Genomic DNA, 230686 nt, shown 5'->3' on the forward strand with positions numbered 1-230686 from the left:
GAACTGAAGCAATCCGCTGTCTTATTCTGCATAACTCATTGTTTAGCAAGGAGTTTTACGTTTCGACTGCGCCGGAAGTGGGGCGAATTATAGACGTCCAGGATCTGCCGTCAACCTTCTTTTTCATCTTTCTGTCATATAAGTCAAAAACGCCCAAAAACGCAAAAGCCGGCCCCAAGGAGCCGGCCTTCTGCTTACTGAGCCTTACAGACTAGGGAAAGCGAATTGCGACGCTTCATGGCTGGCCCGTTGCGGCCAACGCTGGGTGATCGCCTTGCGGCGGGTGTAGAAACGCACCCCATCCGGCCCATAGGCGTGCAAGTCGCCAAACAACGAACGCTTCCAGCCACCAAAGCTGTGATACGCCACCGGTACTGGCAATGGAACATTCACACCGACCATACCCACTTCAATTTCGTCACAGAACAGACGCGCCGCTTCCCCGTCACGGGTGAAGATGCACGTACCGTTGCCATACTCGTGATCGTTGATCAGTTGCATCGCCGCCTCCAGGCTGCTCACCCGGACCACGCACAATACCGGCCCGAAGATCTCTTCCTTATAGATGCGCATCTCAGGCGTCACACGGTCAAACAAACTCCCCCCTAGGAAGAAGCCGTCTTCATTCCCGGCAATACTCAGTCCACGACCATCAACCACCAACTCCGCACCAGACGCAACACCGTCTTGTATATAGCCGCTGACCTTATCCCGCGCCTGGCCCGTCACCAGTGGCCCCATATCCAGCCCACAGGTAGTGCCCGCACCGATCTTCAGCGCCTTGATCTGCGGCACCAGCTTGGCGATCAACGCATCCGCCACCTGGTCACCGACGCACACCGCCACCGAGATCGCCATGCAGCGTTCGCCGCAGGAACCATAGGCCGCGCCCATCAAAGCACTGACCGCGTTATCCAGGTCAGCATCCGGCATCAACACCGCATGGTTCTTCGCCCCACCGAGCGCCTGTACGCGCTTACCGCGCTTGGTCGCTTCGGAATAGATGTACTCGGCAATCGGCGTCGACCCCACAAAACTCAGGGCCTTGACTTCCGGCGCCTCGATCAACGCATCCACCGCGCCCTTGTCGCCATGCACAACACTCAGCACACCTTTGGGAAGACCGGCTTCCTGCAGCAGTTGCGCGATCAACAGCGTCGAACTCGGATCACGCTCCGAAGGCTTGAGGATGAAGCAGTTACCGCAAACAATCGCCAGCGGATACATCCACAGCGGCACCATCGCCGGGAAGTTGAACGGGGTAATACCCGCCACCACGCCCAACGGCTGGAAATCAGACCAGGCATCGATATTCGGCCCAACATTGCGGCTGTACTCGCCCTTGAGAATCTCCGGCGCCGAGCACGCATACTCCACGTTCTCGATCCCGCGCTTGAGTTCGCCGGCGGCGTCTTCCAGCGTCTTGCCGTGCTCTTCACTGATCAGCTGCGAGATGCGTGCTTCGTTCTGCTCCAGCAATTGCTTGAACCGGAACATGACCTGGGCGCGCTTGGCCGCCGGCGTGCTGCGCCAAGCCGGAAAGGCCGCCTTGGCCGAGTCGATAGCACGTTGAATGGTTTCGCGGCTGGCCAATGGCACCTGGTGAATCACCTGGCCGGTGGACGGGTTATACACATCGGCAGTACGGCCGGACTCACTGACCAACTCACCGTTGATCAAATGCTGGATAAGGCTCATACAGGGCTCCTGAAAAGTTGTTCTATATAGAAGGAGAAATCAGTCGATCTTGTTCAGCACTTCGCCGACCGCATCGAACAGACGATCCAGGTCCTGCGGTTTGCTGTTGAAGGTTGGCCCGAACTGCAGCGTGTCACCGCCAAAGCGCACATAGAAGCCCGCTTTCCACAGAGCCATGCCGGCCTCGAATGGACGCACGATGGCATCACCGTCACGCGGCGCAATCTGAATCGCACCGGCCAGGCCGTAGTTACGGATGTCGATCACGTTCTTGCTGCCCTTCAGGCCGTGCAGCGCATTCTCAAAGTGCGGGGCGACTTCGGCCACGCTCTGCACCAGGTTTTCCTTCTGCAGCAGGTCCAATGCGGCCAGCCCTGCCGCGCAGGCAACCGGATGCGCCGAGTAGGTGTAGCCGTGGGGGAATTCCACAGCGTACTCAGGCGTCGCCTGATTCATGAAAGTCTGATAGATCTCGCTGCTGGCAATCACCGCGCCCATGGGGATCGCGCCGTTGGTGACTTGCTTGGCGATGCACATCAGGTCCGGGGTCACGCCGAAGCTATCAGCGCCAAACATCGAACCGGTACGACCGAAGCCCGTGATCACTTCGTCGAATACCAACAGAATGTTGTGCTGGTCGCAGATCTCACGCAGGCGCTTGAGGTAACCCTGTGGCGGCACCAGCACGCCAGCGGAGCCGGCCATCGGCTCGACAAACACCGCGGCGATGTTCGACGCGTCGTGCAGTTCGATCAGTTTGAGCAACTCATCGGCCAAGGCGATACCGCCCTGCTCCGGCATGCCCCGGGAGAACGCATTGCTCGCCAGCAGGGTATGCGGAAGATGATCAACATCCATCATCGCCTGACCAAACATCTTGCGGTTGCCGTTGACGCCGCCCAGGCTGGTACCGGCGATGTTCACACCGTGATAACCACGGGCGCGACCGATCATCTTGGTCTTGGTGGCCTGGCCCTTCAGGCGCCAGTAGGCACGCACCATCTTCACCGCGGTATCGGCACACTCGGAACCGGAGTCGGTGAAGAACACGTGATTCAGGTTGCCTGGGGTCAAATCGGTAATTTTTTCCGCCAGCTGGAAGGACAGTGGATGGCCGTACTGGAAGCCTGGGGAGTAGTCCAGCGTGCCCAGTTGCTTGGCGACCGCCTCCTGGATTTCCTTGCGCGTATGCCCGGCGCCACAGGTCCACAGGCCCGACAACGAATCGTAGACCTTGCGCCCCTTGTCATCGGTCAACCAGCTGCCTTCGGCGGCCACGATCAGGCGCGGGTCACGCTGAAAGTTACGGTTGGCGGTGTAAGGCATCCAGTGCGCGTCCAACTTCAGTTGGCTGGCCAGGGACGATGGGGCGTTTTCGGGCATGTTCATCAGCAAAACCTCGCAGGGCAACAGGCAGCGTCGGGATTGAAAAAGCGTTGTTGCAGCTAAATTGCCACGGGGATAAAGTCGGTGAAATCCAACTCTTCTAACCTTCAGTCAGGCCTTCACTAAACTATGAGCAGCCGTCGACCCGATCCCCTGGCCCAAGTCAGCGACTTCGATATTCGCCTGCTGCGCATCTTTCGCAGCGTCGTGGAGTGCGGCGGCTTCTCGGCGGCGGAAACCGTGCTCGGCATCGGCCGTTCCGCCATCAGCCAGCAAATGAGCGATCTTGAGCAGCGGCTCGGATTAAGACTTTGCCAACGTGGCCGTGCCGGTTTCTCGCTGACCGAAGAAGGCCGGGAGGTCTACCAATCGGCCCTGCAACTATTAAGCGCCCTGGAAAGTTTCCGCACCGAGGTCAACGGCCTGCACCAGCACTTGCGCGGCGAGTTGATCATCGGCCTCACCGACAACCTGGTGACCCTGCCCCACATGCGCATCACCCACGCCTTGGCACAGTTGAAGGAACGCGGGCCGGACGTACAGATCCAGATCCGCATGATCGCCCCCAATGAGGTCGAACAAGGCGTACTCGACGGCCGCCTGCATGTCGGTGTGGTGCCCCAGGCCAGCGCCCTGTCCGGTCTGGAATACCAGGCGCTGTACAGCGAACGCTCGCTGCTTTACTGCGCGGTTGGCCACCCCCTGTTTTATGCCGACGACAAGCAACTGGGCGACGAGCGCATCGACGCCCAGGACGCCATCGCCCCCACCTTCCGCCTGCCCGCCGAGATCCAGGCCCACTACCAGGCGCTCAACTGCACCGCCAGCGCCTCGGACCGCGAAGGCATGGCATTCCTGATTCTCACCGGTCGCTACATCGGTTACTTGCCCGACCACTACGCCAGCCTATGGGTGCAACAAGGCCGACTGCGCGCGCTGAAACCGGCTACGCGCTTTTACGATTTAAGCCTGGCATCGGTCACGCGCAAAGGCCGTCGCCCTCATTTGGTGCTGGAAAGCTTCCTGGAAAGCCTGGCGGCAACGCGCTAACGCGGGCCTTACGTAAAAAGCTGAGCACCTGGACAGCTTTTTGCAAGGACACGAGGACCTAGAACCATCCGCCTCGAGTTTGCTTGCCATGCCACCAGAATCCTCCAGCCCCAGCGACCTGATCTACGGCCTCAATGACCGCCCCAAACCCGCTCCTGCATTGCTGGCCGCACTGCAACATGTGCTGGCCGCCTTTGTCGGCATCATCACGCCACCGCTGATCATCGGCTCCACATTGGGCCTGACCGCACACTTGCCCTACCTGATCAGCATGGCGTTGATGGTGTCCGGTGTCGGCACATTCATTCAGGCCCGCAGGCCATTTGGGATCGGCGCCGGGATGATCTGCCTGCAAGGCACCAGCTTTGCGTTTCTCGGCGCGGTGCTGTCGGCCGGCTTTCTGGTCAAGCAACGCGGCGGCAGTCCGGAAGACATCATGGCGATGATCTTCGGCGTGTGCTTTTTCGGCGCTGCCGTGCAGATCATTCTCAGCCGCTTTATTGGTCAGCTGCGCCGAGTGATCACCCCGCTGGTGACCGGGATTGTCATTACCCTGATCGGCATCAGCCTGATCAAGGTCGGTATCACCGACCTGGGCGGCGGTTTCAACGCACCGGATTTCGGCGCACCGACCAACCTTGCGTTGGGCCTGTTCGTGGTACTGACAATCATCTTGCTCAATCGCTCCAACACACCCTGGGTGCGGCTCTCGGCAATCATCATCGGCCTGGCCCTCGGCAGCCTCGCCGCCTGGTTCAGCGGCAAGCTGGTGCCCCAGGCCCTGGGCGACTTGCCTTTGGTCAGCCTGCCGATCCCGTTTCGATTCGGCTTCAACTTCGACTGGAGCGCCTTCCTGCCTATCGCGCTGATTTATCTGATCAGCAGCATCGAAACTGTCGGCGACCTCACCGCCAACTGCATGATCGCGCGCCAGCCCATCAGCGGCCCTTCCTATATAAGCCGGCTCAAAGGCGGCGTCCTCGGCGATGGCGTCAGTTGCATGATCGCCGCCACGTTCAGCGCTTTCCCCAACACCACCTTTGCCCAGAACAACGGCGTGATCCAACTGACCGGCGTGGCCAGCCGTTACGTCGGCCTGTACATCGGCGTGGTGCTGTTCTGCCTGGGCTTGTTCCCGCTGATCGGTGCCGTGCTGCAACAAATCCCCAAGCCCGTGTTGGGCGGCGCAACCCTGGTGATGTTCGGCAGTGTGGCCGCCGCCGGCGTACGCATCCTCGCCCAGGCACCACTGGATCGTCGCAGCATGCTGATCATCGCCACCTCGTTCGGCGTCGGCCTGGGCATCGCCGCTCAACCGAACCTGCTGCACCTGATGCCGACCCTGGTGCAGAACCTGTTCGACTCGGCCATCACCAGCGGTGGCCTGACCGCGATCGTGTTGTGCCTGTTGCTGCCGGAATCCAAGGTGCCCGCTCCTGCCGCAAACCACGCGCAGGAAAGCGACACCCTGGAACCGCTTTGACGGTTTTATTGCATCGGGACTTGTCTGGGGCTTGAGGGTGGGTTATCTGTGCACACGTCGTCTCTATCGATCAGCACGGAAACCTCCATGAGCCTCGAAGTTCCTGCCCACAGCAACCACGCCGGTAAGCCCGCCAGCCGCATTCGGCAAAAGAACGAACAAGCGATTCTCCAGGCTGCTGAAGATGAGTTCGCGCGCCATGGCTACAAGGGCACCAGCATGAACACCATCGCTGCCAGCGCCGGGCTGCCCAAGGCCAACTTGCACTACTACTTCACCAACAAGCTGGGCCTGTATATCGCGGTGCTCAGCAATATCCTCGAACTGTGGGACAGCACCTTCAACACGCTGACCGCCGAGGACGACCCGGCCGTGGCCCTCTCCCGCTACATCCGCACCAAGATGGAGTTTTCGCGGCGCCAGCCCCAGGCCTCGCGGATCTTCGCCATGGAGATCATCAGCGGCGGCGAATGCCTGACCGAATATTTCAGCCAGGACTACCGCGCCTGGTTCAGTGGTCGGGCGGCGGTGTTCCAGGCCTGGATCGACGCCGGCAAGATGGACCCCATCGACCCCGTGCACCTGATCTTCCTGTTGTGGGGCAGCACCCAGCATTACGCCGACTTCGCCACCCAGATCTGCCGCGTCACCGGTCGCACCAAGCTGACCAAGCAGGATATGGAAGACGCCGGCACCAACCTGATCCACATCATTCTCAAGGGCTGCGGCATCAAGCCGGCCCTCTAGACGAAGCCACTTATGTCTTTCACGCTCACCGGCCTTTGCGAGTTCCGCGAAGAGATTCGCAAAAGCCGCTTCATTACCCTGGCCGCACCGATCACCAGCCCGCAAGAAGCCCAGGCATTTTTCGAGCAGCACAGCGACCTTAACGCCACGCACAACTGCTGGGCCTGGAAGCTGGCCGATCAATACCGCAGCAGTGACGACGGCGAACCCGGCGGCACCGCAGGGCGGCCCATCCTGGCGGCCATCGAGGCCCAAGGTTTCGATCAGGTCGCGGTGCTGGTGATTCGCTGGTATGGCGGCATACAACTCGGTACCGGCGGCCTGGCCCGCGCCTATGGCGGCGGTGCGAACAAGTGCCTGCAAAATGCCGAGCGCATCGAACTGATCAGCCGCGTGCCGCTGAGTTGCGCCTGCGGATTCTCCGAGCTGAACCTGGTCAAATTGCGCGTCGCCGAGTTGGGCGGGCTGGTGCTGGAAGAAACCTTCACCGCCAATGGCGTGGAGTTACAACTGGCCCTGGGCGAAGCCCACATCGACACCCTGCAAACCCAGCTCGCCGACCTGAGCCGTGGGCGCATCCTGCTGCAACGCTGAAACTGCTACTGTTGTTCGCTGAACACCCTGAACCGCGACTTTTAAAGGAAGCCTTCATGTCTACGCCAAAAACCGCACTGATCATCGGCGCCTCACGCGGCCTGGGCCTCGGCCTGGTCAAGCAATTGCTCCAGGACGGCTGGGACGTGACCGCCACCGTGCGTGACCCGAACAAGGCCGATGCCCTGAAAGCCGTGGGCCCGGTGCAGATCGAGAAACTCGACATGGACGATCAGCAAGCCGTGATCGCCTTGGCCCAACGCCTCAAGGAGCGCACCTTCGACCTGCTGTTCGTCAACGCAGGCGTCAAGGGCCCGGCCAATCAAGAACCTGGCCATGCCACCCTGGCGGAAGTCGGCCAGCTGTTCTTCACCAACGCCGTGGCGCCGATCAACCTGGCCCAACGCTTCGTCGGGCAGATCCGCAAGGACAGCGGCGTGCTGGCGTTCATGAGTTCGGTGCTGGGCAGCGTGACCATCCCCGACGGCTCGGACCTGGCGCTGTACAAGGCCAGCAAGGCCGCACTCAACTCCATGACCAACAGCTTCATTACCCAACTGGGCGATCACAAACTCACCGTGCTGTCACTGCACCCGGGCTGGGTGAAGACCGACATGGGCGGCGAAAACGCGCACATCGATGTCGACACCAGCGTGCGCGGCCTGGTGGACCAGGTGAACGCCTACACCGGCAAGGGCGGCCATCACTTCGTGGACTACAAAGGCGACACCATCGCCTGGTAAGCCGCACAGGGTCGTTATCGAGCGATTGCCGTCGATAACGATCCGCGCGTAGACTGCGCACCTCGCCCTCACCGGCGACCCTGGATCAGCAGACAGGGCATCACTGAGCTGGCAAACCTGAACCCATCATTCAGAGGAGCCGGCCAATGCCTGCGACCCGTATCTGGTTAAAAAACCCCCTCGCGATTTTCACTGCCAACGGCCTAGACGCCCGTGGCGGCCTGGTGCTGCAAGACGGTGCGATCACCGAAGTGCTGGCCCAAGGCCAAGAACCCGCACAGCCCTGCACCCAAGTGTTCGATGCGCGTGAGCATGTGGTCCTGCCCGGGCTGATCAACACCCACCATCACTTCTATCAGACCCTGACCCGCGCCTGGGCGCCGGTAGTCAATCAGCCGTTGTTTCCCTGGTTGAAAACCCTGTACCCGGTCTGGGCGCGACTGACTCCGGAAAAACTCGCCCTGGCGTCGAAGGTGGCGCTCGCGGAGTTGCTGCTCTCGGGCTGCACCACGGCGGCAGACCATCACTATCTGTTCCCCGATGGCCTGGAAAACGCCATCGATGTACAAGTCGACAGCGTGCGCGAACTGGGTATGCGCGCCATGCTCACCCGCGGCTCCATGAGCCTGGGCGAAGCCGACGGCGGCCTGCCACCGCAACAGACCGTGCAACAGGGCCAGGTCATCCTTGACGACAGCCAGCGCCTGATCCGCGAATATCATCAACGCGGCGACGGCGCGTACATCCAGATTGCCCTGGCGCCCTGCTCACCGTTTTCCGTCACCCCGCAAATAATGCAAGCCAGCGCCGAACTGGCCAACAGCCTGGATGTGCGCCTGCACACCCACCTGGCCGAAACCCTCGACGAAGAAGATTTCTGCCTGCAGCGCTTCGGCCTGCGCACGGTGGATTACCTGGACAGCGTCGGCTGGCTCGGCCCGCGCACCTGGCTGGCCCATGGCATTCACTTCAACCCGGATGAAATTGCGCGCCTGGGCGCCGCCGGTACGGGCATCTGTCATTGCCCAAGCTCAAATATGCGCCTGGCCTCCGGCATCTGCCCGACCCTGGACCTGATCGCTGCCGGCGCGCCCATCGGCCTGGGTGTGGACGGTTCTGCCTCCAACGACGCGTCAAATATGATCCTCGAAACCCGCCAGGCCCTGTACATTCAGCGCCTGCGTTACGGCGCCGAAAAGATCACCCCCGAAGGCGTGCTGGGTTGGGCGACCAAGGGGTCGGCGCAGCTACTGGGGCGTACGGATATCGGTGAACTGGCCGTAGGCAAACAGGCTGACCTGGCGCTGTTCAAACTGGATGAGCTGCGTTTTTCCGGCAGCCACGATCCGATCTCCGCACTGCTGCTGTGCGGCGCGGATCGGGCGGACCGGGTGATGATCGGCGGCAAATGGCGGGTTATCGACGGACAGGTGGAAGGCCTGGACCTGAAAGGCTTGATCGCCGATCACAGCCAGGCGGCACGGCGGCTAATCGCCGGAACCTAAACCAGACACCGCTCGACATGTGGGAGGGCAATCGCCTTCCCACTTGAAGTGCACGGTGCTTACAAGCCCAACAGCGACAACATGATAAAGGTCGCAAACAACACAAAATGGGTCATCCCTTCGATGGCATTGGTTTCGCCATCGTTGAGGTTGATCGCACTGACGATCAGCGTGATAAACACCATCACCGTTTGCACCGGCGTCATCGCCATCTGGAACGGCTGGCCGGTATAGAGCGCCATGGCTTCCATCACCGGCACCGTCAGGATCACCGTCGACAACGACGCGCCCAGGGCAATGTTCACCACCGACTGCATGCGGTTGGCCAATGCGGCGCGCAAGGCCGTCAGAATCTCCGGTGCCGCCGAAATAGCCGCCACCACAATCGCCGTGATCACCGGCGGTGCGCCCGTGCCTTCCAGGCCCAGGTCGAGGGTCTTGGACATCACCTCGGCCAGCGCGCCAATCACAATCACGCCAAACACCAGGGTACCGATGGAGAACGCCAGGTTCACCGGCGGCGACTCTTGTTCCTCCGGCAGCTTCTTGCGACGCTTTTCCGGGTAGCTGTAGCTGAAGAAATAACTGTGGGGCCCTACCTGCATGCGCAGGAACAAGGTGTAGAGCACCACCATCGCGCCGATGGTGAAGGCCGAGTAAATTTTCCAGTCGGCTTCGGGGATAAATTCCGGCACCACCATCGACACGCCCATGGCGGTCAGGATCATTACGCTGTAGGTCCGCGCCGAATCATCATTGTAGGACTGTTCGCCATGCTTGATGCCGCCCATCAACGCTGCCAGGCCGAGGATGCCGTTGATATCGAGCATCACCGCCGAATAGATGGTGTCCCGCACCAAGGTGGGTGATGGCTCGTTGCTCATCATGATCGCCAGGATCACCACCTCCACCAGCACTGCGGCGAGAGTCAGGATCATAGTGCCGTAGGGATCGCCGACCTTTTCCGCCAGTTGCTCGGCATGGTGGGCCACGCGCATCGACGCCACGACGATAAAACCGATCAACACCACGCCGGCCAACAGTGCCACGATTTGCCCGCTGTGCAGCATCCAGTGCTCCAGCGGGTAGGCGGCGATGGCGGCAATCAGCGCCAGCAGCATGAATTTTTCTTGCTTGAGGGATGTGAGCATTCCGGGCCTTTTAGTACGGCAAATCAGTCATTGATGGGGTACAGACTGCGCCAAGCCGCTAACGTTTCGTTACACCTTAGTTCACACAGCCCTTGCGTGAATAAATCGAATACTCTCCTGCTGGTCAGGTTTTGCCGATTATTTCAGCCATGGCCTGTAGAATGCCGCCATTGCACCTGATGAGAATTTAGAAAATGTACGATTGGCTCAACGCCCTGCCCAAGGCTGAATTGCACCTGCACCTGGAGGGCTCGCTGGAACCTGAGCTGCTATTCGCCCTGGCCGAGCGCAACAAGATCGCGCTGCCGTGGAACGACGTGGAAACCCTGCGCAAGGCCTATGCCTTCAACAACCTGCAAGAGTTTCTCGACCTCTATTACAAGGGCGCCGATGTGCTGCGCACCTCCCAGGATTTCTACGACCTGACCTGGGCCTACCTGCTGCGCTGCAAAGCCCAGAACGTGATCCACACCGAGCCCTTCTTCGACCCGCAAACCCACACCGACCGTGGCATACCGTTCGAAGTGGTGCTCAACGGCATCGCCGCGGCGCTCAAAGATGGCGAACAGCAGCTGGGCATCACCAGCGGCTTGATCCTCAGTTTCCTGCGCCACCTGAGCGAAGCCGAAGCCGAGAAAACCCTCGACCAGGCGCTGCCGTTCCGCGATGCGTTTGTGGCCGTGGGCCTGGACAGTTCGGAAATGGGTCATCCGCCGAGCAAGTTCCAGCGAGTGTTCGACCGTGCCCGCCACGAAGGCTTCCTCACCGTCGCCCACGCCGGTGAGGAAGGCCCGCCCGAGTACATCTGGGAAGCGATCGACCTGCTGAAAATCCAGCGTATCGACCATGGCGTACGCGCCATCGAAGACGAGCGCCTGATGCAGCGCATCATCGATGAGCAGATCCCGTTGACCGTCTGCCCGCTGTCCAACACCAAACTTTGCGTGTTCGACGACATGGCCCAGCACAACATCCTCGACATGCTCGAGCGTGGCGTGAAGGTCACGGTGAACTCGGATGACCCGGCGTACTTCGGCGGCTATGTCACCGAAAACTTCCACGCGCTGTACACCTCGCTGGGCATGACCCAGGACCAGGCCAAACGCCTGGCGCAGAACAGCCTGGATGCGCGCCTGGTAAAACCCTGACTGCACGCAAAGTCATCATCGCCAGGTCCATGGAATCAAAAAGGCCAGGGCGATGATGGCAAACCCTCAAGGCTAAGGTTGTTCGGACATGGCCAATCGGGCGATTTCTGCCAGCCCGTTGTCGTTGAGCTGCACCGCCTGGGACTCATTGACCAGGCTGATCCAGTTCGATTGCAGGAACAACTGCAACAGCCCCGCACCCAGCGCGCCGCCCAGGTGCGGTTGCCGCTGGCTCCAATCGAAGCAGTCGCATACCAGTGGCGACGCCAGCGCCTGGGTATAAATACCCAGGCCCGCCAGGTGCTGTGCGCCCTTGATCGTCACCTCAATGCGTTGCTCATGACGCTCGATCCACCCCGCCGCCAACATCCGCTCATGCAGCTGCGCCGCCACTTCGCCGCCGAGGTGGCCCTGGCACATCCGCGCATGTCGCAACAATGGCGGCGCCACCAACACCGGCGGTGAAGCATGCGGCGCACTACGTGCGGCGCTGGCCAGGGTCGTACTGGCCAAGGCATCGATGGCGACGCTGACATCGGCAGCCGCCACGCGGAACAGTCGCTTGCCACGCCGGCCCTCGGTACGCAGCAAACCACTCCCCGTCAGCCGTGCCAGATGGGCATTGGCCGAGGCGGGTGACAGCCCGGCAAGCGTTGCCAATTCCTCCGAGGACTTGGCCGAGCCGTCCATCAGGGACCAGAGCATGGCGGTGCGCTTGGGTTCGGCGAGCAAGCTGGCGATCTGACTGATGCATGGTGCCTGTTCCATCGATTCACTCCCTGTCGAATTATTTTTCTGCTGCGGTGGGCGCCAAAGTATAGGTGCGTAAACCAGCGGTTCCGCGGCGTCTGACAGCATGAATAGGGACAGGAGCTGAGTGAAATTTCCTTGTGTGATGGAGGCTGTTACGGCGTACCCAATCGCTCCGGCAATTGAGCGGTCAATGTCGCACAGCGCGACACGAGCATTTCCCGCAACAGGTTGATGGGTTTGCTCAACTGGGCCCGATGGGCGCACAGCAAATTGAGCGGTGTGCGCTCGCCACGCAACTCAGGCAAGACCAGGCGCAAGCGCCCGGCCAGCACATCGGTGCTCACATCCAGCCAGGATTTGTAGGCAATGCCCACGCCCGCCACCGCCCAGCGGCGCACCACATCGGCATCGTCGCTGAAGCGATCACCACCGACCGTGAGGCTGACTTCGCGTTTGCCATCGTGAAAGCTCCAGTGGTCATGCACTCGGCTGCCAAGCATGTAAAGCAAGCAATTGTGCTGGGCCAATTGCTCCAGCTGTCGCGGCTCGCCATAACGCGCGAGATAGCTGGGGGCTGCGCACAACACGCGAACGTTGTGCGGCGCGACGGGCAGGGCGACCAGGCTGGAGTCTTCGGGCTCGCCATAGCGCAGGGCAATGTCCACCGGCTGGCGGAACAGGTCGGCAATCCGATCGCCCAGCAGCAGGCGCACGGTGAGTTGCGGGTACTCGAGCTGAAATTCGTCCAGCCAGGGCAGTAATTGGTTACGACCGAAATCCGAGGGCGCCGAGAGTTGCAACACCCCACTGACATGGTCCTGGCCACTGGCCAATAAGCGCCGTCCTTCGTCCAGGGCGCTCAGCGCAGCGCGGGCATATTGCAGGAAGCCTTCACCTTCGGCGGTCAGGCGCAGGCTGCGGGTGGAGCGCGCCAGCAAACGCGTGCCCAGCTGCTGTTCGATACGCTTGAGCGCCGCGCTGGCCACGGCGGGCGACAGGTCCATCACCCGCGCCGCCGCCGATAAACTGCCCAGGTCCGCGGCGCGTACAAACAACTGCAAATCATCAAAACGCAGCATTCAACCACCCATTATCAAAATATTATTGAAACAGAGTGCTGTTTTAGCCGCTTTTATCTTGCAGGGAAATGGCCAATCATCTGCCCATCCCGTTATCACGTGTCTGGAGTTGAATATGCCCACAGCCTTTAACGTCATCGCCACGCTGATCGCCAAACCTGGCCAACAGGCCACCTTGGAGCCGCTGCTGCGCGACCTGCTGGAACCTACCCGTCTTGAAGCCGGCTGCGAGCAATACGACCTGCACCAGGACCTGCAACACCCTGAGACCTTCTACATGCTCGAACGCTGGAGCGATGACGCCGCACTGGCCGACCACGACCAGAGCGCGCATATCCAACATTTTCGCGCTAAAGCCGCTGATGTCATCGAACACTTCGAACTCAAGCGCCTGAAGTTTCTCGCCTGATCACCGCCTTTTTCCGGAGCCCCCATGAAAGCCATTGCCTACTACGCATCACTGCCGATCAACGATGAAAAATCCCTGCAAGACATCCAGCTGCCGGAGCCCGTCGCCGGCCCCCGTGACCTGCTGGTAGAAGTCAAAGCCATCTCGGTCAACCCGGTGGACACCAAGGTGCGCCAGAACGTCGCCCCTGAGAACGGCGCGGCCAAAGTGCTGGGCTGGGACGTGGCCGGTGTGGTCAAGGCCGTCGGCAGTGAAGTGAGCCTGTTCAAAGTCGGCGACAAGGTGTTCTACGCCGGTTCCCTGGTCCGCCCGGGCGCTAACAGCGAACTGCATACCGTGGATGAACGCATCGTCGGCCATATGCCCAAGAGCCTGGGCTTTGCCGAAGCCGCCGCGCTGCCGCTGACCGCCATCACCGCCTGGGAGCTGCTGTTCGAACGCCTGCAAGTGCGTGAAGGTAAAGAGGCTGAAGGCCAGAGCCTGCTCATCGTCGGTGCCGCCGGTGGCGTGGGTTCGATCCTGACCCAACTGGCCAGCCAGCTCACCGCCTTGACGGTGATCGGCACCGCGTCGCGCCCGGAAACCCAGGAATGGACCAAGGCACTCGGCGCCGACCTGGTGATCGACCACAGCCAACCGCTGAGCGAAGCGCTGAAACAAGCCGGCCACCCGCAGGTGACCCACGTCGCCAGCCTGACCCAGACCGAGCATCACCTGGACCAACTGGTCGAAGCGCTGCAACCCCAAGGCAAGCTGGCGCTGATCGACGACCCCAAGGCGCTGGACGTGAGCAAACTCAAGCGCAAGAGCCTGTCGCTGCATTGGGAGTTCATGTACACGCGCTCGATGTTCGAGACTCCGGACATGATCGAGCAGCACAACCTGCTCAATCGCGTGGCCGAACTGATCGACGCCGGCATCTTGAAAACGACGGTGGGCGAACACTTCGGTGTAATCAATGCGGCGAACCTGCGCCGTGCCCATGCCCTGCTGGAAAGCGGCAAGGCCAAGGGCAAGATCGTGCTGGAAGGGTTCTGAAGATAACGTCTGTCAGTGTCGTCCGTTATTCGTGTGAGTGATGGACGACACCGCTAGTCAGAGAGTTGATCTTTGTCATATTTGTGAGCGTATTCGGGTTTATATTGGCCGCCTTTGCCACGATTCTTTTACGTGAGGAAGTCAGCAATGAAAATCCTGATAAAAGCGTTAGCAAAATCCCCCGGCAATAAATGGCAGGTTCGCCTCGACGGCGATGCGTTCACCTTCCGCAGCGAGGCCGAGGCCCGCGCCTTCGCCGATACCCTGCAAGCCCGTATCCAGGCTCCTCACCGTTTTCCACTCAGCCAGCAACGCTCCGCCGCTGGCTGACCTGCATTTCAGCCCTGCGCCTGCGTGGCCCTTGCCCGTTGCAGGCGCTGGGTCGACATCGCAATCGTCACCGCCAACACCCCGCACAAGCTGATGACCATCGCCATCGGCATCGCCGTGCCGTCGTGCAGCACGCCCACCAACGAAGCCGCCCCTGCCGCCACGCCAAACTGAATGCAACCGAGCAAGGCCGACGCGCTGCCGGCCCGGGCGCCCTGCCCGCTCATGGCGCAGGCCGAGGTGTTGGGCAGAATGCAGCCCAGGCTGGCGATACAGATGAACAGCGGTACCAGCAACGGCCATAACGCTTCGGTGCGCAAGGCCGCGATGCCCAACAGCGACAGCGCCGCCAGCAGATAGACCCACACCGTGCGCGACAGCAGAAACGCCGGGCCACGCTTGGCCAGCAGCCGCGCGTTAACCTGTGCAACCAGGATGAACCCGGCGGCGTTGGAGCCGAACAGCCAGCCGTAATGCTCGGCGGGCACGCCATAGAGTTTGATAAATACGAACGGGGAGCCGGCGATGTAGGCAAACATCCCGGCAATCGAAATGCCCCCGGTCAGGGCGTAACCGAGGTAGACCCGGTCTGACAACAGCGCGCCATAGCGGCGCAGTGATCCGGACAGGGGTTGACGCGGCTGATGGGCCGGAAAGGTTTCCGGCAAACCGACCGCCACGGCAATCGCCGCCATCACGCTGAAGATCGACAGCGCGAGGAAAATCGACTGCCAGCCCCACAACCCGACCATCACCCCGCCTGCCAACGGCGCAAGGATCGGCGCCAGGCCGGTCACCAGCATCAGTTGCGAATACACCTTGGCCGAGCCCACCGCATCACATTTGTCACTGACCACGGCGCGGGAAATCACCATGCCCGCGCAACCGCCGAGGGCCTGCACGAAACGTGCGCCAATCAGCCATTCCAGGGACGGCGCATACGCGCAGGCAAAGGACGCCAGGGTAAACAGGGTTACGCCGCTGAGCAGCGGGCCGCGTCGACCAAAGCGGTCTGCCAGTGGGCCGTAGATCAGTTGGCCGATGGCCAGGCCGGCGAAATACACCGCCAGGGTCAACTGGATATGTTTTTCGTCGGTCCCGAAGGCCGTCGCCATGGCAGGAAAGCCAGGCAGGTAGAAATCGATCGCCAGCGGCGCGAAGGCGCTCAAGGCGCCCAGAATCAGGATTATGCGAAGGTTCATCAGGCACCCAAGTGTGTCGGCAGCCCGACAGTTTAGCCGCGCTTGGGTGCATTGAATACGATAGCTCGCTAACTATTTGAATGGGTCAGGCGAGCTTGGCGCTGTAGCCCTCTTCGCTGATCAGGCTGATCACTTCCTCGGCAGACAGGCGGCTTTCGACGCCCACCTCTTTCGCCGCCAGGTCGACCTTCACGCTGGCCGCCGGATCCTGGCTCTGCACCGCCTGGGTCACGGCCCGAACGCAATGGCCACAGGTCATTCCTTCAACGCTGAATATTTGCATGACATGACTCCTTTGATGAGGTTGAACCCAGTCTTGACCTTGCCACGATGGCAAGGTCAAGTTCTGAAACTTTCGGCCGGGCTGGTATTACACCGCGGCGTCGGCCAAGCTTCACCCATCTTCGATTCAAACCACGGAGCATTCGCCATGCGCTGGTCGTTTTTTGGCCTTGTCGGCCTGATGAGCTTGTCCGCCGCTGCGCCCCAGGCTCTCGCCGCAGAAGACTATGCGGTGCTGATCATTTCCCGCGAACGCCTGGAAGTACCGACCAATTGCGAGATCGGCCTGTACATCCAGGACCAGTTGGCCGGGCGCCTGTTCCAGGAACAGTCCACCTCGTTCAACCTGCCCGCCGGCAATGTGTCGCTGCGCCTGAAACTGCTGCCGGGCCAATCACCAGGTTGCTTGCCGGGCCTGCTCGCGCCGCCGGCGCAGAACATCACGCTCAAGGCCGGTGACGTACGCAAGTTGCGCATTGCCCAGGGCCCGGAAGGCATGTACCTCAAACCCGCCGCACTGGAATACTGAAGACGCTTGACCTTCCCCACAGGTCAAGGTTGATCCTGGGGGCAACTTCTCTGGAGGACTGCCCCATGAATGGATCCACCACCTTTGACCTGCCCATCGGCGGCATGACCTGCGCCAGTTGCGCCGGGCGTGTCGAGCGCGCGCTGGGCAAAGTGCCGGGGGTGCAAAGCGTCAGCGTCAACCTGGCCAACGAGCGCGCCCACGTCGAAGTGCAGGGCCAGATCGACCCGGCCGTGCTGATCGCCGCCGTCGACAAAGCCGGCTACACCGCCAGCCTGCCGCAAAGCGAAACCAGGACAGAGGCCGATCAGGCCCAACGCCTGCACCGCGAGCGCTGGTCGCTGCTGCTGGCGATTGTGCTGGCATTGCCCCTGGTTCTGCCGATGCTGGTGCAGCCCTTCGGCCTGCACTGGATGCTGCCGGCCTGGGTGCAGTTCCTCCTGGCGACCCCGGTGCAATTCATCTTCGGTGCACGCTTCTATATCGCAGCCTGGAAGGCCGTACGGGCCGGCGCCGGCAATATGGACCTGCTGGTGGCCATCGGCACCAGCGCCGGTTACGGCCTGAGCCTCTATGAATGGCTGACCGCGCCCTCGGGCACCATGCCCCATCTGTACTTCGAAGCGTCGGCCGTGGTGATCGCCCTGGTGCTGCTCGGTAAATACCTGGAGAGCCGCGCCAAACGCCAGACCGCCAGCGCCATCCGCGCCCTGGAAGCCCTGCGCCCTGAACGCGCGATACGTGTACAGGCTGGCCGCGAGGAGGATGTGGCCATCAGTGCGCTCAAGCTTAATGACCTGGTGCTGGTCAAACCCGGCGAGCGCTTCCCGGTGGACGGTGAAGTGGTAGAAGGCCAGAGCCATGCCGATGAGGCATTGATCAGCGGCGAAAGCCTGCCGGTGCCGAAGCAACCTGGCGACGCCGTCACCGGCGGTGCCATCAATGGCGAAGGCCGCCTGCTGGTGCGCACCACCGCGCTTGGTGCCGAAAGCGCACTGGCGCGCATCATCCGCCTGGTGGAAGACGCCCAGGCCGCCAAGGCACCGATCCAGAAGCTGGTGGATAAGGTCAGCCAGGTATTCGTGCCGACCGTGCTGGTCCTGGCGTTGATCACGCTGGTGGGCTGGTGGCTGTACGGTGCGCCGCTGGAGACCGCGATCATCAACGCCGTGGCGGTGCTGGTGATCGCCTGCCCGTGCGCACTCGGGCTGGCCACACCGACCGCCATCATGGCCGGCACCGGCGTCGCCGCACGCTACGGCATCCTGATCAAGGACGCCGAAGCGCTGGAACGCGCCCATGAAGTGAGCACCGTGGTGTTCGACAAAACCGGCACCTTAACTTCCGGCACCCCGAAAATTGCCCATTTGGCGGCAGTGGATGGCGATGAAGCCACATTGCTGCAACAGGCCGGTGCGCTGCAACGCGGCAGCGAACACCCGTTGGCCAAGGCGGTGCTGGATGCGTGCAGCGAGCAAGGCCTGACGGTGGCGGACGTAAGCACCAGCCAATCCCTGACCGGACGTGGCATTGCCGGCACCCTCGACGGGCGCCAACTGGCATTGGGGAATCGGCGCCTGCTGGAAGAGAGCGGCCTGGACGCGGGTGGGCTGGCCGACTATGCCACGGCCTGGGAGGCCGAGGGCCGCACCTTGTCCTGGCTGATCGAGCAAGGCGCACAACCCCGTGTGCTCGGGCTGTTTGCCTTTGGTGACACGCTCAAGCCTGGCGCGCTGGAAGCGGTGGCACAACTCAAGGCCCGACACATCAGCAGCCATTTGCTCACCGGCGACAATCGCGGCAGCGCCCGCGTCGTTGCCGAAGCGCTGGGCATCGATGACGTACACGCCGAAGTCCTGCCCGCCGATAAAGCCGCCACCGTCGCCGAACTGAAAAAAACCGGCGTGGTGGCCATGGTCGGCGACGGCATCAACGACGCCCCGGCCCTGGCTGCCGCCGACATCGGTATCGCCATGGGCGGTGGCACGGACGTGGCCATGCATGCCGCCGGTATCACCCTGATGCGCGGCGACCCACGTCTGGTCCCGGCCGCCCTGGAGATCAGCCGCAAGACCTACGCCAAAATCCGCCAGAACCTGTTCTGGGCCTTTGTGTATAACTTGATCGGCATTCCCCTGGCCGCATTCGGCCTGCTCAATCCGGTGCTTGCAGGTGCGGCCATGGCCTTGTCCAGCGTCAGTGTCGTGAGCAATGCCTTGCTGTTGAAAACCTGGAAACCAAGCACTTGGAAACAGTCGCACTTGGAGGATCAACGCCCATGAACATCGGCCAAGCCGCCCGGCAAAGCGGGCTGAGCGCGAAGATGATTCGCTACTACGAATCCATCGGCCTGCTCAAGGCGGCCCATCGCACCGACAGCGGCTACCGCATCTACGGCACCGACGACCTGCACACCCTGGCGTTTATCAAACGCTCGCGGGACCTGGGGTTTTCATTGGAAGAGGTGGGCAAACTGCTGACCCTGTGGCAGGACCGGCAACGGGCCAGCGCCGATGTGAAAGCCCTGGCGCGCCAACATATCGATGAGCTGAACCAGAAGATCCTGGAGTTGGGGCAACTGCGCGATACGTTGCAGGACCTGGTGGAACACTGCCACGGGGATGACCGGCCGGATTGTCCGATTCTCAAGGAGTTGGCGTCGGGAAGCTGCTGCGCGTGAGGCTCTAACTGACTAACTACAAAACCAATGTGGGAGGGGGCTTGCCCCCTCCCACATTTTGATCCTCATCCAGCCACGGATCACTGCATCCAGGGCGGCGGCGGCGGTTCTTCCGACGCTTTGCTCGGTGGCGCATCATCCGCCGCCCGAATGGCCTGGCGCCGTTCTTCATCCAGCCGCGCCGCTTCGATCTCGCGGATCACACCGCCCACGTCCGCCAGCTCTTCCGGCTCGTCGAACTCGCCGGTCAATACGCTGGCCGGGTGCAAGGTGCCGGCTTCATAGAGCGCCCACATTTCCTTGGCGTACTTGGTCTTCTTCAACTCCGGGGCAAAACGCCCGAAGTAGGAAGCCATGTTGCCCACATCCCGCTCCAGCATGTTGAACGCGTGGTTGTTGCCCGCCGCATCCACTGCCTGGGGCAGGTCGATAATGACCGGGCCGGTCGGCGTGAGCAGTACGTTGAACTCGGACAGGTCACCGTGCACCAGGCCGGTACACAGCATCAGCACGATCTGGGAAATCAGGAAGGCGTGGTATTCACGCGCCTGGTCCGGCTCCAAGGTCACGTCATTCAGGCGTGGCGCGGCATCGCCGTACTCGTCGGCCACCAGTTCCATCAACAGCACGCCTTCGAGGAAGTCGTATGGCTTGGGCACGCGAACGCCCGCACCGGCCAGGCGGAACAACGCCGCTACTTCGGCGTTCTGCCAGGCATCTTCGGTTTCTTTCTTGCCGAATTTCGAGCCCTTGGCCATGGCCCGGGCCTGCCGGCTGTTACGGACCTTACGGCCTTCCTGGTATTCGGACGCTTGACGAAAACTTCGTTTGTTCGCCTCCTTGTAAACCTTGGCGCAACGCAATTCATTGCCGCAGCGCACCACATAAACAGCTGCTTCTTTACCACTCATGAGTGGGCGCAGCACTTCGTCGACCAGACCGTCTTCGATCAGGGGTTCAATGCGTTTAGGAGTCTTCATCAGCTTTTATTGTGGGTCCTTTATTACCAAATACGCGTATGGCACTCGTTATACGGCAATCGGCTCGCCGGTGGGAGGGGCTACCGACCTCTGACCACTCAAGAATGCATCCAATATGCCAATTTCGGCGAATTCACCGTTCGATGATCGCCGTCACGCCCTGGCCGCCGGCGGCGCAGATCGAAATCAGCCCGCGCCCCTTGCCCGCCGCGTCGAGCAACTTGGCTAGGTTGGCGACAATGCGCCCACCGGTGGCGGCAAACGGATGCCCGGCGGCCAGAGAACTGCCCTTGACGTTCAGGCGGCTGCGATCGATGGCCCCTAACGGTGCGTCCAGCCCGAGGCGCGTCTTGCAATAATCCGCATCCTCCCAGGCCTTGAGCGTGCACAACACCTGGGCCGCGAAGGCTTCGTGGATCTCGTAGTAATCAAAGTCCTGCAGCGTCAGGCCGTTGCGCGCCAGCAAGCGGGGCACCGCATACACCGGCGCCATCAGCAGGCCTTCGGCGCCGTTGACGAAATCCACCGCCGCCGCTTCGCCATCGCGCAGGTACGCCAGGATCGGCAAACCACGCGCCTGGGCCCACGCCTCGCTGCCCAACAGCACCAGGGATGCACCGTCGGTGAGCGGTGTGGAATTGCCGGCCGTGAGCGTGCCTTTTTCGCTGCGTTCGAACGCGGGCTTGAGCGCGGCGAGTTTCTCCAGGCTCAGGTCGGGACGCAGGTTGTTGTCGCGGGTCAGGCCCAGAAACGGCGTGAGCAGATCGTTATGCCAGCCTTCGGCATAGGCAGCGGCCATTTTCTGGTGACTCTCGAGGGCGAGTTGGTCCTGCTCGGCACGGGGAATCTGCCAGGTCTGTGCCATCAATTCGCAATGCTGGCCCATGGACAAACCGGTGCGCGGCTCGCCGTTACGCGGCAGCTCAGGCCTGAGGTGCTGGGGACGAAGTTGTAACAGGACTTTTAATTTATCCGCCATGGACTTGCTGCGATTGGCTTGCAGCAGGATCTTGCGCAGCCCTTCATTCACGCCGATAGGCGCGTCGGAGGTGGTATCCACCCCCCCGGCAATCCCGCATTCGATCTGGCCCAGGGCGATCTTGTTGGCCACCAGCAACGCCGCCTCGAGCCCCGTGCCGCACGCCTGCTGAATGTCATAGGCCGGGGTTTGCGGCGACAGGCGTGAACCCAGCACGCATTCACGGGTGAGGTTGAAGTCGCGGGAATGCTTGAGCACCGCGCCGGCGGCCACCTCACCCATGCGCAGGCCGTGCAGGTTGTAGCGTTCGATCAGGCCCTCCAGGGCCGCGGTCAGCATCGCCTGGTTGCTCGCCGTGGCGTAAGGGCCATTGGAGCGGGCGAAAGGAATGCGGTTACCGCCAATGATCGCTACACGGCGCAATTGAGTCATGGAAAGCTCCCTGTCGGTTGTGGTCTGGATAACTGAGCCTAGTCGAACGACTGCTACCCTGGGATGGTCAACCCTTTGAACCCCAGCCTTCGGAGAGCGTTCCATGTCTGACCGTTATATCGACTTCGCCAACTCAAGCCTCGGCCATCGCCTGGTCGCCGCCCTTGGCCTGCCGTCACCGGTACGCCTGGAACGCTGGCAAGCCGGGCGCCTGCGCCCGGTGGAAGGTGCGCTGTTACTGGGTGGTGGCGCGCTGGCAACGAACGTGAAAGCATTTGCCAACCGGCTCACCGACGCCATTTACACGTACGGCGCCGACACTTCGACCTGGATTCCCGGCCACGGCCCCAAGCTCAAGGCCGTGGTGTTCGATGCCAGCGACCTGCAACACACCGACCAGCTCAAGCAACTGCGTGAGTTTTTCCAACCGTTGCTGAAAAACCTGGATCACAGTGCACACCTGGTGATCCTCGGCCGCGCGCCGGAAAGCCTCAGCGACCCGTTCGCCGCCAGCGCCCAGCGCGCCCTCGAAGGTTTCAGCCGTTCTCTGGCCAAGGAACTGCGCAACGGCGGCGTGCTGCAATTGCTCTACGTCGGCGACGGTGCCGAAGACCAACTGGAAGGCGCGCTGCGCTTCTTCCTCTCACCGAAAAGCGCCTATATCTCCGGCCAGGTGATTCGCCTGAAGGCCTGTGCCACGCCCGTCGAAGACTGGACTCGCCCCCTCGCCGGGCGCAAGGCATTGGTCACCGGCGCAGCCCGTGGCATTGGCGCGTCCATCGCCGAAACCCTGGCCCGCGACGGCGCCGAAGTCATCCTGCTCGACGTGCCCCAGGCCAAGGCCGACCTCGAGGCCCTGGCCGCACGCCTGGGTGCGCGCACCGTGGTGCTGGATATCTGCGCCGAAGACGCCGCCGGCCAGTTGATCGAACACCTGCCCGACGGCCTCGACATCCTGGTGCACAACGCCGGGATCACCCGTGACAAGACCCTGGCCAACATGACCCCGGAATACTGGGACGCGGTGCTGGCGGTCAACCTCAATGCCCCGCAAGTGCTGACCAAGGCACTGCTGGACAGCGGTACCCTGCGCGACAATGCCCGTGTGGTGGTGCTGGCCTCCATCAGCGGCATCGCCGGCAACCGTGGGCAGACCAACTATGCCGCGAGCAAGGCCGGCTTGATCGGCCTGGTACAGGCATGGGCGCCGTTATTGGAAGAACGCGGGATCAGTATCAACGCCGTAGCCCCAGGCTTTATCGAAACCCAGATGACCGCGCATATTCCATTTGCACTGCGTGAAGCCGGGCGGCGCATGAGTTCCCTGGGCCAGGGCGGTTTGCCGCAGGACGTCGCCGAAGCCGTGGCCTGGCTGAGCCAGCCGGGTTCCGGTGCGGTCAGCGGGCAAGCGCTGCGGGTGTGTGGACAAAGTCTATTGGGAGCGTAAGCATGGATTGGCAAACCTTAGGCAGTACGCCGTTTCTGCCACCGTTGTATTGGCGGGCAGCGCTCAAGCGCAAGATCACCGGCAACACGCTGCCCGAACAAGGCCTGCGCTGTCGGGTAAGCGTCGACCCCAAGCAGGTGGCGGCGTACCGCCAGGTCTGCGGGTTTACCGAGAGCCCCATGCTGCCGGCGACCTATCCGCACATCCTGGCATTCGGTCTTCAGATGCAGTTGCTCACCGATAAGAAGTTTCCCTTCCCTCTGCTGGGATTGATTCACCTGAGTAACCGTATCCGCATCCATCGCCCACTGGGCGGAGTCAGCGAATTGTCCATCGGCGTGCACACGCAGAACCTCAGGCCCCACCCCAAGGGCGCAACCTTTGAAGTAGTCACCACGGTCGAAGATTCCCTCGGCCTGCTCTGGGAAGCCGAGAGCCGCATGCTGTGCCGGGGTGTAAAACTGCAAGGCGAAACGACGGACAATGCGCCACAGAGTCCCACCCAGGTCAACGACCTGACCCGCTGGAAAGCCCCCGCCGACATCGGTCGCCGCTACGCACGGGTGTCAGGAGACTACAACCCGATCCACCTCAGTGCGCTGACCGCCAAACTGTTCGGTTTCCCCCAGGCCATCGCCCACGGGCTATGGAACAAGGCGCACACCCTCGCCGCCTTGGGCGAGCACCTGCCTGCCGCCAATATCGAAATAGACGTGGAGTTCAGGAAGCCCGTGCGCCTGCCCAGTGACGTCAGGCTACTGGCCAGCGCCGCCGGTTCCAGCGGCGAATTCTTATTGAAAGGCGCGGGTGACATCGAGCATATGCTGGGCAAATGGCAGCCCATTGCATAAAAGCGACTGATAAATTGTATATATACACCCTAAGTGATAGCGGGCCTTTTCAGGCTCGCTTTTTATATGCAGGTTTTTGATTTTAAACATATATACAGCCAGAAACATCATGCCCTATACCTTTGGCATTAGTCGCTTAAACGGTACAACCCAGCCGTATATAAATCATTAATACCAAGTTGAGCATTGAGAGAAAGAGCGCCCGGGCCTGTTATAGCCACACGGACAAACGCATCGCTATCCGCAGAAATAGCCAGCGTTTGAGACAACTCAGGTTGTACAGGTGCAAGGAACTCAATCATGAAGACTCAAGTCATGTTCTGGAAAGCAAGTACCACGCTGGCACTGGCAATCGCACTCACACTCGGCGGTTGCAGCAGCGGTGGCGGCGGACATCACAGTGGGGGCTCTGCTTCCTCGGATACTGCTGCTGGCGGTGGCGGCAGCGGTGGCGGCGGTACAGACGGTGGCGGTACCGGCACAACCAGCACCCTGGTAACGGCCAGCGCGGCCGACACCCTGGGCGATACCGTGACCGACCTCGGAGGCACCGTCAGCAGCCTGGGCACTACCCTGGGCAGCCTGCCTATCGTGGGTGCAACTACGCGCAGCCTGGTGCGTGCCACCGGCAACGCCGTCAGCAGCATCGGCGACGGCCTGTCGGATGGCCTCGGTTCACTGGGTACCGACAGCAATGCACTGGGCAACACCGTCGCGGGCGTGGCCGACGGCGTCTCCGACCTCGGTGCAGGCGTGACCGCCACCGGCCAGAACGTCGCCACCTTGCTGGGGCACGTGCCGGTGGTCAGCGGCGCGGCACCGGTGGCAGGCAACGTCGTCGGCAAGCTCGGCAATGCCGTGACCATGCTCGGCGACACCCTCAGCACCGCCAGCACCACCGGCCCGCTGGGTTCGGCCACCCATACGCTTGGCGCAAAGGTATTGGTCCCGGTGGTGTCGCTGGTGGAAAGCACCACCGGTAAAGTCGGCAGCACGACCGGCCTGGACAGCCCCGTGGGCGGCCTGCTGCAAAAGCTCGGCGATACCGTCGATAGCCTGGGCAATCAAGTCGCCGACACCGGTGGCAGCGGCAACCCGGCGACCGGCGCCGTGGGCGGCGTGCTCAATGGCGTGGGTACCGTGGTCGGCAAGGCCAGCGGCTATGTCGACGCCACGGGTAACAGTGGCGGCAGCAACCGCAGACCGGGCCTGGCGGAACTCATCGGCGGCGTGATAGCGGGCGCCGGCAGCGGCCTCAATGCCGGCAGTAGCAGCGGCCTGGTCAGCGCCACCGGCGTCACCGGCGTGAAGGCGGGCACTACCGTGGCATCCCTGGGCACCCTTCTGGGCGGCAGTGGCGTCCCCAACACCGCCGCAGGTGCCCCCATTGCCACGTTGACCAGCCAGGTCGGCGGCGCGTTGAACCCCGTCACCAGTGGCGTCACCCGCCTCACTCAAAACGTCGGCAATGCCACCGGCCTGGGCACTCCAATCAACGGCCTGGCCACCAACGCCGGCGGCGCCGTCAGCAGGCTGGGCAGCCAAATCACCGGCACCAACGCCAACCCGGTCATCAACGCCTTGGGGGGTACCGTCAACGCAGTGGGTGGCACCGTGGCCTCGGTCGGAGGATTGGTCAGCGGTGGCCCCAACACCGGTGGTGGTTTGCTCGGCGGCGGCCTGGCGGTGACGAGCTCCGCGGGTGCCAGCACCAGCACGAATGGCGGTGCCCTGGGCGGGCTGCTGGGTGGCCTGACCGGCAGAAAATGATTGCACCTGGCCGATTAGACGGCCTCACCTACAGCGCCTACGCTTGGTTGAGACGAGAGACCAGCTAAGTCTCTCGTCTTTTTTTCATGGGTCAATGATCGCCCCCTGAAAACACCCAGACCGCGCTCCTCGAGCCCGACGGGAACCTGCAAAACGCTGCAGCAGTTTTGACCATGGAGTGTCCTATGCGCGCTTTGACACCATTGTTACTGCTCACCCTCAGTGCTTCCGTCCACGCCGGCCCCCTGCCCAGTTTCCTGAATAGCAACGACACCGTCCGCAACCTGCCCGTGCCTAACCTGCCCGCCGACGCCTATCGACCGGCGCCCCCGCAGACCCGACTGCCCGCCCCTGCTGCCAGCGCGGAGCAGCCGTTGCTGATGGACACCAAGGTGACCATTCGAAAGCTGCAGATCGACGGCGGCACGGTCTACCCGCTCAAGGACGTCGCCCAGGCATTCGAACCGCTGATCGGCCATGAGACCAACCTGGCGCAATTGATCGAAGCCACCCGCAGCATCACCCGCCGCTACCAGGAAGATGGCTACCTGCTGTCCTACGCGTTCCTGCCGGAACAGCGCTTCGACGGCGGTCTGGTGCATGTGGTGCTGGTCGAAGGCTATATCCGGGATTACCAGCTGCAAGGCGACATCGGCCCGGTTTCGTCCTACGTCGACAAACTCGCCGAAAAACTCAAGGCCGAACGTCCACTCACCCGTAAGACGTTCGAGCGTTACACGACACTGATGAGCGCCATCCCGGGCGTAACCTTGCAGGCCCAGGTACCGCCGCCCGCCACCACCGACGGCGGCACGCCGATGCACATCACCGCCAGCCGCAAACCCTTCACCACCAGCATGAGCCTCAACGAGGCCAGCCGAGGCGGCACGCAGGCGCTGCTCACCGGCACCGGCAACTCATGGACCTCCATGGGCGAACAACTGAGCCTCAGCGGCCTGTTCCCGCCCGGCGACGACAAAGAACATTACTACCGCGCAGCCTACAGCCAATTCATCAATGCCGAGGGCACCCAGCTCACGCTGGCGGGTGAACGCTACCGCGCCGACCCACGCACCAGCCTGCAACTGGGCGAAGGCCTGGAGCTCAAGCCACACCAGGAAATCGACCGCTACGCCATCGGCTTCAGCCACCCGCTGATCGCGTCGCCCAACGAGTCATTGAACCTGGGCGCGCGCTACTATGCCGTCGACCAGACTACGCGCTACAAGCTCGAAGGTTTCCCGCAACGCCTGGCGCTGCAAACAGACCTGCGCGCACTGGCGTTCGAAGGCGATTGGCGCAAGGCCGACACGACCCAGCTGCGCATCCTCAGCGCCGGTGTGTACCAAGGCATCAACGGCATGGGCGCCAAGACCCGCACAGACTTCGGCGGGCTCAAGCCGGACCTCGACTTCTTCCGCCTGCGCCTCTCCGGCGTGCAGAGCAACAGGCTCTTCGATAACTGGCAAGGTGTACTCTCCGGCGCACTCTACTGGAGCCACCACGACCTGCCCGACAGCGAGCGTGCCACCTTCGGCGGGCAGAATTTCGGCCGTGGCTACCCCGATGACCAGGGCTCCGGCGACAAAGGCTGGGGCGTGGCGTATGAGATCAACTACAGCTACAACCGTGCTGGCGAGTGGGTGCGGATCCTGCAGCCCTATATGGTGCTCGACCGCGCCAGGGCCTGGTTCAACGACCTGCCGGTCAAGGGCAGCGATATGTCATCGGCGGCCCTGGGCCTGCGTTTTGGCGACGCCAGGTACTACAACATTTCCGTGGAAGCGGCCAAGCCGATGGCAGATGTGGCGCGGGATAACTTCGACCGACGGCCGCGGTATACGCTGAGCTTCACTTATCAGCTGTGAATGAGCGCTTAATACCTGGAGTGAGAGAGAGGAAACAGGTTGTTGAGCGTATCGATCAGGCGCACCAGATAGATCGGCTTGCGGAACAGGTCCAGCACCTGCAGGCGCAGCATGTCGCTGACGTCATCCATCTCGGCATGGCCGGACATCACGATCACCGGCAGGTGCGAGCGCGAGGTGTGTTCGCGCAGGCGCTTGATCAAGGAAATGCCGCTTTCCTCAGGCATGCGCAGGTCGGTAATGACCAGGGCGATATCCGGATGCAGTGTCAATTCTTGCAAGGCGAAGGTCACGGAGGTGGCGGTAAAACAGACAAAGCCCTCGTGTTCGAGGGATTCGGCCAGCTCAACCAGAGCATCCTCTTCGTCGTCCACCAATAGTATTTGTTGGCGAGACAAAGAAGATGTGCTCATGGCCGTACCTGGAAGAATGGGGTAATTGAAGAATAGCTGCTGCAACTTGGCAGTCAGGTCGCCGTTGGCAGCTTGGTAGCGATCGAAGTGAAAATTCCACTTATCTTGGTGCCCAGGCCGGTTCCGGCACCCACAATGACAAGGGCCACCAGCGCCACGATAATGGCGTATTCAATACCTGAAGCAGCCTCTTTGCGTTTGAAGAACAGTTGTGTTTGAACATATAACTTCAACATCAGGTCAAGGAACATACGACTTCTCCCTAATACGCCACTAAAAGCCAGTACGGCTCTAGCACGATGTTTGCGACGTGCAATTAGAGCATTGCCAACAAACCTCAGCCTCACAACTGTAAGAACTCATTAATCACAAAGTATTAGTCGTCGGCCCATGCCTGACTACCCGGCTGCAAATAGCGTTCAAATAAAATTTTATCCGTGACAAATGGCGTTTCGTCCTGGCTGAGCTACCTTCAAATAGCCAAATCGTTAGATGTTCATCACAGCCAGGTTGCGAATTAGTTCGTTTGGATTGACGAACAGGTAGTGCAACGGGAAAGGGAGAGCCGTCATGAACAGTCGCATCAGCATGGCCCTGGCCGCTGTGCTGCTAATCGGGGCATTGATTGCAGGGTACTGGGGGCTGGTGTTGAGCCGCCAACCGGAGCCCGTCGCAACACCTGTCATTTCTGCCGAAAAGCCCACTGCTGTCGTCGAAGACCAGACCCGCCAACCAGTGGTCGTACTGGCGCATGACGTCCCTGCCTTCGTTGCACTTACCGCTGCCGACCTGGTCGTGGAAAAACTCCGCACGGTGCCGGCCGGCAGCCTGACGCGGCTGGACCAGGCTATCGGCCGCCAACCACTGCGCGCACTGGGAGCAGGTACCTGGCTCAGCGAAGAAAGCTTCAGCGCCGGCGGCCCGCTTGCCCGCATGATTCGTCCCGATGAGCGCGCATTGGCCGTGGCCGTCGACGAGGTGATCGGCGCGGCAGGCCAACTGAGCCCCGGCGACTATGTGGATGTGCTGCTGTTCCTGCGCCAGGATGCTGGCAACGCGGAGCAGTCGGCACAAATCGTCCTTCCGGCCCTGCGCCTGCTCAGCGTCGGTGACCAATTGGGCCTGGCCAACGATGGCTTGCCGGCCGTGCCGCCCGCCACCACGCCCGAGGAGCGCGCCCAGGCTGCCCAGCGTCGCGCTGCTGCACGCACCGTGGTGCTAGCCGTGCCGGAGCCTCTATTGAGCCGCCTGATGCTGGCGTCGCAAGCCGGTACCTTGCGCCTGGCCGTGCGCAGTGCCGAGGAGCAACTGCTCAGCCAGTACTGGGCCGGGGAAAACGACGCTTCGGACAAACTGGCCAATGCCAATCGTGACCTCTACCAATTCACCCAGCTTGCCCTTGTGGGACCGCCCAAAAGCGTCGCGCAAATCAGCGGCGCACCTGCTGTACGCCGGGGCGTCGAGGTGATTCGCGGCGCGCAGGCCACTGAACAAACCCCGTGATTGAGCAAGGATGCCTTGAATGAGCCATCGCTACGCCCTCATGTTCACGCCAATTGCCTGGGCCTTGATGCTGACAAGCCTGCCAGCCGCCATGACCATGGCGGCACCCGGCAATTGCAGCGCCATGGGCCAGTTACCTGCAGTGGTCGAGGTAGGCGAAGGCTTACAACAGGAGCTGCAATCGCCGGTGCCAATCACCCGCCTGGCGATTGGCGACCCGAAGATCGCGGATGTGCGCGTCAATGGCGACCGTCAATTCCTGCTGACCGGCGTCGCCAGCGGCGCTACCAGCCTGATGGTGTGGACTGCCTGTACCAAGGCGCCGCGCCAGAGCATGGTGTTCGTCAGGGGCAAGGCCACGTCGGCACTGAGCAGTTTGTCGCGGCCACCCTCCGAAGACCCATTGCTGCCCAGCCAGGTGCAGACGGATATACGCTTTGTAGAAGTCAGCCGCACCAAGCTCAAGGAAGCCAGCACCCAGTTCCTGGGGCTGGGCAACAATTTTTTCCTCGGCAGCCCCAACCTTCTCTCCCCGGCAGAAGGCGTGTTCAAACTGCCGGTGAGTGCCGAGTCTTTCAATGTCGGTTTTGGCGGCGGTCGGGTCAAAGCGATGATCAACGCCCTCGAGAGCAGCGGTTTTGCCTACACCCTGGCGCGTCCCAGCCTGGTAGCGCTGAGCGGCCAGAGCGCGACCTTCCTGGCCGGCGGTGAAGTACCTATACCCGTACCCAGCGCCGGCAGTGACACCATCTCCATCGAATACAAGGAATTCGGCATTCGCCTGACCCTCACGCCGACGGTGATTGATCGCAACCGCATCACCCTCAAGGTAGCGCCGGAGGTCAGCGAGCTGGACTACAGCAACGCCGTACAGATCCAGGGCATCCAGGTGCCGGCCCTGACCGTACGCCGCACCGACACCAGCGTGTCCCTGGCCGATGGCGAAAGCTTTGTGATCAGCGGCCTGATCAGCACCAACAACCGCTCCAGCATCAGCAAGTTTCCGGGGTTGGGCGATATCCCGGTCCTGGGTGCGTTTTTCCGCGACACCAATATCCGCCGCGAAGAAAAGGAGCTGCTGATGATCGTCACGCCGCACCTGGTGCAACCGCTGGCGGCCAACGCTCAGCTGCCTTCCTTGCCCGGCGAAAAACTGCGCAACTATGACCCCAACTGGTACCGCCTGTTTTTCCTCGAAAACGGTAATTTCGACCGCCGCAGTGGACTTTCCCAATGAGCGATAGCTTGAGCCAGACGTTCCTCGCCATCACTCGCAACACCATCGACCTGGAGTGGCTGCAGGGTGCCCTGGCACCCCTTGGCCAAGTCGTGAGCGCTGGCACCGGCAGCCTGGACGAGCTGCTGGCGCTGGTCGACGTGACCTTTGCCAACCTGGTGTTCATCGGCCTGGACCGTGAAAACCTGGTGGCCCAGAGTGCGCTGATCGAAGGCGCCCTGGAGGCCAAGCCGATGCTCGCCGTGGTCGCCCTGGGCGACGGCATGGACAACCAGTTGGTACTCAACGCCATGCGGGCCGGCGCCCGGGATTTCGTCGCCTACGGCTCACGCTCCAGCGAAGTGGCCGGCCTGGTGCGCCGCTTGAGCAAGCGCCTGCCGACCGTCATCCCCAGTGCGCATTTGGGTGGCCTGACCGTTCTGTTTGGCACCCAAAGCAACGCCGACGGCGCGATGCTGGCGACCCACCTGGCCCTGGTGGTGCAAAAAAGCGGCCAGCAGACCCTGCTGCTGGATCTGGGCCTGCCACGCAGCGACAGCCTGGCGCTGCTGGGGCTGGAGAGCACCTTCAACTTCGGTGACGCGTTGCGGCATTTGCGCCGCCTCGATACCACGCTGATCAACAGCGCCTTTACCACAACCGTGGATGGCCTGCGCATCCTGGCGTATGCCACCGGCGACGAACCGCTGAAACTGACCAGCGCCGCCGAGCTGTACATGCTGCTCAGTGCATTGCGCCAGCACTTCCAGCACATCGTCGTGAACCTTACCGGGCAACCGGACAGCGACGCACTGCGCACCTTTGTCGGCCACTGCGACAAACTGCTGTGGTGCACCGACCAGAACGTACTGGACTGTCGCCGCAACCTCGCGGTGCTCAATCGCTGGCGCGACAAAGGCATGAAACTCGACCACGCCAGGCTGGTGGTCGACCGTTACATCAAGTCCTGCGTACCAGACACCGACACCCTGGAAAAAAGCTACGGCCTTGAGTGCATCGCCGTGCTGCCGCTGAGCGCCGAACTGCGCCTGAACGTAAAGAACCAGGGCCAGACCCTGTTTGCCCTGGCCCCACGTGAAGCGTTGAGCCAGGCCGTGCGCACCTTGGGCGAACGCCTGGCGAAACGCTCCGAGGGCTTGGAAAAACCATCAATGCGTTGGTTCGAACGCATCCTGGGGACAGTGCGATGAACGGCGAGAAACTCTTCGGCGGCCCGGCCCGCAGCGGCGGCAACACGGATCACGATGGCTTGAAGCTGGTGTTGCATCGCTACATCATCGACGCTATCGAGGAGTCGGGTAAGAACCTGCTTGAAGACACGCGCCAATCCCTGGCGCAATTTGTCGTCGACAAGGTGTCCGAGTACATCACGCGCATGCGCCTGGCGATCTCGCGCTATGAGATGGAACGCCTGGCCGAAGAGATCGTCGATGAACTTACCGGTTTCGGCCCGCTGGAGGTGCTGCTACGCGACCCATCGGTCACCGAAATCCTGGTCAATGGGCCGCACCGGGTGTTTATCGAACGTGAGGGCCTGCTGCATCAGAGTGACCTGCGTTTTATCGACGACCACCACGTGGAGCGCGTGATGCAACGCATCCTCGCGCCATTGGGCCGGCGCCTGGACGAGTCCTCGCCGATGGTCGATGCACGCTTGCCTGACGGTAGCCGGGTCAACGCGATCATCCCGCCGATTGCCCTGGATGGGCCATGCCTGTCAATCCGCAAGTTCCGCAAGGACATGCTCAAGAGCAGCGACCTGGTTGCCATGCAGACCATCGACCAGAGTATCTTCGAGTTTTTCCAGGAAGCCGTCGGCAGGCGCTGCAATATCCTCATCAGCGGCGGCACCGGCACCGGCAAGACCACGTTGCTCAATATCCTCAGCCAGTTGATCAATCCCCACGAGCGTCTGGTGACCATCGAAGACGTTGCCGAATTGCAACTGGGGCATCCCCATGTGGTGCGCCTGGAAACCCGCCCGCCCAATGCCGAGGGCCACGGTGAGGTCAGGTCCAGCGACCTGATTCGCAACGCCCTGCGGATGCGCCCGGACCGTATCATCCTGGGGGAAATCCGTGGCGTGGAAGTGCTCGACGTAATGACGGCCATGAACACCGGCCACGACGGTTCCATGAGCACCGTGCACGCCAACAATGCCCAGGATGCGTTGCTGCGCCTGGAAACCCTGGTGGGCCTGACCGGCCGCGTGATCGCGGAAAAAACCCTGCGCCAGATGATCTGCGCCGCGCTGGATGTGGTGATCCAGCTGACGCGCATGCCCGATGGCCGTCGTTGCGTGAGCGAGGTGGTGGAAGTGGTCGGTGTGCGCGATGACGTGTATGTCACCAATACCCTGTTCCGGCTGGACCGGCGCACCGGTGTCGGTTTCCTGCGCGAAGCCATCAACCCGGCCGGCGATAAGTTGCGCCGCGAATCGGCCTTGCCGCTATAGGGAGCGCCTGATGACCGGACCTGTATTGCTGCTGGTTTGCCTGTTGCTGATCGGTCTGTCGTTCTGGCTGTTTCAGCATGGCCTGCGCAAGGCCCGGACCATTCGCGTGCTGGAGCGCCTCGGCGATGGCCAACCCGAGGCCCAGGAGCAGCCCGGCACCTGGACCGGCCTTGAGCGCATGTTTCTGCGCGCCGGGCTGGGCAAACCCAAGGAGCGCCTCGGCCTGTGGCTGAGCGCGTGGGTGGTCGGCGCCCTGCTGGGCTACTTGGTCGCCGACTGGCTGGGCCTGGTGTTGATGGCCCTGGGCCCGCCCCTGGCATTGCGTGCGTATATCGCCTGGCGTTACCAGCAGCGGGTGCAACGCATGGTCGAGCAACTGCCGCAGCTGTTGGACCATAGCGTACGCAGCCTCAAATCCGGCCGCACCCTGGCCGACGCGGTATTGGGCGGTATCGAGAGCGTGGAAAACCCGCTCAAGCACGCCATGGGCCGCATGCAGCGCAACGTGCGCCTGGGGGTGAGCCTGCCGGATTCGGCCAGCGACTTCGCTGAATTCTACGAACAGGACGAGTTCCGCCTGTTCGCCCTTGGCCTGAAGGTCAACCACCGCTACGGCGGCAACGCCAGCGAACTGCTGGAAAACCTGATCAAGATGATCCGCGAGCGGGACCAGGGCGCCCGGCAACTCAAGGCGATGACGGGCGAGACCCGCATGACGGCCTACGTGCTGGGCGGTTTGCCGATCCTGATCGTGGGCTACTTCATCCTGGTCAACCCTGGCTACTTGATGACCATGTGGAACGACGACACGGGGCGCTCCCTGCTGTTCGGCGCACTGGCGATGGACCTGGCGGGCACCTTTGCCATGTGGCGCATGCTGAGGAGTGTGTGAGATGGCCCTGATGGTCAGCCTGTTGCTGGCGCTCGCCGCCATGGTACTGGTGGGCGGGCAATGGCTCGAACATCGCCGTCGTGATCGCCGGGTCGTTGAGCGCTTGCAAGGGCGCAGCGCCAGCGATGACAAACTTGGCACGTTCATGCGCCAACTGGGCGCAAGCACGCTGGCCCAGCGCTCAGTCAGCCTGGACAACGAGACCCAGGTCCTGCTCAACCGGGTCGGTTGGCGCAAGGCCAGCCAGCGCTCGCTGTTTGCCGCTTTCCAGATCGGCGTGCCTGTCGCGGCGATGGGCCTGACCCTGCTCGGCCAGCAACTACTTTTCCCTCACGCCAGTCCCGCCTGGATTGCCCCGGCGGTCGCCCTGGGCATCGGCTACCTGCTGCCAAAACGCGTGCTCGCCGCTGCCGCCAAATTCCGCCAGCAGCGCATCGCCAAGGAAATCTCAACCTTCATTCCGCTGCTGCGCATCCTGTTCGAGTCGGGCATGGCGATTGAACAATCCTTGCGCGTGATGGCCAACGAAGCCCAGCGCTTGCTTCCAGACCTGACCCACGAATTGCGCCTGATCCTGGCGCGAGTCGACTCCGGCCTGGAACTGAGCGAAGAACTGGGCAAGACCGCGCGCATATTGGAGGTGGATGAGTTCACCGACACCTGCATCATCCTCCAGCAATTGATCCAGCAGGGGGGTGGCGCGATGAAATCCCTGCTGACGCTCAAGCAATTGCTCGACGACCGGCGCCTGACCCGCATGCAGGAATACATCTCGAAAATGTCGGCCAAAATGTCGGTGGTGATGATGGTGTTCCTGTTTCCCGCCTTGCTGATCGTGCTCGGCGGCCCCGCCTTTATCGGCATCGCCCGCGCCTTGAGCCAATTCTGAGGACCACCTTGATGAAACCACTGATTGCCGGCCTGACCCTGCTGATGCTCGGCGGATGCGCCACCGACGGCCACACCCCATGGGCCGCTCTGACCTCGCCGGGCAGTTGCGCCAAACCCAGTGCGGAGCAGGAACTGACGCTGAACCTGTCCGATGACCTGGCCAACGAGGGCAAGCTGCACGCCAGCCTGGCCAACCTGCAGAACCTGCCCGACAGCTTGCCCCAGGTGCGCCAGCGCCAGGCCCGTAACTTTCGCTTGCTGGGCCGCAGTGAGGCCGAACCCTTGTATCGCAGCCTGCTGGGTACTTGCATGACCGCCGAAGGCGAACATGGGCTGGGGCAACTGGCAGCGGCCAAGGGCGACCACCCACAGGCGATGGCTCACCTGCAAAGGGCCGCGCGCCTGGCGCCCACCGATGAAAAAATCCGCAATGACCTGGGCGTGGTGTACCTCAACCAATTGCGCCTGGAAGACGCACGCTTTGAGTTCATGACGGCTATCGAGCTCAAACAGGGCGACACGTTGGCTGCGGTCAACCTGGTGACCTTGCTGATTTATCAGGATGACTGGGGGCAAGCGGCCAGAGTGGTCAGCCAGCTGGGTTTGAACCCCGGCCAGGTCACCGAGGCACAGGCCCGCGCGGCCCGGCTCAAGCACTCAGCGAGGACCGCGCGCAACGTCGCGACGGCCGCCGATGCCCTGCCGGTGAGTATCAAGTAAGGAGTCGATGATGAAAGCCCATTACGTTGTGTGTCTGGCGCTGCTGCCATTGAGCGCCTCGGCTATTCCACCGGGGCCTTCGTCCCCGCAGCAGGCCGAAACGGAAAACTGGATGGCGTTGCAGGTCGATGGGCGGGCAGCCTCGCCGACACCGCAGAGCACCACCCCGGCGGAAAAGGAGCAGGCCTTGCAGCGTTGGCTGGACAGTCACAAGCACCCGATTCCGGAGTTCTTTGAAACCAAGTCGGAGGCGGGCGGCAAGAGCCAATGAACCCCGTGCGTCAGTGCGCACTCATCTGCTGGCGCATCGGCGAGTGGCTTGGCGACAACGCCAGCGCCAGCTGGGTGCGGTTGTGCATATGGGTCAGGCGCAACACCTGGGACACATACAGCTTGACGGTGTTTTCGGTGATGCCCAATTCGCAGGCGATCTGGTAATTGGTCTGGCCCTTGCCTACCAGCCACGCAACCTCCATCTGACGCGGTGACAACTGGTTGAAGATGGATGGAATCTGCGCCGGCCTGGCGTCTTGCCCGCCCTCGGCGTCAGCGTCCTGCGGCGGGCCGCGCCGTACCTTGTCGAGGTCCTGGTACAAGTCATTGATGGATTCGGAAAGGTACTGCAGTTTCTGGTTCAAGTGCCCCAGTTGCAGCTCCTTTTGCCGCTCTTCCAGCGCCGCTTCCTGGCGCTGCAGGCCCTCGAGCAATTCATCGAGGTTGATCGGCTTCTGGTAGTAATCCGAGATGCCCGCGCGCAGGGCCTTGATCACGTCCTGTTTGTCGGCACGCCCGGTGAGCATGATGGCCTCGAACGCACGCTGCTTGCCGGCGATCTTCTGCATCGACTGCACCAGCTCGATTCCATCCATGTCCGGCATGTGCAGGTCACACAGCACCAGGCCGACCTCGACGTCCTCGCTGAAACGCTGCAAGGCCTGGCGGCTGGATTCGCACGGGACGCAGTGGTAGCCACTGCTTTCGAGAAATTCGCAGAGTTCCTCCACGATCAGCGGTTGGTCATCGACCACCAGCACTTTTACAGCCGATTTCAGCTTGTTCACACGCGACTCCATGCCTGGCAAGCCAAAAGACTGACCTATCCGTTTGGACGAAGAATCCTATACATCCGTTCCATAAACGTAGACCTACTTTCCGACTCTGTACATAGCAATAGAGGCATTGTGCGACTAAAGGGTCCACACCCCATACAGCACAAAACCCGCGAATAAAAACGCGGCGAAAGGCTGCTTGGCAGGCGGGCCTTGTACCCGATCAGCAGCGCGCGGACCGAGCTGTTGACGAACGACCAACCAGCCGACCAGGGTGATGGCGGCACCGATCAGCGACCACAACACATGATCCACCGTGGTGGCCAGGCCCAGCGCCGCGAGCAGCTTCACGTCGCCCGCACCGAAGCGGTCCAGCGCATAGCCCGGCAGGGTCAACAGCAGTGCCAGGGCAAACGCCAAGAGACCGGCGCTCGCTGGCGCGCCCAGCCAGGTGGCGCCTGTGCACAACAGGTATAACAGCGCCAGCAACGCCACGCCCAGGGTCAAGCCATTGGCGATCTGTCGCCGGCGAATATCCTGCACCGCACAGACTCCCAGCCAGATCACTATCACTACGCCATGAATCACGTAAAAAACGTTCCTTTTCGCTGAATGATTCTATGCTGATATCGAGTCGTAGACGTCAGGGTAGACGCAGTCATGAAAACAGGCCTGCCGGCAAAGCAAAAAGGGGCTGCGGCGATCGAATTCGCCTTGGTCTTCGGGATCTTTTTTGCGGTGTTCTATGGCTTGATCAGCTTCAGCCTGCCGCTGCTGTTGATGCAGTCGTTCAACCAGGCAGCGGCCGAGGCCGTGCGCCAGGCCATGGCGGTAGACCCGGTTGCGGCAGGATCGGCCTACCCCAACCTTGTCACCCAGCGTGCGAAAGATGCGGTAGCGGCGCAATTGAGCTGGATCCCCGCCAACTTCCAGTTCCAGCCGTCCTTCATCAGCGCCACCTACACCGGCACCACGCTGACTGTCACGATCAAATACCCCTCCTCCAACCTCTACTCCGTATTCCCGGCGCTGGTGGTGCCAGGCATTGGCACTGTGCCGAACCTGCCGACCAACCTGTCGGCCAGCTCGAGTCTTCAGTTTTGACTGCGGGGAATAATTTCTTCGAGCGCCTGCGGGGCCGTGTCGGCACCCAGGCCTTCGAGGCACCCACTGTCCCTGCAGCAGGGCTGCGCGTGTTATTGGATCATCAAGGCCATGTGGTGGACATCCGCGGCACACTGCGTTCGCAACTCGCCATGCCCGTCGGGGGTGAAGCACGGCCGCTGCTGCGGGAGTTGCTGTGCGCCAGCAGCGCCTTGAGTATCGAAGGCAGCCCTGCCGACTGGCAACGCCATACCCTGGACCTGGACTTCAAGGGCTCTGCCGGCCAGGTCCTGCCCACCCGCGGCTGGGTCGAGCCGGAGGGCGACCGCTGGGTGCTGCACCTGCTGGACATCAGCGACTTGCTCGCCGGCCGCCACCTGGCTGAACAGCGCGAGCAGAACCACCAACTCGCCTGCAGGATGAGCGAACAGTTGCGAGTGTGCAGCCTGAGTCGCCTGCCCGAGACGTTCAACGAGCAACTGCGCAGCCTGGCCCAACGCTGGCGTATCCCCTGTGTGGCCCTGGCATTGCTCGATGAAACCAACCAGGGTTGGCGGATCTACAGCCAATACACCGCTCACGACGCCCCGGGCTTGTGGCAAACCGGCCAACATCTGGGGGCCAGCCTGGACAGTGTCAACGGCAACGCGCTCCTGAGCCTGGCCCACGGGCGCATTGACAACCCCCGCCTGCAGAGCATTTTCGGCGATATCGACGGTTTTCTGGTGCCCTACCGTGACAGCCAGGGCGTGGCGGCCTGGCTGCTCTGCGGTTTCTACGGCGGCGAACCGCACACCCGCGAACGTGACTGGCTGGACCTCACCGCCGCACTCGCCGCCCCGCTGCTGAGCCGCCTGCGCGAACAACGCAGCCATCAGCAACTGGAGCGCATGGAGGCCCTGCAAGAACTGCTCGGCACCGGCTGGTGGGAACTGCTGCCCGCCACCCAGGAGATCCAGCTCGCTCCCCAGTTGTTGCATAGCCTGGGCCAGGAACACGGCGCCACGCGCCAGGCACTGGCCCTGTGGCTGGAGCTGATCCACCCCGCTGATCGCCAGGAACTGCTCAGCCACCTGCAAGACCTGCAGGCACTGGACAAACCCCTGCTGACCAACGTGCGCCTGCCAGGCAGTGACGCGGACCACACGCCCCTCTGGTATCGCGTGCAGGGCCAGGTACTGGGCGTGGGCGACAACCGGCGCTGGGTCGGTTTCATGCTCAACATCAGCGACATCAAGAACCAGCAACTGCAAGCCGCCGCCGCCCATGCACGCCTGGATAACCTGATCGCCAGTTCACCGGCGGTGATCTACGTGCAGCGCTACGTCGGCGGCGCGCTGCACCCGGCGTTTTTCAGCGACAGCCTGTTGCCGCTGCTGGGCTGGAGCCTGGCCGATTGCAGCCACGACGGCCTGGCCTCGTTGATCCATCCCGAAGACCGTGAGTTGTACTTCCAACGCACCCGTCAATTACTACGCGAAGGGAATGTACGCAGCCGCTACCGGGTGCGCGACACCCGCGGCGACTACCATTGGCTGCTCGACGAGGCCAAGCTGCTGCGCGATGACCTGGGCCTGCCGGTGGAGGCCGTGGGGCTATGGCTCGATGTGACCGACGCGACCCTGGCCGCCGAACAGGTCAGGCAGAGCGAAGAGCGCTACCGCATCCTGGTGGAAGACTCGCCGGCAATGATCTGCCGTTATCGCCCGGACCTGACCCTGACGTTTGGCAACAAGCCGCTGGCCAACTACCTGGAGTGCTTGCCCGCGCAACTGCCGGGGCGGCAATTGGACGCGTGGTTGTCGGATGAACAGCGCCAGGCATTTATCCAACGCATCCGCCGACTGACCCCCGAGTTTCCGGTGAGCACCGCCGAAATCAACCTGCAGCTGCCCGGGCGCGAACATGCCTGGTGGGTATGGTCCGACCGTGGTGTGTTTGATGAACAAGGTCAACTGGTGGAAGTGCAGGCCGTGGGCCGCGACAACACCGAAGTGCGTCGCTCCCAGCAGCAACTGACCCAGAGCGCCAAGATGGCGACCCTCGGCGAAATGGCCACGGGCCTGGCCCATGAGATCAACCAGCCGCTGAACGTGATGCGCATGGCGATCGTCAATGTGCTCAAGCGCCTGGCCAACGGCGACGCGCAGATCGACTACCTCACCGAAAAACTCAAGCGCATCGACACCCAAGTGCAACGCGCGGCGAGGGTGGTGGACCATATGCGCGTGTTTGGCCGCCGTTCGGAAATCGAACAGCAACCGTTCGACCCAGTGCAAGCCGTGGAAGGGACCTTGTCGCTGCTGGGTGAAGGCCTGCGCGGCAAAGGCGTGGACCTGCGCATCACACCTGCGGACTTCAGGGTGCAGGTCAAAGGTCATGTCGACCAGCTTGAGCAGGTGTTGATCAACCTGATGGTCAACGCCCGCGATGCGCTATTGAGCCAGCGCGAAACAGCCGCGCAATCGCGCCCCTGGATTGCGCTGCACTGCGAGCACGACAGCCGGCATGTGCGCATCTGGGTCGAGGACAACGGGGGCGGCATCGACCCACGATTATTGGAGAGGATTTTCGAGCCGTTTTTTACCACCAAGCCGATTGGGGTGGGGACCGGCCTGGGGCTGTCGGTGAGCTACGGGATCGTGGAAAACATGGGTGGGCGCTTGAGCGTGATCAATGGCGAGGACGGCGCACGGTTTTGTGTGGAACTGCCGGTGGTTCAGATCACCAGGTAAGCGCGGCCCATCTGACACGTCAGGTTGGCGCCGACTTCGGCGTTGCCCAGGTTGATGCCCAGGGCCGAGAGCAGCGTGTTGACAATGGGGTCGAGCAGCGGTGACAGGACGTCCTGGACAAGGGTGACCACCGCGCTGGTGATGGTAGCCAGGGCCGTCGTAACCGTGCCGTTCGCCGCACCGGGTGTGCTGCCGCTGGGCGGTACGTAGGTAGCCTGCAGGCCGCTCAGGGTTGCTCCCAGGCTATTGACGATATTGGCGGTGCCGGGTGGACTTTTGTAGGTCGGCACGGCATTCATATCGGCGACCGGTAAGAACAGCAACGAGCTGGTCTGCGCCGCCACGGTAGACAACGCCTTCACATTCAAACCACCGCCTACACCCGCTGTACGCGTGCCACATATCAGCGACAGCACAATGCAGTAGCGCTGGCCAAAATCGATCAGCCTGACCGGCTGCACGGTGACTGGCGCCGATGACGAAAACGCGGTGGCAGGGTCGACATAGCCCACGCCCAGGGTGGCCATGGCGGTGGTGGCCTGCACCGTTAGCGACTTTGTGGCCGGCGTGGCACAGCTGTAGTCCGTGACTTGACTCTGCGCACTGGCCGCTTCGATGTAGATGGACAGTGATTGTGTGATATCCACGTCAGTGACGTTACACGCCACCAGGCACAACACGCCGCCCACCACTGCCGGGATATTCAGGTTCAACAGGCCACCGACCACCTTCGACACCGGTGTCGCCAACCCGGTCAGGATTGATGAAACCCCCGACACCAGCTTGATAATCGGCGCATCCACCGTAACCAATGTGCGCACTTGCGCGGTTCGGACAACAATCTGATCCGTCTGCGGGTTATTCAGAAGCCCCGCCTTGGCCTTCGCCGGATTACCGATCGCCGACAATTGCGGCGGCTCGATGACTTTGGTCTGGATCGAGACATTGCCCACCAGGGGAATATTCACCTGAGCGGCCGCACTCACCGCACCCTTGCTATTGGACAGCTGCGCCACGGCCTCCAGCAATTGAAACAACTGCACGTTGGTATTCAGCGCCGCGGCCGGTGTTCCGCTGGCAACCTTCAGCAGGTCTGCGACTTTCAGCAGCTGGGTATTGGGCGCGATGGCTTTCAATGAAATCACATCGTTGATGACCGCCGTCGCCACCGCTCCGTTTTTTTGCAGCACCTTTACCGCGGCATCGATCAGCTGGTTGGCGGATACGGCGGTGTTGAGCAGCGCATCGTAGTCACCCGCCGTCACGTTCAGCTCAATCGCCAACTGGTCCAGGTAGCCGAGCAGGTTGAGGTTCGTCGCCAGCAAGCCATTCCAGCCCGCCGCCGTCAGCGACAGGCTGCCGCCCAACAGGTTGCCAATGACCATGTTCAATAGCGGGGACTTCGCCGAATCCACCGTCGCCAGGCTGCTGCGAATCGTCAGTTGCGCCACTGGCGGCGCGTACGCGGCCACGGCGCTGGCAGCCAGGGTCATCTGGGTGGACGCCGGCGTACCGCTGAACATATTCCAGATACCCGTGGCGACGCTGGTTACTACGCTGCGCGTCGCCACTACCCGAATGGCCTCGTTTTTGCTGGCGTCGGCGCTGAATACGCGGATGTTGCCGGCATTGGTCGTCAATGTGCCGCAGGTCACGGCCAGGCCACGACTGCTGTCGCCGGCAACCACGGTGAAGCCATTGCGCGCGGCGTTCTGCACGGCATAGTCGTTGGCGCTGGTGGTCGGGCTGCACAGGCCACCACGCCCGGCGGCCTCCAGGGCGGCGGTGTCGGCAATGGACTGCAGCTTGCGCTTTTCCAGGTAGAGGCGGCCGCTGTCCACCGCCAGCAGCAGGAACACCAGCGCTAACGCCAGGGTGCCCGCTGCCATCAAGCCAATCGCACCACGCTGCCTGCAACCGAGTCGGGGAGACATCAGGCACTCCTTAGCGCTTACTCTCCGTGTTGCGGTGGAGTGTAGACAAGGCTTGGCAGGTGCGCAGGCCGGTCGCTACAAACGGTCAGTGCGGTGGGTAGCTGGAGAGGATCCGGGTCACCGTCGTGCGAATCGCGTTATTACGATCCTGGGGGTTGGGCGTGCTGCTCATCATCTGTTCATCACTGCCGCGCCACACCAACTTGCCGTCCTTGCCGTCGAGCAGGTCGATCTGGATGGTCGCCACCTTGTAGGTGATGTTGCGTGTTTCGTTGTACATCGGCCCGCCCCAATAGCCGTTCCACGGGCCACCCCAGGCGCCGCCATAGTTGGTGGTGACTTGTTGCTGGCGGTCTTCGACGATCAGGTAGGCCTGCACGTTCAGGTCAGCCCGGGTGCCTGCGGCTGCCGGGCGCAGGCCGCGCTGGTCAAGCTGTTCACCCACGGCCTGGCGGATGCGTTGTTCGGTGAGGTCGCTCTTGATCCGCGGATCATCGGGGCGGTATTGCAGCGCCGGGTCTTTCCAGGCCCAGTTGCGGTAGGCGCCGAAGTCGCGGCTGGCATCAAAATCGTGGTTGACCTGGCTGGTCTGGCAACCGCCCAGCAGCACAACAAAAGCTAGCGTAGCGATACGACGAAACATGGTTGATCTCCAACAAGGGACCGGGCTTTAGATGAGAATAGCGGTTAACTCGGAGGATAGGCGGTCATCGCCTTTTGCACGGCCTGGCGCAACGCATCCGCGCGCTCGCTGAGGCTGCCCTGGCTGCCGGTTTCCGCGCTGGCACTCCACACCGGCTGGCCGCTGCGGGCGTCGAACAGATTAACCCGCACCACCACCACTTGAACTTCATAGGTGCGCACGATCGGCACCGAGTTGTACATGCCGTAGCCCGGGCCGTAGCGGTTATAGCCGCCGTATCCGTAGCCGTAATCGTCCCGGACCTGCTTGAGACGCTTCTCCAGGCGTACATCGGCGCTCACCAGCAGGTCCGCCGGGCGGTTGTCGTGCAAGGGCCGCAGGCCGCGCTGGTCGAGGGCACCGCTGACCGCTTCGGCGACCTGCGCCGAGTCCGCCCAGGCCGTGCCGGCCGGGAGCTGGCCGTTGCGCCAGGCCCAATTGCGGTAGGCGCCATAGTCGCGCACCGGTGCCGGGTAGGCGCTGGCGTCGAAGGTAGTGGCCGCCTGCGCGGGCGCAGGCGGCATCGGCGCAGAAGCCGCCACATAAGGGTTGGGGCTGGAGCAGGCGCCCAGCCCGAGGGATAACAGGATCAAACAGAGACGACGCATTTCGACCTCCGCAGACTGGGCCGCTTATACCGGACGGCAGATCCAGTGCAAATAACGCCCAAGTCCGGCAAAGCTTGGGTGACGACGGTGAGCGAGCTCCATCTCTACAAGGTCCTTCAAGTCGGCGCGGGCCTGGAATTCCACCGGCATATAGTCGTGGAATACCCGCACGCCACTTTGGCTTTCGACCTGCCAAAGCCCTTCGAGTTGCGCCGCCAGCTCGCGCGGGTCGAGGGGCTGTTGCGGGGTCAGGCTCTGCTTTTCGCCGGCCATGTCATTCTTGCGCATCTTGCGGAAATGGCCTTTGAGCAGGTTGCGATAAATCAGCGCATCGCGGTTGTAGAACGCCAGCGACAGCCAGCCACCGGGCAGCGTCAGCTGATGCAGCACCGGCAGGATCCCGTGGGGTTCGGCCAGCCATTCCAGCACGGCGTGGCAAAGCACCAGGTCGTAGGGCTCGGTGAGCTGGCCGAGCAAGTCTTGCCACGGCGCGTGGATAAAGGTGGCGTCCTGCCCGGCCTCGGCGAAGCGTTGGCGCGCGCCCTCGAGCATCGGCTCGGCGGGTTCGGCCAGGGTCACCTGATGGCCGCGTTCGGCCAGCCACAGCGACATATGCCCCAGGCCCGCGCCGATATCCAGCACGCGTAACGGGCGCTCCGGCAGGGCCTCAGCCAGGTCGGCCTGGAGCACTGCCAGGCGAATCGCGCCTTTTGCGCCACCGTAGATTTTCTCGGCGAAGCGCGTGGCCAACTGGTCGAAATGCCGGTCACTCATGGGCAAACCGCCGCTCGCTGTCGGCCAGTTTGGCGCGCACCACCTCGTTCATGTCCAGGCCGAGCTCGCTGCACAGCAACAGCAGGTACAGCACGATATCGCCCACTTCCTGGCCGGCGTGGGCAAGTTTGTCGGCGGGTAACTGGCGGGACTGGTCTTCGCTGAGCCACTGGAAGATTTCCACCAGTTCGGCCATTTCCACGCTGGCGGCCATGGCCAGGTTCTTCGGGCTGTGGAATGGCTTCCAGTCGTTGGTATCGCGGATGCGGTGCAGGCGTTCGGTGAGGTGTTCGAGGTTCATGGGGGGCTCCTGAATGGGTATAGCTTCAGGGGGATGGAGAGTGAAGGCAAGTGAATAGCGGTGGTGCGACGATTCGACTTGCCGCTGATGAGGCCCTAATCCACCACGCTGAATTCGAGCCGGGCGGTCTGGCCGGCTTCGTCGAGGACGCTGAGTTGGTAGCGGCCCAGGCGCTCGAAACTGGCATTGATGCTGTCCTGGTTGGCGCTGTCGCCCAGGGGGGCGCCGTTGAGAAACCACCAGCGCCGGCCGCTGCCGCCCAGGGCGGAAAGCTTGAGGCGCAGGGTTTGCTGGCTGGCGGCGGGCAGGCGCAGTTGGTCGCCTTCGCGCACGCCGACAATCGACAGCGGCGAAGACGCCGCCAGCGCCGGTGGCGGGCAATCGGGGTCGGCGGCGGGAATCCGCGCTTCACGGCGCTCGATCCTGGGCAACCATGGCTCCAGCGGTGCGGGCCACAGGGCGATACTTTTAGACACCGCGCCAGGGCAATGGGCATCCACCCTCAAGCCCTTGGCGTTGACCCAGACGCTTTCCATCAAGCCAACACTCAACGGCTGATCCAGCGCCTGCAAGGTCGGCGGCGTGGTGTTGTCCAGGGTCCAGGCAAAGCGCTGGCGGCGGCAATTCGGATCGCTGCGGTTCATGGGCTGACCCAGCGGCCAACAAATCGCCGCCACGCCGACATTGGTCGGCACCGCCACCACCTGCGCGCTGATGCCGCGCTGGCTGTCGCGATTGGTCAGCACGTCATGCACCTGCAACATCAGCGGCGCCGCCGAGGCCAAACCGAACTGCCCCGGCACCGGCGTGCCGTCCGGGCGACCGATCCACACACCGATCAAATAGCGCGGCCCCACGCCAATCGCCCAGGCATCGCGAAAACCGTAGCTGGTCCCGGTTTTCCAGGCCAGGACCGGGCGCTGCACCAGTTCGGCACGCGGGTCGCGATCAGGCCGCGCCTGGCCACTGAGGATGCGCCGAACAATCCAGGCGGACCCTGGCGACAGCAAGGGCCGTTCTCTCAGCGTATCGTCCGGCTGCAATCGAAGGGTGGCGCTCCTGCCGTTGCGGGCGAAGGCGCTGTAGCCGCTGACCAGATCCTCCAGGCGGCTGCCCGCGCCGCCGAGGATCAGCGCCAGGTTGGGCTCGGCCAACGCCGGCAGGGCCAATGGCACGCCGCCGATGCGCATCTGCGCGGCAAACCGCTTGGGCCCGTACGCTTCCAGCAACTGCACCGCCGGCAGGTTCAGCGAACTGGACAGCGCCGTGCTCGCCGGCACTGCGCCGGTAAAGCCCATGGAAAAGTTGCCCGGGCGATAATCGCCATAACGCCGGGGCACATCCTGCAGCAGCGATTCGGAGTGAATCAGGCCCTCGTCCAGGGCCATGCCATACAGGAACGGCTTCAAGGTAGAGCCCGGCGAACGCAGCGCGCTGATCATGTCCACATGGCCAAAGCGCTTGGCGTCGTTGATGTCCACTGACCCCAGGTAAGCGCGCACGGCCATGTTTTCTTCTTCCACCACCAGGATCGCGGCCGAGGTGTATTCCGGCAACCGCGCACGCCAGCCCAGCAACAGGTCTTCAAGACGGCGTTGCAGGGTGGCATCCAGCGTGGTGCGAATCAGCGGCGGGCTGTCCGGACGGTTAAGGCGGCGGGCAAGCAGCGGCGCCAGGCTCGGCTCCAGGCGCGGGGCGAGCAGCAACGGCTCTTCCAGCGCTTCGTCGACGGCGGCTTGTGGCCACACCTGGAACTCGGCGAGGCGGCGCAGCACTTTGTCGCGGGCCTCCTGGGCGCGCTGCGGGTGGCGATCCGGGCGCAGGCGGCTCGGCGCCTGGGGCAATACCGCGAGCAAAGCGGCTTCGGCGTGGGTCAGTTGCGCCGGGGACTTGCCCAGGTACGCCCAGCTGGCGGCCGCCACGCCCTGCAACGTGCCGCCGAACGGTGCGCGGTTCAGGTACAGGTTGAGAATCTGTTCCTTGGACAGGTGCCACTCCAACTGCGCCGTGCGCCACAGTTGCCGCAACTTGCCGTGGAAGGTCCGCGAGTGAGGATCCAGCAGACGCGCCACCTGCATCGACAACGTACTGCCACCCGACACCACCCGCGCGCCCGTCAGGTTCTGCCACGTCGCCCGCACCAGCGCCAACGGGTTAACACCGGGATGCTGATAGAACCAGCGGTCTTCGTAGGTGAGCAGTGCATCGAGGTAATACGGCGACACTTCGCTGGTTTGCACCGGATAACGCCACACGCCGTTGGCATCGGCAAACCGCCATAACGGCGTGCCATCCTCGGCCAGCACCACCCGCGCCAGGTCGTCCCTGGGCAACGGCAACGGCCAGATACGATCGGCCAGCCACAGCAGGGCAATCATCAAGACCAGGCTCGCCAGGGTCCAGCGGACAAGTAAACGCAAATTCAAGCGGGCAAACCTCTATGCTTGTAGGGAACTAGCCTGTTGCAATAACAACCAAAGGCACAGATACGCCCACCTTCTTATCAGGACACACATATGCAGGTAGAAAGCTTTTTCGAATGGTTGGGCCAGGCGCTCGGTTCCGTCATCCGCTTTATCGTCGACGGGCTCAGCGGATTGTTCGGAGCCTTGACCCACGCCGGCGGCAACTTTGTCGAAGGCCTGTCACGCACATTGGGCATGGACACCTCGATCATCAGCATCCTCACCCTGATCGTCGGCCTGCTGTTTCTGTACTCAGCCGTACGCGCCTTCATGCGCGCTTCGATTATCTTCGGGGTGATCTGGCTGATACTTGGCCTGTGGCTGCTCAGTTGGGTCGTGCACTAAACCCAAGAACACCCAGCCACTGTAGGAGCGAGCTTGCTCGCGAAGGACGTCAACGATAACGCTGACATCCTGAATAAACGCGGTGCCCTTGCGTTCTTCGCGGGCAAGCCCGCTCCTACAGTGATCAACCGTCAAATTTCAGCGTCCCTTGATCACCAGGTCCGCCGGCGTCTCCCCCACTGCCTGCCAGTTCGGCCGGTACATCGACTCCACCTGCGGCGGCGGCACGCGGTAAGTGCCCGGTGTCACGGCACGGGCCAGGTACAGCAAGTGCGTGGTGCCATCGCCGTCAAGGTTGATGGCCGCCACGTAACGGTCATCACGAAACTCCTGATGCTTGAGCGCCGCGTTCTGCATCGACCCGCGCCATTCCTTCACCTGGCTGCTGGCGTTTTCCAGGCTGGCGGCACTTTGGGCCAGGTTCTGGTTTTCCAGCTCCAGGCCCGCCGGCAACAGGTCGACCACCAAGGCATCCGGCACGCGCTGCCTGGCGCTCACCGCCAGGTGCACCAGCACCAGGTCGCCGCTATTGAGGTTGCGCAGGTTCAGCGGTTGGCCATTCATGCCTAGGTATTCCCGGCGGATGCTCAGGTTGTCGCCACCCGGTGCCGGTGGCACCTGGGGATAACCCGAGATCGTCAGTTGCTGGTAGACCGGCACATCGCCCTGATTGGTCAGGTTCAGATCGCCAGAAAGCAGCTTGCCTTCCAGGTCCAGCGTCGACTGTTGATTGTTCAGCTCATGTTCCCCACCGCTGCCATTGAGCAGGACCTTCCAGGCCGACTCGGGCTGGGCAAACCCCAGGCGCCCGGCCAGGAACAGCGAGTTGCGCTCCTGGGTCGACAGGTACGGGCTGGCCGCCAATTGGTCCGACAGGCTAAACAAACGCTCCTCACGCTTGCCCTTGGCCAAGTCGTTTTCTTCCAGCAACGCCAGGATCATCGCCTGATCGCGCAGCGGGCTGCCGTAGTCAGCCAGCCATTCCTTGGCGCTGCGTTGCGCCGCCAGGCCGGCCAGCAAGGCTTGATCCGCACGGGGCTGGTCACCCATCTTCTGTAATGCGATGGACAACTGCACCAACGGCAACCCGGAACGCGCGTCGCTGCGCCGCTCGAAAATACTGCGCAGCGCCCCCAACGGCGCCTGCTGACTGCGCGCCAGTACCATGCCGGCGTAGGCCTGCACGGCAAAGCGCGTGTGGTCAGCGTTGTCGCTGTAGTCGACTTCGATCAGGTTGCGCTCCTGCACATAGCGCAGCAGGCGCTCGCTGGCTTTTTTCAGCGCTTCAGGCGGTACCGCGAAGCCCTGGTCACGGGCACGCAACAGGAAGTCGGTGACATAAGCCGTCAGCCAATATTCCTCTTCGCCATCGGCGCCCCACAAACCGAAGCTGCCGTTGTAGCGCTGCATGCCCAGCAGGCGTTCGATGCCCAGCTCGATCTTGCGTTTGCGCTCGGCATCCGGCTCGCCCTTGATGCTCAAGCGCTTGAGCAGCGCGTCGTCGGCGTACAGCGACGGGTACAGACCACTGGCGGTCTGCTCCAGGCAACCATAAGGGTAGGCCTTGAGCGCCGAGATCTGCGCACCCAGGTTCAGCGGCGGCCGGCTCGACAGGCTCAGCAGCGCCTCACGCCCAGAGGCATCGAATTGATCCAATGCGCCGGCGGGCAGGCTCCACGGCTCGCCCTTGAGCACCGCGCGGTAATGCCTGAGCAACGCCGGGTAGGCCGGGCGCACACCCAGGGTCCATTCGCGGCTGAACGGCGGCAGGTTCTCACCGGGCAGGTCCAGGCCATTGACCGTGACCTTCACCTTGCCTTGACCCAAGCCACCCCAGGCTTTCACCGGGATACGCAGGGTAGTGCGCTGGCCTTGCTTGAGCTCGACGGCTTGAGCGCCCGTGCTGACCAGCTCCAACTGCCCTTCGGCACTCAGTTGCACATCCAGTTTCTGCGCCTTGCCCGACAGGTTGGACAGGTCCAGGGCCAACGTCGTCTGGTCACCGCCGGCGAGGAAGCGCGGGGCCGACAGCTCGGCGATCAGCGGCGCGGCGATCACGGTCTTGCCTTCGGCCATGCCGTAGCGGTCGTCGCTCCAGGCCTGGGCCATCAGGCGCAGTTCACCGTTGAAGTCGGGGATGTTGACGCTGACTTCACCCTCGCCCTGCTCATTCAAGGTCACCGGCGCGCTTTGCAGGGCGACGATGGTCACACTGGTGTCCGGACGCTTGCCGCCCTTGGCCAGCGCGGCGTCACCGCCAAAGGCCAGGCTGGCCAGGCGGCCCTGCCCGGCTTCGATCAACTGGCCGTAGATATCGAACTGGTCCACGCCATAGGCCTTGCGGCCGAACAGGCTGGAGTACGGGTCCGGCGTCGGGTATTCGGTGATATTGAGGATGCCCACGTCCACCGCCGCCACCAGCACGTGCACCTGTTTCGGCACGCTGCCATCGGCGTTTTTGGCGGCGATCTTCACCGTCAGCGGTTGTTTGGGGCGCATTTTTTCCGGCGCGGTCAGGGTCACGCCCAGCTTGCGCTGGGTGCGATCCAGCGGCAGATGCAGCAGGCCTACCGCGCGCTTGGGGGTGATATTGGCTTTGCGCTCGCCGGGACGAACCACCAGGGCGCTGACGTACAGGTCATGGCGCGACCATTTCGGATCAAGCTTCACGGCAAAGCTTTTGCCTTCGGCCGGCACGTCGATTTCCTGCCACCACAGCGGCCCTTCGGCGGACTCCACCAGCAGGTAGCCTTTACCGGCAGCCGGCGGCGTGACCGTGACGTTGGCGGTATCGCCGTCGCCATAGGCGGGTTTATCCAGCGCCAGCTTGACCTGATCGGGCCGTACGGCGCCGCCTTCGGTGTTGTCCTGGGCCTGGTAGCCGGCCCAGAAGCGCAGGCTGCTGACCAGGCCGGTCTGCGGGTCTTCGACCTCGACGCGGTACGGCCCCCACTCCACCTGGAAGCTGACCTTGGCGGTATCGCCGGCCTTGATGTTCAGGGTCTGTTCGTCGAGGTTGAGGAATTTTTCGTTGTAGTGATAGCTCCAGCCATCGCTGTCGGAGTAGTTCCAGTAGTAGTCACGGCGCTCGCGTACCAGGCGGACCTTGAGGTCTTGCGCGGCGAGTTTCTGCCCGTCCTGGTTGGCCAGCAGCACTTCGAATTCCGCCGGGCCGTCGCCATTGGTTTCCTTGCCGTCAAACAGGCCACGCAGGCCCGGCAGTTGCTCGGCGGGCCAGATCGGCTGCACCAGGCGCCGGGTGATCGGCCGCCCGCCCGACTCGTGCAGGCTGGCCTGCACGATCAGTTGCAGGGGGGATTTGGCCTCGGCCCATTTGCTTTCCAGGGTCAGTTCTTCCTGGCCCTTGGCGTCGAGCACGCTTTCGTCCAGCTCGAAGTCCTGGCTCAGTTCCTCTTCGGTGACGGATCCGAATTGATAGCCCGGCAGCGACTTGACCGCTTCGCGCAACGGTCGCACATAGACTTGCCCGCTGACGCGGTTGCCCGACGCCGGCGCACCATAGAGGTAGCGACCGTTGACCTTGATCACCGGGTTATCCGCCGGGCTCAATGCCGTGTCGCTGCCCTTGAGTTCCAGCGCCAGGCGCTCGGGCAGGAAGTCTTCGACGAGGAATTCATACAGCTGCGGCTTGCCATCACCCAGGTCGAACACCAACTGCCAGCGCCCGGTCGGCGCTTCGCCGGCCAGCTGCAGTTGATATTGATAGAGGCCGGAGGCATCGGCATCCCAGACGAACTTGCGGCTCACCTGTTCATCCGGGCGACGCACTTCGACGCTCACCGGCTGCGGCTTGACCGCGTTGCCGTCCTTGTCCCGCAGCAGGGCGTTGAGCAGCACGGTTTCGCCGGGGCGATACAGGTCGCGCGGGCCGAACACAAAGAACTGCAACGGATGGGAAGGTTGGCCGCCGATATCGAACTCGGCCAGATCCAGCGCGGCACTGTCCAGGCGCAGCAGACTGGTCTGCTCGCCCTGCTTGGCCAGCAGCACCTGGGCCTTTTTCGGCAACGGCAACTCAGCGTGGCCGCCCTTTTCGGTCTTGCCCTGGCCCAGCACACGGCCGTCGGCATCGAGCACTTCAAGGTCGACGCCATCCAACGCCTTGCCACCTTCCAGCGCCTGGGTAAACACATCCAGGCGATTGGCGTAGCGGTGCACCGACAGGCCGATATCGCTCAAGGTAAACAGCGTGGCCGGTTGCGAATAGTTGTAGGTGCCCGAAGCGCGCATCACCGCCAGGTACACGCCCGGTTGCTGCAATTGCTTGAGGCCGGCAATCGGCAGCAGCAGGGTTTCACGGGTATTGCGCGCCGGGTTCAGGTCGAAACGGCCGCCGTAGACCAGGTCGGCCAGCGGCAGCAGTTCGCGGGATTCATAACTTTGCAGGCTGGTATTGCGCCCCCACTGCGCCAGGAACGACGGCAGGGATTCGGGTTTGATACGGAAGAATTCAACGTCGATCTTGTCGACGTTCAATGCGATCACCGGCAGGCCTTCGGCCAGGCGCGTCGGCAACAATGTGCCACGGCTGGCGAAGCCGACGGTGGCTTGCAGGTCACGGGTTTCCAGGCGCGCGATGTACTCGGCGGCGAGCGTGTTGGCGTTGACCGCCTTCACCCCGGCATCCACCGTCAGCACCAGTTTGCGCTGGGGTTCCAGGTGACGCAGGCGCAGCTCCATGAGGTTATCGGACAGCTCCCAGGCGCCATCGACCTTGCCGGACTTGCTGTCGACCAGATGGAGTTTGTCGGCAAACTTCTGCTCCGGATCCAACGGAATGGAAAAACTCACCGACAAGGTGCTGGCGCCGTCCAACTGCACCTCGGATACGTCCACCACACTCAACTCACGCCCGGCATAACGCTGCTTGAGCGCCGCCACATCCACCGCGGCCTTGGCCGGTTTCGGCGCTGCCGCCACGGTGGGCGCAGGCGGTGCTGCCGGTTTATCGGAAGAATCGCAGGCGCTCAGCAGGGCCAGCGCGCAGGCCAGGAACAATCCTTTGTTAAGCATGGGGCACTCGTAGTCAGAGGGAACCGAGGGGTGAACTATATATCAGCGCCGGCCAAGCCGATGTGGCGCTGGTCACATTGACCGACGGAGGGTGAGTTGGTTCTCAACGGTCTCAAGTCCCAGCCAAATCCCACAGGCATAGGGCTCCATTCCACATTGGCCCTGTTGCGCTGCCAATGGACGGTTACAATGCCGCTCCCCCAAGGAGCCTGCATGTCCACCTTACTGACCGACTGGCGCGACCGCCCTACCCATCGCCGCGTATGGGCTTTGGCCGCGCCGATGATTCTTTCGAACATCTCCGTGCCGATGGTGGCACTGGTCGACAGCATGGTCATCGGCCACCTGCCCCACGCTCACCAGCTGGGCGCCGTGGCCGTCGGTGCCAGCTTGTATACCTTCCTCGCCTGGGCCATGGGTTTTCTGCGCATGGGTTCCACCGGTTTCGCCGCCCAGGCCGCCGGGCGCAAGGATGGTGCGGCACTGCGACAGATCCTGCTGCAAGGTTTGCTGCTGGCGCTGGGGTTGGCGATGTTGCTGGGGACCGTCGGCATTCCGCTGAGCCATCTGGCCCTGGAATGGATGCAACCGTCCCCCGAACTCAACCAATTGACCCGCGAGTTCTTCCACACCCGCCTGTTCGGCCTGCCCGCCGCCCTGGCCAGCTACGCGCTGGTGGGTTGGTTTCTCGGCACGCAAAACGCCCGGGCGCCATTGGCAATCCTGTTGACCACCAACCTGGTGAACATCGCCCTGAACCTGTGGTTCGTATTGGGCCTGGACTGGGGCGTGGTCGGCTCGGCCCGCGCATCGGTGATCGCCGAATGGACCGGCGCCCTCCTCGGCCTTGCTCTCACGCAAAAAGCCCTGCGCGCCTACCCCGGGCATATCGCCTGGGCTGCGTTGAAACGGTGGCAAAGCTGGCGCCCGTTGCTGGCGGTGAACCGCGACATCTTTATCCGCAGCCTGGCGCTGCAGTCGGTGTTTTTCATGATCACGGTACAAGGCGCACGCCTGGGCGATGCCACCGTGGCGGCCAACGCGCTGTTGCTCAACGGCCTGCTGCTGACCGCTCATGCGCTGGACGGCTTGGCCCACGCCGTCGAGGCGCTGTGCGGACACGCCATTGGCGCCCGTGACCGCCCGGCCCTGCGCCGTTCGCTGGTGGTTGCCGGCGGTTGGTCGCTGATCGCCAGTCTGGGGTTTGCCCTACTGTTCACCCTCGCCGGCCACCTGTTTATTGCCATGCAGACCGATATCCCCAGCGTGCGCGAAACCGCCGATCTCTACCTGCCGTACCTGGCGGTACTGCCGTTGATTGCGGTGTGGAGTTATCTGTTGGATGGGTTGTTTATCGGCGCTACGCGCGCCAAGGAAATGCGCAATGGCATGTTGCTGACGGTGCTGATGGTGTTGCCCTTTGCCTGGGCACTGCAAGGCCTGGGCAACCACGGGCTGTGGATGACATTCCTGCTGTTCATGGCCTTGCGCAGCCTGACCCTGGGGGTCATTGCCTGGCGGCTCAAGCAGCGGGGGGAGTGGTTCGGTGCCCGTGCCGACTGAACCTACCTGTTAGTTCTGACAGGTTACAGACCGACATTCCGGGCGTTGAATGGCCATGGGTAAAACCCATCCCATAGATTCAAGGAGAGTCGGATATGAACATCACGAAAGCACTGTGGATCGCTACGGCTTGCACACTGGCGAGCATCGCGGGATGCAGCAATGGGCAAGGGCCGAACACTACCGAGGACAGACTGCGAGTTACAAACAGTAGCCAGTCCAATCTGACACTCATCCAGGGAACCGAGCGACACGCCCTCGCTCCAGGTGCAAATATTGAACTGCCCTTTAACAGCCAAAATGTCACGGTGGCGCCCACCACCACCGGTGCCGACAAACTTGACCGGGTTGTCTTTCAGTTCAACCCAGGCCAATGCTCGGTCAAGCTCTGCCTGGTCACGTACTGAACCACCCACCGATACGACGCGCGGGTATCCCCGCGCATCGTTCAACCCAGCATCAGGACGACAGGTAGGACGAACGCGTCAGGCCCAGACGCAAGGCGTCGAGGAACTGCGTACGCTCACTGGCACTGATCTTCGCGCTGGCGCACTTGTCACGGTAGTGAGTCATCAACTCCTCCGGCGACAAGTGCACATAGCGCAGCATGTCTTCGATGGTGTCGTGGGTCTCGATGCCGGCGCTGTACACCGAACCGTCTTCGCGCTGGTAGATGTTCACCGAGTCGGTGTCACCGAACAGGTTGTGCATGTCGCCAAGGATTTCCTGGTAGGCGCCCACCAGAAAGATGCCCAGCAGGTAGTCTTCGCCTTCATTCAAGGCGTGCACCGGCAGGCTGGTCTCGATGCTCTGCTCGTCGACGTACTGCTTGATCTTGCCGTCGGAGTCGCAGGTCAGGTCTTGCAGCACGGCGCGGCGCAGCGGCTCTTCGTCGAGACGGTGCAGCGGCAGGATCGGCAGTACCTGGCCGATGGCCCAGGTGTCCGGCAGGCTCTGGAACACCGAGAAGTTGCAGATGTACTTGTCGGCCAGCTTGTCGTTGAGTTCGTCCAGCACCTGGCGATGCGAGCGCTGGCGGGCTTTCAACGAGTTGTGCAGGCGGCGGCACACGGCGAAGTAGCACTGTTCGGCCAGGGCTTTCTCGGCCAGGGTCAGTTTGCCGTCGGCATACTGGGTGGCCACATCGCTCATGTAGTGAGTGGCGCGCCAGTAGGTTTCGGTGACCATTTCGATATCGGTCGGGCCGAGCAGGTCCACCAGCCATTGCACGGTTTCCGGCAGGCTTTCCTTGTTTTCGATGACCGGGATTTCGTCGTTATGCTTCTCGACGTCGGTGACCTGCACCACCAGCATGGCGTGGTGGGCGGTCAGGGAGCGGCCGCTTTCGGAGAAGATATTCGGGTGCGGCAGGCTCTGGGCGTCGCAGAATTCCTTGAGCATGCCCACGACCACACCGGCGTAGTCGTCCATGTCGTAGTTGATCGAGCTGGCGTTACGCGAGTGGGTACCGTCGTAGTCCACGCCCAGGCCGCCGCCCACGTCGATGTGGTCCACCGGCAGGCCGAGGTTGCGCAGTTCGCCGTAGTAACGAATGGCTTCCTTGAACCCATGCTGGTAGTCGGCCAGGTTGGCGATCTGCGAACCCATGTGGAAGTGCAGCAGGCGGATGCCCTGGTCCAGGCCCGCCGCGCGGAAGCGCTCGACCACCGACAGCAGCTGCGCCGCCGACAACCCGAACTTGGACTTCTCGCCACCGGTGTCCGCCCACTTGCTTGACGCCAGGGACGACAGGCGCACGCGCAGGCCCACCTGTGGCTTGACCTTGAGGCTGGCGGCCTCTTCGATCACCAGTTCAACCTCGGATTCTTTCTCGATCACGATAAATACGTTGTGGCCGAGCTTCTGGCCCATCAGTGCCAGGCGGATGAACTCGCGGTCCTTGTAACCGTTGCAGACGATGGTGCCGCCCTTCGGCGCCAGGGCCAGCACGGCCAGCAGCTCAGGCTTGGAGCCGGCTTCGAGGCCGATGGAAACGTTCTGGGTGGCGATGATGTTCTCGATCACCGCCTCCTGCTGGTTCACCTTGATCGGGTACAGCGCGGTGTACTTGCTCTGGTACTCCAGGCGCTCGATGTTGGCATCGAAAGCGCCGGTCAGCTGGCGTACACGGTCTTGCAGGATGTCGGGAAAACGCACCAGCAGCGGCAGGGAAAGGCCGCTCTTGCGCAGCTCGTCCACTTGCTCGTAGAGGTCGACGGGTGTGCTGTTCGGGCCGTTCGGACGGACTTCAACGCGACCGGCATCATTGATCGCGAAATACCCGGCCCCCCAATGGCGAATCCCGTAAACACTGCGGCTGTCCGCAACTGTCCATTGGCTGCCATCGTCTTTGCGTGTGCGTCGTACGGACATCGAAGTCCCCTATAAATGAAGGCGAAGGCGCCGCCTCGCGTTCGAGGCTGGCGCAGTCTAAAGAATGAAAATGACGATTTGCCTGTAAGCAAGGTAGACCCCACTCGCAGGACAGAGTTTAGACACAGGTTGGGAAGAGGCTCTCAGCCGCCGGACTTCTTGGCCTTGTAACCCAGCCTGATCAGCTCGGCCAACAGCAGTTCGACGTGATCGCCCTGGATCTCGATGACACCGTCTTTCAACGCGCCACCGGTGCCACAGCGCTTTTTCAGCGTGGTGGCCAGTGCCTTGAGCGGCTCTTCGGCCAACGGCACGCCGGTGATGGTGGTCACCGTCTTGCCGCCACGGCCTTTGCTTTCGCGGCGCACGCGGGCAATACCGTCGCCTTCGGGGATCAGGGTCTGTTTGCAGGTACACGAATCCACGGGCTGACGACAGTCCGGGCAGTGTCGACCTGCGTCGGTGGAAAATACCAGGCCGCCGAGGGCGGCGAAGGATGCGGCTTTTTTGGCCACCGGCAATCCTCTCGGGAGGACAAAGACTGATCGGCCTCCGCTAAGGAACGACCGACCGCGAAGCCCCACTCAGGCAGGGGCAGCGCTACCGACCCGCCAAGGCGGTTCGGGTGAAAAGTCGCGCAGTGTAACGGCAAAAAGCCCACTTGCTAAGAGCCAAATGGCGCCAATTTATGCAGCTTTAGCGACGTGAGGCCAGATAGCGCCGCAAGCCCTCCTGGGCGTCCGGGCAGTAAGGCTTGTGCTCGGCTTCCTGCAGGACCGTTTCCACGGGCAAAAAGCGCGCTTCCATGACTTCTTCAGGCTGCAGGCGCAATGGCCCATCCCAGGTCGCCGAGTAGGATTTGCACCAGAGCCGGCTGTTGCCATCCTCAAAGTAGAAATGGTCATGCTCGGTCAGTTCCACCCCGCCGACACCCAGTTCCTCTTCCAGCTCGCGGGCCGCCGATAACGCGTAGGACTCGCCCGCCGCGACCATCCCGCCCGCCGCCGTATCCCAGAAACCCGGGTACAGGGCCTTGCTCAGGGTGCGCCGATGCACGCACAGCTCACCCTTGGAATTGAACAGGAAGATAAAGGTGCAACGGCCGATCAGGCCGCGCTGGCGCAAATCGGACCTGACGAGGTGGCCGAGCAGGTTGTCCCGCTCGTCGACCCAGCAGATCAGTTCGGCATCAGAGGCCGCACGGTGCGCGGCCTCGTTTTGAGCTGTGTCCATCATCAACCCTGGTTGAGCAGTTGACGCAAATCGATCACCGCCGCGTTGGCCCGGGAAATGTAGTTGGCCATGACCAGCGAATGGTTAGCCAACACGCCGAAACCGCTGCCGTTGAGGATCATCGGGCTCCAGACCGGCTCTTGCGAAGCCTCCAGCTCACGAATGATCTGGCGCACGCTGACGGTGGCGTTTTTCTTGGCCAGCACGTCGGCAAAGTCGACTTCGATGGCACGCAACAGGTGGGACAGCGCCCAGGCCTGGCCACGGGCCTCGTAGAACACGTTATCGATCTGCATCCATGGGGTTTCCACCACTTCTTCGTCGACCTGCGGCACTTCACCTGGCGCCAGGGCCTCGGTTTTCAGTGCGGTGTTCAATTTGACCCGACCCACGCTGGCCGACAGGCGTTGCGACAGCGAGCCCAGGCGGGTCGCCACATCGCCCAGCCAGTTGTTCAGGTTGTCGGCACGGGCATAGAACAAGGCGCCACGCTGATTCGGGTCGGACAGGCGCGCTTCATAGCGGTTCAGGGAGTTGATGCCTTCCTGGTACTCCGACTCACTGGACGGCAGCACCCAGCTCTTGTTGTCGAAGTTGAAACGCGGCTCGGCCTTGGCCAGATCGGCGTCTTCGGCCGACTGCGACTGGGAGCGGGCGAAGTCTTTACGCAAGGCGCGGGTCAGGTCGCGCACCTGCACCAGCACGCCGTATTCCCAGCTGGGCATGTTGTCCATCCACAGGCCCGGCGGGAAACGGTCGTTGGAAATATAGCCACCGGGCTTGTTCAGCAACGTGCCGACTACGGTCTTGAGGGTTTCGACGGTGGTATAGCCCACCACCATCTGCTTGCCTTCCTTCTCGGCGGCAAGCTGCGCATTCTGCTGGACCGGGAACAGCGCCGGCTCTTCGCTCCAGTACCAGCCCAGGGCGCCGGTGACCAACAGATACAGGCCGAGCACGCTGAGCACGGCTCGGCTCATCAGCAGGGTACGAAAATAGCTGCGGTTGGCCGACTTGGGCTCAGGGGCAGGGCCTTTGGCACTGCCCGCACGGTTTTTCCAGTCCAGCATGGCGATATCCTTTCAATCACTTGAGTTCATGCACTTGAATTGAGGGCGTGCGTTCAAACACTCCGACCACAACCCTACCCCATCGTGCCCGCCCATGCGGGGCTTTTCACCAAACGTGCATACGGCAGGCATTCGACTATAAAGGATGCACGCTTTTTAAGCTGCGCGACCGTCAGGTCACCAACTGAATATCAGGGACACGCAGTTAATTGACATATGACACTCATCCCATTGGAAAGAGGTGCTAGCATAGAGCCATCAGTTCGACCTCAGCATGCACCCTCACTAGTAGTCAGGATATGACCGAGCCAGAAGACCCCAGCCGTGAGCGTCTCAAGCAGCATTTTGCCCAGCGGGTAATTCATCAGGCACGTCAAATTCTTGAGATCTGGCAGCGCCTGCAACGCAGCGAATGGTCAGGCGCCGACCTCTCCGAACTCAGCGAGGCCAACCTGCGCCTGCAGCGCTTTGCCGAGCGCTTCGAACAACCCGAACACGGCCAACTGGCCCGGCACATCGGCGAATCGCTCAAGGCCGTCGACGAAAACCGCGGGCGCCTGAGCAGCCACCTGATCACCGAACTCAACCGCTTGATGCAGCGCCTGTCCCGCACCGGCCTGCGCCAGGGCGACCAGCTGGAACAAACCTTCCTGCCGCCGATGCGCAAGCCGATCTACGTGATGCTGGCCGATCATGACCGCGCCGAGCGCCTGGCCAAGCAGCTGGAATTCTTTGGCATGAGCGCCCAATCCCTGGACAGCGTCGCGGCGTTTCGCGCGTCCCTGGCCGAGCGCCTGCCGTCAGCGATCGTGATGGACGTGGATTTCTGCGGCACCGGCCTGGGCCTCAAGCTCGCCGCCGAAGCCCAGGAAGGCCTGGAGCATAAGCTGCCGCTGTTGTTTTTCAGCCTGCACGAAACCGACACCCCCACTCGCCTCGCCGCCGTGCGCGCCGGCGGCCAGGAATTCCTCACCGGCACGCTGGAAGCCTCCAGCCTGCTGGAAAAGATCGAAGTGCTGACCTGCGTCGCCCAGTACGAACCGTACAAAGTGCTGATCATCGATGACTCGCGGGCCCAGGCGCTGCACACCGAGCGTCTGCTCAACAGTGCCGGCATCGTCACCCGTACCTTGATCGAACCGATCCAGGCCATGGCCGAACTGGCAGACTTCCAGCCCGACCTGATCATCCTCGACATGTACATGCCGGCCTGTACCGGCACCGAACTGGCCAAGGTCATTCGCCACAATGACCGTTACGTCAGTGTGCCGATCATCTACCTGTCGGCCGAAGACGACCTGGACAAGCAGCTGGACGCCATGAGCGAAGGCGGCGACGACTTCCTCACCAAACCGATCAAGCCGCGCCACCTGATCACCACGGTGCGCAACCGCGCCGCCCGTGCGCGCAACCTCAAGGCGCGGATGGTGCGCGACAGCCTGACCGGGTTGTACAACCACACCCATATCCTGCAATTGCTTGAAGACTGCAGTTTCCGCGCGCGCCGCGAGAACAAACCGTTGAGCTTTGCCATGCTCGACATCGATCACTTCAAGCGGGTCAATGACAGCCATGGCCACCCCATGGGCGACCGCGTGATCAAGAGCCTGGCGCTGTTTCTCAAGCAACGCCTGCGCAAGACCGATTACATCGGCCGCTACGGCGGTGAAGAATTCGCCATCGTGATGCCCGACACCGACCTGGACTCGGCCTGCAAGGTACTGGATGAAATTCGTGGGCGCTTTGCCGAGATTCACTACCCGGCGCAGCCGCAGGATTTGTGGTGCACCTTCAGCGCCGGGGTGGTGGAGCTGTGTGACGGCTCCGACAGCCTGATGATGGCCGCCCAGGCCGACGAGGCGCTGTACCGCGCCAAGGACGCCGGGCGTAACCGCGTGCAAGCGGCACGCACGTCAAAGCAAAGTGCCACCTTTTCACCAGAATCCACTGATTCCGTCATAACCCTGTAATGAAAACGCAATAACTTCAGGCACTTACCTTTTGCTGTCGGTTGATACCCCGCATGCGCCTGAAGCTGCTGACCAATCTCAATACCCTCCTGCTGGTGGCCGTGTGCCTGGCACTTGGAGCGACGCTGTGGTGGTCGCAACGAGCGCTGGAACGGCCTTATTTGCTGATGGAACGCTACCTCGGTCTGTCACAGGCCTTCCAGAACCAGGCCGCGCGCAATATCGACGACTACCTGGGCAGCGGTGATGCATTGCGCTTGAGCAGCGCCAGCCAGAGCCTGGAAAGCCTGTTGCAGCACCTGGATGAACTGCCCGCCGACCTCGCACAGAACCTGCGCCCCAGCCTTGTGGACCTGGACACCTTCAGCAAGACCGACCTGCTGGCGGCCGGTAAGTTGGCCGGCGACCCGCAAGCCTTGTTGCTGCAAGCCGAGCGGGAGCTGGGCGCCAACCTGGAGCAGTTGAGCCAATACGCTATGGGCGTCAACAGCGCCGAAGCCGCGCGCTACCTGCCACCGCTGCTGGCGGCCTCACTGCACCTGGACAAGCTGTCCCTGGCCCGCGACAAACTGGTGAGCAGCGGCCGCGCGGAACTGGCGGACGATGTGGAACGCGAAGTCGGCAATATGCGCAGCCAGGCCGACCTGCTGGAGCAACTGCCATTACTCGGGGTAAAGGCCAGCGCAGAATCCAACACCGATGACTTTTCGGCCTTGATGGGCCTGGAAAACAGCACAAAAGCCGAAGCCCAGGACACCGGCGTCGACCTCAAGCGCGAACTCAACGGCCTGCTGGCCCGCTACCCCGCCGAACTCCAGCGCACCCGCACGCAGATCCAGCAGCGTGCCGACCTGGCCGCCGCCACCCACTTGAAAATCGCCGCCGTTCAGCAGGCCATCGCCGGCCTGGAGCCGGTGGTGCGTGCGCAACACGGCAAGATCCAGGGCGAAGTGCGCCTGATGCAAGGCGTGATGATCGGCCTGATTCTGCTGATCGCCCTGTTGATCGACACCCTGCAGCGGCGCCTGGCGCGGGTGCTGACCAACCTGGCCCCGGCCTTGTCGATCTGGGGCGAGGGCAACTTCAGCCAACCGATCACCTTGGGCAAGACCAACCGCGAACTACGCGACATCGAAGCGTCCCTCAACCGTTTACGCGCCTACCTGGTGGATCTGGTGGGTACCATCCGTGGCAATGCCGAAGAAGTGGCCGGCAGCAGCCGCGCCCTGGCCGAGCTGAGCAGTGGCCTGCACGACGGCGCCGAACGCCAGGCCGGGGATACTGCGCAGATTCGTGATTCCCTGGGCGAACTGGAAGCCACCATCCAGCAAGTCGCCGGTGATGCCAGCCAGGCGGCCGGCGCCAGTCGCAGCGCGGGCCAGGCGGTCGAGCAAGGCCAGCGCGTGATCGGCCTGAGCCTGACCGGCCTGCACGCGCTGGTGGGTGAAGTGCAGCAAAATGCGCAGATGATCGAGAAACTTGCCGAGGAGTCCGCCACCATTGGCGGCGTATTGACCGTGATTCGCTCGATTGCCGACCAGACCAACCTGCTGGCGCTCAACGCTGCCATCGAAGCCGCACGCGCCGGTGAAGCCGGACGCGGTTTTGCCGTGGTCGCCGACGAAGTGCGCACCCTGGCCCAACGCACCGCTGGCGCCACCGCCGAAATCCAGGGCCTGATCACCGGCCTGCAAACCGCTGCGCACCAATCGGTGCAGGGCATGCGCGCCCAGGTTGAACACGCCGAGGCTACCGCCCAGCAAGCCCAGGCGGCGGATGGCGCGCTGGATGAAATCGTCGGCGCGATCCAGACCATTTCCGACACCGCCGTGCGGATTGCCGATGTAACGGCGCAGCAAAGTGGCGCCGTGAGTGAGATTCGCGACAACAGCGAGCGGATTCATCAGTTGGGTGAGGATAATTTGCTGCGCATCGGCCAGGGCCGCAGCCAGGGTGAGCATTTGCTGGTGCTGGGTGGGCAGCTCAATACGGCTGTGCAGGCGTTCCGTGTCTGACCCGCCCCATGAAGATCCAAAATCAAATGAAGATCAAAATGTGGGAGGGGGCTTGCCCCCGATAGCGGTGGATCAGTTACAGATGTCGATACTGACACACTGCAATCGGGAGCAAGCCCCCTCCCACATTTGATCTCCACAGTATTCAAGGGCGTATTACCAATGACCGGATCCCAGCCACCAGTCACAAATTTTGCGCAATCCTCGCTAATCGTGCCGCCTACTGCATAGAACTGGACAGTCACAAAGGCTTTGCGGCATAGTCGCCGGGTTCTGCCTTGCCCACATCAATAACAAGGAACAGCCGATGGCGACCTTACTGGTTCTTCACGGACCCAACCTGAACCTGCTCGGCACCCGTGAACCGGGCGTCTACGGGGCAGTGACCCTCGATCAGATCAACCTTGACCTGGAACGACGGGCACGTGAAGCCGGCCACCATTTGCTCTACCTGCAAAGCAATGCCGAGTATGAATTGATTGATCGCATCCATGCTGCCCGTGGCGAAGGCGTGGACTTTATCCTGATCAATCCCGCCGCTTTTACGCACACAAGTGTTGCATTACGTGACGCGCTGCTGGCGGTGAGCATCCCATTCATCGAAGTGCATTTATCGAACGTGCACAAACGCGAACCTTTCCGCCATCACTCCTACTTCTCCGACGTTGCGGTAGGAGTGATCTGCGGCCTTGGCGCCAGCGGTTACCGACTGGCCCTGGAGGCCGCCCTGGAACAGCTTGAAGAACAGGCCAAGCGCCCCTGACCGACCCTTGGGAGTTGATGATTCATGGATATCCGTAAAGTTAAGAAACTGATCGAACTGCTGGAAGAATCCGGTATCGACGAGCTGGAAATCAAGGAAGGCGAAGAGTCCGTACGGATCAGCCGCCACAGCAAGACCCCGGCCCAACAGTTCTACGCACCACAGATGCAGGCACCGGCACCGGCTGCTGCTCCGGCCGCCGCGCCTGCTGCTGCCGCCGCACCTGCCGCACCGGCAGCCCCTGCGCTGAACGGTTTCGTGGTCAAGTCGCCAATGGTCGGTACGTTCTACCGCACCCCGGCACCGACCTCGCCAGCCTTCGTTGAAGTGGGCAAGACCGTGAAAGTGGGCGACACCATCTGCATCGTTGAAGCGATGAAGATGATGAACCACATCACGGCCGAAAAAGCCGGCGTCATCGAATCCATCCTGGTAGAAAACGGTCAGCCGGTTGAGTACGACCAGCCGCTGTTCACCATCGTTTGAACCGCGGAGCGCCTTCGATGTTGAAACCTGCGAAGAAACTGCAAAAAGTCCTGATCGCCAACCGCGGCGAGATCGCGCTGCGTATCCTGCGCGCCTGTAAGGAAGAGGGCATCAAGACCGTCGCTGTTTACTCGACGGCCGATACCGAATTGATGCACGTGAAACTGGCGGACGAGAGCATCTGCATCGGCCCGCCACTGGCCACGAACTCGTACCTGAAAGTCTCGAACATCATCGCCGCCGCTGAAGTGACCGGCGCTGATGGCATCCACCCGGGCTACGGCTTCCTCGCGGAAAACGCCGATTTCGCCGAACAGGTGGAAAAATCCGGGTTTGCCTTCATCGGCCCGAAAGCCGAAACCATTCGCCTGATGGGCGACAAGGTCTCGGCCAAGGACGCCATGATCGCGGCCGGCGTGCCAACCGTTCCGGGCTCCGACGGCCCACTGCCTGAAGACGAGGAAACCGCACTGCGCATTGGTCGCGAAGTCGGCTACCCGGTGATCATCAAGGCCGCCGGTGGCGGTGGTGGTCGCGGCATGCGCGTGGTGCACAAGGAAGAAGAACTGATCGAAGCGGCCAAGCAGACTCGCTCCGAAGCGGCTGCCTGGTTCGGCAACCCGATGGTCTACCTGGAGAAGTACCTGACCAACCCACGTCACGTGGAAGTGCAGGTACTGTCCGACGGCCAGGGCCACGCCATCCACCTGGGCGACCGCGATTGCTCGCTGCAACGTCGTCACCAGAAGGTGTTGGAAGAAGCCCCGGCACCGGGCCTGGATGAAAAAGCGCGTCAGGAAGTCCTGGCTCGCTGCGTCAAGGCGTGCATCGACATCAACTACCGTGGCGCCGGTACCTTTGAGTTCCTCTACGAGAACGGCCGTTTCTACTTCATCGAGATGAACACTCGTGTGCAGGTAGAGCACCCGGTGTCGGAGATGGTCACCGGTATCGACATCGTCAAGGAGATGCTCAGCATCGCCGCCGGCAACGTGCTGTCCTTCACCCAGGACGACGTGAAGATCCACGGTCACTCCCTGGAGTGCCGGATCAACGCCGAAGACCCGAAGACCTTTATCCCAAGCCCTGGCCTGGTCAAGCATTTCCACGCGCCCGGCGGCAACGGCGTACGTGTGGATTCGCACCTGTACAGCGGTTACAAGGTTCCGTCCAACTACGACTCGCTGATCGGCAAGCTGATCACCTGGGGCGCGACCCGCGACGAGGCCATGGCCCGTATGCGCAATGCCCTGGACGAAATCGTGGTCGACGGCATCAAGACCAACATCCCGCTGCACCGGGACCTGGTTCGCGATGAAGGCTTCTGCGAGGGTGGTGTGAACATTCACTACCTGGAACACAAGCTGGCCAACCAGTAAGTGCTCCACCCAACAAAGCCGCCTTCGGGCGGCTTTGTTGTTTGTGGGCCCTCTACTTTTTTGAAGATGTACACCGTCAAAATGTGGGAGGGGGCTTGCCCCCGATGGCGGTGGATCAGTTACAGATGCTGAGACTGACACACTGCAATCGGGGGCAAGCCCCCTCCCACATTTGACCGGCGTGCAGTCAGTAGTGTCGTCTTCTGCCCGCCGCTCGCGTAAACTTGCGCGCTTTCGCAGCCTACCCCGCTGCACACTCATTTTTTTCAAAGGTGCCCGCCATGCCTTGGCTGCAAGTCCGTCTCGCCATCAGCCCAGAACAAGCCGAAACCTACGAAGACGCGTTCCTCGAAGTGGGCGCCGTCTCGGTGACCTTCATGGACGCCGAAGACCAGCCGATCTTCGAACCCGAGCTGAATACCACCCCGCTGTGGTCCCACACCCATCTGCTGGCCCTGTTCGAAGACGGCACCGACGCCGCCGCCGTACTGGCCCATATGGAATTGCTCACCGGCAGCCCGTTGCCCGAGCATCACAGCGAAATCATCGAAGACCAGGACTGGGAACGCAGCTGGATGGACAACTTCCAGCCGATGCGCTTCGGCCAGCGCCTGTGGATCGTGCCGAGCTGGCATGCCGCCCCGGAGCCGAACGCGGTCAACCTGCTGCTGGATCCGGGCCTGGCATTCGGCACCGGCACCCACCCCACCACCGCGTTGTGCCTGGAGTGGCTGGACGGCCAGGACCTGACGGACAGCCACGTGCTGGATTTCGGCTGCGGCTCGGGGATCCTGGCGATTGCCGCCCTGTTGCTGGGCGCCAAGGAAGCCGTGGGCACCGACATCGACGTGCAGGCCCTGGAAGCGTCCCGGGATAACGCCGGGCGCAACAACATTCCTGAAGGCAAATTCCCGCTCTACCTGCCGCAGGATTTGCCCCAGGTGCAGGCCGACGTGCTGGTCGCCAATATCCTCGCCGGCCCGCTGGTGTCCCTGGCGCCGCAACTGTCGAGCCTGGTCAAGCCGGGCGGGCGCCTGGCGCTGTCGGGCATCCTCGCCGAGCAGGGCGAAGATGTCGCCGCCGCCTACGCCAAGGATTTCGAGTTGGATCCGATCGCTAACCGTGATGGCTGGGTACGCATCAGCGGACGTCGGCGCTAGAATGAGCGCTTGCCTGAATCGGATGGCCGCATGACCGACAGTTTCGTCACCCAGTGCCCGCATTGCCAAACCCGCTTTCGCGTCAACCACGCCCAATTGAGCGTGGCTCGCGGCGTGGTTCGCTGCGGCTCGTGCCTGCAAGTCTTCAACGCTGCCCGCCAGCTGCTGGAGCAGCGCGCCCAGGCGCCTGCGCCGGAGCAGCCGACCACGATCGAGCCCGTGCGCGAAGCCGCGCCTGAGCCACAGCGGGCAATCAGCCAGAAGCAATGGAGCGCCGAAGAGCTGGACCTGGACAACCTGGACCTGGACCAGGAACTGGCCAAGCTGGAACGCCGCGAGATTCAGCACACACTGCCCGTGGGCGCGGAACGCCGCCAGCCCGGTGCCGACCGTCGGCAGAAAGAAGACGCCCTCAGCGCCAGCCGCGAAACCGTCAAGGCCGAAGAAGAAAAATGGGCCGCCAGCCTGTTCAGCGAACCGCCTGAAGAACGCGCCTCCGCCGCCGAAGACGAACCTGAACCGACCAAAGCCACTGCGACCCGGCAGCGCACCGAGCCCTCCATGTCGTTGCACCTCGACGATGAGCCCGCGCTGCGCTCAACCCCGGAAGATGAACACATCGACCCTCCGTTCACGCCCCTGACAGCGGCAGCGGATGAAGCGGAGCCCGAAGAGCGCGCGCAACCCCGTCGCAAGCGCCCACGCCCCGAGGCCGGCGTCCATGACGACCTGCTCCAGGACCTGGAAGACGACCCTCTGCACCTGTACGCGCAAAAACGCCCGCAGGGCCTGGGCCGTCGCCTGATCTGGATGCTGCTGGTACTGATCGCCGCCGCCGGCCTGGCCGCGCAGTACATTGCCTATCAGTTCGACGATCTGGCCCGCCAGGACGCTTACCGCCCGTGGTTCCAGCAACTGTGCCCGACACTGGGCTGCACGGTGCCGTCGCGGGTCGATATCGCCCATATCAAGAGCAGTAACCTGGTGGTACGCAGCCACCCGGAGTTCGCCGGGGCGCTGGTGGTGGATGCGATCATCTATAACCGCGCGACGTTCTCCCAGCCCTTTCCGCTGCTGGAACTGCGTTTCGCCGACCTCAACGGCAACCTGATTGCCAGTCGTCGCTTCAAGCCCGCCGAATACCTGAGCGGCGAATTGGCCGGGGTGAGCGAAATGCCATCACAGACCCCGATCCATATCTCCCTGGATATCCTCGATCCGGGCAATAAAGCCGTGAATTACAGCCTGAGCTTCCACTCGCCCGAGTGAATCGGCCTACACACCGTCGCTTGACGGTGGAGTATTGACTGGGCCCCGCCCATCCAAACCGGCGGCGATAAAGAAATAACTGTTCAGATTTTATCCAATTCAGCCTTTATCCAGTCATCGAGAGCGGGTATCATGCCAACCCTTTTTCGAACTCTAATGATCCGGCCCCACAACAGGGAAGTCCTATGTCGGCGGTACGCATCGGCCCATATACATTGCAGAATGGCTTGATTCTCGCCCCGATGGCGGGCGTCACCGACCAGCCCTTTCGTCAGCTGTGCAAGCGTTTGGGCGCGGGTCTAGTAGTCTCGGAAATGGTCACCAGCGACATGAGCTTGTGGAACACCCGCAAATCGCGGATGCGCATGATCCACGAAGGTGATCCCGAGCCCCGCTCGGTCCAGATCGCCGGCGGTGATGCGCAGATGCTGGCGGATGCAGCCCGGGCCAACGTGGAGTTGGGCGCACAGATCATCGATATCAACATGGGCTGCCCGGCCAAGAAGGTCTGCAACAAGGCCGCCGGTTCCGCGCTGTTGAAAGATGAGCAGTTGGTTGCCGAGATCCTGCAGGCCGTTGTTGCCGCAGTGGATGTGCCGGTGACCCTGAAGATTCGTACCGGTTGGGACCGGGACAACAAGAACGGCCTGACGGTGGCGAAGATCGCCGAACAGGCAGGCATTACAGCGCTGGCGGTGCATGGTCGCACCCGCGCCGACCTTTACACCGGTGAAGCCGAGTACGACACCATCGCCGCGATCAAGCAGGCGGTGTCGATGCCGGTATTTGCCAATGGCGACATCGACTCGGCCGAAAAAGCCCGGCGCGTGCTGCACGCCACCGGTGCCGATGGTGTGTTGATTGGCCGGGCCGCCCAGGGGCGGCCGTGGATTTTTCGTGAGGTCGAGCATTTCCTGCGTACGGGTGAAGTCCTGCCGGCGCCGGAACTGGTCGAGGTGGAACGTATTCTGCTAGAGCATCTGGCTGCACTTCACACCTTCTATGGAGAGGTGATGGGCGTGCGTATTGCTCGCAAGCATGTGGGTTGGTATCTCGCAACCCTGCCAGGCGCCAGGGAGTTTCGCGCCGGGTTCAATCGTTTGGATGAAACGCAAGCACAGGTCACCGCCGTTCGTGAGTTTTTTGCCGAACGAGACAAGAGCCTGAGAGCAGGGGACGGAGAATGGGTGGCCGCATGACGATGATGACCGAGACTTTAGTGAGTGGAACAACACCCGTGAGCGACAACGTCAATTTGAAACAGCACCTCAACACGCCGAGCGAAGAAGGCCAGACCCTTCGCGGGAGTGTCGAGAAGGCGCTGCATAATTATTTCGCCCACCTTGAGGGCGCTTCCGTCACGGACGTGTACAACCTGGTGCTCTCCGAAGTCGAGGCGCCCCTGCTCGAAAGCGTGATGAACTACGTCAAGGGCAACCAGACCAAAGCCAGTGAGCTGCTGGGCCTCAACCGTGGCACCTTGCGCAAAAAGCTCAAGCAATACGATTTGCTGTAAGCATTCAATCAAACCAGAAAGGCGCCCGCGTAAAACCGGTCGCCTTTTTTGCTGACTCCTTTGCTTTTGATGGAAATTGAAATGACCGACCAGACTACCCGCCTGCCGATCCGCCGCGCCTTGATCAGTGTCTCCGACAAGACCGGGATCCTCGAATTTGCCCGGGAGCTGGAAGCCCTGGGCGTGGAAATCCTCTCCACGGGCGGGACCTTCAAGCTGCTGCGGGACAACGGCGTGGCCGCAGTGGAAGTGGCGGACTACACCGGTTTCGCAGAAATGATGGACGGTCGCGTCAAGACCCTGCACCCGAAAATCCACGGAGGCATCCTCGGCCGTCGCGGCATCGACGACGCCATCATGACCGAGCACGGCATCAAGCCGATCGACCTGGTGGCCGTCAACCTCTACCCGTTCGAAGCCACCATCAACAAGCCGGGCTGCGACCTGCCGACCGCCATCGAAAACATCGATATCGGCGGCCCGACCATGGTTCGCTCGGCGGCCAAGAACCACAAAGACGTGGCCATCGTGGTCAACGCCAGCGACTACGCCCACGTGCTGGAAAGCCTGAAAGCCGGCGGCCTGACCTACGCCCAGCGGTTCGACCTGATGCTCAAGGCGTTCGAACACACCGCCGCCTATGACGGCATGATCGCCAACTACATGGGCACCGTGAACCAGGCCGCCGACACCCTGAGCACAGAAGGCCGCAGCCAGTTCCCGCGCACCTTCAACAGCCAGTTCATCAAGGCCCAGGAAATGCGCTACGGCGAGAACCCGCACCAGAGCGCGGCGTTCTACGTGGAAGCCAAGCCTGCCGAAGTGGGCATCGCCACTGCGACCCAACTGCAAGGCAAAGAACTGTCCTACAACAACGTGGCCGACACCGACGCCGCTCTGGAATGCGTGAAGAGCTTCGTCAAGCCGGCCTGCGTGATCGTCAAGCACGCCAACCCGTGCGGCGTGGCCGTGAGCCCGGACGCTGAAGGTGGCATTCGCCAGGCGTACGAACTGGCCTACGCCACCGACACCGAATCCGCGTTCGGCGGCATCATCGCGTTCAACCGTGAACTGGATGCAGAGACGGCCAAGGCCATCGTCGAGCGTCAGTTCGTCGAAGTGATCATCGCCCCTTCCGTGAGCGAAGAAGCCCGCGCCATCGTGGCGGCCAAAGCCAACGTGCGCCTGCTGGCCTGCGGCGAGTGGTCGGCTGAACGTGCCGCTGCCTGGGACTACAAGCGCGTCAACGGCGGCCTGCTGGTACAGAGCCGCGACATCGGCATGATCGGCAGCGCAGACCTCAAGGTAGTGACCAAGCGCGCCCCGACCGAGCAAGAGATCAACGACCTGATCTTCGCCTGGAAAGTGGCCAAGTACGTTAAATCCAACGCCATCGTCTACGCCAAGAACCGCCAGACCATCGGTGTCGGCGCTGGCCAGATGAGCCGCGTGAACTCGGCGCGTATCGCCGCGATCAAGGCCGAGCACGCCGGTTTGCAGGTGGCCGGCTCGGTGATGGCATCGGATGCATTCTTCCCGTTCCGTGATGGCCTGGACAACGCCGCGAAAGCCGGCGTGACTGCCGTGATCCAACCGGGCGGCTCGATGCGTGATGCCGAGGTGATCGCCGCTGCCGATGAAGCCGGCATTGCCATGGTCTTCACCGGCATGCGCCACTTCCGTCACTGATCCAACTCGAGCGAAATGTGGCAGCCGGTTTTGTGGCGAGGGAGCTTGCTCCCGCTGGGGTGCGAAGCGCCCCCAAAAGCGGGCTCCAGCTGCGCTGTCGAACGGGAGCAAGCGCCCTCGCCACAAGAGTCCGGCTCCACATTAAAGCGCTCGTGCAGCGCCTACAGAATTTGAGGTTTTTGAAATGAATGTTTTGATCATTGGCAGCGGTGGCCGTGAACACGCCCTGGCCTGGAAAGTTGCCCAGGACCCACGGGTCCAGAAAGTCTTCGTCGCCCCCGGCAACGCCGGTACCGCCATCGAAGCCAAGTGCGAAAACGTCGCCATCGACGTACTGGCCCTTGAGCAACTGGCCGACTTCGCCGAGAAAAACGTCTCCCTGACCATCGTCGGTCCGGAAGTGCCATTGGTTGCCGGTGTCGTAGACCTGTTCCGCAGCCGCGGCCTGGATTGCTTCGGCCCAACCGCCGGCGCGGCCCAGCTGGAAGGCTCGAAAGCCTTCACCAAGGATTTCCTGGCGCGCCACAAGATCCCGACGGCCGACTACCAGAACTTCACCGAGATCGAGCCCGCCCTGGCCTACCTGCGTGAAAAAGGTGCGCCGATCGTGATCAAGGCCGACGGCCTGGCCGCCGGTAAAGGCGTGATCGTCGCCATGACCCTGCAGGAAGCCGAAGACGCCGTGCGTGACATGCTCGCCGGTAACGCCTTTGGTGACGCGGGTTCGCGCGTCGTCATCGAGGAATTCCTCGACGGCGAAGAAGCCAGCTTTATCGTGATGGTCGACGGCAAGAACGTGCTGCCGATGGCCACCAGCCAGGACCACAAACGCGTCGGCGACGCCGACACTGGCCCGAACACCGGCGGCATGGGTGCCTACTCCCCTGCCCCGGTGGTGACCGCCGAGGTGCACCAGCGCGTGATGGACCTGGTGATCTGGCCGACCGTGCGTGGCATGGCCGATGAAGGCAATGTGTACACCGGTTTCCTCTACGCCGGCCTGATGATCGACAAAGCCGGCAACCCGAAAGTCATCGAGTTCAACTGCCGCTTCGGCGACCCGGAAACCCAACCGGTGATGCTGCGCCTGCAATCGAGCCTGGTGCTGCTGGTGGAAGCCGCGCTGGCCCAGGCCCTGGACAAGGTTGAAGCGCAGTGGGATCCACGTCCGAGCGTCGGCATTGTGCTGGCCGCCGGTGGTTACCCGGCCGACTACGCCAAGGGCGATGTGATTGAAGGCCTGGACGCGGCTGCTACCCTGGAAGGCAAGGTGTTCCATGCGGGCACCGCGCTCAAGGACGGCAAGGTCGTGACCGCCGGAGGCCGTGTGCTGTGCGCCACCGCCATGGGTGCCAGCGTCGACGCCGCACAGCAACAGGCGTACAAGCTGGCTGCAAAAATCGACTGGAAAGGCTGCTTCTACCGCACGGACATCGGCTACCGCGCCATTGCCCGTGAACGTGGCGAAAGCCTGTAACGCTAGCTATCCGTTCGGTTAGGCAAGGGCTTCTGGCCCTTGCCGTATACAGGCCTCCCCGCGCATAGTTAACCGTGCATCAACCTACGAAGGGATTTCGCCGTGCGCTGGCTCAGGATCGCCATAGGTTTCACTGTCAGTCTGCTGACGCTGCTCTGCCTGTTCCCGGCCCAGGCCGCCGCGCAAGGCAGTGGCTGGGCAGTATTGCTTGATGAACAGGCCGACCTGCAGCTGAGCGACATCCGCTCCTCGCGCTACACCAATCAATTCAGCCCCATCGAACTGGACCGCATTACCGCCGCGGAACCGGACGGTGCGTTGTGGGTACGTTTCAAGCTGCAACCCGGCAAGCACGAGCAGGTGCTGCGGGTATTCGCCCCGGACCTGGCGCACCTGAGCCTCTATGTGCTGGACGGCGACACCCTGATCGAGCAACAAAGCAGCGGTAACCGCCAGCCCCAGGCGGAACGCCCGCTGCCCAGCAACGATTTCATGCTGCCGATGCCCCAGAGCCAACAGACCCTCGACGTCTACCTGCGCCTGGTTTCCGAGCACGAACTGCGCCCCTATATCACCCTGGAACCGGCCGTGCTGGCCGCCGCCGACCAGACCCAGACATTGATCTACGGCCTGCTGTTCGGCTGCCTGCTGATGCTGATCCTGCACAACCTCACGCGCTTCGCTTACCACCGCTCGCGCAGCAGCCTGTGGCTGGCGGCCTGCGAACTGCTGCTGATGCTCAGCCTGGCGCTGCTGCTCAACCTGGTAGGCCCATGGCTGCCGAACTGGCACGCGGTCCAGACCCCGGGCGCCTACCTGGCCCTGCTGCTGACCGCGCCCTGCGGGCTGATGTTTGCCTATCGCTTCTTCATGCCCCTGGGTCCGCACCCGCTGAACAAGCTGTTGATGGCCGACATCCTGTTTATCGTGCTGTGCGGCCTGCTGCTGTTGTTCGTCAGTACCCTGCCGCTGAACATCATCACCTACGCGCTGGTGGCCCTGGCGGGCCTGAGCATGCTGTTTGTCTCGGCGTATCACTGGCAGAAGGGCTATCGCCCGGCGCGCTTGTTCGTGGCGGGCATGGTGGTGTTCAACATTGGTACGCTGATCATTCTCCCGGCGTTGCTGGGGCTGACGATGGTGTCGCCCCAGGGTTTGATCGTCACATTGCTGGCCTTCATCTGCCTGAGCGGCCTGTTGATGAGCCTGGCCCTGGGCGAGCGCCAGCGTGCGATTGTCGAGGCCCGCTTCAGCCTCAGCCGCGACCTGGCCGCCAGCAATGCCGAGATCGCCGCCAAGGCCGAATTCCTGGCCAAGATCAGCCACGAAATCCGCACCCCCATGAACGGCGTGCTGGGCATGACCGAACTGCTGCTGGGCACGCCACTGTCGGTGAAGCAGCGCGACTACGTACAAACCATCCACAGCGCCGGTAACGAGCTGCTGACATTGATCAACGAGATCCTCGACATCTCCAAGCTCGAATCCGGGCAGATCGAGCTGGATGACGTGCAATTCGACCTCAATGCGCTGATCGAAGACTGCCTGAGCATCTTCCGCGCCAAGGCCGAGCAGCAGAACGTCGAGTTGATCAGCTTCATCCAGCCCCAGGTACCCCGCGTCATCAGCGGCGATCCGACCCGCCTGCGCCAGGCGCTGCTGAGCCTGCTGGAAAACGCCCTGCACAAAACCGACGAAGGCGAAGTGCTGATCGTCGTCGCCCTGGACGACCGCAGCACCAAGCCGCGCCTGCGCATTGCCGTGCAGGACAGCGGCCTGCCAATGGAAGCCGCTGAACGCGAGGCCCTGCTGCACAGCGAGCTGCACAGCAAGAACTTCCTCTCGGCCACCCGCTTGAGCGGCCACCTGGGCCTGGTGATCGCGCGCCAGTTGATCCTGTTGATGAACGGTGAGTTCGGCATCAAGAGCGGCAGCCATCAGGGCAGCACGCTATGGCTGACGCTGCCGCTGGACCCGGAACGCCTGGAACACCCCACCTCCGACCTCGACGGCCCGCTCAAAGGCGCGCGCGTGCTGGTGGTGGACGACAACGATACGTGCCGCAAAGTGCTGGTGCAGCAATGCTCGGCCTGGGGCCTGAATGTCAGCGCCGTGCCGTCGGGTAAAGAGGCCTTGGCGTTGCTGCGGACCAAGGCGCACCTGCGCGATTACTTCGATGTGGTGCTGCTGGACCAGAACATGCCCGGCATGACCGGCATGCAACTGGCGGCGAAGATCAAGGAAGACCCGAGCCTGAACCACGACATCCTGCTGATCATGCTCACCGGCATCAGCAATGCGCCGAGCAAGATCATCGCGCGTAACTGCGGGATCAAGCGCATCCTCGCCAAGCCGGTTGCCGGTTACACCCTCAAGACCACCCTGGCCGACGAGTTGACCCAACGCAGCAAAGGTGGCGTGCAGCCCCGTCCGCCCCTCAGCGTCCCGGCGGCGGTGACCGTGCCCAGCGACTTCAGGATCCTGGTGGCCGAAGACAACAGCATCTCCACCAAAGTGATTCGCGGCATGCTCGGCAAGCTCAACCTCGACCCGGATACCGCCAGCAACGGTGAGGAAGCCCTCGAGGCGATGAAGGCCCAGCGTTATGACCTGGTGTTGATGGACTGTGAGATGCCGGTTCTCGATGGTTTCTCGGCCACCCAGCAACTGCGGGCGTGGGAAGTCAGCCACCAGCGCATTCGTACCCCCGTGGTAGCGCTCACGGCGCATATCCTCTCGGAGCACAAAGAGCGCGCACGCCAGGCGGGGATGGACGGGCACATGGCCAAGCCGGTGGAGTTATCACAATTGCGTGAGTTGGTGGAGTTCTGGGTGGCGCAGCGTCAACAACGGCCTGAACACGCCCCGTCCTGACTTTAAATGCAATTCCAATCTGGGTAGGGGCTTGCTTCAGTCAAGAGCGAACACTGTAACTGACTGGAATTAGGGCGAGCCCCCTCCCACATTTGATCTCTGGCGCCTGATAGACTCTCCACACTTTCCCCGCCCGCGAGCCCCCCCATGCTCCACGTGTTATTCAGCGTTTACCTGAAGATGCTGGTGCTCTACAGCCCGTTCTTCGTGCTGTCCTGCTTTATCAGCCTGACCCGTGGTTATTCGAGTAAAGAGCGGCGGCGCCTGGCCTGGAAAGTAGCGCTGGCGACCCTGGTGTCCAGCGTGTTGCTCTACCTGTTCGGCCGGGTGATCTTCAGCGTGTTCGGCATCACCGTGGATGCCTTTCGCATCGGCGCCGGCAGTGTGCTGTTTATCTCCGCCCTGGGCATGGCCCAGGGCAAGTCGGCCGTGCAGACCGACAATGTGCAGCAGGACGTGACCATCGTGCCGCTGACCATTCCCCTCACGGTCGGCCCCGGCACCATCGGTGCGCTGTTGGTCATGGGCGTCAGCCAACCGCACTGGGATGACAAGATCACGGCCATCCTCAGCATCGCCCTGGCCAGCCTCACGGTCGGTGTGGTGCTGTACCTGTCCAACCGTATCGAACGGATTCTCGGTGACCAGGGCTTGCAGATTGTCAGTCGGTTGATGGGATTGTTCGTGTGTGCCCTCGCCGCGCAAATCATCTTTACCGGGGTGCGCGGCTACCTGGTGCCTTAGATCCGGTATTTGGCGATCGCCGACTGCACCTTGTCGCCCGCGCTCTCGCGCATCAGCTGGATGGTTTTTTCGTTGACCATCGAGGTATTCAGCACCAGGCAGGTCTGCCCGCTGAAGGCCTCGAACGAGGAACTGTCCCACTCCAGAAACGGCAGCCCCACCTGTTTGTTCACGCCTTGGGTGCTGTACGTCACCAGCACCATCATCAATTCGCCGTCGGTTTCGGCGCAGGATGCCAGGCCGAAATCACCGCCCTGGTGCACCGTACTGTTGCGCTTGAACAGTTCGAATGAACTCGGTTGCTGCTTCAGTGCCTCCAGCGCATCGGCTGCCAGTTTCGGCAGCGCCGTAACCAGCGGTCCCGAAACCGACGCCCCCGCCAGTATCGTGGCGATGATATTCAGCGCCGCCAATTGCACGGTCAGGCCCTTGCCCGACTGTGAGACCCGCTTGAAACTGCTGCGCACCGGCAGCCAGCCCAGGCTGATCATCACCTTGATAAATTCGTCGTACCAGGCCTCGGTACCTCGCTGGATCTTCAATACATCGCTGACGTAGCTGCTGGCCAGCAGATAGCTTTTGCGGATGTATTCCCGGTTCAACCCGGACAGCCCCTCGGCAAACGAAATCACGCTGTTGTTGACCACCGCCGCGTTGCAGTCGTCCTCCGTGTCGAGCGGCAATGAGGGCTGCGCACCTCGCGCCCTCGGCAATGTGTAGCGCGCAATCAACTTGCGCCGTTTTGTGTTGTTGATCCTTCTGTGATGTCGCTCCATTTCAGTTCTCCACAAACACCCCGGCTCGGGGCTTGTGTCCACACTAGTCCAGTCAGCGGCGGCTCTTCCATGCCACAAACATCGCTTGCCGGAACGCGGCAAAAAACGCTGCCCAGCAATGACAGGGCGCCCCTCGTGGCCTTCCGGCTTTCGTCACTCAAAAAAGAAAAAGCCCCGAGCAACAGCAGGTGATCACCCATTGTCATTCGGAGCTTTCGTGCAGCCATCCAGGCGTTTTCAGGAGGCGGGTTTTGCACCGTACCAGCGCGGTGTGTACACCCATTCACCGCCACCGGCGCGAGGGAATGTGCAGGTAGTGGATGAGCCGACCAGCACCATGGTGCGCATGTCCACCTGGTCTGGCGTGAGTTGCCCGAGGGTGGTGACGCGCAGGGTCTGGCCGGGGCGACCGATATCGCGACCCAGCACCACCGGGGTCTCAGGCCTGCGGTGTTGCGCGACGATTTCCAGGGCGCGCCCCAGCTGCCAAGGCCGCGAACGCGAGATCGGGTTGTAGAACGCCAGGGCCAGGTCGGCCTGGGACGCGAGGTCCAGGCGCTTTTCGATGATCGACCAGGGCTTGAGGTTGTCCGACAGCGACATCACGCAAAAGTCGTGGCCCAACGGCGCGCCGGCCTGGGCGGCAGTGGCCAGGGAGGCCGAAACCCCCGGCAGGATTTCCAGGTCGACCTGATGCCACGCCGGATCGCCGGACTCGTGCAACGCCTCGATCACCGCCGCCGCCATGGCGAAGACGCCCGGGTCGCCGGACGACACCACCACCACCGAACGCCCCTGGGCGGCCAGCTCGAAGGCGTGGCGGGCGCGCTGCATCTCTTCGCGGTTATCGGTGCAATGCTGTACCTGATCGTCACGGAACGGCCCGGCCATGCGCACGTAGGTTTCATAGCCCAGCACATCGGTGCAGCGCGCCAGCTCGGCCTTGACCGCCGGCACCATCAGCTCGGCGGCGCCAGGGCCCAGGCCGATCACGGCAAGGCGGCCGCGGCAGCGGCCGACCTGGGCCAGCTCCAGCGGTTGGTCAGCCACCTCGATGACAATATCGGCAGCCTGGGTAACGCCGCCAAAGCGCAGCGGCACGCCCAACGCCGACGCGGCTTCGTGCAACGACGGGTCAGCCATCTGCGTATCGCTGGCCAACAGGCACGCCAGGGATTGCACGGCAATACCCGCCTCGTGCAAGGCCGCGCGCACACGCTCGGCCAACTGCGCACCCGGCTTGCAGGTCACGCACACCGTCTTTGGATAGATCAGCAACTCGTTGGCGGCAGGCACACGCTCGGCACTGCCCACGTGAATGGCTAGATGCGCCTGTTGGTCCTGAGGCAAATTCGCCTGGTCCAACCACGGTGCCGCACCTTCGATGCGCACGCTTTCGCCCGCCAGCAGGTCGGACACGAAGCGCTTGCCCAGTTCCAGGTCTGCCAGCTCATAACCCGCAGGCGGGTTGAGCAGGCAGGTGCCGAAACGCAGCTCGCCACTGGTGGTGATCGCCGCAGCGACACCCAGTGCTGCCGCGATGTCCCGCGCCATGACGTTCACACCGCCAAGACCACCGAGCAACGGCACCACGGCGCTGCCATCTTCCGCCACGGCCAGCACGGCGGGTTCTTCGCCTTTCTCCAGCAGCAGCGGCGCCAGGGTGCGGATCACGATGCCGGCCGCACACAGGGCGATCAGCGGCGTGCCCTGCTGGTAGAGCTGACGCAGGGTCGCGCCGAATTCGCCGTAAGGCTGGTCCGCCCCCTCAACCCGCCCGGCCAGGCCGTGGATCAGTGCCCCAGGGTAAACCTGCTGGATCCTGCGCGCGGTGGCCAGGCTGCCCTGGCCCAGAATGACAATCGCCGGGGTCATCAACCTTGCCACCGTTCACCCGGCACGATGATCAGCGAGAAGTACGGCGAAGACATCGGCTCCACCTGGTCCAGCGCCACGATTTTCTGGTTGGCCATGGTCGCGCGCTCCACATACAGTGCGCGCTCGGCCAGGCCGAGTTCTTCGAGTACCTGGCGCACCTTGGGGAAGTTGCGCCCCAGCTTCATGATCACCGCCGCGTCGGCATCCGCCAGGCGGCGCTTGAGGTCTTCGTGGGGCAATACGCCCGACAGCACCGACAGGCTCTGGTTGCGATACACCAACGGCGCGCCCAGCACCGAGGCGCCGCCAAGCATCGAGCACACACCGGGGATAACCTCGGCTTCGTAGCGCTCGGCCAAGCGGTCATGCAAATACATATAGGAGCCGTAGAAGAACGGGTCGCCTTCACAGATCACCGCCACGTCGCGACCGGCGTCCAGGTGCACGGCCACCTCGACACTGGCGGTGTCGTAGAAGTCGCTGATCACTTGTTCATAGGACAACGGCGCCGGCAGCGCTTCGGTGGTCACCGGGTACACCAGCGGCATCAGGGTTTGCTGTGGCACCAGGTGGTCTTCGATGATGCCGAAGGCGTTACCCTTCTTGCCCTTGGCCACGAAATACGCCACCACCGGCGATTCGCGCAGCAGGCGCAGGGCCTTGAGGGTAATCAGTTCCGGGTCGCCGGGGCCGACGCCCAGGCCGATCAAACGTCCGCGTGCCGGCATTATTCGACCTCCGTGGCGAGCGCATTCACCGCCGCGGCGGCCATGGCACTGCCGCCCAGGCGGCCCTGCATGATCACGAACGGTACGCCGCGGCTGTCCGCTGCCAGCATCGCCTTGGATTCGGCCGCGCCGACAAACCCGACCGGGAAGCCGAGGATCAACGCCGGTTTTGGTGCACCCGCGTCGAGCATTTCCAGCAGGTAGAACAACGCCGTCGGCGCATTGCCGATCACCACCACGCTGCCTTCCAGGTGCGGACGCCAAAGCTCCAGGGCCGCAGCGGAACGGGTATTGCCCAGCTCCCGCGCCAACTCCGGCACGCTGTCGTCGCGCAGGGTGCAGATCACCGGGTTGTTGGCCGGCAGGCGCGCACGGGTCACGCCTTCGGAGACCATCCGCGCATCACACAGAATCGGCGCACCAGCGGCCAGCGCATCGCGCCCGGCCTTGCCCGCACCGGTGGAGAACTGCAGGCCATCAATGGCCTCGACCATGCCGCAGGCATGGATCACCCGCACCGCGAGTTTCTCCAGGTCGGCCGGGATACGCTCCAACTTGGCTTCCGCGCGAATAATGGCGAAGGAGTTGCGATAGATCTCCTGACCGTCGCGGATGTAATCAATCATCGGTGTTGCTCCGTGGGTGAGCGCGCAGCAAGGCGCCCGCCGCTTCAATGGAAAGGGTGCGTGCGTGCAGCCGGCCGAAACCGGGGTGGGCTGCATCGCGAAAATACAGGTCGTAGTGGCCGGGGCTCACCGCCAGCAAGGTGACCGGCGCGATATGTGCGGCGGCGCAGGAACGCGAGCAGCCGGACAGGTGCACGTCATGGCCGGGATGCAGCGCGGCCAAGTGCACGGCGTCGGCCTTGGTGTCGGCGAGGGCTTTGGCGCAGCCGCTGGAACCGGTGCAGGCGATCACGCGGGCCAAGGGTTGGTCGACGGTGCAGAGGAAGCCCAGTTGCGCCAGGCGTTGGGTTACGGCGTGAGGTTTTTCGACGTTGGGCAGTAACACACCTTGCCAGGGGGTGAAGCGCAATGTGCCGTCGCCATATTCGCTGGCGAGCTGCGCCACGCCTGTGAGCATCGTCGAATCCAGGCGCCCCAAGGGTGCGATGGCCGCGACGTAGAATTGATTGCTTTGAGCCTGTGGATAACTCCCGAGGTGCAGCAAAGCGCCGCTGGGCGGGCGTTTGAAGCCATCGGCCGGCAGCAGCGGCAGGCTGAGGCGGCTCAGCAACTTATCCACAGCCAGGTGGCGCATGCGGGTTTGTTCCGGGGTGGCGAGGTCAAGAAACCCCTCCAGCACCGCCACCACCAACCCATGGCCCTGTGCCAACGGCACGGCGGCCAACGGCGCATCCTGCCCTGGACAACCCGCCAGGCCGAACGCAAGGAGCGTCTCGCCATTGCGTACGAACGCCGACAGCCACAGATCATGATGATGCTCGAGCATCGCCAGGGCCTCGCCGCCGTCCAGTTGCACGGCGAACTTGGCCGACAGCTCATGGAAACGCGGACGGTTTTGCAGGCTGGCGAGAATCTGCTCGGCCAGCGGCCGGGTGTCGAACAGCATCTGCGGGTCGATACCGGCGCTGGGGCTGAGCATCAGGTTGCGCACGTCATCGCCAGCGGCGTTACTCGGGCCCAGGTCGGCAGCCAGCAGCATGGCGATCAAGGCGTCTTGCTCGGCACCGATCCCACGTATCTGCAGGTTGGCGCGGTTGGTCGCCTCGATCACCCCGCCCGCATAGGCCTGGGCCGCGTCCGCCACGGCACAGGCCTGGGCGGCGCTGATCGAGCCACCGGCCAGTTTGATCCGGCAGATGCCGCCATCCAGCGCCTGGACGATACGCAGCAACCCCGGACAAGCCGAGGGGCGCAAGGTATTCACAGCGGGCGTTGGGTTCACGGGGCTACCGGTTGACGGGTAAAGGCGCGGTATTATGCCTGCTTTGTCCGGCGGCATGAAAAGCCTGCCCGTCGGATGTCGCTCAAGGAATTGATATGTCGCCCTGGCTGACGGTTGTAGGCATCGGTGAAGACGGCTTCAAGGGGCTGGGCAGGAATGCCCGGCATGCCCTGTTGCGCGCTTCGCGGATTATAGGTGGTCAGCGCCAGTTGGACCTGTTGCCGGTGTGTATTCGCGGTGAGCGCCAGGTGTGGCCGAGCCCGTTCTCCCTGGAACCGGTACTGGCGCGGCGTGGCGAGCCTGTGTGCGTGCTGGCCAGTGGTGACCCGATGTTTTATGGCGTGGGGGCCAGCCTGGCGCGACAGGTGGCGGCTGAAGAACTGCTGATTTTGCCGGCGCCGTCGTCGGTGTCGTTGGCGGCGGCGCGGCTGGGCTGGCCGTTGCAGGAGGTGGTGACGCTGTCCGTAGTGGCCCGGCCAGTGGCGGCGATCAATGCGCATCTGGCCACAGGTGTGCGTTTATTGGTACTGAGTAATGACGGCGGCAGTCCCGCGTTGATTGCTGCGTTGTTGGCTGAATCCGGGTTTGGGCCCAGCCGATTGACAGTATTTGAACACCTGGGCAGCACAAATGAGCGGCGCATCGACGGTTTGGCTGAGGATTGGCAGCACGCCTGTGTCGCCGATTTGAACCTGGTCGCCATCGACTGCGTGGCCTCCAGCGACACACCACGTCTGTCGCGCCTCGCTGGCTTGCCCGATTCCGCCTTCCAGCACGACGGCCAACTGACCAAACGCGATGTGCGCGCCATGACCCTCGCCCGCCTCGCCCCGATGCCCGGCGAACTGCTGTGGGACGTGGGTGCGGGCAGCGGCTCCATCGGTATCGAATGGATGCGCGCCCATCCGAGCTGCCGAGCATTGGCAATTGAAGCAGACGAAGGCCGCCAGGGCCTTATTGAACACAATCGCGACGCTCTCGGCGTGCCCGGTTTGCAGTTGGTTCGTGGCAAAGCCCCGGAAGCGTTGCACGGCCTTACAGCTCCCGACGCCATCTTCATCGGCGGCGGCGTCACCCGCGACGGTGTGCTCGACACCTGTTGGCAACACCTGCGCCCCGGCGGTCGGTTGGTGGCCAATGCCGTCACCCTGCAAAGCGAAATGACCTTGATGAACTGGCGCGCGGCGCATGGCGGCGAACTGACGCGCATCCACGTCGCTCAGGCCCAGCCACTGGGTGAGTTCGATACGTGGCGCCAGGCGCTTCCAATCACCCTGCTGGACGTGGTCAAGCCGCGATGAAACGCATCCTGCTGCTGGGCGGTGTGACCGAAGCGCTGGCTATCGCGCGCACCTTGGGGCCGGCGCATATCTACAGCCTGGCGGGTGTGGGGCGTGTGCCTACCGATCTTACCTGCCAGGTGCGTGTCGGCGGTTATGGCGGCGCCGAAGGCTTGGCGCAGTTTGTTCGCGACGAACAGATCAGCCTGATCCTCGACGCGACCCATCCGTATGCGGCGCAGATCAGCCGCAATGCCGCCGAGGCTGCACGGTTGGGCGGTGTGCCGTGTTGGGCATTGCGTCGCCCGGCGTGGCAGCCGCAGGCCGGCGATGACTGGCGGGAGGTCAGTGACTGGGCTGAGTTGATCGACGCCTTGAAACCCTTCAAGCGTCCGCTGTTCACCTTGGGCCGCGAGCCATTGCAGCATCTCGACGAAATCCCCGCCGAGCAGTTCTGGACGTTGCGCGCGCTGGATGTGTATCCGGGGAATGATCGCTGTGAAGTGATCGGCGCGCGCGGACCGTTTCTGATCGAAGATGAACGCGCGTTGTTTGAACGGCGTGGGATCGATGTGCTGATCAGCAAGAACAGTGGCAGCACCGCCACCGAGCCGAAATTGGAAGTGGCGCGGGAACGGGGGGTGCCGGTGTTGGTGTTGAAGCGGCCGGTGTTGGCGGCGGTGGATCGGGAGCTTTTGTCGCCCGCAGAAACAATCGATTCGTTGGCAGATTTCATTCGATAGATCAGGATCATCCGCCACCCTCTATCCAATCTTTTTGTTACCTCAAGGGACGGCGATGAACCCACAACACGAAGTGCTAAACTCCAGGAACAGTTCAAGCCAGGCCCAACGGTATTCAGGAGCTGACATGATAGAAGTTAAAGAAGCCGTACAACTCGCCAAGGCGGTCGCAAACGACTTTCTCGGGCAAGAAACAGCACTACAAGACCTGATGCTTGAGGAAGTAGAGTTAGACCCAGACAATAAAACCTGGGCAATAACACTGGGCTTCAATGTCCCCAACCCTAATAACTATGAAAGGCTAGGCGCATCTTTAGCCGGACAAATGCATGCAAGAAAATACAAAACATTCATCATCGACTCGGAGACTGGCGAGTTCCGCTCCATGAAGATTCGCGAAGTATGATCGAAGCCTACATCAAGCAATACCGAAGAAAAGGAATCATCGTTGATACTAACTTGCTGCTTCTGGCACTGATAGGAGGAACGTCCAGCATCGTGGAGTTCAAGAGAACACGCGGCTACAGCGATGCAGACTATCAACTTTTGCTCAAAGTGATTGACCAGTTCGAAAAACTTGTTTCAACCCCTCACATTCTCGCTGAAGTCAGCAACCTGACAAATGGACTTCATGGAAACAAGCTGCGCGATTTTTATGCAACGTTAAAAAACTCACTATCAACAATAATCGAGGTCCATCATCCAGCCTTGGATATAAGTCGCGATTATGAGCTTTCACCCTACGGCCTTACCGACGTTGGCATTGTTGCCGCAGCAAAAGATAACTATCTGGTTTTGACTGACGATCTCAGAGTCGCTGGGTTTGCTCATCAGCACTGCGTAGATGTCGTCAACTTCAATCATATACGGGAAGCCAGCTGGGAGGTCTAAGACCTGCCACACGATCATTCCCACACATATGCGCAGGAACGATCGCTCATCGAACTTGTTAACTACTCGCGGCGGTTGCCTGCCCTGCTCCTTCGTGCACCCTGTCAGCGAGCAATTGTGCCAGCTCGATCAACTGCGCAACGCCCAGTAATTCCTCGCGTGGTGCGCCTTCCAGGTTAAAGGCAAGGTCGCAACTCAGCGCGTTGGCCGAGGCAAGTGTTTCGCTGAGGTTGACCAACAGGTCTTCGGTGCTGATGCCATCGGCCACGGTGAACAGCCGGACGGGGGGATTGGGGGTGGGTTTGATCATTGTGAAGCTCCTCAGGAATGTGGAGCTGCCACTGATTCGCCGCGACGCGATAGGGTGGCAGCTGTACGCAGGTTCGCGGACCGGTCCCGAGGCAACCCGGCATACCCAAAGGTATCCCGCGCACAGCCGCCATAGCGCCGCACAGTAGACGATAAAAAAGCATCAACTGAAAGCAGACGATAGCGCTTTTGCTCTTAGGAAGTCGGGCCGCGACGCCCGTCCGCGGCATTTGCAGCGGTGTACGAAGACTAGAGATTGAGTTTCCTACCGGCAACCTCAAAGAGTTGTCGGAAGTTTCTGTGGAACGACCTCATATTCGGGCTGCGCGGCGGATCAAGGAGAATTTACCTACATGCGTAACGGAACCCGCTGACTACCTAGAACCGCATACCCTTGGCGATGATCCTCGACGCTTTGTCCTACGGCGTAAACATGAGGTTCACATGACTAACAAACCCCGTACGCAGCACCTGACTCGACCTGCTGAAAGCACAATTATCGAGCACATAATCGCGAACCCAGAGTTCGCGCACGCGCTAAGCCTTGAGGCCGACGAACTAAAATTGGATGAACCCGAAGTCGCAGCTCGATTAAACCAATGGCTGGAAAAAGCCCAATACCTATCTGACAGAAAGACGACGTTCACAGTTTTCGACGCTGCTGACCATCTCCACACACAAGAAGAGATGGATGCTTTCCTTGAAGCCTGTATCGAAGAAGACCCAGGCGATGGCTCATTGATCAAGGTGGCGCGAGCCGACATTGCCCGCGCGACTCGCAGGCTCAACGCGAAGCAATAGCCACACACAATCCAAAATGTGGGAGGGGCGTTGACTTGAAGATCGGCATCCTCTCGATTCCCCGTCTATCCTCAAACCCAGCACTGCGACACCAAACCACACCACCACTTTTTACTTATCCCCCCCGATCAGGCTAAATACCCGCCTGATCGTTTAACCCTACGGATTGTCCGCCATGGCCCGTCAACGCTTTGCAATTGCCTGGATCGCCTGCCTTGCAGTGCTGTTCAACGCCTTTGCCATGCCAATGGCCAGCGCGATGCAACAATCCAAGGACCCCGTGCAGCAATTGCTGTGGGGCAGTTTCTGTTCGTCCAATGGCGCCAGCCTGAAGACCATTGCCCTGGGCAAGCTGGAGATTCCGGCGCCGCAGCCGGACGATCATTCCACCATGCAGCATTGCTGGTGTTGCTCGGGCTCGGCGCCGTTGGTGGCGTTGCCGGGGCATGTGCCGCAGTTGTATCTCACGCGATTCGAGACGGTACAGCGTCAACCACACACCCCATTGCAAACCCCCACCCCGCGCCAGCAATGGCCGAGCCTTAACCCCCGCGCCTCTCCAACGTCCTGATCTTCTTCGCAAGTGAACTGCGTTTAGAACCGTTCTGGAGAACTGCCATGCTTAAATCTTCCCTGCTTCTGGCTGCGTTGCTGCTGCCGGTGTTCAGTGCTGCCAATGCCGAAGACTACAAGGCCGGCGACCTGCTGGTCAGCGATCCCTGGTCCCAGGAATTGCCGCCCAACGCGCCCACCGTCGCCGCGTATTTCGTGATTCATAACACCGGCGCTACCCCGGACCGCCTGCTCAGTGTCGACACACCAGTGGCCGACAAGGCCGAGCTGCATGAGCATGTGATGCAGGGCGACTTGATGAAGATGCAGCAAGTCCCCAGCGTTGCCGTACCGGCCAAGGGTGACCTGACCTTCGCGCCCATGGCGTATCACGTCATGTTGCTGGGCCTCAAGGACCGCAGCCTGCTGGCCGATGGCAAGCAATTCCCGCTGACCCTGACCTTTGAAAAAGCCGGCAAGGTCGAGGTGGAAGTGTCGGTACAGAAAGTACCGCCGATGGCCGGCCACGCGCACAAGCACCCTCAATAGACTGACTCCAGATGGGCGCCCCTCGCGCCAGGCTATCCCCACACCGCCGCGTGAAGCGCGGCAGTTGGATCAGCCTGTTCGCCATGCTGATGATCTTTATCGGTCCGCTGATTTCCCAAGCGATGCCGATGGATCATCACGCCGGTATGTCGATGAACATGTCCATGGACATGCCCGGCGACCACGGCGACGCCCATCACAAGAAAGCCCCTGACGAACACCACGCGCTCTGGTCCAAGTGCGGCTATTGCGACTTGCTCTACAGTTGCCCGGCCCTGCCCGGCAGCGTGTCATTCACGGCCATCGGTACCCCGCCGCCGGCCAATGCCCTTACCCCCGCACCGCGCCTGGGCCATGCCCGGCAGAGCATCTTCCCCGGCGCCCGCAGCCGCGCCCCGCCCATCGCCTCGTAAGCCCCTGCCACCGTTACTTCACCCCGGCCGACTTTAGACAGACAGCCGCAGGCTGCTGGCCGTGTTGTTTACGATTGATTGATGGAATTTGTCATGTCCAGGTTTACTGCTGACTCCCGTTTGGGAAGCACCTCTGTGCTCGCTGCCCTATGCGGCGCCCTGCTCGTTCCCCACGCCCAGGCCGATGAACACGCCGAGCATGAGCTGACGCCCACGGTGATCACCGCCATTGCGCCCAGCTCGCCGCTGACCGTGGTCACCAACCCCAAAGACCCACGCCAACCGGTGCCCGCCAGCGACGGCGGCGACTACCTCAAGACCATCCCCGGCTTCGCCCTGGTACGCAACGGCGGCACCAATGGCGACCCGGTGCTGCGCGGCATGTTCGGCTCGCGCCTGAACATCCTCACCAACGGCAGCATGATGCTCGGCGCCTGCCCCGGCAGGATGGATGCGCCGACCTCCTACATTTCGCCGGAAACCTACGACAAGCTCACCGTGATCAAGGGCCCGCAGACCGTACTCTGGGGCCCCGGTGCTTCAGCCGGCACCATCCTGTTCGAGCGCGAACCGGAACACTTCGGTGAACTCGGCACGCGGCTCAACGCGAGTGTGCTGGCCGGCTCCAACGGGCGCTTCGACAAGGTCATCGATGCCGCCGCCGGTGGGCCGCTGGGCTATGTGCGGGTGATCGGCAACCAGGCCCATGCCGATGACTACAAGGACGGCAACAACGATACCGTCGCCTCGCGCTACGACAAATGGAATGGCGACGTCGCCGTCGGCTTCACCCCGGATGCCGACACCCTGCTGGAGCTCACCGCCGGCCGTGGCGACGGCGAAGCGCGTTACGCCGGGCGCGGCATGGACGGTTCGCAGTTCCTGCGCGAAAGCCTGGGCCTGCGCTTCGAAAAATCGAATATCGGCGAAGTGCTGGATAAGGTCGAAGCCCAGGTCTACTACAACTACGCCGACCATGTGATGGACAACTACAGCCTGCGCACGCCCTCGGGCACCGGGATGATGGCCGGCCCCATGGCCTCCAACGTCGACCGCCGCACCCTCGGCGCGCGCATCAAGGCCACCTGGCGCTGGGCCGATGTGCAACTGATCAGCGGCCTGGATGCGCAGACCAACGAACACCGCCAACGTAGCAGCATGGGCATCGACACCTACAAGGACTTGCCCAAGGTCAAGGACGCCAACTTCCACAACTACGGCGTATTCGGCGAACTGACGTGGTACGCCGCCGACCGTGACCGCCTGATCACCGGCGCGCGCCTGGACCGCGCCTCGGCCAAGGATTTCCGGCAAACCACCGGCTCCGGGATGAGTGCACGCGCCAACCCGACCGCCGACGACACCCGCGCCGATACGTTGCCCTCGGGTTTTATGCGTTATGAGCACGACCTGGCCGACAGCCCGACCACCCTCTATGCCGGCCTGGGCCACTCGGAGCGCTTCCCGGATTACTGGGAGCTGTTCTCGCCCAACACCGGCGCAGTCGGCTCGGTCAACGCCTTCGACGGCGTGAAGCCGGAGAAAACCACCCAGCTCGACGTCGGCGCGCAGTACAAAGCCGACAACCTCGAAGCCTGGGCCTCGGGCTACGTCGGCCAGGTGCGTGACTTCATCCTGTTCGACTACCGGGCGGGGATGATGGGCACCACCTCCCAGGCGCGCAATGTGGACGCGCGCATCATGGGAGGTGAACTCGGCGCGGCCTACAAACTGACGCAGAACTGGAAAGCCGATGCCACCCTCGCCTACGCCTGGGGCAAGAACAGCAGCGACGGCAAGGCCCTGCCGCAAATGCCACCGTTGGATGCACGCTTCGGCCTGACCTACAGCGAAGACGACTGGAGTGCCGGCGCGTTGTGGCGGGTAGTGGCGGCGCAGAACCGCATCGACCAGAACAAGGGCAATGTGGTCGGCAAGGACTACGACAAGAGCGGCGGTTTTGGCGTGTTCTCGGTCAATGGCGCCTATCGCATCAACAAGAATTTCAAGGTCAGCACCGGCGTCGACAACCTGTTCGGCAAAGCCTACGCCGAGCACCTGAACCTGGCCGGCAACGCCGGGTTCGGCTACCCGGCCAACGACCCGCAGGCCATCAAGGAGCCGGGGCGCACCCTGTGGACCAAGGTTGACATGAGCTTCTAAAAGCATCGCGGGCAAGCCCCCTCCCACAGTTGGAATGCATTCCACATGTGGGAGGGGGCTTGCCCCCGATAGCAGTCTGACCAACGACAAAAAATTCAAGCTTTGCGGAGCATCCCTGATGACCACTCAAAAAGTTTCCTTCTACAACCTGGCCTGGCGCTGGCACTTCTACGCCGGCCTCTTCGTCGCCCCTTTCATGGTGCTGCTGGCCCTGACCGGCATCATCTACCTGTTCAAACCCCAGCTCGATCCGCTGATGTACAGCGACCTGCTCAAGGTGCAAAGCGCCGAGCACGCCTTGAGCGCCGACGAACAGTTGCAACGCGCCCAGGCGGCCTTTCCCCAGGGCAAGATCAGCAAGTACCTGCCACCCGCCGACGCCACCAGCAGCGCGCAGTTCGTGATGCACGACGGCGGGCGCGAAGTGACAGTGTTCGTCGACCCCTATCGTGGCACCGTACTCGGTGAGCAGGATGCGAAAAACAACCTGCAAGCCATCGCCCGCGCCCTGCACGGCGAGCTGATGATCGGCACCGTCGGCGATCGCCTGGTGGAGCTCGCCGCCGGTTGGGGCGTGATGCTGGTGGTGTCCGGCCTGTACCTGTGGTGGCCACGCGGCAAAACGTCGGCCGGGGTGTTATGGCCGCGTTTCACGAGCCGTGGCCGCGTGTTCTGGCGTGACCTGCATGCCGTCGCCGGCTTCTGGGGCGCGGCGTTTCTGCTGGTGATGCTGCTCAGCGGCATGACCTGGACCGGCTTCTGGGGCAAGCAATACGCCGACCTTTGGAACACTTTCCCGGCGGCGATGTGGAACAACGTGCCGCAGTCCGATCAGCAGGCGCGGGTGCTCAATACCGCAACGCAACAGACCGTGCCCTGGGCCATGGAAAACACGCCGATGCCGATGTCCGGCGACCATGCCGAACACATGAACCACGGCGCCATGCACGCTGCTCCCGCCGCGCCCACGGTGCGCCTGCAACAGGTGGTGGACCTGGCCACGGCACGCAAGGTCGAGCCCGGCTACAGCATCACTTTCCCCACCACCGCCGAGGGCGTGTTCACCGTCGCGGTGTTCGCCGACGACCCGCGCAACGACGCCACCCTGCATGTGGACCAGTACACCGGCAAAGTCCTCGCCGATGTGCGCTGGGCGCACTACAACACCGTGGCGCGGGCCACCGAGACCGGCGTGATGCTGCACGAGGGCAAGATGTTCGGCTGGGTGAACCAGCTGATCGTGCTGCTGATCTGCCTGATGATCCTGCTCAGCGCGGTGAGTGGCGTGTTGATCTGGTGGAAGCGTCGGCCCCAGGGCGGCCTGGGAGTTCCGCCGTTGCGTCATGACCTGCCGAAGTGGAAAACCGCGATGGTGATCATGCTCGGGCTGGCGCTCCTGTTCCCGCTGGTGGGCGCCTCGTTGATCGCGGTCTGGGCGCTGGATCGCCTGGTGTTTTCACGGTTGTTCAGCCAACGTGAATCCACCTCAGGTTCGCTATGAAGTAGGCGAGATGCCCTACATAGAGGCGTTAGGTAGTCTTACGCGGGCTTTCGCCAAAGACGCAGGAAGTGTTAACTTATAACACTTACTGCATACCTCAGCTCGCCGCGCCCAGCGGCGAGCACCGCCTCGAAGAAGCGATTTTCCGCCCAATGAACAAGTACCTAGTGTCCGGCCTGTGCCTGCTCGCCCTGCATGACAGCGCCCAGGCCCTGACCCTGCCCGCCAGCCCGGTGACCGCAGCGGCCGTGGATGACCAACACGTCGACCTGAACACACCGACCACCGCAGGCTCGCGCCTGAATCTCAGCGCGCTGCAAACCCCGGGCAGTGTCGAAAGCCAGACCGGCACGCAGATCCGCGCGCGTGGCGACGCCAGCGTGCAGGACGCCATTTCCCGTGCCACCGGCATCAGCCGCACCGGCACACCGGGCGATGGCGGCACCTCGCTGGCGGCCCGTGGCTTTACCGGCCAGGGCTCGGTGATGCAACTGTACGACGGCACCCGCATGTACATGGGCATGGGCACCTCGACCTTCCCGGTGGACACCTGGGCGGTGGAACGCGTAGACGTTTTGCGCGGCCCGGCCTCGGTGCTGTACGGCGAAGGCGCCACCGGTGCGGTGATCAATACCGTGCCGAAAAAACCCTTCGAAGGCGAGATCGAAAACCACCTCCGCCTCGGCTACGGCGCCTACGATCGCCAGCAACAAGCCCTGGACAGCGGCGGCTCGCTGACCGACACCCTGAGCTATCGCCTGAACCTCAACCGCCTGCGCAGCCACGGCTTTATCGACCATGGCGACTCCAGCAGCGACTTCGTCAGCGGCGCCCTGCGCTGGCAGGCGGCGGACAACCTGAGCTTCACCCTGGCCAGCGACTACGGCGACCAGCGCCCGCAGAACTACTTCGGCACGCCGCTGATCAATGGCCAGTTGCACAAGGGCCTGCGCGACAAGAACTACAACGTCAGCAACGACACCCAGCACTACAACGACCAGTGGACGCGCCTGACCAGCGAGTGGCAGATCACTGACAACGTCAGCGCCACCAATGAACTGTTCTACCTGAAGAACCAGCGCCGCTGGCAGAACGCCGAGAACTACAACGTCACCAACGGGCAACTGACCCGCAGCGGCAACTTCGGCATCAAGCACAACCAGGAACAGGTCGGCGATCGCCAGACCTTCACCTTCAAGCACAGCCTGTTCGGCCTCGACAGCCAGACGGTGACGGGCGTGGAATACAACCGCATCCGTTTCCGCCTGGCCAGCAACTCACCGTTCAACGACGTACTGCCCGGCGGCCAGCCGGTGGATATCAACGATCCGGCGCCCGCTCGGTTCGACAGCCAGAACCCGTTCAAACCGCTGTTCGCCACCACCACCAAAACCGTTGCCGGTTTCGCCGAAAACCGCCTGCAACTCACCGACCAACTGGCGCTGGTCACCGGCATCCGCCGCGACTATGCCCACGTCGAGCGCGATGATTTGCGTGACGCCAGCCAAAGCGACAAGACCCTCACCGGTAATAACTGGAAGGCTGGCCTGGTCTACGCAATCACCCCGGACACCTCGGTCTACGGCCAGTACGCCACCAGCACCGACGGGGTCGGCGGCCTGATTTCCCTGAGCCCTGGCCAGCAGCAGTTCGACCTCTCCACCGCCAGGCAAACCGAGATCGGCCTCAAGCAGGCCTTCTGGGATCAACGCGGCGAATGGACAGTGGCGGCCTACCATATCGTCAAGAAGAAACTGCTCACCGACATCCCCGGCAACCCGGACCTCAAGCAGCAAGTCGGCCAGCAATCCTCCAGCGGCCTGGAAGCCAGCCTCGACCTGCAGCTGCCGCACGCCTGGGCGCTGCAAGGCAACGCAGCCATCGTGCGGGCGCAGTACGACGACTTCAAACAGGATGTCGGCGGTGTACAAGTGTCCCGCGACGGCAATCGCCCGGTGGACGTGCCACGCCGCACCGCCAACCTGTGGCTGAGCAAGGCCCTGAGCGACGACATCCGCGCCGGTGCCGGGGTGCGCTATGTCGATGCACGGTATGCCGACATGGCCAACCAGAACGAGCTGCCGAGCTACACCGTGGTCGATGCCACGCTGTCGTGGAAGGCGATGCGCAACACCACCCTGGGCCTGCAACTGAACAACCTGTTCGATCGCACCTACGCGGTCAGCCAGTACAACGACGGCCAGCAATGGATCCTCGGTGAACCGCGCTCGTTCTTCGTCACGGCGGACTACACCTTCTAACTGACCCAAACACCGTTGGATCCCTGCAGGCCTTGAGAGACTTGATGACTTCACTCACCCTCACCCGCATCAACTGGGCCCCGGCGAACCACAGCCAACACCCGTTCCAACTGCGTGACGCAGGCCTTCACGTCGCTGCGGGGGAGTTCGTCGGGCTGATCGGCCCCAACGGCAGCGGCAAGACCAGCCTGTTGCGCTGCGCCTATCGGTTCACCCAGCCGGAGCGCGGCGACGTATTGCTCGCCCACCGGAACCTGTGGAAGCAAGGCGCCAAGTGGTGTGCGCAACGTATCGCCGTGGTGTTGCAGGAGTTCCCGGATGCCTTTGGCCTGCGAGTCGATGAAGTGGTCGCCATGGGCCGCACGCCCCACAAGGGCCTGTTCGACAGCGACACCCTGGAGGATCGGCAGCTGGTGCAACAGGCGCTGGTATCGGTGGGCATGCAGGGCTTTGAAGCGCATGCCTTCGCCACCCTCTCGGGCGGTGAAAAACAGCGCGTCATCCTCGCCCGCGCCCTGGCCCAGCAACCGCAATTACTGATCCTCGACGAACCGACCAACCACCTCGATCCACGCTACCAGCTTGAGCTGTTGAGGCTGGTCAAGCGCCTGGGTATCGGCACCCTGGCCAGCATCCACGACCTCAACCTGGCCGCCGCTTTTTGTGATCGGCTCTACGTGATCGACCACGGGCGCATCGTCGCCAGCGGCACGCCTCACCAGGTGCTGACCACTGAACTGCTGCGCGATGTGTTCGGCGTCGAGGCGCTGATCGACACTCATCCCCTGGCCGACCATCCCCGCATCACCTGGATAACCCCACCATGATCCTGCGCGCCTTCGCCCTTGTGGCCCTGCTGTTCGGTGCTTCACCAGCCTTCGCTGAAGCCACCCATTACCCGGTCACCGTCAAAAGCTGCAACCGCGACGTGACCTTCCAGGAAGCGCCGAAGCATGCGGTGAGCCATGACATCAACATGACCCAGATGATGCTCGCCCTGGGCCTCAAACCGCGGATGGCCGGCTACAGCGGCATCACCGGCTGGAAGTCGGTCACCCCGGACATGGCCCGGACTCTCGATGGCCTGCCGGAACTGGCGAGCAAGTACCCGTCGGTGGAAACCCTGCTCAATGCCAATGTGGATTTCTTCTTTGCCGGCTGGGACTACGGCATGCGCGTGGGCGGCGACCTGACGCCGAACACCCTGCAGCCGCTGGGGATCAACGTGTACGAGCTGACCGAGTCGTGCGCCTTCGTGATGAAGCGCCCGGCCGCGACCCTGGACGACACCTATAACGACCTGCGCAACCTGGGCAGGATTTTCGACGTGCAGGACCGCGCCAATGCCTTGATCGCGCAGATGCAGGCACAGGTCGCCGAGGTGCAGACAGACCTGCCCGCCCACAAGCCGCGCGTGTTCCTCTACGACAGCGGCGAAGACCGCGCCATGACCTCCGGCCGCCTCGGTATGCCCCAGGCGCTGATCGACGCGGCCGGCGGGCGCAACATCCTCGATGACGTCGACGCCAGCTGGACCCGCGTCAACTGGGAGATGGTAGTCGAGCGCAATCCACAGGTGATCGTGATCGTCGACTACAGCGAAGTCACCGCCGATCAAAAACAGCAGTTCCTGCTCAACCACCCGGCGCTGCAAGGGGTGGACGCGATCAGGAACCAGCGCTTTATCGTGATCCCGTATGTACAAGCCACGCCGGGCATCGATAACGTGCTGGCGGTGGAAACCCTGGCCAAGGGGTTCCACGGCGAATGATCACCCGTCGTTACCCCCTGTTGCTTGCCGTCCTGGGCGCATTGCTGCTGGTGTCCTGTGTGATATCCCTGGGCTTTGGCCCGGCGCGGGTACCGGCGGACGTGGTGTGGCGCATCCTGCTGTACAAGGTCTTCGGCATCGGCGAAGTGAGTTGGTCGGCCGGGCAGGCACCTATCGTCTGGCTGATCCGCGTGCCGCGCATGCTGCTGGGGGCGTTGGTGGGGGCCGGGCTGGCGTTGATCGGTGCGGTGTTGCAGGCGGTCACGCGTAATCCGCTGGCCGATCCGCACCTGCTGGGTGTCACTTCCGGCGCGACCCTGGGCGCGGTGATCGTGGTGCTGCATGTAGGCGAGATCATCGGCCTGCTGACCTTGCCCATCGCCGCCTTTATCGGCGCCCTGTGGAGCATGATCGTGGTGCTCGCGGTAGCCAGTCGCAATGGCCGGCTGGAGAGTGATCGCCTGTTGCTGTGCGGCGTGGCAGTGTCGTTCGTGATGATGGCGGCGGCCAATCTGCTGCTGTTCATGGGCGACCATCGCGCCGCCTCGGCGGTGATGTTCTGGATGCTCGGCGGCCTCGGCCTGGCACGCTGGGAACTGCTGGCGATTCCGGGCGCCAGCGTAGTGCTCGGGCTGCTGGTGCTGGTGGGCATGGCCCGCCCGTTGAACGCGCTGATGGCCGGCGAACAGACCGCCGTGACCCTTGGCCTGAACGCCCGCAATGTACGGCTGAAGGTGTTCCTGGTCGCCTCGTTGATGACCGGCGTGCTGGTGTCCATCAGCGGCTCCATCGGCTTTGTCGGGCTGATGGTGCCGCACATCGCCCGGCGCCTGGTGGGCGCCGAGCATCGTCGCTTGCTGCCGGTGTGTGCAGTGCTGGGCAGCCTGTTCCTGGTCTGGGTCGATGTGGCGGCGCGCACCTTGATCGCCCCCGAAGACCTGCCGATCGGCGTGGCCACGGCGGCGATCGGCGGCCTGTTCTTCATCGGCCTGATGCGCAAGCGCTGACGTTTACAGCTCGTCGCGGTCGCGCAGGCTCAGCGGTTCGTCGACCTCGGGCACGGCGACTTCCAGGCCATTGGAGCGCTCCACTTGCCGTTCGGACAGTAGACCCTCGTTCATCCAGAAGTCGTCCTTGTCCAGCACGAACAGCTTGCCGGTCCTGGCCACGCCCTTCAGGAACACGGTGGGATACACGTCGGGACCGCCCACCAGGACCCGGCTTTCCTGCGCCGAATAACTGGGCAAGTACTTCAACAACGCACCGGCCTGGCTCGACAGATACAGACCCGGCGACGGCCGCGACAGCCCGCGCAACACCCTGATGAAATAACTCAGGAAGGTCGGCGCCACGAAATGACGCGTCAGGGCGATATCTTTCGGCGCCCGGCTGTCGGTGGCCGGCATGCTGTTGTAGAGCAGATGGACACCCGCAACCGCATATGGCTGCGGAAAGTCCGGCAGGGGCGCTGGCGGCACCGCCGGTTGTACAGGGCCCAGCGGCCCGCTGTAGAACAGGCGCAGAATCAGCGACTGGTCGGCCCCGGCCGCTACCGGCAAGGTAGCCAGGAACGACGTGCCCGCCGCATTGGCGAGTATCGCCGAGAGGTACTGTTTGCCCTGATACGGCGAAAGCTGGCGCCGGAGATAGCGCGCGGCATCATCCCCATCGGAAAAAACCGGACCGCAGGCCGCACGCCAAGGCGGCACAAACACCTCATCGACACCGGGTTTCCAGAACGTATCGACACGATTGCGCGTGGTCCAGACCTCGCCTCGGACCAGCGTATCCAGGACCCCTTTGTCGAGCAGGCGATGGACGTAACTGAGCAGGGTCATCCGGCCTGCGCGCAACTGCTGCCGTGTTTCAAGCAGCGAGCCCCACGAATCCAGCTGCGCATCCGTGCCCAGGTATTGATACCTGAGCAGGGCACCATCCGCGCATGACAGGTAAAACGTGAGTTGCTTGCCCCTGATTCCGTGAATCGAGAAGCGGATGCCGATGTCCATGTCCGTGGGCGAAAAAAATGCCTGGTGCAACGGATCCGTGGCCGGCGTGACGCTGTCGCTGCCGGCACACAGGTAGAAGCCTTCCAGCCCATAGCCCTGGGGGAAAAGACCGTCGGGAAAGACTTGCGCAAAGTCACGATAACTCTGGCGCACCAGCGGCATGCTGACCATGTAGTGCCCGTTTTTCTGCGATTTGAACACGTAGCCGAACTGCAGGTGTTCGCCATGCCGACGATGCTGATGGGCATACCGCACCGCGTCCTGCTCCTGGGTGAACAGCGGGCTGAACGCCGGGTCTGCCAGTGCGTTCCGGATCGCCAATGGCGCGGGGCGGTCGCTATTGACGATGAAGGCGCCAAGGATCCGGCGTGGCGTGCCCCACGTCGGGCTGCCCTCCACCACCCGCAAGACACCCGCATTGGCCAGGCGCGTGACAAATTCGCCAGGCGCCAGCGCGGCGTTGCGAATCTGACGTTCGAGCAGGTTTTCCAGGCGATCGCGTCGTGTCTCGTCGAGGGGCAAAAGCTGTTTTCTCAGCGCTTCCTCCAGCGCGGAGTGGCTGCGTGTGTAGCTCACCACACAGCCATCGGAACCCAGCAGGTACTCGCGGTTCAGGCGTGCGTCCTGGCCTGCGAGGGCCGAAGAAATCACGCGGGTGGACAGCATGTTGCGATAGAGGCCGGCCTGCGCCAGTTCGAGTACGAAGGGCAACTCCCGGGCCGGGCTGGAGCGGTAACGTGCAACCACCGTATGGGCCGCCGGGAAGCCACCGGTACTGACCACCTCATCCGGGAAAATCCACTTGGGGTCGAAGTCTTCCTGGGGCACCTTGAGCGGTTCGGTGGCGACAAACAGGCCATCGGGACGCTGCAGAATCAACCCGCCCAGCAGACCATTGCCCTGCAGCAGCGAACGGACGTGCCGGGCCGCATCGTCCTGGGAATGAAAGGCCGGGCCCAGGCGACGGCGGATGAAGTTGGCGTAGGGGCGCCAGGCCACGCCACCCTGGCCTACCGCTCCCCGGCGGTCCCAGCACTGGCTGGTGTAGAGCACCCGCAGGTCCGCAGGCTGGGCGACCTGTGACACATAGCGCTGGACGTCCAGCGTCCCGTTGTGCAGGTTCATCCCGGCGATGATCACGCCCGTGCCGTCGGTGGCCTCCTTGAGCAGGGAGGATGCCGGAGGTTGGTAGCGCAACAAGGCGCCATCGTGTGTCGACACATACACCGGCAGTATCGCAGTGGCTGCCGGGCGCGGCAGATGCCGGGCATCCTGTTCGGCGCGCAGCAGCACCTCGGGGGTGATGAAGAACCGTGCCAGCCAGGCCTCGGGGGTGGGCAATCCCGCCGGCACCCATTGCTGCGAAAACAGCAGGCCGGCCAGCTCGAACCCCTTGGCGAATTCGCCACCGGCCAGATAACCGACGCCCCTGGAGGAGTCACTCAACCAACGCCCGCCGGAGGTGATCGCCAGCAGTTCACTGACCACAAACTCATCGCGCTGCGGATGCTTGAGGATGTACGCCGTGCAGCGTTGCGCATCCAGGTTCCTGCCGTACCAGCGCACATGGGCATTGAGTGCCGCGGCATCGAGACTGTCGAAGATCGCGCCGAACGCCGGTGCCTGCAGATCGACTTCGGCGTAGTCGAAGTTGGGCGTCCAGTCGTTGTAGACCCGGCCGCGCGGCCCCCACAACGCGCTGCGCACCAGCACGCTCAAGGTGCCGGCATCGGCCAGCCGGGCGACGATGTCCACCGGCTTGAGCCGGCCGCTCTCCAACCGCTCGAAATAGCCATGCTGGCCTGCTTCGCGCCGGGTATTGCTCAGTACCAGCAGCTCATTGGCCGAGCCACTGGGGCGATAGCTGATCAGGTTATTCGGCGAACCGCTCAGATAGGCCGGCAGCCGCGACTCGATCACCGAACGGATCTCCACATCGGAGAACAGCGTGGCGTTGACTTCCAGATCGGCCAGCGTCCAGCCAAGACGCCGCTGGCGTTCCAGGTCAGCCACGGATAACGCGGTATGCGAACTGTAGCGCGCATACAGCTGATGGCCCGCAGGCGGCACCAGATAAGCACTGCCGTTGGCAGGGCGCAGCAGGTCGGAGGCGAAGCCGTCGCCGGAAATGGCCACCGGCTCAGTGAATACAAATCGCCCATCGTCCCGCTTGAGGACATACCCGGCATAGGCATTGCTGCGGCGAACGCCGATGCGTTCATGGGCATGCCGCGCGGCGTCGTCCGCGGTCAGGAACATCCCGCTCAAGGGCAGCGCGCCTGAACCGAGCGGCAAGTGCTCGCTGTCATACAACGGCCCGAGGGTGTTCCACAGGCCGCCTTGCTGGACCACCGACAACGCGCCCGCGCGAATCACTCGGCGCACGAAGTCCCGCGGCGACAACGTGCCGTCGAGCAAGGCCGCTTCATTGCCGTTGTCGGTCACGGTTTGGCCGTCGACGACAAACAGCTCGTTGGCAGACGAGGCACTCGGCACCTGCCAGTGCAGCAAAGCGTTATCAGCGGTGCGCAGATACAGCTTGAGACCAAGCTCAGCGAGCTGGATACCGGTGCTGGCGATCGCTTGCCTCATGGCGTCCACCAGCAACGGCGGCGTAGCAAACCGCTTGTACAGCCACGCCTCCTTGGGCGGAAGGCGCTCCGGCGCCTGGGCCGGCTGGGCGTGGTAGAGGCCCACCAGGCGATAATTCGGCACCAGCCTTGGCTCACCGCGGTCCCCCACGGGAAACAGACTGTCCAGGGTCGTCCCCAACGGCGCCGGCAACGTAGCGATGTAATTCGAGGTGGTACGGTGTTTCAGCACCACGCCCACCGCCGCCTGCCCCAGCAAGTCGACGCTGCTCAGGGCGACCAGCACCGCGCTGTGCCCCATCGACAGCAGCGGGGTAAAAAACGGCAGGTCCTGCACCGAGGTGACAGGGCTGCCCAGGGTCCAGCCGTGCAGCACACGCCCCCGCACCCCACCCCAGACCTTGCTGCCCACCACGACCCGCAGGTCCCCGGCCTGCGCCAGGTTCCACACCGCCCCCTCGAACGCGGTGAGAGGCTGCGCCGGCTCGATCCCCGTCAACTGCCGCAACAGGGATTGTTCGGCCTGGGAACCGCTGCTCGTGTACTTGAGCAATGCGCCGTCAGGACCGGACAGATAATGCACCGGGGTGAAATCACGGTGGGACAGGGCAAACACCTGATCGGCATTCGAGAAGAAGCTGCCGGTCAGCGCAACCTGGTCCGGGTTGAAGCCCGGGTTGTAGCGCTCCACCTCGCCAGGCTCGGCCGGATAGGAACGGTAGAAGCCCTGGCATTCATAAGAGGGCGGAGCAATGAACCGGGCGCGATCATCCGTGCCCAGGAGGGTGAGGAAGTCGAACCGCACGCCGGTGCTGACTTGCGGCTCGGTGGCAAAGAAATGCCCGCCAGGCTTTTTCAGGATGACTCCACCGAACTCACGCTCGCGTCGCGTCCCGATACGCCGGTGAGCCCACAGTGCCGCATCATCCGCAGACACAAACGCCGGGCTCAAGGCCGGCAGGGAAGCCACGGCGGTCGCGGCGCTCGGCAGGGACGGCGCAGCGGCAAACGCTCGCCAGTGCCGGTCAATGGCGCCAGGCGGCCCCCATAGCGCATTGCCCAGGACCACCCGCAGGCGACTGACCCCAGCCAACTTGCGCACGCCTTCGGCAGGCGCATAGGTACCGTCCGCCAGGTCTCTGGCAATCAGGCTGCCGCCCGGCGCCGGCGCGAACAATCGCGTGAATGCGGCCTGGTCCGCCCCTTCCGGCTCCAGCACAAGCAGGCTGTCTGCAGCGCCGGAGAGGTAGCCCGGCACGCGCAGTTGATGAATCCTGTGGGCCTCGACGTCAGTAAAGCCCTGGAAGTAGACACTGGCATCGTCGCGGGTCCACTTCGTCTTGAAGTCGGCATCGAGGTTCTCCCATGACAACGCCATGTGCGAGCCGAACCAGGCGTGCAGTTGATAACCACCGGGCAACGCCAACTGTTTGCTGTAAGCGTCCCACGGATAGAACCCCTGGAACCCATAAGGGTTGGTGCCCGCCTGCAGCAATTGCGTCAGTACAAAGTGCTGGTCGGGGTGCTTCAGAATCAGCGCCACATAGGCGCGGTCACGGCGCTCGCCCACCTGCGCATGGGCAAACTGTGCGGCCTTGTCGGCCGACGAAAACGCCTGGCCGAGGCTGGCCTGCTTGAAGGGGAAGCGTGCATAGGGCGTCCAGTTGTTCTCGACCACGCCTTCCACGTCCCACAGCGGGCTGGTCTGTTCGACGCTCAACTCACCGGCTTCGGCCACCTGTTTCACAAACTGGCGCGGGGTCAGGGTTCCCGCCGCGAGGGCCAGGTCAAGGCCGGGCTCATCGGTGGTGAACAATCGCGTTTCCGCCGGTGAGCCGCTGAACCGGTAGCGCAGCAAGGCATTGTCCTTGGTGCGCAGGTACAGCGAGATGCCCAGCACGGAGGGCGCCGTATGCATGTAGCGGCGGGCCTTGGCGATGTAGGCCGCCAGCTCCCGAGGGCTGAAGAACTGCTGGTACAGCCACGGTTCCACCGTCGGAAACTGCGCCGGCACCGGCCGCGACAGATAGAAGAAGCCCTGCAGGTGAAAGCCCTCCGGCAAGGGTGGCCCGCCCGCCAGCAAAGGCAGGTGGTTGTCGGTGGGCAACTGCTCTGCACTGCTGAGTACGAAGGGCTGGGTGGCGGCGAACTCATCGCGCAGCTCATGCTTGAGCAGCAGGGCCATCTGGCTGACATTCGGCATGCGCCGCATGCGCGCCTGCACGGCGTTGAGCGCCTGGGTGACCTCGGGATACACCGCCCCGCAGGCGATGGTGGGCTGGCCGCTGTTCAATGGCAGATAGGGCCGCCAGCGCTGATCGATGACACCGGGCACCCCGCCCCAGTCATCGCTGGCGACCAGCAACGACAGGCGGCCTACCGACGCCACTTTCCTGATAAAGCCTTCGAGCGTGCCATCGTGACCATCGGCGGGCACGGCTGTACTGACGTCGTCGATCCAGTCGACAAACTTGCGCTCGGCCTCGGAAAAACCCGGCTGATACTTGAGCAATACGCCCTGGGGGCCCGACAAGTAGGCGGTGCCGAACGCACGCCCTTCGTAGTGGTTGAAGACCACATCGCGGGTGGAAAAAAAGCTGTTGAAGATACGCACCTGGCGGTCCCGATAACCGGGATTGAGGGCCTTGAGCTGGGCAAACTGGTCAGGGTGAGAATGCACCCCGCCCACCAGTTTGTAGCCCGCAGGATCGAGGAACTCGTTCTGCGCCCCGCGCTCCAGCAACAGCGAAAAGTCGAACGTCGCCGCCTTGCCGGGAATCGGCTCGGTGGCAAACACTTTGCTATCGGCCAGGCGCTGGAGAATGACACTGCCGTACTCGCGGTCGCGCTTGTCGCCAATGCGCTCGTGCACATAGCGTGCAGCATCGTCGGCACTGATAAACCCAGGGCTGAGGGTATATCGAAGGCCCCTCGCTGCCGCGCGCTCCTCTCTGGATAAATGCTCTTGCATGACACTCCCTTGATCATGTTCGTCGTCGGTGCCCATGGGCACCGGGCTCGCACAACGCTTGCCATGCAGAAGCGTCCTCGCTTGAACCGCCAGCAGGGCGCTGCATAGTTATCGAGGCCCCCGGCACTCTTTAGGCGCATCCCCTGCACCGCCAACGCCCGCACGCTCCGCATTGGTGCGCCAACGCCAGGCACCGGGCTCCAGCCCCCGCAAAACCGGGCGTTGCGCCATCGGGCACAGCCCTTGCTAGTACCCCTTCAGCGTTCACATCGGCCTATCAAAAAAAACTAAACGTTTACGGAGACCGCACCATGAAGCGTCGCAGCTTGATCAAGGCTTTCACCCTGTCCGCCTCCATTGTCGCCATGGGCCTGACCTGGACCGTGCAGGCCGCCGAGACCATCAAGGTCGGCATCCTGCACTCGCTGTCCGGGACCATGGCCATCTCCGAAACGTCCCTCAAAGACATGGCGCTGATGACCATCGACGAGATCAACGCCAAGGGCGGGGTGAACGGCAAGATGCTTGAGCCGGTGGTGGTGGACCCGGCGTCGAACTGGCCGCTGTTCGCGGAAAAGGGCCGGCAGCTGCTGACCCAGGACAAGGTCGCCGTGGTGTTCGGCTGCTGGACCTCGGTGTCGCGCAAATCGGTATTGCCGGTGTTCGAAGAGCTCAACGGCCTGCTGTTCTACCCGGTGCAATACGAGGGTGAAGAGATGTCGCCGAACGTGTTCTACACCGGTGCGGCGCCGAACCAGCAGGCGATCCCGGCGGTGGAATACCTGATGAGCGAAGAAGGCGGCAGCGCCAAGCGTTTCTTCCTGCTCGGCACCGACTATGTGTACCCGCGCACCACCAACAAGATCCTGCGCTCGTTCCTGCATTCCAAAGGCGTGGCGGACAAGGACATCGAAGAGGTCTACACCCCGTTCGGCCATGCCGATTACCAGACCATCGTCGCCAACATCAAGAAGTTCTCCGCCGGCGGCAAGACGGCGGTGATTTCCACCGTGAACGGCGACTCCAACGTGCCGTTCTACAAGGAGCTGGCCAACCAGGGTTTGAAGGCGACCGACGTACCGGTGGTGGCCTTCTCCGTGGGTGAAGAAGAGCTGCGCGGCATCGACACCAAGCCGCTGGTGGGCAACCTCGCGGCCTGGAACTACTTCCAGTCAGTGGAGAACCCGGTGAACAAGAAGTTTGTCGCCGACTGGAAAGCCTACGCGAAGAAACACAACCTGCCGGGCGCGGACAAAGCGGTGACCAACGACCCGATGGAAGCCACCTACGTGGGCATCCACATGTGGGCGCAGGCAGCCGAGAAAGCCAAGTCCACCGACGTCGACAAAGTGCGCGAAGCCCTGGCTGGCCAGACCTTTGCCGCGCCATCGGGCTTTACCTTGACCATGGACAAGACCAACCACCACCTGCACAAGCCGGTGATGATCGGCGAGATCCAGTCCGACGGGCAGTTCTCGGTGGTGTGGCAGACCCAGGAGCCGATCCGGGCGCAGCCGTGGAGCCCGTACATTCCTGGCAATGACAAGAAGCCGGACTATGCGGTGAAGAGCAACTAAGTCTCACGACAGATCAAAAATGTGGGAGGGGCGGTGCGACGATTCGACTTGCCCCCGATAGCTGAGTGTCAGGCACTGCATGTGCTGACTGATGCACCGCAATCGGGGGCAAGCCCCCTCCCACAATTGACCGCGTACGATCAGGACAATTTGTATGCCCACTGCCCTGCACCGTTTCATCCTCACGGCCCTGCTATTGCTGCCTTTGGCGGTACATGCCGGCGACGCCGAAGACTTCCTGGCCGCCAACCCGACGCAACAAGCCAAGCTCCTCCAGGACTGGGCCGCCCAGCCCGATCCGGCGCGCATCGAGTTGGTGGACGCCCTGCAACAGGGCCAGCTCACGCTCAACGGCGAGACCAGGACCGTACGCCTGAACAACCGCCTGCGCGGCTTGATCGACAACGTGCAGGCCAGCCAGCAACTGCTCGCCGCCGACCCCAAGGTGCGCCTGGCCGCGGCACGCACCCTGCAAAAAAGCGCGCAACCGGCGCAACTCAAATTCCTCGACCAGCAGGTCGCCGCCGAGACCAACGAGGATGTGCACTCCGCCCTCAGCCTGGCCCTGGCCAACCTGCAACTGGTCGACACCGACCCGGCCGTGCGCCTCGCCGCCGTGCGTCTGCTCGGCAGTACCGGCGACCCGCTGGCCCGCACGCGCCTCGAAGCGCTGCTGGAGCCCGGGGTGGAAACCGACGCCGCCGTGCACACCGCCGCCGAGACCAGCCTGGCCCAGGTCAAACGCAAACTGATGCTGGGTGAGATCCTCGGCCAGGCCTTCAGCGGCATGTCCCTGGGCTCGATCCTGTTGCTGGCGGCCCTGGGCCTGGCGATCACCTTCGGCCTGCTCGGCGTGATCAACATGGCCCACGGCGAGATGCTGATGCTCGGTGCCTACTCCACCTACGTGGTGCAGCTGCTGATGCAGCGCTATGTGCCCCAGGCCATCGAGTTCTACCCGTTGATCGCACTGCCGGTGGCGTTCTTCGTCACCGCCGCCATCGGCATGGCCCTGGAGCGTACGGTGATTCGTCACCTGTATGGACGCCCGCTGGAAACCCTGCTCGCCACCTGGGGCATCAGCCTGATGCTGATCCAACTGGTGCGCCTGGTGTTCGGTGCGCAGAACGTCGAGGTCTCCAACCCTGCGTGGCTGTCCGGCGGGATCCAGGTGCTGCCCAACCTGGTGCTGCCCTACAACCGCATCGTGATCATCGCCTTCGCGCTGTTTGTGGTCGTGCTCACCTGGCTGCTGCTGAACAAGACGCGCCTGGGCCTCAACGTGCGCGCCGTGACCCAGAACCGCAACATGGCCGCCTGCTGCGGCGTGCCCACCGGGCGGGTGGACATGCTCGCGTTTGGCCTGGGCTCCGGTATCGCGGGCTTGGGCGGCGTGGCGCTGAGCCAGATCGGCAACGTCGGCCCTGACCTGGGCCAGAGCTATATCATCGACTCGTTCCTGGTGGTGGTACTCGGCGGCGTCGGCCAGTTGGCCGGCAGCGTGATGGCAGGGTTCGGCCTGGGTATCGCCAACAAGATCCTGGAACCGCAGATCGGTGCCGTGCTCGGCAAGATCCTGATCCTCGCGCTGATCATTCTGTTTATCCAGAAACGCCCGCAGGGACTCTTCGCACTGAAAGGACGGGTGATCGACTGATGAACCAGCCATTGATGCTTACGGCCACGCAAAAGGCCGGCCCCCAGGTGACGATTGCAGTCGGCGCGGTGGTGCTGTTGCTGCTGCTGGCCCTGCCGGTGTGTTCGCTGCTGTCGCCGGAAAACCCGCTGCATGTATCGGCCTACACCCTGACACTGGTGGGCAAGATCCTTTGCTACGCCATTGTCGCCCTGGCCCTGGACCTGGTGTGGGGCTACGCGGGGATGTTGTCCCTGGGCCACGGCCTGTTCTTTGCCCTCGGCGGTTATGCCATGGGCATGTACCTGATGCGCCAGGCCGCAGGCAGTGAGCTGCCGGCGTTCATGACGTTTTTGTCGTGGACCGAATTGCCCTGGTATTGGGTCGGCACCGAGCACTTCCTCTGGGCCCTGTGCCTGGTGGTGCTGGCGCCGGGCGTGCTGGCGCTGGTGTTCGGTTTCTTCGCGTTCCGCTCGCGGATCAAGGGCGTGTATTTCTCGATCATGACCCAGGCGCTGACCTTTGCCGGGATGCTGTTGTTCTTTCGCAACGAGACCGGGTTCGGCGGCAATAACGGCTTCACCAACTTCCGCAGCATCCTCGGTTTCGGCATCACCGAACCGGGCACGCGGGCCGTGCTGTTCGTGGCCACGGTGGTGCTGCTGGTGGCGAGCCTGTACATCGGCTGGCGCCTGGCCCGGAGCAAGTTCGGCCGGGTGCTGACCGCCCTGCGCGATGCCGAGAACCGCCTGATGTTCTGCGGCTACGACCCGCGCGGCTTCAAGCTGTTCGTGTGGGTGCTGAGCGCGGTGCTGTGCGGCCTGGCAGGCGCGTTGTACGTGCCGCAGGTGGGCATCATCAACCCGAGTGAAATGTCGCCGACCAACTCCATCGAAGCCGCCGTGTGGGTGGCCCTGGGCGGGCGTGGCACGCTGATCGGGCCGTTGCTCGGCGCCGGCGTGGTCAACGGCATGAAGAGCTGGTTCACCGTGGCCTTCCCGGAGTACTGGCTGTTCTTCCTCGGGGCGCTGTTCATCATCGTCACCCTGTACCTGCCCAAGGGCGTTATCGGGCTGTTGAAGAAATGAGGAACGTCATGCTCGAACCTATTTTCGATGCGGGCAGCGGCCGCGATGCCATCGGCATCGGCCAGGCCGCAGGCACCGGCCTGAACACCCTCCACGGCACCATCCTGACCCTGGAAGATATCAGCGTCAGCTTCGATGGGTTCAAGGCGCTCAACGACTTGAACCTGTACATCGGCGTCGGTGAATTGCGCTGCATCATCGGCCCCAACGGCGCGGGCAAGACCACACTGATGGACGTGATCACCGGCAAGACCCGGCCCAGCCACGGCAAGGCCTGGTTTGGCGAAACCCTCGACTTGACCAGCATGAGCGAAGTGCAGATCGCCCAGGCCGGCATCGGCCGCAAGTTCCAGAAACCCACGGTGTTCGAAGCCCTGAGCGTGTTCGAAAACCTGGAGCTGGCGCAGAAGACCGACAAGTCGGTGTGGGCCAGCCTGCGTGCGCGCCTGAGCGGCGAGCAAAAGGATGGAATCGATGAAGTGCTCGATACCATCCGCCTCACCGCCTCAATGCATCGGCCCGCCGGCTTGCTCTCCCACGGCCAGAAGCAGTTCCTGGAAATCGGCATGCTGCTGATGCAAGACCCGCAACTGTTGCTGCTGGACGAACCGGTGGCGGGCATGACCGACGCCGAGACCGAATTCACCGCCGAACTGTTCAAGCGCCTGGCGGGCAAGCATTCGTTGATGGTGGTGGAACACGACATGGGCTTTGTCGGCTCGATTGCCGACCACGTCACCGTGTTGCACCAGGGCAGCGTGCTGGCCGAAGGGTCGCTGGAACAGGTGCAGGAAAATGAGCGGGTGATCGAGGTCTACCTCGGTCGCTAAGGAGAACTGAACATGCTGCAAGTCGACAAGCTGCACCAGTACTACGGCGGTAGCCACATCCTGCGCGGGCTGTCCTTCGACGTGAGGATCGGCGAAGTCACCTGCCTGCTCGGCCGTAACGGCGTGGGCAAGACCACCCTGCTCAAATGCCTGATGGGGTTGCTGCCGGCCAAGGAAGGCGCGGTGAACTGGGAGGGCAAGACCATCACCGGCTTCAAGCCGCACCAGCGCGTGCACGCCGGCATCGCCTACGTGCCCCAGGGCCGGGAGATTTTCGGGCGGCTGACGGTGGAAGAAAACCTGTTGATGGGGCTGTCGCGTTTTCCCGGTTCCGAAGCCAAGGAAGTGCCGGCGTTTATCTATGAACTGTTCCCGGTTTTGCTGCAAATGAAGCACCGACGTGGCGGCGACTTGTCCGGCGGCCAGCAGCAACAGTTGGCCATCGGCCGCGCCCTGGCCAGCCGCCCGCGCCTGTTGATCCTCGATGAGCCCACCGAAGGCATCCAGCCCTCGGTGATCAAGGAGATCGGCGCCGTGATCAAGAAGCTCGCGGCGCGCGGCGATATGGCGATCCTGCTGGTGGAGCAGTTCTACGACTTTGCCGCCGAACTGGCCGACCAGTACCTGGTGATGTCGCGCGGTGAAATCGTGCAGCAGGGCCGTGGTGAAAATATGGAGACTGAGGGTGTGCGCGGTTTGGTTACCATCTAACCTGTAGCGTCCTGACGATAAGTACAAGAAACCATGAACCTGCCCGTTTCCCCTGCCCTGTTCACCCCCAGCTGGCACGCCGAGCTGGACCTCGGCTACGCGCGTTTCGGCGACACCACGCGCCCGGTGATGCGCCGTCACCTTGGCCCGCTGCGGGTGCAAAAGCACCTGTACGCCGAAGGCCCCGAGGTGTGCCAGCACATCATCGTGCACCCGCCCGGCGGGATTGCCGGCGGCGACCGCCTGGACATCCGCGCCCATGTCGCCGAGGGTGCCTGGGCGCAATTGACCAGCCCCGGCGCGGCGAAGTGGTATCGCGCCAGCGGCCCGGCGTATCAGCAACTTGATCTCACCGTGGAAGCCGGCGCGACCCTGGAATGGCTGCCCCAGGAAACCATCGTGTTCAGCGCCGCCCAGGCCGAACTCAGCACCCGCATCGACCTGCACGGCGATGCCCGGCTGTTCTACTGGGACGTGATCGCCCTGGGGCGCCCGGCCAGTGGCGAGCGCTTCGACCTGGGCCACTTTCAATCGCACCTGGATATCCGCCGCGACGGCCAGTTGCTCTGGCACGAGCGCCAGCGCATTGTGGGCGCCGATGGCCTGCTCGACTCGCCCATCGGCCTGGACGGCCAACCGGTGTTCGCCACGCTGCTGGTGACCGGCGATATCGAGCCCGAATTACTCGAACACTGCCGCGCCCTGCCCCACGCCGTGCGCGGCGACCTGACCCAACTGCCCGGCTTGCTGGTCGCCCGCTGCCTGGCCAGTGAAGCGCTGCTGGCGCGGGGGTGGTTGATTGATTTATGGAAATTGTTACGCCCGGCGGTGCTAGGACGGGAAGCAGTCTCACCACGAATATGGAGCACATGAAGATCAAAATGTGGGAGGGGGCTTGCTCCCGATGGCGGTGGGTCAGTGAAAGATGTATTGCCTGACACCCCCCATCGGGGGCAAGCCCCCTCCCACACTTGATCTCTGTTGTATTTAAGAATGCATTCTTTGAAGGACCTTGAACCATGGACCTGACCCCACGGGAAAAAGACAAACTGCTGATCTTCACCGCCGGCTTAGTCGCCGAACGGCGCCTGGCGCGCGGTGTGAAGCTCAACTACCCGGAAACCATCGCCTATATCTCCGCCGCCTTGATGGAAGGCGCCCGCGATGGCCGCACCGTGGCCGACCTGATGCACTACGGCACCACCCTGCTCAGCCGTGAACAGGTGATGGAAGGCATCCCGGAAATGATCCCGGATATCCAGGTGGAAGCCACCTTCCCCGATGGCACCAAGCTGGTGACCGTCCACCAACCCATCGCGTGAGGCACGGCCATGATTCGTGATGCAACCGAGCAAGACCTGCCGGCGATCCGCGACATCTACAACGACGCGGTACTCAACACCACGGCAATCTGGAACGAACAACCGGTGGACCTCGGCAACCGCCAGGCCTGGTTCAGTGCACGCCAGGCCCAGGGCTATCCGATCCTGGTCGCAGTGGAGAACGATGAAGTCACCGGCTACGCCTCATTCGGCGACTGGCGCCCGTTCGAAGGCTTTCGCTACAGCGTCGAACACTCGGTGTACGTACGCAACGACCAGCGCGGCAAGGGCCTCGGCCCACGCCTGATGCAAACCCTGATCGAGCGCGCCCGCAGTGGCGGCAAACACGTAATGGTGGCGGCCATCGAAAGCGGCAACCTGGCCTCGATCCGCCTGCATGAACGCCTGGGTTTCGTCACCACCGGGCAAATGCCCCAAGTGGGCATCAAGTTCGGCCGCTGGCTGGACCTGACCTTTATGCAACTGACATTGAATCCGGGCGCGCAACCGCCCAAGGAGTGAGTTCGATGAACGCCGCGCAACTGCGTCGAGTCAATGCTGAAAGTTTTGCCCACTACCGTCGGGGCCTGATCGAGCTGTTGCTGGATGCGGTCAAGCACGGTGCGTCGGTGGGTTTCATGGCCGACTTCGATGAGGCCCAGGCCCGTGCCTATCTGGACGGGGTACAGGCGAGCATTGAAGACGCCAGCCTGTTGCTGTGGGTGGTGGTGCGCAATGAGCAGGTGATCGCCAGCGTACAGTTGGCGCTGTGCCAGAAAGCCAACGGCCTGAACCGCGCCGAAGTGCAAAAGCTGCTGGTGCACAGCAACGCGCGGCGCCACGGCCTGGGCCAACAATTGATGAACACCCTGGAACTCGCCGCGCGTCAGCACAAGCGCGGCCTGCTGTACCTGGACACCGAAGCCGGCTCGCCTGCCGAAGCCTTCTACCAGTCACTGCGCTACACCAAGATCGGTGAACTGCCCGACTACTGCCAAAGCCCGGACGGGCGCTACAGCCCGACCGCCATCTACTTCAAGACCCTGGGGCAACCTGCATGATTCCTGGCGAATATCAGATCCAGCCTGGCGAGATCGAACTCAACGTCGGCCGACGCACCGTCACCCTCAGCGTGGCCAACAGCGGCGACCGGCCGATCCAGGTGGGTTCGCACTACCATTTTTTCGAGACCAATGACGCGCTGACATTTGACCGCCCATTGAGCCGCGGCATGCGCCTGAATATTCCGGCGGGCACGGCGGTGCGGTTCGAGCCGGGGCAGAGCCGTGAGGTCGAGCTGGTGGATTTGAGCGGCGGGCGGCGGGTGTTCGGGTTTGCCGGGCGGATCATGGGCGACCTTTAGGGCCTCATCGGGGGCAAGCCCCCTCCCACAGGGGAACGCATTCCAAAGGTGGGAGGGGGCTTGCCCCCGATAGCGATTTCACATTCAACACAAATATTTCAGGGCACACACATGAAAATCAGCCGCCAAGCCTACGCCGACATGTACGGCCCCACCGTCGGTGACAAGGTCCGCCTGGCCGACACCGAGCTGTTCGTCGAAGTCGAGCAGGACTTCACCGTCTACGGCGAAGAAGTGAAATTCGGCGGCGGCAAAGTGATCCGCGACGGCCAGGGCCAGAGCCAATTGCTCGCCCATGAAGTCGTCGACACCCTGATCACCAACGCGCTGATCATCGATCACTGGGGCATCGTCAAGGCCGACGTCGGCTTGAAGAACGGCCGCATCCACGCGATCGGCAAGGCCGGTAACCCGGATATCCAGCCCGGCGTGACCATGGCCATCGGCGCCAGCACCGAAGTGATCGCCGGCGAAGGCATGATCCTCACCGCCGGCGGCATCGACTCCCACGTGCATTTCATCTGCCCGCAGCAGATCGAAGAGGCGCTGACCAGCGGCGTCACCACCATGATCGGCGGCGGCACCGGGCCGGCCACCGGCACCAACGCCACCACCTGCACCTCCGGGCCCTGGCACCTGGCGCGCATGCTGCAGGCCAGCGACTCGTTCCCGATGAACATAGGGTTGACCGGCAAGGGCAACGCCAGCTTGCCCGAGCCGTTGATCGAGCAGGTCAAGGCCGGCGCCATCGGCTTGAAGCTGCACGAAGACTGGGGCACCACCCCCGCCAGCATCGACAACTGCCTGAGCGTCGCCGACCAGTACGACGTACAGGTGGCGATCCACAGCGACACCCTCAACGAATCCGGCTTTGTCGAAACCACCCTGGCCGCGCTCAAGGGCCGCACCATCCACACCTACCACACCGAAGGTGCCGGCGGCGGCCACGCGCCGGACATCATCAAGGCCTGCGGCTTTCCCAATGTGCTGCCCAGCTCCACCAACCCGACGCGGCCGTTCACGCGCAACACCATCGACGAGCACCTGGACATGTTGATGGTCTGCCATCACCTGGACCCGAGCATTGCCGAAGACGTGGCCTTCGCCGAAAGCCGCATCCGCCGCGAGACCATCGCCGCCGAAGACATCCTTCACGACCTCGGCGCGTTCTCGATGATCAGCTCCGACAGCCAGGCCATGGGCCGCGTCGGTGAAGTGATCACGCGCACCTGGCAGACCGCCGACAAGATGAAGAAACAGCGCGGCGCCCTGCCCGGTGACGGCCCCGGCAACGACAACTTCCGCGCCAAGCGCTACATCGCCAAGTACACCATCAACCCGGCGATCACCCACGGCATCAGCCATATCGTCGGTTCCATCGAAGTGGGCAAGTGGGCTGACCTGGTGCTGTGGCGCCCGGCGTTCTTCGGCATCAAGCCGACCCTGATCCTCAAGGGCGGCGCGATTGCGTCCAGCCTGATGGGCGATGCCAATGCATCGATCCCCACCCCGCAGCCGGTGCACTATCGCCCGATGTTCGCCAGTTTCGGCAGCTCATTGCATGCCACCAGCCTGACCTTTATCAGCCAGGCAGCCCTGGACGCAGGCTTGCCGCAAGCCCTGGGCCTGAAGAAACAGATTGGGGTGGTGAAAGGGTGTCGCGATGTGCAGAAAACCGACCTGATCCACAACGATTACCTGCCGGACATCGAGGTGGACCCACAGACCTATCAGGTCAAGGCCGACGGGGTGCTGCTGTGGTGTGAGCCGGCGGATGTGTTGCCGATGGCGCAGCGGTATTTCCTGTTCTGACTTGAAACCTGTGGTGAGGGAGCTTGTGCCCTCACCACAAATCCCCTTAGAACTGCTCGCGCGGATTGAACGCGGCTTTTTTTGCCAGCTCCTGCCACAACGCTTTCACGTCGTCATCGCCTGCCGGCGGCATCACCGCCTTGAACTGCACGTACAGGAAGCCGCGCTGCCCGGCCTTGTTCAGCAAACCATGGCCCTTGGCGCGCATGCGCTGGCCGTTCTGGCTGCCGGCCGGCACCTTGAGGTTGATCTTGCCGGTCAGGGTCGGCACGGCCACTTCCGCGCCCAACGCCAACTCCCACGGCGCCAGCGGCAGGTTGATGATCAGGTTTTCGCCATCCACTTCGAACTTCGGGTGCGGCGCAAACTTGACGATCAGGTACAGGTCACCGTTGGCCCCGCCGCCAACACCCGGTGCGCCCTGGCCCTTGAGGCGAATACGCTCACCGTCGGCCACGCCGGCGGGGATCTTCACGTTCAGGCTCTTGGTGGTGTTGCTGACATGCCGGCCCGAGGCGTCGTATTGCGGCACCTGGAAGCTGATCTGCTTGGACTCGGTGGACAGTGTCTCTTCGAGGAACACCGACAGCTGCATCTCCACGTCCTGGCCTTTACGCCCGGTTGGACGGCGCTGGCCGCCACCGAAGGCATCGCCACGCCCGCCAAAGATCGAGCTGAAGAAGTCGGAAAAATCCTCGGTGCCCTGGCCACCGCCAAACCCGCCACGGCTCTGCCAGCCTGGCGGGCCCTGGAACGGCTGGCCATGCTGGCCGTATTTGCGCAGTTCGTCGTATTCGGCGCGCTTGTCGGCGCTTTTAAGCGCTTCATAGGCTTCGGACGCGTCCTTGAACTTGGCTTCGGCGTCTTTTTCCTTGCTCACGTCCGGGTGATATTTGCGCGCGAGCTTGCGATAGGCGGCCTTGATTTCCTTGTCATCGGCGCTCGGCTCGACACCCAGAATCTTGTAGTAGTCTTTGAAATCCATCGGCGGTTCACCATCCTTAATCGAGATCGCACAGCCCGGGGCACAACGTGCGCTGGTTTGCACCTGTTGAGTCTTGTGGCCTGGGGGTGCGTCAAAGTGTTATCGGCGCTTGCCGTATGCACCAGATGTGGGGGCGAATGCTGAACTTTCAAGCACGATTTAACGGATGGTCGGCCTACGCATCCGCCCTCGACTGGCATACACTGCGCGGCCGTTTTTCAACCGGAACCCGATAGACATGAAAAACCCATCCCCAGCCCGTGCCTGCGGTATCGACTTCGGCACGTCCAACTCCACCGTCGGCTGGATCCGCCCCGGCATGGAAACGCTTATCGCGCTGGAGGACGACAAGATCACCCTGCCGTCGGTGGTGTTCTTCAACTTCGAGGAGCGCCGCCCGGTCTACGGTCGCCTGGCCCTGCACGAATACCTGGAGAACTACGAAGGCCGGCTGATGCGCTCGCTCAAGAGCCTGCTGGGTTCCAAGTTGATCAAGCACGACACCAGCGTATTGGGCACGGCGATGCCGTTCACCGACCTGCTGGCGCTGTTTATCGGCCAACTCAAGAGCCGCGCCGAAGCCACCGCCGGCCGCGAATTCGAAGAAGTGGTGCTGGGCCGCCCGGTGTTTTTCGTCGATGACGACCCGATGGCCGACCAGGAAGCCGAAAACACCCTGGTCGACGTAGCGCGCAAGATCGGTTTCAAGGACATCTCGTTCCAGTACGAACCGATTGCCGCTGCGTTCGACTACGAGTCCACCATCGAGAAGGAAGAGCTGGTACTGATCGTCGACATCGGCGGGGGTACGTCCGACTTCTCGCTGGTGCGCCTGTCCCCGGAGCGCCGCCACAACGACAACCGCCAGGACGACATCCTCGCCACCGGCGGCGTGCACATCGGCGGGACCGACTTCGACAAGCAACTGTCCCTGGCCGGCATGATGCCGCTGTTCGGCTATGGCAGCCGCATGAAAAGCGGTGCCTACATGCCCACCAGCCACCACATGAACCTGGCGACCTGGCACACCATCAACTCGGTGTACTCGCAGAAATCCCAGCTGGCCCTGGGCAGCATGCGCTATGACATCGAAGACACCGGCGGCATCGATCGCCTGTTCAAGCTGATCGAACAGCGCGCCGGGCACTGGCTGGCCATGGAAGTGGAAGAGACCAAGATCCAGCTCACCCACGAAGACAGCCGCCACGTGCCGCTGGGCCGGGTTGAAGCGGGGTTGAGCGTGGACCTGAGCCGCGCACTGTTCGAGTCGGCCATCGATGGCTTGCTGGAGCGCGTGCGCAACAGCGTGACGCAGTTGCTCACCGACGCTTCCGTGGAGGTGGCCCAGGTGGACACGGTGTTCTTCACCGGCGGTTCCAGCGGCATCCCGGCGCTGCGCCACAGCATCTCGGCCATGCTGCCGAATGCCCGGCATGTGGAGGGGAATATCTTCGGCAGTATCGGCAGTGGTTTGGCGATCGAGGCGAGCAAGCGCTACGGCTGCTGAGTTTTACCTGAAATACCGTGGCGACTTCATCGGGGGCAAGCCCCCTCCCACACTGACCGTGTTCACAAGTCGACCTGTGTAGACACAGTAAATGTGGGAGGGGACTTGCCCCCGATGGGGCCCGCCCAGGCAACACACGCCTTAAACCATACCACCGAGCTTCAGCTCACTCTTCAGATACGCATAGTAAATCGGCCCCGCCACCACCCCCGGCAAACCAAACGCCGCTTCAAACACCAGCATCGCCAGGAGCAACTCCCACGACTTGGCACTGATCTGCCCGCCGACGATGCGCGCGTTGAGGAAGTACTCGACCTTGTGGATCACGATCAGATACCCCAGCGCCGCCACCGCCACCCAGATCGACAACGACAGCGCGACGATGGTGATCAGGGTGTTGGACATCAGGTTGCCAATCACCGGCAACAGGCCGAGCAGGAAGGTCAGCACGATCAGGGTCTTGGTCAGCGGCAGGTGGATGCCGCACAGCGGAAGCACCACGGCGAGGAACACGGCGGTGAAGGCGGTGTTGAGCGCGGCGATCTTGATCTGTGCGAAGACGATGTTGCGGAACGCCTGGACCAGCAGGTGCAGGCGGTCGAACAGCGCCGCGGCCAGGGGCTTGCGTTTGGTCAGGTCGGGCACCCGCTGCAGGGCGATGATCGCACCGAGCACCATGCCGATCAGCAGGGTAACGAACATGTGGGCGGCGTCTTTGCCGACCAGTTGCAGTTCGCTCAGGTGCTTGCTCAGCCAGTCGCCGATAGCCACGCGGAATTCGGCGGCGCTGGCGGGCAGGTAGGCATCGAGGAACGGCGGCAGTTGGCCGCGCGCGCGGTCGACTACGCCCATGAATTTATCCAGGGAAGCCCCGGGGTTTTCCGCTTCATGAAGCAGGAAGCTGATGGCGCCGGCGAAGATCAGGGCCAGCACGCTGACGATCAGGGTGCCGAGCAAGGCCACCGCCAGCCAGCGCGCGCGGCGCCCTTCGATCAGCCGTTGCAGTTGGGGGGTGAGCATGTTGACCAGTTCATAGACCAACAGGCCGGCCAGCAGGCTGGGCAGCAATTTCAGCGGCAATACCAGCAGCAACCCGCCGAAAATGATGATGTAGCTGGCCAGCAATAACACGTGACGCTGAGAAAACGTTGGCATACAGCCTCAAAACGAACGGCGTTAAAGGATGTGTAGGAGCGAGCTTGCTCGCGAAGGTCGCCAACGATAACGCGTTTATTCTGAATAAACGCGGGGTAATTGCGTTCTTCGCGAGCAAGCTCGCTCCTACAGAGGGGCTGTGTGCGAGTGTCGCAGCCTTCTGGGGCCTGGGGCTATCAATTCTTCAGGCAGGTGCTCATGAACGTCTTGCGGGCATCGCCGGTCAGCGCCTTGGTTTTCGCCGACGCATTGCAATCCTTCATCTTCTGCTGTTGCGGGGTGAGCGTCTTCGCATCATTGGCCGCCGGCGCCGACAGGCAGGTTTTCATGAAAGCCTTGCGCTCGTCGCCCTTGAGCGTCTTGGTAGTGGCTTCGGCATTGCAGGTGGTCATCTTGTTTTGCTGGGCAGTGGCGGCAAAGCCCTGGGAACACAGCAGCAGGCCCATCATCAACAGCGGAATACGCAGCATCTTCATGGAGTTTTCTCCCTGTTACCGTGCCGGGAGGCACGGCCTACCCAGCAGTGTAGCCAAACCTTGTTACATCTTCATCGGCTGCGAATATTCGTCCGCCGGTACTGCTCCGGGGTGCAGCCGGCCTGGCGCTGGAACATCGCGATAAACGCCGAGGCGCTGCTGTAGCCGAGGTCAAACGCCACATTTTGCACACTGCGCTCGCTGTCGAGGGCTTCGATGGCGGCGAGGTAGCGCAGGCGCTGGCGCCATTCGCCGAAGCTCATGCCCAGCTCGCGCACAAATTGTCGCGCCAGGGTGCGCTCGCTCACATGCACCTGGTCGGCCCAGTGCGCCAGGGGGCGATTGTCAGCGGGGTCGGCCTGCATGCCTTCCAACACGCCGAGCAGCCCGGGGTGGCGGGCGTAGGGCAAAAAACCCTCGTGGATCGGCGCCTGCCTGAGCTGGTCGACCAGCACCTGGGCCAGGCGAATATCGGCGTCGGAGTGCGGGATGTTGACGTCACGCTGGGCGAAGTCGCTAAGGATGGCCTTGAGGATGTCGCTGATCGCCAGGGTGCAGGGCTGCTGGGGCAATTGCTCGCAAAGCTGCGGTGAAAGGCCCACCGAACGGTAGACAATCGCCTGGGCATTGTAGGAACTGTGTTCGGTATTGGGTGGGATCCACACCGCGTACTGCGGTGGCGACATAAAGCGGTTGCCGGCCACTTCCATGCGCATTACGCCACTGGCGGAGTAGTCCAGCGAGCCCCAGACATGCTGGTGCGGGGTGCACTCCGTGTCGGGGGCAAAGTCGGAGTAACGGAAGTACACGGGGCTTGGCAGGCTGCCAAAATCCGCAAGGCGTACGGTGTGTCGGGCCATATTGTCTGGATACAGAGGTCGTTTGTCTGGATCGCAGTATAGGCTTCGATCCAGACAAGGGATAATCCTGGCTCATCAACACATCTGGTTTCTTTCGATGCAATACGCGTATCCCCTGCTGGCCATCTTTATCTGGGCCGGCAATACCGTGGTCAATAAACTGGCCGTGGGTTCGATCTTCCCGGCTGAAATCGGCTTTTATCGCTGGTTGCTGGCGGCCCTGCTCTTTACGCCGTTCATGCTCAAGCCGGTCATCGCCCACTGGCCGCTGATCCGCCCGAACCTGGGCAAGATCGGCATCCTCGGCGTGCTGGGCATGGCGGTGTACCAGAGCCTGGCGTACTACGCCGCCTCGCTGACCAGCGCCACCAATATGGGCATCATCCTGTCGTTGATGCCGTTGATGGCCTTGACGGCGGCCATCATCAGCCTGGGCCAGCGCCTGACCTTGGGCGCACTGACGGGGGCGGTGCTGTCATTCGCAGGGGTAGTGGTGGTGGTGTCGGCCGGCAGCCTCGGCGCGTTGCTGCAGCACGGCGTGAACCTGGGCGATGCGATGATGCTGGTCGCGACCCTGGCGTACGCGGTCTACAGCACCCTGTTGAAAAAATGGCAACTGCGCCTGCCGCCGCTGGTGCTCCTGTATCTGCAGGTGCTGGTGGCGGTGGTGGTGCTGTTTCCGCTGTTTCTGTTCTCGGCAAAAGCCGGCCTGGGCTGGACGAATATTCCGCTGGTGCTCTATGCATGCTTGCTGGCTTCGATGCTGGCGCCACTGGCGTGGATGCACTCGGTGAAGACCCTGGGCCCCAGCCGCACCACGTTGTTTTTCAACCTGCTGCCGTTGATTACCGCATTGATTGCGGCCGTGGTGCTCAGGGAAGAATTGGCGTTGTATCACCTGGTGGGCGGTTTGCTGACCTTGGGCGGGGTGATTTTGTCGGAGCGCTGGACCACGCCGGTGCGCCGCCAGGCTTAAACCCCGGCCGCCTTCAGGCGCTGGGCATGCTCGACGAACAACCGAATCGGCTCGGCGCCCTTGCCGACCAGGCCCATGGATTGGTTGACGATGTCGAAGTGGTCCAGGGCGTAGTCATCGCCGATCACCCGCCCCAGGTGCGAGCTGCAGCGCCCGACCATGCCGTCGCACTGGCCCTTCTCGCGCACGAAGCTGCGGGCGAACAATCGGCAACTTCGATTCGTCCCGTCCAGCAGGTTGCGTCCGCGATCGGTCTTGCCCGGTTGCAAGGTGCCGGACCATGAGTAGTAGCGCACGCCATTGTCCACCTCCGCCCCGTGCCCGCCCCAGGTATGCGGCAACCCTTGGGGATACTTGCGGTTGAACAGCGCCACGCCTGCGCTGGTCAGGGAATGGTGGGACGCCTGCAAGTCCGCCTTGAAACGCGGGCCGCGATAGCCGGTTTCCAGCAGGCTCATCACCGTTGCAACCAGATGAAACAGCGCGCTCATCAGCCGGCCCTTCACGCTGTCGGCCGGATAATGGGCGTGGATATGGTCCGCCAGTTCCGAACCGTGGTTGGGCCCGGCCACCGACGTCACCGACGCCACCCACTCCGGGCGCTTGGCCGCCGCATAACGGGCGGTCAGCGCGCCCTGGCTATGGCCGATCAGGTTGACCTTGTCGGCGCCGGTCTCAAGGCGAATCCGCTCGATCTGCGCCAGCAACTGCTCGCCACGCACCTCGCTGGAGTCCAGCGGCGCCACCTGGATGGGAAACACCTGCGCCCCACCCGCCCGCAGTGCCGGGACAATGCCGTACCAGTAAGGGAAGAACCCCAGGCGCACGAACCCCAGCATGCCGGGCACCAGCACCAAGGGATAACGCGTGGCTAACGACTGCGACATGAAGCGAACGTCCTTGATCAAGAGAGGATGATGGCAGGCTAGCCCAATTCCGGCGACGCGCTGATGACACGCCTGGCAAATCCAATAAAACTTTTTGCTGCGCCCGTGACTCACAACTGGGAGCGATCACGCCGACAGAGCGTGGCGTAAAACCGGATTAGCCCCAGGAGATTGAGATGACTGAAGCAAACTTGACTGACGTTGCGACCCTGCGCAGCCGCGCCCGCCAGAACGTCGAAAACGGTGCCGTGACCGAGGGCTATGACGCCGACCGCGAAGAGATCATCCGCCTGCTCAACGGCTCCCTGGCCACTGAACTGGTGTGTGTGCTGCGCTACAAGCGCCACTACTTCATGGCCAGCGGCGTTAAAGCTGCCGTCGCCGCGCAGGAATTCCTCGAACACGCCACCCAGGAAGCCGAGCACGCCGACAAACTGGCCGAACGCATCGTGCAGCTGGGCGGCGAGCCGGAGTTCAACCCGGACCTGCTGTCGAAGAACTCCCATGCCCAATACGTGGCCGGTAACAGCTTGAAGGAAATGGTCTACGAAGACCTGGTGGCCGAGCGGATCGCGGTGGACAGCTACCGCGAAATCATCCAGTACATCGGTGATAAGGATCCGACCACGCGCCGTCTGTTTGAAGAGATCCTGGCTCAGGAAGAAGAGCATGCGGACGATATGGCCGACATCCTAGAAAGCCTGTAAATAGCGCAAAACCAATGTGGGAGGGGGCTTGCTCCCGATAGCGGAGTGTCAGTTTCAGCGGTACTGACTGACACCCCGCTATCGGGAGCAAGCCCCCTCCCACATTTTTGAGTTGCGTTCTGTCCGTCAGCCCTTCACCGTCTTCGGCGCCTTGCCTTCCTTCATCTGCTGCAACAACGGTGCACACTGGTTCGGCGCATCGGCGCTCGGTGCCACCAGCGCCAACAGACCCGCTGCCGGGCCGGCGATCACGCCCAGTGCCACCATGCCCGCGCCCCGCAGGGCCAGGGGGATGGCCTTTACACCCGCATTGGGCTTGATGAACGGGCCATTGACGTACAACGGCGAACGCAGGGAAAACAGGCGGAAGCCCTTGGACTCGGGGGTGATGGTCAGGTCGAGCTGTTCGGTGGCCATGTTGGCGGTGCCATCGATATAGATGATCGCGTTCTCGGTATCGAACACAAACAAGCGCGTGGTTGCCAGGCCGGTCTTGATCCCGAAGTCCGCCGCCGCGCAGTTGATCTTCACTTCCTTGTCGCCGAACAGGCGACCCACCACGTAGTTGCCCACGTTGAGCCCGGCAATTTCCATCAGGCCACGGCTGATGGCGCCGTCGTTGATCAGCATCTTCAGGTCACCGTTGGAGGTGCCCAGCAGCGCCGCGACGGAGTTGCCACGCCCGGAAATATCGGCATCGCCGTTGAGTTCACCAAAGCTGGTTTTCATCGGTTCGAAGGTCGGGAACAACTGCTTGAGCTTGAAGTTGCGCGCAGTCAGTTTGGCGCGGCCTTCCATCGGCGTGGTGCGGCCGTTCAAGCGGATCTGCGCATCCAGCTTGCCGCCAGCGACGCCGAATCGCAGCGGTTCCAGGCTCAGTTCGCCGTCGTTGAGCACCAGGTGGGTATAGAGGTCGGTGAAGGGCAACTCGGCACTGTGCACGATGCGTTTGCCGGTGAATTCCACATCGGCATCCATGTCGCGCCAGCGCTCGGTGCGGAACTCTTCCACCGGCAGCACTTTGGTCGCCGGCTGCTTGCTCTCACCGCCACGCGCTTTTTGCTTGGCGTTGGAGTCGGCACCGATCAGGGGGGCGAGGTCGCTCATCAGCAATTGGTTGGACACCAACGCACCGCTGAGCTTGGGACGTGGCTGGCTGGCGACATAGGCGAGGTTGCCGTGAATATCGCTGTTGCCGATCTTGCCGTTGAAGTTTTCGTAGCTGAATGACGCGCCGCTGGCCTCGTGCAACTTGGCGATCAAGTGGCCGTCAGTCGAGTAGGCCGGCGAATCCGGCAAGGTGACGCCGGTCAGCGGGTAGAGGTTACCCAGGCTGCTGCCGGACAGTTTCAGGCGCAGGTCCAGGGCGCCGAGGTTCAACGGGTCGGTCAAGGTGCCGGCCAACGCGATGCTGGTATCGGCAATCCTGACCTGGGCTTGCAGCGGAAACGGCCTGGCCGCGTCCTGCAGGGCCAGCAGGCCACCGATCTTGCCGCTGCCGTCGAGTTTCTGGCCGTGATACTGGCCCTTGACCTTGAGGGCGAACGCATAGTCCTGGGGCGCGGAGCCTTTTTCCAGGGCCTTCCTGGCATCGGCGTCGCCGACGATTTCGCCGAACGGAATCGGCTTGCCCAGGGGGTCGATGATCACGTCCAACTGAGTCTTGAGGGTCTGGTCGTCGAGGGTCACGTGGCCTTTGTCGAAGCCAATGGCGCCGATGTCCACCACCCAGTTGGAAGGTTCGGCGTCGGGGTCCTTGGGGTCGAACGTGAACGTCCAGTTGGCGCGGCCATCGGCCAGGCGCTGCAACTCGGCACTCGGTTCGGTGAGGTCGATACGCGGGATCACCACGCGCTGCACCAGCAACGCCAGCGGCGAAATACGCAGCTCGACCTTTTTCAGCGTGACCATCTGCGGTTTTTTCGACCAGTCGGGGTTGCCCAGGGTCAGGTCCTCGGCAATCACATGGGGCCACGGCACCCAGGCGCGCCAGCCGCCTTCATCGGGCTCACGTGCCCACACCACCGCCAGGTTGCCATTGATGGCAAACGGACGATGCAGTTCTTCGGAGACTTTGGCATTGAGGGGCGGTTTGATGCGGTTCCAGTCAAAGAACACCAGGACCAGTACCACCACAGCGATTAACACAACGAAGCTGGCGCAGCTCCACATGACGATTTTACGAGTGCGCGTCATTGCACAGGACTCCTGAATACGACCGGCTGAACCAACACCTGTAGGACAGCTTATAAAACTACGACTGGCAAACCGCTCGTGGGTTTAACCCAATCTCCGATTTACCCTTGAAAACCTGCTTTCCTGACCGTTTCGACAGATTCGATCCTCCACGGCGCACCATTGTTACCCGGGTTCGTGTCGAAAATACCCACCTCGGTGCAAAACCGCGTGCTTGAGAGGCCCGATCTAGAGCCTCCCTGACGAACAATCAATTCTGTTGATTATTACCATTGTGTTTATGAACTTTTATATCGACTTATCGAGAGTAGCATTAGCCCCGTACCCACTTTATCGCCCTCCCAAGGAGCAACCCATCATGAAACGCCAAGTACTCGCTACCGTCCTGTTATCCATCCTGGCTTCCAGCGCCTTTGCCCTGCCAGCCGCCGAACAGGTTACCCCACAAGCCAAGGCCGACGCCGTTCACTTCAACCAGACCCTGGCCCGCAGCGGTTCGCAAGAAGACGAGAACCGTGACTACGCCAAAGGTGCTGTCGCTGAAAACGGTTCGGAACACGCCAACAAGCGTGCCTACACTGAAGGTGTTGCCGAAGGTGGCCGTGATCGCCTGGAACAGAAAGGCCTGGTTGAAGGTGGTGCGGAACAAGCCAACGAACGTGCCTACACCGAAGGTGTTGCCGAAGGTGGTGCTGATCGCCTGCAAGAACTGCATCAAGCTCAGAGCTGACCCTGTGGTGGCCCAGAAAAAAGCCCGATCTGCCGACCGGGCTTTTGACTTTTTGTAGCGCCTGTCACGCAACACTCCCCACCTATTCCCCGCCAAGTTCGACGTCAATGAAGCTGTTTTGCTAGAGTGCGTCGCTGTACTTGCCGACAAAGCCCGCCCGCCCATGCTGCCCCGTGCCGAACAGAAGCAACAGACCCGCCTCGCCCTGATGGACGCTGCCCGCCATCTGATGGAGTGTGGCCGTGGGTTTGGCAGCCTGAGCCTGCGTGAAGTGGCCAAGGCCGCAGGCATTGTCCCCACCGGCTTCTATCGCCACTTTGCCGATATGGACCAGCTTGGACTTGTATTGGTGAGTGAGGTGGGCCAGACCTTTCGCGCCACCATTCGCCTGGTGCGCCACAACGAATTCGTGATGGGCGGCATTATCGATGCCTCAGTGCGGATTTTTCTCGATGTGGTCTCGGCCAACCGCTCGCAATTCCTGTTCCTGGCCCGCGAGCAATACGGCGGTTGCCTGGCGGTGCGCCAAGCCATCGGTGCCCTGCGTGAAGACATCACCCGCGACCTGGCGGCCGACCTGACCCTGATGCCCAAGTTGCAGCACCTGGACGCCGATGGCCTGCATGTAATGGCCGACCTGATCGTCAAGAGCGTGTTCGCCACCCTTCCCGACATCATTGATCCACCGGCCCAGGCCTTGCCTGCCCACCTCACGCCCCAGGCGAAAATCACCCAGCAACTGCGCTTTATCTTTATCGGCCTCAAGCATTGGCAAGGCCTGGGCAGTACGGAGTAAGCCGGCTATCCCGCCGAGTGAAAGCGCTTGGCGGTACTGTAGTTCTTGTTCCAGTAGCGATTGCTCAGTGAGTCGATTCGCACCGTCTTGCCGGCGCGCGGCGAATGAATGAATTTGCCCTCGCCTATATAAAGGCCGACATGGCTGACCTGACTGCGCCCGTTACCTTTGAAGAACACCGCATCCCCAGGTTTGAGCGCGTTACGCTTGATCGTCATGGCGTTGGAACGGTGCATCGCCGCCGTGGTGCGGGGTATACGGATATTGGCTTCGGTCCTGAACAGGTAGACCAGCAAGCTGCTGCAGTCGAAGCCCTGCTCCACGGTGTTCCCGCCCCATTTATACGAGGTGCCCAGCAATTGATGGGCGCGGTCGATCACATTGTCGATGGCTGGGCGCTTTTGCAGCGACTGCAGGGGCGTCGCGATCTCGAGAGGGGCTGCCCCGCGCGGCTGGATATTGGCCGAGGACGAGGGAGTGACCAGGTAAAGACTGAAAATGAATAAACACACAATTGATTTGAACATACTGGAACTCGCCGTGGATGTTTAGCACGGCGCAAATCCTAACGGTCTGGCGCGTAAGCAGATGAACGCCGAATCCTTACATCCAGTAGGACAAATCCGAAAATCCCATATACGAAAAAACGGAAGGAACTTGATGTGATAAACACCACCCGCCAACAAAAAGAGCACCATTTAAGTGCTGAATAACCGGCAGCGCACCAACAGCAAGCACTCGCAGCACTCAACCCCGCCCTATTCAGTGGCATCTCCTCGCGCACCGACAGAGAATTCCTACATCAATACCTGATTGGCAAGGCCCTTGCTCTAGCACTTCCATCGCTCATAGCTGGAAGCTTCCTGATGCTGGTGATCCACCGCCGAATCGCCCCCCAAGCCCTCTGGGCCGCTGAGCTGCTGCTGAATTTCGAAGCACGCAGCAAGAGCCGCCTGCGCTGTTTCAGTGCCGACGGTGAAGACGTCGGCCTGTTTCTGGAGCGCGGCCAGCCGCCGCTGCACGATGGCGAATTCCTGCAAGCCGAAGACGGACGTGTCGTACGCGTGTGCGCCCGCCCTGAACACCTGCTACACGTCACCTGCAGCAACGCGTTTGAACTGACCCGCGCCGCCTACCACCTCGGCAACCGCCATGTGGCCTTGCAAGTGGGAGACGGCTGGTTGCGCCTGCTCGATGACTACGTGCTCAAGGCCATGCTTGAGCAACTGGGCGCCCACACCGAAACCATCGAGGCGCCGTTCCAACCGGAACACGGCGCCTATGGCGGCGGTCACCACCACTCCCGGCATGGCGATGAAGATTTCAACTACCCGCCCAAGCTGCATCAGTTCGGCGTACGTCTATGAACCCAGCCTGGGCGCTGTTGCGTCTGGCCAGTCCGCAATTGCCGATTGGCGGCTACAGCTATTCCCAGGGCCTGGAAATGGCCGTGGAGAACGGCCGCGTCAACGATGCCGCCAGCGCTCGGCGCTGGATCAGCGACCAATTGCTGCTCAACCTCGCGCGCTTCGAAGCTCCGCTGTTGCTCGCCCATTGCCGCGCCGCCGCAGAGCAGGACTGGCCAGCGTTGGCGCAGCTGTGCGAAGCGCATCAAGCCAGCCGCGAAACCCGGGAGCTGTATCAGGAAAGTCGGCAGATGGGTTATTCCCTGCAGCAGTTGCTCAATGGCCTGCCGGAACTGGACAGCGACGCCCGCCGCTTCCTGGAGCAACGCCGCGAACCGCACTTGGCCCTCGGCTGGGCACTGGCCGCGCGCGCCTGGGCGATCAGCGCCGACGACGCCCTCGCCGCCTGGCTCTGGAGCTGGCTGGAAAACCAATTGGCCGTGCTGATGAAAACCCTGCCCCTGGGCCAGCAAGCCGCGCAACGCCTGACCAGCGAGCTGCTGCCCCAGCTGCAACAGGCCCGGCAGGACGCCGCCCGCATCGACCCCCAGCATTTCGGCAGCGCCGCCTTCGGCCTGTCCTTGGCGAGCATGGCCCACGAGCGCCAGTACAGCCGCCTGTTCCGTTCCTAAGGTTTTTTTGGAGAATCAGACATGAACACACAACCCCTGCGTGTCGGTATCGGTGGCCCGGTCGGCTCCGGCAAGACCGCCCTGACCCTGGCCCTGTGCCTCGCGCTGCGCGATCGCTACAACCTGGCGGTGGTCACCAACGACATCTACACCCGCGAAGACGCCGACTTCCTGGTGCGCAACCAGGCCCTGGCGCCGGAGCGCATCATCGGCGTGGAAACCGGCGGCTGCCCGCACACGGCGATTCGCGAGGACGCCTCGATCAATCTGGAAGCGGTGGACCAACTCAATCGCCGCTTTCCCGGCCTGGACCTGATCCTGGTGGAGTCCGGCGGCGATAACCTGTCGGCCACCTTCAGCCCGGAGCTGTCGGACCTGACCATCTATGTGATCGATGTGTCCGCCGGCGACAAGCTGCCGCGCAAAGGCGGGCCTGGTATTTGCAAATCCGACCTGCTGGTGATCAACAAGATCGACCTGGCGCCGCTGGTGGGCGCGTCGCTGGAGCTGATGAACAGCGACACCCAGCGCATGCGCAACGGCAAACCCTTTGTGTTCAGCAACCAGAAAACCGGGGTAGGCCTGGAAGAAATCGTCGCCTTTATCGAACGCCAAGGCCTGCTGACCGCCGCCTGATCAACCCATAAGGAACCTGTTTATGAACCTCAATAAACTCCTCGCAGCCGCCACCCTGCTGCTCGCGCCCGCCCTGGCCTTCGCTCACCCTGGCCACGGCGACAACGGCCTGGTGGCCGGTATCAGCCACCCGCTGGGCGGCCTCGACCACCTGCTGGCCATGCTTGCGGTCGGCCTATGGGCCGCGCAACAAAAGGGTGCCGCGCGCTGGGCCCTGCCGTGCACCTTTGTCGGCACCATGCTGATGGGCGGCGTGCTGGGTTTTGAAGGGCTGCAATTGCCCGCGCTGGAAAGCGGGATCGCAGCCTCGGTGCTGGCCCTGGGCCTGGCGGTGGCACTGGCGGTGCGTCCGCCGTTGTTCATGGCCATGGGTGCGACGGCGTTGTTTGCGCTGTTCCATGGTGTGGCCCATGGCTTGGAGCTGCCGGACATGTCGAGCCCTTGGGCGTATGCCGCCGGTTTTGTCGGCGCGACCGCTGCACTGCACGCGGCCGGGTATGCGCTGGTGCGCTGGCTGCCGGCCGCAGCCGCACCGTTGGTACGGATTGCCGGAGCGGCTTCCGCGGCGACTGGGGCGTGGCTGCTCGCCAGCTAAACGTCGCAAGCTGCAAGTAAAAGCCAAACCGCTCTTACTTGCAGCTTGCAGCTCACAACTTAAAGCTGCCCCTCTGCTACCATGCGCGCCTACACCCCTGCCGTGACGACGCCAGCCGATGCCCATCGCTCCAAGCTCCGCCCCCCAGCCTTCGTTGAATGCCGTGCTCACGCACTTCCACACCCTGATCGTGCCGCTCTGGCAGGGCCCGGGCTGGAATGCCGAATTGGCGCTGCCCTATGAGGCGCTGGACGCCGATCACCGCCCACTGCCGCCGCAACGCTACCGCGCCATGGCCTGCGCGCGGCAGTTGTACCTGTTCGCCAGCCTGATCGGCGCGCCAGGGGCGGCTTTCGCTGAAGAGCGCGCGGCGGTGCTGTTCCGCTCCCTGCAACGGCATTTCCACGATGCCGAACACGGCGGCTGGTTCTACAGCGTCGACCCCGCCGGCCAGCCGCTGGACAAGCGCAAAGACCTCTACACCCACGCCTTCATCATCTTTGCCTGCGCCCATTACTGGGCCAAGGTGCGTGAACCGCTGGTGGAATCGGTGCTGAACGCCGCCCTCGAAGTCGTCGCCCAGCGCTTCGCCACCGAGGACGGCCTGTACGAGGCGGTGCTGGAACGCAACTGGTCGTCCCTCCAGTCCGGCCCGCTGCAAAACCCGTTGATGCACCTGGCCGAAGGTTTCCTCGCCACCCTCGCGGTGCGCGAGGATGCCCCTGTGCAAGCGGCCCTGCTGGCCTTGGCGACGGCCATGCAGCAGCGTTTCATCGACCGCCGGCACGGCGTGATGATGGAAAAGCCGCTGGGCGCTGTGGATAACTGGTTTGAACCGGGGCACCAGTTCGAGTGGTTCTTTTTGCTCGAATCGTCGCCCGTGCTGCGCGGCACGCCGCTGCATGCGTCACTGACGCGGGCGTTTGCCTACGCAGAGCAAAAGGGTGTGGACAGCGCGACCGGAGCGGTCAGCGGCATGTTGGCACTCGACGGCAGCGTACGCGACGGCACCCAGCGTATCTGGGCCCAAGCCGAGTACCTGCGGGCACTGACCTTGCGCCCTGGCAGTGAGGCGGTGCTGCAGCGCCAACTGCTGGCGCTGCAACAGCATTTCCTGCATGAGAAAGGCTGGCATGAATGCCTGGATGCCAACGGCGCGGTGAGCCGACGGGATATGCCATCGACCACCCCTTATCATTTGGCAACCTGCTACCAGGGGCTGATCCAGCATCTCGGGTGACCTGCAGGGCCTCGGTCTAACGACCCATCACGCAATCCACTTGCGATCCCCGGTAAAGCTGATCGTCAGCCAGCGCGCCGCATCCGGTTTGCCCAGCCCTGTGGATATCTCTTCACGCAGCCCATCGAGGGTCGCGACGTTATCCACCGGGTAATCCGCCGGCAGCACCACATGGATTTCGATAAACCGCGCCCGACCGTGCTTTTGCACGTAGGACACGTAGTCATCGAACCCATGCCTGGCCTGCGCCGCGTCCATCACCTCGCGCACTTTGTCATCCAGGTGATCCGGCGCGATCCCCAGCACCTCGCGCAACGCCGGGCGCAGGATCTTGAACGCCGGTGCCAGCATGCTCAGGGCCAGCAGGATCAGGATCAATGGGTCGACATACACCGCCCACTCGCCATAGCCCTGGGACTTGAGCAACAGCGCGGCGAGAAAGCTGACCAGCAGGCCCACCGAGAGCATCGCGTCCACCAGCCAACTGATGTTGTCGAACTGGATCAGCGATGATTTCAGCCTGCGGTTGCGATAGCGCACATAGAAGAAGTAGGCGAACTCGACCACGGTAAACACCGCCGCGTAGATGATCACCAGGCCCAACTCGATCTCGCGCCCGCCATTGATAATGCCGAACACACCGTTCAGGAACGCATAGATGGCGATCAGCAGCAGGAAGCTGCCTTCGATCAGCAGCACCATGGGCTCCAGGTGCCAATAGCCGAACTGGAAGCGCTCGTTGCTTTTCTTGGCGATCAGCTTGGCCGTGATCAGCATCAACACCTTGATGGCGGTGGCGATCAGCGAGAAAAAGCCGTCGAACAGAATGGATTGGGCGCCAGATATCACACCCGTGACAATCCCGGCGATCGCTACCGCGAACATCAGGATCGTCGATTGCTTGAGCAGTGACTGCTCACCTCGGTTACTCACATTTCCTCCCGTCAAAACCTTTAAACCGCAGGGTGCGGTGGGGTTTTCAGGGGTGGAGTGTACCTTATGGCCTGTTTTGGCCGATTTGACGCCATCGGGGCGGTGCGACGATTCGCCAAGCCCCCGATGGCAGCAACGCGGTCTAGAGCCTTACTTGGCCCCCCGCTCAATCGCAAACCCCGCCCAGGTCTGGCTCACCGGCATCAGTTCCAGGCGGTTGATGTTGACGTGCGCCGGCGTGTTCAGCACCCAGAAGATGGTGTCGGCAATGTCCTGCGGCTGGATCGGCTCGGCACCGGCGTAGGTCGCGTCGTAGCGCGCCTGGTCACCGCCGAAGCGCACCAGGGAGAACTCGCTTTCGCACAGGCCCGGCTCGATGTTGGTCACACGCACGCCGGTGCCCTGCAGGTCACACCGCAGGTTCAGGGAGAACTGCTTCACGAACGCCTTGGAACCGCCATACACATGGCTGCCCGGGTACGGGTAGCTGCCGGCGATGGAGCCCAGGTTGATGATCCCGGCGCCACGGCCATGGGCGATCAGGCGCGGCAGCAGCAGGCTGGTGGTGGTCAGCAGGCCTTTGATGTTGGTGTCGACCATGGTTTCCCAGTCGTCGAGGTTGCACTTGGGCGCCGGGTCGGTGCCCACGGCCAGGCCGGCGTTGTTGATCAGCCCGCGCAGGGTGGCGAACGATGGCGGCAGGTTGGCGATCGCCTCTTCCATGCCTGTGCGATCCCGTACGTCCACCACCAGGCCGTGCACTTCGGTCTGCTTGGAAAGCTCCTCGACCAGCGCATTCAAACGCTCGGCACGACGACCGGTAAGCACCAGTTTCCAGCCGGCCTCGGCAAACCGGCGGGCGCAGGCTTCGCCGAAACCTGAGGTGGCGCCAGTAATAAACAGCGTGTTGGACATGGTGTTCTCCTTGCGGGCATCGGGAAAAAAATCAGCCAGCAGAATGCCCTTACGCCGCGGTTGCGGCAACCGCCATGCACAGAACTTCATGCACGACTGGTCATTTTTTAATCATTCAGAGCAAAGCCTTATGAACCGTGGCTTGCAGCCATATGCGCGCAGGTTATCCACAGCTGCGCCCACAGTCTCTGGGGGCAAGTGCAAAACGCTTCAGGCCGCTGTGTACAAGGCTTCCAGGCGATTTTAGAAAGTTTTTTGCTTGACCTGGACGAAGGCGTATGTAGGCCCAGGGGCGGCGGGACAAATCGAGCGATGGCTCCAGGCCAGTCATTCCGGCCTCTGCGGCCGTGTTTCCAGAGTTTAGTCACAGACTTATCCACAGGCTGGCGGGACATATTTCAGTCATATACCTGTGTCTTTAAACAGGTTGACAAACCCCTCGATCGGCCGCGAAAAAGCCACTGATCAAAAAACAACCACACAGCTGAAAGCCACGGTTTTAAAGGGGTTCAGCCAGCTACTCCCACGTTACCCACAGCCGGTTCCACAGTGGATGGGGACAAGTCAAAAGTGTGACAAAACAGGGATTTGCGGCGGCTATATGTCGCGCTTTGGAGGGGGGCTGGATTTGTTTTCCACAATTTGGGATCGGTCTTGCAGGCGACACAAAACAAATGTGGGAGGGGGTTTTCCCCCGATGGCGGTGTGTCAGTTTCAGGTGTGCTGACTGATACAACGCCATCGGGGCAAGCCCCCTCCCACAGGGGTACTGCGTCGTTATTTAGATCAGTGGCCACCGAGGTAAGCGTTGCGCACTTCCTCGTTCACCAAAAGCTCCTTGCCGGTGCCGGTAAGGCGAATCTCACCGTTGACCATCACATACGCCCGGTCCGACAAACGCAATGCATGGTTGGCGTTCTGCTCCACCAGGAAGATGGTCATCCCGGTGGAGGCCAGCTCGCGCAGGGTGGAAAAGATCTGCTTCACCACAATCGGCGCCAGGCCCAGGCTCGGTTCGTCCAGCAGCAACAGCTTGGGTCGGCTCATCAGCGCGCGGGCGATGGCGAGCATTTGCTGCTCGCCACCGGACATGGTCATGGCGCGCTGGTTACGTCGTTCCTTGAGCCGTGGGAACAGCTCGAACATGCGTTGCATATCGTCCTGGGCGAACTTGTCGCCAATGGGGATGGTGCCCATCAGCAGGTTTTCCTCGACGGTCATGTCGGGGAACACCCGCCGCCCTTCCGGCGACTGTGCAATGCCGTTGGAGGCAATGTAGTGGGACGACTTGTGGGTAATGTCGACGCCGTTGTAGAGGATCTGCCCCGACTCGGCCCGTGGCTGGCCGAAGATCGACATCAGCAGCGTGGATTTACCCGCGCCGTTGGAGCCGATCAAGCTGACGGTTTCGCCTTCGTTGATGTGCAGCGAAACTTTTTTCAGGGCCTGGATCGGGCCGTAGAACACGTCCAGGTCCTTCATTTCGAGGATAGGTGCACTCATACCAGCTCCTCTTCGTCGGCGCCCAGGTAGGCGGCAATCACTTTCGGGTCGTTGCGGATCGCTTCCGGCCCGCCTTCGGCAATCACGTTGCCGTGGTCCAGCACCACAATGTGGTCGGAAATACTCATCACCATGCCCATGTCGTGTTCGATCAGCACCACCGTCAGGTCGTGTTCGTCGCGCAACAGGCGAATCATCGCGCTGAGGGCTTCGGTCTCCTGGGGGTTGAGGCCCGCTGCCGGCTCGTCCAGGCAGATGATCTGCGGCCGGGTGCACATGGCGCGGGCGATTTCCAGGCGGCGCTGCTGGCCGTAGGAAAGCTCACCGGCCAGGCGGTTGGCGCAGTCCACCAGGTCCACCACTTCGAGCCAGTAGAACGCGTGGTCGAGGGCATCGCTTTCGGCCTTGCGGTAGCCCTTGGTGTTGAGGATGCCCGCCAGCATGTTGCGGTTGACCCACATGTGCTGGGCCACCAGCAGGTTTTCCAGCACCGACATTTCCTTGAACAGGCGAATGTTCTGGAAGGTCCGGGCCAGACCGGCGCGGTTGACCAGGTGGGTGCCGCCGAACATCTTGTAGTACACCCGGCTCAAGAAGCTTTTCGGCGATACGAAGTCGACCGCCTTGAAGCGCTCGCCGAGCAGCTGGATCACATTGGTCTGCTTGCCACGGATGTTCAGTTCGATCTTGCCGCCGCTGGCTTTGTAGAAGCCGGTGAGGCAGTTGAACACGGTGGTCTTGCCCGCGCCGTTGGGGCCGATCAGGGCGAAGATCGAGTTGCGTTCGACCTTGAGGCTCACATCGCTCAAGGCCTTGATGCCACCGAAGTGCATCATCAGGTGTTCCACGGAGAGGACGACTTCCTTGCTCATGGCGCTACCCCCTTGCGCGGTGTCACACCGGTGCGGCTGATCCGGATCAGGCCGCGCGGTCGCCAGATCATCATCACCACCATCAGCACGCCAAACAGCAGCACGCGGTATTCGCTGAAGCTGCGCAGCAGTTCAGGCGCGACGGTCAACACGAACGCCGCGATCACCACGCCGACCGTCGATCCCATGCCGCCCAGTACCACGATGGCCAGGATCAGCGCCGACTCGAAGAAGGTGAACGACGACGGGTTGACGAAGCCTTGGTAGCTGGCAAAGAACACCCCGGCCAAACCGGCAGTGGACGCGCCAATGGTGAAGGCCGAGAGCTTGACCAGCACGTGGTTCAGGCCCATGGAGCGGCAGGCGATCTCATCTTCGCGCAAGGCTTCCCAGGCGCGGCCGACCGGCATGCGGGTCAGGCGGTGCTTGATGTACAGCACGGCCAGCACCACCAGGAACAGCACGATGTAGATGAACATGAACTTGATGTTGGGGTTGTAATCGATGCCGAAGAACTCGTGGAACGGAACCCCGCCCTCCTTGGCCTTGCGCCCGAACTCCAGGCCCAGGAAGGTCGGCGAAGGCACCGGCATACCGTTGGGGCCGCCGGTGAATGACAGCCAGTTGTTGAGCACCAGGCGAATGATTTCACCGAAGCCCAGGGTCACGATGGCCAGGTAGTCACCGTGCATTCGCAGCACCGGGAAGCCGAGTATGCACCCCGCTAAAGCCGCTGCGATGGCTGCCAGTGGCAACACGCTCCAGAAGCCCAGGCCGAGGTATTGATAACCCAGCGCCAGGCCGTAGGCGCCGATGGCGTAGAACGCCACGTAACCCAGGTCGAGCAGCCCGGCCAGGCCGACCACGATGTTCAGGCCCAGGCCCAGCAACACGTAGATCAGCCCGAGGATCACCACGGTCAGCAGGTACTTGTTGGCGAAGATCGGGAACACGATGGCGATCACGATCAGCGCCGGGATGATCCAGCGCAGCCGCGACTTGTAGTCCGGTGGCAGTACATGCACGCCGGAGCCGCTGCTCTCGAAGCCCTGCAGAATCTTCAGGCCCTTGGGGGTTTGCAGGAACAGGCTGAGGGCAAAGCGCCCGGCCATCACGATGGCGACCAGGGTAGCCACACGGGCCGGTTCCAGGTTGAAGCTGTAGCCGTCGAGGACCACGCCGACGATCGGACCGAACACGATCAACGAAATCAGCCCGGCAAGGACCGTATCGACCACACTTTTCTTGATATCGATGGGTTTGGCAGCAGACATGTTTACACCTTAGCCACGAGTGGGCGACCAAGCAGGCCCTGGGGACGGAAAATCAGAATCACCACCAGCAGGGAGAAACTGAACACGTCTTTGTAGTCGGAGTTGATCAACCCCGAGAACAACGACTCGGAAATACCCAGGATGATCCCGCCCAGCATCGCCCCAGGCAGGGAACCGATGCCGCCGAGTACCGCTGCGGTAAACGCCTTGATGCCGATGATGAAGCCGGCATAGAAGTCGAACGTGCCGTAGTTGAGGGTGATCAGCACGCCGGCCAGGGCCGCCATGGCGGCACCGATGACAAACACGTAGGAGATCACGCGGTCGGTGTTGATCCCCAGGATCGAGGCCATCTTGCGGTCTTGCTGGGTGGCGCGGCACATGCGGCCGAGCTTGGTGTACTTGATGATGTAGGTGAGCAACGCCATGCCGGCAAACGCCGCCACGAGGATGAAGACCTTGGTGTACGTGAGTTGGACGAACCCGCTGCCGATGTCGACGCGCCAGGCGCCGGCCAGCAGGGTTGGAATGCCTTGTTGTTTCGCGCCCTGGGCGATCTGCGCGTAGTTCTGCAGGATCAGGGAGATGCCGATGGCGCTGATCAGCGGAGCCAGGCGGGTGGAGTTGCGCAGCGGTTTGTAGGCGACCCGTTCGATGACCCAACCGTATACGCCGGTGACGACCACGGTGAAGATCAGGGTGCCGAGAATGAGCAGCGGGAAGGATTCGATGCCGAAGTAAGCCAGCAGTGCCAGACTGATCGCCGCGAGGTAAGCGGAAATCATATAAACCTCGCCGTGGGCGAAGTTGATCATGCCAATGATGCCATAGACCATTGTGTAGCCGATGGCGATCAGGCCATAGACCGACCCGAGGGTCAGGCCGTTGACCAGTTGCTGCAGGAAAATACCATCCATAACGCAATCTCACGCGGTGAGCACCTGCACACCAATCGGTGTGCGGCGCTTCTGGAGGAAAAGACAGATCTCAATAACAACGCTGTCCCAATGTGGGAGGGGGCTTGCTCCCGATAGCGGTGTGTCAGTCAACAATTGTTCATCTGACCCACCGCATCGGGGGCAAGCCCCCTCCCACATGGATTACTTCTGCTTTTCCAGCTGGTGGTATTTGCCGTCTTTATCCCACTGGTAAACCACGTAGTCGGAGACTTTCAGGTCGCCCTTCGCGTCCCAGGTCTTCTCGCCCATCACGGTTTTGACCGGGTGCGCTTTCAGCCATTTGGCCGCGTCTTCGCCCTTGTTGGACTTGGCGCCGTTGAAGCCGGCAGCCAGGGCCTGCAGCGAGGCGTAGGCGTACAGGGTGTAGCCCTCAGGCTCGTAGCCGGCCTTGCGGAACTCTTCCACCACGGCCTTGCTGTCCGGCAGCAGGCGTGGGTCGGCGCCAAAGGTCATGTACACGCCATCGACGTATTGCGCGCCGCCGGCGGTGGCCACCAGTTCATCGGTCACTACGCCGTCATCGGACATGAACTTGACGTCCTTCAGGCCCGCTTCACGAATCTGGCGAACCAATGGACCGGCTTCCGGGTGCAGGCCACCGAAGTACACGACGTCGGCGCCCAGGGAGCGGATCTTGGTGACCAGCGCACTGAAGTCTTTCTCGCCACGGGTCAGGCCTTCTTCCAGCACCGGCTTGACGCCGCGCTTGGTCAACTGGGCAGCGGTGGCGTCGGCCAGGCCTTTGCCGTAGGTGTCCTTGTCGTTGATGACGGCGACTTTCTTGCCCTTGAGCACGTCGACGATGTAGTCGCCGGCGACGATGCCTTGCTGGTCGTCACGCCCGCACATACGGAACATGGCGCCCAGGCCGCGTTCGGTCACTTGTGGGTTGGTAGAACCTGGGGTGATCGCGATGATGCCCGCTTCGTCGTAGACCTCGGAGGCCGGGATGGTGTTCGACGAGCAGAAGTGCCCGACTACGCCAATCACTTTGTCCTGGTCAGCCAGGCGGTTGGCCACGGCCACGGCCTGCTTGGGTTCGCATGCGTCGTCGCCTGCCACCAGCACGACTTTCTCGCCGTTGATGCCACCGGCCTTGTTGATCACCTCGGCTGCCGCCTGGGCACCCTTCATGTACTGCTCACCGAACGAGGCGTTGGCGCCGGTCATCGGCCCCGCAACGCCAATCTTCACATCAGCTTGAACAAACGTAGAAACACCCAGCGCCGCTGCAACGGCGAGGGCCAGAAAACCTTTCTTGTAAAACGTCTGGGACATGAGTGGTGCTCCGATATTTTTGATTTTTGGCACGACAACTTGCGTTCAAACTTTTCACTGAAAGCCCAGAGCAAGCCTCGTGCCATTACGTTTTTATTCTTCAAAAAGACACGGTGTCATTGTTATTGCAGGCGTTTCGGCTCCGCTCGCCAGGACGTGCAACCCTCTAGCATCAATAGGTGCAACCCATGGGCCGAAAAAGTACAACCCTGACGGGTCGCACCTGCAACCAAAGCAATAAACGACAGTTCCTACAGCTGTAACAGCCTGCGTAACGGAACTGCACATTTACAGTGCGCAACTGCTACGACCTGCACCAATACAGATTAGTAGCCGGCTAAGAAAATGCAGGCTTCTGAGCGGTATTTCGCTGATCAGATCACGATCCTCAGGCATTGCCCGGCGTGATACAGCGAAAATCCGGCTTCATACAGGCAACTGCGCAGCCCAACCCCGGCCAGCGGTTGCATGGGTGCAAACGGAATCGGCAAGGCTTGGGGATTCTGGTGACATAGATAGTCGGCGAACGCCTTGCCGACCACGCTGCCGGTGGTCACACCGCGCCCGTTATAGCCGGTTACCGCCACCAGGCCGGGGGCGGGCTCGAACAGGCGCATCAGGTGATCGGGGGTGAAGGCGATGCAGCCGGTCCAGGTGAATTCCCATTGCACCGATTTGAGGTACGGGAAGTAATGTTGCTGCACCCGATCAGCCCACGCCTTGAGGAACCAGGCCGGTTTCTGGTTACCGTTGCCCAGGCTGCCGAGCAACAGGCGGCCATCGGCATCGCGGCGGATGCTGCTCAGTACCTGGCGCGTGTCCCATGAGCCTTGGCCGCCGGGTAGAATCTGCTCGGCGGCGGCGTCGGTCAGCGGCGCGGAGGCGACCTGGTAGTAGTAGCCGGGGAAAAAATTGCGTCGCAGCTCGGTCCACTCACCTTCGGTGTAGGCGTTGGAAGCGATGACCACTTGTGCAGCCTGCACCGAACCGCTGGCGGTCTGAACGGACCAGCTCGCACCTTGGCGCTCCAACCGGGTGACCGGCGAATGGTCGAACAACTGCCCGCCAAGTCCCACGGCGGCATTCGCCAAACCGCTGGTGTAGGCCATCGGGTTCAAAGTGCCGGCACGCCGGTCCAGCAAGGCGGCAGCGATTTTCTTGGTGCCGGTGGCGTGTTCGCAGGCCTGGCCGGTGAGCAATTCCACCGGCGCGCCACGGCGCTTCCACTGCTCTTCACGACTGCGCAAATCCGCCTCGCCACGGGCGTTATGTGCCATGTGCAAGGTGCCCTCGCGGCGCAATTGGCAATCGATGGTGTATTTGTCGATCAGGCTGAACACCAGCGACGGTGCCGCGCCGAGCATGCGGTTGAGCTGGCTGCCCACCGTTTCGCCGAAACCGGCTTCGATCTCGTCCGGGGGGATCCACAGGCCGGCATTCACCAACCCGACGTTGCGCCCCGAACCACCGTGGCCGGTGCGATGAGCCTCCAGCACGGCGACGCTTTTACCCTGTTCCAGCAAATGAATGGCGGCGGACAAACCGGTGATGCCGGCGCCGATCACGCACACATCCACCTTGACCTCGCCCTGGAGCGCGGTACGGTCCGGCCGGCCAGGGGTGAGGTGTTCCCACAAACATGTTTCGCGTAGTGCCATTGCCAGACTCCGGTGAGACCCAACAAACAACAATCTTGACCGCATTCCGTCTTGAGGAGGTCAGTCGAAGGTGATGCCTTGAGCCAGTGGCAACTCCAGCGAGTAGTTCACGGTATTGGTCTGGCGGCGCATATACCCGCGCCATGCATCCGAACCCGACTCGCGCCCGCCACCGGTCTCTTTCTCACCGCCAAACGCGCCGCCAATCTCCGCGCCGCTCGGGCCGATGTTGACGTTGGCGATTCCGCAGTCGCTGCCCACCGCCGACATGAATTGCTCGGCCTCGCGCACGTCAGTGGTGAAGATGCACGACGACAGGCCTTGGGGTACGGCGTTGTTCAGGCGCAGGGCTTCGGCGAAGTCCTTGTAACCGACGACATACAGAATCGGCGCGAAGGTTTCGGTGCACACCACATCGCTTTGCTCAGGCATTTCGACAATGGCCGGTGACACGTAGTAGGCGTTGGGGAACTTGTCTTCCAGTTGGCGCTTGCCGCCGAACACCTTGCCGCCTTCACTCAAGGCCTGCTCCAGGGCGTCCTGCATAGCGTCGAAGCCATGCTTGTCGATCAGCGGGCCGACCAGGTTGCCCTCCAGCGGGTGGCCGATGCGCACTTTGGAATAGGCGGCCTTGAGGCGGGTGACGATTTCTTCCTTGACCGACTCGTGGGCGATCAGGCGGCGCAGGGTGGTGCAGCGCTGGCCGGCGGTGCCGACGGCGCTGAACAGGATGGCGCGCACGGCCATGTCCAGGTCGGCGCTCGGGCCGAGGATCATGGCGTTGTTGCCGCCCAGCTCGAGGATGCTGCGGGCAAACCGCGCGGCAACTTTCGGCGCCACTTCGCGGCCCATGCGGGTGCTGCCGGTGGCGCTGATCAGGGCCACGCGTGGGTCATCCACCAGCGCAGCGCCGGCATCGCGGCCGCCGATGATGACCTGGCTCAGGTACTGCGGCGCATCCTTGAAATTCTTCAGCACACGCTCGAACAGCGCCTGGCACGCCAGGGCGGTGAGCGGGGTCTTTTCCGACGGTTTCCAGATCACTGCGTTGCCGCACACCAGCGCCAGTGTGGTGTTCCACGCCCACACGGCCACCGGGAAGTTGAAGGCGCTGATCACCCCGACCACGCCCAGCGGGTGCCAGGTTTCACGCATATGGTGGCCTGGGCGCTCGGAGGCGATGGTCAAGCCGTACAACTGGCGGGACAGGCCCACGGCGAAGTCGCAGATGTCGATCATTTCCTGCACTTCACCCAGGCCTTCCTGGGTGATCTTGCCGGCTTCCCAGGACACCAGCTCGCCCAGATCGGGCTTGTATTCGCGCAGTACATCGCCGAACTGGCGCACCAACTCGCCGCGACGGGGTGCCGGCACGTTGCGCCAGGCCTCGAATGCATGCTCGGCGCGACTGACCTGTTGCTCCACCTCGGCGGCACCTTCCCAGTGCACACTGCCGATACGGCTGCCATCAATGGGCGAATGCACGGGTTGTTTACCCGCCTGGTACAGCGCCGGGTTTACCCCGAGACGATCAAGCAATGCGGCAACCATGGGTCACTCCTTTAATCTTCGAACAAAAAATCGCACCGCGGCACGCACGGCGATCCAGGCCTTATTTGTAGCTGGCCCAAGACTTGCCAACAAACGACGATTAGGCGAGATATCATTCCGTTTATTCATGCAAAGAATAAAAAGAGGCATGCCGTGCTGAACAAAAGACATTTGCCCTCGATCACCGCGCTGCAGTGTTTCGAGGCCGCCACCCGCCACCTGAGCTTCACCCGCGCCGCCGAGGAGCTGAACCTCACGCAAAGCGCAGTGAGCAAACAGGTCGCGCAGTTGGAGGAATTACTCCAGCACCTGCTGTTCCGCCGCGTACGCCGCCGCTTGCAGATGACTCCGGCAGGTGACCTGTACCTGGTGGAAGTACGCAAGATCCTCACGCAGGTGGAGATGTCCACCCACTACCTGCGCTCCTATGGCGGCGAGACCGAAGTGTTGCGCGTGTCCACCCCCTACACCTTTGGCGCGCGCTGGCTGGTGCCGCGCCTCAAGGGCTGGCGACTGCGCCACCCGCAGATCCACCTGGACCTGTGCAACGAACAGGAGCCGGACGAACTGCTGCAAGGCAAGGCCGACATGGCCTTCTACTTCGGCCAGGGCTCGCGCCCCGGCACCGAGAGCCTGAAACTGTTCAGCGAAGAGCTGGTACCGGTCTGCGCCCCGGAAAGCCTGCCGGCGCAGCCGTTCACCGATCCCACGCAACTGAGCGACCTGGTGCTGCTGCAAAACGCCTCGCGCCCCCAGGGCTGGCACGACTGGTTTGCCGACCAGGGTTATCACACCGAACACAGCTACCACGGGCCGCGTTTCGACACCTTTTATATGTGCATTCGTGCGGCGCAGGTCGGTTGCGGCGTGGCCTTGTTGCCGCGCTTTCTGGTGGAGGAAGAACTGGCCGACGGCAAGCTGGTGATCCCCTGGCAGCATGCAATGCCCAGCCACGACGCTTATTACCTGGCCTTCCCGGAACACGCGGCGGAGGTGCCCAAGGTGCGGGAGTTTGTGAAGTGGATGATGGAGCAGGTTATTTAGCGCCTGGAAAATCGCTATCGGGAGCAAGTCGAATCGTCGCACCGCCCCTCCTACATCTGGAACGCATTCCAAGTGTGGGAGGGGGCTTGCCCCCGATGGCGCCAGTGGCCTTGGAAAAAAATCACTGGCAAACCTACCCGCGTCTATGCGCCACTAGCCCCCTTCCTTAATTGTGCGTAAAGGTCGGCGCCCATCGCCCGACCTGTCTGGAGATTCCCGTTATGAGCGAGAGTGTGTTTGCCGATCGCATCGTGCAGAACTTGCTCGACACCGACTTCTACAAGCTGACCATGATGCAGGCGGTGCTGCACAACTACCCCAACGTGGAAGTTGAATGGGAGTTTCGTTGCCGCAACAGCGAAGACCTGCGCCCGTACCTGGCGGAGATCCGCTACCAGATCGAGCGCCTCGCCGAGCTGAGCTTGAGCCCGGATCAACTGGGGTTCCTGGAACGCATCAGCTTTATGAAGCCGGACTTTTTGCGCTTTCTCGGGCTGTTTCGCTTCAACCTGCGCTATGTGCAGACCGGCATCGAGAACGGCGAGTTGTTTATCCGCCTGCGCGGGCCGTGGCTGCATGTGATTCTGTTTGAAGTGCCGATGCTGGCGATCGTCAGCGAAGTGCGCAACCGCTACCGTTACCAGACGGTGATCCTCGAACAGGCCCGCGAGCAGCTGTACCGCAAGTTCGACTGGCTGACGGCCAACGCCAGCAGCGATGAGCTGTCCGAGCTGCAAGTAGCCGACTTCGGCACGCGCCGACGCTTCTCGTACCGCGTGCAGGAAGAGGTGGTCAGCGTGCTCAAACATGACTTCCCCGGGCGTTTTGTCGGCACCAGCAACGTGCACCTGGCCCGCGAGTTCGATATGAAGCCACTGGGCACCATGGCCCATGAATGGATCATGGCCCACCAGCAACTCGGCCCGCGCCTGATCGACAGCCAGATCGCCGCCCTCGACTGTTGGGTCCGCGAATACCGTGGCCTGCTGGGTATCGCCCTGACCGATTGCATCACCACCGACGCCTTCCTTGGCGACTTCGACTTGTACTTCGCCAAGCTGTTCGATGGCCTGCGCCATGACTCCGGCGACCCGGTGCAGTGGGCCGAAAAAGCCATCGCCCACTACCACAAGCTGGGCATCGAGCCGATGAGCAAGACCCTGGTGTTCTCCGACAGCCTGTCGTTGCCCAAGGCCTTGGAAATATTCCGCGCGCTGCGTGGTCGCATTAATGTGAGCTTCGGCATCGGCACCAACCTGACCTGCGATATTCCAGGGGTGGAACCGATGAGCATCGTGCTTAAAATGACCGCCTGCAATGGCCAGCCCGTCGCGAAGATCTCCGATGAAGCGGGCAAGACCCACTGCACCGACCCGAATTTTGTCGCCTATTTGCGTCATGTTTTCAAAGTACCTGCCATCTCTAGCAAGGAGTGAATCATGCAAGCCGTACAGCGTGAGATTGCTGAACAGCTCAAGGTCCAAGCACCGTTCAAGGACCAGGCCGCCCTCGAGGCCGAGGTCGCCCGGCGCGTAGCGTTTATCCAGGACTGCCTGCGTAATTCCGGGCTCAAGACACTGGTGCTGGGCATCAGCGGCGGCGTCGACTCCCTGACTGCCGGCCTCTTGGCCCAACGCGCGATGCAGGAACTGCGCTCCCGCACCGGTGACGAGGCCTACCGCTTTATCGCCGTGCGCCTGCCCTACGAAACCCAGTTCGATGAAATCGATGCCCAGGCCTCGGTGGACTTTATCGACCCGGACGAGCGCCACACCGTGAATATCGGCCCGGCGGTGAAAGCCCTGGCCAATGAAGTGGCGGCGTTTGAAGGCAAGGCGGCGGTGTCCCGCGACTTCGTGCTCGGCAACACCAAGGCGCGCATGCGCATGGTGGCGCAGTACACCATCGCCGGCGCGGCCAGCGGCCTGGTGATCGGTACCGACCATGCGGCGGAAGCGGTGATGGGCTTTTTCACCAAGTTCGGTGATGGCGCCTGCGACCTGGCGCCGTTGAGCGGCCTGGTGAAAAACCAGGTACGCGCGATTGCACGGTTCTTTGGTGCGCCGGAGTCGTTGGTGGAGAAGGTGCCGACGGCCGATCTGGAAGACCTGTCGCCAGGCAAACCGGATGAAGCGTCACATGGCGTGACCTATGCCGAGATCGATGCGTTCCTGCACGGTGAGCCGGTGCGCGAGGAAGCGTTCCGGATCATCTGCGAGACGTACCGCAAGACCGAGCACAAGCGGGTGATGCCGTTTGCGCCGTGAGGTGAGCCAGATAGTGGTGTGTTGATTGGCAGGCAGTCATCGGGGGCAAGCCCCCGATGAACGATAACGCGGTCTTACTTCAAGACCACAGTGCCTTTCATCATCGAGATGTGGCCTGGGAACGAGCAGAAGAACGCGTAATCCGTACCGGCCGCCAGTTTCGAGACATCGAAGGTCACCGAATCCTTCTCGCCGGCACCAATGATCTTGGTGTGGGCGATGATGCGGTCGTCACCCTCTTTCAGGTAGTTCTTGTCGATGCCAGCAGCCATGCCATCAGTGGCAACCGGCTGCATGTTGGCGGCGCTGGTCAACACCCAGTTATGACCCATGACGTTTTTCGGCAGGCTGCCGGAGTGAGTCAGCTCGACAGTGAACGTCTTGCAGCTCTTGTCGATCGTGATTTCCTTGGTGTTGAAGGACATCTGGTCAGTGGAGTCGACGGTGACCTTGCACTCTGCAGCAAGCAACTGGCCGCTGGCCAGAGTCAGCAGGGAAACAGCAACGAGTTTGGCAAACATGTGAATCTCCAAGGCAGGGTTTAAACAACGCGTAATGCGACAAGGGTGCCTGAGGCAGGCAAAAATTCTTATGACCTGAATCAACAGATTGTATACAACTTTAGGCTATCAGACTTATCGACACAATCAACCAGCCAAAGTGCCGCAGGCTGTCTATGATCGGCCCATCACCCACTGGAGCCCGAGCCATGCACCTCAACCAACTGTTCAATGGCCTCCTGGCCGCGTACGCCTGCGGTAAGTGAAGGCCAAGCGCCCCTTGAAGCTGCTACCATGTCGTCCCAAGGCAGCTGCGCGCCGCCACCCTCACCTTCGACCCTAGAGGATCGCCCATGGCCAAACCTAATTACTCCTTCGCCAAACGTCAGAGAGACTTGGCCAAGGAACAGAAGAAAGAGGAAAAACTGCAACGCAAGAAAGCCGCGGTAGATGAAGAAGCGGGCGCACTCAACCCGGATGCTGATGGTGAAGTAACGAACGACGAGACTGAAACACCAAAAGATCCAGCTGAATAATTTTCGTTGTGGTGAGCAGGCCACCCCGGCTCACCACGCTCCCCTGCTATTCCAGCGGCATCACCGTCACCCGCACCTCCGGGTCATGGCTCCCTCCCCCCAGAATCACCCCACGCAACGGCGACACATCGGAGAAGTCCCGGCCCCAGGCCAGGGTGATGTGCTCCAGTGCCGGCTGCACATTGTTCGTCGGATCGAAATCCACCCACCCCGATACCGGGCAATACACCGAGACCCACGCGTGGGAGGCATCGGCGCCGATCAGCCGTGGCTGGCCGGGCGGTGGCTGGGTGAGCAGGTAGCCGCTGATGTAACGCGCCGCCAGGCCGCGCGAGCGCAGGCAGGCGAGCATCAGGTGGGCGAAGTCCTGGCACACGCCGCGGCGACGCTCCAGCACTTCCACCAGCGGCGTGGCGACCTGGGTGGCTTCGGCATCGAAGGTGAATTCACTGAAGATCTTTTCCATCAGCGCCTGCACACCCAGCAGCAACGGTTTGCCAGGAGGAAAACAGCTTTCGGAAAATTCGACGAAGGTTTTCTTCAAGTGCACGTAGGGCGATTCGAAGCGATAGCGACAGGCTTCGATCAACTCGAGCGACAGCGGCTGGCTGCTGTAGGTCAGGCTGTCGCGGGTCTGGTCCCAGGCGGGCGACTGCTGGAAATCCAGCACCGGCCGCGCCAGCACTTCCACGGTCAGCCCGGCGTTCACCAGTAATTCATCATGGGGCCGCTCGAACGCCAGGCGGGTGATCGGGTTGCCGAACACGTCCAGCTCATCCCGGCGTGCGGACGGCGGGGGGCTGATATCCAGTTGCTGGGCGCTGCAACGCTGCCAGGCGCACGGCCTCGGCCATAAATGCGCGAGCTGCTGGGCCAGGGACACCGGGCTGTCGTAGTGGTAATGGGTATCGTGGAAAATCTGGTAGCGCGCACTCATCACACCGACACCGTTTGCTGACTGACATCATCCACATGGGCAAAGTGGCGCAAAGCCAGACGATCCGATACCTGCCCACTCTCATCGGCGACCGCCTGCAGCAGGTCGGCCAGGCCTTCAAGTGCGGCACGCACGCTGGATTCGCCAAACAACGGGTTCTCCAGGCACGCCAGGTCGAAACGCGCCAGGCGCTCCACCAATGGGCCCAGGCCGGTTTCCCGAGGCACACCAAAATCGTCGTTGAGACGTCGCAGCGTGCGGCTCACCAGCTTGAGCTGGAACAGCACCGCGTGGGGGTTTTGCTCGTCCAGCAGCAGCAGGTCGAGTACCGGGATCAGCTGCGGCACCGCCAGGTAGCGCGAGCGGTAGGTGATGCTGCTGTTGCCCAGCTCCAGCAACCACTCCAGGCCCGCTTGATCGAACACCGCCACGCCGCGCAGGAATGCCGCCAGGCTGCTGCTGAGAAATTGCAGGCGCTCGATGCGCCGGCCCATCATCAGGAAGCGCCAGCCTTCGTCGCGGGTCATGTCGTCGAGGGCAAACCCGGACAGCGCCGCCAGGGACATCACCAGGCGGTTGAGGAAGTCCAGCAACTCACCAAAATCCGGGCTTTCGCTCTCCAGCTCCAGGGCTTCGCGCTGCAACTCCACCAGGGCCTGCCAGTTTTCACGGGACAGCTTGCCGCGCACCTGGGACGCCGCCCACTGCAAGCGTTGCAGGTTGGCGCGCAGGCTCGACGGCCAATCATCGCCGAGCAAGGCCGCCTGCAAACGCTCGGGCAGCTCGCCCTCCTCCGGCAGCAGGCGCAGGTTTTCACCCAACTCGACCGCCGCCTGCAAGGCCAGGGGGTCATCGCCGTCGACATAGCGCGCCAGCACGATGCGCAGCCAGCGTGCGCTGTCGTCGCAGCGTTCGCAGTAACGGCCGAACCAGAACAGGTTTTCCACCACGCGGGACGGCAGATAAGGGTCGCGACGCACCAGGTCGTGTGCACCGATCGCGCGCTGGGCGCGCCAATGCTCGCCACCGCTGGCACGTTCGCCCAGCACCCAGGTGTCCTTGCTGGCGCCGCCGCGCTGCATCGACACCACTTCGGCATCGGCGTCGGCCGCCACGCGGGTCAGGCCGCCGGGCAATACACGGTAGCCCTCCGCGCTGGCCACGGCATACACGCGCATGCCGATGGCGCGGTGTTGCAGGTGATCCTCCACGGTGTGCCACACCGGTGCCTGGGACAGTTGCGCCAGCTCCTGGGCGACGTAGGCGTAAGGCCGCGCACGCATGCGTTCGGCCAGGGCCTGGCGTTGCTCGTCGTTCAAGTCGCGACCGAATACCGGGGTGAAACTTTGCGACGGAAACGCTGGCTTGATCAGCAGTTCCGGCAGTTTCTCCAGGGCTTCGGCGAGCACCGGCGCCTCACCGCACCACCAGGTGGCGATGGAGGGCAAGAGCAATTCTTCGCCGAACAGGAACTGGTTGATCCTGGGCAGAAAGCCGAGCAAACCGGGGGATTCCAGCACGCCGCTGCCCAGGGCATTGGCCACCAGCACATTGCCCTGGCGCGCGGCGTCGAGCAGGCCGGGTACGCCGAGGGCGGAGTCGGTGCGCAGCTCCAGCGGGTCGCAGAAGTCGTCGTCGAGGCGACGCATGATCGCGTGCACCCGGCGCAGGCCACTGAGGGTTTTCAGGAACACCGTGCTGTCGCGCACCGTGAGGTCGCCGCCTTCCACCAGCGGGTAGCCGAGCTGACGCGCGAGGTACAGGTGTTCGAAATAGCTCTCGTTGAAACGCCCAGGGGTGAGCAGCACGATCAGCGGCGGCTGGTCATCGCTCGGCGCCTGGCGGGCCAGGGTTTCCTGGAGCGTGCGGAAGAAACCGGTGAGGTGCTGCACCTGCAGATCACGGTACAGGTCCGGGAAGGCGCGGGACACGATGGTGCGGTTTTCCAACGCATAACCGGCGCCCGAAGGCGCCTGCGTGCGGTCGGCGGTGACCCACCAGCGGCCATCCGGGGTACGCGCCAGATCCACGGCATACAGGTGCAGAAACGCACCATCAGGCGGTTGGATGCCCTGGCACGGCCAGAGGAAATTGTTATGCCCGAACACCAGCTCGGCCGGCAGCAGGCCTTCCTTGATCAAGCGTTGCGGCCCGTAGAGGTCCGCCAGTACGGCGTTGAGCAGGCGCGCACGCTGGGCGATACCGGCTGACAGCTGCTGCCATTCATCGGCCGCCAGCACATGGGGCAGCAGGTCCAGTTCCCACGGGCGATCGGCGCCCTTGGGGTCGGCGTAGACGTTATAGGTGACGCCGTTTTCCTGGATCTGCCTTGTCAGCAGCGCCTGGCGCTGGGCCAGTTGCGCGGGTGTGCTGCGTTGCAGGTGATCGAGCAAGCGCTGCCAATGGGCGCGTACTGCGCCACTGTCGTCCAGCAGTTCGTGATAAGTACCCGCGGTCAGCGGGTATTGGTCGAGCAAGTCGGGCATGGAACGCTCGGCAGAGGCAAAGGGGCTCAGTTTAATTCAAATTCACTGCAATCTAATGTGGGAGGGCGCTTGCTCCCTCCCACATTGTGATCGCTTTTAGTCATTTTTATTGGGGTGACGCCGCAGATCCAGGGTCATCGGCAATTCGTCATTGATCACAACACTCGGCACGGTGAGCTTGCCAGGCGTGTGGCCGAGACGGAAAAACCGCGCCATGCGCCGGCTCTCCGCCTCATTGGCGTTTACCGGCAGGCTGTCGTAGTTACGCCCGCCCGGATGCGCGACATGGTACTGGCAGCCGCCCAGGGAGCGTTGCATCCAGGTGTCCAGCAGGTCGAACACCAGCGGCGCGTGCACCGGGATGGTCGGTTGCAGGCAGTTGGCAGGTTGCCAGGCGCGGTAACGCACGCCGGCGACGAACTCGCCAATGCGCCCGGTCGGTTGCAGTGGCACCGGGATGCCATTGCAGGTCAGCAGGTAGCGTTGCGGCGGCAGCCCGCTCACCTTCACCTGCAAGCGCTCCAGGGACGAATCCACATAGCGCACCGTGCCGCCCACCGCGCCCTCTTCGCCCAGCACATGCCAAGGTTCCAGGGCCTGGCGCAGTTCCAGCTCGATCCCGCTGACGGCGTAATCGCCCACCTTGGGGAAGCGGAACTCCAGGTGCGCGGCGAACCATTCGGCGCGCAACGGGTAACCGGCGGCGTTCAACTCGACGATCACATCGGCAAAGTCCTGCTCGATAAAGTGCGGCAACAGGAAGCGGTCATGCAATTCGGTGCCCCAGCGCGCCAGTTTCGGCGGCGCATAGGGTTCACGCCAGAAGCGCGCGACCAAGGCCCGCAGCAGCAATTGCTGGGTCAGGCTCATGCGTGCGTGGGGCGGCATTTCAAAGGCACGCAACTCCAGCAGGCCCAAGCGGCCGGTGGCGCCATCCGGCGAATAGAGTTTGTCGATACAGAATTCGGCGCGGTGGGTGTTGCCCGTCACGTCGATCAACAGGTTGCGCAGCAGGCGATCCACCAACCACGGCGGGCATTCTTCACCCGGCCGCGGCATTTGCGCAAAGGCGATTTCCAGCTCATACAGCGCGTCGTTACGGGCTTCGTCCACCCGCGGTGCCTGGGAGGTCGGGCCGATAAACAGGCCGGAAAACAGGTACGAGAGCGAGGGGTGGTTATGCCAATAGCTGATCAGGCTGCGCAGCAGGTCGGGCCGGCGCAGGAATGGCGAGTCCTTGGGCGTCGCGCCCCCCAGCACAAAGTGGTTACCGCCGCCGGTGCCGGTATGGCGGCCGTCGATCATGAACTTCTCGGTGGTCAGCCGGGTTTGCCGCGCCTCCTCGTAGAGGAATTCGGTGCGCTCCACCAACTCGTCCCAGGTCGCGGACGGCTGTACGTTGACCTCGATCACACCCGGATCCGGCGTGACGCGAAAGTTGCTCAGGCGCATATCGAACGGCGGTTCGTAGCCTTCCAGCAGCACCGGGCAATGCAGTTCCTCGGCGGTGGCTTCGATGGCTGCCACCAGTTCCAGGTAATCCTCGACGCGTTCCAGGGGCGGCATAAACAGGTACAGGCGCCCTTCCCGCGCTTCGGCACACAGGGCAGTGCGGGTCAGCCAGTCGGCGGACTCGTCGACCTCGGGCACTCGCTCGTCGTTCGGCGCGGGTTCGCCATGGCTTTGCAGTTGCGCACTGGTCGGCAGTTCCGGCTGATCCTGGTTAGGGTCGGTGGGGTGCACGAACGGATACTCCGCCGCCGTCACCCACGGCTGCGAGGCCAACGGCAGGCGATAGCCCAGCGGCGAATCCCCCGGCACCAGGCGGCAATGGTTATCGCGCAGGTACCAGCGCCCGCTCTGCCAGCGGTCATTGGCCGCCGTACGCGCCAGCGGCAGTACCTGGCCGATGACTTTATCCAGGCCCTGGCTGAACACCTTGCGCAGGCGTTCGCGCTCCAGCTCGTCACTCAAGCGCGGGTCCTGGGCCGTGACGTTTTGCGGCAACGCACCTTCGCGCCACAGGTAGTAGAAATTGTCTTCGTAGGCCGGGAATACAAAGCGCGCCGGCAACTTCAGGCGCTCGGCGACGCTGGCCAGGAAGCGCCCGGCCATTACGCCATCGGCGCCGTAGTCCTGTTGTTCATCGGCGATCAGCGCGCTGTTGTGCCAGATGGGCACGCCGTCACGGCGCCAGTAGCAGTTAAGCGACCAGCGCGGCAATTGCTCGCCGGGGTACCACTTGCCCTGGCCGAAGTGCACCAGGCCCTTGGGTGCGTAGTGCTTGCGCATGCGCTGGAACAGCTCGGCGGACAAGCGCCGCTTGTCCGGCCCGAGGGCTGCGGTGTTCCACTCGGCGCCGTCAGGGTCGTCGATGGAGACGAAGGTCGGCTCGCCGCCCATGGTCAGGCGTACATCATCCTTGAGCAGGTCGCCATCGATCTGCCGGCCCAGGGCCTGGATCGCCAGCCATTGCTCTTCGGTGTAGGGCTTGGTGACCCGTGGCGCTTCCCAGATGCGCTCCACCGACATCTCGTGGGTAAATTCGCACTCGCAGGGTTCCACCAGCCCACTGATCGGCGCGGCGGACGATGGATCGGGACTACAGGCCAACGGGATATGCCCTTCACCGGCGAACAGCCCGGAGGTGGCATCCAGGCCGATCCAGCCGGCACCGGGCAAATACACTTCGCACCAGGCGTGCAGGTCGGTGAAGTCGACTTCGGTGCCGGAGGGGCCGTCGAGGGCTTTGACGTCGGCGGTCAGCTGGATCAGATAACCGGACACAAACCGCGCCGCCAACCCGAGGTTGCGCAGCAATTGCACCAGCAGCCAGGCCGAATCACGGCAGGAGCCGGAAGCATTTTCCAGGGTGAATTCCGGGGTTTGCACCCCCGGTTCCATGCGGATCAGGTAGCCGATGTCGGCGGCCAGGCGCTGGTTGAGGCCCACCAGGAAGTCCACGGCCGGCAACGGCGTGCGGTCGATACCCGCCAGGTAGGCGGCAAACCTCGGCGTCAGCGGCAGGGTTTCCAGGTACGGCGCCAGCTCGCGCTGTTCATCGGCGGCGTAGCTGAAGGGGATTTTTTCGGCGTAGGGCTCAAGGAAAAAATCGAACGGGTTGAACACCGCCATCTCGGCGACCAGGTCAACCTCGATGCGCAGTTCATCGGTCTTTTCCGGGAACACCAGACGCGCCAGGTAATTGCCCTGGGGGTCCTGCTGCCAATTGATGAAGTGCTGCTCGGGCAGCACTTTGAGTGCGTAGGACAAAATCCGCGTGCGGCTATGGGCCGCCGGGCGCAGACGCACAATCTGTGGGCCGAGTTCGACCGCGCGGTCGTAGCGGTAATGCGTAACGTGGTGCAACGCGACATGAATCGACACGGCGGCCTCCTGCGAGCCAGGGCATGGACACAACGCGCGCAAGACTTATGCCAGAGCGGCGGTCATTGCGCTTTATCGTAAGACCCGGTGCAGTACAGCACCAAAACGGCGCCGACGGTGGTGTCGTGGTGCAGGCGCCGCACATATTTGCGGCGTTAATGTGAGGATGGGTGGCGAATCTACCCAATCAACGGGTTTTGCGCTTTGCGATTACGGCTGGTTTAACCGCCTGCCGAATGCGACGGATTCCCACGAGTTTCATGCGCATCTCTCGCTGAACCTTGCTGTTAAGTGTCAATAATCCGAGCAATGGGAATAACAGCGCCAACCCATACAGGACTTTGTGAGGCTGGAATTGAACCATCGGAACTACAAACAGCAGACAGGCGACATAGATACCGACCATTACCCACACCCAGGAGGGTCGGCCCCGCAAAATCATAAAGTTGCTATGAACCGTCAACAGAATGAGCAGCGCCCCGGCAGACATGATCTTGAGCCCCACTTGAGCCATCGGCGCATCACGAAAATAGGTGATGAACGCCAGCGCCACAGCCAACGCCAAAGAAAAACACGCAGCAAATACGCCGCTCATAAACGTCAGAAAGTATTGTCTGAAAAAGTCGCGTAGCGTCATCAATTCGCTCATTCGCTTACCTCCTCGTACAGTCCAATCGCGATGGTGTTGACGTTTCCGGAGTAGGCACTCCCGCCAAACCCAACGCTTGCGCCCAGGACGTCTTTGATCTGGGTAGTGGTGCTGTGCTTGAGCTGCGTAGGGGTGAAACGCTTGGTGAGTTCGCCCGACGCCTGCCTCAATTTGATCATCTTCGCGGTCAAGCTGGGATGGTTGATGCTCAGCAGCTCTTTCGTCAGCTTGGCTCTTTCCTGGCGATTCAAACCGCGAAGCACATCACGCAGGCTCTTGCCCGTCGATGCTTTGGCGGCCCTGACCAGCTTGACCGTCGTCAGGGCCGAAGCGCCCACGCCAGCCAGTGATACGGCGTCCAGCACGATGGACGCATTCTGGTACCAGCCTTCACTGTCGAGCGAATCCTTGACCTCCGGTTTGGCGACTTCCAGCGCTGTTCGGGCAATGCCGTTGAAACACTGAAGCGTACTTGCGCCGGCAGCCGCATACCCCACTACAACGATGACGGAACTGGCGCCAGCGCTGAAAGGCACCAGAATTGTTCCACTGGCGATCGCAGCCCAACTGATGACCGCCCCCAAGCAGGAGATTCCGGTATTCACGGCTTCGCCAATCAGTCGCGATTCTCGAGGATTGCTCACGACATGTTGAGCAAACTGTGTTGGCGCAATGTACTTCTGCGCTTCACGCAAAATGATGCGCTTGGGCTTGATGCTGCAGATGGGCTTGAATTCGCGCAGGGTAATGACATTGAAATCAGCGTCGATATACACCACCCCCGCGCCGACGATGCTGGGGTCGGCGTCGATGGCCGCGAACAGCCGTGGCAGGTTGATCTGGCTTTCGATGCGCTGGCGCGCCATGAACTGGGAGCGGTTGGAGTCCATGCCGATGCCGGCCAGGGGGTTGCCCATGGGGTGTTCTTCCTTGAAGGGGTGGAGACTGGACTGACGCTATCGGGGGCAAGCCCCCTCCGACACTTGTCTGTATTCGCAATCCAATGTGGGAGGGGGCTTGCCCCCGATAGCGATTTAATGGGCGCCACCTTACCAAACAGCCTCCCCACCGCCTAGAAAGCAAAACGCCAGCACAAGGCTGGCGTTTGCATTTTCAAGCGACGATCAACGCGGCACAACCGGCTTGCGGGCCGGCTTGCCGCCCTTGCCCTTGGCCGCATCACTGCGTTCCTTGGCCGCCTGCTTGTTACGCGCCTGGGCCGCCGCCTTGGCTTGCTCACGCTTGTCCCACGGGTTGCTGCCGTCACTGCCACGGGGCGGCAAGCCGGTGTGCTGGGTGAGGATCCTGGTGGTGGTTTCCTTGGCGACCTTGTGGCTGCCAGCCGGCGTCGAGTTCTTGCGACGGGCGCTCTGGTAGCTGTCGGTGCTCGGCTGGTGCAGCGGGATCAGCTGGTCCTTGCCCGGCCCGATCAGGTCGGCACGGCCCATGCGGGTCAGCGCTTCACGCAGCATCGGCCAGCCCTTCGGGTCGTGATAGCGCAGGAACGCCTTGTGCAGGCGGCGCTGCTCTTCGCTCTTGACGATGGTCACCGCGTCGCTCTTATAGGTGACCTTGCGCAGCGGGTTCTTGCCCGAGTGATACATCGCGGTGGCGGTGGCCATCGGCGACGGGTAGAACGCCTGCACCTGGTCGGCGCGGAAGCCGTTGCCCTTGAGCCACAGGGCCAGGTTCATCATGTCTTCATCGGTGGTGCCCGGGTGGGCGGCGATGAAGTACGGGATCAGGTACTGCTCCTTGCCCGCTTCCTTGGTGTACTTCTCGAACATGCGCTTGAACTTGTCATAGCTGCCGATGCCCGGCTTCATCATCTGGTTGAGCGGACCTTCCTCGGTGTGTTCCGGGGCGATCTTGAGGTAGCCACCGACGTGGTGGGTGACCAGCTCCTTGACGTATTCCGGCGACTCGACCGCGAGGTCGTAGCGCAGGCCGGAAGCGATCAGGATCTTCTTCACCCCCGGCAATGCACGGGCGCTGCGGTACAACTGGATCAACGACGAGTGGTCGGTGTTCAGGTTCGGGCAGATACCGGGGAACACGCACGACGGCTTGCGGCACGCGGATTCGATTTCCGGGCTCTTGCAGGCAATGCGGTACATGTTCGCGGTCGGGCCGCCGAGGTCGGAGATCACACCGGTGAAACCCGGCACCTTGTCGCGGATCTCTTCGATTTCGCGAATGATCGACTCTTCGGAACGGTTCTGGATGATCCGGCCTTCGTGCTCGGTGATCGAGCAGAAGGTGCAGCCGCCGAAGCAACCACGCATGATGTTCACCGAGAAACGGATCATGTCGTAGGCCGGGATTTTCTCCTTGCCGTACGCCGGGTGCGGAACACGGGCGTACGGCATGCCGAACACGTAGTCCATTTCTTCGGTGGTCATCGGAATGGGCGGCGGGTTGAACCATACGTCCACTTCGCCGTGCTTCTGCACCAGGGCGCGGGCGTTGCCTGGGTTGGTTTCCAGGTGCAGCACGCGGTTGGCGTGGGCATAGAGCACGGCGTCGCCACGGACTTTTTCCACCGAGGGCAGGCGGATCACGGTCTTGTCGCGGGTCATGCGCGGGCTGGCCAGGATCTGCACGACCTTGGCTTCTTCCGGATCATCGACCGGCCCCTTTTCCTGCTCGATGGCGCAGGCCTGGGTGTCCTGGGTGTTGACGTACGGGTTGATGATCTTGTCGACCTTGCCCGGGCGGTCGATACGTGTGGAATCCACTTCGTACCAGCCGGCTGGGGTATCGCGACGGATGAACGCGGTGCCGCGCACATCGGTAATGTCTTCGATCTTGTGGCCCCACGACAGGCGCTGGGCGACTTCGACGATGGCCCGCTCGGCGTTGCCGTACAGCAGGATATCGGCGGTGGCGTCGATCAGGATCGAGTTGCGCACGCGGTCCTGCCAGTAGTCGTAGTGGGCGATGCGGCGCAGGGATGCTTCGATGCCGCCGAGTACGATCGGCACGTTCTTGTAGGCTTCCTTGCAACGCTGGCTGTACACCAGGCTGGCGCGGTCCGGGCGTTTGCCGGCCATGCCGCCTGGGGTGTAGGCGTCATCGGAACGGATTTTCTTGTCGGCAGTGTAGCGGTTGATCATCGAGTCCATGTTGCCGGCCGCGACGCCGAAGAACAGGTTCGGCTCGCCCAGTTTCATGAAGTCGTCTTTGGACTGCCAGTTCGGCTGCGCAATGATCCCGACGCGGAAGCCCTGGGACTCCAGCAGCCGGCCGATGATGGCCATGCCGAACGACGGGTGGTCCACGTAGGCATCACCGGTGACGATGATGATGTCGCACGAATCCCAGCCAAGCTGATCCATCTCCTCCCTGCTCATCGGCAGGAATGGCGCAGGGCCGAAACATTCGGCCCAGTACTTGGGATAGTCAAATAACGGCTTGGCTGTTTGCATGACGGTGACCGGTGTTGAGATGAAAAATCGCGGGCGCGGAATATAGCACAAATTTTGACCAATTCCGACGGTAATGGTCGGAATTGAGCAGACGGGTTATTCGTCGTCGTCGAAGTTGTAGCTGCCCGGCGCCAGGTTCTCGAAGCGCGTGTATTTACCGATGAACGCCAGGCGGATAAAGCCGATCGGGCCGTTACGCTGCTTGCCGATAATGATCTCGGCAATGCCTTTGTGCTCGGTCTCGGGGTGATACACCTCGTCGCGGTACACGAACATGATCACGTCAGCATCCTGCTCGATCGCTCCGGATTCCCGTAGGTCGGAGTTCACCGGGCGCTTGTTGGGACGTTGTTCCAGGGAGCGGTTGAGCTGGGACAGGGCGACTACCGGGCAGTTGAATTCCTTGGCCAGGGCCTTGAGCGACCGAGAGATTTCGGAAATTTCGTTGGTGCGGTTATCGCCACTGGAGCCCGGGATCTGCATCAATTGCAGGTAGTCGATCATGATCAGGGCGATGTCACCGTGCTCACGTACCAGGCGGCGCGTACGTGCACGCATCTCGGACGGGCTGATACCGGCGGTGTCATCGATAAACAGCTTGCGGTCGTTGAGCAGGTTGACCGCCGAAGTCAGGCGCGGCCAGTCGTCGTCTTCCAGGCGACCGGCACGCACCTTGGTCTGGTCGATACGGCCGAGGGACGACAGCATACGCATGATCAGCGATTCGCCTGGCATCTCGAGGGAGTACACCAGGACGGTCTTGTCGCTGCGCAACACGGCGTTTTCCACCAGGTTCATCGCAAAGGTGGTCTTACCCATGGATGGACGGCCGGCGACGATGATCAGGTCGGACGGCTGCAGGCCGCTGGTCTTCTCGTCGAGGTCGGTGTAGCCGGTGGAAATACCGGTGATGGCGTTGTCGGTGTTGAACAAGGTGTCGATGCGGTCGATGGCCTTGGTCAACAGGTCGTTGACGCTGACCGGGCCGCCGGTTTTCGGGCGCGCTTCGGCGATCTGGAAGATCTGGCGCTCGGCTTCGTCAAGGATTTCGGCGGCGGTGCGGCCTTCGGGGTTGAAGGCGCTGTCGGCGATTTCGGTGCTGATGCCGATCAACTGGCGCAGGGTGGCGCGCTCGCGAACGATCTGGGCATAGGCCTTGATGTTGGCGACGGACGGCGTGTTTTTTGCCAGCTCACCCAGGTAGCCCAGGCCACCGACCTGGGAGGTCTGGCCTTCCTTGTCCAACTGCTCGGCCAGGGTCACCACGTCGATTGGGGAGTTCTGGTCGGCCAGCTTGGCGATGGCACGGAAGATCAGGCGGTGGTCATGGCGATAGAAATCACCGTCCGAGACTTGATCCAGCACGCGTTCCCAGGCGTTGTTGTCCAGCATCAGGCCACCGAGCACGGCCTGTTCGGCCTCGATGGAATGCGGCGGCACCTTCAGGGCAGCGGTTTGCAGATCGTATTGCTCAGGAGCTGAAATATCGTTCATGGCCACTTGGAATTAGGGGATTGTAGAAAAACAAAAGGCACGACCTGTAAACAGGATCGTGCCCGATGTTAACTGCCCGGCACACGAGGTGCCAGTCAGTTAGGTGCGACTTAAGCTGCTACCACGACAACGCGTACGGTGGCTTCAACTTCGGCGTGCAGGTGCACGGCTACGTCGAATTCGCCTACGTTGCGGATGGTGCCGTTCGGCAGACGAACTTCGCTCTTCTGCACTTCAACGCCGGAGGCGGTCAGTGCATCAGCGATGTCGTGGGTGCCGATCGAACCGAACAGCTTGCCTTCGTCACCGGCGGTGGCAGTGATAGTCACTTCCAGCTCAGCCAGTTGGGCAGCGCGAGTTTCGGCCGAAGCTTTCTTGTCTGCTGCTGCTTTTTCCAGCTCGGCACGACGCTCTTCAAACGCAGCCAGGTTGGCAGCGGTTGCAGCGGTGGCTTTGCCGTATGGCAGCAGGTAGTTACGACCGTAGCCGGCCTTAACGTTCACTTTGTCGCCCAGGTTGCCCAGGTTGGCGACTTTTTCCAGAAGGATCAGTTGCATGTGAAAATCCTCTAACTTTTAACCTTCACCGTTCGCGTTATCGGCGTCTTTCGGCGCAGAACGTCCGCGAAAATCAATCAGGCTGTCGACAATGGCCAAGACCACGAGTAACGGACCGATCAAGTGCATGAGCGGCAGGACGGTGACGTAGATCCCCACCAGCCAGAAACTGGCCAGTCTTTTCTGCGCGACAAGCCCGTGAATCAGGGACAAGCCAGCGAAGAACAGCGGCACACCGCACAACGGCAACAGGATCAAGGTGTGCCACCCGATAAACGGGGCAACGCACATGACGGCCAGCAGTGACAGCGCAACGCGCTTGGGGATCCGGATTGCGCGAAACTCGCTTCCGAAACCGCCGGGGTTATACAACAACGCCTGCCAATAGCGCCCAAGAATCAGGCACAACACACTAAAGACCTGCACCGAAACCGCTGTCGAAATGATCAACATCGGAACTGCCAGTGAAGCGAGTGCTGCTTTCTGGTCTGCCGAGAACTTCTCGTAAGACTCACCCATCACCAGCGGCAAGACGTGTTGAAACGTCTGCGCCAGCGACTCGATGAAGGAACCGAAGACGGTCCCCAGGCTCACCGCACACAACAACCCCACGGCCGTGCTGACCAGCAGCACGCGATTCCAGGAATGCCCGGCGCGCAAAACCAACGCCAGGCTGCAACTCCCCAACAGCACCAGAAGCGCTGTCGGGTCTTGCAGGAAATGCCAGCTCACCAACACTGACAACAACCCCAGACCCAGGACGCTCAAGGCGTCCGAACCGCGCCGCAGGAGCACAAGGCAACCCGCGGCGGCACCCAACCAGAACAACAACGGCAACACTGCACATCCAGCCACTACCAGAGTGGCCTGCACACGACCGCGCATGATGAACTCAGCTAAGGCGCGCATGCATTCAATCCCTTACTACTTGTCGACTGCCCGGTCTCAGCGGCCGTGGCTGTCGGTGTAGGCCAGCAGGGCCAGGAAGCGGGCGCGCTTGATAGCGGTAGCCAGCTGACGCTGATAACGTGCTTTGGTACCGGTGATACGGCTTGGAACGATTTTGCCGGTCTCGGATACGTAGGCTTTCAGAGTGTTGAGATCTTTGTAGTCGATCTCCTTCACTTCTTCAGCGGTGAAGCGGCAAAACTTACGACGACGGAAGAAACGTGCCATTTGATAGGCTCCTTAATAAGGTCCGTGGATTACTCGTCAGCGTTATCGCTGCTGTCGCTGTCATCACTATCAGCGCTATCAGCGCCTTCGTGCTCAGGACGGTCGCGACGCTCACGGCGCTCACTGCGGTTTTCTTCAGCCTTGAGCATCTCGGATTGGCCGGTAACGGCTTCTTCGCGACGGATGACCAGGTTACGGATCACTGCATCGTTGTAGCGGAAGTTGTCTTCCAGCTCGGCCAGGGCCTTGCCAGTGCACTCAACGTTCAGCATCACGTAGTGAGCCTTGTGAACATTGTTGATTGCGTAGGCCAGTTGACGACGACCCCAATCTTCCAGACGGTGGATTTTGCCGCCGTCTTCTTCGATCAGCTTGGTGTAACGCTCAACCATGCCGCCGACTTGCTCGCTTTGATCCGGGTGGACCAAAAAGATGATTTCGTAATGACGCATGAATGCTCCTTACGGGTTGTAGCCTGCCGCTCAAAAACGGTCAGACAAGGAGTGAATGACACTTATGGATCTTGCCGCAGGGAGGCACATCGGTGCCTGCCAGGAAGGCAAGGGGCGCAATTGTAGAGAAGGGGAAGAACGGGCGCAAGGTGATTGGTGATTATTTGAACAATCGCCCAGGCACCACAAAAGCAAATGTGGGAGGGGACAGTCCCCTCCCACATGCTGGTTCTACGCCAGGCTTGGAATTACTTCTTCGCCTTGGCCTTGGCACCACGCTGACGCTGGGCCTCAAACAGGCACACGCCGGTCGCGACCGACACGTTCAGGCTGCTGACGCTACCGGCCATCGGCAGGTGCACCAGATAATCGCAATGTTCACGGGTCAGGCGACGCATGCCCTTGCCTTCGGCCCCCATGATGAGGATGGTCGGACCGGTGAGGTCCTGGTCATAAATGCTGACCTCGGCCTCTCCCGCCGTGCCCACGACCCACAGGCCGCGCTGCTGGAGTTTCTCCAGGGTGCGCGCCAGGTTGGTCACGGCCACCAGCGGAATCACTTCCGCCGCGCCACAGGCGACTTTACGCACCACCGGCGTCAAGGTAGCCGACTTGTCCTTCGGCACAATCACCGCCAACGCACCCGCAGCATCCGCCGAGCGCAGGCACGCGCCGAGGTTGTGCGGGTCGGTCACGCCGTCCAGCACCAGCAGCAGCGGTGCACCTTCGGTACGGTCGAGCAGCTCATCGAGCATCGCTTCGCCCCAGACCTGGCTCGGGCTGACGTCCGCCACCACACCCTGGTGAACGCCTTCGACCCACACGTCCATTTCACGCCGTTCGGCCTGGCCGATGGCGACTTTGTTTTGGCTGGCCAACTCGACCAACGCCTGTACGCGCGGCTCGCTGCGACCTTCGGCCAGCCAGACTTGCTTGACGCGCTTAGGATGGTGACGCAGCAGTGCTTCTACGGCGTGGACGCCGTAGATTTTTTCCAGACTCATGACTTGGCCTTAGGTTTGCGCGACCCGCCGCTTTTCGCGGGGGCCGAACCCGCTTTTGGCGGGCCTTTACGGTGTTTACTGGGCTTGCTCGACGGCTTTTCCGCCCCTTGGGACTTTCCCCCAGACGCCGCTTTACCACCGCTTTTGGCTTCGTTGAGCAACTGCTGCTTCAACTCACGACTTTTGCGCAGTTCGGCGTTTTTCGCCGCCGCGTCGCTTGGGCGGTAGGCCTCGGGGGCTTTGTCCTTGGCTGCTGGACGGCGCCCGGCCTTGGCTGGAGCGGGCTCTGCAACTGCCGCTTTGGCGGGAGTGCCTTTGCCTTTGCTTGCAGGCGAAGTCGTCTCGCTGCCACGCTTTTTACGGCCCGGCGCTTCGGCGGGCTTGTCAGGCATGCCAAAGTCGATCTTGCGCTCGTCGAGATCGACGCGCATGACCTGCACTTCCACGGTATCGCCCAAACGGAAGCTGCGACCGGTACGCTCGCCCGCCAGGCGGTGGTGCACAGGGTCGAAGTGGTAGTAGTCACCCGGCAAGGCGGTGACGTGCACCAGGCCTTCGACGTAGATGTCGGTCAGCTCGACGAACAGGCCAAAGCCGGTCACGGCGGTGATCACGCCTGGGAACGACTCGCCCACGCGGTCCTTCATGAACTCGCACTTGAGCCAGTTCACCACGTCGCGGGTGGCTTCGTCGGCGCGGCGCTCGCTCATGGAGCACTGCTCGCCCAACTGTTCCAGGGCCGCTTCGTCGTACGGGTAGATCCGCGCCTTCGGAATGGTCATGGCACCGGCACGCTTGACGTGCGGGGTGTTCTGCTTGGAATGGATCACGCTGCGGATTGCGCGGTGCGTGAGCAAGTCCGGATAACGGCGAATCGGCGAGGTGAAGTGGGTGTACGCCTCGTAATTCAGGCCGAAGTGGCCCTGGTTGTCGGCGCTGTACACCGCCTGGCTCAGGGAGCGCAGCATCACGGTCTGGATCACGTGGTAATCCGGACGGTCCTTGATGCTGGCCAGCAGTGCCTGGTAGTCCTTCGGCGTCGGGCCGTCCTTGCCTTTGTGCAGGGACAGGCCCAGCTCGCCGAGGAACGCGCGCAGTTTTTCCAGGCGCTCCGGTGGCGGGCCATCGTGTACACGGTAGAGCGCAGGGATTTCGTGCTTTTTCAGGAATTCAGCGGTGGCCACGTTGGCCGCCAGCATGCATTCCTCGATCAGCTTGTGCGCATCGTTACGGGTGGTCGGGGTGATCGCGGCGATCTTGCGCTCGGAACCGAAGACAATCCGGGTTTCCTGGGTTTCAAAATCGATCGCGCCACGCACATGACGGGCACCCAGCAACACTTTGTACAACGCGTACAGCTGCTTGAGGTGCGGCACCACATGCCCGTACTCACCACGCAACGCCTTGGCTTCGCTGGTTTTCGGCTGCTCCAGGATGGTGCTGACCTTGTTGTAGGTCAGGCGTGCCTGGGAGTGGATCACCGCTTCGTAGAACTGGTAATCGGTCATTTCGCCGGTTTTCGAGATAGTCATCTCGCAGACCATGGCCAAACGGTCGACTTTCGGGTTCAGGGAGCACAGGCCGTTGGACAGCTGCTCGGGCAGCATCGGGATCACGCGCTCAGGGAAATACACGGAGTTGCCGCGTACCTGGGCCTCGTTATCCAGGGCCGAACCGATCTTCACATAGCTGGAGACGTCGGCAATCGCGACGAACAACTTCCAGCCACCGGAGAACAGGCGCAGCTTGCCGGGCTTGGCTTCGCAGTAGACCGCATCGTCGAAGTCGCGGGCATCTTCACCGTCAATCGTGACAAACGGCAGATGGCGCAGGTCGATGCGTTTTTCCTTGTCCTTCTCTTCGACTTCCGGCTTGAGCTTGGCGGCTTCCTTGAGCACAGCCTCAGGCCAGACGTGAGGAATGTCGTAGGTGCGCAGCGCGACGTCGATTTCCATGCCCGGCGCCATGTAGTTGCCGACCACTTCAACAATATCGCCCTGGGGCTGGAAGCGCGCAGTCGGCCAGTGGGTGATTTTCACCTCGACGAACTGGCCGACCTTGGCAGCGCCATTGCGGCCCGGGGTGATCAGCACTTCCTGCTGGACCTTCGGGTTATCCGGCACAACAAAGCCGATACCGCCTTCTTCGAAGTAGCGGCCGACGATGGACTCGTGGGCACGGGACACCACTTCGACAATCACGCCTTCACGGCGACCGCGACGGTCCAGGCCGGAAACCCGCGCCAGGGCACGGTCGCCATCGAACACCAGGCGCATCTGCGCCGGGCTCATGAACAGGTCATCACTGCCGTCATCCGGGATCAGGAAGCCGAACCCGTCACGGTGGCCGGCAATGCGGCCGAGGATCAGGTCGAGCTTATCCACGGGTGCGTAGGTGCCACGGCGGGTGTAGATCAGTTGAGCATCGCGCTCCATGGCACGCAGGCGGCGGCGCAGGGCTTCGAGCTGGTCTTCGGTGGTCAGACCGAACTCTTCGACCAGCTGCTCACGGCTAGCAGGCGAACCCCGATCGGCGAGGTGCGCCAGGATCAGTTCGCGGCTAGGAATAGGGTTTTCATATTTTTCCGCTTCACGAGCGGCCTCGGGATCGAGGGACTGCCAATCGGCCATTAGAGATTTTTCACCTTGTCTATATGCGGGTTAGTTTGGCATACGCGTATTGAAACGGGAAATTTCAGGCATCAACAAGCGTTTAAAAGCCTTTTACAGCCCTCGCCGCGCACCTTGCACGACCATTGGCGAAATTTTCCAGGTTTTTTTCATAGCAGGGGTTTACAGTTAAAAAACCGCTCCGTATAGTGCGCGCCATCGACGACGGCAACGTTGTTGATGCTGCCCAGGTGGTGAAATTGGTAGACACGCCAGCTTCAGGTGCTGGTGATCGCAAGGTCGTGGAAGTTCGAGTCTTCTCCTGGGCACCAAATTCAGATCAAACCCGCGAAAGCGGGTTTTTTCGTTTCAGGCTTCTGATTTTTAACGAGAAAATCGATTTATATTTTTCGAATCAGGGGTTTACAGATTAAAAAGCCCGCCGTATAGTTCGCCCCATCAACAGCGGCAACGTTGCTTGATAATGCCCAGGTGGTGAAATTGGTAGACACGCCAGCTTCAGGTGCTGGTGATCGCAAGGTCGTGGAAGTTCGAGTCTTCTCCTGGGCACCAAATTCAGATCAAACCCGCGAAAGCGGGTTTTTTCGTTTCCGGGGCTTGAAAACTCCATCAGCAATTTCCCCCCCTTCGGCGCACTTGAGAAGTTTTATCGTTTATCCTTGCAATGATTTGTTGCACTCAAGTGAGGAAAACCCCGGATGATGATCCGCGATACCCGTCTCAAGACATCCCTTCTGCGTGGCCTGACCATCACTCTGCTCGGCCTGACCCTACTCTCCCCCGCCGCCTACTCCGCCGACAAAGTCTCCCTGACCCTGTACAACGGCCAACACAAAGAAGTCGGCGATGAACTCGCCAAGGCCTTCGAAGCCAGGACCGGTATTCACGTCAACGTACGCAAGGGCAGCAGCAACCAACTGGCCAGCCAAGTCGTGGAGGAAGGCGACCGCTCCCCTGCCGACGTGATCTACACCGAAGAATCGCCGCCATTGAACAAACTTGGCGAGCAAGGCCTGCTGGCCAAGATCGATGCAGGCACGCTCGACGTCCTGCCCAAGGATTACGTGGGTCGTAACGGCGACTGGATGGGCGTGACCGCACGCACCCGCGTCGTAGCCTTCAACCCCAAACTGATTGCCGAGAAAGACCTGCCCAAGTCGGTATTGGATTTCGCCGGCCCCGAGTGGCAAGGCAAGGTCGGCTTCGTACCTACCAGCGGTGCCTTCCAGGAACAGGCCGTGGCGATCATCAAGCTGCACGGCCGTGAAGCCGCCGAAGAATGGCTGACCGGCCTGCGTGCCTTCGGCAAGGTGTACAGCAACAATATGGTCGCCCTGAAGGCCGTGGAAAACGGCGAAGTAGCCACCGTTCTGGTGAACAACTACTACTGGTTTGCCCTGAAGAAAGAAAAAACCAACCTCGATTCCCAACTGCACTACTTCACCGATGGCGATGCCGGCGGCCTGATCACCGTGTCTTCGGCGGCCGCGCTGAAGTCCAGCAAGCATCCCAAAGAAGCCCAGCAACTGCTGGCGTTCATGGCCAGCGAAGAAGGCCAGCGCGTGATTACCACTACCTCGGCCGAGTACCCGCTGCGCAAAGGCATGGAATCCAACCGCGGCCTTAAGCCCTTCAGCGAACTGCAGCCGCCGAAAGTCACGCCTGCCGACCTGGGCAACGCAGAAGAAGCCCTGGACCTGGAACGTGAGGTTGGCTTGAACTGATGAACCCATCGCTACCCACCCCCGCCCTGCGCGGGGGGCTCAGCCCGCGCCGCAAGCGCCCTTCGATCTGGCTACTGCTCCCCGTCCTGCTACTGGTTGGCCTGAGCCTGCTGCCACTGGTGTACGTCGGGCTGAAGGCCTGGCAGGCGGGCTGGGCGCAGGCGGTGCATCTGCTCTGGCGCCCCTATGTGTTCGGGCTGCTGCGCAATACCCTGGCGCTGATGGTCGGCGTGACGGTGGCGTGCGGCGTGATCGGCCTGTCCCTGGCCTGGCTGCTGGAACGCAGCAATCTGCCAGGGCGCCGCCTCTGGGGTGTAGTCCTGTGCCTGCCGTTCGCGGTGCCGGCGTTTGTCAGCAGCTTCACCTGGGTATCCCTGAGCGCCCACTTCGAAGGGCTCGGCGGCGCGATCCTGGTGATGACCCTGTCCAAATACCCGCTGGTGTTTTTGCCAGTGGCCGCAACCTTGCGCAACCTGGACCCTTCCCTTGAAGAATCGGCCCGCACCCTGGGGCTGAATCGCTGGGGCGTATTCCTGCGCATCACCCTGCCCTTGCTGTGGCCGTCGCTGCTGGCCGGGGCACTGCTGATTGCCCTGCATATGCTGGTGGAGTTCGGCGCGCTGTCGATCATCGGCCTGCAAACCTTCACCACCGCGATCTACCAGCAATTCGAACTGGAGTTCAGCAACGCCAATGCCGCGATGCTTTCTGCGGTATTGCTGGTGATGTGCCTGACCCTGCTGTGGCTGGAACTGCGCGTGCGCGGCAAGGGCCGGCACGTGCGCATCGGCCAGGGCGCGGCGCGGCATGGGGAGCAGGTGCGACTGGGCAAGTGGGCGCCACTGGGCCAGGTGTATTGCCTGGCGCTGGCGATCATCGGCAGCGGCATCCCCTTGGGCATGCTCGGCTATTGGCTGGCGGTAGGTTCATCGGCGGCATTTCCAATGGCCGAGATTGGCGAGGCATTGCTGTCCTCCCTGATGCTGTCGCTGGGTGGCGCGGCACTGTGCCTGGCGCTGGCGGTACCGGTGGGGCTGCTGGTGGTGCGCTACAAGGGCCGACTGGCAATCTGGGCCGAGCGCCTGCCGTACCTGCTGCACGCCCTGCCCGGCCTGGTGATTGCACTGACACTGGTGTATTTCGCCCTGCATTACGTGCCGGCGCTGTACCAGACCTCTGCGTTGCTGCTGATCGCCTATGCCTTGTTGTTTCTTCCATTGGCCCAGGCGCCGATCCGCACGGCCTTGAACAAAGCCGCACCGCAACTGGAAGAGGCTGCACGCACGCTGGGGGCATCGTCGTTCAGTGCGTTTTGCCGAGTGACGCTGCCGATTATTTTTCCGGCATTGGGTGCGGCATTTGCGCTGGTGTTCCTGGACGCCATGAAGGAATTGACGGCGACGCTGCTGCTCAGCCCCACCGGGCTGAATACCTTGGCGACTGCCGTGTGGGCGCACACCTCGAATGTGGAGTTTGCGGCGGCGGCGCCTTATGCGGCGCTGTTGATCGTGGTGTCGGGGTTGCCGGTCTATCTGCTGACAACTCGGATGTACTTGAGCCGCTGAGATCGCTATCGGGGGGCAAGCCCCCGATGAGACCTGAACAGACGACGCTAAGCCCGGAACTGCCCCAGACTCGCCTTCAACTGCGCCGCCAACCCATCCAGCACCTTGCCACTGGCGGTAGTCTCCACCACCGCCTGCGCCGCACGCTCGGCCTGGGCATGGATCACCTCGACCCGGCCTCGTACCGCATGGGCGCCCTGGGCCTGATGCTCGGCGGCGCGGGTAGCCAGGCCAATCGCTGCATGCACCTGCTCCACCGAGGCCTGCACCGTCTGCTGCAAGCGCACGCTGTCGCGCAGCACCAGCAAACCTTCGTTGGCCTGGCGCCCGGCCTTGCCGATGGTTTCCACCGCCTCCCGAGCGCCCTGCTGCAACGCGACGATATGGGCCTGGATATCGCCGGTAGAGCTTTGGGTCTTGCTGGCCAACGCACGCACTTCGTCCGCCACCACCGCAAAGCCACGCCCCGTTTCGCCGGCACGCGCTGCTTCGATGGCGGCGTTGAGCGCCAGCAGGTTGGTCTGCTCGGCGATACCATGGATGACCGTCAGCACCACTTCGATCTGCTCGCTTTGCTGGGCCAGGCGCTCGATAACCTGGGACCCGGCCTGGACCTGCCCCGCCAACGCTTCGATCAAACTGCCGACTTCGGCCGACGTGCGCGAGTTCTCGTCCGTCGCCTGACGAATATCCACCACCTGCTGCAACGCCGCCTGCATGGCGTGGCTTTCGGCCTGGGCCTCGTCGGCCATTTGCGACAGCGCGCGCAAACTCTCCGCCACCTCATCACGCTGCAAGCCAGCGGCCGCATCGGCGCCGGCATTGCGCAAGGTCATGGCGCCGATTTCCACGCCGGTACGCTGGGCCACATCGCCCGCCTCGCGCACGATGGGTTGCAACTTATCCACAAAACGATTGACCGCCGAGGCCATGTCGCCGATTTCGTCCTTGCTGTTGATCTGCACGCGCTTGGTGAGGTCGCCCTCGCCTGCTGCCAGGTCATCCATGGCCGCGATAAGCAGTTTCAGGCGATTGACCACACGACGGCCGAGAACCACGGCGATCAGCAGCAATACGCCGAAACCGACCACCGCCAGCCCCATGCCGATGCGCCAACGCAAGGTACCGGCAGCCTCCTGCACGGCGCCAGTGGTGTTGACGGTCATCTGGGTCGCAGTGGCTTGCGCCGACTGCAGGCGAGCGCCCATGGCCGCCGCGCTATCCGCCGCGGCACCTTTGAGGCTGTCGCCGACCAACTGATCACCGCTGGCTATCAGTGCGGCAAAACGCTTGTCCAGCGCTTGCAGATCGGCCTCGACCGACGCGGTCGACACCCCCATGAGCACCTTGCCAATCTCCACGCCGTTAGGACTGATGGACGCCTCGACGTAGAACACCGAAGGATCGTTCTTCGCGGCGTTCAGGACTTTGTCCAGGGCGCGATCGCCCTGGCCTTTTTCCAGCAACGCCTTGTTGATCGGATTTTCGCGATTCAGATAACGAGTCAGGTGCTCACCCGCCGCGTCGTCATAGACCACGAACAGCACGTTGGGATTGCGCTGGGCGCGTCGGGCAAACTCGGACAGCGTTGGCACATCGCTGTCCCACATGGCGCGGGGCGCCACCGAGGCCAGCAGTTGCGCCATATCGTTGGCGGAGTCTTGCAGGTCTTTTTCCAGGGTCGCACGCAACTGTTTCTGCTCTGCCTGCAGGCGCTCGGAAAGCCCGGCGGTCAGACGCTGACGGGTACTGGTGGACAAGCTGTCCAGGCTCGACGTGACTTCCTTGCCGGCCTGGGCCAATTCACCGGACAGCTTCTGGCTGTCGATGCCCAGGCGACTGCCTAAATCGGCCTCCAGCGCCGTGACCGTGCTCCGGGTGAGAGCGACCGCCACCAGCACTTGCACCAAAAGAGCGATACCTAGGGTAACGAACACCGGCCGCAACAGACGGCTTTGTAACAATGAGAGAACGGCAGACATCGGGAATCCCTCCACCACGGGTGCCATTAATTTGATAGCACCGCGAAAGAAAGAAACATAGCAAGGGTCGTGCCGCTTGGCATGCAGATACGACAAAGGGCTCCCGAAGGAGCCCTTTGCTTTTTACATCAATAGCTTATTAAGCGAACGGGTGACGCAGAACGATGGTCTCGTTGCGATCCGGGCCCGTCGAAATAATGTCAATCGGCGCACCGATCAGCTCTTCAACGCGCTTGATGTAGGCACGGGCATTGGCTGGCAACTCTTCCAGGGTCTTGGCACCCACGGTCGACTCGCTCCAGCCCGGCACTTCTTCGTACACAGGCTGCAGGCCCACGTAGCTGTCGGCGTCAACCGGGGCAACGTCCTTGCCTTCGGCATCTTTGTAGCCGACGCAGATGTTGATGGTTTCCAGGCCGTCGAGTACATCCAGCTTGGTGAAGCAGATGCCCGAGATGCTGTTCACATCGATCGCGCGACGCAGGATAACGGCGTCGAACCAGCCACAGCGACGAGCACGGCCGGTGGTCGCGCCGAATTCGTGACCCTGCTTGGCCAGGTGCGCACCGACTTCGTCGAACAGTTCAGTCGGGAACGGGCCCGAACCTACACGGGTGGTGTAGGCCTTGGTGATGCCGAGGATGTAGTCCAGGAACATAGGACCAACGCCCGAACCGGTAGCGACGCCGCCGGCAGTGGTGTTGGAGCTGGTCACGTACGGGTAGGTACCGTGGTCGATGTCCAGCAACGAACCCTGGGCGCCTTCGAACATGATGTCCTTGCCGGCGCGACGCAGGTCGTGCAGCTCGGCGGTCACATCCAGCATCAGCGGCTTGAGCAGCTCAGCGTATTCCTTGCACTCGGCCAGGGTCTTGTCGAATTCGATGGCTGGCTCTTTGTAGTAACCCACCAGCATGAAGTTGTGGTAATCCACCAGTTCACGCAGCTTGTCTTCAAAGCGCGGCATGTTGAGCAGGTCGCCCACACGCAGGCCACGACGCGCGACCTTGTCTTCGTAGGCCGGGCCGATGCCGCGACCGGTGGTGCCGATCTTCAGCTCGCCACGGGCCTTTTCACGGGCCTGGTCCAGCGCAACGTGGAAGGACAGGATCAGCGGGCAGGACGGGCTGATACGCAGGCGCTCGCGCACCGGTACGCCTTTCTCTTCCAGCTTGGTGATCTCACGCAGCAGGGCATCCGGCGCAACCACGACGCCGTTGCCGATCAGGCACTGCACGCCTTCGCGCAGGACGCCCGACGGGATCAGGTGCAAGACGGTTTTTTCGCCGTCGATGACCAGGGTGTGGCCAGCGTTGTGACCGCCTTGGTAGCGCACTACGGCGGCAGCATGTTCGGTCAGCAGATCAACGATCTTGCCTTTGCCCTCATCACCCCATTGGGTGCCCAGGACTACGACATTCTTACCCATAACACTTGTCCTCATTCGCGCAAACTTGGTGCCGGCGATGGCCGGCAGGAAAACTCAAGAAGCCAGTGGCGATACTTGCCAAAGCCCGTTCTGCAGAATCAATTGCCGGTCGCAGTCCGCTTCACGGGCGGCGGCCAATGGCTGCCCAGGCAATGCCTGGACAACACGCTGACCCTCACTGCGCAACTGGCAAACCTGCTGCCAGAGTGCTGCGTCCGTACTGTCGGGCATCCAGATGCCACCAGACGGCAGCTCGACCTCAGCACGCCCCAGGGTCACCAGGGTTTTCAAATCGGTGGAAAAGCCGGTGGCCGGACGCGCACGACCGAAGTCGGCGCCGATGTCGTCGTAACGACCACCTTGGGCGATGGCCTGGCCAACACCCGGCACAAACACCGCGAACACCACACCGGTGTGGTAGTGGTAGCCGCGCAGCTCGCCCAAATCAAAATACAGCGGCAACTGCGGGAACCGCGCCGACAACCGCTCAGCAATCGCCAGCAGGTCATCCAGTGCAGCCAATACCGGCGCCGGCGCCTTGGCCAGGCGTTCACGTGCAGCCACCAGCACTTCACGGCCGCCACACAGGTTGACCAGTGCACGCAGCATCTCGGCCAGATCCGCAGGCACGCCAGCGGTCAGGGCGATGACTTCATCGATCGCCTTGCGCTGCAGGGCATCGAACAGCTGTTGCTCGGCTTCACCGGACAAACCGGCCGCACGGGCCAGGCCACGGTAGATACCCACGTGACCGAGGTCCATGTGGACATCTGGCACATCAGCCAGTTGCAGCATGGCCAGCATCAGGCTGATCACTTCAACGTCGCTGCTCGGGCTGGCATCACCGTACAACTCCGCGCCCAACTGGATCGGGCTGCGGGAGGACGACAAGGCACGCGGTTGAGCGTGCAGCACGCTGCCGGCGTAGCACAGGCGGCTCGGGCCTTCGCGGCGCAGGGTGTGCGCATCGATGCGTGCCACTTGCGGCGTGATGTCGGCACGGAACCCCATTTGCCGGCCCGATTGCGGGTCGATGACCTTGAAGGTGCGCAGATCCAGGTCCTGGCCCGCGCCGGTCAGCAGGGATTCCAGGTACTCGATATGGGGGGTCACGACAAACTCGTAACCCCAGCTCTGGAACAGATCCAACACCTGGCGACGCGCTACTTCAATGCGCGCAGCTTCTGGTGGCAGTACTTCTTCGATGCCATCTGGCAGCAGCCAGCGGTCTACCGTTGCCATTACGCCATTCCCCTATGATCCGGGCGGCCAGCCCTCGGCCGAGCCTTGAGTGAAGCAGAAAATACCCGCCCCCTGCATAAACCACGCGCAAGAGCGACATGACGAACGACCTGTTAACGGCCTCGTCGGGCACTTTCCTCGAAAAACCTGTCACGCCTGCCGAATCAAACATGCAGACGCAAAAAAGCCGGGAATTTCCCGGCTGCCGCATCATACACCCGTTTTCTGAAAGGATCACCCCGCCAGGCGTTTTAGCCGCCCGACGGAGTGCGCCCTACAAAATCACGGGCTGGTTACTTGGACTTTTCCAGGTAGCGGAAGAAGTCGCTGCTTGGGTCCAGCACCATGACGTCGGTTTTGTTCGCGAAGCTTTCACGGTAGGCACGCAGGCTACGGTAGAACGCGTAGAACTCCTGGTCCTGGCCGTAAGCCTTGGCGTAGATCGCCGCGGCTTGAGCATCACCATCACCACGGGCCTCTTCAGACTCGCGATAGGCTTCTGCCAGCAGTACACGGCGCTGACGGTCGGCATCCGCACGGATACCTTCAGCCAGCTCGTTACCCTTGGCACGGTGCTCACGGGCCTCACGCTCACGCTCGGTGCTCATGCGCTCGAACACGCTGCGGTTCACTTCCTTCGGCAAATCGATGGCCTTGACCCGAACATCGACAACTTCGATCCCCAGCTCTTTTTCCGCCATCGTGTTCAACGAACGGGTGATATCCGCCATCAGCGCATCGCGTTCACCGGACACCACCTCGTGCAGGGTGCGCTTACCAAACTGGTCACGCAGGCCCGACTCCAGACGGCGCGACAAACGCTCGTCGGCAATCTGCTTGAGGCCGGAGGTCGCAGTGTAGAAGCGCTCGGCGTCCTTGACGCGCCACTTGGCGTAGGCGTCAACCATCACGGCTTTCTTTTCCAGGGTCAGGAAGCGCTGTGTCGGTGCATCCAGGGTCATCAGGCGCGCGTCGAACTTGCGCACCTGGTTGACGTAGGGGACTTTCACATGCAGGCCCGGCTGGACATCCGCCTGGACCACGCGACCGAATTGCAGCAGCACCGCACGCTCGGTCTGAGCCACGATGTAGAAGCAGTTCCAGGCAGCGATGACCACGACGACGCCCACAATCAGGGCGGTCAGCGATTTATTGCTCATCAACGACTCTCCCTGGTACGTGTTTGCTGTTGCAGCAAGTCAGCGGCCGCACGGGCGCTCGCTTCATTGGCAGCGGCATTGGAACCGGTGGACGGTGCACTGGAGCTGCTGCGACCACCTTCGATCATCTTGTCCAGCGGCAGGTACAGCAGGTTGTTCTGCCCACCCTTGCTGCCGGTCACGAGGACCTTGCTGGTGTTGCTGAAGACTTCCTGCATGGTGTCCAGGTACAGACGCTCACGCGTCACTTCAGGCGCCTTGCGGTACTCGGCGACCAGCTTGGTAAAGCGATCCGCTTCACCTTTGGCGCGGGAGACCACTTCATCACGGTAACCGTTGGCATCCTCGAGGATACGCTGGGCCTGGCCACGGGCTTCCGGCACGACGCCGTTGGCGTAGGTCTCAGCCTGGTTGCGCGAACGCTGCTCGTCTTCACGGGCGCGGATCACGTCGTCGAAGGCTTCCTGCACTTCACGCGGTGCCGCTGCGCTCTGTACGTTCACCTGGGTGACGGTGATACCGGTGCGATAGGTATCGAGGAACCGTTGCAGGCGCTCCTTGATTTCGCTGGCCATCAGTTCACGGCCTTCGGTCAGCACCTGGTCCATGGCGGTGGAACCCACCACGTGGCGCAGGGCGCTTTCGGTTGCGTGTTGCAGGCTGATTTCCGGCTGATCGACGTTCAGCACGAAGTCCTGCAGGTTGCTGATCTTGTACTGCACGGTCAGCGGCACTTCGACGATGTTCTCGTCTTCGGTCAGCATCTGGCCCTGCTTGGTGTAGGCACGCTCACGCGTGACGTTCTCCATGTACTTCTTGTCGATCGGCGGGAAATAGATATTCAGGCCAGGACCGACAGTCTCGTAGTACTTGCCGAAGCGCAGCACCACGGCTTGCTCCTGCTCGTCCACGACGTATACGGCGCTGTACAGCCATACGGCCGCCAGCACGACAAGACCCAGGCCCAGCAGGCCGTAGCCGCCGCCCTTGCCGGTGCGACCACCTTCATCACCACCCCGTTTTTTTCCACCACCGAACAACCCATTCAGGCTTTCCTGCAGCTTTCGGAAGGCCTCGTCGAGATCTGGTGGCCCCTTGCGGTCGCCATTATTGCGGCGCTTACCACCCCAAGGATCCTGATTATTCGAGTTGCCACCCGGCTCATTCCAAGCCATAGCGCTCTCCATCTGATAAAGCAAAGACGCACCCACGGCGCGCCGACCAATGCTACAGAATGCCTGCTACTGCGGCACAACCGCTTTCGGAGGCTTTTATTGCAAAGTGTGTTGTTCGATGAACTCTGTCGGTACTACGCCTTCACGGCTGACCAGCCGATTGAGCTCCGAGCGCGGCAATCGAACGGCCAGCAAGCTGACACCTTCTTCGTCGTGTTCTTCTTTCTGTACCGCGCCCAGCTCGAAAAACTGTGCACGCAGTCGAGCAAAACGCTGAGGCAAGCGCAAGGTGCCGACGAACAAATCGCTGCCGAGCAATTCGGCAATGGCTTGTTCAAGCAGCTCCAAACCACTGCCATCGCGCGCCGACAGCCAGACCCGCTGGGGCTTGCCGTTCTCGTCGCGCTGGATTTGTGGCTCGACGCCTTCAAGCAAATCGAGTTTGTTATAGACCTCGAGGATCGGCAAGTCCTGGGCACCAATCTCGCCCAGCACGACCATCACCTGTTCAATCTGCAACATGCGATCCGGTTCGGCCGCATCGATCACGTGCAACAGCAGGTCGGAATTGCTCGACTCCTCGAGCGTAGACCGAAATGCCTCGACCAGCTTGTGGGGCAGGTGCCGAATGAAACCCACGGTATCGGCCAGGACAATCGGCCCCAGGTCGTCGATATCCAGACGGCGCAAGGTCGGGTCGAGGGTCGCGAACAGTTGGTCAGCCGCGTACACGTCCGATTTGGTCACGTTGTTGAACAGCGTGGACTTGCCGGCGTTGGTGTAGCCCACCAGCGATACGGTAGGGATATCGGCACGCGAACGGCCACGTCGCGATTGCTCGCGCTGGCTGCGCACCTTCTCCAGTCGGCCCTTGATCTGACGCAGGCGAACCCGCAGCAGGCGCCGGTCGGTTTCCAACTGGGTTTCACCCGGGCCCCGCATGCCGATACCGCCACCCTGACGCTCAAGGTGAGTCCAACCGCGAACCAGCCGGGTGCTCATGTGGTCAAGCTGGGCCAGTTCGACCTGGAGCTTGCCCTCATGGGTACGGGCGCGTTGGGCGAAAATATCGAGAATCAGGCCGGTGCGGTCGATCACGCGACACTCGAATACACGTTCGAGGTTACGTTCCTGACTGGGCGTGAGGGTGTGATTGAAGATCACCAGATCGGCTTCTTCGGCATGGACCAGGTCGCGCAGTTCCTCGACCTTGCCGCTGCCAATCAGGAATTTGGCGGTTGGCCGATGACGCGGCACGTTAAAAAACGCAACGGTCTCGGCGCCGGCCGAATTTGCCAGCTCCTGAAACTCCTGCGGATCTTCGCGCGCCTCAGGGTCCTGTCCATCCAAGTGAACGAGGATGACTCGCTCACCACCACCGTGGCGCTCAAAGAACAAAGGAGACTCCTATCAGGCGTTACCTGGCTCAGCGTCAGCTGCATCATCACCGGCGGCGCTAGGCAGACGGATTGGACGAACTGGAACCACTGTCGAGATAGCGTGCTTGTAGACCATCTGGCTGACGGTGTTTTTCAGCAGGATCACGAACTGGTCGAACGACTCGATCGTGCCTTGCAGCTTGATACCGTTGACCAGGTAGATGGAAACCCCCACTTTCTCTTTACGTAAAGTATTCAAGTAAGGGTCTTGTAGCGAATGCCCTTTTGACATGTGCCGCACTCCTTTAAGGATCAATAATAAAAAATCGGAAAATAGATAGCTTATGGCCGTCACACCCCCAAGGATAGACGGCAATTGCAAGGACTCAGCTCAATATGGAGACCGTTCCCAAGTATTTCAAGGCGCGTGACAGATTGTCGCTGTCCAGGCTGTCCAACCAGTGCAAATCGCTCCAGCTGCGCAGCCAGGTGAACTGGCGCTTCGCTAATTGGCGCGTGGCAATGATGCCGCGCTCCTGCATTTCGGCTGACGTCAGCTTGCCATCCAGATGATCCCAGACTTGGCGGTAGCCTACAGCACGTATCGAAGGTAACCCTGGATGCAGGTCACCTCTTGAACGCAGTGCTACGACCTCGTCCACAAACCCCTGTTCCAACATAATTGTGAATCTTTGTGCAATTCGTTCATGCAGCACCTGGCGATTTGCCGGAGCGATGGCCAGATTCGCCACAGTATAGGGCAATTGTGACTGTCCAGATGCGCCTGCATCAGCACTTTGCGCAGTTTGTTTCAGCCGCAGTTCAGTCATGGTCTGCCCGCTGACCCGCCAGACTTCCAGGGCGCGGCTGAGGCGCTGGGGATCATTGGGGTGAATGCGCGCGGCAGATACCGGGTCAACCGCTGCCAACTGGTCGTGCAGGGCTTGCCAGCCAAGGCGCGCAGCCTCTTCTTCGAGTTCGGCGCGCACCTGGGCATCGGCGGGTGGCATGTCGGCCAGCCCTTCCTGCAAAGCCTTGTAGTAGAGCATCGTGCCGCCCACCAGCAAGGGGATGTTGCCCCGCGCGGTGATTTGCGCCATGGCGGCCAGGGCGTCGGTGCGGAAATCCGCTGCGGAATAGCTCTCGGCCGGGTCGATGATATCGATCAACCGATGCGGATACTGCGCCAGCAGCGCTTTGGAAGGCTTGGCGGTGCCGATGTCCATGTCCCGGTAAACCAGGGCAGAGTCGACACTGATCAGCTCGCACGGCAGCACTTTGGTGAGCTCGATGGCCAGGTCGGTCTTGCCGGCGGCCGTGGGGCCCATCAGGAAGATCGCGGGGGGCAAGGCACTCATCAACGGCCGCGCAAGAACAGTTTGTCCAGATCATCCAGGCCCATCTGGGTCCAGGTCGGACGGCCATGGTTGCACTGGCCGCTGCGTTCGGTGTTTTCCATGTCGCGCAGCAGGCCGTTCATTTCCGGCAGGGCCAGGCGGCGATTGGCGCGGATGGCACCGTGGCAGGCCATGGTGCCGAGCAGTTCGTTGATGTGTGCCTGGATACGGTCACTGGTGCCGTACTCCATCAGGTCAGCCAATACATCGGCCACCAGCCGGTTGGCCTCGGCCTGCTTGAGCAGCGCGGGAATCTGGCGGATCGCCAGGGTTTCCGGGCCCAGGCGCTGCAACTCGAAGCCCAGTTTCTGGAACACACCGTGATGCTCTTCGGCGCAATCGGCCTCACGCTGGCTGACGGCCAGGGATTCCGGCACCAGCAACGGCTGGCCACTCAGGCCTTCGCTGGCCATGGCGATCTTCAGGCGCTCGTACATGATCCGCTCGTGGGCGGCGTGCATGTCCACCAGCACCAGGCCATGGGCATTTTCCGCGAGGATGTAGATGCCCTTGAGCTGCGCCAACGCGTAGCCCAGGGGTGGAATATCACCGCCACCTTCCGGCAAGGCCACGGCGCCCGGCTCGGCACCTGGCAGCGGCGCAAAGAACTCACGATAGGCAGCCTGCGCTTCGGCGACCGGCACGGCCGATTGCGGACGCGGTGTGTATTGGTACTGATAACCCGCCCCCGAGCCCGAACCCGGCGCCGTGTAGCTCGGCTGGGGTTGCGGCGATTGCAGCAGGTTTGCCGCCAGGCTCATTTCGCCCTGAGGGCCAAACTCGCCCGCTTCGGGGCCGCTCGGCCGCACCACCGCCGTCACGATGGGCGCAGACAACTGGTCATCCGGGCGCACATCGCCCAGGGCACGGTGCAAGGTGCCATAGAGGAAGTCATGCACCATGCGCCCGTCACGGAAGCGTACTTCGTGCTTGGTCGGGTGCACGTTGACGTCCACTACCGAAGGGTCGACCTCGAAAAACAGCACAAAGGTCGGATGCCGACCGTTGAACAACACATCGCGATAAGCCTGGCGCACCGCGTGGGCCACCAGTTTGTCGCGTACCGCCCGGCCATTCACAAAGAAATACTGCAAGTCCGCCTGGCTGCGGGAGAAGGTCGGCAAGCCCACCCAACCCCACAGGCGCAGGCCGTTGCGTTCGATTTCAATCGGCAGCGCCTGCTCCAGGAACCCCGCACCGCACACTGCCGCGACACGGCGAGCACGCGCGGCGTCGTCGTTGGCTTCGTGCAGGCTGAGGATGGTCTTGCCGTTGTGGCGCAGGTGAAACGCCACATCGAAACGCGCCAGGGCCAGGCGCTTGATGACTTCTTGCAGGTGATCGAATTCGGTTTTTTCGGCCTTGAGGAATTTGCGCCGCGCCGGGGTGTTGAAGAACAGGTCGCGCACTTCCACCGAGGTGCCCACCGGGTGTGCAGCCGGCTGGACCCGAGGCGCCATGTCGCGGCCTTCGGTTTCCACCTGCCAGGCCTGCTCGGCATCACGGGTGCGCGACGTCAGGGTCAGGCGCGCCACGGAGCTGATGGAAGCCAATGCCTCACCGCGAAAGCCCAGGCTCATCACCCGCTCCAGGTCTTCCAGGTCGCGAATCTTGCTGGTGGCGTGACGGGCCAGGGCCAGCGGCAGGTCATCGGAGGAGATCCCACTGCCATCGTCGCGGACGCGCAGCAGCTTGACGCCGCCCTGCTCCACATCGACATCGATGCGTCGGGCGCCGGAGTCGATGCTGTTCTCCAGCAACTCCTTGATCACCGAGGCCGGCCGTTCAACGACCTCGCCCGCCGCAATCTGGTTGGCGAGGCGCGGGCTGAGCAATTCAATGCGCGACCCGCTGTTCAAGACTGATTCGCTCATTACTGCGCCGCCAATTCAGTGCCGGGGATGGTCAATACCTGACCGATTTTCAACTCATCGCTCTTCAGGTTGTTGGCGCTGCGCAGGGACGCGGCCGAGACCTGGAAACGCACGGCCAGCATGGCCACGGTGTCGCCGGGCTGCACGCGATGGTCGCGCGGGCCCTGGGCGATTTTGCCGGAGTCGCGCAGCCAGGCAATGTAGGTGCCCGGCGGCGGGTTCTGCTGGAAGAACTGGCGCACGCCAGCACTGATGGAGCGTGCCAAGGCCTGCTGGTGGCTGGCACTGGCCAGCTTCGAGGCTTCGTTGGCATTGGAGATAAACCCGGTTTCCACCAGGATCGATGGGATGTCCGGCGACTTCAACACCATGAACCCGGCCTGTTCCACACGCTGCTTATGCAACGAGGTCACCCGACCGATGTTGCTCAACACCTTCTGGCCGACGTTCAAGCTGGAGGTCAGCGAGGCCGTCATCGACAGGTCAAGCAGTACCCCGGCGAGCATCTTGTCCTTGTCATCGAGGGACACGTTACCGGCCCCGCCGATCAAGTCGGAACGGTTTTCACTGTCGGCCAGCCAGCGCGCGGTCTCGGACGTGGCGCCGCGATCCGACAGGGCAAACACCGAGGCACCGAAGGCCGCCGTCGAAGGCGCGGCGTCCGCATGGATCGAGACGAACAGGTCGGCGCCCTTCTTACGGGCGATTTCGGTACGGCCGCGCAACGGAATGAAGTAGTCGCCGGTACGGGTCAGTTCGGCGCGGTAGCCTTTCATGCCGTTGACCTGGCGCTGCAGCTCACGGGCGATGGCCAGCACCACGTCTTTCTCATGCTGGCCGCGCGAGCCGGACGCGCCCGGGTCTTCACCGCCGTGGCCGGCATCGATCACCACGATAATGTCGCGCTTGCCGGCCGGCGCTGGCGGCGGCGGTGGCAGCTTGACCTGGGGTTGGGACGGGTTGACCGGTACGGCCGGCACTGTCGCCACGGCCGGGGTTGGCGCCGGCGGCGGCGCGGCATCGGCGGCGTTGTCGAACAGATCGACCACCAGCCGGTTGCCGTATTGGGCGTTTGGCGCCAGGGAGAAGCTTTTCGGGGTCACGACCTTTTTCAGGTCGATCACCACCCGCAGGTCGGTCGGCGTGCGCTGCGCCGAGCGCATGGCGGTAATCGGCGTGTTGGCGGTGGACACGTTCAACGGCGCGGCCAGGGTCGCACCATTGATGTCGATCACCAGGCGATCGGGCGCCGTGAGGGTAAAGACACTGTGCTGGACCGGGCCAGACAGGTCGAACACCAGTCGCGTGTTATCCGGCGCTCGCCACAGGCGAACACTCTTCACCTGTGAAGCAGCCAGAGCATTGACAGTCATTGCCGCAAGCAACACCCCTACGACAGCAACCAACGCGCGAAAGCGCATACCTAACCCCACCAATTATTTGAATTCCAAAGCCAGAGCGGCGCACCACGACTCACCGCGCGCACCCTGGGGCAACAACTTCAGCTGACGTCCGTGATCATGCGGCGTAATGGTAATGGTCAGGTCCGGCTTTGGCAAAAAGCCTGTGCCTTTATCTGGCCACTCGATCAGGCACAGCGCGTCTTCATCGAAGTAATCACGGATGCCCATGAATTCGAGTTCTTCGGGATCGACCAGGCGGTAGAGATCGAAATGGAACGCCCGCACTGCGCCGATCTCGTAGGGTTCAACCAGGGTGAACGTGGGACTCTTGACCGCCCCCGTGTGGCCCAGACCGCGAATGATCCCCCGGGACAGCGTGGTCTTGCCCGCCCCCAGGTCGCCTTCAAGAAAGATCAGGCCTGACCCGGCCGTGACCTGGGCAATACGCTGACCTAACGCCACCATGGCGTCTTCATCGGCCAGGAAAAGAATTACTTCAGACACGGCGACTGTTCCTCCAGCAATTGACGAATGGCGGGTATCAGGTCGCTGGCGGCCAGCCCGCGACCAAAGCTGCCCTGGCGATCTCCCGCCGTGGCGTGCAACCAGACGGCCAGGCAGCTGGCTTCATACGCCGGCATGCCCTGGGCCAGCAGCGCACCTACCAGGCCGGCCAAAACGTCACCGAGGCCCGCCGTCGCCATCGCCGGATGGCCTTGATCGCAGCGTGAAACGCGCCCATCCGGGCTGGCAATCAAACTGCCAGCACCCTTGAGGATAGCCACTGCCTTGAATTTCTGGCTCAACGCGCGCGCCACCTTAAGACGGTCGGCCTGAACCTCGGCTGTCGAAATTCCCAACAAGCGCGCCGCCTCCCCCGGATGCGGAGTGATCACGCAATCGGCCGGCAGGCTCACGCTGCCAGTCGCCAGTTGATTGAGCGCATCGGCGTCCCAGACCTGCGGCTGCCGTGCATTGGCTGCGACGGACAACATGCTTTTACCCCAGGCGGCTTCGCCCAGGCCGGGGCCAATGACGATTACCGAGATTTTTTCCAGCAAGCCCATCAACTGGTTGGCCGAACTCACGCCGACGCTCATGACTTCCGGCAAACGCGCCAGCGCGGCCGGCACGTGCTCAAGGCGAGTGGCCAGGGATACCATGCCCGCGCCACTGCGCAGGGCGCTTTCGGCACTCAACAGCGCGGCACCGCCAAAGCCCCGGTCGCCGCCAATCATCAGCAGGTGACCGAACTGGCCTTTATGGGCGTCAGGGGAACGCGCAGCCAGTTGCGGCAAATGGCCGTGCAACAAAGGCTGAACGTCGGTTATTTCGTGTTTTGTCTGCGGCATGCGTCTTCAAGCTCCGATGTCTGGCAGAATTATACGCATCTAACCTGTGGTTTCCCGTGTCTCATGCCCGCTATTACCTCCGATCTGCCCGCCCTCGCCCAATCGATCAAAGACTGGGGCCGCGAGCTGGGCTTTCAACAAGTCGGCATCAGCGGCCTGGACCTGGCCGAGCATGAACACCATCTGCAACGCTGGCTCGACGCGGGCTACCACGGCGAGATGGACTACATGGGCGCCCATGGCAGCAAACGCTCGCACCCGGACGAACTGGTGCCGGGTACCCTGCGCGTGGTGTCGCTGCGCATGGATTACCTGCCCGGCGACACGCAGATGGCGCAACTGCTGGCAAAACCGGAAAAAGCCTACATCTCCCGTTATGCCCTGGGCCGCGACTACCACAAGCTGATCCGCAAGCGCGTGCAGCAGTTGGCCGACCGCATCCAGGCGCAGATCGGCCCTTTCGGCTTTCGCGCCTTTGTCGACAGCGCGCCCGTGCTGGAAAAGGCCATTGCCGAACAAGCCGGCCTTGGCTGGATCGGTAAAAACACCCTGGTGCTCAATCGCAAGGCCGGCAGTTATTTCTTCCTCAGCGAACTGTTTGTCGATTTGCCGCTGCCCGTGGATCCACCCCACGCCACCGAGCACTGCGGCCGCTGCACCGCCTGCCTGGACATCTGCCCCACCAACGCGTTTGTCGGCCCCTATGTGCTGGACGCCCGGCGCTGCATTTCCTACCTGACCATCGAACTCAAGAGCGCGATCCCGGAAGACCTGCGCCCGCTGATCGGCAATCGGGTATTCGGCTGCGATGACTGTCAGATCGTTTGTCCGTGGAATCGTTTCGCGCGACCCACTGCCGAAAGCGATTTCAAGCCACGGCACAACCTGGACAACGCTGAGCTGGCGGAACTGTTCATGTGGGATGAGGATAAATTCCTCAGCAGTACCGAAGGCTCACCATTGCGCCGTGCCGGTTACGAGCGCTGGCTGCGCAACCTGGCGGTGGGTCTGGGCAATGCGCCGTCGAGCATTCCGGTGCTGGAAGCCTTGAAGGCGCGTCGGGATTACCCGTCGGAGCTGGTACGCGAACATGTGGAATGGGCGCTGAACCAGCACGCATCGCGCTAGTGCACGTCGTCGTTGTAGACGAACTTGGGCATTTCCCAGTGAAAACGGATCGCCAGCAGGCGCAATAGAAAGCCGCTGAACAGGGTCAGTAGAATCGCCTGCTCGCTGGGCAGTTCCAGGTAGAGGCACAGCAGGTAGAACCAGGCGGCGAGGAATGACACGCTGGCGTACAGTTCACGACGGAAGATCAGCGGAATGTCGTTGCAGAAGATATCCCGCAGAATGCCACCGAAGACGCCGGTGATCACCCCGCTGACCGAGGCCACCAGCATGCCGTGGCCCATTTCCAGGGCGGTCATGCAGCCGATCAAGGTGAACGCGACCAGGCCCACGGCATCCAGTGCGAGGAACAGCGAGCGCAGGCGACGCATCAAGGGTGCGATAAAGATCGTCACCAGCGCCGCGATGGAGGTCAGCACCAGGTATTCCGGGTGCTTGACCCACGTCAGAGGGTAGTGACCGAGCAATACGTCGCGTACCGAGCCGCCGCCCAATGCCGTCACGCAGGCGATCAGCACCACACCAAACCAGTCCATGCCGCGCCGGCCGGCGGACAACGCGCCGGTCATGGCTTCGGCGGTGATGGCGATGAGGTAGAGCATCAGCAGCATGAAGGCGATCCTTGTAGTGAGCGGGCTTGCCCCGCGCTGGGCTGCGCAGCAGCCCCAAATACTTGGCGATGATATCTATAGGGAAAAATGCGGCAACAGCAGTGGGGCCGCTACGCAGCCCAGCGCGGGACAAGCCCGCTCACTACAGAAAGCCCGGACACGGTAAGAAACCGTTTCAAGCCTTGATGAAATGCTTGCGGTAATGCTGCAGCTCGGCGATCGACTCGCGAATGTCATCCAGCGCCAGGTGGGTGCTGCCTTTATGGAAGCTGTCCTTGACCTCCGGCGCCCAGCGCGCGGCCAGTTCCTTGAGCGTGGACACATCCAGGTTGCGGTAGTGGAAGTAGCTTTCCAGCGCTTTCATATGGGTATAAAGGAAGCGACGATCCTGGCAGATGCTATTGCCGCAGATCGGCGATTTACCCTTGGGCACCCACTTCTCCAGGAAGGCAATGGTTTCGGCTTCGGCTTCGGCCATGCTGATGCGGCTGTCACGCACACGCTGGGTCAGACCGGAGTTGCCGTGGGTGCGGGTGTTCCACTCGTCCATGGTGGCGAGCACGGCGTCGCTGTGGTGGATGGCGATCACCGGACCTTCGGCCAAGGTGTTGAGGTTGCTGTCGGTGACAATGGTCGCCATCTCGATGATGACGTCGGTGTCAGGGTTCAGACCGGTCATTTCCAGATCGATCCAAATCAGGTTCTGTGGGTTTTGCATGGCTTGATTCTCTTGGCACCTTGGCGTAGCTGCGCAGTTTAGCAGGCGGGGCCGTGCTAGACTCGCGACCGTTTTACCCAACCTTTGCATTATCGACACGGAACACCAATGGCCAAACGCCAGCTCAATCGTCGCCAAAACTGGCGCATCGAAAAGATTCAAGGTGAACGCGCCGCCCGCGCCGCCAAACGTGAATCCTCCGCCGTGGAAGCGCTCGAGGGCGGCGACCTGGGCCCCGAACAGACGGGCCTGGTAATCGCGCACTTCGGTGTGCAGGTCGAAGTCGAGGCGCTGGAAGGCGAACTCGCGGGCCAGGTGTTCCGCTGCCACTTGCGTGCCAACCTGCCTGCGCTGGTCACCGGCGACAAGGTGGTCTGGCGCGCCGGCAACCAGGGCATCGGCGTAATCGTCGCCCAACTGCCGCGCAGCACCGAACTGCGCCGCCCCGACAGCCGTGGCCAGCTCAAGCCGGTAGCGGCCAACGTCGACATGATCGTGATCGTGTTTGCACCGCTGCCCGAGCCCCATGCCAACCTGATCGACCGCTACCTGGTGGCAGCCGAGCATGCCGGCATTCGCCCGTTGTTGCTGCTGAACAAATTCGACCTGATCGACGAGCAGAATGCCCCCGCGCTCAACGCGCTGCTGGGGGTCTACCGCACCCTGGGCTACCCCGTGCTGGAAGTCTCGGCCCATCACGGCAATGGCATGGAACAGCTGCAACAGCAGTTGGACGGACGTATCAGCGTCTTTGTCGGCCAGTCGGGCGTGGGCAAATCCTCGCTGGTCAACAGCCTGCTGCCGGAAGTCGATACCCGCGTGGGCCCGCTGTCGGAGCTGTCCGGCCAGGGCACCCACACCACCACCACGGCGCGGCTGTTCCACTTCCCGGGCGGCGGTGAGTTGATCGACTCCCCGGGTATCCGTGAATTCGGCCTCGGCCACGTCAGCCGCAGCGATGTGGAAGCGGGCTTTATCGAATTCAACGACCTGATCGGCACCTGCCGCTTCCGCGATTGCAAACACGATCGCGAGCCGGGCTGCGCCCTGCTCAAGGCCCTGGAAGACGGCCGCGTGCAGCAGCAGCGAATGAACAGCTATCGGTCGATTATTGCGAGCTTGCCGGAAAGCAGTTACTAAACTGGCGAAACAACAAGGCCGCGATCATCGCGGCCTTGTTGTATATGGCTTAGGAACCCGTCCCCGGCACCGTAGGATCTTTCACCCCGCCATCATCAAACAGGTTCAGCTTCTGCCGCAGCTCATGGGCCGGCAATGGCTCCTGGCCGTGCGGAATGGTGTTCGGGTCGGCCGGGGCCTCACCTGGCGCGCCCGCCCCTGAGGTTGGGACCGATGGTGGTACATGCTGGTCACCTTCAATCGCACGCTGGGCCTTTTTGGTCAGCACCACGATATCGATGCGGCGGTTGATCGGGTTGAACGGATCCTTCGCATCAAACAGTTGCGAGGACGCAAACCCCACCACCCGCGCCACTTGCGGGTCCGGATAGCTGCCAGCCACCAGCGCACGACGCGCAGCGTTGGCACGGTTGGCGGAAAGCTCCCAGTTGCCGAAGTCACCCTGGCCCGCGTAAGGCTTGGCATCGGTGTGGCCGCTGATGCTGATCTTGTTCGGCACCGCCTTGATGGTGTCGGCCATGGCCAGCAGGATGTCTTCAAAGTACGGTTTCAAACGCGCGCTGCCAGAGTCGAACATCGGCCGGTTGGCGGCGTCGGTGATCTGGATACGCAAGCCATCCGGGGTGATCTCGAACGAAATCTGATCCTTGAACTTCAGCAGTTGCGGGTTTTCCTCGACCTTGTTCTGCAACTCTTGCAGCAACAGCTCAAGACGTTCCTGCTCGACCTGCTCGGCCATGGCTTCGACGGTATCGCGCTCGATCGGGATTTTTTCCTGCGGTGCCTCGGTCTTGACTTCCGGGTTGATGGTGCGCTCAGGCGCCAACTGCGGCGAACCGCCCAGGTCGATCACGAAGGGCGTGCCGCTTTCCGAGAAGCCAATCGGGTCTTTGAAGTAGCCGGCAATGGCGATCTTCTGTTCGGGCGTGGCGGTGGACATCAGCCACAGCACCAGGAAGAACGCCATCATCGCCGTGGCAAAGTCGGCGAAAGCGATTTTCCAGGCGCCGCCGTGGTGCCCCGCAGCGAAGCGCTTGACGCGCTTGATGATTATCGGCTGGTTGTTTTCCATGGCTTAGCGACCGCGAACCGCTTGTTCCAGCTCGGCGAAGCTTGGGCGATGCTTCGGGTACAGCACCTTGCGACCGAACTCCACCGCCAACGAAGGCGGCATGCCGGAAGCGGACGCCACCAGGCTGGCCTTGATCGATTCGTACAGGTTGATTTCTTCCTTGGCGTCGTGGGCCAGGGAGGTCGCCAGCGGGCCGAAGAAGCCGTAGGCCGCGAGAATACCGAAGAAGGTACCCACCAGCGCCGCACCTACGTGCATGCCGATAGCCGCCTGGTCACCTTCCCCCAGGGAAGCCATGGTTACCACGATACCCAGTACCGCCGCGACGATACCGAAGCCGGGCATGCCGTCGGCTACACCGGTCACGGCATGGGAAGGATGCTCCAATTCTTCCTTGAGGCTGAACAATTCCATGTCGAACAGGCCTTCAAGCTCATGGGGAGCCATGTTGCCGGAGGACATGATGCGCAGGTAGTCGCAGATATAGGCGGTCATGCGCTCATCTTTGAGCACGGCCGGGTACTTGGCGAAAATCGGGCTGGCCGCGGCGTCTTCGATGTCGGCCTCGATGGCCATCATGCCTTCGCGGCGGCTCTTGTTGAGGATCTCGTAAACCAGGCCCAACACTTCCAGGTAGAACGTGTGGGTGAAACGCGAACCGAACATGCTCAGCGACTTCTTGATCACGTGCATGGTCATGTAGCCGGGGTTCGCCTGCAGGAAGGCACCCAGTGCCGCACCACCGATAATCATCACCTCGAAAGGCTGGATCAGTGCCGCAATTTTACCGTGGGACAGGACGTAGCCGCCGAGCACGCTCGCGAAGACGACGATAATGCCGATAATTTTAGCCATAGGAGATGAGTACTTGCGCCGTCGGGTTCATGGACATATTTGGGGGAACTGGAAAACTCTTGTTCTACTTATCGGCAAAACTGCGCCAGACTATAGCCCGTTAAGGCGAAAAGCCAGTTCGGCCCGCTCCGGGTGTGTTGACCGCAAGTGATGATCGCGCCCCAATCATGGCTAATGAAACGACAGTCCCAACTGCAAAACCTGCTTCTCTAGCCGCTTGGATCAAGCGCCTGGACGAAGTGCTGCTGCCTGTTCCACAGGCCAGCCATGACCGCGTGTGCAAAGCCATCCGCGATAGCCGCAGTTCGTTGCGGGATATTGCCGAGCTGATGCAAGACAGCCCGGCCCTCGTACTCAGTGTCATGCGCGAGGCCAACAGCCACACCCATGGCAGCCTGACGGCGCCGGCGGAAAACCTCGAAGTGGCGCTTAACCGCCTGGGCCTCAAACGCGCCGAGGAACTGCTGGCACGCCTGCCGTCGGTGCCGGCCCATGAAATTCCCGTAGCGCTGCGCCAGCTGTTGCTGGTCAGCCAGCACGCCTCGCAACAAGCCAATGGATTGTTCGGCAGTCGCCTGGCGCGGCTGTGGCAGGACATTCACTGGGGCAGCCTGCTGTTTCTTTCACCGCTGTGGCCGATGGCCGTTGCCTACCCCAAGCTCCTGGAAGAATGGGAACTGCGGGTCATCCACAAGGGCGAGTCGGCACGCAAGGTCGAACAGGCATTGTTCGGCGTGCGCCTGCTGGACCTGTGCCTCGGCCTGACCGAGACCTGGCACCTGCCGATCTGGGTATCCCAGGGTTATACCCTGTTGCGGACCGAGCAGCGCTTACTGGTCAAGGCCCTGCACATCGCCCGCGAAGACGACCCTCTTCGTCACCAGCAACTGCTCGACGCCGACCCAAACCTGCGCCGCTGGTTGAATCAGCCGGCCAATACCGTGCTGCTGGCCAACGGCCTGGCGATGTCGGCCCAGGAGTCCTGGACCTGCCCGCACACCCAGCGCTGGCAGTACCTCACCGCGTTGTACCTGCAACAGCCCCTGGGCGAGGTGCAGCAACAGGTGCACCAGCAAGCCGTCACCAGCGCTCGCAGCACCTTGATGCCCGACCTCTGGCACCCGGCGCTGTCGCTGATCTGGCCGTGGCATGTGCACAAGATTCATCGCGGCCTGCTGCCTGCACCACCGCCCACCGCCGAAGCCCTGGCCGTCTGGCGCAAGCGTTGTACCGAACTGCTGGTAGAGCCGAGCCGCTTTGCCAACGCCATGCATTTGACCACGTGCGCCAAGGAAGCCCTGGTGGCCAGCGGCATGCAGCGCGTCCTGCTGTTCATGGCCGATCGTGCCCTGAGCACCTTGCGCGTGCATCAGGCCGACGGCCTGCCGAAGGACGCCGCCAACCTGAGCCTGGACGTGGTCAACAGTACGCTGCTGCAGCGCCTGCTGGAAAAGTCCGCCCAGGTGCGCCTCACACCGGAAAACCACGCCCAGTTCTCGGCACTGCTGCCGCCGATCCTGCGCCGCCTGTTCACCGGCGAGCACCTGTTGTTGCGGTCCATGAGCTGCAACGGTCGCGTGGTGATGGTGATGGTCGCCGACCAGGGCGGCGGGCCGTTCTCGGAAACCACCGTGCAGGCCTTCGGTAAAACCGCCCAATGCATCGAGAAAGCCCTGCACAGCTTTACCAACCGCAGCGCTTGATGCTTGCGCTACAATCGCCGTCCTTTAATCGCCAACATTCGTGCCCAGGAGACCTCACATGCCTGACTTCTCTGGCTTGCCGCTGGTGATCGAATCCAGTGACCTGCTCGCTCAACTGGATGCCGAACACCTGATTCTGGTGGACCTCACCAGTGCCGCCCGCTACGCCGAAGGGCACATCCCCGGCGCGCACTTCGTTGACCCCAAGCGCACCCAACTGGGCCAGGCGCCGGCGCCCGGCCTGCTGCCCGGCAAGGCCGAGCTTGAGAAACTGTTCGGCGAACTGGGCCACACGCCCGACGCCACCTACGTGGTCTATGACGACGAAGGCGGTGGCTGGGCCGGGCGTTTCATCTGGATGCTCGATGTGATCGGCCACCAGAAATACCACTACCTGGATGGCGGCCTGCTGGCGTGGCTGGAGGGCAAGCACCCGCTCTCCACCGACGTGCCCGCCCCGGCCGGCGGCCCGGTCAGCCTTACGCTGCACGATGGCCCCACTGCCACCCGCGAATACCTGCAAAGCCGTCTCGGCGCTGCCGACCTGGGCATCTGGGATGCGCGTGGCCCGCTGGAATACTCCGGCGAGAAAGTCCTCGCGGCCAAAGGCGGCCACATCCCCGGCGCGGTGAATTTCGAGTGGACCGCCGGCATGGACAAGGCGCGCAACCTGCGCATTCGCCGCGACATGCCGCAGATCCTCGAAGACCTCGGGCTGACCAAAGACAAAGAAATCATCACCCACTGCCAGACTCATCATCGCTCTGGCTTCACCTACCTGGTGGCCAAGGCGCTCGGTTATCCGCGAGTCAAAGGTTATGCCGGTTCCTGGGGCGAATGGGGCAACCACCCCGACACCCCCGTCGAGATTTAAGGTTTAAGGACAGTCAATGAAAAAGCAGTTGTTTATCCTCAGCCAGTACCTGCTGCCGCACCACCTGCTGTCGCGGTTGGCCGGCTGCATCGCCGAGTGCCGCGTGCGCTGGTTCAAGAATGCCTTCACCACGTGGTTCGCCAAGCGCTATCAAGTGGATATGTCCCAGGCCCTGGTAGAAGACGTGACCGCTTACGAGCACTTCAACGCCTTCTTCACCCGCGCCCTGAAAGACGGCGCCCGCCCACTCGACCAGACCCCTGGCGCAGTGCTGAGCCCAGCCGATGGCGCGGTCAGCCAGCTTGGCCCCATCGAACACGGTCGCGTGTTCCAGGCCAAAGGCCACAGCTTCAGCGTACTGGAACTGCTGGGCGGCGATGCAGCGGTCGCCGCGCCGTTCATGGGCGGTGATTTCGCCACCATCTACCTGTCGCCGAAGGACTACCACCGGGTGCATATGCCTCTGGCCGGTACCCTGCGTGAAATGGTCTACGTACCTGGGCGGATTTTCTCGGTGAACCAGACCACCGCCGAAAACGTGCCGGAGTTGTTTGCGCGTAACGAGCGCGTTGTCTGCCTGTTCGACACCGAACGCGGCCCGATGGCCGTGGTATTGGTGGGAGCGATGATTGTCGCGTCGATTGAAACCGTATGGGCCGGCCTGGTGACTCCGCCGAAGCGCGAGCTGAAAACCTTCCGCTATGACGAAGCTGCCCGCGCGCCGATTCACCTGGAGAAGGGTGCGGAATTGGGTCGCTTCAAGTTGGGCTCCACTGCGATCGTGCTGTTCGGGCCGGATCAGGTGAAGTGGGCTGAAGAACTGGTGGCAGGTTCGCCGGTGCAGATGGGCCAAGGCATCGCATTACCTAAAGCCTGACGCCGAACCCAATGTGGGAGAGGGCTTGCCCCCCTCCCACATTTAGTCAGTTACAACTGACCGTCGCGGTCGCGAAAACCCAGCAGATACAGCACGCCATCCAACCCCAGGGTAGAAATCGCCTGCTTGGCCGATTGCTTGACCAATGGCTTGGCACGGAATGCCACACCCAAACCGGCAATGGCCAGCATCGGCAGGTCGTTGGCGCCGTCACCGACCGCAATGGTCTGCTCCAGACGCAAACCTTCCTTGTGGGCCAATTCCTTCAGCAGGTCCGCCTTGCGCTGCGCATCGACAATCGGCTCGACCGCGACGCCGGTCACCTTACCATCCACCACTTCCAATTCGTTGGCGAACACATAGTCGATGCCCAGCTTGGCCTGCAATTGCTTGGCGAAGTAGGTGAAGCCACCCGACAGGATTGCTGTCTTGTAGCCCAGGCGCTTGAGTTCGGCAAACAGGGTTTCGGCGCCTTCGGTCAGGCGCAGCGACGCGCCGATGGAGTCCAGCACGCTCACGTCCAGGCCCTTGAGCAAGGCCAGGCGCTCCTTGAAGCTGGCGCGGAAATCCAATTCCCCGGCCATGGCGCGCTCTGTGATTTCGGACACCTGCTCACCCACGCCGGCCGCCTTGGCCAACTCGTCGATAACTTCGGCTTCGATCAGCGTGGAGTCCATGTCGAACACCGCCAGGCGGCGGTTGCGGCGGAACAGAGAATCTTCCTGGAAGGCGATATCGACATTCAGCTCCTGGGCCACGCTGAGGAATTCGGCGCGCAGGGCTTGCGGGTCGGCCGGCTCACCGCGCACGGAGAACTCAATGCAGCCCTTGCCCTTGTCGGCCGGGGTGTCCAATGGCATGCGCCCCGACAGACGGTCGATATGGTCGATGTTCAAACCATACTGCGCGGTAATGGAGCTGACGCGCTGCAGCTGTTCGGCGGTGACCTTGCGGGTCAGCAGCGTCACGATATGGCGCTTCTTGCCCTGGCCGGCCACCCACTGCTGGTAATCCGCTTCGGACACCGGGGTGAAACGCACCTGCTGATCGAGCTTATACGCCGTAAACAGGATGTCCTTGAGCACCGATGAGGCCTGCTCGGTGCTGGGGATTTCCACCAGGATGCCGAACGACAGCGTGTCGTGGATCACCGCCTGGCCGATGTCGAGAATGTTCACACCACCCTGGGCCAGAACGCCGGTAATGGCTGCGGTAAGACCTGGGCGGTCTTCACCAGTGATGTTAATCAGGACAATTTCGCGCAAGGCGCACCCCCAGGCTGGAAAAAAACCGCATTCTACCCACTTTCAGTGACCATCGGGCACAGCCAGCGCTTTGCCGGTCTTGGGCCTGTCGCTATACTGCGCGTCAACTTCACGGACCAAGAGCCGAGCTCAAGTGAACCGGCCCACGCCAGTAAAAACCGACAACTTCTTCCTGCTGATCTTCCGGGCACTGCGCCACCGCCGTGTACCGATCGCATTACGCATCGCCAGCCATAACGTGATCCTGGTCGCATTGGCCCTGGTGATCTACGCCTGCGTGATGGGTTTGCAATTCAAGCAGGCCATGCACGAGCAGGCCGACGCCCTGGGCGAGAGCCTGACCACGCAGACCGCCACTTCGGCGACTGAGCTGCTGGTGTCCAACGACATCCTCAGCCTCAACGTGCTGCTCAACAACCTGACCAAGAACCCGCTGGTGGCCCATGCTGCCATCTACAGCGTGGACAACCGCATCATGGCCGAAGCCGGGCAGCGCCCGAAAAACGGCCTGTTGGGCGAAGCCGAAGGCCTGTACCAGAGCAATATCACGTTTCAGGATGTGAAGGCCGGCCAACTGCGTATCAGCCTCGACATGCAGCAGTTCCAGCAGCCGATGACCATCAGCCTGCAAAGCATGGGCATCCTCAGCGCCATCCTGCTGGCATTGGCCCTGGCCCTGAGCCTGCGCCTGGGGCGGCATATCTCCACGCCGCTCATGCAACTGCGCATCTGGCTGCGGGACATCGACGAGCACACCCCGGCAACCGACCGCCAGGATGAAATCGGCGACCTTGCCCGCCAGCTGCACGCCAGCTTCGCCCCGGAACCGGTGGTGCCCGAGGTCGAGCCAGAGCCTGAATACGACGACACCGATTACGCCGAAGAGCCCGAGTTCGAAGTGCGCAACCTGCGTGACCCGGGCTTCGACGAGCGTCCGCCGGTGGCGGGCCTCAAGCCGGCACCGCGCCATGCCTTCAAGGCCGAAGAAGACGAGCTGGACGATGAAGACCCCTTCGCCGACCTGCGCGATACGTCAGCCGACAGCCCCGCAATCGCCCCCAAGGCAGCGCCGGTACGCAGCAGCGAGCCGCAGTACAGCGCTGTGCTCGCCGTGCAACTGGGTGCCCAGGACCAATTGCGTCGCCTGCCCCGCGCACGCCTGACCGAACTGCTGGAGCGCTACCGCGACTGCCTCGACCAGGCCGCCTCGCTGTACCAGAGCGAACTGCACACCCTGAACGACGGCAGCACGCTGATGCTGTTCCACAGCGAAGACAGCGGCGAAGACTACCTGACCAATGCGATTTGCTGTGGTGAGTTGCTGCGCGCCCTGGGCCATGAATTGCAGATCGAAGTCGCCGACAGCGGCATCACCCTGCAACTGCAACTGGGCCTCACCGTGGGCGACGACCTGTTCGGCATGAGCCAGATCGACCTGCTGCTGACTGAAAACGCCCAGGACGCACTGGCCTTGTCCCAGCACAGCCGCAACCTGCTGCTGGTGGAGCGCAAGATCAGTGAAGACACGCTGATCCGCCAACGCGCGCGTATCCGCCCGATTGCCAGCCCCGAGGGGGCAAGCTGCGTGGAACGGTTGATGGAACCGTATCCATCGATGCTGGAGCGGCAGTTGGCACGGATGCATGAGACCCGCTCCAAGCCCTGAAGCACACCGCCGGACTAATGTCTCCTGTAGGAGCGAGCTTGCTCGCTCCTACAAAAAGCATTAGGGCTTGCCCTCTCCCATATTTGGATCTCCACAAACCTCAAGTAAATCGCACACAAACAAAAGGCCCGCTGAATCAGCGGGCCTTTTGTTTATGTGGCATTCAGATCAGAATCTGAACACTTCCATATCCGTACGGATCGGCGTAGCCATCGGCATCTTCGGCTTTTGCGGCTCTGCCGGCTTGGCCTGTACCGGGGCCGACTTACGGGGCGCCTCGGCGATGGGGGGCTGGTTGGCCAGGGGCTTGAGGGCCACCGACAACTGCTGCGCCAATTGCTGCAGCAGCACGCCCTGGGCCTGAACCTGGGACGCAGTGGTGCCGGCATGTTCTTCCTGCAGGTGCACGATGCGGTTATCACGCACCTGGCCGCGACGGTCGATCAAGCGCCATTGCGCATCGAGGATCGCCGGTTGTGATTTACCGGAGTCGAGCCGGGTAATGGTCAGCAACACCTGCACATCCGGGCTGAAGCCGGTTGGCGCGGGCGCCAGGACCACACGCTGGCTGTCCAACTGACCGGCCACCTGACGCAACATCAACTGGTTGATGTCAGACGATAAACTGCCTGCCCAGCGACCATCGGTGGAACCTTGCAGGCTTCCATCGTTCTGACGTTGCAGCAGGGTTTCGCGTTGCAGGTAGTCGGCGACGACCACCGGCCCGAGCAAAACGGCCATGCCAGCGGTCTGGGCTGGCTGAGCTGGACTTCCGCTGTCCAGCTGGTACAGCGACACAGGCTGGTGTGTGCTGCAACCCGCCAACCCCAAAAGGCCAGCGAGCATCAAAAATAGAGGAACGCGTGGAGCAGTCATCATCCCATCCAGGTGGCTGCCACAAGGCGAACCACAATGTAATACTAAAAATAACCTAAACACGCTCGGCCACGCCGGCGCTGGAAAGGCCATATCATCCGTGAATATGCGCCATGACTCCAGCGCCAAAGCGTCGATCTACGCTTTAAATCGTAGATCGAGGGCTCTAATACGCCTTAAACCGGCGTCTCCACCAGCAAAGCATCCACACGCTGGAAGCCGCGGGGCAGTTTATTACCGCGACGACCACGCTCGCCCTTGTAGTGTTCGAGGTCGTCGGGGCGCAATGACAACGTGCGCTTGCCGGCCTGGAGCACCAGGGTGGAACCTTCCGGGATCACCGCGATGTCGGTCACGTACTCTTCGCGACTGGCCACCCGCTCGCCGGGAATACCAATAATCTTGTTGCCCTTGCCTTTGCCCAACTGCGGCAGATCGCTGATCTTGAACACCAGCAAGCGCCCTTCGGTGGTCACCGACGCCAGCCAGTTGCCTTCGCGGTCTTCCACCGGACGCGGCAGGATGACCTTGGCGTTGTTCGGCAGGCTCAACAATGCCTTGCCCGCCTTGTTCTTGGCCTGCAGGTCTTCACCCTTGACCACGAACCCGTAGCCCGCGTCGGAAGCGATCACATACAGAGAATCGTCATCCGGCAGCAGCACACATTCAAAATTCGCCCCAGGTGGCGGCGTCAGGCGACCGGTCAACGGCTCGCCCTGCCCCCGCGCCGATGGCAAGGTATGGGCCGGCACCGAATAACTGCGCCCGGTGGAGTCAATAAACACCGCAAACTGGTTGGAACGCCCAGCCGCAGCGGTCTTGAAGCCATCACCGGCCTTGTACGACAGACCAGTGGCGTCAATATCATGCCCTTTGGCTGAACGAACCCAACCCTTTTCCGACAGAACGACGGTAATTTTCTCGTTCGGCAGCAGTTCGGTCTCTGTCAGCGCCTTGGCTTCGGCACGCTGCACGATTGGCGAACGGCGGTCGTCGCCATAGGTTTCGGCGTCCTTGATCAACTCGCTGCGCACCAGCTTCTTCAGCTTGGCTTCGCTGCCCAGCAGGGCTTGCAGCTTGGCTTGCTCCTTGAGCAGCGCGTCCTGTTCGTCGCGCAGCTTCATCTCTTCCAGGCGTGCCAACTGACGCAAGCGGGTGTCGAGGATGTAGTCGGCCTGGATCTCGCTCAGCTCGAAACGCGCGATCAGCTCGGCTTTCGGGTGCTCGGCGGTACGGATGATGTGGATCACTTCATCCAGGTTGAGGTAGGCAATCAGCAAGCCGTCCAACAGGTGCAGGCGGCGTTCGACCTTGTCGAGGCGGAACTGCAGGCGGCGGCGTACGGTTTGTATCCGGAACTCCAGCCACTCGACCAGCAGGTTGCGCAGGTTCTTCAACTGCGGCTTGCCGTCCAGGCCGATGATGTTGACGTTGACCCGGTAGCTGGACTCCAGGTCCGTGCTGGCAAACAGATGCTGCATCAGCACTTCGTGGTCGACCCGGCTGTTGGTCGGGATGATCACGATGCGGCAGGGGTTTTCGTGGTCGGACTCGTCACGCAGGTCAGCGACCTGGGGCAGTTTCGACGGTTTGGCCTGCATCAGCGCAGCAATCTGCTCCAGCACCTTGGCCCCGGATACCTGGTGCGGCAGGGCGGTGACGATAATGTCGCCGTCTTCGATGTGATACACGGCACGCATGCGCACCGAGCCCTTGCCGGTTTCGTACATCTTCAGCAGGTCGGCGCGCGGCGTGATGATTTCCGCTTCGGTCGGGTAATCCGGGCCCTGGATATGCTCGCACAGCTGCTCGACCGTGGCCTTTGGCTCATCCAGCAAGCGCACGCAGGCGGTGGCGACTTCGCGCAGGTTGTGCGGCGGTACGTCGGTGGCCATGCCGACCGCGATACCGGTGGTGCCATTGAGCAGGATATTCGGCAAACGTGCGGGCAACACCAGGGGCTCGTCGAGAGTACCGTCAAAGTTCGGCCCCCAGTTCGCGGTACCCTGGCCCAGTTCGCTGAGCAACACCTCCGAATAGCGCGACAGGCGCGCCTCGGTGTAACGCATGGCCGCGAAGGACTTGGGATCATCCGGCGCACCCCAGTTACCCTGGCCGTCGACGAGGGTGTAGCGGTAGCTGAACGGCTGGGCCATCAGCACCATGGCTTCGTAGCACGCCGAATCGCCATGGGGGTGGAACTTACCGAGCACGTCACCGACGGTACGCGCCGACTTCTTGTGCTTGGAGTCGGCGTCCAGGCCCAACTCACTCATGGCGTAGATGATGCGCCGCTGTACGGGCTTGAGGCCGTCGCCGATATGCGGCAAGGCACGGTCCATGATCACGTACATGGAGTAGTTGAGGTAGGCATTTTCGGTGAAGTCAGCCAGCGACCGGCGTTCTACGCCATCTAAGCTGTCTGCGAGGATGTCACTCATGCGGGCCTCATCATTGTTTGGTAAGGCGCAGCGGAAATGCCGCCGCGCCGGATCGATTCAAAAAAGTAGCCGCTCATGGCTGGGCGCTCCAGCCGCCGGCGGGGGCGGCAAAACGATAGACCATGGGGCGTTTTTCCCCATCGGCGCGGGGGCCGAAATTATTGTCGATGCCCAGCCAGGCACCGTCTGCGTCCACCACCAGGGCTTCGGCCAGGCCATAGGGCTGGGCGTAACGCCGCTCGGGCGTCAGGGTTTCGTCGGCGAACGACCAGCACAGCTCGACCTTGGCCGTGACCGTATCGCGCCGGCAGATCTGGAACGCATTGCGCTCCAGGGTAAACAGCTTGCCGTTGAACAGTGACAGATCGGCGAAATCCTTGGACACCGCCTTGGCACCGACGAACTTGGCCGGCTGCATCTCCTGGCCGGCCTCGCTCAGCAACACGCAAGGGCCGTCGCAATCCCAAAGGCTTTGCGGGCGCTTGATGGAGATGAGGCCGCGCCGCTCACGCTCCGCAGCCAGCCAGAGCTGATTGCCCTCGGGGTTGATTGCCAGGCCTTCGAACAACGCATTGAAGTGCAGCAACATGCCACTGGCCCGGGCTTCACGCACCATGCCCGGGGCGATCTTCAACCATTCAGGCGCACCGTTCACCGGCACCTGCAGCACCGCCGCATGGGCTTCGCTGACAATGTAGCGATTGCCGGCGGCATCGCAGGTGATGCCTTCGAAATCCAGGTCGCCACCGCGAATGAACGACGCAGCCTTAGTGCGCGAACGCAGCCCCCAGGGCAACCCGGATTCCGGCACCGGCGGCACATCGATGCTTACCGCTTCGGCTTGCCAGGTCGGCGCACGGGTATCGAGACGGTAGATCTGGTCGTCATCACGATCGGAAACCGTCCACAGCGCCTTGCCACACAGCGCCAGGCCCGACAGGTTCCCGCCGCGCATGCCGTCCACCGGGTATTCGGACACCAGCTTGAGCTCAGCCACGGGCGCGGCAACTACCGAAGTGGCCACCAGCCCGCTCAACATCAGGATCGCCAGGGCGAAACCTGTGCGCATCAGCCCAGGACCTCGGCGAGGTTGCCTTTGGATTCCAGCCAGGACTTGCGGTCCGGCGCGCGTTTCTTCGCCAGCAGCATGTCCATCATTTCCGAGGTGGCGGCGAAGTCTTCCAGGGTCAACTGCACCAGGCGCCGGGTGTTGGGGTCCATGGTGGTTTCACGCAGTTGCGGCGGGTTCATTTCACCCAGGCCCTTGAATCGGGTGACCTGCGGCTTGCCACGCTTCTTCTCGGCCACCAGGCGGTCGAGAATGCCATCGCGCTCGGCTTCGTCCAGGGCGTAGAAAATCTCCTTGCCCAGGTCGATCCGGTACAGCGGCGGCATGGCGACGTAGACGTGACCGGCATCCACCAACGGACGGAAGTGCTGCACGAACAACGCGCACAGCAGGGTCGCGATGTGCAGGCCGTCGGAGTCGGCGTCGGCGAGGATGCAGATCTTGCCGTAGCGCAGCTGGCTCATGTCGGCTGCGCCCGGGTCGACGCCGATGGCCACGGCGATGTTGTGCACTTCCTGGCTGGCAAGGACTTCGCTGCCATCGACTTCCCAGGTATTGAGGATCTTGCCGCGCAACGGCAGGATCGCCTGGAACTCCTTGTCCCGCGCTTGCTTGGCGGAACCACCGGCGGAGTCACCTTCGACCAGGAACAGCTCGGAGCGCATCGGGTCCTGCCCGGCGCAATCGGCCAGCTTGCCCGGCAATGCCGGGCCCTGGGTAATGCGCTTGCGCTCGACCTTCTTGCTGGCCTTGAGGCGACGGCCGGCGTTGTTGATCGCCAGTTCCGCCAGGGCCAGGCCCAGTTCCGGGTGCTCGTTGAGCCACAGGCTGAAAGCATCCTTGACCACACCGGAGACAAACGCCGCCGCTTCGCGGGACGACAGGCGCTCCTTGGTCTGGCCGGAGAACTGCGGTTCCTGCATTTTCATCGACAGCACGAACGCAATGCGCTCCCACACGTCTTCCGGCGCCAGCTTCACACCACGGGGCAGCAGGCTGCGGTATTCACAGAATTCGCGCATGGCATCCAGCAGGCCCTGGCGCAAACCGTTGACGTGGGTGCCGCCCTGGGCGGTGGGGATCAGGTTGACATAGCTTTCCTGCACGCTGTCGCCGCCTTCGGGCAGCCACAGCAGCGCCCAGTCGACGGCTTCCTTGTTGCCGGCCAGGCTGCCGCAGAACGGCTCGTTGGGCAGGCGTTCGAAATCACTGACGGAGTCTTCCAGGTAGGAACGCAGGCCGTCTTCGTAGTGCCACTCGACTTTCTCGCCAGTGCCTTTGTCTTCAAAGGTCACCAGCAGGCCCGGGCACAATACGGCCTTGGCCTTGAGCACGTGCTTGAGGCGGCTGATGGAGAATTTCGGCGAGTCGAAGTACTTAGGGTCCGGCGCGAAGTACACGCTGGTGCCGGTATTGCGCTTGCCGACGGTACCGATGACCTGCAGGTCGGTGGCTTTGTAGCCATCGGCGAAGGTCATCTCGTACTCGTTGCCGTCGCGCTTGACCTTGACCCGCACCAGCGTGGACAGGGCGTTGACCACGGAAATACCCACACCGTGCAAGCCACCGGAGAACTGGTAGTTCTTGTTGGAGAACTTACCGCCGGCGTGCAGCTTGGTGAGGATCAGCTCGACGCCCGACACGCCCTCTTCCGGGTGAATGTCCACCGGCATGCCGCGACCATCGTCGGACACTTCCAGGGAGTGGTCGGCGTGAAGAATGACGTGCACCGACTTGGCGTGCCCGGCCAAGGCTTCGTCGACACTGTTGTCGATGACTTCCTGGGCAAGGTGGTTCGGCCGACTGGTGTCGGTGTACATGCCGGGGCGTTTGCGCACCGGGTCGAGGCCCGAGAGGACTTCGATGGCGTCGGCGTTATAAGAGCTAGCGCTGGGAGTGGCCATGGGGTCTCGTCGTGAGTCGTTCGATTAAAAAGTGACCTGCGGCTTTACAGTGCTGCAAAGTCGAAGGATTGATACTGATCTGCGCCAATGCCGGCAAAACTCAACAGCGTCGGCAATTGCCGGGCGAACCCCTGGTAACCATGGTCGCCACCGGCCTGGATGCGCAAGGCACAGGCACGGTAATACCCTTGGGCGAGGCGATAATCCAGTGTTTCATCGCCGGTCTGCAACCACACCTGGTAACGCGCGGCGTCCTGGGGCGCCGGTACTTCCAGCTCGGCCAGCGCCGTGACATGGTCGTGGGTCAGTTCCCAGGTTTCATCGGTGTAGAGGTTCTTCTGGGTACCCAGGTAACCGTCGAACATCCGATGGGGGCTGACCGCCGGGTTGACCAGCAGTGCCTTGAGGCCATGGCGCTCGGCAAGATGGGTTGCATAGTAGCCGCCGAGCGAGCTGCCGACCAGCAGCGGCCGCCCCAGCTGGGCAATGGCTTCCTCCAATTGAGGAATTGCCTGACGTGGATGGTGATGCAGGGCCGGCACACGCAGTTGGTCGGCCAAGCCGAGGGCATCCATCACGGTCACCAGTTGGCAGGCCTTGTTGGACGCGGGCGCGCTGTTGAAACCGTGGATATACAGGATCGAAGCGGACATGCCGGGCTCTCCGTGCTTCAGCCAAAGAGGCGCAGTTTACAGGTAAATCTCAGTAGCCGTTGCTACCGTAATCCACCGTAAACGCGAAGCCGACCAGGCGTTCCACCCCGGTTTCCAGCCGTCCGTCGGCATGCAGGCGCAGCCAGCGATAACCCGGCGCTTGCTCGCTGACGCTGAAATCCTCGCTGCCCGGCGCGAACTGAATGCAGGTGGACGGCGAAGCCAGCAGGCGCACGCCGTTGCGCTCGCGGTCGATCTCCTGGTGCACATGGCCCCAGAGCACGGCCTTGACCTGGGGAAAACGGTCGAGCACGGCAAACAGGGCTTCGGGGTTGCGCAGGCCGATCGGTTCCATCCAGGCACAGCCGATGGGCACAGGGTGATGATGGAAGCACACCAGATGGTGCCGGCTCGGCGCCTCGCTGAGCGCTTGGGCCAACAGTTGCAGTTGCTGGTCCTGCAGGTAGCCGGGCACGGAACCGGGAACGGCGGAGTCCAGCAGGGTAACGCGCCAGTTGCCGACATCCACCACCGGTTCGAGCAAGTCGCTGTGTACCGCGGCGTGGGCCATGATCTGCGGCTCGTCGTGGTTGCCGGGAATCCAGCGCATGGGAGCGCCGATGGCCGCGGTCAGAGCGCGAAACTGCTGGTATGACTCCAGCGTGCCGTCCTGGGACAGATCCCCAGTGGCCAGCATCAGGTCGATGTGCGGCTGCTGCCGGCGCACCAACTCAACCACCCGCTGCAGGCTCTCGCGGGTGTTCATGCCCAGCAGCGTGCCGTCGGCTTCGGCAAACAGGTGGCTGTCGGACAATTGCACCAGCAACGCCGGCGCATCGGGGTTCACGGTGGATACGCTCGGCAAGGCGCTCTCCCAGGGCAATCACAGGAAAATGGAGGTAGGGCGATTATGCTGGGGCAGGATACAAAGAGGAAACCCAGGAAGCAGACGCAGTTCACATCTACCGCACGACTTCGAACTCGTGGCCCAGGGCCAGGCAATGGCTCAACCATTCACCAAGGAACACATTGAGCTGTGCTTTCTCATCGGGCTGGTGCATGAACACATTCGGGTAAGGATAGATGCTGCGAAAGCGCCGCGCATGTTCGGCGCTGATCACTTCGGCCATCCGCGCATCGTGGTACACCTGCACTTCCAGCTGCGGCACCGGCAGCCACGGCAGGCTGTGTTCCTGGCGCACCCGCAGGGTGGTGGTGTACGGGCAATTGACGATGACTTCCAGGGCCAGCACGCCCAGCATCTGGTCGCCATGGGTCACGCCGATGCGGCGCGCCTCCGGGGTGTGGCGCATGTCGGGCAACAGGCGCATCAGCCGCGCATAGTTGGCCTCGCAGGCGGCTTGCAGCCCGATCAGGTCGACTCGATAACGTTCCCGTGCCTTTACTGCCATAACCCCCTCACTTCCGCGCGATTAAGCGCAAGCCATTGCAGGGCGATAATGCTGGCTGCGTTGGAAATCCTGCCGTCGCGCACGGCTTGCAGGGCGTCTTCAAAAGCCCAGACCGTGACGCGGATGTCTTCTGCCTCTTCTTCCAGTCCATGGACACCACCGGCCCCCGAGCTGTCGCAGCGACCCAGGTACAAGTGGACAAATTCGGTACTGCCACCGGGCGACGGAAAATACTTGGTGATCGGCCACAGTGCGGAGAACGTCAGCCCAGCTTCCTCCTCGGCCTCGCGGTGTGCAACCTCCTCCGGCTGCTCATCCCTGTCGATCAGGCCGGCGACCATCTCGATCAACCATGGATTGTCGGTACGGCCCATGGCACCCACGCGAAACTGCTCGTTGAGCACCACTTCATCACGCTGCGGATCGTAGGGCAGAACACACACGGCGTCGTGACGGACGAAGACTTCGCGATTGATCACTCGGCTCATGCCGCCAGCGAATTTTTCGTGGCGCAATTGCACGCGATCGAGCTGGTAGAAGCCCTTGTAGGCATTGTCGCGCTGAACAATCTCGATCGTGCTCGGCGTCGATTTCGCAATGTCTGTCATACCCTTCCTCATCATGTCCGGTGCAATTCGCGCCATCCTAACGCGCTCGTGCCCCTTGGTGCAGCCCCTTTGCGGTTGCCGGGCCAGACGGAGGAGGTCAAACTCACGCTCAATCAGCTTAGTGGCGAACTGACTGCCTTGCTGGTAGTCGAAGCTGCACAATTTCGCTCTTATCGATAGACGAAGGACATCCATGTCGCTTTTAAAAATCGCCTCCGTGGCCTGCATCGCCCTGACCCTCGGCGCCTGCCAAAGCCTGTTCCAACCCAGCTATCGCACACCGCTGGAAGCCACCCGCGACGCCAGCGAGCAGAGCAAGCCGGGCTGCGCCGCCAGCGATTGCCCGCTGGTGAATATCGACACCGTGCACTTTGCCAAGGAACCCAAGCTGGATGCCCTGATCGAACAACGCCTGCTGGAAATGACCCGCACCAACGCGGGCGACCCGCTGCCGTCGAGCCTGGAGTCCTATCGCGAGCAATTCCTCGGCACCGCCGCCCCACGCAACAGCATGTACTTGCAGGCCAAGGTACGGGAGCAGCATGACGGTTTGGTAATCATCGAGCTGTCCAGCTACCTGGATCAGGGCGCCACCCACGGCGAGCCTGGCCGCGCGTTCATCAACTATTCGCGCCAGCAGCAAAAAGCCCTGTGGCTGAGCGATATGCTGCTGCCAGGCAAGGAAGACGCGTTCTGGAAAGCCGCCCAGGTGGCGCATAACAGCTGGCTGATCAGCACCCGCCTGAGCCTGGAACCGGAGTTCGTGAAAACCTACCCGTTCCAGAAAACCCCGAACGTGGCGCTGACCTACGGGGGCGTGATCCTCAAGTACCCCACCAGCACCATCGCGCCGTACGCCCTGGGCCATGTCGAGTTGCAGATCCCCTACTCGCGCCTGGAAGGCATCCTCAAGCCTGAGCTGGTGCCCGCGCGCCGCTGAAGGCCCGTCCCAGGATGAACTGCAACAACCCTGCCAGCACCAGCGCCGGCAGGGTTGCGCCGATGTCCGGGTACAGGTTGGCCAACAGGTGATACGTGCCGATGCCACCCAGCCAGGCCAACAGAGCCGGCCAACGCAGGCCGGCGAGCGTGCCATGATGACCACGACGGCGCAGGATGAAATGATCCACCAGCACCACGCCGAACAACGGCGCAAACACTGAGCCGATCAGCAACAGGAAGTTCTGGTATTGCGCCAACGGGGCAAAACAGGCAATCAGGGTGCAGATCACACCAATGGCCAGGGCAAGGTGCTCGACCTTCACACGCAACAGCATCCCACTGGACACCGCCGCCGAGTGAATATCGGCAAAGGCGTTTTCCGACTCGTCCAACAGGATCAGCAGCAGCGGAATCCCCAGGCCGGCCCCGGCCAGCGCCAGCAACAGCGCATTCACTTCACCGCTGGGCGCAAACGCCAGGGTGTAGGCCACGCCCAGGCTCATCAGCCAGAAATTACCGATAAAGAAGCCCAGCGCCGTACCGCCAAACACGTTTTTGGCGCGCTTGCCGAAGCGGGAGTAATCGGCAATCAGCGGCAACCACGACAGCGGCATGGCGATGGCGATATCAAAGCCCGCCGCAAAGGGCATCGAACCGTCACCGGCCTGGGCCCGGAGTGCGCCGAGGTCAGCCTTGGCGAACAGGTTCCAGGTCAGCCACAGGCAGGCCGCCAGCAGCAGCCAGATCCCCCATTTGCGCAGGATCTGCCGTACGAAGGTCAATGGCCCGCTGACCGCCAGCAAGGTCGCCAAACCACCGAAGAACAGTGTCCACAGCAACGGACTGGCCAACAGGCTGCCGTCGCTGAACGCGCGTACGCCCAACAGGCTGGCGGCATCGCGCATCACAATGATCTCGAACGAGCCCCAGCCGATCAGTTGCAGCAGGTTCAGCAACGCCGGCAGGCTCGCGCCTTTGGCCCCGAGGCTGAGCTTGAGCGCGGCCATGGCGGACAGGCCGGTGTCGCTGCCGATTACACCGACGGCGGCCAGCAACAGCACGCCGACCAGGGTGCCGAGGAAAATCGCCAGCAAGGAACCGGACAAGCCCAGGCCCGGCGCGAGCAAGGCGCCGGTTTGCAGGACCATCAGGCCGATGCCGAGGGAGAACCACAGGGAAAACAGGTCGCGGGCGCCGAAGACGCGTTTGTCAGCAGGCACCGCGATGTCGGGGGAGTAGGTGCTGGGTTGAATGCTCAAGGGTGTTATCTCTGAGGGGCATTTTTTGTTTGAAAGATTGCAATCGGGGCGGTGCGACGACTCGACAAGCCCCCCACACTTGAATGTGTTCGCTATTCAAAATGTGGGAGGGGGCTTGCCCCCGATAACGGCGGTACAGGCACCGCCGTCTCTGGGTCAGACCTTCTTGTACAACTGACTGCCTTCCTGCTTGAACCGCTCCGCCTGCTCCGCCAGGCCCTTGGCCACATCCACATCCACCGCGTCAATGCGCTGGTTGGCCGCGTACTCGCGCACTTCCTGGGTGATTTTCATCGAGCAGAACTTCGGCCCGCACATGGAGCAGAAGTGCGCGACCTTGGCCGAGTCCTTCGGCAGGGTTTCGTCGTGGTACGAACGCGCGGTGTCCGGGTCCAGGCCGAGGTTGAACTGGTCTTCCCAGCGGAACTCGAAGCGCGCCTTGCTCAAGGCGTTATCGCGGATCTGCGCGCCCGGATGCCCCTTGGCCAAGTCCGCCGCATGGGCGGCGATCTTGTAGGTGATGATCCCGGTCTTCACGTCATCCTTGTTCGGCAGACCCAGGTGCTCCTTGGGCGTGACGTAGCAGAGCATGGCGCAACCGAACCAGCCGATCATCGCCGCACCGATGCCGGAGGTAATGTGGTCATAGCCCGGCGCGATGTCGGTGGTCAGTGGGCCAAGGGTGTAGAACGGCGCTTCGTCGCAGCATTCGAGCTGCTTGTCCATGTTCTCCTTGATCAACTGCATCGGCACGTGGCCAGGGCCTTCGATCATGGTTTGCACGTCGTGCTTCCAGGCGATCTTGGTCAGCTCGCCAAGGGTTTCCAGTTCGCCGAACTGCGCGGCGTCGTTGGCGTCGGCAATCGAGCCCGGGCGCAGGCCGTCGCCGAGGGAGAAGCTGACGTCATAGGCCTTCATGATTTCGCAGATTTCGTCGAAATGCGTGTAGGTGAAGTTCTCTTTGTGGTGCGCCAGGCACCACTTGGCCATGATCGAACCGCCACGGGACACGATGCCGGTGACGCGCTTGGCGGTCAGCGGCACGTAGCGCAGCAGCACGCCGGCGTGGATGGTGAAGTAATCGACGCCCTGCTCGGCCTGTTCGATCAGGGTGTCGCGGAACAGCTCCCAGGTCAGGTCTTCGGCCGCGCCGCCGACTTTTTCCAGGGCCTGGTAGATCGGCACGGTACCGATCGGCACCGGCGAGTTGCGGATGATCCACTCACGGGTTTCGTGGATGTGCTTGCCGGTGGACAGGTCCATCACGGTGTCCGAGCCCCAGCGAATGCCCCAGGTGAGTTTCGCCACTTCTTCTTCGATGGACGAACCCAGGGCGCTGTTGCCGATGTTGCCGTTGATCTTCACCAGGAAGTTACGGCCGATGATCATCGGTTCCAGTTCGGTGTGGTTGATGTTGGCCGGGATGATCGCGCGGCCACGGGCGATTTCTTCACGCACGAATTCAGGGGTGATGATTTTCGGCACGCTGGCGCCGAAGCTGTGGCCGGCGTGTTGCTGGTCGAGCAGGCCACTGGCGCGGGCTTCTTCCAGCTTCATGTTTTCGCGGATGGCGACGTATTCCATCTCGGCGGTGATGATGCCTTTGCGCGCGTAGTGCATCTGGGTGACGTTGGCCCCGGCCTTGGCGCGGCGCGGGTTTTTCACGTGGGCGAAACGCAGCGCAGTCAGCTCCGCATCGCTCAGGCGCTGTTGGCCAAAGTGCGAACTCAAGCCCGACAGGCGCTCGGTGTCGCCACGCGCTTCGATCCACGGCGAGCGCACATCGCCCAGGCCTTTGCGCACGTCGATGATCACATTCGGGTCGGTGTACGGGCCGGAGGTGTCGTAGACCACCACGGGCGCATTGATTTCGCCGCCGAAGTCGGTGGGGGTCACGTCCAGGCTGATTTCACGCATGGGTACGCGAATGTCCGGGCGAGTGCCCTGCACGTAGATTTTTTGCGAGCGGGTAAACGGCTGCACAGAGCCGGAGTCGACCTTGGCCGATTCACTCAAGTGCACGGTGTTTTTCAGTTTTGTACTTTTTATTTCTGTGCTCATCACGGGCTCTCCAACTATCCAGGCGGTGGATTTTTTGTCGGAGCGAACCTGTGACGGACGGATGCACTGAAACCAGTGCTGTGCTTGGTGCACGAGGGTTGTTCGAAGGTCGAACAACATCCCGGACGAAGCACAAGAGGACTCGCCGGGGGACGAGAAATCTTGTTCCCTACGCAGGCGTTAACCTGATCAGGTTCAACGGGATCCGGTATTTACCGATCTCAGCCTTCCAACAAGGCACCCCGACAAGAACTTGGCCAGTCTAGACCATGCCGTGGGCAAATTGCCAATAGCGGTGCATTCAGCGTGATGAATGGCGTGATTGCGGGATTGTTGCGCCGAGTCAGCGCCACTACACTCGATTGCCGCCACAATGCTTGACGCCAGGAATGGCCCGTCTTAGCCTTGGGCGCTAAATTATCACCGTAATATTCACACTAGGGATCGCCTCATGCTGCGCAAACTCTCACTGGCTCTCGCCGTGTCTTGTGCGACCAACGGAATGGTCTGGGCAGCTGAAGCGCCCTTGTCCGCCAAAACTGACCTGGTCAGCGTCTATCAGGAAGCAGTGGACAACAACGCCGACCTGGCCGCCGCCCGCGCCCAATACGGCGCGCAGAAAGAAGTCGTGCCCCAGGCCCGCGCGGGGTTGCTGCCGAACCTGTCGGGCGGTGCCGACATCAATAACGTGCGCACCCAGATCGACACACCCGCCGCCACCGCCAACCGCGATGCCCACTCCTGGCGCGCAACCCTGAGCCAGCCGCTGTTCCGCGCCGATCGCTGGTTCCAACTGCAAGCCGCCGAAGCCACCAACGAACAGGCGGCGCTGCAACTCTCGGCCACCGAACAGAACCTGATCCTGCAAAGCGCCGAGAGCTACTTCGCCGTGCTGCGCGCCCAGGACAACCTGGCCTCGACCAAGGCCGAGGAAAATGCCTTCAAGCGCCAGCTGGATCAATCCAACGAGCGCTTCGACGTGGGCCTGTCGGACAAGACCGATGTGCTGCAATCCCAGGCCAGCTATGACACTGCACGGGCCAACCGGATCCTGGCCCAGCGCCAGGTGGACGATGCCTTTGAAGCGCTGATTACCCTGACCAACCGCCAGTACAACTCGATCCAGGGCATTGTCCACACGCTACCGGTGTTGCCGCCGCTGCCCAACGACGCCAAGGCCTGGGTCGAGACCGCCGGTCGCCAGAACCTGAACCTGCTGGCCAGCAACTACGCCGTCACGGCCGCCGAAGAAACCCTCAAGCAGCGCAAGGCCGGCCACGCACCGACCCTGGACGCCGTCGCACAGTATGAAAAAGGTGACAACGACGCCCTTGGCTTCAGCAACCCGAATGCCTTTGGCACGCCCTACCGTGGCGATGTGGAGCAGCGCACCATCGGCCTGCGCCTGAACATCCCGATCTACAGCGGCGGCCTGACCAGCTCGCAGGTGCGGGAGTCGTATTCGCGCCTGGGCCAGACCGAGCAGCAACGCGAAGGCCTGCGTCGCCAGGTGGTGGAAAACACGCGCAACCTGCACCGTGCGGTGAACACCGATGTGGAACAGGTCCAGGCGCGCCGCCAGTCGATCATCTCCAACCAGAGCGCCGTGGAAGCCACGGAAATCGGTTACCAGGTGGGTACGCGCAATATAGTCGATGTGCTGGACTCACAGCGCCAGCTCTACGCGTCGGTGCGCAACTACAACAACAGCCGCTATGACTACATCCTCGACAACCTGCGCCTGAAACAGGCGGCGGGCACCTTGAACCCAGGGGACCTGCAGGACCTGACGCGCTACCTCAAGGCCGACTACAACCCGGATCGTGACTTCCTGCCACCGGACCTGGCCAAGGCGGCCGCCGAGCAGCTCAAGGCTCGCCCGGGCTACTGAGCGCACCGCGAAACCAATGTGGGAGCGGGCTTGTTCCCTCCCATATTGGTAACGGTGTTAAGTCAGTGAGCTATCAGTCGATCCAAACCATCCAGCAAGCGCTTAAGCGCCCCCTGGTTAGCCTGCATCACCTTGAGCCCCGCCTGTGCCATCCGGCGTGCATCCTGCGGCAGTTCGAACAGCTGGCGTACGGCCTCGGCCAGCCCTTCTGCGTCCTCCACCTCTCGCAACGCCCCCGCTTCGCGCATCATCGCGCTGATTTCGAGGAAGTTGAACACATGGGGCCCCATGATCACCGGCTTGGCCAGCGCCGCCGGTTCCAGCGGGTTGTGCCCGCCGGTCGCGACCAGGCTGCCGCCGACAAAGGCACTGTCCGCCAGGGCATAGAGAAACAACAGCTCGCCCATGGTATCGCCGAGCAGTACCGACGTTTGCGCGGTCACCGGCTCGCCGCTGGAGCGACGCACCGTGGCAAACCCTTGTTGCGCACACAACTCGAACATCGGGCCGAAGCGCTCCTGATGACGCGGCACCAGGATCAGCAGCGCGTTGGGATAGCTCTCGAGCAGTTGCCGGTGGGCCGCCAGCACCACGTCATCTTCGCCTTCGTGGGTGCTGGCAGCGATCCACACCGGGCGCTCGGCGGCGCCCCATTGCTCGCGCAGGGCGGCGGCGCGCAGCGGCAGCTCGGGGTCGATGGTCAGGTCGAACTTGATCGAACCGGTGACTTCGACGGTTTCCGCGCGTGCGCCCAGGCTCAGGAAGCGCTGGGCCTCGGTCTCGGTCTGTACCGCGAACAGGCTCATTTCCGATAACATCGGCGCCGTCAGCCTGGCAAAACGCGCATAGCCCTTGGCCGAGCGCGCCGACAGCCGCGCATTGGCCAAAGCCACCGGAATACCGCGCCGGGCACAGGCGTGGATATGGTTGGGCCACAACTCCGTCTCCATGATCACCGCCAGCCTGGGCTGTACACGATCGAGAAAACGCTTGGCTGCACAGGGCAAATCGTAAGGCAGGTAGCAATGCTGGATGCGCGGCTCGTTGGCGAACAACGCCTGGATGCGCTCGGAACCGGTGGGCGTCATGCAGGTGACGGTGACCGGCAGCTGTGGATAACGCGCCAACAAACCGCGGATCATCGGCGCCGCGGCAATGCTCTCGCCCACCGACACCGCATGCACCCAGATCCCGCCCGGTTGCATCACCGGCAAGCCATAGGAAAACCGCTCGCCGACGCGCCGGGCATAGGCCGGCGCCTTGCGTGCACGCAACCAGAGACGTAAGGCCACCAACGGCAGCGCCAGGTAAAACAGACAGCTGTAGAGAGTTCTATTCATGGCGGCGGAGTTTATCGGCTTTTTCAGTCGATCGCCTGCAAGCACTCGGCAAAACGTTTGGCGAGAAAGCGCGCGGCGGGGCCCAGGTGCTCGTCGCGCCGCCAGACCAGCTCCACCACCAGGGCCGGTGGCGTCCATTCGCTGTCCAATTCCACCATCTGCTGCTGATAGGTCGGGTACTGCACGATATGCCGTGGCAGCCACGCCCAGCCCAGGCCGCTCATCAGCCATTCGGCCAATACGTAGAAACTGTCGGCACGCCACACCAGCGGGCTGGCCGCTTCGCTGCCGGGGTAGACACTGGTCTGGGTCGACATCAACAACTGGCGAAACTGGGCCAGGTGCTGGCAGGTCACGTACGGCTCCTTGGCCAGCGGGTGGTTCACCCCGCACACCGTGACCATTTCCACGCTGCCCACCACTCGCCGCTCCAGGGCTTCGGGGATCTGGTCGTGATAGAACAGCAGGCCCAGGTCGGCCTGGCGCTCCACCAACTTGCGCGCCACATCGCCCTGGGCGGCGCTGGACAGTTGTACTTCCAGCAGCGGGTACTGCCCCGCCAATGCCTCAAGGCTGTCGAGTACCGGCTGGAACAACATGGCTTCATCCTGGGCCAGGCGCAGGCAGGCTTCTTCACCGCGGGTCAGTGACAGTGCCCGGCCATTGAGGCGCTCACATTGGCGCAGCACTTCGCGGGCCTCCTCCAGCAACACACTGCCGGCTTCGGTCAGGCTGGGCTGGCGGCCGCTGCTACGGTCGAACAGGCTCACGCCAAGGTCCGTCTCCAGCATCGCAATCGCGTTGCTGACTGCCGATTGCGCCTTGCGCTGCCCGCGCGCCACCGCTGAAAACGAACGCTGCTCGGCGACGCTGACAAACAAACGCATCTGCTCCAGGTTCCATTGCATGCTCATGCCACAACCCATCTTAATTTCGGATAGGTAATGACTTTACCCCATCTGATAAAACTCTAGAATGCCGGCCTTATCAGATTGCTTTACACCGAGGACTCACCCATGAACGCCGCCTACTGCTACCTGGCTATTGCCATCTGCTCGGAAGTGATCGCTACCGTTTCCATGAAAGCCATCAAGGGCTGGAGTACTCCCATCCCGCTGTTGCTGGTGATCGTCGGCTATGGCGTGGCGTTCTGGATGCTGACCCTGGTGGTGCGTACCGTGCCCGTCGGCGTGGCCTATGCGGTATGGGCCGGGATGGGCATCGTGATGGTCAGCATTGCCGCGCTGTTTATCTATGGGCAGAAGCTCGATGTGCCGGCGATGCTGGGGATGGGCCTGATTGTGCTGGGCGTGGTGGTCATCCAGCTGTTTTCGAAAACCGCCGGGCATTGAGTGTTCACTTGAGCCTCCATTGAATCCAGGACTCGCCGCCTCGCTAAAGCGCGACAGCGCCTACGGTGTGCATGGTGCGGGATGTATACTTGCGGCCTTGTTTTGAAATGAGGTCGCCCATGCCATCCGTTATTTCCACCGACGTCCTGATTGTCGGCGCCGGAGTTGCCGGCCTCTGGCTGAATGCGCGCCTACGCCGCCAGGGGTTTTCCACGGTGCTGGTGGAAAACGCCACATTAGGTGGCGGGCAAAGCGTGAAATCCCAGGGGATTATCCACGGCGGTGCCAAATATGCCCTGCACGGCGCCCTCACCGGCGCCTCCGAAGCCATTGCCGATATGCCGCGCCGCTGGCGTGAAGCCCTGGCCGGTGACGGCGAGCTGGACCTGTCCGGCGTGCGCGTGCTCTCGCAAGCCCATTACCTGTGGTCCCCTGGCACGATCGCCGGCAACCTCACCAGCTTTTTTGCCAGCAAGGCCGTGCGCGGCCGTGTCGATCAGGTCAAGGGCGACGACCTGCCGCCGGCCCTGCAAGACCGTGGCTTCAAGGGCAAGGTCTATCGCCTGGCCGAACTGGTGGTGGACGTACCCAGCGTGATCGAACGCCTGGCGCAACTGGCCGGTGACGGCTTGCTCGCCGGGCAGCGCATCGAACCACTGCGCGAAGGCGACACCCTGGTGGGCCTGAAGGTCGATGGCCGCGAAATCCGCGCCCAGCGCATCGTCCTGAGCGCCGGCGGCGGTACCGCCGAACTGCTCGCCGCCCTCGGCCTGAGCCAGCCGGCCATGCAGAAACGCCCGTTGCATATGATCATCGCCAAGGGCCCAGGCCTGAAGCCGCTGTACGCCCACTGCCTGGGCGGCGGTACCAAGCCGCGCATCACCGTCACCACGCACCCGGCTGCCGATGGCAATTGGGTGTGGTACCTGGGCGGCGACATTGCCGAGGCCGACGGCGTGGCACGCACACCCGAAGAACAGATAGCCACCGCCCGGAAAGAGCTGGCGCACCTGCTGCCCTGGATCGATATGAGCCAGACCCGCTGGGCGACGCTGCGGGTCGACCGCGCAGAGCCTCTGCAATCGGGCCTGAGCCGGCCTGACAACGCCTTCGTCGCCGAAGAGGGCCGCCTGCTGGTGGGCTGGCCGACCAAACTGGCGCTGGCGCCGGATTTCGCCGATCGCGTGATCAACAGCCTCGAACGCGACGGCATCCGCCCAACCGCATCGGAGCCTTTGCCCGACCTGCCAAAACCCGCCATCGGCGTACCGGCCTGGGAGCAACTGTTGCCATGAGCCTGCCGACCCTGCACGACCTGCACCGCCCCTTGGGCAGCACCGGCCTGCTGGTGTCGCCGCTCGGCCTCGGCACCGTCAAGCTGGGCCGCGACCAGGGTGTGAAGTACCCCAGCGGTTTCACCATTCCCGATGACGACGAAGCACGGATGTTGCTGCGCCAGGCCCGCCAGCTGGGCATCAACCTGATCGATACCGCACCCGCCTACGGGCGCAGCGAAGAACGCCTGGGGCCACTGCTGCGCGGCCAGCGCCAGGACTGGGTGATTGTCAGCAAGGTCGGCGAGGAGTTCGAAGCAGGCCTGTCCCGCCATGATTTCAGCGCTGCCCATACACGGATGTCGATCGAGCGCAGCTTGAAACGACTTGAAACGGATTTTATCGATCTGGTGCTGGTGCACTCCGATGGCAACGACCTGCACATCCTCAACGACTGTGAGGTGTACCCGACCCTCGCGCAGTTGAAACAAGAGGGCAAGATTCGCGGTTTCGGCTTCTCCGGCAAAACCGTCGAAGGTGGCGTGAGGGCTCTGGAACAAGGTGATTGCGCGATGGTCACCTACAATCTGAACGAACAGGCGGAAAAAGCCGTCATTGAGCATGCGGCGGCCCATGGCAAGGGCATCCTGGTCAAAAAGGCGCTGGCCAGCGGCCACGTCTGCCTGGAACCGGGAATGGATCCAATACACGCCAGTTTCATGCTGTTGTTTGCGCAAACGGGCGTCGCCAGTGCTATTGTCGGGACCATCAATCCGCTGCACCTGGCCCATAACGTGGCGACCGCTGCCAAGGTCATTCGTCAACTCTGATGCCGCCGACGCGGCCGACCCCGTCGCAAGAAGGAGCCGACATGCCGCGAACGCTCATAAGAAAAAACCCCAGCAACTTCAAGACACTGCCGCTGCACGTCGAAGCCACCCCCGAAGGCCTGAGCTACCAGAGCGTGGGTATGCCGCTCAACTTCGCCCAGACCCTGCAACGGCGCAAGCCGGTAGAGGTGCCGGATGCCGAACGCTTCGCCCTGGAACTGGCCAACCTCGGCGTATCGGTGCGCCTGACCCTGCACTGGCAAAACAAGGATTACTGGGTGTTGGTGCGCCAGCGTCGCCAGGACCGTGGCGATGTGGTGCTCAAGCTGATCTCCGGCTACGTGCCCGCCCACGAACTGAACCTGCCGCTGCACACCGCCATCCAGGAGATTGCCGAGGAATGCCTGTTGGAGACCCCGGAAGGCTGGCTCGGCGGGCGCTTCAACGACACCTGGTTGCCGGCCCCCTACTCCGCCGCGCTGCATTACCGCGAAGCCTTGCCGTTTCGCCTGAGCCCTTTGTCAGGGGCCGCACGCCCGGTACGTTGCGCAACCACCCAACTGATCGAGCGCCCGCGGGCCTATGTGCATGTGCCGACCGCGTCGCTGCAACTGATTTATGACTTGCGCCTGGAAGTGCCGAAGGAAGCCAAATCCCTGAGCCTGTTCCATGTGGATGAGCGGCTTGAAGGCGACCAACTGGTGGCACGCCTGGACCGCCAGCGCCCGGACCTGTACCTGATGCCATTGAAAGACGGCCAACCGCTCGCCGAGCTCTACACCGTCAAGAAAGACCAGCTCTACCCCGCCAGCACCCGCGGTCTGTACCTGGCGGAAAGCTTCGCCCAGCAGGAAGGCTGGCTGGTGCGCGACGAACGCATTCGCTGGAAGGATTGGCTGCGGCAGCAAGGCCTGGCGGAGCCTGAGAAAGAATCGAAATTGAAGCGCCTGACCGGCAAGGCGCGCCAGATGCTGCGCAAGATCGTGCCAAAGAAAAAAACCAGCCGCTGAGGGCTGGTTTCTGCTGGATCAGCCCTTGAGCAACCGCGCCAGGCCAACCGTCAACGGGGTCGGCTCAGGCAGCTTGAAGCTGGCCAGCAAACGCTGGTTATTTGCCCGCGAATGCCGAATGTCTCCCGAGCGTGCCGGGCCGTAAGTCACGGCAGGCAACGTACCAATGGCCTCTTCCAGCGCCTGCAGCACCTGCTTGAGGGTAGTCGTGCGGTTCCAGCCGACGTTGATCGCCCCCAACGGCGCGTCCGGGGCTTCGATGGCCTGCACCAGCACGTCCACCAGGTCTTCCACGTACATGAAGTCGCGGGTCTGCTCGCCATCGCCGAACACGGCAATCGGCAGGCCTTGCTGAGCCCGTTCGCTGAAGATGCTGATCACGCCGGAGTACGGCGATGACGGATCCTGGCGCGGGCCGAAGATATTGAAGAAGCGGAAAATCACCGGTTCCAGGCCATGCTGGCGCCGGTAGAAGTCGAAGTAATGCTCGCCGGCCAACTTGTCCGAGGCATAGGGCGTCAACGGCGCCTTGGCGGTCTCTTCGTCAATGGAAGCACCTTCGCCGTTGTTGCCATACACCGCCGCGCTGGAAGCGAATACCACCCGCTTCACACCGGCTTTGCGCATGGCTTCGCAGACATTCAAGGTACCGACGAAATTGCTCTGGTGCGTGCTGACCGGGTCATCCACCGAAGCCTGCACGGAAGCGACCGCCGCCAGGTGCACCACCGCCGTCGCACCGACAGCGGCACGCGCCACCATTCCGGCATCGGCGACATCCCCCTCGAGCAGCTCGACGCGCGGGTTGTCCAGCGGCAGGTTGCTGCGTTTGCCCGTGGACAGGTTATCCAGCACTCGCACTGCGTAGCTCTTGGCAAGCAGCGCGTCGACCAGGTGCGAGCCAATGAAGCCCGCGCCACCGGTGATCAGGACCAACGGATCAGCCTTACTCATTGCTGCGGATCTTCTCGACAATGGCGGTGGTCGAGCTGTTCTCAACCAGGCCCAGCACTTTGACCTTGCCGCCGTAGGCGCTGACGATGTCGGCACCGACCACCTGGTCGACGGAGTAGTCGCCGCCCTTGACCAGCACGTCCGGCTTGACCTGGGCCAGCAGGTTTTCCGGGGTGGCTTCAGGGAAGCTGATCACCCAATCCACCGCGCCCAACCCGGCCAATACCGCCATGCGTCGGTCGACGCTGTTGATCGGACGGCCAGGGCCTTTCAGGCGGCTGACCGACGCGTCATCGTTGACCGCGACGATCAGCCGATCACCTTGGGCGCGAGCCTGCTCCAGGTAGGTCACATGGCCGGCGTGGAGGATGTCGAAACAGCCATTGGTGAACACAATGCTTTCGTTGTGGGCACGGGCATCGTCAATCGCCAGCAGCAATTGCTCGATGCTCAGCACACCACGTTCCGAACCTTCGGAGCGCTGGATCGCCCGGCGCAGTTCAGGCGCGCTGATCGCGGCCGTCCCCAGCTTGCCGACCACAATACCCGCCGCCAGGTTGGCCAGGGCCACGGCGTGGGGCAACTCTTCGCCGGCCGCAATGGAGGCCGCCAGGGTGGAAATCACGGTGTCACCGGCACCGGTGACGTCAAACACTTCACGGGCACGCGCCGGCAGGTGCATCGCCGGGTGACCGGGACGCAGCAGGGTCATGCCGTGCTCGCCACGGGTCACCAGCAAGGCGCCGAGGTCAAGGTCGGCCATGAGTGCCGCGCCTTTGCTCACCAGGTCGTGCTCATCGGCGCAACCGCCGACGATGGCTTCGAACTCGCTGAGGTTCGGTGTGATCAGGCTGGCACCTCGATAAATCGAGAAGTCCTTGCCCTTGGGATCGGCCAGTACCGGAATGTTCCGCGCCTTGGCGGCCTGGATCAGTTCCTGGTGGTTCTTCAGGGCGCCTTTGCCGTAGTCGGACAACACCAGCACCTTGATACCTTCAAGCAACGCGTCGACCTGGCCGCTGAGGGCCAGGGCGTCGGTGGCGAAGGGTTCTTCAAAATCGATACGCAGCAATTGCTGGTGACGGCTCATCACCCTCAGCTTGACGATGGTCGGCTGATGGGCAATGCGCTGGAACAGCGCGCGCACGCCGGCGCCGCGCAGGCTGTTGGCCAGGCTGTCGGCGGCTTCGTCGTCGCCGGTCACACCGACCAGGGAGGCCGGGGCGCCGAGGGCGGCAATATTGAGGGCAACGTTAGCAGCGCCACCTGGACGGTCTTCGATTTGCTCGACCTTGACTACCGGTACCGGCGCCTCAGGGGAAATCCGTGAGGTACCGCCATGCCAGTAACGGTCGAGCATGACATCGCCGACCACCAAGACAGGGGCTTGATCGAATCGCGGCATGGACAACTTCATGGAGCAACCCACATACAAAATGAACAGGGGCGCGATATTAGCACAGGGTGAGCGCCGCCTAGTTCGAGAGCTTTATCCGCGATGCATCAGGCACTGAAACTGATCACTTTTTAAACAGTGTCGCCAGGATGTGCTCCACGGCTTCGGCCAGCTCGACCTCATCGGTATTGATTTCGCAGTCGGCCGCAAGCGGTGCCTCATAGGGGCTGTCCAACCCGGTGAAGGCCTTGATGCGCCCCTCCAGTGCGGCGCGGTACAAGCCCTTGGGATCGCGCCGGGCACATACGTCAAAGGGCGTGCTGACATAAATCTCAAAGAACTGCTCCGGCCCGAACAGCGCCCTGGCGCTCGCGCGATCGACGCTGAACGGCGAGATCGCCGACACAATGACAATCAAACCGGCGTCCACCATCAGGCGCGCCACTTCGCCGATACGCCGGATATTTTCCTTGCGCGCCGCATCGCTCATGCCCAGGTCATTGCACAGCCCCGCGCGCAAGTTATCGCCATCGAGCACGAAGGTGTGCCGTCCCTGCTCGTTGAGTTGCACCTCCAGGGCATTGGCCAGGGTCGACTTGCCGGACCCGGACAGCCCCGTCAGCCATACGCAGCAGGGCTGCTGATGCTTGAGCGCCGCCCGTGCGGCCACGGACAGCGATAGGGAAAAGGGACGGATGGCAGCGCAACCGCCGGTCAGCAACTGGCTATTCATAACCCAACACCTCGTAGTCACGTTGATAGGCACGCCTGACCAATCGGCGCGTTCGCGAGGAGCAAAAGTCCCTGACCGCCTCGTGGCGACGCCCCAGTGAAACATTCAGATGCGGCAGGGATGAGTCCACCCCGAGGCGTTCGCACAGGTGCAGGAAGTCCTCCTGCAAAGACTCCTGGCGCCCGAGAAAGTCCATGGCCATCTGGCCCATATGGTCGACCAGGAAGTCGGTCTGGGGAGCGAAGTGCAATTGGCGTCGCAGGTTATCCGGGTGCAGCCAGCCGGCAACGAAATGGTCGAAGTCACGGTAGCTGGAAACCAGCGCCTGGGCTTGCAGGTCGCGAGGGCCCATGGCGTTGCCGCGCAAATAGGTGTAGGCCGAGTAGGCACGCTCCAGCGGGTCGCGTACGAAGGCAAATTTGAAGCTGCGCTCGCAGTGCTGGGGAAATTGCTGCTCATACCAGTAATACGGCAGATGCCCCGGCCAGCGCCCCTCGAGAAGTGCCGAGCACAGGCTGCTACCGGCGCATTTGGGCACATGGATAAACACGCACTGGTGTCGTTCGAAAGCCGGGTTAAGCGTTGCTACCCCAGACAGGGATTTGTTCACCGCCTGGCGATCCACCACCGACAAACGCCCCAGCAGAAACACCCTCTGGTGCTTGGGAAGCAGCTTCCACAGTAGACGTTGCAGCATTCCAATACCCACGCAAGAAGGTTAGCCCTCTCGTTCGTCATTCGAATCGAGAAGGCCAACATAACAAACGACAAGCGCTGGATTATTTGGCTTTGGTCAAGCCCTGTAACGGGCCCGATACAAACACCGGGGCGCATTGCGCGCCCCGGCTGGTCAGGTGATGTTTGCCGTCGCCGGCTCGTCCAGCCCCATGGCGTGCAGGCGCGAGTAATAGCCGCCCATGGCCAGCAGTTCGAGATGTGTCCCGCGCTCGACAATTTCCCCGTGATCCATCACCAGAATCAGGTCGGCCTTCTCGATGGTGGACAAACGGTGCGCAATCACCAGGGTGGTGCGACCTTTCATGACCTTGTCCAGTGCAGCCTGGATATGCCGCTCGGACTCGGTATCCAGGGCCGAAGTGGCCTCATCGAGGATCAGCAGCGGGGCATTTTTCAGCAGGGCCCGGGCGATCGCCAGGCGCTGACGTTGACCACCGGAAAGCAGCACGCCATTTTCACCGACTTCGGTGTCCAGGCCTTTTGGCAGCTCGGAGATGAAGTCCATGGCGTAGGCGTCGGCGGCGGCTTTCTCGATGTCGGCACGGGGTGCATCGGCCAGGTCTCCGTAGGCGATGTTGTTGGCCACGGTGTCGTTGAACAAGGTCACATGCTGGGTCACCTGGGCCACGTGACGACGCAGGTTACGCAGGCGATAGTCTTCGATCTCGACCTCGTCCAGCAGGATTTCCCCGGTTTCGTGATGGTAGAAACGCGGGATCAGGCTGGCCAGGGTCGACTTGCCGCTGCCCGAGCGGCCGACCAGGGCGATCATCTGCCCAGGGGCTGCGCTGAAGCTGATGTTCTTGAGCACCTCACGCTCCGTACCCGGGTAGGTGAAGCTCAGGTTGCGCACGTCCAGGCGACCGCTGACGCGATCACGCTCCACAGTGCCGCTGTCGACTTCGGGCTCTTCATCCAGTTGTTCGAAGATGCTCTCGGCACCGGCCACGCCTTTCTGGATCGTCGAGCTGACTTCCGACAGCTGGCGAATCGGCTTGGGCAGCAGGCCCGCCGCAGTAATGTAGGCCACCAGGTCACCCGCCGTGGCTTCACCGCGCAACAGCAGCACCAGGAACATCAACGCGGCCATGGCCGTGTAGATCACCAGTTGCAGCATCGGCGTATAGACCGCACCGGTCTTGTTCATGCGCAGTTGCTTGTCGGTATTGCCCTGGCTGGCGGCGGCAAAGCGACGCTCCTCGTAGCTTTCGCCACCGAAGCTGCGCACCACCCGGTAACCCTGGATGGTTTCCGAAGCGACGTGCGTCACATCGCCCATTGCCACCTGGATCTTCTTGCTCTGCTTGCGGAATTTCTTGCTGGTGCTGCCGACCATGATCGCGATCAGCGGCAGGATCGCCAGCATCACGAGGGTCAGCTTCCAGTTCATCCACAGCAGGTAGCCGAACAGGAACACCACCGTCAGGCCTTCGCGGATCACCACCTTGATTGCATCGGTGGCCGCACCGGTGACCATGGTCACGTTGAAGGTGATACGGGAAATCAGGTGCCCGGAGTTGTGGGTATCGAAATAGCGGTTCGGCAACACCAGCAGCTTGTTGAACAGCTGGACCCGCAGGTCATGCACCAGCCCCAGGGAAACCTTGGCCAGGTAGTAGTTGCCCAGGAACGACCCCAGCCCCTGCCACGCGGCGATCAGGATGATCAGCAGCGGCACGGCCATCAGCAACTTCAGGTCCTTGAACAGCGGGATCTTGGGCAGGAACACCACATCGGGGTTGCTCAAGCCATCGACGAAGTACTTGAGAATCCCGGCGAGCATTGGCTGGGTCGAAGCGAAGATCACGAAGCCCACGATACTCAGCAGGAACATGCCGAGGTACGGTTTCACATAGCCCAGCAGCCGGAAATAGATTTTCAGGCTGGATTCCTGGTCCGCTTTGGGCGGTGCGTCACTCATGTGTCGAGCTCACTGATTGGGTAGGACGCGAACTTTATCACACGCGTCGGGTTTGGCCCGAGCCCAGACCAAAACACTGGCCAGGGCAATCGGCAGCCAGGAGATAAACCACTCGGCCCGCGGCGTGCCGGTCAGGCTGGCGGCATCGAATTGCATGGCCAGGAACGAAAACACCCACATGCCGATGATGCCCTTGCCATAGAGCGTGTCGCGGGCCTTCCAGGCCTGCCACAGCACACCGAACCACAGGCCGCACCACAGCAGCAGGCCGGGCAGGCCCAACTCGATGCTCACGTGGGTGAACAGGTTGTGGGAGTGATCGAAAAAGAGGTTGTCGGCAAATACCTTGTAGTCCCCGCCCAGCCCCAGGCCGGTCCACGGGCGCTCGCTGATCATCTGCACGGCGGCCATGAAGATCTGCGGGCGGTAAGACACACCCCGGGCCAGCACCAGGGACTGCATGGCGAAGAACACCGCCAGCGCCGCGATGACCGCACCAATGGCAATCACCGTGCTACGGCGGTCACGGCACCAGGCCGGCATTGCCACGACAGTCAGCAACAACGCCAGTGCGGCGCCGCGGCTTTGACTCAGCACCACGAACAACCCAAGCAACGCGATGGACACTGCCCATGCCACCTGCATCCAGCGACCGCGCGGCAGCCAGTGCAGCAACCACACGGCGGCCAGGCCGATCACATAGGCACCCAGGATGGGATGGCTCAACTGACCCAGGCCTTCGAGACGCGCATACCAGTCGTTATGCTCAAAGCCATAGAATTTGATGATCGCCAGGAGCGACGACAGGGCCAGGCCGAAACCACCCCATTGCATCACGCGGATCACCTGCTCGGTCCGACCACAGGCGAGTACCGGGAAAAACAGCAGGAACACGCCGATGTACAGCAGACGCTTGGCTTCGCGCGAAGGGTCCTCGGCATTGGTCCACGTCAGGCTGATCGCCCCCCAAGCTGCCAGCAACCCAACCATCACGCAGAGCCAGCGCTGCTCGCGCCAGACCTCCATGAGACGCTCACGGGCCGACCAGGCAAACACCATCGCCGGCAACCACAGGAACAGCGTCAAACCCTGTTGATAAATCTTATTGGTCGGGGCAAAAGCAATCGCCAGCAAAAACCAAAGTAACCCGAAAATCATCCATACCTGCGCCCAACGACTTGCTTGCATCACCCGCTCCTGAATACGTTCAACCCGCCAACCCGGCATGGTTAAAACCCAAAACTTTCGGCATTATTACCGATCACTGTGCCCGCGACTCCCACAAGGCTTTCCGACGATGCAATGTTCAAGGCTTTCCCAAGCCGATTTAACCGCGATGATTGAAGGTGCCAGAATCCTGGAACAGGACAGCTACGGGCCCAAAGTCTACCTGCTGACCGACGGGAACATCCTCAAGCTGTTTCGCCGCAAGCGCCTGCTGTCGTCCGCGCTGTTCCGCCCGTACTCCAAGCGTTTCATCGACAACGTGGCGCAGTTGCAACAACGGGGCATCCCGACCCTGACCGTGCTCGCGTTCTTTCAACTGACGGCGCCCGGCATGACCGCCGTACTCTACCGCCCCTTGCCGGGCGAAACGCTGCGCCAGATTTCCAACCGTGAAGGCTTTGACTGGCACACCAACCTCGACCCGCTGGTGGCCCTTATTCGCCGCCTGCATGGCGCGGGCATCTACTTCCGTTCGTTGCACCTGGGCAATATTGTCGTGACACCGGACAATGAAATGGGCCTGATCGACGTGGCCGACATGCGCTTCCTGCGCGCGCCCCTGAACCCGGAACTGGCAAGGCGCAACCTGCAGCACTTCGCCCGCTATATTGCGCGCGAGAAGCTGAACGAACACTTTCCAATGCAAGCACTGGAGCAAGCACTGCTAGCGGCATGAGAACAGCCGCCGGGTGGTTTCAGTGAAATCGTTCCAGGCCTGCTCCGGCGCCAACGCCCGCGATTGAGCCTCGACAACCTGCACGCCGGAACTCACGAGCGCGCGTGCCAGGAGTTGCCCCCAGGACGTGGCGCTGTCTACCGGCGCGTACCAGCCGGCATCGCCCAGTTGTTCGCGGAACACTGCCAGTTCGCTGGTCAGTACAGGCACGCCGGCCATCACCGCCTCTTGCAGGATCAACCCCAGGCCCTCTTCCGTCGACGGAATGGCGACCCAGTCAAACGCCCGATAAAGGGTCGCCGCCTCAGGAATATGCCCCGGCAGGTACACCTTGTCGCGCAAGCCAAGCGCCTCGATACGCGCCTCAAGCCTGGGCCTCGCCGGCCCCTCGCCGATGATCACCAGGCGCGCATCCGGCCGATCGGCCGTCGCACTGGCAAAGGCCTCCAGCAAACAGCCGAACCCCTTGCCGTCGACCAGTCGACCTACCGCCCCCACTGCCGGCGAGCCATCCAACGGCAGCCCCAGGCGGGATCGCGCCGGCTCACGGGCAAGCGCGGCGGCACGAAACACCGCAGGATCGAAGGCACTGCGCAGCACCGCCACGGGCCTTTGCAGGTAACGCTCAAGGGAACCGGCGAGGGTTTGCGACACGGCCGCCAGCGTCAGTTGCGACGCCGGGAGTTGCTCGAAGAGTTTGCGATCAGCTTTTCGCAAGCGCGTGACACCATGAAAAATCACCACGGCCCGCACCTGCGGCAGGTGCTTGAGCACCGGTAAAAGCACCCGCGCGACACCGATGCCATCCAGCAGTACAACCTGCACATCCTCAGGCAGGGCCTTCTGGAAGCGCGCACGCATCCAGGGCATCAGCCACTTCCACAGGTGCCGCCCCTTGAGCCTGGCGGATGAGAGGTTCCACTCGACGGCCTGCTCGACCAGGCCATCGCTGCCGGCGGCGCTGCCCTGAAGCAACCAGGTGTGCACCGGTACATCGCTGTCGGCCTGGGCCAGTATTTGCTGATGAACCTTCTGCACCGAAGCGAATGCAGAGCCACCAGCCCACATGATGTTGAGAATACTCATCGAAAAAACCTTATGCGGCGTTGGTGTGGCTCGTCGTATTTACTGGCGGATCAACCAACCGATGCCGACCCCCAGGATCAGCATGAGCACCAGCTTGACCCGCTCTCGCCGCTTGCGCCGCGCCTTGGTCAAGCGCTCTTCCGCCGTCGCCACATGCAAACCGAAACCGGTGTGCAAGACCGCATCGCCCTCCAGGGTGACGGCGCCCAGGTTCAGCTGCGCGTAACGCCTGGAAAGCCCTTTCTCACCCTCGAACCCGGCATAGGGCGCACATAACCGGTATTCCTTGATACGTCGCAGCCCCGGGTTCAGCGAGAACCCTTGCCACTCAGGCTTATCGGACAGCAAGGAATAACAAGGTACCCCGCCAATCACCTCGCGCGGCCCCAGATGAATATAGGGGCTGTGCACCTGCAAGTCGTAAACGTAATTGCGCAACCAGACTTGGAGAATATCGGGACGCTGCTCCAGCACGGTCTTCGAATCCTCGACAAACCCGGGTCGATAAAACGCCCAGTCATCTTCGCAATGGAATATGTACGGGGTCTTGACCGACCCGTAGGCCAAGTCGATGGATGCCAATTGCCCCAGCTTCGGGCGGTTGATCAGGAACGTGCAATGGCCGAGCCAATGCTCGGGAATCGCCAGGCGTACCGCGTCATCGCCAGAGTCTTCGGTAATGAAGACTTCGCGGATGGCCGCTGTATTGAACAGATCGAAGCTCGCGAGCGTGCGCTTCAGCAAATCGAAGCGACCACAACTGGTCACGACGAGCGTTATATCGCTTTGAGCGGAGAATTGCATTCAAGCCTCGATAATATCATAAGGCCACCAAGCGCGGCCACCTGGCAGATATCAAACGCCTAGTTTCAAGCGCAGCGTTTCCAGCAAACTCAACGGTGCCCGGGGCCGCAGCGGCGGCTTCAGCGCCTCGACAATGCGCTGGCCGATGCGCGCAAAGCTGAACTGGCTGACCGCGAGGTCCTGCCCGTTGCGCGCAATCTCGGCCGCCAGTTGAGGATTGGATCGCAATGCAGCGAGTTTTTCCTGCAACTGGGGAATGTCTTTGTAGAACACCACATTGACCATGTCCTTGAAGCCAAGGGCCTGGTTTTCCGCGGCGCCCTGGTCAAACGCCAGCAGCACACAACCACAGGCCATGGCTTCGAAGTTCTTGATCATATACTCGCCCATGCCCACGTCGGCACTGACGAAAAAACGAATCCGGTTGAGGGTTGCGCAATATTCCTCACCGGATTTGGTGCGCGTAACCACCAAAGGTTCAACGCGGGCCAACTCATCGAGCAATGCCTTGCGACCACTGTAGGCCACGCTGTTGGTGCTGCCGACAAATGCCAGCTCAATGTCGCGCTCCAATCCCTGGGCCTGCAACAGCGCCTGATCGTAGCCCTTGGGCACGAACACCGCATCGAAGCCTTCGGCGCGCAGGCGCTCGGTCACCATATGCCCCGAACTGATAACCCGCACCCACGGCAAGCGACGGTAATGGGCACTGAACTTGCCCGTGTACTTGCAGGGAATGTAGTTCTGGTAGGCATCGTGTTCGAGGATCACCAGGTTCGGGATCGTACGGATAAAGCCGACCTGGCGAATCTCCTGCTTGAACCGCAGGAAGAACACGATGCGGTCATAACGGCTCACGTCGACTTCACGCTTGAAGTAACCGCGCAGGTTGCGCTGCTCAGCACTGCTCAGCCAGCGGGTATCACACTCGCAGTGCTCGGCAATGCCTTCGTACAGGCGATCCAGAATCGCGCGCTGTTCTTTCTGTACCAGAAACAAAACTTTCATGACCTTCCCTTTCACAACTGCCGTCACAAACGCCAGAACAACTCATGCCGTCGTACGGCCTTGCGGAAAAACTCGTTCTCACCATAAGGCGACCGCGCCCGCCCCGCCAAGACCCGTTGCAGCCAGCGCCGCACACGACGCTTGAACGGAGGGGCGGGTTGCAGGTCATGCATCATGCCCAGCGCCATGGCCTTGTCGCGCTGCCGGGCCGGCGACAGCGACAGGCTGCACGGCCACAGTTCCAGCGTGTCATCGAACAGCGGCGGCAGGGCAATTCCGGCGCCCGCGTCGCCCATGGGCCAGCGGTCGTTGTCATGCAGATGGTTGGCGTAGCCGAGCACGGTGGTCGGCTGCCACTCCAGACCTTGCAAGGCTTCGATCACCGCTTGCTGCGCGCAGATGTGGTCCGGATGGGGATCCAGGACCGGATGGGGCAAGACGATCACTTCAGGGCGCGCGGTCAGCAGCAACTGACGCAGATCGGCGAGCAGGTTTTGCCAGGTCGGCAGGCCATCGGCATCCGCCGGCAACGGGAAAGGGTTGAATTGGCGGAACAGGCGGGTATCCGACAGGTCGGCCTCGCGCGAAGCGATCGGCTGATCAGGCGCAGCGCGCATCGCCGGCAGTTGCAGGCAGAAGTAACCCAGCTGCACGCAGTGTGCCTGTGGCACACCGGCCCAAAGCGGCACGGCTATGCTGTCCCAGGCGCGCAAACGCCCTTTGGTCCGCGCGGCCTCGACCGGATCCAGGCCCATGCGTTGATAGTGCTCGGCTTCGATTTCACCGGCGGTAAGGGTCACGATCCACGGCTTCTCGGCCTGGCTGTAAAGACCGAAGGCAGCCAATTCGGCATCGTCGGCATGAGGCGCGATAACCATGACCCGCTGCGCCGAATAATCCGGCGTGCCCCAGGCCCACAGCCGAGGAGCGCCCTGCACAGTACAAAAACGCCCGCGCAAGCGCAGCTCACCGGACATCAGGGCCGGCGCCCAGCCACTGAGGTTCAGGTAGCGAACGCCATTCACCCCGCGCTCGAAGGCCTGTCGGTCAGTGCTCTCGCCGCCCAGAATCTCAATGGCCGGATCCAGGAAACGTCCCAACCAACCACTCTTGACCTTGATAGCCAATACCAGGGTCGCCTCGGCTTGCAGCAGCGAATCCACCCGCAGCCGGTCACCGTCGAAGCGAACCCCAGCCACCTCGGCATCCGTCGAAAACCGGTATCGGTAGTCTTCGTTGGGCGCATAAAACAGATGGTCGGCAAACCATGCCTCGTGGGCGACCCAGGCCAGCACACCGAGCACCAACGGCAGCCACCACGCCACCCAGATACCGATCACCACCAGCAGCAGCAAGCCGATCAGCAAACCGACCCGTTTGTTGCGCCGATGGCGCTTGAGCAATTGCTGTTTGCGGCTCATACGGTCAGCACCGGCACAGGGTTGCACCAACGGTCCTTGTACTCGCGGTCGGCACGCCCAAAGGAGAAACGCAGCGGCTTGCCCACTTCACGGGCCTGTTCCCAGGCGCCCTGGGTGTTGAGGAAGCTCAGGACACTGCCCGGGCTGAACGCACGGGTTTCAGGGTCGACACCACCGTTGACGTACTCCACGCTGATCCACTCCGGCGACTCGACCCGGTACACCAACTGGACAGCGATGGGCGCATCATTGAGGAAGATCACCGAACCGATCAGCCATTCGCGCAGCAGCTCGATCACCTCGGCCATGCGCTCGGCGCCGGTGGCCACAAAGCCCCAGCGGCGCAGGAACAGGTCGCAGTAGATCGCGGCCAACTCCCCACTGGAAAACTCGCTCACCGGTCGCACCACCCCACCGGCCTCTTCCAGCAAGCGCAGTTCGCGACGCTGGTTGTAGCGAAACTTCTTCGACAGTTCTTCCGGGGTGCGGGCCATGGCCAACTGTTCGGCCTGGGGCTTGAGGCCGCTGAAACGGCCTTCATTCAGGGCCGACAAATAGCGTGCACAGTGCCGCAAGGGCGCCTGGGCTGCAGGCGCGGCGGGCAGGATCAACTCGGCGTTGCCCAGGTCGAACAGGCCTTTTTTGCCGCGCTGCTTGAGCACATCCTTGGACAAGGCCAGGTCGCGCCCCCAGGTCGCGATGCAGGCCTGAAGCTCGCCACCCTGCTCCCAGGCCAGGTAACGCACCGGGATGTCGGCCAGCCCGGCCAGACGTTCGATCACTTGCGGGTGGGTCGCGACACTGCCGCCAAAACGTTGCCAGGCATCGCTGTAGACCGGCGCGTCGACGACGGACCAGCCACGCTCGCGCCAGCCTTGGAATCGATTGAGCATCAAGCCCCCGCGGTCAGTTCAATAACGTGCGGCAATTGCCAGAAGGTATCGCGTACCGCCTGATCCGAGAAACGCTCGCGCAGGCGCACCAGCATCATCTCGGCGCACTGCCGTTGCTGGTGTTGGTCCATCGCTGCCAGGTGCCGCAGCCCCTGGGCAAGGTGTCCGGCATCGCCGAAGGGAAACAGGATACCCACGCCTTCGACCACTTCCTTCGCGCCGCCACAGGCCGTGGCCAGCAACGGGACGCCGGCCGCCATGGCTTCCAGCAGCACCATGCCAAAGGGTTCATGGTCGGAGCTCAGGGCAAACACATCGAATGCCCGGAAGTACCGACGCGCATCCGGCACCTGGCCGAGGAACAGCACCTTGTCCGCAATGCCCAGCTCCCGGGCGAGGGCCTTGAGGTCCTGCTCCAGGCGACCGCTGCCGAGGATGGCCAGGCGGCTGTCGGCCGGCAAGTGCGCCAGCGCCAGGGCAAAGCCCTTGAGCAGCGTGGCCTGGTCCTTGTCCGGGTGCAGGCGACCGACATTGCCGACCACCCATTCGTCCGGCGACAACCCCAACGCGTCGCGCGCCTCATGTGCAGGCACCTGGGTGGCCTGCAAGGCGTCAACGTCGATGCGGTTGTACAACGTCTGGATGCGCGCCGCCGGCCAGGTCGGCAGGCAGTGGCGCATATCGTCACGCACCGCGTCGGAAACCCCCAGCAGGCTGAGGCGCTTGCGGAAGATCCCGGCAAACAGCCTGCGACTGCGACGCTGGTAGTCACCAAAGGCGTGATGCACGCCAATCACCGGCAGCCGCGTGCCGAGCAAGGCGATGTAGATCGGCTTGAAACGGTGCGCGATACAAAAACTGAAGTTGCGCGATGCGGCGATCTTGCGCAATTCACGGATGGCACCCAGCTTCAGGCCACGAATGGCCTTGGAGCTGAATTCCATGAACAACACTTCATCGGACGCGCAACCGGCGGCCACGTGCGGGTCGGCGACCCCGGTGAGAAACACCGTGATCACCTTGTAGCCGGAGCCTGCGAACAGGCTCGCGTACTGTCGCGCGCAGTCCAGGAACGGCCCGTCATAGCCATGGCAGAACTGCAGGACGTGGCGTTCAGCCGAGCGCGTCATAAGGGTCCACGCCGTCCTTGACGACCAGGATGTCTTCCATGATCAGGTACTGCAGGTCGGAGCCGAAGAACATGTTCAGCGCGTCGGTCGGCGAGCAGATCATCGCTTCGCCACGACGGTTGAGCGAGGTGTTCAGGGACACGCCGTTGCCGGTCAGTACTTCCAGCTCTTTCATCATGTCGTAGTAGCGCGGGTTGTATTCGCGCTTGAGCACCTGGGCGCGGGAGGTGCCGTCTTCATGCACCACTTCCGGCACGCGGGTCTTCCACTCTTCCGACACTTCAAAGGTGAAGGTCATGAACGGCGCCGGGTGGTCGACCTTGATCATCTGGGGCGCTACGGTGTCGAGCATCGACGGGCAGAAAGGCCTCCAGCGCTCGCGGAACTTGATCTGGTGGTTGATGCGGTCTGCCACGCCGGTCGCACTTGGGCAACCGATGATCGAACGACCGCCCAGGGCGCGCGGGCCAAACTCCATGCGGCCCTGGAACCAGGCCACCGGGTTGCCGTCGACCATGATCTTGGCGATGCGCTTGGGCATGTTCTCGATCCTGCGCCAGTTCGGCTTGCTCTCGTGCTTGGCGCAGGCGGCGATCACGTCTTCATTGCTGTAGGACGGACCGAGGTAGACGTGTTCCATCTTCTCCACCGGTACACCACGGGCGTGGGACACGTACGCGGCGGCACCGACAGCAGTGCCGGCATCGCCGGACGCCGGTTGCACGAACAGCTCTTTCACGTCGTCACGGGCAATGATCTTCTGGTTCAGCTTGACGTTCAGCGCGCAGCCGCCGGCGAAGGCCAGCTTGCCGGTGTCCTTGAGGATGTCGCCCAGGTAATGGTCGATCATCTGCAAGGCCAGCTTTTCAAACAGCGCCTGCATGCTGGCGGCGTAGTGGATGTACGGCTCGTCGGCGATGTCGCCTTCGCGCTTGGGGCCCAGCCACTCGATCAGTTTCGGCGAGAAGTAGAAGCCCTTGCCCTTCTCTTTATAACGGCGCAGGCCGATGACGTTGGCGTAGTCGGTGTTGATCACCAGCTCGCCGTTTTCAAACGAGGCCAGGCGCGAGAAGTCGTACTTGCTGGCATCGCCGTACGGCGCCATGCCCATGACCTTGAACTCGCCGTCGAGCATCTCGAAACCGAGGAACTCGGTGATCGCGCCGTACAGGCCGCCGAGGGAGTCCGGATCGTAGAATTCCTTGATCTTGTGGATCTTGCCGTTCTCGCCGTAGCCGAAGAACGTGGTGGCGTACTCACCCTTGCCGTCGATGCCGAGGATCGCGGTCTTCTCCTGGAAGCCGGAGCAGTGGTAGGCGCTGGACGCGTGGGCAAGGTGGTGTTCAACCGGTTCGATCTTGATTTTCTTCGGATCGAAGCCCAGTTGCTCCAGGCACCAGACGATCTTGTTGCGATAGCGCTTGTAGCGACGGTTGCCCATCAGGATCGCGTCAAGCGCGCGGTCCGGGGCGTACCAGTAACGCTTGGCGTAGTGCCAGCGCGCCTCGCCGAACAGGCTGATCGGGGCAAACGGGATCGCCACCACATCGACGTCGGAAGGCTTGATGCCGGCCTGTTCCAGGCAGAACTTCGCCGACTCGTAGGGCATGCGGTTCTTTGCATGTTTGTCGCGTACGAAGCGCTCTTCTTCGGCGGCCGCGATCAGCTTGCCGTCTATATACAAGGCTGCGGAAGGATCATGGCTAAGGGCGCCGGACAGGCCAAGAATCGTCAATGCCACAGGGGTCTAGCCTCTTTTAGTCTGCATGCAGGCGGGTTGCGCCTGAAAAAAGTGTGCTTCCCGCCTGGGCAGGAAACAGCTAAAGGGCGGGATTATAGCTCAAAAGCAGTGGGAAGCTGTTAGCGGCGAGCGGCAAGAGTCGCCTGCAGCATCGCCGTGTGCACAGTGCGAGCGCGCTGATGGGGCGCGTAGCCGAATTCCTGAATGATAAAAATCTTCCCAGTCACTAAACTCGCGCCCTTTTGCGCGTTTACACCCTAAGCGCCACGGATTCCGGCTGACTCATGACCCCTCTCGCTCGCTTCAACCTGTTGCTGCCCGGCCTGCTCGCCCTGTGCGGCGTCGCCCAGGCTGACGACCCCGCGCTGATCCTCGACCCCAGCGTCGTCACCGGCTCGCGCAGCGCCAGCCCGACCTTCGACCTGCCCTACTCCGTGGACGGCATCGGCCGCGAGCAGATCAGCGACGGCCAATTGGGCATCAACGCCTCCGAAGCCTTGTCCCGCGTGCCCGGCCTGGTGGTGCAGAACCGCCAGAACTATGCCCAGGACCTGCAGATTTCCTCCCGTGGCTTCGGCGCCCGCTCGGCGTTCGGTGTGCGCGGCATCAAGCTGATCGCCGACGGCATCCCCGCCAGCACCCCGGATGGCCAGGGCCAGGCCGCCACGTTCAACCTCGACACCGCCGAGCGTATCGAAGTGCTGCGCGGCCCGGCCGCCACCCTGTATGGCAGCAATGCCGGCGGCGTGATCCAGATGTTTTCCCGCGATGGCGAAGGCCCGCCGCGCATCGGCGCCGAAACCCTGGTGGGCAGCGACGGCCTGAACAAGAACCACCTGAGCGCTGAAGGCGCGGCGAACGGCGCAGGCTTTGTACTCGACGCCTCGCGCATGGATACCAACGGCTACCGCGACCACAGCAGCGCCCGTCGCGACCAGACCTTCGCCAAGCTCAACTTCCAACCGGATGACGACAGCAAGCTGGCGCTGATCTACAGCAGCCTGGAGCAGAACGGTACCCAGGATCCACTGGGGCAGACCTGGGACGCCTACAAGGCCGACCCGCGCTCGGTGAGCAGCAATGCGCTGACGTACAACACGCGCAAAAGTATCGATCATCAGCAATTGGGCATGAATTATGGGCGGTATTTCGGTGATGCGACGCTGCAGGTGAACGGGTATACCGGGCGGCGGAGTGTGATTCAGTATCTGTCGATCCCGGACAGGTTCGGCAGTGGCGCCGCCAACCCGGCTAACGCTCGCGGCGGTGTGGTAGCTTTCGACCGCAAGTTCTATGGCGGCTCCCTCCATTGGCTGCAACCCATCACCAGCGCACCCGGCGACCTGACCCTGATCACCGGCCTCGACTACGACCGCAGCCAGGATGATCGCCAAGGTTATTCCAACACCGTCAATGGGGTGCATGGTGTCAAAGGGGCCTTGGGCCGCGATGAAATCGACACCGCCACCAGCCTCGACCCGTTCGTGCAAGCCAACTGGCTGCTGGGTGACTGGACCCTGCAAGCCGGCCTGCGCCACAGCACCATGGAAATGGACGTAGACGATCACTTCCTCAGCGACGGCAACGACAGCGGCAGCAAGACCTACCAGAAGAACACGCCGTCGGTCAGCGTCATGTACGCCTTCACACCTGACTTGCACGGTTATGTAAGCGCGGGCAAAGGTTTCGAAACCCCAACCCAGGCCGAGTCCGCGTACTCCAGCACGGCGAACGGCTTCAACTTTGCGCTCAAGCCATCGGTCAGCAAACAGTATGAAATCGGCCTGAAAGCTCGCATTGGCCAGGACACCCGCGTGAATGCGGCCCTCTTTCAGATCACCACCGAGGACGAACTGGTAGTGCAGCAATCCAGCGGAGGG

General features: G+C 62.4%; 203 protein-coding genes, 2 tRNA genes and 1 riboswitch (1 of these 206 cut by a window edge). Of the genes, 101 read left to right on the forward strand and 104 right to left on the reverse strand.

Translation table 11 applies throughout. The annotated features are described in order from the left end of the window. On the forward strand, positions 1 to 215 hold a 215-nt coding region (locus tag C8K58_RS32585), incomplete at its 5' end, for a hypothetical protein (RefSeq protein ID WP_218279005.1). Here C8K58_RS32585 and C8K58_RS08425 read toward each other — a convergent pair. Further along, positions 205 to 1698, reverse strand: a complete 1494-nt coding sequence (locus C8K58_RS08425) for a CoA-acylating methylmalonate-semialdehyde dehydrogenase (protein WP_108573596.1) — start codon at positions 1696 to 1698, stop codon at positions 205 to 207. The two genes, C8K58_RS32585 and C8K58_RS08425, sit on opposite strands and share 11 nt — an antisense overlap. A gap of 39 nt (positions 1699 to 1737) precedes the next feature. Further along, complete coding sequence (locus C8K58_RS08430; protein WP_027607942.1) at positions 1738 to 3087, reverse strand: aspartate aminotransferase family protein; 1350 nt, start codon at positions 3085 to 3087, stop codon at positions 1738 to 1740. A gap of 126 nt (positions 3088 to 3213) precedes the next feature. Between C8K58_RS08430 and C8K58_RS08435 the strand changes: the two genes are divergently transcribed. The 6 genes from C8K58_RS08435 (at position 3214) to C8K58_RS08460 (ending at position 9206) form a co-directional block, all read left to right on the forward strand. Then, on the forward strand, positions 3214 to 4134 hold the full coding sequence (locus tag C8K58_RS08435) for a LysR family transcriptional regulator (protein WP_027607943.1): 921 nt from the start codon (positions 3214 to 3216) through the stop codon (positions 4132 to 4134). 88 nt (positions 4135 to 4222) lie between these two features. Continuing rightward, on the forward strand, positions 4223 to 5617 hold the full coding sequence (locus C8K58_RS08440; protein ID WP_027607944.1) for a uracil-xanthine permease family protein: 1395 nt from the start codon (positions 4223 to 4225) through the stop codon (positions 5615 to 5617). Between the two features lie 87 nt (positions 5618 to 5704). Further along, positions 5705 to 6364, forward strand: coding sequence for a TetR/AcrR family transcriptional regulator (locus tag C8K58_RS08445; RefSeq protein ID WP_027607945.1), 660 nt, complete (start codon positions 5705 to 5707; stop codon positions 6362 to 6364). A gap of 12 nt (positions 6365 to 6376) precedes the next feature. Next, the gene (locus C8K58_RS08450) at positions 6377 to 6958 is read left to right on the forward strand and encodes a YigZ family protein (RefSeq protein WP_027607946.1); all 582 of its coding nucleotides are present in this window, start codon (positions 6377 to 6379) and stop codon (positions 6956 to 6958) included. 56 nt (positions 6959 to 7014) lie between these two features. Continuing rightward, complete coding sequence (locus tag C8K58_RS08455) at positions 7015 to 7701, forward strand: SDR family oxidoreductase (protein ID WP_027607947.1); 687 nt, start codon at positions 7015 to 7017, stop codon at positions 7699 to 7701. Positions 7702 to 7847: 146 nt separating this feature from the next. Continuing rightward, the gene (locus C8K58_RS08460) at positions 7848 to 9206 is read left to right on the forward strand and encodes an 8-oxoguanine deaminase (RefSeq protein ID WP_108573598.1); all 1359 of its coding nucleotides are present in this window, start codon (positions 7848 to 7850) and stop codon (positions 9204 to 9206) included. A gap of 59 nt (positions 9207 to 9265) precedes the next feature. Here C8K58_RS08460 and C8K58_RS08465 read toward each other — a convergent pair whose 3' ends face one another. After that, on the reverse strand, positions 9266 to 10357 hold the full coding sequence (locus C8K58_RS08465; protein ID WP_027607949.1) for a calcium:proton antiporter: 1092 nt from the start codon (positions 10355 to 10357) through the stop codon (positions 9266 to 9268). Between the two features lie 194 nt (positions 10358 to 10551). Here C8K58_RS08465 and C8K58_RS08470 point away from each other — a divergent pair, with 194 nt between their 5' ends. Then, entirely contained in the window at positions 10552 to 11505 is a 954-nt protein-coding gene (locus C8K58_RS08470; RefSeq protein ID WP_027607950.1) for an adenosine deaminase, read from the forward strand. A gap of 72 nt (positions 11506 to 11577) precedes the next feature. Here C8K58_RS08470 and C8K58_RS08475 read toward each other — a convergent pair whose 3' ends face one another. Together C8K58_RS08475 and C8K58_RS08480 are read right to left on the reverse strand one after the other, a co-directional pair. Then, positions 11578 to 12273, reverse strand: coding sequence for a helix-turn-helix transcriptional regulator (locus C8K58_RS08475; protein WP_098480430.1), 696 nt, complete (start codon positions 12271 to 12273; stop codon positions 11578 to 11580). A gap of 137 nt (positions 12274 to 12410) precedes the next feature. After that, positions 12411 to 13337: a LysR family transcriptional regulator gene (locus tag C8K58_RS08480; RefSeq protein ID WP_092358901.1), complete on the reverse strand. Its 927-nt coding sequence runs from the start codon at positions 13335 to 13337 to the stop codon at positions 12411 to 12413. A gap of 115 nt (positions 13338 to 13452) precedes the next feature. On the opposite strand from C8K58_RS08480, the gene C8K58_RS08485 reads away from it, so the two are divergent. From C8K58_RS08485 to C8K58_RS08495, 3 genes are all read left to right on the forward strand, one after another. Then, a complete protein-coding gene (locus tag C8K58_RS08485) occupies positions 13453 to 13746 on the forward strand; it encodes a putative quinol monooxygenase (protein WP_108573600.1) in 294 nt (97 codons plus the stop codon). 24 nt (positions 13747 to 13770) lie between these two features. Then, positions 13771 to 14784, forward strand: coding sequence for a zinc-binding alcohol dehydrogenase family protein (locus C8K58_RS08490; RefSeq protein ID WP_027607954.1), 1014 nt, complete (start codon positions 13771 to 13773; stop codon positions 14782 to 14784). Positions 14785 to 14931: 147 nt separating this feature from the next. After that, positions 14932 to 15114, forward strand: coding sequence for a hypothetical protein (locus tag C8K58_RS08495; RefSeq protein WP_027607955.1), 183 nt, complete (start codon positions 14932 to 14934; stop codon positions 15112 to 15114). Positions 15115 to 15122: 8 nt separating this feature from the next. On the opposite strand, the gene C8K58_RS08500 is transcribed toward C8K58_RS08495, so the two are convergent. After that, entirely contained in the window at positions 15123 to 16316 is a 1194-nt protein-coding gene (locus tag C8K58_RS08500; protein WP_027607956.1) for a multidrug effflux MFS transporter, read from the reverse strand. 85 nt (positions 16317 to 16401) lie between these two features. Beyond that, complete coding sequence (locus tag C8K58_RS08505; protein ID WP_027607957.1) at positions 16402 to 16599, reverse strand: heavy-metal-associated domain-containing protein; 198 nt, start codon at positions 16597 to 16599, stop codon at positions 16402 to 16404. A 147-nt stretch (positions 16600 to 16746) separates the two neighbouring features. Between C8K58_RS08505 and C8K58_RS08510 the strand changes: the two genes are divergently transcribed. From C8K58_RS08510 to cueR, 3 genes are all read left to right on the forward strand, one after another. Next, positions 16747 to 17127, forward strand: coding sequence for a hypothetical protein (locus C8K58_RS08510; RefSeq protein WP_027607958.1), 381 nt, complete (start codon positions 16747 to 16749; stop codon positions 17125 to 17127). 65 nt (positions 17128 to 17192) lie between these two features. Further along, entirely contained in the window at positions 17193 to 19409 is a 2217-nt protein-coding gene (locus C8K58_RS08515) for a cation-translocating P-type ATPase (protein ID WP_027607959.1), read from the forward strand. Continuing rightward, positions 19406 to 19807 (forward strand): Cu(I)-responsive transcriptional regulator, encoded by a 402-nt coding sequence (gene cueR / locus C8K58_RS08520; protein ID WP_027607960.1) that lies wholly within the window; start codon positions 19406 to 19408, stop codon positions 19805 to 19807. The genes C8K58_RS08515 and cueR overlap by 4 nt, the downstream gene beginning before the upstream one ends. An 80-nt stretch (positions 19808 to 19887) precedes the next feature. On the opposite strand, the gene C8K58_RS08525 is transcribed toward cueR, so the two are convergent. After that, a complete protein-coding gene (locus tag C8K58_RS08525; RefSeq protein ID WP_027607961.1) occupies positions 19888 to 20787 on the reverse strand; it encodes a PA4780 family RIO1-like protein kinase in 900 nt (299 codons plus the stop codon). Positions 20788 to 20920: 133 nt separating this feature from the next. Continuing rightward, the gene (locus tag C8K58_RS08530) at positions 20921 to 22198 is read right to left on the reverse strand and encodes an acetyl-CoA C-acetyltransferase (protein WP_027607962.1); all 1278 of its coding nucleotides are present in this window, start codon (positions 22196 to 22198) and stop codon (positions 20921 to 20923) included. A gap of 103 nt (positions 22199 to 22301) precedes the next feature. Between C8K58_RS08530 and C8K58_RS08535 the strand changes: the two genes are divergently transcribed. Beyond that, positions 22302 to 23645, forward strand: coding sequence for a 3-oxoacyl-ACP reductase (locus tag C8K58_RS08535; protein ID WP_027607963.1), 1344 nt, complete (start codon positions 22302 to 22304; stop codon positions 23643 to 23645). 2 nt (positions 23646 to 23647) lie between these two features. Further along, positions 23648 to 24496, forward strand: coding sequence for a MaoC family dehydratase (locus tag C8K58_RS08540; RefSeq protein ID WP_027607964.1), 849 nt, complete (start codon positions 23648 to 23650; stop codon positions 24494 to 24496). Positions 24497 to 24624: 128 nt separating this feature from the next. Here the strand turns inward: C8K58_RS08540 and C8K58_RS32390 are convergent, their stop codons facing one another. Then, positions 24625 to 24798 carry a hypothetical protein gene (locus tag C8K58_RS32390; RefSeq protein ID WP_155954386.1) on the reverse strand — a complete coding sequence of 58 codons (174 nt, stop codon included), beginning with the start codon at positions 24796 to 24798 and terminating at the stop codon, positions 24625 to 24627. Here C8K58_RS32390 and C8K58_RS08545 point away from each other — a divergent pair. Beyond that, a complete protein-coding gene (locus C8K58_RS08545; RefSeq protein WP_108573601.1) occupies positions 24797 to 26266 on the forward strand; it encodes a collagen-like triple helix repeat-containing protein in 1470 nt (489 codons plus the stop codon). The genes C8K58_RS32390 and C8K58_RS08545 overlap by 2 nt on opposite strands. Positions 26267 to 26451: 185 nt before the next feature. Continuing rightward, positions 26452 to 28134, forward strand: a complete 1683-nt coding sequence (locus C8K58_RS08550; RefSeq protein WP_092358913.1) for a ShlB/FhaC/HecB family hemolysin secretion/activation protein — start codon at positions 26452 to 26454, stop codon at positions 28132 to 28134. 8 nt (positions 28135 to 28142) lie between these two features. Here C8K58_RS08550 and C8K58_RS08555 read toward each other — a convergent pair whose 3' ends face one another. Continuing rightward, a complete protein-coding gene (locus C8K58_RS08555) occupies positions 28143 to 28547 on the reverse strand; it encodes a response regulator (RefSeq protein WP_027607967.1) in 405 nt (134 codons plus the stop codon). 53 nt (positions 28548 to 28600) lie between these two features. Then, the gene (locus C8K58_RS08560; protein ID WP_027607968.1) at positions 28601 to 28798 is read right to left on the reverse strand and encodes a Flp family type IVb pilin; all 198 of its coding nucleotides are present in this window, start codon (positions 28796 to 28798) and stop codon (positions 28601 to 28603) included. A 319-nt stretch (positions 28799 to 29117) separates the two neighbouring features. Here C8K58_RS08560 and cpaB point away from each other — a divergent pair, with 319 nt between their 5' ends. Genes cpaB through C8K58_RS08600 form a run of 8 tightly spaced genes read left to right on the forward strand, consistent with a single transcriptional unit; the run spans position 29118 to position 36516 of the window. After that, complete coding sequence (cpaB, locus tag C8K58_RS08565; protein ID WP_027607969.1) at positions 29118 to 30050, forward strand: Flp pilus assembly protein CpaB; 933 nt, start codon at positions 29118 to 29120, stop codon at positions 30048 to 30050. A gap of 19 nt (positions 30051 to 30069) precedes the next feature. Continuing rightward, entirely contained in the window at positions 30070 to 31287 is a 1218-nt protein-coding gene (locus C8K58_RS08570; protein ID WP_027607970.1) for a type II and III secretion system protein family protein, read from the forward strand. Then, on the forward strand, positions 31284 to 32477 hold the full coding sequence (locus C8K58_RS08575) for a pilus assembly protein (protein ID WP_027607971.1): 1194 nt from the start codon (positions 31284 to 31286) through the stop codon (positions 32475 to 32477). Before C8K58_RS08570 ends, C8K58_RS08575 begins: the two co-directional genes overlap by 4 nt. After that, positions 32474 to 33742, forward strand: coding sequence for a CpaF family protein (locus C8K58_RS08580; RefSeq protein WP_027607972.1), 1269 nt, complete (start codon positions 32474 to 32476; stop codon positions 33740 to 33742). Before C8K58_RS08575 ends, C8K58_RS08580 begins: the two co-directional genes overlap by 4 nt. A 10-nt stretch (positions 33743 to 33752) precedes the next feature. Next, positions 33753 to 34634, forward strand: coding sequence for a type II secretion system F family protein (locus C8K58_RS08585; RefSeq protein ID WP_027607973.1), 882 nt, complete (start codon positions 33753 to 33755; stop codon positions 34632 to 34634). 1 nt (position 34635) lies between these two features. Next, positions 34636 to 35523 (forward strand): type II secretion system F family protein, encoded by an 888-nt coding sequence (locus tag C8K58_RS08590; protein WP_027607974.1) that lies wholly within the window; start codon positions 34636 to 34638, stop codon positions 35521 to 35523. Positions 35524 to 35534: 11 nt separating this feature from the next. Then, complete coding sequence (locus C8K58_RS08595; protein ID WP_027607975.1) at positions 35535 to 36245, forward strand: tetratricopeptide repeat protein; 711 nt, start codon at positions 35535 to 35537, stop codon at positions 36243 to 36245. A gap of 10 nt (positions 36246 to 36255) precedes the next feature. Beyond that, the gene (locus C8K58_RS08600) at positions 36256 to 36516 is read left to right on the forward strand and encodes a DUF3613 domain-containing protein (RefSeq protein ID WP_027607976.1); all 261 of its coding nucleotides are present in this window, start codon (positions 36256 to 36258) and stop codon (positions 36514 to 36516) included. A gap of 10 nt (positions 36517 to 36526) precedes the next feature. Here C8K58_RS08600 and C8K58_RS08605 read toward each other — a convergent pair whose 3' ends face one another. Then, positions 36527 to 37306, reverse strand: coding sequence for a response regulator transcription factor (locus C8K58_RS08605; protein ID WP_027607977.1), 780 nt, complete (start codon positions 37304 to 37306; stop codon positions 36527 to 36529). A gap of 126 nt (positions 37307 to 37432) precedes the next feature. After that, entirely contained in the window at positions 37433 to 37882 is a 450-nt protein-coding gene (locus C8K58_RS08610; protein WP_027607978.1) for a prepilin peptidase, read from the reverse strand. Between the two features lie 72 nt (positions 37883 to 37954). Here C8K58_RS08610 and C8K58_RS08615 point away from each other — a divergent pair, with 72 nt between their 5' ends. Both C8K58_RS08615 and C8K58_RS08620 read left to right on the forward strand, forming a co-directional pair. After that, the gene (locus C8K58_RS08615) at positions 37955 to 38398 is read left to right on the forward strand and encodes a TadE/TadG family type IV pilus assembly protein (protein WP_027607979.1); all 444 of its coding nucleotides are present in this window, start codon (positions 37955 to 37957) and stop codon (positions 38396 to 38398) included. Next, on the forward strand, positions 38395 to 41133 hold the full coding sequence (locus tag C8K58_RS08620; protein WP_027607980.1) for a PAS domain-containing sensor histidine kinase: 2739 nt from the start codon (positions 38395 to 38397) through the stop codon (positions 41131 to 41133). Before C8K58_RS08615 ends, C8K58_RS08620 begins: the two co-directional genes overlap by 4 nt. On the opposite strand, the gene C8K58_RS08625 is transcribed toward C8K58_RS08620, so the two are convergent. The 6 genes from C8K58_RS08625 to pbpC form a co-directional block, all read right to left on the reverse strand. Then, positions 41118 to 43067, reverse strand: coding sequence for a pilus assembly protein TadG-related protein (locus C8K58_RS08625; RefSeq protein ID WP_027607981.1), 1950 nt, complete (start codon positions 43065 to 43067; stop codon positions 41118 to 41120). The two genes, C8K58_RS08620 and C8K58_RS08625, sit on opposite strands and share 16 nt — an antisense overlap. 85 nt (positions 43068 to 43152) lie before the next feature. Further along, entirely contained in the window at positions 43153 to 43710 is a 558-nt protein-coding gene (locus C8K58_RS08630) for a DUF4136 domain-containing protein (protein WP_027607982.1), read from the reverse strand. A gap of 44 nt (positions 43711 to 43754) precedes the next feature. Further along, entirely contained in the window at positions 43755 to 44357 is a 603-nt protein-coding gene (locus C8K58_RS08635; protein WP_065947169.1) for a DUF4136 domain-containing protein, read from the reverse strand. A 24-nt stretch (positions 44358 to 44381) separates the two neighbouring features. Next, complete coding sequence (locus tag C8K58_RS08640; protein WP_027607984.1) at positions 44382 to 45131, reverse strand: methyltransferase; 750 nt, start codon at positions 45129 to 45131, stop codon at positions 44382 to 44384. After that, positions 45124 to 45432, reverse strand: coding sequence for a MazG-like family protein (locus C8K58_RS08645; RefSeq protein WP_027607985.1), 309 nt, complete (start codon positions 45430 to 45432; stop codon positions 45124 to 45126). Before C8K58_RS08645 ends, C8K58_RS08640 begins: the two co-directional genes overlap by 8 nt. Before the next feature lie 95 nt (positions 45433 to 45527). Beyond that, positions 45528 to 47858, reverse strand: a complete 2331-nt coding sequence (gene pbpC / locus C8K58_RS08650) for a peptidoglycan glycosyltransferase PbpC (protein WP_108573602.1) — start codon at positions 47856 to 47858, stop codon at positions 45528 to 45530. A gap of 90 nt (positions 47859 to 47948) precedes the next feature. On the opposite strand from pbpC, the gene C8K58_RS08655 reads away from it, so the two are divergent. Beyond that, on the forward strand, positions 47949 to 48242 hold the full coding sequence (locus C8K58_RS08655) for a hypothetical protein (RefSeq protein ID WP_027607987.1): 294 nt from the start codon (positions 47949 to 47951) through the stop codon (positions 48240 to 48242). 138 nt (positions 48243 to 48380) lie between these two features. On the opposite strand, the gene C8K58_RS08660 is transcribed toward C8K58_RS08655, so the two are convergent. Further along, a complete protein-coding gene (locus tag C8K58_RS08660) occupies positions 48381 to 53276 on the reverse strand; it encodes an alpha-2-macroglobulin (protein ID WP_108573603.1) in 4896 nt (1631 codons plus the stop codon). Between the two features lie 213 nt (positions 53277 to 53489). Between C8K58_RS08660 and C8K58_RS08665 the strand changes: the two genes are divergently transcribed. Further along, positions 53490 to 54839: an MATE family efflux transporter gene (locus C8K58_RS08665; protein ID WP_027607989.1), complete on the forward strand. Its 1350-nt coding sequence runs from the start codon at positions 53490 to 53492 to the stop codon at positions 54837 to 54839. 95 nt (positions 54840 to 54934) lie between these two features. Beyond that, positions 54935 to 55246 carry a hypothetical protein gene (locus tag C8K58_RS08670; protein WP_027607990.1) on the forward strand — a complete coding sequence of 104 codons (312 nt, stop codon included), beginning with the start codon at positions 54935 to 54937 and terminating at the stop codon, positions 55244 to 55246. A 52-nt stretch (positions 55247 to 55298) separates the two neighbouring features. Here the strand turns inward: C8K58_RS08670 and speA are convergent, their stop codons facing one another. The 4 genes from speA to C8K58_RS08690 all read right to left on the reverse strand — a co-directional run bounded on the left by speA (position 55299) and on the right by C8K58_RS08690 (position 59425). Further along, positions 55299 to 57212 (reverse strand): arginine decarboxylase, encoded by a 1914-nt coding sequence (gene speA, locus C8K58_RS08675; protein ID WP_027607991.1) that lies wholly within the window; start codon positions 57210 to 57212, stop codon positions 55299 to 55301. Positions 57213 to 57355: 143 nt separating this feature from the next. Next, positions 57356 to 57727, reverse strand: a complete 372-nt coding sequence (locus C8K58_RS08680; RefSeq protein WP_027607992.1) for a translation initiation factor Sui1 — start codon at positions 57725 to 57727, stop codon at positions 57356 to 57358. 181 nt (positions 57728 to 57908) lie between these two features. Then, positions 57909 to 58445: an NUDIX hydrolase gene (locus C8K58_RS08685; RefSeq protein ID WP_027607993.1), complete on the reverse strand. Its 537-nt coding sequence runs from the start codon at positions 58443 to 58445 to the stop codon at positions 57909 to 57911. Positions 58446 to 58447: 2 nt separating this feature from the next. Further along, complete coding sequence (locus tag C8K58_RS08690; protein ID WP_370671257.1) at positions 58448 to 59425, reverse strand: DUF2333 family protein; 978 nt, start codon at positions 59423 to 59425, stop codon at positions 58448 to 58450. A 389-nt stretch (positions 59426 to 59814) separates the two neighbouring features. Here C8K58_RS08690 and C8K58_RS08695 point away from each other — a divergent pair, with 389 nt between their 5' ends. The 13 genes from C8K58_RS08695 to C8K58_RS08760 all read left to right on the forward strand — a co-directional run bounded on the left by C8K58_RS08695 (position 59815) and on the right by C8K58_RS08760 (position 76857). Further along, entirely contained in the window at positions 59815 to 61485 is a 1671-nt protein-coding gene (locus C8K58_RS08695) for a PleD family two-component system response regulator (protein WP_027607995.1), read from the forward strand. Positions 61486 to 61538: 53 nt separating this feature from the next. Next, entirely contained in the window at positions 61539 to 63500 is a 1962-nt protein-coding gene (locus tag C8K58_RS08700) for a methyl-accepting chemotaxis protein (protein WP_108573604.1), read from the forward strand. 307 nt (positions 63501 to 63807) lie between these two features. Then, a complete protein-coding gene (gene aroQ / locus C8K58_RS08705) occupies positions 63808 to 64263 on the forward strand; it encodes a type II 3-dehydroquinate dehydratase (protein ID WP_003171482.1) in 456 nt (151 codons plus the stop codon). 24 nt (positions 64264 to 64287) lie between these two features. Further along, complete coding sequence (gene accB, locus C8K58_RS08710; protein ID WP_027607997.1) at positions 64288 to 64749, forward strand: acetyl-CoA carboxylase biotin carboxyl carrier protein; 462 nt, start codon at positions 64288 to 64290, stop codon at positions 64747 to 64749. Positions 64750 to 64766: 17 nt separating this feature from the next. Then, complete coding sequence (accC, locus tag C8K58_RS08715) at positions 64767 to 66128, forward strand: acetyl-CoA carboxylase biotin carboxylase subunit (protein ID WP_027607998.1); 1362 nt, start codon at positions 64767 to 64769, stop codon at positions 66126 to 66128. 281 nt (positions 66129 to 66409) lie between these two features. After that, positions 66410 to 67288 carry a 50S ribosomal protein L11 methyltransferase gene (gene prmA, locus C8K58_RS08720; RefSeq protein WP_027607758.1) on the forward strand — a complete coding sequence of 293 codons (879 nt, stop codon included), beginning with the start codon at positions 66410 to 66412 and terminating at the stop codon, positions 67286 to 67288. A 30-nt stretch (positions 67289 to 67318) separates the two neighbouring features. Continuing rightward, positions 67319 to 68557, forward strand: coding sequence for a DUF3426 domain-containing protein (locus tag C8K58_RS08725; protein WP_027607757.1), 1239 nt, complete (start codon positions 67319 to 67321; stop codon positions 68555 to 68557). Positions 68558 to 68742: 185 nt separating this feature from the next. Next, complete coding sequence (gene dusB / locus C8K58_RS08735) at positions 68743 to 69756, forward strand: tRNA dihydrouridine synthase DusB (RefSeq protein ID WP_027607756.1); 1014 nt, start codon at positions 68743 to 68745, stop codon at positions 69754 to 69756. Next, positions 69753 to 70073: a DNA-binding transcriptional regulator Fis gene (fis, locus tag C8K58_RS08740; RefSeq protein ID WP_002555375.1), complete on the forward strand. Its 321-nt coding sequence runs from the start codon at positions 69753 to 69755 to the stop codon at positions 70071 to 70073. Before dusB ends, fis begins: the two co-directional genes overlap by 4 nt. Before the next feature lie 81 nt (positions 70074 to 70154). Beyond that, positions 70155 to 71762 carry a bifunctional phosphoribosylaminoimidazolecarboxamide formyltransferase/IMP cyclohydrolase gene (purH, locus tag C8K58_RS08745; RefSeq protein WP_092358936.1) on the forward strand — a complete coding sequence of 536 codons (1608 nt, stop codon included), beginning with the start codon at positions 70155 to 70157 and terminating at the stop codon, positions 71760 to 71762. Positions 71763 to 71946: 184 nt separating this feature from the next. Further along, positions 71947 to 73239 carry a phosphoribosylamine--glycine ligase gene (purD, locus tag C8K58_RS08750; RefSeq protein WP_027607754.1) on the forward strand — a complete coding sequence of 431 codons (1293 nt, stop codon included), beginning with the start codon at positions 71947 to 71949 and terminating at the stop codon, positions 73237 to 73239. 102 nt (positions 73240 to 73341) lie between these two features. Further along, positions 73342 to 76113, forward strand: a complete 2772-nt coding sequence (locus tag C8K58_RS08755) for a hybrid sensor histidine kinase/response regulator (protein ID WP_027607753.1) — start codon at positions 73342 to 73344, stop codon at positions 76111 to 76113. A gap of 147 nt (positions 76114 to 76260) precedes the next feature. After that, a complete protein-coding gene (locus C8K58_RS08760) occupies positions 76261 to 76857 on the forward strand; it encodes a MarC family protein (RefSeq protein WP_003217330.1) in 597 nt (198 codons plus the stop codon). On the opposite strand, the gene C8K58_RS08765 is transcribed toward C8K58_RS08760, so the two are convergent. From C8K58_RS08765 to cobG, 5 genes are all read right to left on the reverse strand, one after another. After that, a complete protein-coding gene (locus C8K58_RS08765) occupies positions 76854 to 77633 on the reverse strand; it encodes a hypothetical protein (RefSeq protein WP_027607752.1) in 780 nt (259 codons plus the stop codon). The two genes, C8K58_RS08760 and C8K58_RS08765, sit on opposite strands and share 4 nt — an antisense overlap. 237 nt (positions 77634 to 77870) lie before the next feature. Beyond that, positions 77871 to 79508, reverse strand: a complete 1638-nt coding sequence (cobJ, locus tag C8K58_RS08770) for a precorrin-3B C(17)-methyltransferase (protein ID WP_098480451.1) — start codon at positions 79506 to 79508, stop codon at positions 77871 to 77873. Next, on the reverse strand, positions 79508 to 80239 hold the full coding sequence (locus C8K58_RS08775; RefSeq protein WP_027607750.1) for a precorrin-2 C(20)-methyltransferase: 732 nt from the start codon (positions 80237 to 80239) through the stop codon (positions 79508 to 79510). Before C8K58_RS08775 ends, cobJ begins: the two co-directional genes overlap by 1 nt. Further along, a complete protein-coding gene (locus tag C8K58_RS08780) occupies positions 80239 to 80865 on the reverse strand; it encodes a precorrin-8X methylmutase (protein ID WP_027607749.1) in 627 nt (208 codons plus the stop codon). Before C8K58_RS08780 ends, C8K58_RS08775 begins: the two co-directional genes overlap by 1 nt. Further along, entirely contained in the window at positions 80858 to 82204 is a 1347-nt protein-coding gene (cobG, locus tag C8K58_RS08785; protein WP_108573606.1) for a precorrin-3B synthase, read from the reverse strand. The genes C8K58_RS08780 and cobG overlap by 8 nt, the downstream gene beginning before the upstream one ends. Before the next feature lie 38 nt (positions 82205 to 82242). Here cobG and cbiE point away from each other — a divergent pair, with 38 nt between their 5' ends. From cbiE to C8K58_RS08805, 4 genes are all read left to right on the forward strand, one after another. Next, positions 82243 to 83448, forward strand: a complete 1206-nt coding sequence (gene cbiE / locus C8K58_RS08790; RefSeq protein ID WP_108573607.1) for a precorrin-6y C5,15-methyltransferase (decarboxylating) subunit CbiE — start codon at positions 82243 to 82245, stop codon at positions 83446 to 83448. Then, positions 83445 to 84170, forward strand: a complete 726-nt coding sequence (locus tag C8K58_RS08795) for a cobalt-precorrin-6A reductase (RefSeq protein WP_108573608.1) — start codon at positions 83445 to 83447, stop codon at positions 84168 to 84170. The genes cbiE and C8K58_RS08795 overlap by 4 nt, the downstream gene beginning before the upstream one ends. 127 nt (positions 84171 to 84297) lie before the next feature. Next, on the forward strand, positions 84298 to 84576 hold the full coding sequence (locus C8K58_RS08800) for a hypothetical protein (RefSeq protein ID WP_098480456.1): 279 nt from the start codon (positions 84298 to 84300) through the stop codon (positions 84574 to 84576). Then, on the forward strand, positions 84573 to 85061 hold the full coding sequence (locus C8K58_RS08805; protein WP_027607744.1) for a PIN domain-containing protein: 489 nt from the start codon (positions 84573 to 84575) through the stop codon (positions 85059 to 85061). Before C8K58_RS08800 ends, C8K58_RS08805 begins: the two co-directional genes overlap by 4 nt. Before the next feature lie 58 nt (positions 85062 to 85119). Here C8K58_RS08805 and C8K58_RS08810 read toward each other — a convergent pair whose 3' ends face one another. After that, positions 85120 to 85371: a DUF6124 family protein gene (locus C8K58_RS08810; RefSeq protein WP_027607743.1), complete on the reverse strand. Its 252-nt coding sequence runs from the start codon at positions 85369 to 85371 to the stop codon at positions 85120 to 85122. 443 nt (positions 85372 to 85814) lie between these two features. Here C8K58_RS08810 and C8K58_RS08815 point away from each other — a divergent pair, with 443 nt between their 5' ends. The 10 genes from C8K58_RS08815 (at position 85815) to C8K58_RS08860 (ending at position 96388) form a co-directional block, all read left to right on the forward strand. After that, positions 85815 to 86171: a DNA-binding protein gene (locus C8K58_RS08815; RefSeq protein WP_043293782.1), complete on the forward strand. Its 357-nt coding sequence runs from the start codon at positions 85815 to 85817 to the stop codon at positions 86169 to 86171. Positions 86172 to 86346: 175 nt separating this feature from the next. Then, positions 86347 to 86742, forward strand: a complete 396-nt coding sequence (locus tag C8K58_RS08820) for a DUF2946 domain-containing protein (RefSeq protein ID WP_027607742.1) — start codon at positions 86347 to 86349, stop codon at positions 86740 to 86742. Between the two features lie 47 nt (positions 86743 to 86789). Next, complete coding sequence (locus tag C8K58_RS08825) at positions 86790 to 87272, forward strand: copper chaperone PCu(A)C (protein ID WP_027607741.1); 483 nt, start codon at positions 86790 to 86792, stop codon at positions 87270 to 87272. Between the two features lie 11 nt (positions 87273 to 87283). Further along, entirely contained in the window at positions 87284 to 87685 is a 402-nt protein-coding gene (locus C8K58_RS08830; protein WP_108573609.1) for a DUF2946 domain-containing protein, read from the forward strand. A gap of 93 nt (positions 87686 to 87778) precedes the next feature. Beyond that, positions 87779 to 89848, forward strand: coding sequence for a TonB-dependent copper receptor (locus tag C8K58_RS08835; protein WP_098480459.1), 2070 nt, complete (start codon positions 87779 to 87781; stop codon positions 89846 to 89848). Between the two features lie 118 nt (positions 89849 to 89966). Then, positions 89967 to 91349, forward strand: coding sequence for a PepSY domain-containing protein (locus C8K58_RS08840; RefSeq protein WP_027607738.1), 1383 nt, complete (start codon positions 89967 to 89969; stop codon positions 91347 to 91349). A gap of 152 nt (positions 91350 to 91501) precedes the next feature. Beyond that, a complete protein-coding gene (locus C8K58_RS08845; protein ID WP_108573610.1) occupies positions 91502 to 93610 on the forward strand; it encodes a TonB-dependent siderophore receptor in 2109 nt (702 codons plus the stop codon). A 44-nt stretch (positions 93611 to 93654) separates the two neighbouring features. Further along, positions 93655 to 94437 carry an ABC transporter ATP-binding protein gene (locus tag C8K58_RS08850; protein ID WP_108573611.1) on the forward strand — a complete coding sequence of 261 codons (783 nt, stop codon included), beginning with the start codon at positions 93655 to 93657 and terminating at the stop codon, positions 94435 to 94437. Continuing rightward, positions 94434 to 95381 (forward strand): ABC transporter substrate-binding protein, encoded by a 948-nt coding sequence (locus C8K58_RS08855; protein WP_108573612.1) that lies wholly within the window; start codon positions 94434 to 94436, stop codon positions 95379 to 95381. Before C8K58_RS08850 ends, C8K58_RS08855 begins: the two co-directional genes overlap by 4 nt. After that, on the forward strand, positions 95378 to 96388 hold the full coding sequence (locus tag C8K58_RS08860) for an iron ABC transporter permease (protein ID WP_098480463.1): 1011 nt from the start codon (positions 95378 to 95380) through the stop codon (positions 96386 to 96388). The genes C8K58_RS08855 and C8K58_RS08860 overlap by 4 nt, the downstream gene beginning before the upstream one ends. 3 nt (positions 96389 to 96391) lie before the next feature. Here the strand turns inward: C8K58_RS08860 and C8K58_RS08865 are convergent, their stop codons facing one another. Beyond that, a complete protein-coding gene (locus C8K58_RS08865; protein ID WP_158277072.1) occupies positions 96392 to 102952 on the reverse strand; it encodes a DUF4329 domain-containing protein in 6561 nt (2186 codons plus the stop codon). 311 nt (positions 102953 to 103263) lie between these two features. Between C8K58_RS08865 and urtA the strand changes: the two genes are divergently transcribed. The 11 genes from urtA (at position 103264) to ureC (ending at position 113291) form a co-directional block, all read left to right on the forward strand. Continuing rightward, complete coding sequence (urtA, locus tag C8K58_RS08870) at positions 103264 to 104529, forward strand: urea ABC transporter substrate-binding protein (RefSeq protein ID WP_027607732.1); 1266 nt, start codon at positions 103264 to 103266, stop codon at positions 104527 to 104529. A 154-nt stretch (positions 104530 to 104683) separates the two neighbouring features. Then, on the forward strand, positions 104684 to 106186 hold the full coding sequence (gene urtB / locus C8K58_RS08875; protein WP_027607731.1) for an urea ABC transporter permease subunit UrtB: 1503 nt from the start codon (positions 104684 to 104686) through the stop codon (positions 106184 to 106186). Further along, a complete protein-coding gene (urtC, locus tag C8K58_RS08880; RefSeq protein ID WP_027607730.1) occupies positions 106186 to 107253 on the forward strand; it encodes an urea ABC transporter permease subunit UrtC in 1068 nt (355 codons plus the stop codon). Before urtB ends, urtC begins: the two co-directional genes overlap by 1 nt. After that, on the forward strand, positions 107250 to 108083 hold the full coding sequence (urtD, locus tag C8K58_RS08885) for an urea ABC transporter ATP-binding protein UrtD (RefSeq protein ID WP_178087832.1): 834 nt from the start codon (positions 107250 to 107252) through the stop codon (positions 108081 to 108083). Before urtC ends, urtD begins: the two co-directional genes overlap by 4 nt. Before the next feature lie 12 nt (positions 108084 to 108095). Next, positions 108096 to 108794 carry an urea ABC transporter ATP-binding subunit UrtE gene (gene urtE / locus C8K58_RS08890; RefSeq protein WP_108573614.1) on the forward strand — a complete coding sequence of 233 codons (699 nt, stop codon included), beginning with the start codon at positions 108096 to 108098 and terminating at the stop codon, positions 108792 to 108794. A gap of 33 nt (positions 108795 to 108827) precedes the next feature. Beyond that, entirely contained in the window at positions 108828 to 109667 is an 840-nt protein-coding gene (locus tag C8K58_RS08895; RefSeq protein ID WP_027607727.1) for an urease accessory protein UreD, read from the forward strand. Positions 109668 to 109813: 146 nt separating this feature from the next. Beyond that, entirely contained in the window at positions 109814 to 110116 is a 303-nt protein-coding gene (gene ureA / locus C8K58_RS08900) for an urease subunit gamma (RefSeq protein ID WP_003171437.1), read from the forward strand. Between the two features lie 9 nt (positions 110117 to 110125). Continuing rightward, positions 110126 to 110638 (forward strand): GNAT family N-acetyltransferase, encoded by a 513-nt coding sequence (locus C8K58_RS08905; RefSeq protein WP_108573615.1) that lies wholly within the window; start codon positions 110126 to 110128, stop codon positions 110636 to 110638. A gap of 5 nt (positions 110639 to 110643) precedes the next feature. Continuing rightward, complete coding sequence (locus C8K58_RS08910; protein ID WP_108573616.1) at positions 110644 to 111177, forward strand: GNAT family N-acetyltransferase; 534 nt, start codon at positions 110644 to 110646, stop codon at positions 111175 to 111177. Beyond that, complete coding sequence (locus tag C8K58_RS08915; RefSeq protein WP_027607724.1) at positions 111174 to 111479, forward strand: urease subunit beta; 306 nt, start codon at positions 111174 to 111176, stop codon at positions 111477 to 111479. The genes C8K58_RS08910 and C8K58_RS08915 overlap by 4 nt, the downstream gene beginning before the upstream one ends. Before the next feature lie 111 nt (positions 111480 to 111590). Further along, the gene (gene ureC, locus C8K58_RS08920) at positions 111591 to 113291 is read left to right on the forward strand and encodes an urease subunit alpha (RefSeq protein WP_027607723.1); all 1701 of its coding nucleotides are present in this window, start codon (positions 111591 to 111593) and stop codon (positions 113289 to 113291) included. A 46-nt stretch (positions 113292 to 113337) separates the two neighbouring features. Here ureC and C8K58_RS08925 read toward each other — a convergent pair whose 3' ends face one another. Continuing rightward, positions 113338 to 114276, reverse strand: a complete 939-nt coding sequence (locus C8K58_RS08925; RefSeq protein WP_108573617.1) for a DnaJ C-terminal domain-containing protein — start codon at positions 114274 to 114276, stop codon at positions 113338 to 113340. A gap of 238 nt (positions 114277 to 114514) precedes the next feature. Here C8K58_RS08925 and C8K58_RS08930 point away from each other — a divergent pair, with 238 nt between their 5' ends. After that, positions 114515 to 115783 (forward strand): Hsp70 family protein, encoded by a 1269-nt coding sequence (locus tag C8K58_RS08930; RefSeq protein ID WP_108573618.1) that lies wholly within the window; start codon positions 114515 to 114517, stop codon positions 115781 to 115783. A 141-nt stretch (positions 115784 to 115924) separates the two neighbouring features. On the opposite strand, the gene C8K58_RS08935 is transcribed toward C8K58_RS08930, so the two are convergent. The 3 genes from C8K58_RS08935 to C8K58_RS08945 form a co-directional block, all read right to left on the reverse strand. Further along, positions 115925 to 116938 carry an AI-2E family transporter gene (locus C8K58_RS08935; RefSeq protein ID WP_027607720.1) on the reverse strand — a complete coding sequence of 338 codons (1014 nt, stop codon included), beginning with the start codon at positions 116936 to 116938 and terminating at the stop codon, positions 115925 to 115927. A 176-nt stretch (positions 116939 to 117114) separates the two neighbouring features. Beyond that, complete coding sequence (locus C8K58_RS08940; protein WP_027607719.1) at positions 117115 to 117414, reverse strand: PsiF family protein; 300 nt, start codon at positions 117412 to 117414, stop codon at positions 117115 to 117117. 71 nt (positions 117415 to 117485) lie between these two features. Next, positions 117486 to 118274: a helix-turn-helix transcriptional regulator gene (locus C8K58_RS08945; RefSeq protein ID WP_108573619.1), complete on the reverse strand. Its 789-nt coding sequence runs from the start codon at positions 118272 to 118274 to the stop codon at positions 117486 to 117488. 97 nt (positions 118275 to 118371) lie between these two features. Here C8K58_RS08945 and C8K58_RS08950 point away from each other — a divergent pair, with 97 nt between their 5' ends. Next, complete coding sequence (locus C8K58_RS08950) at positions 118372 to 119250, forward strand: DMT family transporter (protein ID WP_027607717.1); 879 nt, start codon at positions 118372 to 118374, stop codon at positions 119248 to 119250. On the opposite strand, the gene C8K58_RS08955 is transcribed toward C8K58_RS08950, so the two are convergent. Continuing rightward, complete coding sequence (locus C8K58_RS08955; protein WP_027607716.1) at positions 119247 to 120137, reverse strand: triacylglycerol lipase; 891 nt, start codon at positions 120135 to 120137, stop codon at positions 119247 to 119249. The two genes, C8K58_RS08950 and C8K58_RS08955, sit on opposite strands and share 4 nt — an antisense overlap. 176 nt (positions 120138 to 120313) lie before the next feature. Here C8K58_RS08955 and C8K58_RS08960 point away from each other — a divergent pair, with 176 nt between their 5' ends. Then, a complete protein-coding gene (locus C8K58_RS08960) occupies positions 120314 to 120844 on the forward strand; it encodes a bacterioferritin (protein ID WP_027607715.1) in 531 nt (176 codons plus the stop codon). A gap of 126 nt (positions 120845 to 120970) precedes the next feature. On the opposite strand, the gene C8K58_RS08965 is transcribed toward C8K58_RS08960, so the two are convergent. Further along, on the reverse strand, positions 120971 to 123040 hold the full coding sequence (locus C8K58_RS08965) for an AsmA family protein (RefSeq protein WP_108573620.1): 2070 nt from the start codon (positions 123038 to 123040) through the stop codon (positions 120971 to 120973). Between the two features lie 358 nt (positions 123041 to 123398). Here C8K58_RS08965 and C8K58_RS08970 point away from each other — a divergent pair, with 358 nt between their 5' ends. Continuing rightward, on the forward strand, positions 123399 to 123770 hold the full coding sequence (locus C8K58_RS08970) for a hypothetical protein (protein WP_065925601.1): 372 nt from the start codon (positions 123399 to 123401) through the stop codon (positions 123768 to 123770). 163 nt (positions 123771 to 123933) lie between these two features. Beyond that, a complete protein-coding gene (locus tag C8K58_RS08975; protein ID WP_027607712.1) occupies positions 123934 to 124566 on the forward strand; it encodes a TetR family transcriptional regulator in 633 nt (210 codons plus the stop codon). Between the two features lie 5 nt (positions 124567 to 124571). On the opposite strand, the gene C8K58_RS08980 is transcribed toward C8K58_RS08975, so the two are convergent. Continuing rightward, on the reverse strand, positions 124572 to 125093 hold the full coding sequence (locus tag C8K58_RS08980) for a C40 family peptidase (RefSeq protein ID WP_027607711.1): 522 nt from the start codon (positions 125091 to 125093) through the stop codon (positions 124572 to 124574). A gap of 339 nt (positions 125094 to 125432) precedes the next feature. Here C8K58_RS08980 and ureE point away from each other — a divergent pair, with 339 nt between their 5' ends. The 5 genes from ureE (at position 125433) to C8K58_RS09005 (ending at position 129075) form a co-directional block, all read left to right on the forward strand. Further along, a complete protein-coding gene (gene ureE / locus C8K58_RS08985) occupies positions 125433 to 125933 on the forward strand; it encodes an urease accessory protein UreE (RefSeq protein WP_065947138.1) in 501 nt (166 codons plus the stop codon). Beyond that, the gene (locus C8K58_RS08990; protein WP_027607709.1) at positions 125930 to 126604 is read left to right on the forward strand and encodes an urease accessory protein UreF; all 675 of its coding nucleotides are present in this window, start codon (positions 125930 to 125932) and stop codon (positions 126602 to 126604) included. The genes ureE and C8K58_RS08990 overlap by 4 nt, the downstream gene beginning before the upstream one ends. 21 nt (positions 126605 to 126625) lie before the next feature. Next, positions 126626 to 127240 (forward strand): urease accessory protein UreG, encoded by a 615-nt coding sequence (gene ureG / locus C8K58_RS08995; protein ID WP_012721947.1) that lies wholly within the window; start codon positions 126626 to 126628, stop codon positions 127238 to 127240. A gap of 22 nt (positions 127241 to 127262) precedes the next feature. Further along, positions 127263 to 127835 carry a HupE/UreJ family protein gene (locus C8K58_RS09000; protein ID WP_108573621.1) on the forward strand — a complete coding sequence of 191 codons (573 nt, stop codon included), beginning with the start codon at positions 127263 to 127265 and terminating at the stop codon, positions 127833 to 127835. Between the two features lie 118 nt (positions 127836 to 127953). Next, positions 127954 to 129075, forward strand: coding sequence for an AGE family epimerase/isomerase (locus C8K58_RS09005; protein WP_108573622.1), 1122 nt, complete (start codon positions 127954 to 127956; stop codon positions 129073 to 129075). A 27-nt stretch (positions 129076 to 129102) separates the two neighbouring features. On the opposite strand, the gene C8K58_RS09010 is transcribed toward C8K58_RS09005, so the two are convergent. From C8K58_RS09010 to C8K58_RS09055, 9 genes are all read right to left on the reverse strand, one after another. Then, positions 129103 to 130008 (reverse strand): cation diffusion facilitator family transporter, encoded by a 906-nt coding sequence (locus C8K58_RS09010; RefSeq protein ID WP_065940892.1) that lies wholly within the window; start codon positions 130006 to 130008, stop codon positions 129103 to 129105. A 150-nt stretch (positions 130009 to 130158) separates the two neighbouring features. Further along, positions 130159 to 130923, reverse strand: a complete 765-nt coding sequence (locus tag C8K58_RS09015) for an SDR family oxidoreductase (RefSeq protein ID WP_027607705.1) — start codon at positions 130921 to 130923, stop codon at positions 130159 to 130161. Between the two features lie 786 nt (positions 130924 to 131709). After that, entirely contained in the window at positions 131710 to 132426 is a 717-nt protein-coding gene (locus C8K58_RS09025) for an ABC transporter ATP-binding protein (RefSeq protein ID WP_027607704.1), read from the reverse strand. After that, positions 132423 to 133298: an ABC transporter ATP-binding protein gene (locus C8K58_RS09030; RefSeq protein ID WP_027607703.1), complete on the reverse strand. Its 876-nt coding sequence runs from the start codon at positions 133296 to 133298 to the stop codon at positions 132423 to 132425. The genes C8K58_RS09025 and C8K58_RS09030 overlap by 4 nt, the downstream gene beginning before the upstream one ends. Further along, positions 133295 to 134572 (reverse strand): high-affinity branched-chain amino acid ABC transporter permease LivM, encoded by a 1278-nt coding sequence (gene livM, locus C8K58_RS09035; RefSeq protein WP_027607702.1) that lies wholly within the window; start codon positions 134570 to 134572, stop codon positions 133295 to 133297. The genes C8K58_RS09030 and livM overlap by 4 nt, the downstream gene beginning before the upstream one ends. A 2-nt stretch (positions 134573 to 134574) precedes the next feature. Continuing rightward, on the reverse strand, positions 134575 to 135489 hold the full coding sequence (locus C8K58_RS09040) for a branched-chain amino acid ABC transporter permease (RefSeq protein WP_003236186.1): 915 nt from the start codon (positions 135487 to 135489) through the stop codon (positions 134575 to 134577). 183 nt (positions 135490 to 135672) lie between these two features. After that, entirely contained in the window at positions 135673 to 136809 is a 1137-nt protein-coding gene (locus tag C8K58_RS09045; protein WP_027607701.1) for a branched-chain amino acid ABC transporter substrate-binding protein, read from the reverse strand. A gap of 374 nt (positions 136810 to 137183) precedes the next feature. After that, positions 137184 to 138467: an FAD-binding oxidoreductase gene (locus C8K58_RS09050; RefSeq protein WP_108573623.1), complete on the reverse strand. Its 1284-nt coding sequence runs from the start codon at positions 138465 to 138467 to the stop codon at positions 137184 to 137186. A gap of 60 nt (positions 138468 to 138527) precedes the next feature. After that, positions 138528 to 140018: an aldehyde dehydrogenase family protein gene (locus C8K58_RS09055; RefSeq protein ID WP_108573624.1), complete on the reverse strand. Its 1491-nt coding sequence runs from the start codon at positions 140016 to 140018 to the stop codon at positions 138528 to 138530. A gap of 153 nt (positions 140019 to 140171) precedes the next feature. On the opposite strand from C8K58_RS09055, the gene C8K58_RS09060 reads away from it, so the two are divergent. The 3 genes from C8K58_RS09060 to nadE all read left to right on the forward strand — a co-directional run bounded on the left by C8K58_RS09060 (position 140172) and on the right by nadE (position 143329). Next, the gene (locus C8K58_RS09060; protein ID WP_092358962.1) at positions 140172 to 141062 is read left to right on the forward strand and encodes a LysR family transcriptional regulator; all 891 of its coding nucleotides are present in this window, start codon (positions 140172 to 140174) and stop codon (positions 141060 to 141062) included. A 221-nt stretch (positions 141063 to 141283) separates the two neighbouring features. Further along, on the forward strand, positions 141284 to 142498 hold the full coding sequence (pncB, locus tag C8K58_RS09065; RefSeq protein WP_012721934.1) for a nicotinate phosphoribosyltransferase: 1215 nt from the start codon (positions 141284 to 141286) through the stop codon (positions 142496 to 142498). Positions 142499 to 142501: 3 nt separating this feature from the next. Further along, positions 142502 to 143329 (forward strand): ammonia-dependent NAD(+) synthetase, encoded by an 828-nt coding sequence (nadE, locus tag C8K58_RS09070; protein ID WP_027607697.1) that lies wholly within the window; start codon positions 142502 to 142504, stop codon positions 143327 to 143329. A 74-nt stretch (positions 143330 to 143403) separates the two neighbouring features. Here nadE and azu read toward each other — a convergent pair whose 3' ends face one another. Further along, positions 143404 to 143850: an azurin gene (gene azu, locus C8K58_RS09075; RefSeq protein WP_027607696.1), complete on the reverse strand. Its 447-nt coding sequence runs from the start codon at positions 143848 to 143850 to the stop codon at positions 143404 to 143406. Between the two features lie 332 nt (positions 143851 to 144182). On the opposite strand from azu, the gene C8K58_RS09080 reads away from it, so the two are divergent. Then, positions 144183 to 144365 (forward strand): hypothetical protein, encoded by a 183-nt coding sequence (locus tag C8K58_RS09080; RefSeq protein ID WP_027607695.1) that lies wholly within the window; start codon positions 144183 to 144185, stop codon positions 144363 to 144365. Between the two features lie 46 nt (positions 144366 to 144411). Here the strand turns inward: C8K58_RS09080 and C8K58_RS09085 are convergent, their stop codons facing one another. The 13 genes from C8K58_RS09085 to rnr all read right to left on the reverse strand — a co-directional run bounded on the left by C8K58_RS09085 (position 144412) and on the right by rnr (position 162565). Continuing rightward, positions 144412 to 145302, reverse strand: coding sequence for a transglutaminase family protein (locus C8K58_RS09085; protein ID WP_108573625.1), 891 nt, complete (start codon positions 145300 to 145302; stop codon positions 144412 to 144414). Continuing rightward, entirely contained in the window at positions 145302 to 147788 is a 2487-nt protein-coding gene (locus tag C8K58_RS09090; RefSeq protein WP_108573626.1) for a circularly permuted type 2 ATP-grasp protein, read from the reverse strand. The genes C8K58_RS09085 and C8K58_RS09090 overlap by 1 nt, the downstream gene beginning before the upstream one ends. A 96-nt stretch (positions 147789 to 147884) precedes the next feature. Further along, the gene (locus C8K58_RS09095; protein WP_108573627.1) at positions 147885 to 151175 is read right to left on the reverse strand and encodes a DUF2126 domain-containing protein; all 3291 of its coding nucleotides are present in this window, start codon (positions 151173 to 151175) and stop codon (positions 147885 to 147887) included. A gap of 187 nt (positions 151176 to 151362) precedes the next feature. After that, a complete protein-coding gene (locus C8K58_RS09100; protein ID WP_027607692.1) occupies positions 151363 to 151824 on the reverse strand; it encodes a hypothetical protein in 462 nt (153 codons plus the stop codon). Continuing rightward, positions 151821 to 152741 carry a hypothetical protein gene (locus C8K58_RS09105; RefSeq protein WP_027607691.1) on the reverse strand — a complete coding sequence of 307 codons (921 nt, stop codon included), beginning with the start codon at positions 152739 to 152741 and terminating at the stop codon, positions 151821 to 151823. The genes C8K58_RS09100 and C8K58_RS09105 overlap by 4 nt, the downstream gene beginning before the upstream one ends. Positions 152742 to 152948: 207 nt before the next feature. Continuing rightward, positions 152949 to 155252, reverse strand: a complete 2304-nt coding sequence (locus C8K58_RS09110; RefSeq protein ID WP_027607690.1) for a YgiQ family radical SAM protein — start codon at positions 155250 to 155252, stop codon at positions 152949 to 152951. Positions 155253 to 155348: 96 nt separating this feature from the next. Continuing rightward, a complete protein-coding gene (dnaB, locus tag C8K58_RS09115) occupies positions 155349 to 156746 on the reverse strand; it encodes a replicative DNA helicase (protein ID WP_017526410.1) in 1398 nt (465 codons plus the stop codon). A 110-nt stretch (positions 156747 to 156856) separates the two neighbouring features. Further along, positions 156857 to 157303, reverse strand: coding sequence for a 50S ribosomal protein L9 (gene rplI, locus C8K58_RS09120; RefSeq protein ID WP_003171376.1), 447 nt, complete (start codon positions 157301 to 157303; stop codon positions 156857 to 156859). Positions 157304 to 157321: 18 nt separating this feature from the next. After that, complete coding sequence (locus C8K58_RS09125; protein ID WP_065925619.1) at positions 157322 to 158212, reverse strand: hypothetical protein; 891 nt, start codon at positions 158210 to 158212, stop codon at positions 157322 to 157324. 36 nt (positions 158213 to 158248) lie between these two features. Beyond that, on the reverse strand, positions 158249 to 158479 hold the full coding sequence (gene rpsR / locus C8K58_RS09130) for a 30S ribosomal protein S18 (RefSeq protein WP_003171373.1): 231 nt from the start codon (positions 158477 to 158479) through the stop codon (positions 158249 to 158251). Between the two features lie 29 nt (positions 158480 to 158508). After that, positions 158509 to 158931 (reverse strand): 30S ribosomal protein S6, encoded by a 423-nt coding sequence (rpsF, locus tag C8K58_RS09135; protein ID WP_003171371.1) that lies wholly within the window; start codon positions 158929 to 158931, stop codon positions 158509 to 158511. Between the two features lie 248 nt (positions 158932 to 159179). Beyond that, the gene (gene rlmB, locus C8K58_RS09140; protein ID WP_027607688.1) at positions 159180 to 159935 is read right to left on the reverse strand and encodes a 23S rRNA (guanosine(2251)-2'-O)-methyltransferase RlmB; all 756 of its coding nucleotides are present in this window, start codon (positions 159933 to 159935) and stop codon (positions 159180 to 159182) included. Continuing rightward, a complete protein-coding gene (rnr, locus tag C8K58_RS09145; RefSeq protein ID WP_027607687.1) occupies positions 159932 to 162565 on the reverse strand; it encodes a ribonuclease R in 2634 nt (877 codons plus the stop codon). The genes rlmB and rnr overlap by 4 nt, the downstream gene beginning before the upstream one ends. Positions 162566 to 162789: 224 nt before the next feature. Here rnr and C8K58_RS09150 point away from each other — a divergent pair. The 4 genes from C8K58_RS09150 (at position 162790) to C8K58_RS09165 (ending at position 165854) form a co-directional block, all read left to right on the forward strand. Further along, positions 162790 to 162876 (forward strand) — tRNA-Leu (locus C8K58_RS09150). A 154-nt stretch (positions 162877 to 163030) separates the two neighbouring features. Then, positions 163031 to 163117 (forward strand) — tRNA-Leu (locus C8K58_RS09155). A gap of 146 nt (positions 163118 to 163263) precedes the next feature. Next, positions 163264 to 164289, forward strand: a complete 1026-nt coding sequence (locus tag C8K58_RS09160; protein WP_065925621.1) for an iron ABC transporter substrate-binding protein — start codon at positions 163264 to 163266, stop codon at positions 164287 to 164289. Next, a complete protein-coding gene (locus tag C8K58_RS09165) occupies positions 164289 to 165854 on the forward strand; it encodes an iron ABC transporter permease (protein WP_092359357.1) in 1566 nt (521 codons plus the stop codon). The genes C8K58_RS09160 and C8K58_RS09165 overlap by 1 nt, the downstream gene beginning before the upstream one ends. Before the next feature lie 47 nt (positions 165855 to 165901). Here C8K58_RS09165 and C8K58_RS09170 read toward each other — a convergent pair whose 3' ends face one another. From C8K58_RS09170 to C8K58_RS09225, 12 genes are all read right to left on the reverse strand, one after another. Next, positions 165902 to 167836 carry a methyl-accepting chemotaxis protein gene (locus C8K58_RS09170; RefSeq protein ID WP_027604895.1) on the reverse strand — a complete coding sequence of 645 codons (1935 nt, stop codon included), beginning with the start codon at positions 167834 to 167836 and terminating at the stop codon, positions 165902 to 165904. Positions 167837 to 167975: 139 nt separating this feature from the next. Continuing rightward, entirely contained in the window at positions 167976 to 169265 is a 1290-nt protein-coding gene (locus tag C8K58_RS09175; protein WP_027604896.1) for an adenylosuccinate synthase, read from the reverse strand. Positions 169266 to 169319: 54 nt separating this feature from the next. Next, positions 169320 to 170507: an ATP phosphoribosyltransferase regulatory subunit gene (locus C8K58_RS09180; RefSeq protein ID WP_092359361.1), complete on the reverse strand. Its 1188-nt coding sequence runs from the start codon at positions 170505 to 170507 to the stop codon at positions 169320 to 169322. A 293-nt stretch (positions 170508 to 170800) separates the two neighbouring features. Continuing rightward, positions 170801 to 171667: a protease modulator HflC gene (hflC, locus tag C8K58_RS09185; protein WP_010213607.1), complete on the reverse strand. Its 867-nt coding sequence runs from the start codon at positions 171665 to 171667 to the stop codon at positions 170801 to 170803. Then, positions 171667 to 172842, reverse strand: a complete 1176-nt coding sequence (hflK, locus tag C8K58_RS09190; protein WP_092359364.1) for an FtsH protease activity modulator HflK — start codon at positions 172840 to 172842, stop codon at positions 171667 to 171669. The genes hflC and hflK overlap by 1 nt, the downstream gene beginning before the upstream one ends. Before the next feature lie 96 nt (positions 172843 to 172938). Beyond that, the gene (gene hflX / locus C8K58_RS09195; protein ID WP_027604899.1) at positions 172939 to 174240 is read right to left on the reverse strand and encodes a ribosome rescue GTPase HflX; all 1302 of its coding nucleotides are present in this window, start codon (positions 174238 to 174240) and stop codon (positions 172939 to 172941) included. Positions 174241 to 174252: 12 nt separating this feature from the next. Beyond that, positions 174253 to 174513, reverse strand: a complete 261-nt coding sequence (gene hfq / locus C8K58_RS09200) for an RNA chaperone Hfq (RefSeq protein WP_003171355.1) — start codon at positions 174511 to 174513, stop codon at positions 174253 to 174255. 94 nt (positions 174514 to 174607) lie between these two features. Beyond that, positions 174608 to 175579 (reverse strand): tRNA (adenosine(37)-N6)-dimethylallyltransferase MiaA, encoded by a 972-nt coding sequence (gene miaA / locus C8K58_RS09205; RefSeq protein WP_108573628.1) that lies wholly within the window; start codon positions 175577 to 175579, stop codon positions 174608 to 174610. Further along, a complete protein-coding gene (mutL, locus tag C8K58_RS09210) occupies positions 175579 to 177492 on the reverse strand; it encodes a DNA mismatch repair endonuclease MutL (protein ID WP_092489327.1) in 1914 nt (637 codons plus the stop codon). Before mutL ends, miaA begins: the two co-directional genes overlap by 1 nt. Next, on the reverse strand, positions 177492 to 178913 hold the full coding sequence (locus C8K58_RS09215) for an N-acetylmuramoyl-L-alanine amidase (protein WP_027604902.1): 1422 nt from the start codon (positions 178911 to 178913) through the stop codon (positions 177492 to 177494). Before C8K58_RS09215 ends, mutL begins: the two co-directional genes overlap by 1 nt. 15 nt (positions 178914 to 178928) lie before the next feature. Then, positions 178929 to 179399 carry a tRNA (adenosine(37)-N6)-threonylcarbamoyltransferase complex ATPase subunit type 1 TsaE gene (tsaE, locus tag C8K58_RS09220; protein ID WP_027604903.1) on the reverse strand — a complete coding sequence of 157 codons (471 nt, stop codon included), beginning with the start codon at positions 179397 to 179399 and terminating at the stop codon, positions 178929 to 178931. Further along, positions 179387 to 180247 (reverse strand): NAD(P)H-hydrate dehydratase, encoded by an 861-nt coding sequence (locus tag C8K58_RS09225; protein WP_108573629.1) that lies wholly within the window; start codon positions 180245 to 180247, stop codon positions 179387 to 179389. The genes tsaE and C8K58_RS09225 overlap by 13 nt, the downstream gene beginning before the upstream one ends. A gap of 63 nt (positions 180248 to 180310) precedes the next feature. Here C8K58_RS09225 and queG point away from each other — a divergent pair, with 63 nt between their 5' ends. Next, on the forward strand, positions 180311 to 181375 hold the full coding sequence (queG, locus tag C8K58_RS09230; protein WP_027604905.1) for a tRNA epoxyqueuosine(34) reductase QueG: 1065 nt from the start codon (positions 180311 to 180313) through the stop codon (positions 181373 to 181375). On the opposite strand, the gene C8K58_RS09235 is transcribed toward queG, so the two are convergent. Further along, complete coding sequence (locus tag C8K58_RS09235) at positions 181372 to 181986, reverse strand: trimeric intracellular cation channel family protein (RefSeq protein WP_027604906.1); 615 nt, start codon at positions 181984 to 181986, stop codon at positions 181372 to 181374. The genes queG and C8K58_RS09235 overlap by 4 nt on opposite strands. 175 nt (positions 181987 to 182161) lie before the next feature. Beyond that, on the reverse strand, positions 182162 to 182704 hold the full coding sequence (gene orn, locus C8K58_RS09240; protein WP_010213620.1) for an oligoribonuclease: 543 nt from the start codon (positions 182702 to 182704) through the stop codon (positions 182162 to 182164). A 108-nt stretch (positions 182705 to 182812) separates the two neighbouring features. Between orn and rsgA the strand changes: the two genes are divergently transcribed. Beyond that, entirely contained in the window at positions 182813 to 183844 is a 1032-nt protein-coding gene (rsgA, locus tag C8K58_RS09245; RefSeq protein ID WP_027604908.1) for a small ribosomal subunit biogenesis GTPase RsgA, read from the forward strand. Between the two features lie 49 nt (positions 183845 to 183893). On the opposite strand, the gene motB is transcribed toward rsgA, so the two are convergent. Both motB and motA read right to left on the reverse strand, forming a co-directional pair. Continuing rightward, a complete protein-coding gene (gene motB / locus C8K58_RS09250) occupies positions 183894 to 184916 on the reverse strand; it encodes a flagellar motor protein MotB (RefSeq protein ID WP_027604909.1) in 1023 nt (340 codons plus the stop codon). A 3-nt stretch (positions 184917 to 184919) separates the two neighbouring features. After that, positions 184920 to 185771: a flagellar motor stator protein MotA gene (motA, locus tag C8K58_RS09255; protein WP_003171338.1), complete on the reverse strand. Its 852-nt coding sequence runs from the start codon at positions 185769 to 185771 to the stop codon at positions 184920 to 184922. A 167-nt stretch (positions 185772 to 185938) separates the two neighbouring features. On the opposite strand from motA, the gene C8K58_RS09260 reads away from it, so the two are divergent. The 3 genes from C8K58_RS09260 to asd are packed head-to-tail and all read left to right on the forward strand — an operon-like array spanning position 185939 to position 189225. Next, positions 185939 to 187474: an HDOD domain-containing protein gene (locus C8K58_RS09260; protein ID WP_027604910.1), complete on the forward strand. Its 1536-nt coding sequence runs from the start codon at positions 185939 to 185941 to the stop codon at positions 187472 to 187474. A gap of 58 nt (positions 187475 to 187532) precedes the next feature. After that, positions 187533 to 188348, forward strand: coding sequence for a rhodanese-like domain-containing protein (locus tag C8K58_RS09265; RefSeq protein ID WP_027604911.1), 816 nt, complete (start codon positions 187533 to 187535; stop codon positions 188346 to 188348). A gap of 16 nt (positions 188349 to 188364) precedes the next feature. Further along, complete coding sequence (gene asd / locus C8K58_RS09270) at positions 188365 to 189225, forward strand: archaetidylserine decarboxylase (protein ID WP_003171334.1); 861 nt, start codon at positions 188365 to 188367, stop codon at positions 189223 to 189225. Positions 189226 to 189275: 50 nt separating this feature from the next. Here the strand turns inward: asd and serB are convergent, their stop codons facing one another. Further along, positions 189276 to 190490 carry a phosphoserine phosphatase SerB gene (gene serB / locus C8K58_RS09275; protein ID WP_027604912.1) on the reverse strand — a complete coding sequence of 405 codons (1215 nt, stop codon included), beginning with the start codon at positions 190488 to 190490 and terminating at the stop codon, positions 189276 to 189278. Between the two features lie 133 nt (positions 190491 to 190623). Between serB and C8K58_RS09280 the strand changes: the two genes are divergently transcribed. Continuing rightward, positions 190624 to 192156: an AhpA/YtjB family protein gene (locus tag C8K58_RS09280; RefSeq protein WP_092489332.1), complete on the forward strand. Its 1533-nt coding sequence runs from the start codon at positions 190624 to 190626 to the stop codon at positions 192154 to 192156. Positions 192157 to 192324: 168 nt separating this feature from the next. On the opposite strand, the gene C8K58_RS09285 is transcribed toward C8K58_RS09280, so the two are convergent. The 8 genes from C8K58_RS09285 to C8K58_RS09320 form a co-directional block, all read right to left on the reverse strand. Continuing rightward, positions 192325 to 193035 carry a membrane integrity-associated transporter subunit PqiC gene (locus tag C8K58_RS09285; protein ID WP_027604914.1) on the reverse strand — a complete coding sequence of 237 codons (711 nt, stop codon included), beginning with the start codon at positions 193033 to 193035 and terminating at the stop codon, positions 192325 to 192327. Positions 193036 to 193208: 173 nt separating this feature from the next. Further along, positions 193209 to 195473 carry a DNA topoisomerase IV subunit A gene (gene parC / locus C8K58_RS09290; protein WP_027604915.1) on the reverse strand — a complete coding sequence of 755 codons (2265 nt, stop codon included), beginning with the start codon at positions 195471 to 195473 and terminating at the stop codon, positions 193209 to 193211. Between the two features lie 73 nt (positions 195474 to 195546). Continuing rightward, on the reverse strand, positions 195547 to 196542 hold the full coding sequence (locus C8K58_RS09295) for an esterase-like activity of phytase family protein (protein ID WP_108573630.1): 996 nt from the start codon (positions 196540 to 196542) through the stop codon (positions 195547 to 195549). Further along, complete coding sequence (gene parE / locus C8K58_RS09300; protein WP_027604917.1) at positions 196542 to 198446, reverse strand: DNA topoisomerase IV subunit B; 1905 nt, start codon at positions 198444 to 198446, stop codon at positions 196542 to 196544. Before parE ends, C8K58_RS09295 begins: the two co-directional genes overlap by 1 nt. A 44-nt stretch (positions 198447 to 198490) precedes the next feature. Beyond that, a complete protein-coding gene (locus tag C8K58_RS09305; protein ID WP_027604918.1) occupies positions 198491 to 199099 on the reverse strand; it encodes a YqiA/YcfP family alpha/beta fold hydrolase in 609 nt (202 codons plus the stop codon). Positions 199100 to 199148: 49 nt separating this feature from the next. Then, complete coding sequence (gene cpdA, locus C8K58_RS09310) at positions 199149 to 199964, reverse strand: 3',5'-cyclic-AMP phosphodiesterase (RefSeq protein WP_027604919.1); 816 nt, start codon at positions 199962 to 199964, stop codon at positions 199149 to 199151. A 97-nt stretch (positions 199965 to 200061) separates the two neighbouring features. After that, a complete protein-coding gene (locus tag C8K58_RS09315; protein WP_017526444.1) occupies positions 200062 to 200511 on the reverse strand; it encodes a DUF1249 domain-containing protein in 450 nt (149 codons plus the stop codon). Further along, positions 200502 to 201119 carry an NUDIX domain-containing protein gene (locus C8K58_RS09320; protein WP_027604920.1) on the reverse strand — a complete coding sequence of 206 codons (618 nt, stop codon included), beginning with the start codon at positions 201117 to 201119 and terminating at the stop codon, positions 200502 to 200504. Before C8K58_RS09320 ends, C8K58_RS09315 begins: the two co-directional genes overlap by 10 nt. 193 nt (positions 201120 to 201312) lie before the next feature. Between C8K58_RS09320 and C8K58_RS09325 the strand changes: the two genes are divergently transcribed. Beyond that, positions 201313 to 202059: an RsiV family protein gene (locus C8K58_RS09325; protein ID WP_027604921.1), complete on the forward strand. Its 747-nt coding sequence runs from the start codon at positions 201313 to 201315 to the stop codon at positions 202057 to 202059. Here C8K58_RS09325 and cytX read toward each other — a convergent pair. Together cytX and thiC are read right to left on the reverse strand one after the other, a co-directional pair. Beyond that, positions 202028 to 203320 carry a putative hydroxymethylpyrimidine transporter CytX gene (gene cytX, locus C8K58_RS09330; RefSeq protein WP_108573631.1) on the reverse strand — a complete coding sequence of 431 codons (1293 nt, stop codon included), beginning with the start codon at positions 203318 to 203320 and terminating at the stop codon, positions 202028 to 202030. The two genes, C8K58_RS09325 and cytX, sit on opposite strands and share 32 nt — an antisense overlap. 156 nt (positions 203321 to 203476) lie before the next feature. Then, entirely contained in the window at positions 203477 to 205381 is a 1905-nt protein-coding gene (gene thiC / locus C8K58_RS09335) for a phosphomethylpyrimidine synthase ThiC (protein ID WP_027604923.1), read from the reverse strand. Between the two features lie 149 nt (positions 205382 to 205530). Beyond that, positions 205531 to 205636: riboswitch (TPP riboswitch) on the reverse strand. A gap of 196 nt (positions 205637 to 205832) precedes the next feature. Between thiC and C8K58_RS09340 the strand changes: the two genes are divergently transcribed. After that, positions 205833 to 207272, forward strand: coding sequence for a TolC family outer membrane protein (locus C8K58_RS09340; protein ID WP_027604924.1), 1440 nt, complete (start codon positions 205833 to 205835; stop codon positions 207270 to 207272). Positions 207273 to 207334: 62 nt separating this feature from the next. Here C8K58_RS09340 and waaA read toward each other — a convergent pair whose 3' ends face one another. Together waaA and C8K58_RS09350 are read right to left on the reverse strand one after the other, a co-directional pair. Next, on the reverse strand, positions 207335 to 208612 hold the full coding sequence (waaA, locus tag C8K58_RS09345) for a lipid IV(A) 3-deoxy-D-manno-octulosonic acid transferase (RefSeq protein WP_027604925.1): 1278 nt from the start codon (positions 208610 to 208612) through the stop codon (positions 207335 to 207337). A 23-nt stretch (positions 208613 to 208635) separates the two neighbouring features. Further along, positions 208636 to 209526, reverse strand: a complete 891-nt coding sequence (locus C8K58_RS09350) for a LysR family transcriptional regulator (RefSeq protein WP_108573632.1) — start codon at positions 209524 to 209526, stop codon at positions 208636 to 208638. Positions 209527 to 209628: 102 nt separating this feature from the next. On the opposite strand from C8K58_RS09350, the gene C8K58_RS09355 reads away from it, so the two are divergent. From C8K58_RS09355 to C8K58_RS09370, 4 genes are all read left to right on the forward strand, one after another. After that, positions 209629 to 209964: a multidrug efflux SMR transporter gene (locus tag C8K58_RS09355; protein WP_027604927.1), complete on the forward strand. Its 336-nt coding sequence runs from the start codon at positions 209629 to 209631 to the stop codon at positions 209962 to 209964. A gap of 119 nt (positions 209965 to 210083) precedes the next feature. Beyond that, entirely contained in the window at positions 210084 to 211259 is a 1176-nt protein-coding gene (locus C8K58_RS09360; protein WP_027604928.1) for an FAD-binding oxidoreductase, read from the forward strand. Next, on the forward strand, positions 211256 to 212068 hold the full coding sequence (locus tag C8K58_RS09365; RefSeq protein ID WP_027604929.1) for an aldo/keto reductase: 813 nt from the start codon (positions 211256 to 211258) through the stop codon (positions 212066 to 212068). Before C8K58_RS09360 ends, C8K58_RS09365 begins: the two co-directional genes overlap by 4 nt. A gap of 41 nt (positions 212069 to 212109) precedes the next feature. Next, positions 212110 to 213078 (forward strand): hypothetical protein, encoded by a 969-nt coding sequence (locus tag C8K58_RS09370; protein WP_027604930.1) that lies wholly within the window; start codon positions 212110 to 212112, stop codon positions 213076 to 213078. Positions 213079 to 213096: 18 nt separating this feature from the next. Here the strand turns inward: C8K58_RS09370 and C8K58_RS09375 are convergent, their stop codons facing one another. From C8K58_RS09375 to C8K58_RS09400, 6 genes are all read right to left on the reverse strand, one after another. Then, on the reverse strand, positions 213097 to 214032 hold the full coding sequence (locus C8K58_RS09375) for an NAD-dependent epimerase/dehydratase family protein (RefSeq protein ID WP_027604931.1): 936 nt from the start codon (positions 214030 to 214032) through the stop codon (positions 213097 to 213099). Further along, on the reverse strand, positions 214025 to 215449 hold the full coding sequence (gene hldE, locus C8K58_RS09380; protein WP_027604932.1) for a bifunctional D-glycero-beta-D-manno-heptose-7-phosphate kinase/D-glycero-beta-D-manno-heptose 1-phosphate adenylyltransferase HldE: 1425 nt from the start codon (positions 215447 to 215449) through the stop codon (positions 214025 to 214027). Before hldE ends, C8K58_RS09375 begins: the two co-directional genes overlap by 8 nt. Positions 215450 to 215552: 103 nt before the next feature. After that, positions 215553 to 216161: an adenylyl-sulfate kinase gene (cysC, locus tag C8K58_RS09385; protein ID WP_027604933.1), complete on the reverse strand. Its 609-nt coding sequence runs from the start codon at positions 216159 to 216161 to the stop codon at positions 215553 to 215555. Continuing rightward, positions 216154 to 216858, reverse strand: coding sequence for a sulfotransferase family 2 domain-containing protein (locus C8K58_RS09390; RefSeq protein ID WP_027604934.1), 705 nt, complete (start codon positions 216856 to 216858; stop codon positions 216154 to 216156). Before C8K58_RS09390 ends, cysC begins: the two co-directional genes overlap by 8 nt. Before the next feature lie 153 nt (positions 216859 to 217011). Then, a complete protein-coding gene (msbA, locus tag C8K58_RS09395; RefSeq protein WP_027604935.1) occupies positions 217012 to 218820 on the reverse strand; it encodes a lipid A export permease/ATP-binding protein MsbA in 1809 nt (602 codons plus the stop codon). A 9-nt stretch (positions 218821 to 218829) separates the two neighbouring features. Next, positions 218830 to 220008, reverse strand: coding sequence for an O-antigen ligase (locus C8K58_RS09400; protein WP_027604936.1), 1179 nt, complete (start codon positions 220006 to 220008; stop codon positions 218830 to 218832). 148 nt (positions 220009 to 220156) lie between these two features. On the opposite strand from C8K58_RS09400, the gene C8K58_RS09405 reads away from it, so the two are divergent. Next, positions 220157 to 220723: a hypothetical protein gene (locus tag C8K58_RS09405; protein ID WP_027604937.1), complete on the forward strand. Its 567-nt coding sequence runs from the start codon at positions 220157 to 220159 to the stop codon at positions 220721 to 220723. Here the strand turns inward: C8K58_RS09405 and C8K58_RS09410 are convergent. The 7 genes from C8K58_RS09410 to C8K58_RS09440 are packed head-to-tail and all read right to left on the reverse strand — an operon-like array spanning position 220712 to position 228806. Then, positions 220712 to 221809 carry a glycosyltransferase gene (locus tag C8K58_RS09410; RefSeq protein ID WP_108573633.1) on the reverse strand — a complete coding sequence of 366 codons (1098 nt, stop codon included), beginning with the start codon at positions 221807 to 221809 and terminating at the stop codon, positions 220712 to 220714. The genes C8K58_RS09405 and C8K58_RS09410 overlap by 12 nt on opposite strands. 39 nt (positions 221810 to 221848) lie before the next feature. After that, positions 221849 to 222613, reverse strand: a complete 765-nt coding sequence (locus C8K58_RS09415; RefSeq protein WP_027604939.1) for a hypothetical protein — start codon at positions 222611 to 222613, stop codon at positions 221849 to 221851. 51 nt (positions 222614 to 222664) lie between these two features. Further along, complete coding sequence (locus tag C8K58_RS09420; protein ID WP_027604940.1) at positions 222665 to 223621, reverse strand: glycosyltransferase; 957 nt, start codon at positions 223619 to 223621, stop codon at positions 222665 to 222667. A gap of 23 nt (positions 223622 to 223644) precedes the next feature. Continuing rightward, positions 223645 to 225042 (reverse strand): PIG-L deacetylase family protein, encoded by a 1398-nt coding sequence (locus C8K58_RS09425; RefSeq protein WP_108573634.1) that lies wholly within the window; start codon positions 225040 to 225042, stop codon positions 223645 to 223647. Further along, complete coding sequence (locus C8K58_RS09430; protein ID WP_108573635.1) at positions 225039 to 225935, reverse strand: GNAT family N-acetyltransferase; 897 nt, start codon at positions 225933 to 225935, stop codon at positions 225039 to 225041. The genes C8K58_RS09425 and C8K58_RS09430 overlap by 4 nt, the downstream gene beginning before the upstream one ends. Further along, entirely contained in the window at positions 225935 to 227065 is a 1131-nt protein-coding gene (locus C8K58_RS09435) for a glycosyltransferase (protein WP_108573636.1), read from the reverse strand. Before C8K58_RS09435 ends, C8K58_RS09430 begins: the two co-directional genes overlap by 1 nt. Beyond that, positions 227049 to 228806, reverse strand: coding sequence for a carbamoyltransferase (locus tag C8K58_RS09440; protein WP_027604944.1), 1758 nt, complete (start codon positions 228804 to 228806; stop codon positions 227049 to 227051). The genes C8K58_RS09435 and C8K58_RS09440 overlap by 17 nt, the downstream gene beginning before the upstream one ends. A gap of 284 nt (positions 228807 to 229090) precedes the next feature. Here C8K58_RS09440 and C8K58_RS09445 point away from each other — a divergent pair, with 284 nt between their 5' ends. Then, positions 229091 to 230686: the 5' portion of a TonB-dependent receptor gene (locus C8K58_RS09445; protein WP_108573637.1), read on the forward strand. 504 nt of this gene lie beyond the right edge of the window; 1596 of the gene's 2100 nt are visible here — the first part of the coding sequence; the start codon lies at positions 229091 to 229093; its stop codon lies beyond the right edge, outside the window.

It is taken from the genome of Pseudomonas sp. GV047 (assembly GCF_003058245.1).
GTDB lineage: Bacteria > Pseudomonadota > Gammaproteobacteria > Pseudomonadales > Pseudomonadaceae > Aquipseudomonas > Aquipseudomonas marginalis.

Excerpts from the sequence above, each read along its gene's own strand:
- C8K58_RS08425 (WP_108573596.1), bottom strand. The coding sequence starts at position 1,698 with ATGAGCCTTATCCAGCATTTGATCAACGGTGAGTTGGTCAGTGAGTCC.
- C8K58_RS08430 (WP_027607942.1), bottom strand. The coding sequence starts at position 3,087 with ATGAACATGCCCGAAAACGCCCCATCGTCCCTGGCCAGCCAACTGAAG.
- C8K58_RS08435 (WP_027607943.1), top strand. The coding sequence starts at position 3,214 with ATGAGCAGCCGTCGACCCGATCCCCTGGCCCAAGTCAGCGACTTCGAT.
- C8K58_RS08440 (WP_027607944.1), top strand. The coding sequence starts at position 4,223 with ATGCCACCAGAATCCTCCAGCCCCAGCGACCTGATCTACGGCCTCAAT.
- C8K58_RS08445 (WP_027607945.1), top strand. The coding sequence starts at position 5,705 with ATGAGCCTCGAAGTTCCTGCCCACAGCAACCACGCCGGTAAGCCCGCC.
- C8K58_RS08450 (WP_027607946.1), top strand. The coding sequence starts at position 6,377 with ATGTCTTTCACGCTCACCGGCCTTTGCGAGTTCCGCGAAGAGATTCGC.
- C8K58_RS08455 (WP_027607947.1), top strand. The coding sequence starts at position 7,015 with ATGTCTACGCCAAAAACCGCACTGATCATCGGCGCCTCACGCGGCCTG.
- C8K58_RS08460 (WP_108573598.1), top strand. The coding sequence starts at position 7,848 with ATGCCTGCGACCCGTATCTGGTTAAAAAACCCCCTCGCGATTTTCACT.
- C8K58_RS08465 (WP_027607949.1), bottom strand. The coding sequence starts at position 10,357 with ATGCTCACATCCCTCAAGCAAGAAAAATTCATGCTGCTGGCGCTGATT.
- C8K58_RS08470 (WP_027607950.1), top strand. The coding sequence starts at position 10,552 with ATGTACGATTGGCTCAACGCCCTGCCCAAGGCTGAATTGCACCTGCAC.
- C8K58_RS08475 (WP_098480430.1), bottom strand. The coding sequence starts at position 12,273 with ATGGAACAGGCACCATGCATCAGTCAGATCGCCAGCTTGCTCGCCGAA.
- C8K58_RS08480 (WP_092358901.1), bottom strand. The coding sequence starts at position 13,337 with ATGCTGCGTTTTGATGATTTGCAGTTGTTTGTACGCGCCGCGGACCTG.
- C8K58_RS08485 (WP_108573600.1), top strand. The coding sequence starts at position 13,453 with ATGCCCACAGCCTTTAACGTCATCGCCACGCTGATCGCCAAACCTGGC.
- C8K58_RS08490 (WP_027607954.1), top strand. The coding sequence starts at position 13,771 with ATGAAAGCCATTGCCTACTACGCATCACTGCCGATCAACGATGAAAAA.
- C8K58_RS08495 (WP_027607955.1), top strand. The coding sequence starts at position 14,932 with ATGAAAATCCTGATAAAAGCGTTAGCAAAATCCCCCGGCAATAAATGG.
- C8K58_RS08500 (WP_027607956.1), bottom strand. The coding sequence starts at position 16,316 with ATGAACCTTCGCATAATCCTGATTCTGGGCGCCTTGAGCGCCTTCGCG.
- C8K58_RS08505 (WP_027607957.1), bottom strand. The coding sequence starts at position 16,599 with ATGCAAATATTCAGCGTTGAAGGAATGACCTGTGGCCATTGCGTTCGG.
- C8K58_RS08510 (WP_027607958.1), top strand. The coding sequence starts at position 16,747 with ATGCGCTGGTCGTTTTTTGGCCTTGTCGGCCTGATGAGCTTGTCCGCC.
- C8K58_RS08515 (WP_027607959.1), top strand. The coding sequence starts at position 17,193 with ATGAATGGATCCACCACCTTTGACCTGCCCATCGGCGGCATGACCTGC.
- cueR (WP_027607960.1), top strand. The coding sequence starts at position 19,406 with ATGAACATCGGCCAAGCCGCCCGGCAAAGCGGGCTGAGCGCGAAGATG.
- C8K58_RS08525 (WP_027607961.1), bottom strand. The coding sequence starts at position 20,787 with ATGAAGACTCCTAAACGCATTGAACCCCTGATCGAAGACGGTCTGGTC.
- C8K58_RS08530 (WP_027607962.1), bottom strand. The coding sequence starts at position 22,198 with ATGACTCAATTGCGCCGTGTAGCGATCATTGGCGGTAACCGCATTCCT.
- C8K58_RS08535 (WP_027607963.1), top strand. The coding sequence starts at position 22,302 with ATGTCTGACCGTTATATCGACTTCGCCAACTCAAGCCTCGGCCATCGC.
- C8K58_RS08540 (WP_027607964.1), top strand. The coding sequence starts at position 23,648 with ATGGATTGGCAAACCTTAGGCAGTACGCCGTTTCTGCCACCGTTGTAT.
- C8K58_RS08545 (WP_108573601.1), top strand. The coding sequence starts at position 24,797 with ATGAAGACTCAAGTCATGTTCTGGAAAGCAAGTACCACGCTGGCACTG.
- C8K58_RS32390 (WP_155954386.1), bottom strand. The coding sequence starts at position 24,798 with ATGATTGAGTTCCTTGCACCTGTACAACCTGAGTTGTCTCAAACGCTG.
- C8K58_RS08550 (WP_092358913.1), top strand. The coding sequence starts at position 26,452 with ATGCGCGCTTTGACACCATTGTTACTGCTCACCCTCAGTGCTTCCGTC.
- C8K58_RS08555 (WP_027607967.1), bottom strand. The coding sequence starts at position 28,547 with ATGAGCACATCTTCTTTGTCTCGCCAACAAATACTATTGGTGGACGAC.
- C8K58_RS08560 (WP_027607968.1), bottom strand. The coding sequence starts at position 28,798 with ATGTTCCTTGACCTGATGTTGAAGTTATATGTTCAAACACAACTGTTC.
- cpaB (WP_027607969.1), top strand. The coding sequence starts at position 29,118 with ATGAACAGTCGCATCAGCATGGCCCTGGCCGCTGTGCTGCTAATCGGG.
- C8K58_RS08570 (WP_027607970.1), top strand. The coding sequence starts at position 30,070 with ATGAGCCATCGCTACGCCCTCATGTTCACGCCAATTGCCTGGGCCTTG.
- C8K58_RS08575 (WP_027607971.1), top strand. The coding sequence starts at position 31,284 with ATGAGCGATAGCTTGAGCCAGACGTTCCTCGCCATCACTCGCAACACC.
- C8K58_RS08580 (WP_027607972.1), top strand. The coding sequence starts at position 32,474 with ATGAACGGCGAGAAACTCTTCGGCGGCCCGGCCCGCAGCGGCGGCAAC.
- C8K58_RS08585 (WP_027607973.1), top strand. The coding sequence starts at position 33,753 with ATGACCGGACCTGTATTGCTGCTGGTTTGCCTGTTGCTGATCGGTCTG.
- C8K58_RS08590 (WP_027607974.1), top strand. The coding sequence starts at position 34,636 with ATGGCCCTGATGGTCAGCCTGTTGCTGGCGCTCGCCGCCATGGTACTG.
- C8K58_RS08595 (WP_027607975.1), top strand. The coding sequence starts at position 35,535 with ATGAAACCACTGATTGCCGGCCTGACCCTGCTGATGCTCGGCGGATGC.
- C8K58_RS08600 (WP_027607976.1), top strand. The coding sequence starts at position 36,256 with ATGAAAGCCCATTACGTTGTGTGTCTGGCGCTGCTGCCATTGAGCGCC.
- C8K58_RS08615 (WP_027607979.1), top strand. The coding sequence starts at position 37,955 with ATGAAAACAGGCCTGCCGGCAAAGCAAAAAGGGGCTGCGGCGATCGAA.
- C8K58_RS08625 (WP_027607981.1), bottom strand. The coding sequence starts at position 43,067 with ATGTCTCCCCGACTCGGTTGCAGGCAGCGTGGTGCGATTGGCTTGATG.
- C8K58_RS08630 (WP_027607982.1), bottom strand. The coding sequence starts at position 43,710 with ATGTTTCGTCGTATCGCTACGCTAGCTTTTGTTGTGCTGCTGGGCGGT.
- C8K58_RS08635 (WP_065947169.1), bottom strand. The coding sequence starts at position 44,357 with ATGCGTCGTCTCTGTTTGATCCTGTTATCCCTCGGGCTGGGCGCCTGC.
- C8K58_RS08640 (WP_027607984.1), bottom strand. The coding sequence starts at position 45,131 with ATGAGTGACCGGCATTTCGACCAGTTGGCCACGCGCTTCGCCGAGAAA.
- C8K58_RS08645 (WP_027607985.1), bottom strand. The coding sequence starts at position 45,432 with ATGAACCTCGAACACCTCACCGAACGCCTGCACCGCATCCGCGATACC.
- C8K58_RS08655 (WP_027607987.1), top strand. The coding sequence starts at position 47,949 with ATGCAGGTAGAAAGCTTTTTCGAATGGTTGGGCCAGGCGCTCGGTTCC.
- C8K58_RS08660 (WP_108573603.1), bottom strand. The coding sequence starts at position 53,276 with ATGCTTAACAAAGGATTGTTCCTGGCCTGCGCGCTGGCCCTGCTGAGC.
- C8K58_RS08665 (WP_027607989.1), top strand. The coding sequence starts at position 53,490 with ATGTCCACCTTACTGACCGACTGGCGCGACCGCCCTACCCATCGCCGC.
- C8K58_RS08670 (WP_027607990.1), top strand. The coding sequence starts at position 54,935 with ATGAACATCACGAAAGCACTGTGGATCGCTACGGCTTGCACACTGGCG.
- speA (WP_027607991.1), bottom strand. The coding sequence starts at position 57,212 with ATGTCCGTACGACGCACACGCAAAGACGATGGCAGCCAATGGACAGTT.
- C8K58_RS08685 (WP_027607993.1), bottom strand. The coding sequence starts at position 58,445 with ATGGACACAGCTCAAAACGAGGCCGCGCACCGTGCGGCCTCTGATGCC.
- C8K58_RS08690 (WP_370671257.1), bottom strand. The coding sequence starts at position 59,425 with ATGAGCCGAGCCGTGCTCAGCGTGCTCGGCCTGTATCTGTTGGTCACC.
- C8K58_RS08695 (WP_027607995.1), top strand. The coding sequence starts at position 59,815 with ATGACCGAGCCAGAAGACCCCAGCCGTGAGCGTCTCAAGCAGCATTTT.
- C8K58_RS08700 (WP_108573604.1), top strand. The coding sequence starts at position 61,539 with ATGCGCCTGAAGCTGCTGACCAATCTCAATACCCTCCTGCTGGTGGCC.
- aroQ (WP_003171482.1), top strand. The coding sequence starts at position 63,808 with ATGGCGACCTTACTGGTTCTTCACGGACCCAACCTGAACCTGCTCGGC.
- accB (WP_027607997.1), top strand. The coding sequence starts at position 64,288 with ATGGATATCCGTAAAGTTAAGAAACTGATCGAACTGCTGGAAGAATCC.
- accC (WP_027607998.1), top strand. The coding sequence starts at position 64,767 with ATGTTGAAACCTGCGAAGAAACTGCAAAAAGTCCTGATCGCCAACCGC.
- prmA (WP_027607758.1), top strand. The coding sequence starts at position 66,410 with ATGCCTTGGCTGCAAGTCCGTCTCGCCATCAGCCCAGAACAAGCCGAA.
- C8K58_RS08725 (WP_027607757.1), top strand. The coding sequence starts at position 67,319 with ATGACCGACAGTTTCGTCACCCAGTGCCCGCATTGCCAAACCCGCTTT.
- dusB (WP_027607756.1), top strand. The coding sequence starts at position 68,743 with ATGTCGGCGGTACGCATCGGCCCATATACATTGCAGAATGGCTTGATT.
- fis (WP_002555375.1), top strand. The coding sequence starts at position 69,753 with ATGACGATGATGACCGAGACTTTAGTGAGTGGAACAACACCCGTGAGC.
- purH (WP_092358936.1), top strand. The coding sequence starts at position 70,155 with ATGACCGACCAGACTACCCGCCTGCCGATCCGCCGCGCCTTGATCAGT.
- purD (WP_027607754.1), top strand. The coding sequence starts at position 71,947 with ATGAATGTTTTGATCATTGGCAGCGGTGGCCGTGAACACGCCCTGGCC.
- C8K58_RS08760 (WP_003217330.1), top strand. The coding sequence starts at position 76,261 with ATGCTCCACGTGTTATTCAGCGTTTACCTGAAGATGCTGGTGCTCTAC.
- C8K58_RS08765 (WP_027607752.1), bottom strand. The coding sequence starts at position 77,633 with ATGGAGCGACATCACAGAAGGATCAACAACACAAAACGGCGCAAGTTG.
- cobJ (WP_098480451.1), bottom strand. The coding sequence starts at position 79,508 with ATGACCCCGGCGATTGTCATTCTGGGCCAGGGCAGCCTGGCCACCGCG.
- C8K58_RS08775 (WP_027607750.1), bottom strand. The coding sequence starts at position 80,239 with ATGCCGGCACGCGGACGTTTGATCGGCCTGGGCGTCGGCCCCGGCGAC.
- C8K58_RS08780 (WP_027607749.1), bottom strand. The coding sequence starts at position 80,865 with ATGATTGATTACATCCGCGACGGTCAGGAGATCTATCGCAACTCCTTC.
- cobG (WP_108573606.1), bottom strand. The coding sequence starts at position 82,204 with ATGCCGCCGGACAAAGCAGGCATAATACCGCGCCTTTACCCGTCAACC.
- cbiE (WP_108573607.1), top strand. The coding sequence starts at position 82,243 with ATGTCGCCCTGGCTGACGGTTGTAGGCATCGGTGAAGACGGCTTCAAG.
- C8K58_RS08795 (WP_108573608.1), top strand. The coding sequence starts at position 83,445 with ATGAAACGCATCCTGCTGCTGGGCGGTGTGACCGAAGCGCTGGCTATC.
- C8K58_RS08800 (WP_098480456.1), top strand. The coding sequence starts at position 84,298 with ATGATAGAAGTTAAAGAAGCCGTACAACTCGCCAAGGCGGTCGCAAAC.
- C8K58_RS08805 (WP_027607744.1), top strand. The coding sequence starts at position 84,573 with ATGATCGAAGCCTACATCAAGCAATACCGAAGAAAAGGAATCATCGTT.
- C8K58_RS08810 (WP_027607743.1), bottom strand. The coding sequence starts at position 85,371 with ATGATCAAACCCACCCCCAATCCCCCCGTCCGGCTGTTCACCGTGGCC.
- C8K58_RS08815 (WP_043293782.1), top strand. The coding sequence starts at position 85,815 with ATGACTAACAAACCCCGTACGCAGCACCTGACTCGACCTGCTGAAAGC.
- C8K58_RS08820 (WP_027607742.1), top strand. The coding sequence starts at position 86,347 with ATGGCCCGTCAACGCTTTGCAATTGCCTGGATCGCCTGCCTTGCAGTG.
- C8K58_RS08825 (WP_027607741.1), top strand. The coding sequence starts at position 86,790 with ATGCTTAAATCTTCCCTGCTTCTGGCTGCGTTGCTGCTGCCGGTGTTC.
- C8K58_RS08830 (WP_108573609.1), top strand. The coding sequence starts at position 87,284 with ATGGGCGCCCCTCGCGCCAGGCTATCCCCACACCGCCGCGTGAAGCGC.
- C8K58_RS08835 (WP_098480459.1), top strand. The coding sequence starts at position 87,779 with ATGTCCAGGTTTACTGCTGACTCCCGTTTGGGAAGCACCTCTGTGCTC.
- C8K58_RS08840 (WP_027607738.1), top strand. The coding sequence starts at position 89,967 with ATGACCACTCAAAAAGTTTCCTTCTACAACCTGGCCTGGCGCTGGCAC.
- C8K58_RS08845 (WP_108573610.1), top strand. The coding sequence starts at position 91,502 with ATGAACAAGTACCTAGTGTCCGGCCTGTGCCTGCTCGCCCTGCATGAC.
- C8K58_RS08850 (WP_108573611.1), top strand. The coding sequence starts at position 93,655 with ATGACTTCACTCACCCTCACCCGCATCAACTGGGCCCCGGCGAACCAC.
- C8K58_RS08855 (WP_108573612.1), top strand. The coding sequence starts at position 94,434 with ATGATCCTGCGCGCCTTCGCCCTTGTGGCCCTGCTGTTCGGTGCTTCA.
- C8K58_RS08860 (WP_098480463.1), top strand. The coding sequence starts at position 95,378 with ATGATCACCCGTCGTTACCCCCTGTTGCTTGCCGTCCTGGGCGCATTG.
- C8K58_RS08865 (WP_158277072.1), bottom strand. The coding sequence starts at position 102,952 with ATGCAAGAGCATTTATCCAGAGAGGAGCGCGCGGCAGCGAGGGGCCTT.
- urtA (WP_027607732.1), top strand. The coding sequence starts at position 103,264 with ATGAAGCGTCGCAGCTTGATCAAGGCTTTCACCCTGTCCGCCTCCATT.
- urtB (WP_027607731.1), top strand. The coding sequence starts at position 104,684 with ATGCCCACTGCCCTGCACCGTTTCATCCTCACGGCCCTGCTATTGCTG.
- urtC (WP_027607730.1), top strand. The coding sequence starts at position 106,186 with ATGAACCAGCCATTGATGCTTACGGCCACGCAAAAGGCCGGCCCCCAG.
- urtD (WP_178087832.1), top strand. The coding sequence starts at position 107,250 with ATGAGGAACGTCATGCTCGAACCTATTTTCGATGCGGGCAGCGGCCGC.
- urtE (WP_108573614.1), top strand. The coding sequence starts at position 108,096 with ATGCTGCAAGTCGACAAGCTGCACCAGTACTACGGCGGTAGCCACATC.
- C8K58_RS08895 (WP_027607727.1), top strand. The coding sequence starts at position 108,828 with ATGAACCTGCCCGTTTCCCCTGCCCTGTTCACCCCCAGCTGGCACGCC.
- ureA (WP_003171437.1), top strand. The coding sequence starts at position 109,814 with ATGGACCTGACCCCACGGGAAAAAGACAAACTGCTGATCTTCACCGCC.
- C8K58_RS08905 (WP_108573615.1), top strand. The coding sequence starts at position 110,126 with ATGATTCGTGATGCAACCGAGCAAGACCTGCCGGCGATCCGCGACATC.
- C8K58_RS08910 (WP_108573616.1), top strand. The coding sequence starts at position 110,644 with ATGAACGCCGCGCAACTGCGTCGAGTCAATGCTGAAAGTTTTGCCCAC.
- C8K58_RS08915 (WP_027607724.1), top strand. The coding sequence starts at position 111,174 with ATGATTCCTGGCGAATATCAGATCCAGCCTGGCGAGATCGAACTCAAC.
- ureC (WP_027607723.1), top strand. The coding sequence starts at position 111,591 with ATGAAAATCAGCCGCCAAGCCTACGCCGACATGTACGGCCCCACCGTC.
- C8K58_RS08925 (WP_108573617.1), bottom strand. The coding sequence starts at position 114,276 with ATGGATTTCAAAGACTACTACAAGATTCTGGGTGTCGAGCCGAGCGCC.
- C8K58_RS08930 (WP_108573618.1), top strand. The coding sequence starts at position 114,515 with ATGAAAAACCCATCCCCAGCCCGTGCCTGCGGTATCGACTTCGGCACG.
- C8K58_RS08935 (WP_027607720.1), bottom strand. The coding sequence starts at position 116,938 with ATGCCAACGTTTTCTCAGCGTCACGTGTTATTGCTGGCCAGCTACATC.
- C8K58_RS08940 (WP_027607719.1), bottom strand. The coding sequence starts at position 117,414 with ATGAAGATGCTGCGTATTCCGCTGTTGATGATGGGCCTGCTGCTGTGT.
- C8K58_RS08945 (WP_108573619.1), bottom strand. The coding sequence starts at position 118,274 with ATGGCCCGACACACCGTACGCCTTGCGGATTTTGGCAGCCTGCCAAGC.
- C8K58_RS08950 (WP_027607717.1), top strand. The coding sequence starts at position 118,372 with ATGCAATACGCGTATCCCCTGCTGGCCATCTTTATCTGGGCCGGCAAT.
- C8K58_RS08955 (WP_027607716.1), bottom strand. The coding sequence starts at position 120,137 with ATGTCGCAGTCGTTAGCCACGCGTTATCCCTTGGTGCTGGTGCCCGGC.
- C8K58_RS08960 (WP_027607715.1), top strand. The coding sequence starts at position 120,314 with ATGACTGAAGCAAACTTGACTGACGTTGCGACCCTGCGCAGCCGCGCC.
- C8K58_RS08965 (WP_108573620.1), bottom strand. The coding sequence starts at position 123,040 with ATGACGCGCACTCGTAAAATCGTCATGTGGAGCTGCGCCAGCTTCGTT.
- C8K58_RS08970 (WP_065925601.1), top strand. The coding sequence starts at position 123,399 with ATGAAACGCCAAGTACTCGCTACCGTCCTGTTATCCATCCTGGCTTCC.
- C8K58_RS08975 (WP_027607712.1), top strand. The coding sequence starts at position 123,934 with ATGCTGCCCCGTGCCGAACAGAAGCAACAGACCCGCCTCGCCCTGATG.
- C8K58_RS08980 (WP_027607711.1), bottom strand. The coding sequence starts at position 125,093 with ATGTTCAAATCAATTGTGTGTTTATTCATTTTCAGTCTTTACCTGGTC.
- ureE (WP_065947138.1), top strand. The coding sequence starts at position 125,433 with ATGCTGGTGATCCACCGCCGAATCGCCCCCCAAGCCCTCTGGGCCGCT.
- C8K58_RS08990 (WP_027607709.1), top strand. The coding sequence starts at position 125,930 with ATGAACCCAGCCTGGGCGCTGTTGCGTCTGGCCAGTCCGCAATTGCCG.
- ureG (WP_012721947.1), top strand. The coding sequence starts at position 126,626 with ATGAACACACAACCCCTGCGTGTCGGTATCGGTGGCCCGGTCGGCTCC.
- C8K58_RS09000 (WP_108573621.1), top strand. The coding sequence starts at position 127,263 with ATGAACCTCAATAAACTCCTCGCAGCCGCCACCCTGCTGCTCGCGCCC.
- C8K58_RS09005 (WP_108573622.1), top strand. The coding sequence starts at position 127,954 with ATGCCCATCGCTCCAAGCTCCGCCCCCCAGCCTTCGTTGAATGCCGTG.
- C8K58_RS09015 (WP_027607705.1), bottom strand. The coding sequence starts at position 130,923 with ATGTCCAACACGCTGTTTATTACTGGCGCCACCTCAGGTTTCGGCGAA.
- C8K58_RS09025 (WP_027607704.1), bottom strand. The coding sequence starts at position 132,426 with ATGAGTGCACCTATCCTCGAAATGAAGGACCTGGACGTGTTCTACGGC.
- C8K58_RS09030 (WP_027607703.1), bottom strand. The coding sequence starts at position 133,298 with ATGAGCAAGGAAGTCGTCCTCTCCGTGGAACACCTGATGATGCACTTC.
- livM (WP_027607702.1), bottom strand. The coding sequence starts at position 134,572 with ATGTCTGCTGCCAAACCCATCGATATCAAGAAAAGTGTGGTCGATACG.
- C8K58_RS09040 (WP_003236186.1), bottom strand. The coding sequence starts at position 135,489 with ATGGATGGTATTTTCCTGCAGCAACTGGTCAACGGCCTGACCCTCGGG.
- C8K58_RS09045 (WP_027607701.1), bottom strand. The coding sequence starts at position 136,809 with ATGTCCCAGACGTTTTACAAGAAAGGTTTTCTGGCCCTCGCCGTTGCA.
- C8K58_RS09050 (WP_108573623.1), bottom strand. The coding sequence starts at position 138,467 with ATGGCACTACGCGAAACATGTTTGTGGGAACACCTCACCCCTGGCCGG.
- C8K58_RS09055 (WP_108573624.1), bottom strand. The coding sequence starts at position 140,018 with ATGGTTGCCGCATTGCTTGATCGTCTCGGGGTAAACCCGGCGCTGTAC.
- pncB (WP_012721934.1), top strand. The coding sequence starts at position 141,284 with ATGAGCGAGAGTGTGTTTGCCGATCGCATCGTGCAGAACTTGCTCGAC.
- nadE (WP_027607697.1), top strand. The coding sequence starts at position 142,502 with ATGCAAGCCGTACAGCGTGAGATTGCTGAACAGCTCAAGGTCCAAGCA.
- azu (WP_027607696.1), bottom strand. The coding sequence starts at position 143,850 with ATGTTTGCCAAACTCGTTGCTGTTTCCCTGCTGACTCTGGCCAGCGGC.
- C8K58_RS09080 (WP_027607695.1), top strand. The coding sequence starts at position 144,183 with ATGGCCAAACCTAATTACTCCTTCGCCAAACGTCAGAGAGACTTGGCC.
- C8K58_RS09085 (WP_108573625.1), bottom strand. The coding sequence starts at position 145,302 with ATGAGTGCGCGCTACCAGATTTTCCACGATACCCATTACCACTACGAC.
- C8K58_RS09090 (WP_108573626.1), bottom strand. The coding sequence starts at position 147,788 with ATGCCCGACTTGCTCGACCAATACCCGCTGACCGCGGGTACTTATCAC.
- C8K58_RS09100 (WP_027607692.1), bottom strand. The coding sequence starts at position 151,824 with ATGAGCGAATTGATGACGCTACGCGACTTTTTCAGACAATACTTTCTG.
- C8K58_RS09105 (WP_027607691.1), bottom strand. The coding sequence starts at position 152,741 with ATGGGCAACCCCCTGGCCGGCATCGGCATGGACTCCAACCGCTCCCAG.
- C8K58_RS09110 (WP_027607690.1), bottom strand. The coding sequence starts at position 155,252 with ATGCAAACAGCCAAGCCGTTATTTGACTATCCCAAGTACTGGGCCGAA.
- dnaB (WP_017526410.1), bottom strand. The coding sequence starts at position 156,746 with ATGAACGATATTTCAGCTCCTGAGCAATACGATCTGCAAACCGCTGCC.
- rplI (WP_003171376.1), bottom strand. The coding sequence starts at position 157,303 with ATGCAACTGATCCTTCTGGAAAAAGTCGCCAACCTGGGCAACCTGGGC.
- C8K58_RS09125 (WP_065925619.1), bottom strand. The coding sequence starts at position 158,212 with ATGCGCGCCTTAGCTGAGTTCATCATGCGCGGTCGTGTGCAGGCCACT.
- rpsR (WP_003171373.1), bottom strand. The coding sequence starts at position 158,479 with ATGGCACGTTTCTTCCGTCGTCGTAAGTTTTGCCGCTTCACCGCTGAA.
- rpsF (WP_003171371.1), bottom strand. The coding sequence starts at position 158,931 with ATGCGTCATTACGAAATCATCTTTTTGGTCCACCCGGATCAAAGCGAG.
- rlmB (WP_027607688.1), bottom strand. The coding sequence starts at position 159,935 with ATGAGTCTGGAAAAAATCTACGGCGTCCACGCCGTAGAAGCACTGCTG.
- rnr (WP_027607687.1), bottom strand. The coding sequence starts at position 162,565 with ATGGCCGATTGGCAGTCCCTCGATCCCGAGGCCGCTCGTGAAGCGGAA.
- C8K58_RS09160 (WP_065925621.1), top strand. The coding sequence starts at position 163,264 with ATGATGATCCGCGATACCCGTCTCAAGACATCCCTTCTGCGTGGCCTG.
- C8K58_RS09165 (WP_092359357.1), top strand. The coding sequence starts at position 164,289 with ATGAACCCATCGCTACCCACCCCCGCCCTGCGCGGGGGGCTCAGCCCG.
- C8K58_RS09170 (WP_027604895.1), bottom strand. The coding sequence starts at position 167,836 with ATGTCTGCCGTTCTCTCATTGTTACAAAGCCGTCTGTTGCGGCCGGTG.
- C8K58_RS09175 (WP_027604896.1), bottom strand. The coding sequence starts at position 169,265 with ATGGGTAAGAATGTCGTAGTCCTGGGCACCCAATGGGGTGATGAGGGC.
- C8K58_RS09180 (WP_092359361.1), bottom strand. The coding sequence starts at position 170,507 with ATGGCAACGGTAGACCGCTGGCTGCTGCCAGATGGCATCGAAGAAGTA.
- hflC (WP_010213607.1), bottom strand. The coding sequence starts at position 171,667 with ATGAGCAATAAATCGCTGACCGCCCTGATTGTGGGCGTCGTCGTGGTC.
- hflK (WP_092359364.1), bottom strand. The coding sequence starts at position 172,842 with ATGGCTTGGAATGAGCCGGGTGGCAACTCGAATAATCAGGATCCTTGG.
- hfq (WP_003171355.1), bottom strand. The coding sequence starts at position 174,513 with ATGTCAAAAGGGCATTCGCTACAAGACCCTTACTTGAATACTTTACGT.
- miaA (WP_108573628.1), bottom strand. The coding sequence starts at position 175,579 with ATGAGTGCCTTGCCCCCCGCGATCTTCCTGATGGGCCCCACGGCCGCC.
- mutL (WP_092489327.1), bottom strand. The coding sequence starts at position 177,492 with ATGAGCGAATCAGTCTTGAACAGCGGGTCGCGCATTGAATTGCTCAGC.
- C8K58_RS09215 (WP_027604902.1), bottom strand. The coding sequence starts at position 178,913 with ATGCGCTTTCGCGCGTTGGTTGCTGTCGTAGGGGTGTTGCTTGCGGCA.
- C8K58_RS09225 (WP_108573629.1), bottom strand. The coding sequence starts at position 180,247 with ATGCCGCAGACAAAACACGAAATAACCGACGTTCAGCCTTTGTTGCAC.
- queG (WP_027604905.1), top strand. The coding sequence starts at position 180,311 with ATGCCCGCTATTACCTCCGATCTGCCCGCCCTCGCCCAATCGATCAAA.
- C8K58_RS09235 (WP_027604906.1), bottom strand. The coding sequence starts at position 181,986 with ATGCTGCTGATGCTCTACCTCATCGCCATCACCGCCGAAGCCATGACC.
- orn (WP_010213620.1), bottom strand. The coding sequence starts at position 182,704 with ATGCAAAACCCACAGAACCTGATTTGGATCGATCTGGAAATGACCGGT.
- rsgA (WP_027604908.1), top strand. The coding sequence starts at position 182,813 with ATGGCCAAACGCCAGCTCAATCGTCGCCAAAACTGGCGCATCGAAAAG.
- motB (WP_027604909.1), bottom strand. The coding sequence starts at position 184,916 with ATGGAAAACAACCAGCCGATAATCATCAAGCGCGTCAAGCGCTTCGCT.
- motA (WP_003171338.1), bottom strand. The coding sequence starts at position 185,771 with ATGGCTAAAATTATCGGCATTATCGTCGTCTTCGCGAGCGTGCTCGGC.
- C8K58_RS09260 (WP_027604910.1), top strand. The coding sequence starts at position 185,939 with ATGGCTAATGAAACGACAGTCCCAACTGCAAAACCTGCTTCTCTAGCC.
- C8K58_RS09265 (WP_027604911.1), top strand. The coding sequence starts at position 187,533 with ATGCCTGACTTCTCTGGCTTGCCGCTGGTGATCGAATCCAGTGACCTG.
- asd (WP_003171334.1), top strand. The coding sequence starts at position 188,365 with ATGAAAAAGCAGTTGTTTATCCTCAGCCAGTACCTGCTGCCGCACCAC.
- C8K58_RS09285 (WP_027604914.1), bottom strand. The coding sequence starts at position 193,035 with ATGATGACTGCTCCACGCGTTCCTCTATTTTTGATGCTCGCTGGCCTT.
- parC (WP_027604915.1), bottom strand. The coding sequence starts at position 195,473 with ATGAGTGACATCCTCGCAGACAGCTTAGATGGCGTAGAACGCCGGTCG.
- C8K58_RS09295 (WP_108573630.1), bottom strand. The coding sequence starts at position 196,542 with ATGCGCACAGGTTTCGCCCTGGCGATCCTGATGTTGAGCGGGCTGGTG.
- parE (WP_027604917.1), bottom strand. The coding sequence starts at position 198,446 with ATGGCCACTCCCAGCGCTAGCTCTTATAACGCCGACGCCATCGAAGTC.
- C8K58_RS09305 (WP_027604918.1), bottom strand. The coding sequence starts at position 199,099 with ATGTCCGCTTCGATCCTGTATATCCACGGTTTCAACAGCGCGCCCGCG.
- C8K58_RS09315 (WP_017526444.1), bottom strand. The coding sequence starts at position 200,511 with ATGGCAGTAAAGGCACGGGAACGTTATCGAGTCGACCTGATCGGGCTG.
- C8K58_RS09320 (WP_027604920.1), bottom strand. The coding sequence starts at position 201,119 with ATGACAGACATTGCGAAATCGACGCCGAGCACGATCGAGATTGTTCAG.
- C8K58_RS09325 (WP_027604921.1), top strand. The coding sequence starts at position 201,313 with ATGTCGCTTTTAAAAATCGCCTCCGTGGCCTGCATCGCCCTGACCCTC.
- thiC (WP_027604923.1), bottom strand. The coding sequence starts at position 205,381 with ATGAGCACAGAAATAAAAAGTACAAAACTGAAAAACACCGTGCACTTG.
- C8K58_RS09340 (WP_027604924.1), top strand. The coding sequence starts at position 205,833 with ATGCTGCGCAAACTCTCACTGGCTCTCGCCGTGTCTTGTGCGACCAAC.
- waaA (WP_027604925.1), bottom strand. The coding sequence starts at position 208,612 with ATGAATAGAACTCTCTACAGCTGTCTGTTTTACCTGGCGCTGCCGTTG.
- C8K58_RS09350 (WP_108573632.1), bottom strand. The coding sequence starts at position 209,526 with ATGAGCATGCAATGGAACCTGGAGCAGATGCGTTTGTTTGTCAGCGTC.
- C8K58_RS09355 (WP_027604927.1), top strand. The coding sequence starts at position 209,629 with ATGAACGCCGCCTACTGCTACCTGGCTATTGCCATCTGCTCGGAAGTG.
- C8K58_RS09360 (WP_027604928.1), top strand. The coding sequence starts at position 210,084 with ATGCCATCCGTTATTTCCACCGACGTCCTGATTGTCGGCGCCGGAGTT.
- C8K58_RS09365 (WP_027604929.1), top strand. The coding sequence starts at position 211,256 with ATGAGCCTGCCGACCCTGCACGACCTGCACCGCCCCTTGGGCAGCACC.
- C8K58_RS09370 (WP_027604930.1), top strand. The coding sequence starts at position 212,110 with ATGCCGCGAACGCTCATAAGAAAAAACCCCAGCAACTTCAAGACACTG.
- C8K58_RS09375 (WP_027604931.1), bottom strand. The coding sequence starts at position 214,032 with ATGAGTAAGGCTGATCCGTTGGTCCTGATCACCGGTGGCGCGGGCTTC.
- hldE (WP_027604932.1), bottom strand. The coding sequence starts at position 215,449 with ATGAAGTTGTCCATGCCGCGATTCGATCAAGCCCCTGTCTTGGTGGTC.
- cysC (WP_027604933.1), bottom strand. The coding sequence starts at position 216,161 with ATGAATAGCCAGTTGCTGACCGGCGGTTGCGCTGCCATCCGTCCCTTT.
- C8K58_RS09390 (WP_027604934.1), bottom strand. The coding sequence starts at position 216,858 with ATGCTGCAACGTCTACTGTGGAAGCTGCTTCCCAAGCACCAGAGGGTG.
- msbA (WP_027604935.1), bottom strand. The coding sequence starts at position 218,820 with ATGAGTGACGCACCGCCCAAAGCGGACCAGGAATCCAGCCTGAAAATC.
- C8K58_RS09400 (WP_027604936.1), bottom strand. The coding sequence starts at position 220,008 with ATGCAAGCAAGTCGTTGGGCGCAGGTATGGATGATTTTCGGGTTACTT.
- C8K58_RS09405 (WP_027604937.1), top strand. The coding sequence starts at position 220,157 with ATGATTGAAGGTGCCAGAATCCTGGAACAGGACAGCTACGGGCCCAAA.
- C8K58_RS09410 (WP_108573633.1), bottom strand. The coding sequence starts at position 221,809 with ATGAGTATTCTCAACATCATGTGGGCTGGTGGCTCTGCATTCGCTTCG.
- C8K58_RS09415 (WP_027604939.1), bottom strand. The coding sequence starts at position 222,613 with ATGCAATTCTCCGCTCAAAGCGATATAACGCTCGTCGTGACCAGTTGT.
- C8K58_RS09420 (WP_027604940.1), bottom strand. The coding sequence starts at position 223,621 with ATGAAAGTTTTGTTTCTGGTACAGAAAGAACAGCGCGCGATTCTGGAT.
- C8K58_RS09425 (WP_108573634.1), bottom strand. The coding sequence starts at position 225,042 with ATGAGCCGCAAACAGCAATTGCTCAAGCGCCATCGGCGCAACAAACGG.
- C8K58_RS09430 (WP_108573635.1), bottom strand. The coding sequence starts at position 225,935 with ATGCTCAATCGATTCCAAGGCTGGCGCGAGCGTGGCTGGTCCGTCGTC.
- C8K58_RS09435 (WP_108573636.1), bottom strand. The coding sequence starts at position 227,065 with ATGACGCGCTCGGCTGAACGCCACGTCCTGCAGTTCTGCCATGGCTAT.